This is a genomic window from Streptomyces sp. NPDC015345, from assembly GCF_043078805.1.
GTDB lineage: Bacteria > Actinomycetota > Actinomycetes > Streptomycetales > Streptomycetaceae > Streptomyces.
Window position 1 is genome coordinate 483,699 of sequence record NZ_JBIBTX010000002.1, and the last position, 228,663, is coordinate 712,361.

General features: G+C 72.0%; 192 protein-coding genes. 106 read left to right on the top strand and 86 right to left on the bottom strand.

Annotation, left to right across the window (positions count from 1 at the left end; genetic code table 11):
- The 3 genes from ACF062_RS08450 to ACF062_RS08460 all read right to left on the bottom strand — a co-directional run.
- Positions 1-3,297, bottom strand: a 3,297-nt coding sequence (locus tag ACF062_RS08450) for a CHAT domain-containing protein (protein WP_392137683.1), incomplete at its 3' end; no start/stop codon positions are given.
- A 5-nt stretch (positions 3,298-3,302) separates the two neighbouring features.
- Positions 3,303-5,618 carry a hypothetical protein gene (locus tag ACF062_RS08455; protein ID WP_392137001.1) on the bottom strand — a complete coding sequence of 772 codons (2,316 nt, stop codon included), beginning with the start codon at positions 5,616-5,618 and terminating at the stop codon, positions 3,303-3,305.
- Positions 5,619-5,670: 52 nt separating this feature from the next.
- On the bottom strand, positions 5,671-6,150 hold the full coding sequence (locus tag ACF062_RS08460) for a hypothetical protein (protein ID WP_223777499.1): 480 nt from the start codon (positions 6,148-6,150) through the stop codon (positions 5,671-5,673).
- Positions 6,151-6,362: 212 nt separating this feature from the next.
- On the opposite strand from ACF062_RS08460, the gene cyc2 reads away from it, so the two are divergent.
- The gene (gene cyc2 / locus ACF062_RS08465; protein WP_392137002.1) at positions 6,363-8,528 is read left to right on the top strand and encodes a germacradienol/geosmin synthase Cyc2; all 2,166 of its coding nucleotides are present in this window, start codon (positions 6,363-6,365) and stop codon (positions 8,526-8,528) included.
- 149 nt (positions 8,529-8,677) lie between these two features.
- On the top strand, positions 8,678-10,639 hold the full coding sequence (gene phsA, locus ACF062_RS08470; RefSeq protein ID WP_392137003.1) for an O-aminophenol oxidase PhsA: 1,962 nt from the start codon (positions 8,678-8,680) through the stop codon (positions 10,637-10,639).
- On the opposite strand, the gene ACF062_RS08475 is transcribed toward phsA, so the two are convergent.
- Complete coding sequence (locus tag ACF062_RS08475; RefSeq protein ID WP_392137004.1) at positions 10,613-11,359, bottom strand: hypothetical protein; 747 nt, start codon at positions 11,357-11,359, stop codon at positions 10,613-10,615. The two genes, phsA and ACF062_RS08475, sit on opposite strands and share 27 nt — an antisense overlap.
- 117 nt (positions 11,360-11,476) lie before the next feature.
- On the opposite strand from ACF062_RS08475, the gene ACF062_RS08480 reads away from it, so the two are divergent.
- The 3 genes from ACF062_RS08480 to ACF062_RS08490 all read left to right on the top strand — a co-directional run bounded on the left by ACF062_RS08480 (position 11,477) and on the right by ACF062_RS08490 (position 14,311).
- Entirely contained in the window at positions 11,477-12,346 is an 870-nt protein-coding gene (locus ACF062_RS08480; RefSeq protein WP_392137005.1) for a LysR family transcriptional regulator, read from the top strand.
- Between the two features lie 49 nt (positions 12,347-12,395).
- Positions 12,396-13,088 (top strand): PDZ domain-containing protein, encoded by a 693-nt coding sequence (locus ACF062_RS08485; RefSeq protein WP_392137006.1) that lies wholly within the window; start codon positions 12,396-12,398, stop codon positions 13,086-13,088.
- A gap of 98 nt (positions 13,089-13,186) precedes the next feature.
- Positions 13,187-14,311, top strand: coding sequence for an aminopeptidase P family protein (locus ACF062_RS08490; RefSeq protein ID WP_392137007.1), 1,125 nt, complete (start codon positions 13,187-13,189; stop codon positions 14,309-14,311).
- 11 nt (positions 14,312-14,322) lie between these two features.
- On the opposite strand, the gene ACF062_RS08495 is transcribed toward ACF062_RS08490, so the two are convergent.
- Positions 14,323-15,336 carry an aldo/keto reductase gene (locus tag ACF062_RS08495; protein WP_392137008.1) on the bottom strand — a complete coding sequence of 338 codons (1,014 nt, stop codon included), beginning with the start codon at positions 15,334-15,336 and terminating at the stop codon, positions 14,323-14,325.
- An 85-nt stretch (positions 15,337-15,421) separates the two neighbouring features.
- A complete protein-coding gene (treZ, locus tag ACF062_RS08500) occupies positions 15,422-17,167 on the bottom strand; it encodes a malto-oligosyltrehalose trehalohydrolase (RefSeq protein WP_392137009.1) in 1,746 nt (581 codons plus the stop codon).
- A 152-nt stretch (positions 17,168-17,319) separates the two neighbouring features.
- Here treZ and ACF062_RS08505 point away from each other — a divergent pair, with 152 nt between their 5' ends.
- A complete protein-coding gene (locus tag ACF062_RS08505; protein WP_392137010.1) occupies positions 17,320-17,871 on the top strand; it encodes an FHA domain-containing protein in 552 nt (183 codons plus the stop codon).
- 12 nt (positions 17,872-17,883) lie between these two features.
- Here the strand turns inward: ACF062_RS08505 and ACF062_RS08510 are convergent, their stop codons facing one another.
- Together ACF062_RS08510 and treY are read right to left on the bottom strand one after the other, a co-directional pair.
- On the bottom strand, positions 17,884-19,134 hold the full coding sequence (locus tag ACF062_RS08510) for a M14 family zinc carboxypeptidase (protein WP_392137011.1): 1,251 nt from the start codon (positions 19,132-19,134) through the stop codon (positions 17,884-17,886).
- Between the two features lie 157 nt (positions 19,135-19,291).
- Positions 19,292-21,766, bottom strand: a complete 2,475-nt coding sequence (gene treY / locus ACF062_RS08515) for a malto-oligosyltrehalose synthase (protein WP_392137012.1) — start codon at positions 21,764-21,766, stop codon at positions 19,292-19,294.
- 81 nt (positions 21,767-21,847) lie between these two features.
- Between treY and ACF062_RS08520 the strand changes: the two genes are divergently transcribed.
- Positions 21,848-23,131, top strand: coding sequence for an MFS transporter (locus tag ACF062_RS08520; RefSeq protein WP_392137013.1), 1,284 nt, complete (start codon positions 21,848-21,850; stop codon positions 23,129-23,131).
- Between the two features lie 36 nt (positions 23,132-23,167).
- Here ACF062_RS08520 and glgX read toward each other — a convergent pair whose 3' ends face one another.
- The gene (gene glgX, locus ACF062_RS08525; RefSeq protein WP_392137014.1) at positions 23,168-25,276 is read right to left on the bottom strand and encodes a glycogen debranching protein GlgX; all 2,109 of its coding nucleotides are present in this window, start codon (positions 25,274-25,276) and stop codon (positions 23,168-23,170) included.
- A 157-nt stretch (positions 25,277-25,433) separates the two neighbouring features.
- Between glgX and ACF062_RS08530 the strand changes: the two genes are divergently transcribed.
- The 4 genes from ACF062_RS08530 to ACF062_RS08545 all read left to right on the top strand — a co-directional run bounded on the left by ACF062_RS08530 (position 25,434) and on the right by ACF062_RS08545 (position 29,798).
- A complete protein-coding gene (locus tag ACF062_RS08530) occupies positions 25,434-26,225 on the top strand; it encodes a Tat pathway signal sequence domain protein (RefSeq protein ID WP_392137015.1) in 792 nt (263 codons plus the stop codon).
- A 79-nt stretch (positions 26,226-26,304) separates the two neighbouring features.
- Positions 26,305-27,615: a copper amine oxidase gene (locus ACF062_RS08535; RefSeq protein WP_392137016.1), complete on the top strand. Its 1,311-nt coding sequence runs from the start codon at positions 26,305-26,307 to the stop codon at positions 27,613-27,615.
- Positions 27,616-27,719: 104 nt separating this feature from the next.
- On the top strand, positions 27,720-28,970 hold the full coding sequence (locus ACF062_RS08540) for an SAV2148 family HEPN domain-containing protein (RefSeq protein WP_392137017.1): 1,251 nt from the start codon (positions 27,720-27,722) through the stop codon (positions 28,968-28,970).
- A 117-nt stretch (positions 28,971-29,087) separates the two neighbouring features.
- Positions 29,088-29,798 carry an exonuclease domain-containing protein gene (locus tag ACF062_RS08545; protein ID WP_392137018.1) on the top strand — a complete coding sequence of 237 codons (711 nt, stop codon included), beginning with the start codon at positions 29,088-29,090 and terminating at the stop codon, positions 29,796-29,798.
- A 179-nt stretch (positions 29,799-29,977) separates the two neighbouring features.
- Here the strand turns inward: ACF062_RS08545 and ACF062_RS08550 are convergent, their stop codons facing one another.
- Positions 29,978-30,841 carry a phosphotransferase enzyme family protein gene (locus tag ACF062_RS08550; protein ID WP_392137019.1) on the bottom strand — a complete coding sequence of 288 codons (864 nt, stop codon included), beginning with the start codon at positions 30,839-30,841 and terminating at the stop codon, positions 29,978-29,980.
- Between the two features lie 168 nt (positions 30,842-31,009).
- Here ACF062_RS08550 and ACF062_RS08555 point away from each other — a divergent pair, with 168 nt between their 5' ends.
- The 3 genes from ACF062_RS08555 to ACF062_RS08565 are packed head-to-tail and all read left to right on the top strand — an operon-like array spanning position 31,010 to position 34,076.
- The gene (locus tag ACF062_RS08555) at positions 31,010-31,933 is read left to right on the top strand and encodes a carbohydrate ABC transporter permease (protein WP_392137020.1); all 924 of its coding nucleotides are present in this window, start codon (positions 31,010-31,012) and stop codon (positions 31,931-31,933) included.
- Positions 31,930-32,766, top strand: coding sequence for a carbohydrate ABC transporter permease (locus tag ACF062_RS08560; RefSeq protein ID WP_392137021.1), 837 nt, complete (start codon positions 31,930-31,932; stop codon positions 32,764-32,766). Before ACF062_RS08555 ends, ACF062_RS08560 begins: the two co-directional genes overlap by 4 nt.
- 32 nt (positions 32,767-32,798) lie before the next feature.
- On the top strand, positions 32,799-34,076 hold the full coding sequence (locus ACF062_RS08565) for an ABC transporter substrate-binding protein (RefSeq protein WP_392137022.1): 1,278 nt from the start codon (positions 32,799-32,801) through the stop codon (positions 34,074-34,076).
- Positions 34,077-34,088: 12 nt separating this feature from the next.
- Here the strand turns inward: ACF062_RS08565 and ACF062_RS08570 are convergent, their stop codons facing one another.
- Positions 34,089-35,450 carry a TolB family protein gene (locus ACF062_RS08570; RefSeq protein WP_392137023.1) on the bottom strand — a complete coding sequence of 454 codons (1,362 nt, stop codon included), beginning with the start codon at positions 35,448-35,450 and terminating at the stop codon, positions 34,089-34,091.
- Between the two features lie 556 nt (positions 35,451-36,006).
- On the opposite strand from ACF062_RS08570, the gene ACF062_RS08575 reads away from it, so the two are divergent.
- The 8 genes from ACF062_RS08575 (at position 36,007) to ACF062_RS08610 (ending at position 43,683) form a co-directional block, all read left to right on the top strand.
- A complete protein-coding gene (locus ACF062_RS08575) occupies positions 36,007-37,284 on the top strand; it encodes a sensor histidine kinase (protein WP_392137024.1) in 1,278 nt (425 codons plus the stop codon).
- Positions 37,269-37,916 carry a response regulator gene (locus ACF062_RS08580; RefSeq protein WP_392137025.1) on the top strand — a complete coding sequence of 216 codons (648 nt, stop codon included), beginning with the start codon at positions 37,269-37,271 and terminating at the stop codon, positions 37,914-37,916. Before ACF062_RS08575 ends, ACF062_RS08580 begins: the two co-directional genes overlap by 16 nt.
- A gap of 62 nt (positions 37,917-37,978) precedes the next feature.
- Positions 37,979-39,211: a macrolide-inactivating glycosyltransferase gene (gene mgt / locus ACF062_RS08585; protein ID WP_392137026.1), complete on the top strand. Its 1,233-nt coding sequence runs from the start codon at positions 37,979-37,981 to the stop codon at positions 39,209-39,211.
- A gap of 190 nt (positions 39,212-39,401) precedes the next feature.
- Positions 39,402-40,394 (top strand): CDP-alcohol phosphatidyltransferase family protein, encoded by a 993-nt coding sequence (locus ACF062_RS08590; RefSeq protein WP_392137027.1) that lies wholly within the window; start codon positions 39,402-39,404, stop codon positions 40,392-40,394.
- Between the two features lie 351 nt (positions 40,395-40,745).
- Positions 40,746-41,954: a S8 family serine peptidase gene (locus ACF062_RS08595; protein WP_392137028.1), complete on the top strand. Its 1,209-nt coding sequence runs from the start codon at positions 40,746-40,748 to the stop codon at positions 41,952-41,954.
- Between the two features lie 73 nt (positions 41,955-42,027).
- A complete protein-coding gene (locus ACF062_RS08600) occupies positions 42,028-42,579 on the top strand; it encodes a DUF1697 domain-containing protein (protein WP_392137029.1) in 552 nt (183 codons plus the stop codon).
- On the top strand, positions 42,572-42,940 hold the full coding sequence (locus ACF062_RS08605) for a DUF4440 domain-containing protein (RefSeq protein WP_392137030.1): 369 nt from the start codon (positions 42,572-42,574) through the stop codon (positions 42,938-42,940). The genes ACF062_RS08600 and ACF062_RS08605 overlap by 8 nt, the downstream gene beginning before the upstream one ends.
- 110 nt (positions 42,941-43,050) lie before the next feature.
- Entirely contained in the window at positions 43,051-43,683 is a 633-nt protein-coding gene (locus tag ACF062_RS08610; protein ID WP_392137031.1) for a DsbA family protein, read from the top strand.
- Positions 43,684-43,696: 13 nt separating this feature from the next.
- On the opposite strand, the gene ACF062_RS08615 is transcribed toward ACF062_RS08610, so the two are convergent.
- From ACF062_RS08615 to ACF062_RS08690, 16 genes are all read right to left on the bottom strand, one after another.
- Entirely contained in the window at positions 43,697-44,227 is a 531-nt protein-coding gene (locus tag ACF062_RS08615; RefSeq protein WP_223777527.1) for a GNAT family N-acetyltransferase, read from the bottom strand.
- Positions 44,228-44,302: 75 nt separating this feature from the next.
- Positions 44,303-45,160, bottom strand: coding sequence for a hypothetical protein (locus tag ACF062_RS08620; protein WP_392137032.1), 858 nt, complete (start codon positions 45,158-45,160; stop codon positions 44,303-44,305).
- Positions 45,161-45,171: 11 nt separating this feature from the next.
- Positions 45,172-45,936 (bottom strand): sirohydrochlorin chelatase, encoded by a 765-nt coding sequence (locus tag ACF062_RS08625; RefSeq protein WP_392137033.1) that lies wholly within the window; start codon positions 45,934-45,936, stop codon positions 45,172-45,174.
- A gap of 6 nt (positions 45,937-45,942) precedes the next feature.
- Positions 45,943-46,881 carry an ABC transporter permease gene (locus ACF062_RS08630; RefSeq protein ID WP_392137034.1) on the bottom strand — a complete coding sequence of 313 codons (939 nt, stop codon included), beginning with the start codon at positions 46,879-46,881 and terminating at the stop codon, positions 45,943-45,945.
- Positions 46,868-47,659 (bottom strand): ABC transporter ATP-binding protein, encoded by a 792-nt coding sequence (locus ACF062_RS08635; protein WP_392137035.1) that lies wholly within the window; start codon positions 47,657-47,659, stop codon positions 46,868-46,870. Before ACF062_RS08635 ends, ACF062_RS08630 begins: the two co-directional genes overlap by 14 nt.
- A gap of 36 nt (positions 47,660-47,695) precedes the next feature.
- A complete protein-coding gene (locus ACF062_RS08640; protein ID WP_392137036.1) occupies positions 47,696-48,799 on the bottom strand; it encodes an ABC transporter substrate-binding protein in 1,104 nt (367 codons plus the stop codon).
- A 264-nt stretch (positions 48,800-49,063) separates the two neighbouring features.
- On the bottom strand, positions 49,064-50,416 hold the full coding sequence (locus ACF062_RS08645) for a sulfate adenylyltransferase subunit 1 (protein WP_392137037.1): 1,353 nt from the start codon (positions 50,414-50,416) through the stop codon (positions 49,064-49,066).
- A gap of 2 nt (positions 50,417-50,418) precedes the next feature.
- On the bottom strand, positions 50,419-51,357 hold the full coding sequence (cysD, locus tag ACF062_RS08650; protein ID WP_392137038.1) for a sulfate adenylyltransferase subunit CysD: 939 nt from the start codon (positions 51,355-51,357) through the stop codon (positions 50,419-50,421).
- 91 nt (positions 51,358-51,448) lie between these two features.
- Entirely contained in the window at positions 51,449-52,018 is a 570-nt protein-coding gene (gene cysC / locus ACF062_RS08655; protein ID WP_392137039.1) for an adenylyl-sulfate kinase, read from the bottom strand.
- A complete protein-coding gene (locus ACF062_RS08660) occupies positions 52,015-52,731 on the bottom strand; it encodes a phosphoadenylyl-sulfate reductase (RefSeq protein ID WP_392137040.1) in 717 nt (238 codons plus the stop codon). Before ACF062_RS08660 ends, cysC begins: the two co-directional genes overlap by 4 nt.
- Positions 52,728-52,907 (bottom strand): hypothetical protein, encoded by a 180-nt coding sequence (locus tag ACF062_RS08665; protein ID WP_392137041.1) that lies wholly within the window; start codon positions 52,905-52,907, stop codon positions 52,728-52,730. Before ACF062_RS08665 ends, ACF062_RS08660 begins: the two co-directional genes overlap by 4 nt.
- Complete coding sequence (locus ACF062_RS08670; RefSeq protein WP_392137042.1) at positions 52,904-54,601, bottom strand: nitrite/sulfite reductase; 1,698 nt, start codon at positions 54,599-54,601, stop codon at positions 52,904-52,906. The genes ACF062_RS08665 and ACF062_RS08670 overlap by 4 nt, the downstream gene beginning before the upstream one ends.
- A gap of 140 nt (positions 54,602-54,741) precedes the next feature.
- Positions 54,742-54,825 carry a putative leader peptide gene (locus ACF062_RS08675; RefSeq protein WP_320591900.1) on the bottom strand — a complete coding sequence of 28 codons (84 nt, stop codon included), beginning with the start codon at positions 54,823-54,825 and terminating at the stop codon, positions 54,742-54,744.
- 135 nt (positions 54,826-54,960) lie between these two features.
- Positions 54,961-55,548 carry a GNAT family N-acetyltransferase gene (locus ACF062_RS08680; protein ID WP_392137043.1) on the bottom strand — a complete coding sequence of 196 codons (588 nt, stop codon included), beginning with the start codon at positions 55,546-55,548 and terminating at the stop codon, positions 54,961-54,963.
- A gap of 101 nt (positions 55,549-55,649) precedes the next feature.
- Positions 55,650-56,948: a GAF domain-containing protein gene (locus ACF062_RS08685; RefSeq protein ID WP_392137044.1), complete on the bottom strand. Its 1,299-nt coding sequence runs from the start codon at positions 56,946-56,948 to the stop codon at positions 55,650-55,652.
- A gap of 264 nt (positions 56,949-57,212) precedes the next feature.
- Entirely contained in the window at positions 57,213-58,847 is a 1,635-nt protein-coding gene (locus tag ACF062_RS08690; RefSeq protein WP_392137045.1) for an acyl-CoA dehydrogenase family protein, read from the bottom strand.
- A gap of 17 nt (positions 58,848-58,864) precedes the next feature.
- Here ACF062_RS08690 and ACF062_RS08695 point away from each other — a divergent pair, with 17 nt between their 5' ends.
- Entirely contained in the window at positions 58,865-59,998 is a 1,134-nt protein-coding gene (locus ACF062_RS08695; protein WP_392137046.1) for a YihY/virulence factor BrkB family protein, read from the top strand.
- A gap of 51 nt (positions 59,999-60,049) precedes the next feature.
- Here ACF062_RS08695 and ACF062_RS08700 read toward each other — a convergent pair whose 3' ends face one another.
- Positions 60,050-60,898: an SDR family oxidoreductase gene (locus ACF062_RS08700; protein WP_392137047.1), complete on the bottom strand. Its 849-nt coding sequence runs from the start codon at positions 60,896-60,898 to the stop codon at positions 60,050-60,052.
- A gap of 80 nt (positions 60,899-60,978) precedes the next feature.
- On the opposite strand from ACF062_RS08700, the gene ACF062_RS08705 reads away from it, so the two are divergent.
- Together ACF062_RS08705 and ACF062_RS08710 are read left to right on the top strand one after the other, a co-directional pair.
- Positions 60,979-61,917, top strand: coding sequence for an AraC family transcriptional regulator (locus ACF062_RS08705; protein WP_392137048.1), 939 nt, complete (start codon positions 60,979-60,981; stop codon positions 61,915-61,917).
- Between the two features lie 10 nt (positions 61,918-61,927).
- Complete coding sequence (locus ACF062_RS08710; RefSeq protein ID WP_392137049.1) at positions 61,928-62,662, top strand: DUF6597 domain-containing transcriptional factor; 735 nt, start codon at positions 61,928-61,930, stop codon at positions 62,660-62,662.
- On the opposite strand, the gene ACF062_RS08715 is transcribed toward ACF062_RS08710, so the two are convergent.
- Complete coding sequence (locus tag ACF062_RS08715; protein ID WP_392137050.1) at positions 62,645-63,082, bottom strand: VOC family protein; 438 nt, start codon at positions 63,080-63,082, stop codon at positions 62,645-62,647. The genes ACF062_RS08710 and ACF062_RS08715 overlap by 18 nt on opposite strands.
- Positions 63,083-63,182: 100 nt before the next feature.
- Between ACF062_RS08715 and ACF062_RS08720 the strand changes: the two genes are divergently transcribed.
- A complete protein-coding gene (locus ACF062_RS08720) occupies positions 63,183-63,605 on the top strand; it encodes an NUDIX hydrolase (RefSeq protein WP_392137051.1) in 423 nt (140 codons plus the stop codon).
- On the opposite strand, the gene ACF062_RS08725 is transcribed toward ACF062_RS08720, so the two are convergent.
- The 3 genes from ACF062_RS08725 to ACF062_RS08735 are packed head-to-tail and all read right to left on the bottom strand — an operon-like array spanning position 63,595 to position 68,823.
- The gene (locus ACF062_RS08725) at positions 63,595-64,317 is read right to left on the bottom strand and encodes a hypothetical protein (protein ID WP_320589583.1); all 723 of its coding nucleotides are present in this window, start codon (positions 64,315-64,317) and stop codon (positions 63,595-63,597) included. The two genes, ACF062_RS08720 and ACF062_RS08725, sit on opposite strands and share 11 nt — an antisense overlap.
- A 44-nt stretch (positions 64,318-64,361) precedes the next feature.
- Complete coding sequence (locus ACF062_RS08730) at positions 64,362-65,861, bottom strand: hypothetical protein (RefSeq protein ID WP_392137052.1); 1,500 nt, start codon at positions 65,859-65,861, stop codon at positions 64,362-64,364.
- Positions 65,862-65,913: 52 nt separating this feature from the next.
- Complete coding sequence (locus tag ACF062_RS08735) at positions 65,914-68,823, bottom strand: glycoside hydrolase family 2 TIM barrel-domain containing protein (protein WP_392137053.1); 2,910 nt, start codon at positions 68,821-68,823, stop codon at positions 65,914-65,916.
- Between the two features lie 185 nt (positions 68,824-69,008).
- On the opposite strand from ACF062_RS08735, the gene ACF062_RS08740 reads away from it, so the two are divergent.
- Positions 69,009-69,701, top strand: coding sequence for a pyridoxamine 5'-phosphate oxidase family protein (locus ACF062_RS08740; protein ID WP_392137054.1), 693 nt, complete (start codon positions 69,009-69,011; stop codon positions 69,699-69,701).
- Between the two features lie 16 nt (positions 69,702-69,717).
- Here ACF062_RS08740 and ACF062_RS08745 read toward each other — a convergent pair whose 3' ends face one another.
- Together ACF062_RS08745 and ACF062_RS08750 are read right to left on the bottom strand one after the other, a co-directional pair.
- Positions 69,718-70,947, bottom strand: coding sequence for a hypothetical protein (locus tag ACF062_RS08745; RefSeq protein ID WP_392137055.1), 1,230 nt, complete (start codon positions 70,945-70,947; stop codon positions 69,718-69,720).
- 23 nt (positions 70,948-70,970) lie between these two features.
- Positions 70,971-72,218: a hypothetical protein gene (locus ACF062_RS08750; RefSeq protein ID WP_392137056.1), complete on the bottom strand. Its 1,248-nt coding sequence runs from the start codon at positions 72,216-72,218 to the stop codon at positions 70,971-70,973.
- Positions 72,219-72,409: 191 nt separating this feature from the next.
- Between ACF062_RS08750 and ACF062_RS08755 the strand changes: the two genes are divergently transcribed.
- Positions 72,410-74,956 carry a polysaccharide lyase family 8 super-sandwich domain-containing protein gene (locus ACF062_RS08755; protein ID WP_392137057.1) on the top strand — a complete coding sequence of 849 codons (2,547 nt, stop codon included), beginning with the start codon at positions 72,410-72,412 and terminating at the stop codon, positions 74,954-74,956.
- Positions 74,957-74,989: 33 nt separating this feature from the next.
- Here ACF062_RS08755 and ACF062_RS08760 read toward each other — a convergent pair whose 3' ends face one another.
- Positions 74,990-75,205: a ferredoxin gene (locus tag ACF062_RS08760; protein ID WP_392137058.1), complete on the bottom strand. Its 216-nt coding sequence runs from the start codon at positions 75,203-75,205 to the stop codon at positions 74,990-74,992.
- 9 nt (positions 75,206-75,214) lie between these two features.
- Entirely contained in the window at positions 75,215-76,462 is a 1,248-nt protein-coding gene (locus tag ACF062_RS08765; protein WP_392137059.1) for a cytochrome P450, read from the bottom strand.
- Positions 76,463-76,691: 229 nt separating this feature from the next.
- Between ACF062_RS08765 and ACF062_RS08770 the strand changes: the two genes are divergently transcribed.
- The 4 genes from ACF062_RS08770 (at position 76,692) to ACF062_RS08785 (ending at position 81,039) form a co-directional block, all read left to right on the top strand.
- Complete coding sequence (locus ACF062_RS08770; protein WP_392137060.1) at positions 76,692-77,258, top strand: GNAT family N-acetyltransferase; 567 nt, start codon at positions 76,692-76,694, stop codon at positions 77,256-77,258.
- A complete protein-coding gene (locus ACF062_RS08775; RefSeq protein WP_392137061.1) occupies positions 77,255-77,998 on the top strand; it encodes a class I SAM-dependent methyltransferase in 744 nt (247 codons plus the stop codon). The genes ACF062_RS08770 and ACF062_RS08775 overlap by 4 nt, the downstream gene beginning before the upstream one ends.
- 295 nt (positions 77,999-78,293) lie before the next feature.
- Complete coding sequence (gene rsgA, locus ACF062_RS08780) at positions 78,294-79,439, top strand: ribosome small subunit-dependent GTPase A (RefSeq protein ID WP_392137062.1); 1,146 nt, start codon at positions 78,294-78,296, stop codon at positions 79,437-79,439.
- Between the two features lie 139 nt (positions 79,440-79,578).
- Entirely contained in the window at positions 79,579-81,039 is a 1,461-nt protein-coding gene (locus ACF062_RS08785) for a DNA-3-methyladenine glycosylase 2 family protein (protein ID WP_392137684.1), read from the top strand.
- Here ACF062_RS08785 and ACF062_RS08790 read toward each other — a convergent pair.
- From ACF062_RS08790 to ACF062_RS08800, 3 genes are read right to left on the bottom strand one after another with little or no spacing between them, the layout of a single operon-like run.
- On the bottom strand, positions 80,975-81,346 hold the full coding sequence (locus ACF062_RS08790) for a PPOX class F420-dependent oxidoreductase (RefSeq protein WP_392137063.1): 372 nt from the start codon (positions 81,344-81,346) through the stop codon (positions 80,975-80,977). The genes ACF062_RS08785 and ACF062_RS08790 overlap by 65 nt on opposite strands.
- A 40-nt stretch (positions 81,347-81,386) precedes the next feature.
- Complete coding sequence (locus ACF062_RS08795) at positions 81,387-81,869, bottom strand: DUF456 domain-containing protein (protein ID WP_223777560.1); 483 nt, start codon at positions 81,867-81,869, stop codon at positions 81,387-81,389.
- Between the two features lie 36 nt (positions 81,870-81,905).
- Complete coding sequence (locus ACF062_RS08800; protein ID WP_392137064.1) at positions 81,906-82,916, bottom strand: helix-turn-helix domain-containing protein; 1,011 nt, start codon at positions 82,914-82,916, stop codon at positions 81,906-81,908.
- Between the two features lie 559 nt (positions 82,917-83,475).
- Between ACF062_RS08800 and ACF062_RS08805 the strand changes: the two genes are divergently transcribed.
- Together ACF062_RS08805 and ACF062_RS08810 are read left to right on the top strand one after the other, a co-directional pair.
- The gene (locus ACF062_RS08805) at positions 83,476-85,116 is read left to right on the top strand and encodes a protein phosphatase 2C domain-containing protein (RefSeq protein ID WP_392137065.1); all 1,641 of its coding nucleotides are present in this window, start codon (positions 83,476-83,478) and stop codon (positions 85,114-85,116) included.
- Between the two features lie 97 nt (positions 85,117-85,213).
- A complete protein-coding gene (locus ACF062_RS08810; RefSeq protein WP_392137066.1) occupies positions 85,214-86,956 on the top strand; it encodes a pyruvate dehydrogenase in 1,743 nt (580 codons plus the stop codon).
- A gap of 27 nt (positions 86,957-86,983) precedes the next feature.
- Here ACF062_RS08810 and ACF062_RS08815 read toward each other — a convergent pair whose 3' ends face one another.
- Positions 86,984-90,028 (bottom strand): alpha-mannosidase, encoded by a 3,045-nt coding sequence (locus tag ACF062_RS08815; RefSeq protein WP_392137067.1) that lies wholly within the window; start codon positions 90,026-90,028, stop codon positions 86,984-86,986.
- A gap of 177 nt (positions 90,029-90,205) precedes the next feature.
- On the opposite strand from ACF062_RS08815, the gene ACF062_RS08820 reads away from it, so the two are divergent.
- Entirely contained in the window at positions 90,206-90,691 is a 486-nt protein-coding gene (locus ACF062_RS08820) for an ATP-binding protein (protein ID WP_392137068.1), read from the top strand.
- Positions 90,692-90,740: 49 nt separating this feature from the next.
- Here ACF062_RS08820 and ACF062_RS08825 read toward each other — a convergent pair whose 3' ends face one another.
- Both ACF062_RS08825 and ACF062_RS08830 read right to left on the bottom strand, forming a co-directional pair.
- Positions 90,741-91,796, bottom strand: coding sequence for a DUF2637 domain-containing protein (locus ACF062_RS08825; protein WP_392137069.1), 1,056 nt, complete (start codon positions 91,794-91,796; stop codon positions 90,741-90,743).
- 207 nt (positions 91,797-92,003) lie between these two features.
- Complete coding sequence (locus tag ACF062_RS08830; RefSeq protein WP_392137070.1) at positions 92,004-92,867, bottom strand: (2Fe-2S)-binding protein; 864 nt, start codon at positions 92,865-92,867, stop codon at positions 92,004-92,006.
- A 180-nt stretch (positions 92,868-93,047) separates the two neighbouring features.
- On the opposite strand from ACF062_RS08830, the gene ACF062_RS08835 reads away from it, so the two are divergent.
- Positions 93,048-93,731, top strand: coding sequence for a GntR family transcriptional regulator (locus ACF062_RS08835; protein WP_392137685.1), 684 nt, complete (start codon positions 93,048-93,050; stop codon positions 93,729-93,731).
- 535 nt (positions 93,732-94,266) lie between these two features.
- Here ACF062_RS08835 and ACF062_RS08840 read toward each other — a convergent pair.
- Complete coding sequence (locus tag ACF062_RS08840; RefSeq protein ID WP_392137071.1) at positions 94,267-95,028, bottom strand: hypothetical protein; 762 nt, start codon at positions 95,026-95,028, stop codon at positions 94,267-94,269.
- A 204-nt stretch (positions 95,029-95,232) separates the two neighbouring features.
- Positions 95,233-96,909 carry a PucR family transcriptional regulator gene (locus ACF062_RS08845; RefSeq protein ID WP_392137072.1) on the bottom strand — a complete coding sequence of 559 codons (1,677 nt, stop codon included), beginning with the start codon at positions 96,907-96,909 and terminating at the stop codon, positions 95,233-95,235.
- A 343-nt stretch (positions 96,910-97,252) separates the two neighbouring features.
- Here ACF062_RS08845 and ACF062_RS08850 point away from each other — a divergent pair, with 343 nt between their 5' ends.
- From ACF062_RS08850 to ACF062_RS08870, 5 genes are all read left to right on the top strand, one after another.
- On the top strand, positions 97,253-98,146 hold the full coding sequence (locus ACF062_RS08850; protein WP_223777570.1) for a xanthine dehydrogenase family protein subunit M: 894 nt from the start codon (positions 97,253-97,255) through the stop codon (positions 98,144-98,146).
- Entirely contained in the window at positions 98,146-98,757 is a 612-nt protein-coding gene (locus ACF062_RS08855) for a (2Fe-2S)-binding protein (RefSeq protein ID WP_392137073.1), read from the top strand. Before ACF062_RS08850 ends, ACF062_RS08855 begins: the two co-directional genes overlap by 1 nt.
- Before the next feature lie 4 nt (positions 98,758-98,761).
- Positions 98,762-101,149, top strand: a complete 2,388-nt coding sequence (locus ACF062_RS08860; protein ID WP_392137074.1) for a xanthine dehydrogenase family protein molybdopterin-binding subunit — start codon at positions 98,762-98,764, stop codon at positions 101,147-101,149.
- A 247-nt stretch (positions 101,150-101,396) separates the two neighbouring features.
- A complete protein-coding gene (locus ACF062_RS08865; protein WP_392137075.1) occupies positions 101,397-102,854 on the top strand; it encodes an NCS2 family permease in 1,458 nt (485 codons plus the stop codon).
- Positions 102,855-102,899: 45 nt separating this feature from the next.
- A complete protein-coding gene (locus tag ACF062_RS08870) occupies positions 102,900-104,075 on the top strand; it encodes an XdhC family protein (RefSeq protein WP_392137076.1) in 1,176 nt (391 codons plus the stop codon).
- A gap of 45 nt (positions 104,076-104,120) precedes the next feature.
- Here the strand turns inward: ACF062_RS08870 and ACF062_RS08875 are convergent, their stop codons facing one another.
- The 4 genes from ACF062_RS08875 to ACF062_RS08890 all read right to left on the bottom strand — a co-directional run bounded on the left by ACF062_RS08875 (position 104,121) and on the right by ACF062_RS08890 (position 108,531).
- Positions 104,121-104,555: an SRPBCC family protein gene (locus ACF062_RS08875; RefSeq protein ID WP_392137077.1), complete on the bottom strand. Its 435-nt coding sequence runs from the start codon at positions 104,553-104,555 to the stop codon at positions 104,121-104,123.
- 204 nt (positions 104,556-104,759) lie between these two features.
- On the bottom strand, positions 104,760-105,572 hold the full coding sequence (locus ACF062_RS08880) for a polysaccharide deacetylase family protein (RefSeq protein ID WP_392137078.1): 813 nt from the start codon (positions 105,570-105,572) through the stop codon (positions 104,760-104,762).
- 75 nt (positions 105,573-105,647) lie between these two features.
- Positions 105,648-106,715, bottom strand: a complete 1,068-nt coding sequence (locus tag ACF062_RS08885; protein WP_392137079.1) for a UDP-N-acetylmuramate dehydrogenase — start codon at positions 106,713-106,715, stop codon at positions 105,648-105,650.
- Between the two features lie 529 nt (positions 106,716-107,244).
- Entirely contained in the window at positions 107,245-108,531 is a 1,287-nt protein-coding gene (locus ACF062_RS08890; protein WP_392137080.1) for a hypothetical protein, read from the bottom strand.
- A 482-nt stretch (positions 108,532-109,013) separates the two neighbouring features.
- Here ACF062_RS08890 and ACF062_RS08895 point away from each other — a divergent pair, with 482 nt between their 5' ends.
- Positions 109,014-109,808 (top strand): BTAD domain-containing putative transcriptional regulator, encoded by a 795-nt coding sequence (locus ACF062_RS08895; RefSeq protein WP_392137081.1) that lies wholly within the window; start codon positions 109,014-109,016, stop codon positions 109,806-109,808.
- 40 nt (positions 109,809-109,848) lie between these two features.
- Here ACF062_RS08895 and ACF062_RS08900 read toward each other — a convergent pair whose 3' ends face one another.
- Positions 109,849-110,301, bottom strand: a complete 453-nt coding sequence (locus ACF062_RS08900) for a nuclear transport factor 2 family protein (protein WP_392137082.1) — start codon at positions 110,299-110,301, stop codon at positions 109,849-109,851.
- A 199-nt stretch (positions 110,302-110,500) separates the two neighbouring features.
- On the opposite strand from ACF062_RS08900, the gene ACF062_RS08905 reads away from it, so the two are divergent.
- Both ACF062_RS08905 and ACF062_RS08910 read left to right on the top strand, forming a co-directional pair.
- Complete coding sequence (locus ACF062_RS08905) at positions 110,501-112,105, top strand: class I adenylate-forming enzyme family protein (RefSeq protein WP_392137083.1); 1,605 nt, start codon at positions 110,501-110,503, stop codon at positions 112,103-112,105.
- Between the two features lie 26 nt (positions 112,106-112,131).
- The gene (locus tag ACF062_RS08910) at positions 112,132-112,911 is read left to right on the top strand and encodes an enoyl-CoA hydratase/isomerase family protein (RefSeq protein ID WP_392137084.1); all 780 of its coding nucleotides are present in this window, start codon (positions 112,132-112,134) and stop codon (positions 112,909-112,911) included.
- A 72-nt stretch (positions 112,912-112,983) separates the two neighbouring features.
- On the opposite strand, the gene ACF062_RS08915 is transcribed toward ACF062_RS08910, so the two are convergent.
- The 3 genes from ACF062_RS08915 to ACF062_RS08925 are packed head-to-tail and all read right to left on the bottom strand — an operon-like array spanning position 112,984 to position 115,767.
- Positions 112,984-114,186 carry a thiolase family protein gene (locus ACF062_RS08915; RefSeq protein WP_392137085.1) on the bottom strand — a complete coding sequence of 401 codons (1,203 nt, stop codon included), beginning with the start codon at positions 114,184-114,186 and terminating at the stop codon, positions 112,984-112,986.
- A complete protein-coding gene (locus ACF062_RS08920) occupies positions 114,183-114,935 on the bottom strand; it encodes a class I SAM-dependent methyltransferase (RefSeq protein ID WP_392137086.1) in 753 nt (250 codons plus the stop codon). The genes ACF062_RS08915 and ACF062_RS08920 overlap by 4 nt, the downstream gene beginning before the upstream one ends.
- 28 nt (positions 114,936-114,963) lie before the next feature.
- On the bottom strand, positions 114,964-115,767 hold the full coding sequence (locus ACF062_RS08925) for an SDR family NAD(P)-dependent oxidoreductase (RefSeq protein WP_392137087.1): 804 nt from the start codon (positions 115,765-115,767) through the stop codon (positions 114,964-114,966).
- A 190-nt stretch (positions 115,768-115,957) separates the two neighbouring features.
- On the opposite strand from ACF062_RS08925, the gene ACF062_RS08930 reads away from it, so the two are divergent.
- The 6 genes from ACF062_RS08930 (at position 115,958) to ACF062_RS08955 (ending at position 123,160) form a co-directional block, all read left to right on the top strand.
- Positions 115,958-117,229, top strand: coding sequence for a beta-ketoacyl-[acyl-carrier-protein] synthase family protein (locus ACF062_RS08930; RefSeq protein ID WP_392137088.1), 1,272 nt, complete (start codon positions 115,958-115,960; stop codon positions 117,227-117,229).
- Positions 117,226-118,449, top strand: a complete 1,224-nt coding sequence (locus tag ACF062_RS08935) for a ketosynthase chain-length factor (protein ID WP_392137089.1) — start codon at positions 117,226-117,228, stop codon at positions 118,447-118,449. The genes ACF062_RS08930 and ACF062_RS08935 overlap by 4 nt, the downstream gene beginning before the upstream one ends.
- A gap of 122 nt (positions 118,450-118,571) precedes the next feature.
- Positions 118,572-118,835 carry an acyl carrier protein gene (locus tag ACF062_RS08940; protein ID WP_356571779.1) on the top strand — a complete coding sequence of 88 codons (264 nt, stop codon included), beginning with the start codon at positions 118,572-118,574 and terminating at the stop codon, positions 118,833-118,835.
- 6 nt (positions 118,836-118,841) lie between these two features.
- Positions 118,842-119,855 carry an acyltransferase domain-containing protein gene (locus ACF062_RS08945; protein ID WP_392137090.1) on the top strand — a complete coding sequence of 338 codons (1,014 nt, stop codon included), beginning with the start codon at positions 118,842-118,844 and terminating at the stop codon, positions 119,853-119,855.
- A 53-nt stretch (positions 119,856-119,908) separates the two neighbouring features.
- Complete coding sequence (locus tag ACF062_RS08950; protein WP_392137091.1) at positions 119,909-121,321, top strand: FAD-binding oxidoreductase; 1,413 nt, start codon at positions 119,909-119,911, stop codon at positions 121,319-121,321.
- Between the two features lie 270 nt (positions 121,322-121,591).
- Complete coding sequence (locus ACF062_RS08955; RefSeq protein ID WP_392137092.1) at positions 121,592-123,160, top strand: benzoate-CoA ligase family protein; 1,569 nt, start codon at positions 121,592-121,594, stop codon at positions 123,158-123,160.
- Between the two features lie 94 nt (positions 123,161-123,254).
- On the opposite strand, the gene ACF062_RS08960 is transcribed toward ACF062_RS08955, so the two are convergent.
- The 4 genes from ACF062_RS08960 to ACF062_RS08975 all read right to left on the bottom strand — a co-directional run bounded on the left by ACF062_RS08960 (position 123,255) and on the right by ACF062_RS08975 (position 127,194).
- Positions 123,255-123,653 carry a nuclear transport factor 2 family protein gene (locus tag ACF062_RS08960; RefSeq protein ID WP_392137093.1) on the bottom strand — a complete coding sequence of 133 codons (399 nt, stop codon included), beginning with the start codon at positions 123,651-123,653 and terminating at the stop codon, positions 123,255-123,257.
- The gene (locus tag ACF062_RS08965; RefSeq protein ID WP_356571769.1) at positions 123,631-125,205 is read right to left on the bottom strand and encodes a phenylalanine aminomutase (D-beta-phenylalanine forming); all 1,575 of its coding nucleotides are present in this window, start codon (positions 125,203-125,205) and stop codon (positions 123,631-123,633) included. The genes ACF062_RS08960 and ACF062_RS08965 overlap by 23 nt, the downstream gene beginning before the upstream one ends.
- A gap of 140 nt (positions 125,206-125,345) precedes the next feature.
- Entirely contained in the window at positions 125,346-126,551 is a 1,206-nt protein-coding gene (locus ACF062_RS08970; RefSeq protein WP_392137094.1) for a cytochrome P450, read from the bottom strand.
- Positions 126,541-127,194 carry a TetR/AcrR family transcriptional regulator gene (locus tag ACF062_RS08975; protein WP_392137095.1) on the bottom strand — a complete coding sequence of 218 codons (654 nt, stop codon included), beginning with the start codon at positions 127,192-127,194 and terminating at the stop codon, positions 126,541-126,543. The genes ACF062_RS08970 and ACF062_RS08975 overlap by 11 nt, the downstream gene beginning before the upstream one ends.
- A gap of 98 nt (positions 127,195-127,292) precedes the next feature.
- Here ACF062_RS08975 and ACF062_RS08980 point away from each other — a divergent pair, with 98 nt between their 5' ends.
- From ACF062_RS08980 to ACF062_RS09045, 14 genes are all read left to right on the top strand, one after another.
- The gene (locus ACF062_RS08980) at positions 127,293-128,786 is read left to right on the top strand and encodes an MFS transporter (protein ID WP_392137096.1); all 1,494 of its coding nucleotides are present in this window, start codon (positions 127,293-127,295) and stop codon (positions 128,784-128,786) included.
- Positions 128,787-128,808: 22 nt separating this feature from the next.
- Positions 128,809-129,492 carry a UdgX family uracil-DNA binding protein gene (locus ACF062_RS08985; protein ID WP_392137097.1) on the top strand — a complete coding sequence of 228 codons (684 nt, stop codon included), beginning with the start codon at positions 128,809-128,811 and terminating at the stop codon, positions 129,490-129,492.
- A 146-nt stretch (positions 129,493-129,638) separates the two neighbouring features.
- Positions 129,639-130,001 carry a DUF6479 family protein gene (locus ACF062_RS08990; protein WP_392137098.1) on the top strand — a complete coding sequence of 121 codons (363 nt, stop codon included), beginning with the start codon at positions 129,639-129,641 and terminating at the stop codon, positions 129,999-130,001.
- Positions 130,002-130,260: 259 nt separating this feature from the next.
- On the top strand, positions 130,261-130,677 hold the full coding sequence (locus ACF062_RS08995) for a CBS domain-containing protein (RefSeq protein WP_356571759.1): 417 nt from the start codon (positions 130,261-130,263) through the stop codon (positions 130,675-130,677).
- Positions 130,678-130,931: 254 nt separating this feature from the next.
- Complete coding sequence (locus tag ACF062_RS09000) at positions 130,932-131,903, top strand: NAD-dependent epimerase/dehydratase family protein (protein WP_392137099.1); 972 nt, start codon at positions 130,932-130,934, stop codon at positions 131,901-131,903.
- Between the two features lie 117 nt (positions 131,904-132,020).
- Entirely contained in the window at positions 132,021-133,682 is a 1,662-nt protein-coding gene (locus ACF062_RS09005) for a carbamoyltransferase (protein ID WP_392137100.1), read from the top strand.
- Positions 133,682-134,800, top strand: a complete 1,119-nt coding sequence (locus ACF062_RS09010) for a glycosyltransferase family 2 protein (RefSeq protein ID WP_392137101.1) — start codon at positions 133,682-133,684, stop codon at positions 134,798-134,800. Before ACF062_RS09005 ends, ACF062_RS09010 begins: the two co-directional genes overlap by 1 nt.
- A 569-nt stretch (positions 134,801-135,369) precedes the next feature.
- Positions 135,370-135,885 (top strand): HAD-IIIA family hydrolase, encoded by a 516-nt coding sequence (locus tag ACF062_RS09015; RefSeq protein ID WP_392137102.1) that lies wholly within the window; start codon positions 135,370-135,372, stop codon positions 135,883-135,885.
- On the top strand, positions 135,882-137,003 hold the full coding sequence (locus ACF062_RS09020; RefSeq protein WP_392137103.1) for a glycosyltransferase family 9 protein: 1,122 nt from the start codon (positions 135,882-135,884) through the stop codon (positions 137,001-137,003). The genes ACF062_RS09015 and ACF062_RS09020 overlap by 4 nt, the downstream gene beginning before the upstream one ends.
- Positions 137,000-137,965: a glycosyltransferase gene (locus ACF062_RS09025; protein WP_392137104.1), complete on the top strand. Its 966-nt coding sequence runs from the start codon at positions 137,000-137,002 to the stop codon at positions 137,963-137,965. Before ACF062_RS09020 ends, ACF062_RS09025 begins: the two co-directional genes overlap by 4 nt.
- Entirely contained in the window at positions 137,962-139,272 is a 1,311-nt protein-coding gene (locus ACF062_RS09030) for a glycosyltransferase (protein ID WP_392137105.1), read from the top strand. The genes ACF062_RS09025 and ACF062_RS09030 overlap by 4 nt, the downstream gene beginning before the upstream one ends.
- Before the next feature lie 942 nt (positions 139,273-140,214).
- Positions 140,215-140,874 carry an SIS domain-containing protein gene (locus tag ACF062_RS09035; protein WP_392137106.1) on the top strand — a complete coding sequence of 220 codons (660 nt, stop codon included), beginning with the start codon at positions 140,215-140,217 and terminating at the stop codon, positions 140,872-140,874.
- Positions 140,871-142,259 (top strand): D-glycero-beta-D-manno-heptose 1-phosphate adenylyltransferase, encoded by a 1,389-nt coding sequence (gene rfaE2, locus ACF062_RS09040; protein WP_392137107.1) that lies wholly within the window; start codon positions 140,871-140,873, stop codon positions 142,257-142,259. Before ACF062_RS09035 ends, rfaE2 begins: the two co-directional genes overlap by 4 nt.
- Positions 142,256-143,254, top strand: coding sequence for a glycosyltransferase family 9 protein (locus ACF062_RS09045; RefSeq protein WP_392137108.1), 999 nt, complete (start codon positions 142,256-142,258; stop codon positions 143,252-143,254). Before rfaE2 ends, ACF062_RS09045 begins: the two co-directional genes overlap by 4 nt.
- A 317-nt stretch (positions 143,255-143,571) precedes the next feature.
- Here ACF062_RS09045 and ACF062_RS09050 read toward each other — a convergent pair whose 3' ends face one another.
- Entirely contained in the window at positions 143,572-144,882 is a 1,311-nt protein-coding gene (locus ACF062_RS09050; RefSeq protein WP_392137686.1) for an MFS transporter, read from the bottom strand.
- A 506-nt stretch (positions 144,883-145,388) separates the two neighbouring features.
- On the opposite strand from ACF062_RS09050, the gene ACF062_RS09055 reads away from it, so the two are divergent.
- The 3 genes from ACF062_RS09055 to ACF062_RS09065 are packed head-to-tail and all read left to right on the top strand — an operon-like array spanning position 145,389 to position 148,239.
- Positions 145,389-146,144, top strand: coding sequence for an SDR family oxidoreductase (locus ACF062_RS09055; protein ID WP_223777606.1), 756 nt, complete (start codon positions 145,389-145,391; stop codon positions 146,142-146,144).
- Positions 146,145-146,190: 46 nt separating this feature from the next.
- Positions 146,191-147,204 carry an NAD-dependent epimerase/dehydratase family protein gene (locus tag ACF062_RS09060; protein WP_392137109.1) on the top strand — a complete coding sequence of 338 codons (1,014 nt, stop codon included), beginning with the start codon at positions 146,191-146,193 and terminating at the stop codon, positions 147,202-147,204.
- A 24-nt stretch (positions 147,205-147,228) separates the two neighbouring features.
- Positions 147,229-148,239 carry a glycosyltransferase family 9 protein gene (locus tag ACF062_RS09065; protein ID WP_392137110.1) on the top strand — a complete coding sequence of 337 codons (1,011 nt, stop codon included), beginning with the start codon at positions 147,229-147,231 and terminating at the stop codon, positions 148,237-148,239.
- On the opposite strand, the gene ACF062_RS09070 is transcribed toward ACF062_RS09065, so the two are convergent.
- The 4 genes from ACF062_RS09070 to ACF062_RS09085 form a co-directional block, all read right to left on the bottom strand.
- Complete coding sequence (locus ACF062_RS09070; protein ID WP_392137111.1) at positions 148,240-149,004, bottom strand: metallophosphoesterase; 765 nt, start codon at positions 149,002-149,004, stop codon at positions 148,240-148,242. It lies immediately after the preceding gene.
- Positions 149,001-149,255: a hypothetical protein gene (locus ACF062_RS09075; RefSeq protein ID WP_223777610.1), complete on the bottom strand. Its 255-nt coding sequence runs from the start codon at positions 149,253-149,255 to the stop codon at positions 149,001-149,003. The genes ACF062_RS09070 and ACF062_RS09075 overlap by 4 nt, the downstream gene beginning before the upstream one ends.
- Positions 149,252-149,938, bottom strand: a complete 687-nt coding sequence (locus ACF062_RS09080; RefSeq protein ID WP_392137112.1) for a hypothetical protein — start codon at positions 149,936-149,938, stop codon at positions 149,252-149,254. Before ACF062_RS09080 ends, ACF062_RS09075 begins: the two co-directional genes overlap by 4 nt.
- 208 nt (positions 149,939-150,146) lie before the next feature.
- Positions 150,147-150,965, bottom strand: coding sequence for an SDR family oxidoreductase (locus ACF062_RS09085; RefSeq protein WP_392137113.1), 819 nt, complete (start codon positions 150,963-150,965; stop codon positions 150,147-150,149).
- A 268-nt stretch (positions 150,966-151,233) separates the two neighbouring features.
- Between ACF062_RS09085 and ACF062_RS09090 the strand changes: the two genes are divergently transcribed.
- Both ACF062_RS09090 and ACF062_RS09095 read left to right on the top strand, forming a co-directional pair.
- Positions 151,234-151,377, top strand: coding sequence for a hypothetical protein (locus ACF062_RS09090; RefSeq protein ID WP_392137114.1), 144 nt, complete (start codon positions 151,234-151,236; stop codon positions 151,375-151,377).
- 112 nt (positions 151,378-151,489) lie between these two features.
- Positions 151,490-153,148: a catalase gene (locus tag ACF062_RS09095; protein WP_392137115.1), complete on the top strand. Its 1,659-nt coding sequence runs from the start codon at positions 151,490-151,492 to the stop codon at positions 153,146-153,148.
- Positions 153,149-153,219: 71 nt separating this feature from the next.
- Here ACF062_RS09095 and ACF062_RS09100 read toward each other — a convergent pair whose 3' ends face one another.
- Complete coding sequence (locus tag ACF062_RS09100) at positions 153,220-153,744, bottom strand: DUF1360 domain-containing protein (protein ID WP_392137116.1); 525 nt, start codon at positions 153,742-153,744, stop codon at positions 153,220-153,222.
- A gap of 59 nt (positions 153,745-153,803) precedes the next feature.
- Here ACF062_RS09100 and ACF062_RS09105 point away from each other — a divergent pair, with 59 nt between their 5' ends.
- Entirely contained in the window at positions 153,804-154,112 is a 309-nt protein-coding gene (locus tag ACF062_RS09105; RefSeq protein ID WP_392137117.1) for a hypothetical protein, read from the top strand.
- A gap of 154 nt (positions 154,113-154,266) precedes the next feature.
- Here ACF062_RS09105 and ACF062_RS09110 read toward each other — a convergent pair whose 3' ends face one another.
- Positions 154,267-154,761, bottom strand: a complete 495-nt coding sequence (locus ACF062_RS09110) for a DUF5709 domain-containing protein (protein ID WP_392137118.1) — start codon at positions 154,759-154,761, stop codon at positions 154,267-154,269.
- Between the two features lie 228 nt (positions 154,762-154,989).
- Between ACF062_RS09110 and ACF062_RS09115 the strand changes: the two genes are divergently transcribed.
- Positions 154,990-155,442, top strand: a complete 453-nt coding sequence (locus ACF062_RS09115; RefSeq protein WP_356571724.1) for a DUF6098 family protein — start codon at positions 154,990-154,992, stop codon at positions 155,440-155,442.
- Positions 155,443-155,503: 61 nt separating this feature from the next.
- On the opposite strand, the gene ACF062_RS09120 is transcribed toward ACF062_RS09115, so the two are convergent.
- From ACF062_RS09120 to ACF062_RS09130, 3 genes are all read right to left on the bottom strand, one after another.
- Positions 155,504-155,971 carry an SPW repeat protein gene (locus ACF062_RS09120; RefSeq protein WP_223777617.1) on the bottom strand — a complete coding sequence of 156 codons (468 nt, stop codon included), beginning with the start codon at positions 155,969-155,971 and terminating at the stop codon, positions 155,504-155,506.
- 174 nt (positions 155,972-156,145) lie between these two features.
- On the bottom strand, positions 156,146-156,544 hold the full coding sequence (locus tag ACF062_RS09125) for a DUF2795 domain-containing protein (protein ID WP_392137119.1): 399 nt from the start codon (positions 156,542-156,544) through the stop codon (positions 156,146-156,148).
- Between the two features lie 55 nt (positions 156,545-156,599).
- Entirely contained in the window at positions 156,600-157,742 is a 1,143-nt protein-coding gene (locus ACF062_RS09130; protein ID WP_392137120.1) for a Vms1/Ankzf1 family peptidyl-tRNA hydrolase, read from the bottom strand.
- 325 nt (positions 157,743-158,067) lie between these two features.
- Here ACF062_RS09130 and ACF062_RS09135 point away from each other — a divergent pair, with 325 nt between their 5' ends.
- Positions 158,068-159,267 carry a hypothetical protein gene (locus ACF062_RS09135; RefSeq protein WP_392137121.1) on the top strand — a complete coding sequence of 400 codons (1,200 nt, stop codon included), beginning with the start codon at positions 158,068-158,070 and terminating at the stop codon, positions 159,265-159,267.
- Between the two features lie 11 nt (positions 159,268-159,278).
- On the top strand, positions 159,279-159,875 hold the full coding sequence (locus tag ACF062_RS09140) for a hemerythrin domain-containing protein (protein ID WP_392137122.1): 597 nt from the start codon (positions 159,279-159,281) through the stop codon (positions 159,873-159,875).
- 136 nt (positions 159,876-160,011) lie between these two features.
- Here the strand turns inward: ACF062_RS09140 and ACF062_RS09145 are convergent, their stop codons facing one another.
- The 3 genes from ACF062_RS09145 to ACF062_RS09155 form a co-directional block, all read right to left on the bottom strand.
- A complete protein-coding gene (locus ACF062_RS09145) occupies positions 160,012-161,283 on the bottom strand; it encodes a phosphatase PAP2 family protein (RefSeq protein WP_392137123.1) in 1,272 nt (423 codons plus the stop codon).
- 253 nt (positions 161,284-161,536) lie between these two features.
- The gene (locus tag ACF062_RS09150; RefSeq protein WP_392137124.1) at positions 161,537-162,082 is read right to left on the bottom strand and encodes an EF-hand domain-containing protein; all 546 of its coding nucleotides are present in this window, start codon (positions 162,080-162,082) and stop codon (positions 161,537-161,539) included.
- A 137-nt stretch (positions 162,083-162,219) separates the two neighbouring features.
- Positions 162,220-163,518 (bottom strand): phosphatase PAP2 family protein, encoded by a 1,299-nt coding sequence (locus ACF062_RS09155; RefSeq protein ID WP_392137125.1) that lies wholly within the window; start codon positions 163,516-163,518, stop codon positions 162,220-162,222.
- A 322-nt stretch (positions 163,519-163,840) separates the two neighbouring features.
- On the opposite strand from ACF062_RS09155, the gene ACF062_RS09160 reads away from it, so the two are divergent.
- Positions 163,841-165,010 (top strand): serine hydrolase domain-containing protein, encoded by a 1,170-nt coding sequence (locus ACF062_RS09160; RefSeq protein ID WP_392137126.1) that lies wholly within the window; start codon positions 163,841-163,843, stop codon positions 165,008-165,010.
- A gap of 148 nt (positions 165,011-165,158) precedes the next feature.
- Positions 165,159-165,914, top strand: coding sequence for a calcium-binding protein (locus tag ACF062_RS09165; protein WP_392137127.1), 756 nt, complete (start codon positions 165,159-165,161; stop codon positions 165,912-165,914).
- Between the two features lie 118 nt (positions 165,915-166,032).
- Here the strand turns inward: ACF062_RS09165 and ACF062_RS09170 are convergent, their stop codons facing one another.
- Positions 166,033-169,182, bottom strand: coding sequence for an amidohydrolase family protein (locus ACF062_RS09170; protein WP_392137128.1), 3,150 nt, complete (start codon positions 169,180-169,182; stop codon positions 166,033-166,035).
- A 501-nt stretch (positions 169,183-169,683) separates the two neighbouring features.
- On the opposite strand from ACF062_RS09170, the gene ACF062_RS09175 reads away from it, so the two are divergent.
- From ACF062_RS09175 to ACF062_RS09210, 8 genes are all read left to right on the top strand, one after another.
- Entirely contained in the window at positions 169,684-171,576 is a 1,893-nt protein-coding gene (locus ACF062_RS09175) for an FAD/NAD(P)-binding protein (protein WP_392137129.1), read from the top strand.
- Positions 171,567-172,280 (top strand): class I SAM-dependent methyltransferase, encoded by a 714-nt coding sequence (locus ACF062_RS09180; RefSeq protein ID WP_223777627.1) that lies wholly within the window; start codon positions 171,567-171,569, stop codon positions 172,278-172,280. The genes ACF062_RS09175 and ACF062_RS09180 overlap by 10 nt, the downstream gene beginning before the upstream one ends.
- A 4-nt stretch (positions 172,281-172,284) precedes the next feature.
- A complete protein-coding gene (locus ACF062_RS09185; RefSeq protein WP_392137130.1) occupies positions 172,285-173,781 on the top strand; it encodes an argininosuccinate lyase in 1,497 nt (498 codons plus the stop codon).
- A gap of 28 nt (positions 173,782-173,809) precedes the next feature.
- The gene (locus tag ACF062_RS09190) at positions 173,810-174,739 is read left to right on the top strand and encodes a kinase (RefSeq protein ID WP_392137131.1); all 930 of its coding nucleotides are present in this window, start codon (positions 173,810-173,812) and stop codon (positions 174,737-174,739) included.
- Positions 174,729-177,029, top strand: a complete 2,301-nt coding sequence (locus ACF062_RS09195) for a pyridoxal-phosphate dependent enzyme (RefSeq protein WP_392137132.1) — start codon at positions 174,729-174,731, stop codon at positions 177,027-177,029. The genes ACF062_RS09190 and ACF062_RS09195 overlap by 11 nt, the downstream gene beginning before the upstream one ends.
- 5 nt (positions 177,030-177,034) lie before the next feature.
- Positions 177,035-177,793 carry an AzlC family ABC transporter permease gene (locus tag ACF062_RS09200; protein ID WP_392137133.1) on the top strand — a complete coding sequence of 253 codons (759 nt, stop codon included), beginning with the start codon at positions 177,035-177,037 and terminating at the stop codon, positions 177,791-177,793.
- Positions 177,793-178,092 (top strand): AzlD domain-containing protein, encoded by a 300-nt coding sequence (locus ACF062_RS09205; protein WP_392137134.1) that lies wholly within the window; start codon positions 177,793-177,795, stop codon positions 178,090-178,092. Before ACF062_RS09200 ends, ACF062_RS09205 begins: the two co-directional genes overlap by 1 nt.
- 132 nt (positions 178,093-178,224) lie before the next feature.
- A complete protein-coding gene (locus tag ACF062_RS09210) occupies positions 178,225-178,968 on the top strand; it encodes an alanyl-tRNA editing protein (RefSeq protein ID WP_392137135.1) in 744 nt (247 codons plus the stop codon).
- Between the two features lie 61 nt (positions 178,969-179,029).
- On the opposite strand, the gene ACF062_RS09215 is transcribed toward ACF062_RS09210, so the two are convergent.
- Positions 179,030-180,511 (bottom strand): peptide ligase PGM1-related protein, encoded by a 1,482-nt coding sequence (locus ACF062_RS09215; RefSeq protein ID WP_392137136.1) that lies wholly within the window; start codon positions 180,509-180,511, stop codon positions 179,030-179,032.
- Positions 180,512-181,133: 622 nt separating this feature from the next.
- On the bottom strand, positions 181,134-182,066 hold the full coding sequence (locus ACF062_RS09220) for an alpha/beta hydrolase (RefSeq protein WP_392137137.1): 933 nt from the start codon (positions 182,064-182,066) through the stop codon (positions 181,134-181,136).
- A gap of 100 nt (positions 182,067-182,166) precedes the next feature.
- Between ACF062_RS09220 and ACF062_RS09225 the strand changes: the two genes are divergently transcribed.
- Complete coding sequence (locus ACF062_RS09225) at positions 182,167-182,763, top strand: TetR/AcrR family transcriptional regulator (RefSeq protein ID WP_392137138.1); 597 nt, start codon at positions 182,167-182,169, stop codon at positions 182,761-182,763.
- Between the two features lie 110 nt (positions 182,764-182,873).
- Here ACF062_RS09225 and ACF062_RS09230 read toward each other — a convergent pair whose 3' ends face one another.
- Entirely contained in the window at positions 182,874-183,494 is a 621-nt protein-coding gene (locus tag ACF062_RS09230) for a TetR/AcrR family transcriptional regulator (RefSeq protein ID WP_392137139.1), read from the bottom strand.
- 170 nt (positions 183,495-183,664) lie between these two features.
- Between ACF062_RS09230 and ACF062_RS09235 the strand changes: the two genes are divergently transcribed.
- The 5 genes from ACF062_RS09235 to ACF062_RS09255 all read left to right on the top strand — a co-directional run bounded on the left by ACF062_RS09235 (position 183,665) and on the right by ACF062_RS09255 (position 189,983).
- The gene (locus ACF062_RS09235; protein ID WP_392137140.1) at positions 183,665-184,468 is read left to right on the top strand and encodes a class II aldolase/adducin family protein; all 804 of its coding nucleotides are present in this window, start codon (positions 183,665-183,667) and stop codon (positions 184,466-184,468) included.
- A gap of 101 nt (positions 184,469-184,569) precedes the next feature.
- A complete protein-coding gene (locus tag ACF062_RS09240; protein ID WP_392137141.1) occupies positions 184,570-185,814 on the top strand; it encodes an MFS transporter in 1,245 nt (414 codons plus the stop codon).
- Positions 185,811-187,067, top strand: coding sequence for an amidohydrolase (locus ACF062_RS09245; RefSeq protein WP_392137142.1), 1,257 nt, complete (start codon positions 185,811-185,813; stop codon positions 187,065-187,067). The genes ACF062_RS09240 and ACF062_RS09245 overlap by 4 nt, the downstream gene beginning before the upstream one ends.
- 15 nt (positions 187,068-187,082) lie before the next feature.
- A complete protein-coding gene (locus tag ACF062_RS09250; protein ID WP_392137143.1) occupies positions 187,083-188,735 on the top strand; it encodes an amidohydrolase in 1,653 nt (550 codons plus the stop codon).
- Positions 188,736-188,759: 24 nt separating this feature from the next.
- The gene (locus ACF062_RS09255; RefSeq protein ID WP_392137144.1) at positions 188,760-189,983 is read left to right on the top strand and encodes an alpha-hydroxy-acid oxidizing protein; all 1,224 of its coding nucleotides are present in this window, start codon (positions 188,760-188,762) and stop codon (positions 189,981-189,983) included.
- 313 nt (positions 189,984-190,296) lie between these two features.
- Here the strand turns inward: ACF062_RS09255 and ACF062_RS09260 are convergent, their stop codons facing one another.
- Entirely contained in the window at positions 190,297-191,496 is a 1,200-nt protein-coding gene (locus ACF062_RS09260) for an acyl-CoA dehydrogenase family protein (RefSeq protein ID WP_392137145.1), read from the bottom strand.
- 23 nt (positions 191,497-191,519) lie between these two features.
- Positions 191,520-193,085, bottom strand: coding sequence for a class I adenylate-forming enzyme family protein (locus ACF062_RS09265; RefSeq protein WP_392137146.1), 1,566 nt, complete (start codon positions 193,083-193,085; stop codon positions 191,520-191,522).
- A gap of 221 nt (positions 193,086-193,306) precedes the next feature.
- Here ACF062_RS09265 and ACF062_RS09270 point away from each other — a divergent pair, with 221 nt between their 5' ends.
- A complete protein-coding gene (locus tag ACF062_RS09270; protein ID WP_392137147.1) occupies positions 193,307-193,852 on the top strand; it encodes a TetR/AcrR family transcriptional regulator in 546 nt (181 codons plus the stop codon).
- 62 nt (positions 193,853-193,914) lie between these two features.
- Here ACF062_RS09270 and ACF062_RS09275 read toward each other — a convergent pair whose 3' ends face one another.
- Positions 193,915-195,267: an MFS transporter gene (locus tag ACF062_RS09275; protein WP_392137148.1), complete on the bottom strand. Its 1,353-nt coding sequence runs from the start codon at positions 195,265-195,267 to the stop codon at positions 193,915-193,917.
- Positions 195,268-195,899: 632 nt separating this feature from the next.
- Between ACF062_RS09275 and ACF062_RS09280 the strand changes: the two genes are divergently transcribed.
- Entirely contained in the window at positions 195,900-196,049 is a 150-nt protein-coding gene (locus tag ACF062_RS09280) for a hypothetical protein (RefSeq protein ID WP_392137149.1), read from the top strand.
- A 705-nt stretch (positions 196,050-196,754) separates the two neighbouring features.
- A complete protein-coding gene (locus tag ACF062_RS09285) occupies positions 196,755-196,880 on the top strand; it encodes a hypothetical protein (protein ID WP_392137150.1) in 126 nt (41 codons plus the stop codon).
- Between the two features lie 81 nt (positions 196,881-196,961).
- Here the strand turns inward: ACF062_RS09285 and ACF062_RS09290 are convergent, their stop codons facing one another.
- Positions 196,962-197,522: a TetR/AcrR family transcriptional regulator gene (locus ACF062_RS09290; RefSeq protein ID WP_392137151.1), complete on the bottom strand. Its 561-nt coding sequence runs from the start codon at positions 197,520-197,522 to the stop codon at positions 196,962-196,964.
- Positions 197,523-197,663: 141 nt separating this feature from the next.
- Between ACF062_RS09290 and ACF062_RS09295 the strand changes: the two genes are divergently transcribed.
- Positions 197,664-199,256, top strand: coding sequence for a carboxylesterase/lipase family protein (locus ACF062_RS09295; RefSeq protein WP_392137152.1), 1,593 nt, complete (start codon positions 197,664-197,666; stop codon positions 199,254-199,256).
- Between the two features lie 1,022 nt (positions 199,257-200,278).
- Here the strand turns inward: ACF062_RS09295 and ACF062_RS09300 are convergent.
- The 3 genes from ACF062_RS09300 to ACF062_RS09310 form a co-directional block, all read right to left on the bottom strand.
- Positions 200,279-203,134: a tetratricopeptide repeat protein gene (locus ACF062_RS09300; RefSeq protein WP_392137153.1), complete on the bottom strand. Its 2,856-nt coding sequence runs from the start codon at positions 203,132-203,134 to the stop codon at positions 200,279-200,281.
- Positions 203,131-203,541, bottom strand: coding sequence for a hypothetical protein (locus tag ACF062_RS09305; RefSeq protein WP_392137154.1), 411 nt, complete (start codon positions 203,539-203,541; stop codon positions 203,131-203,133). The genes ACF062_RS09300 and ACF062_RS09305 overlap by 4 nt, the downstream gene beginning before the upstream one ends.
- 1,544 nt (positions 203,542-205,085) lie before the next feature.
- Positions 205,086-205,703, bottom strand: coding sequence for a CGNR zinc finger domain-containing protein (locus tag ACF062_RS09310; protein ID WP_392137155.1), 618 nt, complete (start codon positions 205,701-205,703; stop codon positions 205,086-205,088).
- An 83-nt stretch (positions 205,704-205,786) separates the two neighbouring features.
- Here ACF062_RS09310 and ACF062_RS09315 point away from each other — a divergent pair, with 83 nt between their 5' ends.
- From ACF062_RS09315 to ACF062_RS09325, 3 genes are all read left to right on the top strand, one after another.
- Positions 205,787-206,128: a VOC family protein gene (locus tag ACF062_RS09315; RefSeq protein ID WP_392137156.1), complete on the top strand. Its 342-nt coding sequence runs from the start codon at positions 205,787-205,789 to the stop codon at positions 206,126-206,128.
- Between the two features lie 32 nt (positions 206,129-206,160).
- Positions 206,161-206,637 carry an SRPBCC family protein gene (locus ACF062_RS09320; protein WP_392137157.1) on the top strand — a complete coding sequence of 159 codons (477 nt, stop codon included), beginning with the start codon at positions 206,161-206,163 and terminating at the stop codon, positions 206,635-206,637.
- Positions 206,638-207,102: 465 nt separating this feature from the next.
- Entirely contained in the window at positions 207,103-207,579 is a 477-nt protein-coding gene (locus tag ACF062_RS09325) for a hypothetical protein (protein WP_392137158.1), read from the top strand.
- Here ACF062_RS09325 and ACF062_RS09330 read toward each other — a convergent pair.
- On the bottom strand, positions 207,501-208,661 hold the full coding sequence (locus ACF062_RS09330; RefSeq protein WP_392137159.1) for a magnesium and cobalt transport protein CorA: 1,161 nt from the start codon (positions 208,659-208,661) through the stop codon (positions 207,501-207,503). The genes ACF062_RS09325 and ACF062_RS09330 overlap by 79 nt on opposite strands.
- A 148-nt stretch (positions 208,662-208,809) precedes the next feature.
- Between ACF062_RS09330 and ACF062_RS09335 the strand changes: the two genes are divergently transcribed.
- On the top strand, positions 208,810-209,982 hold the full coding sequence (locus tag ACF062_RS09335) for a winged helix DNA-binding domain-containing protein (RefSeq protein WP_392137160.1): 1,173 nt from the start codon (positions 208,810-208,812) through the stop codon (positions 209,980-209,982).
- A gap of 57 nt (positions 209,983-210,039) precedes the next feature.
- Here the strand turns inward: ACF062_RS09335 and ACF062_RS09340 are convergent, their stop codons facing one another.
- Complete coding sequence (locus ACF062_RS09340; protein WP_392137161.1) at positions 210,040-210,876, bottom strand: LuxR C-terminal-related transcriptional regulator; 837 nt, start codon at positions 210,874-210,876, stop codon at positions 210,040-210,042.
- Between the two features lie 158 nt (positions 210,877-211,034).
- Here ACF062_RS09340 and ACF062_RS09345 point away from each other — a divergent pair, with 158 nt between their 5' ends.
- The 5 genes from ACF062_RS09345 (at position 211,035) to ACF062_RS09365 (ending at position 219,265) form a co-directional block, all read left to right on the top strand.
- Entirely contained in the window at positions 211,035-212,576 is a 1,542-nt protein-coding gene (locus ACF062_RS09345; protein ID WP_392137687.1) for an AMP-binding protein, read from the top strand.
- Between the two features lie 417 nt (positions 212,577-212,993).
- The gene (locus tag ACF062_RS09350; RefSeq protein ID WP_223779265.1) at positions 212,994-213,221 is read left to right on the top strand and encodes a type A2 lantipeptide; all 228 of its coding nucleotides are present in this window, start codon (positions 212,994-212,996) and stop codon (positions 213,219-213,221) included.
- A gap of 89 nt (positions 213,222-213,310) precedes the next feature.
- A complete protein-coding gene (locus tag ACF062_RS09355) occupies positions 213,311-214,117 on the top strand; it encodes an HlyD family efflux transporter periplasmic adaptor subunit (RefSeq protein WP_392137162.1) in 807 nt (268 codons plus the stop codon).
- Positions 214,114-216,402, top strand: coding sequence for an NHLP family bacteriocin export ABC transporter peptidase/permease/ATPase subunit (locus tag ACF062_RS09360; protein WP_392137163.1), 2,289 nt, complete (start codon positions 214,114-214,116; stop codon positions 216,400-216,402). Before ACF062_RS09355 ends, ACF062_RS09360 begins: the two co-directional genes overlap by 4 nt.
- Before the next feature lie 19 nt (positions 216,403-216,421).
- On the top strand, positions 216,422-219,265 hold the full coding sequence (locus tag ACF062_RS09365) for an NHLP bacteriocin export ABC transporter permease/ATPase subunit (RefSeq protein WP_392137688.1): 2,844 nt from the start codon (positions 216,422-216,424) through the stop codon (positions 219,263-219,265).
- Between the two features lie 13 nt (positions 219,266-219,278).
- Here ACF062_RS09365 and ACF062_RS09370 read toward each other — a convergent pair whose 3' ends face one another.
- Positions 219,279-220,298 carry a DUF5954 family protein gene (locus ACF062_RS09370; protein WP_392137164.1) on the bottom strand — a complete coding sequence of 340 codons (1,020 nt, stop codon included), beginning with the start codon at positions 220,296-220,298 and terminating at the stop codon, positions 219,279-219,281.
- A gap of 79 nt (positions 220,299-220,377) precedes the next feature.
- Between ACF062_RS09370 and ACF062_RS09375 the strand changes: the two genes are divergently transcribed.
- On the top strand, positions 220,378-222,003 hold the full coding sequence (locus ACF062_RS09375; protein WP_392137165.1) for an AMP-binding protein: 1,626 nt from the start codon (positions 220,378-220,380) through the stop codon (positions 222,001-222,003).
- On the opposite strand, the gene ACF062_RS09380 is transcribed toward ACF062_RS09375, so the two are convergent.
- Positions 221,981-222,562 (bottom strand): GNAT family N-acetyltransferase, encoded by a 582-nt coding sequence (locus tag ACF062_RS09380; protein WP_392137166.1) that lies wholly within the window; start codon positions 222,560-222,562, stop codon positions 221,981-221,983. The two genes, ACF062_RS09375 and ACF062_RS09380, sit on opposite strands and share 23 nt — an antisense overlap.
- Before the next feature lie 151 nt (positions 222,563-222,713).
- Between ACF062_RS09380 and ACF062_RS09385 the strand changes: the two genes are divergently transcribed.
- Complete coding sequence (locus ACF062_RS09385; RefSeq protein ID WP_392137689.1) at positions 222,714-223,877, top strand: MFS transporter; 1,164 nt, start codon at positions 222,714-222,716, stop codon at positions 223,875-223,877.
- Positions 223,878-224,259: 382 nt separating this feature from the next.
- Here the strand turns inward: ACF062_RS09385 and ACF062_RS09390 are convergent, their stop codons facing one another.
- Together ACF062_RS09390 and ACF062_RS09395 are read right to left on the bottom strand one after the other, a co-directional pair.
- A complete protein-coding gene (locus tag ACF062_RS09390; protein ID WP_392137167.1) occupies positions 224,260-224,895 on the bottom strand; it encodes an alpha-ketoglutarate-dependent dioxygenase AlkB in 636 nt (211 codons plus the stop codon).
- A 64-nt stretch (positions 224,896-224,959) separates the two neighbouring features.
- Positions 224,960-225,655 (bottom strand): hypothetical protein, encoded by a 696-nt coding sequence (locus ACF062_RS09395; protein ID WP_392137168.1) that lies wholly within the window; start codon positions 225,653-225,655, stop codon positions 224,960-224,962.
- Positions 225,656-225,946: 291 nt separating this feature from the next.
- On the opposite strand from ACF062_RS09395, the gene gcl reads away from it, so the two are divergent.
- Entirely contained in the window at positions 225,947-227,734 is a 1,788-nt protein-coding gene (gene gcl / locus ACF062_RS09400; protein WP_392137690.1) for a glyoxylate carboligase, read from the top strand.
- A gap of 106 nt (positions 227,735-227,840) precedes the next feature.
- Positions 227,841-228,419, top strand: coding sequence for a YdeI family protein (locus ACF062_RS09405; protein WP_392137169.1), 579 nt, complete (start codon positions 227,841-227,843; stop codon positions 228,417-228,419).
- Positions 228,420-228,663 lie beyond the last annotated feature (244 nt).

Here is a 228,663-nt window from a genome sequence, read left to right on the forward strand (position 1 = left end):
GGTGTCCGGAGTGCTGCCGGGGCCGGTGTCCCGGGTGGCGTCGGGAGTGCCCTCGGGGCCGGTGTCGGGCGTCGCGTCCGGGCGCCTGCTTCGGTGCGTGCCGGGCGTGGCGTCCGGAGTTCTGCCGGGGCGAGTGTCGCGAGTGGAAGCGGGACTCCCGCCTGGGTCGGTGCCGGGGGCGGCGTCCGAAGTCCCGCAGGGGCGGGTGCCCGGGGCGGCATGCGGGGCCCCGCTGAGGTGGTCCTTCTCGGGCATGGCGTGCGGGCCGTTCTCGGGGGCTGGGCCCCTACCCGCGCCCGGGACGCCACCCGACGCCGGTTCCCGCCCCGCGGCCGGCAGGCCCGGCCTGTCGGCCGGGAAGGCGCGGGCATGGATCTCGCAGGCCGTCGCCCAGTCCCCCGCCTCCTCCGCCCGGCGGCCCTCTGCCTTGCGGCGCAGGGCGGCCACGGCTCCCTCCCGGGCCGTGTCCGGGACGCCGGTGAGCAGGCTGAGGACCGCCGGCCAGTCGGCGCGCAGGTCGGCGGCGACGCGCGCGCGTGCGTAGAGGCGGCGGACGCCCACCTCGCCGTCCGCGTAGGTGTCGGGCAGCCGGCCGAAGCCGTCGATGACGCCCGTCCACTCGCCCCGCTCGTCGGCGGCCCGCCCGCGGGAGTACAGCACCCGGTCCGGTACGTCCGTCAAGTCCGAGGGCAACCCCTCGAAGTGCGTGAGCGCCTCGACCCAGCGACCCTGCTCCTGGCAGAGGCGGCCCCGGGCGTATGTGCGGAGGGCGAGCGCGTCGCGGGGCAGGCGGTCCCGGGGCGCGTCGACCGGTTCCGGACCGGCCGCCCCGAACCCCTCGGCGGCCTCCCCGAACGCCTCCGCCGCCGTCGCCCAGTCACCCGCGCCCACCGCCAACCGCCCCCGCACGTACCGCAGAAGCGCCCCCGCGGCGCGGTGCCCGGGCGGCAAGGGCGACAGGTGGGCGAGCGCCGCAGGCCAGTCGGCGGACTCCGTCGCGCACAGCGCCGCCTCGTACACGCGGCGCCGCAGCTCCCCGAGCCACGGCTCCGTGTCCCGGCCACGCGCGGCCGCCGCCGACAGAGCGGTGAGCGCCTCGACGAGGTGACCGGCGTCCGCCGCGCCGCGCCCGCGCGCATAGAGGAGCCGCACCCCGCTGTCGAGGAAGCCGTCCGCCGCCATGTAGGACTCCACCGCCGCGTCCCACGCACCGCCCGCCTCCGCCGCCCGCCCCGCCGCGTACGCGCACCACGCGCCCCGCTCGGACCCGGCCCGCGCGAACGCCTCCCGCGCGGCGGCCCAGTCCCCGTCCCGCGCCGCCGCCCGGCCCCGCGCATGGGCCGCCCGCCCCGCCGCGTCCTCCAGGCCCCCGCACGCCTCGTACGCGGACTCGGCCGCCCGCCAGTCCTCGGCCGACTCGGCGGCGCGCCCCTGCGCGTACGAAGCCCACGCCGTGGCCGTCACGTGCCCCGGACGCAGCGCGAGGACGGTTCCGTAGGCGCGGGCGGCCGCGGCCCAGTCACCCGCCCCCCGCGCACGCTCCGCCGCCTCGCAGGTCCGGGCCACGTGAAGCTCGTCCCGGGCGGCCGCCAGCCGCTCCGGCACGTCCCGCAACCCGGCGGGCCGCGCGGCGAGGACTTCCTCGTAGCGGCCGATCGCGGTGGCCCAGTCCGCCGACGCCTCCGCGGCCCGCGCCTGCCCGACGAGCGCGGTCAGCCGCTCCAGCTCGGCCACCTCCGCCGTGAGACAGTCCGGGACAGAGCCCGGCAACTTGTCCGCCAGCACGGCAAGTTGGGCCGCCGCGCCCGCCGCGTCCCGCTCCCCGGCGAGCAGCTCGCACAGCTTCTCCACCTCGGGCCAGGCCAGCTCGAAGGCCGCCTCGGCGCGCATCCGCCGCTGCTCATCGGCGTAACTCCGGGTCGGCGTCCGCAGAATCCGCAGCACCTGCGACCAGTGCCCGAGGTCCCGCTGGAAGCGCGCCGCGCCGATCAGCACGGCCGAACCGACGTGGCCGACGGGGCTCTGGAACGTCCGCAGCGCGTCCGCGCCCTCGCGCAGCGGGTCCGCCACCGCCCCGGGGCCGAACTCGTCGTCCCGCACCTCGCGCGCCTTGAACAGCCAGCCCTGCCGGCACTCCTCGTGCAGGAACAGCGTGGGCGTCGCCCACTCCACCGCCGTGTGGTCCGGCCGGTGGGAGATGTGCAGCCGCGCGGCGGCCATGGACTCGTCGACGGTCCTGTTCGCCGCGATGCCCTTCAGGAGTTCGGGGCTGAAGGCCCCCGCCGACGCGTCACTGACCAGCCCCCGCATCGCCACCACCGCGGGCACACCGCCGCCGATCAGCGCCTGCGCGAGCCCGGAGAAGGGTTCAAGGTGCGAACTGTCCGCCCCGAAGCAGAGGTTGAGGGCGACGAGCCGCAACCGCTGCGCCTTCAGGAGGATCCCGCTGAGCAGATCCGCGGGCACCCGGTCGACGCCGCCGCTCTCGGTCTCCAGGGCCACCACGCCCTTGCCGAGCTCGTGGTCGTACGTCCCGTGCGCGATCAGTACGACGGCCGTGGGGAGTTCGGGGTGCTCGGCGAGCGCCGACTCCAGGCCGGTGCGCGTGGTCCGCTCCACCACCGTGGTCTGCACGGCCACTTCGGGCAGGTCGTGGCGGAGGGCGGCCACCTCTGTCGCGGCCCGCAGCCGCGTCAGGCCGGCGGGCGAGGCGCACGCCACCAGGAGCCGGATCAGGCTCGGCTCGTCCGCGGGCTCGGGCAGCCGCTGGCCCAGCGGCCCGCCCGGCAGTGAACGCGCCAGCGAGTAGCCATGGTTGAGGGCGAGTGACTGCTGCGGGCCGCCGGGCGGCGCGCACAGCGCCTCCAGTGGCAGATCGCGCAGCTCGGGCGGCAGGTCGAAGCGGAGGCGCAGCCCGCGCGGCGGCCGCATCCGCTGGGCGCGGTCGAGCGCGGCGTCGACGCAGGCACCGACGCGGGGCCCGATCCCCTCACCCGCCCCGGCACCGCTCCCGCTCGCTCCGCCCGCCACGGGATCTGGGGCCTTCCCCTCGCCGTCGAACAGCAGCCGGAACACCCCGCGGCCGAGCTCCCGCAGCTGCCGCACGGTGTGCTGCTCACCCATCGGCGCCAGCGCGAGCTCCGCCGCGATCAGCCGGTCCCACTGCTCACGGAACGCCGCCGGTTCCCCGCCGACCGCGATGATCTCGGCGGCGCTCGCCGGGCCGTTGGCCGTCACGAGATAGCGGGCGGCGCCGACGCGGCGGACCCGGACGCGCAGTTCCTCGTAGGCGAGCATGGCCGTCACTGCTCGCTCTCGTCGGGCTGCCACATGACGTGGTCGAGATCGGCGACGGCGGCCTCCCGCTGTTCCTCCAGGTCGGGATCGTCGGGGAAGTGCACGAGGGCGGCGGAGAGCTGGTCGATGGCCTCGCGCAGGGTGTCCCGCGCGCCGGACAGGCTGCCCGAGCTCCAGCGCGCGGCGGCGAGCCCGCGCAGTACGACACCGAGGCTGACCTGCGCCCGCAGCAGGTGCGGGTTGAGCGCGACCGAGCGGCGCAGATCTGCTGCGGGCTCGTCGAGCAGCGCCTCCTCGTCGTTGGCCACCGAGATGCCGCGGTCCGCGAGTACGCGGGCCAACTGGCCCTCAAGACGCCCGCGTTCATTGGCGCCGATCACCGAACGCGTCGCCTCCAGAGTGGACACCGCGAGGCTGAGCCGCCCCTCGCGGTGTGCCGCGCGGGCCGCGCCGAGCGCCATGTCGACGATGGCGGTCTGCGTCTCGCGGTACCGCTCCAGCTCCCTGCTGTGGACCAGGGCGCGCCGCCAGTACGCGGCCGCCGCCGTGAAGTCCGGCCGTGCGCGCGTCAGTTCGGCGCGGCCCATGCTGAGCCGTGCCTCCAGGGCCAGGCCGCGCGCGTCGAGCGACAGCCTGCGGTGCTTGTCCGGGAGCCCTGCGTACCCGGGGTTCAGCTCGTCGAAGCGCGCACACTCCGGTTCGCAGACGGCCGCCGCCCCCGGGCCGCCACGGGCCCGGCACTCGGAGCAGCGCAGCTCGCAGAGCGCGGCGAGGGCGTCGGCGGGCTTGTCCAGGCCCAGCAGCAGCTGGGCGAAGCCGAGTTCGGAGAAGGCGTACGTGAGGGAGGCGTACGTCGATGAGGTGCCGGTGGCGGCAGAGTCCTCTGCGGCGGTGGCCTGGAGCGTGCGGGCCTCGTGGGCTGCGGCGAACGCCCCGAACTCCGCCGACCTGCCCAGCTCCGCGATGCGCAGCGGCCCGCAGTACAGGGGCGCCCCGCCGCCCCCGGCCGAGGGGAAGCCGCCGACGGCCGCGAGCAGCTTCGCGGCGTCGGCCTCACGCTGGAGCAGCGGCCCCGGAGCGACGCGCGTACCGGCACCGTCATCGGGCATGCGCCGCTCCAGCGCCTCGCGCAGGCCCGCCCGCAGGACCGGGACGAGCGCGGCCTCCACGGCCACGCCGTACCGCCGAGCGGCGCTCGCCCGGACCCGCTCCCAGAACCCCGCGTCGTACAGCAGGGCGGCCCACGCGGCGACGCACCGCTCCCACGCCGAAGCCGACTCCCCGTGCGGCGAGTTGAGCAGGGCGAGTGCCAGGGTGTGGGTGACCCGGTGGTCGGCGGGATCCTGCCGGACGGCCTCCCCGAGGAGCTCTACGGCGGCCTCGCGCCGACCGCCGCGGATGAGGGCGACGGCGGTCAGCGGGGCGCGGGGGCCCGGCTCGCTGTCGAGCCGCCGAGCCGCGTCGATCAATGCCCCGGCCCGCACCCACCCGGCGTCCTCCCGAGCCTCGGAGCCGCCGCCCGCGCCGCCACCGCGCTGCTCACGGCAGGCGCCCGTCAGCTCCGTGACCGCGGCCTTGCGCAGCCGCAGCGCCACCTCGCGCGCGGGGCGGCCCGACAGCGCCGCGAGGACCCAGCGGGCCTCGTCGTCCAGCGGGGCGATGCGTGACGCGGCGCGCAGGTCACCGAGGGCGGCCTCCTGATCGCCCGCGCGGGCGTGGACGTAGGCGCGTTGGACCAGGCTGCGGCGGTGCGGAACGGCGCAGGCGAGGGCCGCGGTGAGATGGCTCCGCGCGGCGGCGAGGTCCCCGCGGTGCGCGGCCGCGCAGCCCAGCCAGTGCAGCGGCCCGGCGGCGGTGGGCCGCAGCCGCCGCGCCCGCTCGAACTCCGCCACCGCTTCGTCGAAGTCCCCGGCGGCGAGCCGCACACGCCCCACACCGGTACGGGCACGCGCCGCGATCCGCCGCGCGGCTTCTTCGGAACCGGAGCCGGTGGCGGGGATGGAACCGAAGGCGGGGCTGGAACCGGGGTCGGAACCGGGGCCAGGGCCGGCCTCGGGTTCGTCGCCCCGCCCTGAGCCCTCACCGCCGCCGGGACCTTCACCCCCGGCGCCAGAGGAGTCACCGCCCGCATCACCGGCACCGTCCTCCCGGAAGCCGCCCCCCGCCCCTGAGGCCCCGCCCGACACGAACCCCAGCGCCTCCCGAAAACACCCCTCCGCCGTCCCACCGTCGCCCCGCGTCAGCGCCGACTCCCCGGCGAGACAGGCCCGCTCGGCGCGGCCCAGCTCCGTCTCCGCGGCGTCCGCGGTCTGCGCAGTCACAGTCAGCCCCCGATCCACGGCGGACATCCCGCCGCGTCCTCCTGCCGGCGCGTCAGCCGGCGGCCTCGTCAAGGACCGAGCGCCAGCGGCCCCGCGCGCGGTCGTAGTGCAGCGGCCCCACCGTGAACTCCGTCAGGTCGAGGCCGACGAGCAGTTCGTACGCCTCGGCGGGGAGGTCGGGCTCCAGCACGACGCTCACCCCGCCCACCGGGTCCTGAAGCACCAGGGGCCGGGCACCGCCGCCGGTGGGAGACCCCGGGCGCGCTGTTCTCCGTACGACACCTTTGAACGCGGTGTACGCGTCCTTGACCGCCTCCGCGCCGAGCCCGCTCAGGAACGCCTGAAGAGGCAGGGACGCCAGGACGATCCAGGGAATGTCGGCCGCCCCGCGATGGGCGAGGGCGCGGCGGACGCGGACCGGCGGGGCGCCGAGCCCGTCGAGCGCGGCGACCAGCTCCCGGCCGAGGTCCTCGGGGACCTCGTGGTCCAGGAGCAGCTCCGCTCGCGGCGGCGCATCGAGCGCATCGGTCATGGAGGTGCTTCCTTCCGGGGATGTGGACCGCAGCCTAGAGGCGTGAGCCGTGCGCACGCCGGGAAACCGGTGATTCCGTGAGGCACGGCAGGGCCGCCGCCCTTACCCTCGTGCGCCCCCCTCGCGCTCCTGGTGCGCCCCCGGTTCACGCGATGGTGCGATCATCTGCCGCCGTCCGGATGGCGGGGGAGGGGCGGGGGTAGGGCGGGGCCATGACGCAGCCGTTCGAACTGCCGCACTTCTACATGCCGTATCCGGCGCGGCTCAACCCCCACCTGGAGGAGGCCCGCGAACACTCCTCGCGGTGGGCCCGCGACATGGGCATGCTGGAGGGCTCCGGCATCTGGGAGCAGAGCGACCTCGACGCGCACGACTACGGCCTGTTGTGCGCGTACACCCACCCCGACTGCGACGGCCCGGCGCTGTCGCTGATCACCGACTGGTATGTGTGGGTCTTCTTCTTCGACGACCACTTCCTGGACATGTACAAGCGCACCCAGGACCGCGCGGCCGGCAAGGCCCACCTCGACCGGCTGCCCCTCTTCATGCCCATGGACCTCGCGACGCCCGTCCCCGAGCCGCGCAACCCGGTCGAGGCAGGCCTCGCCGACCTGTGGGCGCGTACGGTGCCCGCGATGTCCGTCGACTGGCGCCGCCGCTTCGCGCAGTCCACCGAGCACCTCCTCAACGAATCCCTGTGGGAGCTGTCCAACATCAACGAAGGGCGGATCGCCAACCCCGTCGAGTACATCGAGATGCGCCGCAAGGTCGGCGGCGCCCCGTGGTCGGCCGGGCTCGTCGAGTACGCGACCGCCGAAGTGCCGGCCGCCGTCGCCGGGACGCGGCCGCTGCGCGTGCTCATGGAGACGTTCTCCGACGGCGTCCATCTGCGCAACGACCTCTTCTCGTACCAGCGCGAGGTCCAGGACGAGGGCGAGCTGAGCAACGGCGTGCTCGTCCTGGAGACCTTCTTCGGCTGCACGACCCAGCAGGCCGCCGACACCGTCAACGACATCCTGACCTCGCGCCTGCACCAGTTCGAACACACGGCGGTCACCGAAGTGCCCGCCCTCGCCCTGGAGAAGGGGCTCGGCCCGTCCGAGGCCGCCGCCGTCGCCGCGTACACCCGGGGGCTCCAGGACTGGCAGTCGGGCGGCCACGAATGGCACCTGCGCTCCAGCCGGTACATGAACGAGGGCGCGCTCGCCACCTCACCGCTCGCCGGGCCCACCGGCCTCGGCACCTCCGCCGCCGACGTGGGCGCGCTGCTCGCGGCCGCCGGGGCGGAGCGGCTGCGCGCCTTCACGTACGTGCCCTTCCAGAAGGTGGGCCCCTCGATCCTGCCCGACTTCCTCATGCCGTTCCCGCTGCGGCTCAGCCCGCACTTGGACGCCGCGCGCCACGAGGTCACCCGCTGGTGCCACGCGATGGGCATCCTTGAGGAGGGCGTCTGGGACGAGGACAAACTCGACGCGTACGACCTTCCGCTGTGCGCCGCCGGCATCGGCCCCGACAGCACCCCCGACGCCCTCGACCTCAGCTCGCAGTGGCTGGCCTGGGGCACCTACGGCGACGACTACTACCCCCTGGTCTTCGGCCACCGCCGTGACTTCGCCGCCGCGAAGATCTGCACGGAACGCCTCGCCGGCTGCATGCCGATCGAGGGCGCGCCGGCCACCGTGCCCGTGAACGCCATGGAGCGCGGCCTCGCCGACCTGTGGGCGCGTACGACCGCCGGCATGACCGCGGAGCAGCGGCGGACCGTACGGGACACCGTGGTGGTCATGACCGAGAGCTGGCTGTGGGAACTCGCCAACCAGTTCCAGAACCGCATCCCCGACCCGGTCGACTACCTGGAGATGCGCCGCGCCACCTTCGGCTCCGAACTCACCATGAGCCTGTGCCGCTTGGGCCACGGCCCCGCCGTGCCCCCGGAGATCTACCGCAGCGGCCCCTTCCGTTCCCTGGAGAACGCCGCGATGGACTACGCGATGCTCCTGAACGACGTCTTCTCGTATCAGAAGGAGATCGAGTACGAGGGCGAGGTCCACAACGGCATCCTGGTCGTGCAGAACTTCTTCGGCTGCGACTACCCGACCGGGCTCGGCATCATCCACGACCTGATGACCCAGCGCATGCGGCAGTTCCAGCACGTGGCCGAGCACGAATTCCCCGTCCTGTACGAGGACTTCGGGCTGACGGCCGAGGGGCGCGCCGTCATGGAGGGTTACGTCGAGGAGCTGCGGAACTGGATGGCGGGCATCCTGAACTGGCACCACGGATGTCGGCGGTACGGCGCCGGGGACCTGGCGAGGCGGGCGCACGGCTTCGTGCCGGACCGGGCGCCGAGCGTTCCCTCGATCGCCGGGTTGCGCTGACGCGTTCCGGCGGGGCGGACGGTATCGTTCGGGTGATTTATCCGGAATGCAGGATTCGTGGAACCCTCGGGATGTGTCGGGAGTCCTCTTGAGTGAAGGCGGCCTTCGACAGGCCGCGACATGGGGGAAGAACACGGGGGTGTTCGATCTTGACCGACATCATCGAGCGTGTCACGGACCAGCTGACGGACGGCGGGACGGACGAAGCGGCGGCGGTCTCCGCGGGGGCCGCCACCGCGGCCACCGAACTGGAGCCGTTCGTGGCGCCGTTGACCGTCCCGCCCGTCCTGCGTCCCGACTCCGCCGACGTGCGCGAGGAGACGGAGATCGCGCTGCGGCCGACCTGGGTGCGCCTGCACCCGCAGCTGCCGCCGACTCTGATGTGGGGGTACGACGGCTCGGTGCCGGGCCCCACCATCGAGGTGCGGCGCGGACAGCGCGTCCGCATCGCCTGGACCAACCGCATACCGGACGGCGGCGAGTATCCCGTCACGGCCGTCGAGGTCCCGCGCGGCGACCCGCGCAAGGACCCGCCGCCCAGCACGGAGCCCGGCCGCGCGGGCATCCCGCCGAACAGGGACGTGGCGGCACTGCCCCCCTGGTCGGTGACCCACCTGCACGGCGCGCAGACCGGCGGTGGCAACGACGGCTGGGCGGACAACGCCGTGGGTTTCGGCGACGCCCAGCTCTCCGAGTACCCGAACGACCACCAGGCGGTCCAGTGGTGGTACCACGACCACGCCATGAACATCACGCGGTGGAACGTCTTCGCGGGCCTGTACGGCACCTACCTCGTCAGGGATGACGAAGAGGACGCGCTGCAACTCCCCGCCGGGGACCGGGAGATACCCCTGCTGCTCGCCGACCGCAACCTCGACACGGACGACGACGGCCGGCTCAACGGCCGCCTCCTGCACAAGACGGTCATCGTCGACCCGAAGAACGCGGAGACGGGCAAGCCGGTCTCCCTGCCCTTCACCGGCCCCTACACCACGGTCAACGGCCGCATCTGGCCGTATGCGGACGTGGCCCCGGCCTGGCATCGCCTCCGCCTGGTCAACGCGTCGAACGCGCGCACCTACGACCTGGTCCTGATCGACGAGGACGACCACCCCGTCCAGGGCGTCCTGCACCAGATCGGCAGCGACGGCGGCCTCCTGCCGCGCCCCGTGCCGGTCGACTTCGAGGGAGCGCTGCCCACCCTCACCATCGCGCCCGCGGAGCGCATGGACCTCCTCATCGACTTCCGAGGACTCGCGGGCCGGCGGCTGCGCCTCGTCAACAAGGGACGCGGCCAGGCGCCCGGCGTGCCGGACGTGGCCAACGACGTGCGGTATCCGCAGGTCATGGAGTTCCGCGTGGGGGAGTGCGCCGAACCCGACACCTTCGAACTGCCGGAGGTCCTCTCCGGTTCGTTCCGCCCGCTGACACACGACATCGAGCACGGCCACCGGCTGATCGTGCTGACCCCGCCCGCCACCAAGGGAGGCGGCGGCCATCCGGAGATCTGGGAGATGGCCGAGGTCGAGGAGCCGGGCGACTTCCGCGTCCCGACCGAGGGGATCATCCAGGTGCGCGGCGAGGACGGCAGGACCAAGACCTACCGCCGGATCGCCCGCACCTTCAACGACGGCCTGGGCTTCACCATCGCCGAGGGCAGCCACGAGCAGTGGAGCTTCCTCAACCTCGCGGTGAACCCGCCCGTGCTCCACCCGATGCACATCCACCTGGCGGACTTCCAGATACTCGGCCGGGACGCGTACGACGTCTCGGGCTTCGACGTCACCCTCGGCGGCACCCGCGCCCCGATCGCCTTCGACCCGCAGACCGACATCCCACTGGCCCCGAACGAGCACGGCTGGAAGGACGTCTTCCGGGTGCCGGGAGGCCAGATGCTGCGGGTGATGGGCAAGTTCGACGGAGCGTACGGCCGCTTCATGTACCACTGCCACCTGCTGGAGCACGAGGACATGGGCATGATGCGGCCCTTCGTGGTGATGCCGAAGGAGGCCCTGAAATTCGACCACGGAGCGGGCCACGGCGGCCACGGAGCGGGCCACGGCGGTCGTGACCGCCCTGACGCGTCAGGCCCCGGCGGGCACTCCCGCTAGTTCCGCGTGCCGCACGGCGGCCCGCGCCAGCGCCCGCACCACCGGGTGCGGGCGCGAGCCGTCGCCGAACAGCTCGGGCTGGAAGAGGGTGGCCAGGAAGAAGGGATGGCCGGGCAGTTCGGCGACCCGCACCTGGCCCGTCTCGTCCTCACCCGTGAAGCGCAGACCGTGCGCGCGCAGCGTGTCGAGGTAGCGGCCGGGGCCGTAGGAGCAGTGGTAGCGCTCGATGGACCGGTCGGTGCCGAGCGCCGACTCGGCGAGCGAGCCGGGGGTCAGCGTCACCGTGCCCTCGTGGCCCACCAGGGAGCAGGCGAGCGGCGCGATGAGCAGGTCCTCCGCGTCGGGGTCGTTCTCGGCGTGCGCCACACCGGTCAGGCCGCACACGTGGCGCGCGAATTCGAGCAGGGTGTGCTGGAAGCCGCCGCAGGTGCCGAGGAAGGGGATGTTCTCCTCGCGCGCCGTGCGGATGGCGGCCAGCGCCCCCGCCTCGCTGCGGTACGGACTGCCGGGCAGCACCCACACCGCGTCGAAGCCGCGTACGGCGTCCGGCTCCTCGGCGTCCTCGGTCCCGATCCAGTACGCGTCGAGGACCAGCCGGTCATGGGCGGCGAGGGCGTCCAGGAGGAGCGGGACGCGGCTGTGGGAGGTCACGCTCGGCGAACGGTCGCCGATCAGCGCGACTCGGGCTGCTCGGGCGGGCGTCTGTGTGTACGTCGTCATGGCGATCATCCTGTGCGGGCCCCATGGTTCACGTCCAACGATGAAATCTGCACCCCTCATAAGCGTTCCTGATGCTGCTTCTGATGGGGTTTCCGGTGCGGTGAGATCCTTGCCGCCATGGATCCGCACCTCCTGCGTACGTACGTGACGGTGGCCCGCCTCGCTTCCTTCTCCGAGGCCGCGCGCGAGCTCGGCTACACCCAGTCCGCCGTCTCCCAGCACATCGCCGCGCTGGAACAGGACCTCGGCGCCGCCCTGTTGACCCGCCGCCCCGTGACCCCCACCCCGGCGGGCACCCGCCTCCTGGAACACGCGGGCCCCCTGCTGCTGCGCCTCGACGCGGCCCGCGCCGAGGTCGTACGCATGGCCGCCGCCCCCGAGCAGGGCCTGGCCCTGGCCGCCGCGCCGACCGCGCTGACGCGGGGCACCGCCGAGGCGCTGCCCCCGGCGGGCGTCACCTTGACCGTGCTGCCCCGCGACGAGATCCCCGCCGCCGTCGCGACCGGCGCCGCCGACCTCGGCCTCGTCGACGGCCTCGCCGCGCCGAACGACCCCCTGCGCCTGCCCGACGTGGCGCCCCTCACCGCGCGGGGCGTCAGCCAGGAACCCGTCGTCGTCCTGCTCCCCGAAGGCCACCCGCTGGCCCGCCGCTCCGGGCTCCGCCTCGGCGATCTCGTCGACGCGCGCTGGCTCGACGCCCCCGGGACCGGCGTGCCGCTGGCCCAGCTCCGCGCCGCCAACGGCACGCCGGGGTTCCGGCCCGCGCTGCGTTACGACGGCACGGACCTGCGGGCCCTCGCCACGCTGACCGCGGCGGGCCACGGCCTGACGCTGCTGCCGCGTTCGGTCGCCGGCGACGCGCCGGGCACGGTCGCCGTGCCGCTGACCGCGCCCCGCGTCGTCCACCGCGTGGAGCTGCTCCACGCGGGCGCCCTGCGCGGGCCCGCCGCCGCGCTCGCCGCACAGCTGGACGTCACCCGTTCGTGAGGCATCGTCGCCGGGCCACGCCGGGTAGGGCTGTGGCCGGAGGCGAGCCATGGAACAGACCACGTTGCGTCCCAAGCCGATGCCAGGCCGGAACACCGGCCGTAACCGCGGTGACAGCCCCGGCCAGAGCCCGTGCCGGGACCCTGAGGACCACCCCGGCAAGAACGGCCGACCGTACACCGCGAGACGCCGCGGCAGGCGGCTGGCGGCCGTGCTGTCAGGCGTCCTGCTGGCGGTGCTCCTGCTGCTCTCCGGGGTCGGCATCGGCACCGTGGGCGCCACGGTCATAGGGATGAGCGCGCTCGCGGAGATGCGGCAGGGGGCGCCCGCGCCGCAGCCGCCCGCGGGTGACGGCAACCCGGTACGGCAGCCCGAGGCTCCGAAGCCCGGCGCTCCGAAGCCCGGCGTCGTGGAGCCCGCGGCTCCGCAGCCCGCGCGGCCGAAGTCCGCCCCCGCGAAGCCCACCGGGGCCGCCACCCTCGGCGTCGAGGCCGTCGACGCGCCCGGCGGCCCGGGCGCGGGCGCCCTGATCGTCGGCGTGCACACGCCCGGCCCCGGCCACACGGCGGGCCTGGTGCGCGGCGACACCCTGCTGACGTTCGGCGGGACCCGCGTCACATCGGCGGCCGCCCTGGCGTCGGCGGTCGCCGCGGCCCGCCCCGGCAGGCAGCTCACCCTGACGGTCCGCCACAAGGACGGCAGCCGCCAGTCCCTCTCCGCCAGGCCGGGCATCGTGACCTGAGCCGACCACCCTGCGCCCCCCAACCCCTCCCCGGCCCCCCACTCGCCGCCCTCACCCCCCGCAGGGAAAATGCTCGCGTAGCCAACAGGGAGGTCCTCATGAGCACCGCGCCCGCGCCCTTCACCGCCGACGACTACCGGGCCCGTATGGAGCGTGCCGCCGCCACGGCCGCCGGTGCGGGGCTCGCGGGGGTCCTCGTCGCCCCGGGGCCCGATCTCGTCTGGCTCACCGGCTACCGGCCGACGGCGGCCACCGAGCGGCTGACCGTCCTCGTGCTCGCCGCCGGGCAGGACCCCGTGCTCGTCGTGCCCACCCTTGAGGCCCCGGACGCGGAGCGCGCCGCGGGCGCCCCCGCGCTGACGCTGCGCGACTGGACCGACGGCAAGGACCCGTACGCCGTCACCGCCCCGCTCCTGGACGCGTCCGGCCGCTTCGCGGTGAGCGACAACGCCTGGGCGATGCACCTCCTCGGCCTCCAGAAGGCGCTGCCCGGCACCTCCTACGTATCCCTCACCGAGGCGCTGCCCATGCTCCGCGCCGTCAAGGACGCAGCGGAGCTGGAACGCCTCGCGGCGGCGGGCGCGGCGGCCGACGCGGCGTACGAGGAGATCCAGAAGGTGGCGTTCGCGGGCCGCAAGGAGACGGACGTCGCCGCCGATCTGGCCGCGCTGCTGCGCCGCTTCGGACACTCCCAGGTCGACTTCACCGTCGTCGGCTCCGGACCCAACGGCGCCAACCCCCACCACGAGGCGGGCGAGCGCGTCATCGAGCACGGCGACATGGTCGTCCTCGACTTCGGCGGCCTGCTGCACGGCTACGGCTCCGACACCTCCCGTACGGTCCATGTCGGCGAGCCCACCGACGAGGAACGCCGGGTGCACGACATCGTGCGCGAGGCCCAGGCCGCGGGCTGCGCCGCGGTGCGGCCCGGCGCGGCCTGCCAGGACGTGGACCGCGCCGCCCGCGCCGTGATCACCGACGCGGGCTACGGCGCGTACTTCATCCACCGCACCGGCCACGGCATCGGCGTCACCACCCACGAACCGCCCTACATGATCGAGGGCGAGGAGCAGCCGCTCGTGCCGGGCATGTGCTTCTCCGTGGAGCCCGGCATCTACCTGCCCGGCCGCTTCGGCGTGCGCATCGAGGACATCGTGACCGTCACCGACGACGGCGGACGGCGCCTCAACGCCACCGCCCGCGAGATGGCGATCGTCGACTGAGGCGGGCCCCGCTACGCGAAGTCCGTGCGGGGCCCGCTGCGCGGCTCACGGCCCGGGTAGTACGCGAGGACGTCGTACGGATACGGCAGCGGCCGCGCACTCGCCGACGTCAGCCGTTCCAGCTGATGGGGCGTCAACTCCCACTCCACGCAGCCGAGATTGTCGGCCAGCTGCTCCACGGACCGCGCCCCCACGATCGGCGCGGTCACCCCCGGCCGCTGGAGCAGCCACCGCAGCGCCACCTGCGACGGCGGCCGGCCCGCCTCCTCGGCGACCGCGAGGAGCGCGTCGACGACCCGCCACGTCTCCTCGGTGTCCCGCTCCCGCCAGGCGCCCGAACCCCGCGCCCCCTCGGGCGGCGCCGCCATGCCGCGCCGGAACTTCCCCGTCAGCCAGCCGCCCTGCAAGGGGCTGTACGGGATGACGCCGACGCCCTCCGCCGCGCTGAGCGGCAGCAGCTCCCACTCGCTCTCGCGCGCCAGGAGGTTGTACAGCGGTTGCAGACAGCAGTACGGCTCCCAGTCGCGCGCCCGCGCCACGTCCAGGGCCTTCTGGAGCTGGGCGGGGGAGTGGTTGCTCGCCCCCAGATAGCGCACCTTGCCCGCCTTCACGAGGGTGTCCAGGGTGGACAGCGTCTCCTCGACCGGCGTCGTCGCGTCCCACACGTGGGTCTGGTAGAGGTCGATGTACTCGGTGCCCAGGCGGCGCAGGCTCGCGTCCACCGCCGACAGGATGTGCTTGCGGCTCAGCCCGCCCGCGTTCGGCGCCTCACCCATCGTGCTGAACACCTTGGTGGCGATGACGAGTTCGTCCCTGCGGCGGCCCTTCAGCCAGCGGCCGAGGATCTCCTCCGACACCCCGCGTCCGTACATGTCGGCGGTGTCGATGAACGTGCCGCCCGCCTCCGTGAACGCGTCCAGCATGCGGTGCGACGTCGCCTCGTCGGCGCCGCTGCCGAACATCATCGCCCCGAAGCACAGCTCGCTGACGCGCAGCCCGGTCCGGCCGAGAAATCGTTGCTTCATGGTCCGTGTCCCTCCCCTTGGCGGATCCCTTGAGGCGACCCTTGACGGATGCCTGAGGTGGCCTTCTCGACGGGTCCGCCGCGCCCTACGCGACGCCCACGACGGCGCACGACTCCGGCGGCAGCCGCAGCACGCCGTCCGCCTCCGGCGGCGCGACGGATTCCCAGGCGGCGAGGATACGCGCGTGGTTGTGGCCGAGCGGGACGGCGGCGGGCTCCTCGCCGAGGTTCACGGCGATCTTCAGGTCCCCGCGCCGGAACGCGAACCAGCGCGCCTGTTCGTCGTACGCGACCCGCACCGCCGCCAGGTCGGGATCCATCAGGTCGGCGCGGGCGCGACGCAGGGAGATCAGCTCGCGGTGCCAGGCCAGCAGGCGCGCGTGGTGGCCCGACGCCGGCTGCGACCAGTCCAGGCAGGACCGCTCGCGGGTGGCCGGGTCCTGCGGGTCCGGAATGTCCTCCTCCGCCCAGCCGTGCTCCGCGAACTCCCGCCGCCTGCCCCGCCGCACGGCCTCGGCGAGCTCGGGATCGGTATGGTCCGTGAAGAACTGCCAGGGCGTCGTGGCCCCCCACTCCTCGCCCATGAACAGCATCGGCGTGAAGGGGCCCATGAGCGTGAGCGTGGCCGCGCAGGCGAGCAGCCCGGGGGTGAGGGCCGCGGAGAGCCGGTCGCCCTGCGCGCGGTTGCCGATCTGGTCGTGGGTCTGGGCATAGCCGAGGAAGCGGTGGGCGGGCGTTCGCGCGCGGTCCACCGGGCGGCCGTGGCGGCGGCCGCGGAACGACGAGTACGTCCCGTCGTGGAAGAAGCCGCGCGTCATCGTCTTGCCGAGCGCGGCCAGCGGAGCCCGCGCGAAGTCCGCGTAATAGCCCTGCGACTCGCCGGTGAGCGCGGTGTGCAGCGCGTGGTGGAAGTCGTCGTTCCACTGCGCGTGCAGACCGATGCCGCCCTTCGCGCGCGGGGTGACGATCCGGGGGTCGCCCAGGTCGGACTCGCCGATCAGGAACAGCGGCCTGCCCAGCTCATCGGCCAGCCTGTCGACGGCGGCGGACAGTTCCTCCAGGAAGTGCAGCGCCCGCGTGTCCTTCAGCGCGTGCACCGCGTCGAGCCGCAGCCCGTCCAGGCGGTAGTCCCGCAGCCAGGCCAGCGCGCTGCCGATCAGGTACGCGCGTACCTCGTCCGAACCCGGCGCGTCCAGGTTCACGGCCGCGCCCCACGGCGTCTGATGCCTCTCCGTGAAGTACGGGCCGAACGCGGGGAGGTAGTTGCCCGAGGGGCCCAGGTGGTTGTGGACGACGTCGAGGACCACGCCGAGACCGTGGCCGTGCGCCGCGTCGACAAATCTCTTCAGCGCCTCGGGGCCGCCGTACGGCTCGTGCACCGCCCACAGCGACACCCCTTCGTACCCCCAGCCGTGCCGCCCCGGGAAGGGGCACAGCGGCATCAGCTCCACATGCGTGACGCCCAGCTCCGCGAGGTGCCCGAGGCGGGCCGCCGCCGCGTCGAGCGTGCCCTCGCGGGTGTACGTCCCCACATGCAGTTCGTACAGCACCGCCTCCCGCACACTGCGCCCGGCCCACGGCTCCCGCCACACGTACCGCTCGTGGTCGACGACCGCGCTGAGCCCGTCGGGGCCGTCCGGCTGGCGGCGCGCACGCGGATCGGGCAGGAGAGGGCCGCCGTCCAGCGAGAACCCGTACCGTGTGCCGTCCTGCGCCGGGGCGTCCCCGGTCCACCAGCCCGCGCGCTCACCGTCGCGCTCCAGCGCCCGCGCGGTGCCCGCGCACTCCAGCGTGACCTGCTCGGCCTCCGGCGCCCACACCTCGAACCTCACCGACGTGCCCCCTCGTCCGCTATTCGCCTGTCTCGCCACACCTGCGTCCCCATGGTGCGTCAGAAGTGCTCGGTCCGTGGGCGGAAGTGATCAATCGGACCTCGCCCCGCCCATTCTGGACACCCGGGCCGACGTTGCCCGACAATCCATGAGTGACATCCTCTTTCGAGTTCTCCACGTACCCCGCGCGGGTGACGGACGCCGAGCGCGACCGGGCGCTGGACGCACTCAAGGAGGGTGCGGCCGTCGGCAGGCTCTCCCACGACACCTTCGTGCGCCGCATGGAGCTGGTGCTCGCCGCCCGCAAGCCCGAGGAGCTGGCCGCCCTCACCGCCGACCTGCGGACCGAGGGACGCTGGTCACGCATGGTGCTCGGCGGTGTGGGAGCGGTCTCCGGGTTCACGATGAAGCTGCGCAGGGCCTGGCAGGCCGAACGGCTGCCGAAGCTGCTGCTGCCCTCGCCCGACAGCCCCCACCCGCTGCGGATAGGCCGCGACCCCGCCAACGGCCTGCGACTCAGCCACGACACGGTCTCCCGCGTGCACGCCGAACTGCGCAGGCAGGGCGGCATGTGGGTGCTGCGCGACCTCGGCTCCACCAACGGCACGACCGTGAACGGCCGCAGGGTGACCGGCGCCGCCCTCGTCCAGGACGGCGACCTCGTGAGCTTCGGCCGGATGGCCTTCCGACTCGCCGTGAGCTGAGCCGCCTCGCCGTCAGCTGAGCCCCACGCGCGCGTGACACGCGGCGGCGACCGTGGTCCGCGACTGGTGCTCCACCTGATGCTCCAACGGCACCCACCGGGCCCTGAACCGCTCCGCGAACGCCTCGCTCCACCGCGTCACGAGCCGGTCGAGGCGCGGCGCCGCCCGGTCGTCCGCCTCGACCAGGACCCGCAGCAGCATCGCCGCCGCCCGCAACGGCACCCGCCGCCCGAAGGCGTCCACGCTCCCGATGTACGCCATGGTCGTGTCCGCGGGCGGCAGCCGCCCCCAGTCGTCGGCGAGGCCCGGCGCCAGCGCCAGCGCCCAGCGGGCCGCCCGCAGCAACGGCCCGTCGGCACCGGCCAGCCGCGGCAGCGCCTCCCCCAGGATCTCCTCGACGAGCCGCCCGTCCCTGCGCAGCCGCCGCGCGAGCGCCCGCATGGCCGGACCCGGTGCCGGATGCGCCGCCGGATCGTCGACGAGATCACTCGCCCACATCGGCACCTCGACGATCGCCGTACGCCCGCCGTACCGGTGGGCGTGGTGCCAGGTGGTGAGCCGGGCGTCCTCCGGCAGGCTCGGATAGGCCGCGTCCACCTCCGGGCCGGGCAGCACGTGGACGCCGGGGCCTGAGGCCGGCCACCCCGCCGCGTCCGACGCGCCCGTCTCCACCGGGATGTGCAACTCCGCCGCCGACTTGGCGAACGGCTCGGCGAGCCCCGGAATGTCCTCGGTCAACTGCACCCAGCTGCCGCCCAGGTCCGTCCCGTGCAGAGAGACCTGCAAATACGGCCGAAGCTCGTCGATGACCCCCGTCAACGCGCGTGTCTCGGGAGGCAGCCGGTGCGGCGGCAGCACCGACGGCGACCACTCGGGCTGCTCCGGACCCGCGGGCCGGAAGAAGTTCCGGTGGTAGTCGAGCAGTGTGCGCGGAGCGGGCGTGCGATGCAGACTCGCCCCGTCCGGATCCGCGCAGAGCAGGAAGTGCCAGGAGGTGTCGGCCCGCAACCGCGGATCCCGCAGAGTGCGCTCCGCGAGATGCAGGAGGGTCGAGCCACCGGTCGGCTCATTGGCGTGCGCCCCGGCGACGACCAGGACCGCGCGCGGGGCCCGCCCCACGGACAGCAGATGCAGGGGCCGTCCGGCGCGCGAGACGCCGACCTGACGCAGGGCGCCCAGATCGGGCCGGAGAGCCGCCAACTGCCTTGCGCAGGAGAGGAGTTCGGGGACGCTGGGATAACGCTGCACCGCCAGTCGACTCACCCCCGTCTGGTACGCCACTGACGCAATCCGCAGTACGCCACGCCCTCGGACATGTGTCAAGGACGCGTGCGACAGGGCCCACCACACGCCCCGCCGCACACCACACGCCCCCTCGTCCACCCCCGGCGCGCCACCACCCCACGGCCTCCCGCGCCTCTCAGGCCACCCCCTCGGAAGCCGCCGCCGCGCGCCCCCCGCCGCCCCCTTCCCGGGCCCGCTCCAGCACCGCCACCGGCCACTCGGCGAGCAGCTCCGCCACCCGCACCCGCCCCTCGAACTCCCGTCCGGGCACGAGCAGATCGGCCCACCGCCCCGCCGGAAGCGGCAGCTCCGTCTCCCGCCAGCCCCCCTCCTCCGCGAGACGCAACGACAACCGCGTCACCGCCACCACGACCTCCCCGCCCCGCGCGAACGCCACACAGTGCGCGGCACCCGGCCCCCCGGCCACCAGCGGCTCGTACGCCCCCGCGTCCCCGAACAGCTCCGGGCGCCGCCTCCGCAACCGCAGCGCCACCGCCGTGAGCGCCAGCTTCTCCTCCGACAGATCGCAGGGCTCCCGCCGCGCGTCGAGCCGCTCCAGGACATGCGGCTGGAAGCGCGCGGGACGCCGGTTGTCCGGATCGACCAGCGCGCGGTACTCGCCCTCCGTCCCCTGATAGAGGTCGGGCACCCCCGGCATGGTCAGATGCACGAGCGCGGCCCCCAGGGCGTTGGCCCGCACATGGGGCGCCACCTCCCGCGCGAACGACGCCACCTCGTACAGCGCCGGCCCGCACGGGCCCGCCTCCACGAAGGCGCCCACCGCCCCCTCGTACGCCTCGTTCGGCTCGGTCCAGCTGGTGTGCAGACCCGCCTCCCGCACATGCTTCACCAGCGCGTCCCGCAACCGCGTGTCATAGGGGAAACCGAAACCGACCGCCGTCTGCCACGCCGCCCACGCCACCTGCTGGTCCGGCGCGCACGCCCCGCCCGCGCGCGCCGTCTGCTCGGTCAGCTCCACCAAGAGATCAGCCCAGCGCCCCGGACACTGCGTCAGGACGGAGATGCCCGCCCGCACATCGGCACTGCGCTTGGTGTCATGCGTCGTCAGGACCGTGCCCGTATAAGGCCAGTCACGCTGCACGCGCGCACAGTACGCGTGGAACTCCTCCACCGAGACCGCCGGACGCTCGGGCGCGCCCCCCACCTCCGCGGCCGACAGGACCGGAGCGTGCCGGTAGAACGCGGTGTCCTCGACGGCCTTGGCCCGCAACGCCGACGCCACCTGCGCGAACCGCGCCCGGAACCCCGCGACGGCGCTCTCCCGGTCGCCCTCCGCCACGCCGACCCGGCCCAGCGCCAGATCCCGGACCACACCGACCGTCCCGGCCTCCTCGGGCACACGGAAAGCGGCCCGCGCCTCCTCCGCGGCCCGCACCGTCAGCACCGTCTCGGGAGCGGCGCCCCCGGACACGTACGGCCGGTACACCTCAAGCCGCACCAGCAGCTCCCGCAACGCCGTGCGCACCGCCCACGGCGCGTGGTCGCGCAGCGCGGGGTCCGCCGCGCAGATCGCCGTCGCCTCGCGCGTCAGCCGGTCGACCTCCGCCGCCAGTTCCCGCGTGAGCACCTTGTACGCGGCGCGGCGCACCGTCGCGTCCCAGTCACCGCCCCGGTCCGCCGGCGGTGCGGCGAAGCGGCGGTACTGGCCGAGCAACTCACCGGCGCCCGCCGGATCGACGAAGACGCCGTCGACGTGACGCAGCGCGTCATAACCGGTGGTTCCGGCCACCGGCCAGGCGGCGGGCAGCTGCTCCCCGTCGGCGAGGATCTTCTCCACGACCGTCCAGCGCCCACCCGTCGCCTCGTGCAGCTTCCGCAGATACGCCCCCGGATCCGCGAGCCCGTCCGGGTGATCGATCCGCAGCCCCTCGACGACCCCCTCGCGCAACAGCTGAAGGATCTTCCCGTGCGTCGCGTCGAAGACCTCCGGGTCCTCGACCCGCACCCCGATCAGATCCGAAATGGTGAAGAACCGCCGGTAGTTCAACTCCGTACGGGCCAGCCGCCACCAGGACAGGCGGTACCACTGCGCGTCCAGCAGCTCGGGCAGCGGCAGCTGACCGGTGCCCTCACGGATCGGGAACGCGTGCTCGTGATAGCGCAGCACATCGCCGTCGACCCGCAGCGCCGTCAGCTCGTCCCCGAGCCTGCCCCCGAGGAACGGCAGCAGGACGCGCCCCCCGCCCGCCTCCCAGTCGATGTCGAACCAGCGCGCGTACGGGGAGGCGGGCCCCTCGCGCAACACCTCCCACAGCGCACGGTTGTACCGGGGCACCGCCGCCATGTGGTTCGGCACGATGTCCACGACCAGGCCGAGCCCCGCCTCCCGGGCGACACGCGCCAAGGACCGCAGCCCGTCCTCACCGCCCAGCTCGTCCCGCACGCGCGCGTGGTCCACCACGTCGTACCCGTGCGTCGACCCCGGCACCGCCTCGAGCACCGGCGACAGATGCAGGTGTGAGACGCCGAGCGAGGCGAGGTACGGGACGGCCGCCTCCGCGGCGGCGAAGGGGAAGTCCGGCTGGAGCTGGAGCCGGTACGTGGCGGTCGGCGAAGGCGGCACCGCGGGCCTGGAGTGCTCTGGTGTCATGCGAAAGTACGTACCCGCCCCACGGGCTTTCGTGTCATCCGCTCCTGCATGTCCACGCGACGGCGTCGTTAGCGTCGGACGATGGCTCACAGCACGCGGGACAGGACACGGGACGCGTATCGCGCAGTGATCGGCATGACGGGGCCGCTGCTGCCCGTCATCTCGTTCTTCGGCAGGCTCCCGGTGGCCATGATCCAGTTCGGCAGCGTGCTCCTGGTCACCGAGACCAGCGGATCCCTGGCCACCGGCGGCGTCGTCGCCTGCGCGCTGGCGCTCGGGCAGGTCACCCTCGGGCCGTACGTCGGCCGCCTCGCCGACCGGCACGGACAGCGTGCCGTCGTGCTCGCCCTCTCGCTCGTCAACGCCGTGGCGATCGCCGTCTACACCGCGGGCGCCGTCGCGGACCTGCCCACGCCCGCCCTCGTCGCCCTGGGCCTGCTCGCCGGTGCGACGATCCCCGGGATCGGCCCCCTCGCCAGGGCCCGCGTCGTCCCGCTGATCCGCGCCAAGGGCGGCGACGACCGGCTCGCGAACACCGTGCTGTCCCTGGAGAGCACCATGGACGAGCTCTCCTTCGTGCTCGGCCCCGCCCTCGTGGGCCTGGCGGCCGTCGTGGGCCACCCGGCGTACGCGTTCGGCATGGCGGCGCTCCTGGTCGCCGGCTGCGGGACGGCCTTCGCCCTGCACCCGACGGGACGCACCGCGCGGCGCGGCGCCGCGCGGGAACCGGCACGCGCGCGTGGAGCGGCGGTACGGCCCCGGCTGCCCCGTCCGGTGTACGTGGTGCGGCTCGGCCTGGTCTTCCTCGGCGTGCTGCTCGGCGCCTGCGGGGCCGGGATCACGGCGCTGACGCAGGAGCTGGGGCAGCCGGGCCAGGCCGGTCTTGTCTACGCCGCGATGGGTGTCATGAGCGCCGTGGTGGGGCTCTCCATGGCCGCGCTGCCCGAACGCTTCGGGCTGCTCGCCCGCTGGAGGGCGGCGACGGCCACCGCCGCGCTCCTGTCACTGCCCCTGGTGTGGACGGACAGTCTGACGGGCCTCTACGTAGTGGTCACCTTGTTCGGCGCGGTCTACGCCCCGAACCTCATCACGGGCTTCGCGCTGACCGAACGCGCCGTGCCGCAGGAGAGGCTCGCGGAGGGCATGACGTTCGCCGCGAGCGCGTTCGTGGGCGGCCAGGCGGTGACGCTGGCGGTGGCGGGACGCCTGGCGGAGGCACACGGCGCGGGGGCCGCCTTCGCCCTGGGCAGCTGCGCCGCGGCCGTCGCGTTCGGCATCGCGCTGCTGGCCCGCCCAGTCCGCCCCGCCCGTCACGAGAAGCCCGGAGAAGCCCCCGAAGAGGCCCCCACGGGGGCGGCGGCCTGAGCCACCGCCCCGGGGGCCCTCGGGGCAGCGCCCGCGTCAGGCGGGGCGGCGCAGGACCGTCAGGCTCCGGTCCGTCAGCGTCAGCCGGTCCCCGGCCCGCACCTTGGGACCCGCTCCCTCCGGCACGCCCTCCGCACACGCGGTGTCGACCACCACCTGCCACTGGCGGCCGTGGTTCACCGGCACCACGAACTCCAGCGGTTCCGGCGACGCGTTGAACAGCAGCAGGAACGAGTCGTCGGAGATCCGTTCACCGCGCGGCCCCGGCTCCGAGATGGCGTTGCCGTTCATGAACACGGTCAGGGCCCGCATGTGCGAGGCGTTCCAGTCGCTGTCCTCCATTTCGTCGCCCGCCGGGGTGAACCAGGCGATGTCGGACAGTTCGTCGCGCGTGCCCTGGACCGGCCGGCCGTGGAAGAACCGGCGTCGGCGGAAGACCGGATGATCGCGCCGCAGCATCGCCATCGCGCGCGTGAACGCCAGGATCGAGCTCTCGCCGTCCGGCCAGCGCACCCACGCCACTTCGTTGTCCTGGCAGTACGCGTTGTTGTTGCCGCCCTGCGTGCGCGCGAACTCGTCACCGTGGCTGATCATCGGCACGCCCTGGGAGAGCATGAGCGTGGCGATGAAGTTCCGCATCTGCCGCTCGCGCAGGGCGAGTACGGCCGGATCGTCCGTCTCGCCCTCGGCGCCGCAGTTCCAGGAGCGGTTGTGGCTCTCGCCGTCCTTGTTGCCCTCGCCGTTGGCCTCGTTGTGCTTCTCGTTGTACGAGACGAGGTCGTGCAGGGTGAAACCGTCGTGGCAGGTGGTGAAATTGATGGAGGCCAGCGGACGCCTCCCGTCGTCCTGGTAGAGGTCGGAGGAGCCGGTCAGGCGGGACGCGAACTCCGCGAGGGTGCGGGGCTCGCCCCGCCATAGGTCGCGCACCGTGTCGCGGTACATGCCGTTCCACTCGGTCCACAGGGGCGGGAAGTTGCCCACCTGATAGCCGCCCTCGCCGACGTCCCAGGGCTCGGCGATCAGTTTCACCTGGCTGACCACGGGGTCCTGCTGGACGAGGTCGAAGAACGACGACAGGCGGTCCACCTCGTGGAACTGCCGCGCGAGCGTCGCCGCGAGATCGAAGCGGAAGCCGTCCACCCGCATCTCCGTGACCCAGTAGCGCAACGAGTCCATGATCATCTGGAGGACGTGCGGCGAGCGCATCAGGAGCGAGTTGCCCGTCCCCGTGGTGTCCATGTAGTAGCGGGGATCGTCCATGAGGCGGTAGTACGAGGCGTTGTCCAGACCCTTGTAGGACAAGGTCGGGCCGAGGTGGTTGCCCTCGGCGGTGTGGTTGTAGACGACGTCGAGGATCACCTCGATGCCGGCCTCGTGCAGCGCCTTCACGGCCTGCTTGAACTCCAGGACCTGCTCGCCCCGGTCGCCCCAGGAGGCGTACGTGTTGTGCGGGGCGAAGAAGCCGATGGTGTTGTAGCCCCAGTAGTTGTTGAGGCCCATGTCCACCAGGCGGTGGTCGTTCACGAACTGGTGGACCGGCATCAGCTCCAGGGCGGTCACCCCCAGCTCCGTCAGATGTTCGATGATCGCCGGGTGACCCAGCGCCGCGTACGACCCGCGCAGTTCGTCCGGGAGGTCCGGATGCAGCATGGTCAGGCCCTTCACATGGGCCTCGTAGATCACGGTCTCGTGGTACGGGGTGCGGGGCGGCCGGTCGTCGCCCCAGTCGAAGTACGGATTGACCACCACCGACGTCATCATGTGCGGCGCCGAGTCGAGGTCGTTGCGCCTGCCGGGGTCCGCGAAGTGGTAGCCGTACACCTCCTCGCCCCAGTCGACGCGCCCGCTCACCGCGCGCGCGTACGGATCGAGCAGCAGCTTCGCGGAGTTGCAGCGGTGCCCCCGCTCGGGTGCGTAGGGGCCGTGCACCCGTAAGCCGTACCGCTGTCCCGGCATGACGCCGGGGAGGTAGGCATGCCGCACGAACGCGTCGGACTCCCGCAGTTCGACGGCCGTCTCCGACCCGTCGTCGTGCAGGAGACACAGCTCCATGCGCTCTGCGGTCTCGGAGAAGACCGCGAAATTCGTGCCGGCTCCGTCGTACGTGGCACCTAAGGGGTACGCCTGCCCAGGCCAGACCTGCATGAATACGACTCTTTCACTAATGCCCCCTCGGGGCGGGGCCACTTTGGCCAGAGTCTCCCCGAAAGTGGAGCAACCACCCCTGAGTTGAACCCGTCTAACCGTCTGACCACATACTCGGCATGCCCATGAATGGGGCGCCAGGGGAGTAGGGGGAGCAGTGCGAGAGATAGTCAGACGCCACCTGGGGAAGGTGGTGGCGGGCGCGGCGGTCGCGGCGGCCGCGACCGCCGTGCTGGTGGGCGTCGCTCTGCCGGGGTCGGAGGCAGGCGAGTCGGGGGACCGCCAGGCCAACGCCGCAGCGGCGAAGCAGGACGCCGTCGCGAAGGACGGCGTCGTGGAGGACGCGCCCGAGGAGGGCGCGAAGGGTGTCGGCAGCGACCCGCTGACCGACGACGAGATCGAGCGCGCGGAGAAGGCCTCGGTCAGCGGGCAGCTGCGCTCCAGCGCCCGGGACGTCGAGGGGGACCGCGGCCCGCAGCTGCTGTCCACGAACCTCAGCGAGCCGGACCCGAGCGACGCCGGGGCCTCGGCCCCGCGCCGGGCCGAGGTCGTCTACTACGACTACAAGAAGGACGCCGTCGTCACCAAGACGGTCAACCTGGAGACCGGCAAGGTGGACGACACGACCACCGCGCGGAACGTCCAGCCGCCGCCCAGCCAGGAGGAGCTCGTCGAGGGCGCCAGGCTGCTGATCGCCGACCCGCTCGGCAAGGGCCTGAAGCAGGACTTCAAGCACGCCACCGGCAAGAAGCTGACCGGCCCCGACCAGTTGCAGCTGAGCGGCATGGTCTTCCGCAAGGAGACCGTCGAGCGCGTGCCGTCCGGTCTCACCGAGTGCGGCGAGCACCGGTGCCTCCAGGTCGTCACGAAGGTCAAGAACGGTCCGTGGATCGACACCCGGTCCCTCGTCGTCGACCTGAGCACCCGCAAGGTCGGCCGCCTCGGCTGATGCCGCCGGCCCATCGACACGCCGATACACCCGGCACACCGACATCAACTTCTCCTCGTACGAGGGAGTTCATTCCGCAATGCACGTGAACAGACTTTCGCGCGCCCGCAACAAGGCCACCATGGCCGTCGCGGTCTCCGCGCTCCTCGGCGGCGCCCTGGGCGTCGCCGCCCCCGCCTCCGCCGCCCCGAAGGCGCCCAACGCGCCCGCGGCCGACTGCAGTGACGCCTACAAGATCGAGCAGACCGTCGACGGCGGCACGACCTGGCGCATGTGCTGGCACTACAACACGCTCTCCGGCCTGATCCTCGACAAGATCAGCTACCAGCCGAAGGGCGAGGCGAAGCCGATACCCGTCCTGACCAGCGCCCGGCTCGCCCAGGTGCACGTCCCCTACGACGACGGCGAGGCCGAGTACGACGACGTCACCGGGACCGACTTCGGCCAGGCTCTCCAGGACCTCTCGCCCGGCGAGTGCCCCGGCGGCACCATCAAGACCGTCAAGGTCCCGCACCGGGGCGACGTGAAGGGCCTGTGCACCACCACGCGCGCGCGTGGGCACGCGTACCGCCTGAACGACGACGAGAGCACCGGCGGCACCGGCAAGGTCTACACCGGCCAGGGCAAGGACCTGCTCGTCTACACGGTGAACAAGGCGTCCTGGTACGAGTACATCACCGAGTGGCGCTTCTCATCGGACGGCACCATCACGTCCAACGTGGGCGCGACCGGCAGCCTCTCGCCGTACGACTACGACGGCGGCGACAGCCGTGGCTGGCCGATAGGCAAGGGCGACCAGGCCAAGGCCGAGAGCCACGCGCACAACGTCTTCTGGCGGCTCAACTTCGGCCTGGACGGCTCCCCGAAGGCCAAGGTCGAGCAGTACGACTCCAAGGTCACCCCGCCGACCGGCCAGGGCAGCCCCACCACGAAGACCACCCGCACCAAGGTCACCAAGGAGCTGGCGGGCGACCGCAAGGACATGCGCTGGTGGCGCGTGGTCAGCGGCGCGGGCAAGAACAAGGACGGCCACCCCAGGTCGTACGAGATCGTGCCCGGTCCCAGCAACAAGCACGCGGGACGGCCCTTCACCAAGCACGACGTGTACTTCACCCAGTACAAGAAGTGCGAGCAGTACGCGAGCAACAACATCGGCTGCCCGACGGGCACTCCGTCGAGTGTCGACAAGTGGGTGAACGGCCAGACCATGACGCACCCCGTCACCTGGGTGCACATCGGCTTCCACCACATCGCGCGTGACGAGGACCAGCAGCCGATGCCGGTCCACTGGCAGGGCTTCTCGCTGGCCGCGCGCGACGTCACCGCTATGAGCCCGCTCACTCCGCAGGACCTGGCGAACCAGAACGGTCAGCCGCCGATGGGCGGTTGAGAAAACACCCTGTGCATCCGGCTGCACCGCCCGCCGCTCCCGGAGTACCCTTCCTTGATCGTTGACCGGGGGAGTGGCTCGGGGGAGCGGAAGGCGGTGCGCGGGTGAGCTCGGGTGGGCGGGAGCTGCCCCCTGGTGACGAGGGTCACGAGGGGAGCTCCGCGGACGTACCCGCCGGAGCGGTGTCGTTGGCACGGCCGATGGAGACGGGATCTCAGATCGGACCGGAACTGGACTGGGACACCGACGACTGGCGCGAGGTCCGTACGCGCGCCCAGCGTGCCGGGCGGGCCTACATCTGGCTGAACCTGGTGGAACAGCGGCTGCGCGCGGTCGTGGCCGCTGTTCTGCGTCCCATCTACGAACCCGTCCACGCCGACGAGTGGGTGGTGGCCGCCGCCGGTCCCGCGGGCCAGGAGTGGGTGCAGCGGGCCGTCGCCGTACGCGAAGTGAGCCGCCGCAAGGGCTATTTGCTCGACCCGGCGGACGACAACGTCCTCAGCTTCCTCACGCTGCCGCAGCTGCGCGAGCTGATGGTGCAGCACTGGCCGTGCTTCGAGCCGTATCTCGACGACCGGCGTGACGTCGAACTGGCCCTCGACGAGCTGGAGGTCACCCGGAACGTCGTCTCCCGCAACCGCGCTCTGTCCGAGGCGGTCCTCGCCCAGGCCGAGCGTGCCTCGGCCAAGCTCTTGGACATACTCGGCGCGGGTACCGACACGCCCTCCGCCCGGCGCCTGCCCGTCGACGCCGTCGAGGACCTGGTCGGCGACCGCTACGCGGACGTGGTGGCCGTGCATTCGGACCGTGTGCGGCTGCTGCGGCAGTTTCCGGCCGAGGACATCTTCGGGGGCGCCCGCCGTCTCGACGCGATCGGCATCGGTCTCAACCTCCTCGTGCAGAACTTCTCCGGGCGCCGTCTGGTGCGGCTCGCGGAGTCCGGCTGCCGGGTGCGGCTGCTCTTCCTGAACCCGGCGAGCAGCGCGGTCAAGCGCAGAGAGCGCGAGCTCGGCCTCAAGAAGGGCGAGTTGAGCCGTTCCGTGGAGATGAACATCCTGCACATGCGGCGGGTCAGGGCCCGGCTGCGCGATCCGGGCGCCTTCGAGATCCAGGTCTTCGACGAGACGCCGCGCTTCACCGCGTACCTGGTCGACGGGGACGGGGCGGACGGCATCGCGGTCGTCCAGTCGTATCTGCGCAGGACCCGTGGCATGGAGGCGCCGGTGCTGGTGCTGCGCGGCGGCGGGCGTGTGGTGAAATCGGGTGATACGGGCTATGCGGCCGAGACCGGCCTTTTCCCGACATACCGCGAGGAGTTCGAGGTGGCGTGGGCGGACTCGCGGCCGGTGTCCTGAACCGCCCCTGACTCGGTCCGACCCCCCCCCCGAAGCGGAACGCGCCCCTCGGATTGTCAGTGGCGCATGGGATCGTGGTGGTCACTGGGGGAAAGCACCACGAAGAAGGGGGCGGCCATGGGCTGGCACCGGGAGCTGCTGATCGGTTTCGACCTGGAGACGACAGGGACGGATCCGGACGAAGCGCGCATCGTCACCGCGGCGGTGATCGAGGTCAAGGCCGGCGAGACGCTGGGGCACCGCACCTGGCTGGCAGACCCGGGAGTGCCGATACCGGACGACGCGGTCGCGGTGCACGGCGTCACGAACGAACGCGCGGCGGCCGAGGGCAGGCCCGCCGCCGCCGTGGCGGACGCCCTCGCGGAGGTCCTCGTCTCGTACTGGCGGTCGGGCGTCCCGGTCATCGCGTACAACGCGGTCTTCGACCTGAGCCTGCTCTCCGCGGAGCTCAGGAGGTACGGCCTGCCCTCGCTCAGGGAGAGGCTCGGCGGCGCCGAGCCCGGCCCGGTCATCGATCCGTACACGATCGACCGCTCCGTGGACCGCTACCGCAAGGGAAAGCGGAATCTGGAGGCGGTCTGCACGGAGTACGGCGTGGTCCTGGAGGCCGCCCACGACGCGGCGGCGGACGCCCAGGCCGCGGCCCGCCTCGCCTGCGCGATAGCCGACCGCCACCCCAAGGTCGCCTCCCTCGGCCCGGCGGAGCTGCACCGCCGCCAGATCGAGTGGTACGCGGAGTGGGCGGCGGACTTCCAGAACTTCCTGCGCAAGAAGGGCGATCCGGACGCGGTAGTGGACGGGATGTGGCCCCTGAGGGCGGCGGGCTAGGGCCTGTCTGACAATTCGCGTCGTCGCCCGGAGGGCGGCCTCGCGGCGTCAGGTGCGTGCTCTCGGCGTGCCGGGCGTAGGGCCTCGTACTGGATGTACTTGGCTCTGCGCCCGGTGCGGCGAGAGTGCGTGCATGGCGTCGCGAGGCAGGCGGGAATTGTCAGACAGGCCCTAGTCCCTCAGAAGGGGTACCAGCGCACCGTGGCGTCCCCGTCCCGGAGCGAGGCCACGCGCCTGCGGAACTCGGCCAGGGCGTTGGGGTTGGTGGGCGCGTGCTGCGCGACCCACGCGCAACTGGCGGTCTCCCGGGCCCCGCGCAGCACCGCGCACCCCTCCCACTCCCGCACGTCCCACCCGTAGGCGTCGACGAATCCGTCGTATGCCTCGGGCGTGAGTCCGTACCGGTCGCGGGAGAGCGCCATGACGACCAGGTCGTGCTCGCGCAGGTCGAAGGAGAAGGTCTCCAGGTCCACGAGTACCGGGCCGTCCGGGCCCACCAGGACGTTGCGCGGCAGCGCGTCGCCGTGGATCGGGCCGCGCGGCAGACGCGGGGTCAGCGCGGCGGCAGCGGCGGCGAAGTCGTCCCTGCGCGCGCGCAGGAAGTCGGCGTCCGCCGGATCGATGGCGTCGCCCGCGAGCCGCAGCCATCGCCTGACACCGCCGAGCAGTTCACGGCGCGGCAGTTCGAAGGAAGGGGGCGCAAGCTCGTGCACCAGGCGCAGCAGCACGGCGAGGTCGCGCGGCTCGGCGGGGCGCACGGCCGCCGGGAGCCGGTGCCAGAGCGTCACCGCGTGCCCTTCGACGACCAGGGGCTCGTCCCGCGCGGGCCGTGCGGCGGGGACGTCCGCCTGCTCCAGCCAGCGCGCGACACCCAGCTCGCGGCGGGCCCGCTCCAGGAGTCCGGGGGCGGAGCGGCCGATCTTGACGACGAGGTCGCCGATCCCGAACACCGCGTTCTCGCCGAGGGCGAGCAGCTGGGCCCCGCCCACCGGAACCGCCAGTTCCGCCGCGTCCAGTACGTGTCGCGCCCGTGCCTCGTCCATCCCGTGCCTCCCGCACCCGTCGCCCTTCGCCCGACAGTCTCGCATTCGCACAGGCCAACAGGCTTGAGCGGGCTGCGCAGCTCCTTGACGTATCAAGACCACATCAGCACGATGACGGGGGCCGCCAGGGCGGCCGGACCCGTAAGAGCCGCCCGAAGGAGCCGATCCGTGACATTGGCGACCGCTACGAAGCGGTCAGCGAGAGGCACGCCGGGACAGCCGCCCGCGGACCACGGCGCGTGGTTCCTCGTGCTGCCCGCGTTGATCCCGATCCTCGTCCTCAGCGTCGGCCCGCTCCTCTACGGCATCGCGCTGGCGTTCACCGACTCCCAGTCGGGCCGGACCGAACCCACCCAGTGGATCGGCGCCCTCAACTTCCAGGACCTGCTGCACGACACGCTGTTCTGGGAGTCGTTCCGCATCGGCCTGCTGTGGGCGTTCGGCGTCACCGTGCCGCAGTTCCTGCTGGCGCTCGGCCTCGCGCTGCTGCTCAATCAGAACCTGCGCTTCCGCTGGCTGGCGCGGGCGCTCGCGATCATCCCCTGGGCGATGCCCGAGGTGGTCGTCGGCATCATGTGGCGCCTCGTCTACCACCCGGACGCCGGCGTCCTCAACGAAACACTGGCCGACCTCGGGCTCGGCGACGGCAAGGACTGGCTGACCGGCACGGGCACCGCGCTCCTCGCCGTGATCGTCGTCGGCGTCTGGGCGGGCATGCCGCAGACCACCGTGGCGCTCCTCGCCGGACTCCAGAACACGCCGCGCGAGCTGCACGAGGCCGCGGCGATGGACGGCGCGGGCGCCTGGCGCCGCTTCCGCACGGTCACCTGGCCCGCGATCAAACCGGTCGCCCTCGCCATCACGGCGCTCAACTTCATCTGGAACTTCAACTCCTTCGCCCTGGTCTACGTCCTCACCCAGGGCGGCCCCGGCGGCCGCACCCGCCTGCCCATGCTCTTCGCCTACGAAGAAGCGTTCCGCTACGGCCAGTTCGGCTACGCCGCGGCCATGGGCTGTGTCATGGTCGCCGTGATCTCCGTGATCCTCGCCTGCTACCTCGCGGGCCGGCTGAAGGGGGGCGACGAGGCATGATGCGCACGAAGAAGTCGACGCGCGCCGCGCAGTACGTGGCGCTCGCCGCCTACCTGGTCTTCCTCGCCTTCCCGTTCCTGTGGCTGATCTCCACGGCCTTCAAGCCCGCGCGGGAACTGGGCAGCCTGCACCCCACCTGGATCCCGAAGGACCCGACGCTGGACAACTTCCGGCAGGCCTTCGACGAACAGCCGCTCCTCCAGGCCGCGGGGAACTCCCTGATCGCGGCGGTCAGCGCGGCCCTGATCGCCGTCGTCATCGCGACCCCGATGGCATACGTCATGGCCAGACACCGCACCCGCCTCGCGAAGGCGGCCACCGGCTGGGTGGTGATCAGCCAGGCGTTCCCGTTCGTCCTGATCATCATCCCGCTCTTCCTGATCCTGAAGAACCTCCACCTGATCAACTCCCTGCTCGGCCTGGTCATGGTGTACGTGGTGTGGTCGCTGCCCTTCGCGCTGTGGATGCTCGTCGGCTACGTCCGCGCGGTCCCCGCCGAGCTGGAGGAGGCGGCGGCGGTCGACGGCGCGGGCAGGGTACGGACATTCGTGTCGGTCGTCGCCCCGCTGCTGGCGCCCGGCGTCGTGGCCACGGCGATGTTCGCCTTCATCACCGCGTGGAACGAGTTCTTCTTCGCGCTCGTCCTGCTCAAGACCCCTCAGAAGCAGACGTTGCCGGTCATCCTGAACCGCTTCATCGGCGCCGAGGGCGTCGCGGACCTCGGGCCGCTCGCCGCCGCGGCGTTCCTCGCGACCATCCCCTCGCTGGTCATCTTCGCCATCATCCAGAAGCGGATCACGGGTGGAATGCTGGCCGGGGCGGTGAAGGCCTGATGCGCCCCCTGCGCGCGCGCCGGGCGCGTCTTATGACCGCTGCCGCCTCGGCTCTCGCCCTGCTCCTGACCGGATGCACCGGTGACTCCGGCAGCGACGACGACGGGAAGATCACCCTCCAGTTCCAGTCCCTGGCCTGGCAGAAGGAGTCCGTCGACGCCAACAAAGCCCTGGTCGAGGAGTGGAACGCCACCCACCCCGACGTCAAGGTCGAGTACGTCCAGGGCAGTTGGGACAGCGTCCACGACCAGCTGCTCACCTCCTTCGAGGGCGGTGAGGCGCCCGACATCATCCACGACGCCTCGGACGACCTCGCCGACTTCGCGTACGGCGGCTATCTCGCGGACCTCGGCGAGCTGCTTCCCGACCGCCTGAAGTCCGACATCCCCGAGCGCAGCTGGGAGACGACGACCTTCGGCGGCAAGGTCTACGGCGTGCCGTTCCTCCAGGAGCCGCGCGTCTTGATCGCCAACGCGAAGTGGCTGAAGAAGTCGGGCGTACGGATCCCCACCCCCGAGAAGCCCTGGAGCTGGGCGGAGTTCAGGGACGTCACCAAGGAACTCGGCGACGGCGAGGACGGGAAGTACGGCGTCGCCTGGCCCCTGAAGGAGCCGGTATCCGCGACGCTCAACCTCTCCCTGTCGGCGGGCGGCCGGATGTTCCACCGCGGTGCGGACGGCAAGGTCGACGTCCGCTTCGGCGAGGCCGACGAAATCATGCCCCGCACGGTCCACGACCAGGTCAACAACGACAACAGCGCCTCCGGCACGACCCTCGGCATGGGCGGCTCCGACACCCTGCCCGGTTTCTTCGGCGGCAAGTACGCGATGGTCCCGCTCGGCTTCTCCTACCGCCAGCAGATCGCCCAGCAGGCACCGAAGGGCTTCGACTGGCAGGTACTGCCCGCGCCCGCCGGCTCCGAGGGACTCGCGCAGGGCGTCAGCCCGCAGACCCTCTCCGTATCCGAGGACAGCCCGCACAAGAAGGCGGCGGCCGAGTTCATCGACTTCTTCCTCCAGCCGCAGAACATGGTGAAGCTGGCGCGCGGCGACTGGATGCTGCCGACCGGCGAGAAGGCCCTGAAGGACCCCGCGCTGCGCACGGAGAAGAACGACTGGGCGGTGGGCACGGCCCTCGCCGAGGACCTGCGCTCGGCCCCCGCCCAGTCCGTGCGGGGCTATCCGGAGTGGAAGGACAAGGTGGCCACCCCCGCGTTCCAGGAGTACTACAGCGGGGCCATCGGCCTCGACGAGCTGCGGAAGCGACTGGTGAAGGACGGCAATCTGGTGCTGGCCAGATATCAGCGGTAGGGGTCTACGGGATCAGGAGGAGGCGGAACGATCGACGCGAGCAGGGTCGAGCAGTGAACCGGTGCGGACGAAGATGTCCCGGTCCCCGTTGGTGTCGCCCGGGACGAGCGTCCCGGAGTCGGAGCTGAAGGCGACGTGGCGTCCTTCGGGCGTGATGGCGGGGTTCAGGGCGAGTTCCTCGCTCTTGGGGTCCGTGTCGCTCACCACGCTTGTCGTACGGGTCTGGCGGTCATGCCGGTAGATCCTGTTCCAGGACCCGTCGAAGCCGGTGACCAGGCCGTTCAGGTCGGAGGCGAAGAAGACGTATCGGCCGTCCGCGGTGATCTCGGCCTGTCTGGCTCCCAGCCCGTAGACCCAGTTCCACTCACCTTGGGTACCGTCACTGGCCACGCTGACGCGCTCGGTGGTCCTGGCGGTGAGGTCGCGCACGAACATGTCCTCGATCTGGTTCGTGTCGTCCGGCACCATGTTGCGGGCATCGGACTCGAAGGCGACGATGCGGCCGTCCGCGCTGATGGCCGGTTCGAAGGAGCCACAGCACTCCAGGCTGACCGCCTGCCCGCCGGTGCTCGTCAGATTGGCGCGGGTGATGGCCCCGGTCTGCCGTTCGTACACGAAGACGTCCGTGTCGCCGTTGGTGTCGCCGGGGACCAGGTTCGTGTCGTCGGAGGTGAAGGCGATCCGGCGCGCGTCGGTGCTCAGTGACGGCGCACTGCCGTGGAAGGTGCCGAGCTTCTGGCCGGTGCGGGTCTGCATGTCGTACAGGACCAGCCCGCCCTTCGTATGGACGGTGTGGGAGAGGTAGCGGCCGTCGGGGCTGAACGCCGCGTCCGGGTACTGGTGGGTGGCGCCCGTGCCGATGCGGACGGTGGTCCGGGTCTGTCGGTCGTGCAGGAAGAGGTCGGACCCCTTCGTCCACGTGTCGCCCGCGACGAGGTTGTCCGCGTTCGACGCGAACACGACGTACCGGCCGTCCGGACTGAGGGCGAGGCCATGCCCCTTGGTCTCACCGGAGGCCTGCGCTCCTGAACTGGACACGTTCACCCGCTCGGTCGTCTTCTCCTGCCGGTCGCGTACGAACACGTCGAGGGCGCCGTTCGTGTCCCCGGGGACCAGGTTGTCGGACGTCGAGCTGAACGCGACGTAGCGGCCGTCGGAGCTGATCGCCGGGGCGTCGTCCGAGCGCCACTTCGCCTCGTCCGCCTGCGCGCCGTCACCGGAGACGTTCACCCGCTCGATGCCGGAGCCGCCGGGGTCGTCAGAGGCCGACACCGGTGCCTGTCCGGCACAGGTGAGCACCACCGCGAGGGCGGCCGCCCCCAGGCCCACTGCCCTCGCTCCCGGGCGGCGCATGCGTAACGGTCGTATGGTCATGGTCGCTCCCTGGGTCTGCCGGGCACGCGCTGCCGTGCCCGCGCGGCTGTCGGACAGTGGCAGCGTGACGTATGCGCCTGACGGGGCCCTGATGCCGGGCGGTGGGGTCACGGGGTGTCACAGGTGTCATGCCGGAGCGCGAGGACCCGGGCCGGTCAGCGCCCCTCGGGAAAGGCGGCGCGCAGTGCGGAGCCTCGGGTGGTGCATGCGACTCCGATGACGGGCAGCACGCAGACGACCTGCATCACGGCGGCCGCCGACCCATACCGCGATGACCGCCAGGAGGGCGGCGGCGCTCAGTGCGCCGAGAACCTTGATGCCGCTCCGCGCCGTGTCGAAGGCACCTCGGGTGCGGGCGGAGTCGAGGAGTGCCGCCTCGGCCGTGGGGTGCGTGCTGGTTTCCATGCTCACCGGCGCCATGAAGCGCTTGGCCGACGCGGTGTCCGCCTGGGCACACAGAGGGGTGGGGCTAGCCCCACTCCCTGGCTGACCAGGCAAGGAGCGGGCTCCGTTCGGTGCACAGTGGGAGCACCGAACGGCAAGCGGAGGATGAGTCATGAGGCAGCTGGGTTCATGGGTGGCGCGCGTCGGCGTGGGGTTCGTGCGGGCATGCGTCGTCGCCGTCGTCAGCATGCTGATCCCGGCCGTGTGGGCCGCCGCCGTGGCGCTGGGGATCCGGTGGGGGGCGGGAAACCCGTGGTCGTGGGCAGCGCCGCTCGTGCTGGTGTGCGGGGGCACGTTCGCGCTGTCCCGCCCGGTCTGCCGGACGGTCCGCTTCCTTGTCGCACGGTGGACCGCCACCGTCATTCCCGCCGGGTACCGGCAGGCCGGACCGGTGACGCGGATGTCCACCGGTTACTGGTGGAACGGCTTCTCCTACGAGCGCACCCGCCGGGACGCCCTCCTGGACCAGAAGTGGCGGGTCCGGTGGACGGACCCCGCCAACTGGCGCGACCTGCGGTTCACCGGGATCGTGCCGATCACCGCGGGCGTGGTCGCCGCCCTCCCGCCGGCCGGTGTGGCCGCGGCGGTCCTCGGGCTCGGCCGGCCGGGATTCGCCCCGCGCCTCGTCGGGGCGCTCGGCCTGGTCGTGGCCGTCGCCTGCGCACCGTACGCCTGGCGGCTCATCGAGCCGGTGGCCGTCCGCTTCCTGCGTCCGTCCCCCACGATGGCGCTGGCGGACCGGGTGGAAGAGCTGACCGCCCAGCGCGCGGACGCGACGGTCGCGCAGGCCGCCGAGATCCGCCGGATCGAAAGGGACCTGCACGACGGGGCGCAGGCCCGCCTCGTCGGGCTCGGACTCTCCCTGGCGACCGCGGAGAAGCTGATGGAGACCGACCCGGAGCGGGCCAAGGCGCTGATGCGGGACGCGCGGGCCGGCGCCACCGCCTCGCTGGCCGAACTCCGCGAGCTGACCCGGGGGATCAGCCCACCGGTGCTGGCCGAGCGGGGGCTCGTCGACGCGGTGCGCGCCCTCGCTCTGGACATCCCGCTCGACGTGGCCGTCAGCACTGAGGGCAGCGCTGACGGCGGGCTGACCCTGGACCCGCCGATCGAGTCGGCCGTCTACTTCGGCGTCGCCGAGTTGCTGACCAACGCGGTCCGGCATGCCCACGCGTCACGGGCGCGCGTCCGCCTCGCCAGGGACGAGGCCGGCCTCATCGTCGAGGCCGAGGTCGAGGACGACGGCCGGGGCGGGGCCGACGAGCGGCCCGGCGGCGGGCTCGCCGGTCTGCGCCGCCGCCTCGCGGTCTTCGACGGCACCCTTGAGATCACCAGCCCGCCGGGCGGCCCGACCCGTGTCAGGATGGCGCTGCCATGCGAATCGTCGTAGCCGAAGACCTCTACCTCCTGCGCGACGGGATGGTCCGCCTGATCGAGGCGTACGGGCACCAGGTGGTGGGGACGGCGACCACCGGACCCGAAACGCTCGACGCGCTGCGGACGTGGCGCCCGGATGTGGCCGTCATCGACGTCCGCATGCCGCCGGACCAGTCGGACGAAGGCCTGCGGGCGGCGCTCGCCGCCCGGGGCGAGATGCCAGGACTGCCGGTCCTCATCCTCTCCCAGCACGTCGAGCAGCTGTACGCCCGCGAGCTCTTGGCCGACGGCTCGGGCGGCATCGGCTACCTCCTCAAAGAGAGCGTGTTCGACGGCGACCAGTTCATCGGCGCCCTGGAGCGCGTCGCGGGCGGCGGGACCGCCATGGACCCGGCCGTCATCGCGAGACTGCTCTCCAGCGGCTCCCCGAGCCGGGGGCTTGAGCGGCTCACCGAACGCGAGCACTCCGTGCTGGCCCTCATGGCCGAGGGGCTGTCCAACCAGGCCATCGGCCGCCGCCTCTTTCTCAGCGAGAGCGCCATCGGCAAGTACACCACCTCCATGTTCGGCAAGCTCGGCATCTCCGATGACGACGACACCAACCGCCGTGTCCGCGCCGTCCTCACCTATCTGAACAAGCCCTAGCTCGAACCGGCCGCCACAGGAAAGGGTTGCACGAGACGTCTCGTCTCGTTTAAGGTCGGTGCATGACCCCGCCTCGCCCCGCCCACATCGCCATGTTCTCGATCGCCGCCCACGGGCATGTGAACCCGAGCCTCGAAGTCATCCGGGAGCTCGTCGCCCGCGGTCACCGCGTCACGTACGCCATCCCGCACATCTTCGCGGAGAAGGTCGCCGAGACCGGCGCCGAGCCCAGACCCTACGAGACGACCCTGCCGTCACCGGACGACGACCCGGAGGCCTGGGGCACGGAACTGGTCGACAACCTCGAACCGTTCCTCACCGACGCGATCCAAGTCCTGCCGGAGCTGGCCCGCGCCTACGAGGGCGACGAACCCGACCTCGTCCTGTACGACATCACGTCCTACCCCGCGCGCGTCCTGGCCCGCCGCTGGGGCGTCCCCGAGATCTCCCTCTCGCCGAACCTCGTCGCCTGGGACGGATACGAGGAGGAGGTCGCCGAGCCGACGCAGGCGCAGCTGAAGGCCTCCGGGCGCGGCCGGGCCTACCTGGCGCGTTTCACCTCCTGGCTCGCGGAGAACGGCATCGCCCAAAACCCCGACTCCTTCGTCGCCCGGCCCCCGCGCTCCCTGGTGCTGATACCGAGGGCCCTCCAGCCGTTCGCCGACCGGGTCGACGGGCGCGTGCACACCTTCGTCGGCGCCTGCCAGGGCGAGCGCGCGGAGCAGGGGGAGTGGGAGCGGCCCGCCGGTGCGCGCAGGGTGCTGCTCGTCTCGCTCGGTTCGGCCTTCACCAAGCAGCCCGATTTCTACCGCGAGTGCGTCAAGGCCTTCGGGGGCCTGCCGGGCTGGCACGTGGTGCTCCAGATCGGCAAGCACGTCGACGCGGGGGAACTCGGCGAGGTGCCCGCGAACGTCGAAGTGCACCGGTGGGTGCCGCAGTTGGCGGTCCTGAGGAAGGCGGACGCGTTCATCACGCACGCCGGCGCGGGCGGCAGTCAGGAGGGGCTCGCCACCGCGACGCCGATGGTGGCCGTGCCGCAGGCCGCCGACCAGTTCGGCAATGCCGACATGTTGCAGGGGCTCGGCGTCGCCCGTCATCTGCCGAGGGAGGAGGCGACCGCCGAGGCGTTGCGCGAGGCGGTTCTCGCGCTGGTCGAGGATCCGGAAGTCGCCCGCAGGCTGTCCGGGATCCAGGCCTCGATGGCGGCGGAGGGCGGTACCCGGATGGCGGCCGACCTCATCGAGGAGGAGCTGGCGAAGGCGCGGGCCGCGCGGTCGCGATGTGACGCTCCGTGACGTGGTTCGAGGTTCCACTCATTCGATAACACTCTGGTAACGCACCAATGTCCTGGAATGGCCATTGACTCGCTCCGAACAGTTGACCGTTACCCCCGGTGAAAGGTTGCACTCCGTAGATCTTGTTCCTTGGTCGAATCCTTCCCTAGCGTGAGATGAACTTTCGTCGAACACCAGGAAGTTGACCCCCATGCGTCGAGACATACCGCCCCTCGCCGAGGTGCGTCGCATCACTCAGAAGAAGCGCGACGCGTGGTGGACCGTGTTGCTTGTCGACCCGGTCGCCACGCCGCTCGTGCGGTTCACCGCGATGCGTACGAGAATCACGCCCAACCAGATCACGTGGGGCGCGTTCCTTCTCGGTCTCGGCTCCGCCGCGTGCTTCGCGCTCGGCGACTGGAAGTGGCTCGCCCTCGGCGCCGTCATCTACCACCTGAGCTTCATCCTCGACTGCATGGACGGCAAGGTCGCCCGCCTGACCGGGCAGGGCTCGGTCTTCGGCGCCTGGCTCGACTTCGTCTTCGACCGCATCCGCGTCATGGTGTGCGGCGTCGCCCTGATGGGCGGCCAGTACGAGCGCACCGGCGACACCCTGTACATCTGGCTCGCGCTCGTCGTGGTGGCGCTGGACACCCTGCGGTACATCAACTCGCTGGAGATCTTCAAGATCCGCCACTCCATGCGCAAGCAGATCAAGTCGCGCATGAGGGCCGCGCGGCGCGCGCAGAACCAGGCGGAGCTCGCCTTCATGGAGGACCTGCTGCGGGACAACCCCTCGGCGGACATCGAGCAGGACCTCCAGCGGGCCGCGGGCGAGGCCGCTTACGACCCGCGGGAGCCTGTGGCCACCGGTGCCGACGGGGAGGCGGCACCGGTGGCCCCCAAGCCCCAGGTGATCGACCTGCACCAGGAGTTCCGGCGGAAGTTTCCGGCCTATCTGCGGGCCCGCTCCTTCCTGCTGCGCCACCGCATCCGCGCGCACCTGGTGAGCGGCATCGAGTTCCAGATGGGCGTCTTCATGATCGGCCCGCTCTTCGATGTGGTGGTGCCCGCGACGATCGTGTCCGGCGCGCTGCTGCTCGTGTTCGAGCTCGCCATCATCTACAAGCTGCTGCTCTCGACGAGGGACTTCACGCGGACCATCGACTCCTTCGAGGAGCGGAAGGTGCCGGTCGCGGCCTGACCGCACGGGCCGGTGCGACGCCGGGCGGGCCGGGGATTCCCCCGACCCGCCCGGCGTTGCGTATGGGGCGCAAAACGCTTGGTGTTACCTGGAGTTGGGGTGGGTGGGTCACCAGATGTCCGTTCCGTCATGCCGGGGCCGGTTTGTTATTACAGAACCTTGTTGAACAAGTCACAGCTGCATGAAGGTATTGATCTGCGCGCGTCAATCGGTCAGGGTTTCGTCCCAACACCCGGAGATCTTCCGGGCGTCAGGGCGCGTCGCGACGAACTTGTCGCCGCGGCACAGCTCTGGCAAGACAGCTGAATGCCCCCCACAACCCCCCACACAGCACTGAGGAGACCCCTCTTCATGGCAACACACAAGCGCGCTCGCACGATGAAGCTCACCGCCGCGATAGCCACCGCCGCCACCGCGGTCGGTGTGACGGTCTTCGCCACCTCATTCGCCGGAGCGGCCACCCCCGCCGAGGGCAAGGTGTACGGCCTGGACGCCAAGGGCGCCGTCGCCGGCAGCTACATCGTGATGCTCGACGAGAAGGTGAACAAGGACGCCAAGTCCGACCTCGCAAAGGAGTACGGCGGCGAGCTCAAGCGGAACTACTCCTCCGCGATCAACGGCTTCTCCGCCAAGGGCCTGACCGAGACCGAGGCCAAGCGCCTGGCCGCCGACCCGGCCGTAGGCAAGGTCGTCCAGTCGAAGAAGTTCACCATCGACGCCACCCAGGACAACCCGCCGTCGTGGGGCCTGGACCGCATCGACCAGGCGGACACCGCGGCCGACAAGAAGTACACCTACCCGGACGCGGGCGGTGAGGGCGCCACCGCGTACGTCATCGACACGGGCGTCCGCGTCAGCCACAAGGACTTCGGCGGCCGCGCCGTCTCCGGCTTCGACGCCGTGGACAACGACGACAACGCCGACGACGGCAACGGCCACGGCACGCACGTCGCCGGCACCATCGCCGGTGACGCGCACGGCGTCGCCAAGAAGGCGAAGATCGTCGCCGTCCGTGTCCTGGACGACCAGGGCTCCGGCACCACCGAGCAGGTCGTGGCGGGCATCGACTGGGTCACCAAGAACCACCAGGGCCCCTCCGTCGCCAACATGAGCCTCGGCGGCGGCGCGGACGAAGCGCTCGACGCGGCCGTCCAGAAGTCGATCGCCTCGGGCGTCACCTACGCGGTGGCCGCCGGCAACGAGTCGACCGACGCCTCCCAGGGCTCCCCGGCCCGCGTGCAGGAGGCCATCACGGTCGCCTCCTCCACCAAGGACGACGCGCAGTCCGACTTCTCCAACTTCGGCTCCGCCGTGGACATCTACGCCCCGGGCTCGGACATCACGTCCGCCTGGAACACCGGTGACGACGCCACCAACACCATCTCCGGTACGTCGATGGCGACCCCGCACGTCGTGGGCGCCGCCGCCGTCTACGTCGCCGCCCACCCGGACGCCAAGCCCGCCGACGTCGCCAAGGCCCTGACCGACGGCGCCACCCCGGACAAGATCTCCAACCCGAGCGAGGGCACGCCCAACAAGCTCCTGAAGGTCGTCGAGTGATCCTCGCCGCCCGCTGAGCCGCGGCCGCCGTGCCCACCCCCACGGGGCACGGCGGCCGCTCTATCGTGTGCGCATGGTGACCAAGAGATACGCGGCGCTGCTGCGCGGCATCAATGTGAGCGGCCACAATAAGGTGCCGATGGCCCAGCTGCGCGCGCTCCTGGAGGGGCTCGGGCACGGCGGCGTACAGACGTACCTCCAGAGCGGCAACGCGGTCTTCACCGCGGCCCGGGGCGACGAGGAGTCGCTCGCCGCGGGGCTGCGGGCGGCGATCGAGGAGGAGCTCGGCTTCGCCGTCGACGTGCTGGTGCGCGACGGCGCGTATCTGCGGGCGGTGGCGGACGCCTGCCCCTTCCCGGCCGCCGGACTCCAGGGCAAGCAGCTCCACGTCACCTACTTCTCGGCGCCGGTCGACGCGGCCCGCTTCGCGGCAATCGACCAAATCCCCTTTCTGCCCGAGGAATTCAGGCTCGGCGACCGCGCACTCTACCTGTACGCACCCGACGGCCTCGGCCGCTCCAAGCTCGCCGAGCAGCTGTCGCGGCCCGCCCTGACCAAGGGCCTCGTCGCCACCACCCGCAACTGGAACACCGTCACCCGGCTCGTGGAGATGACCCGTGACTGACCGCACCCCCGCCGTGGAAGCCGCCATCGAGGGCGAGCTGCGCCTCCTCGACCCCGAGGTGCGCGCCTCGCCCGCTCTCTTCGAGGCGCTGCTGCACCCCGAGTTCACCGAGTTCGGGGCCTCCGGGACGCGGTGGGACCGGAATTCGATCGTGCGGGTCCTCACGGCCGCGCCGGAGCCCGCGAGCCGTCCCACGACGACCTCGCACATGCGCGGCGTCCAGCTGGCCGACGACGTCGTGCACCTGACCTTCGACACGGACGACAACGGCCGCCGCGCCCACCGCAGTTCGCTGTGGCGGCGTACGGAGGACGGGTGGCGGCTCTGGTTCCACCAGGGGACGCTGTTCACCGAAGAGTGAGAGCGCGGGCACGTACGCGCGCGAGAGGCTCGGCAGCCGCAGAAGTGGCCCATAGGGACAGCCCCGCAATGGCCCACCGGCGAGCGCCACTCGCTGGCTAATGTCCCGGCATGACCAAGACATCCGTGCCGCTCGACTCCCGCGCCCGCGTCGACTTCTACTCCGACCCGGCCTGCCCCTTCGCCTGGATCACCTCACGCTGGATGCTGGAGGTCGAACGCCACCGCGACCTCGACCTCCGCTTCCACGTGATGAGCCTGTACTTCCACAACGCAGGCAACGACCTGCCGGACTGGTACCGGGATCTGGTGGACCGCTCGCTCGGCCTCACGCGGATCGCCGCGGCCGTCGCCGAGCGGTACGGCGAGCGGACCCTCCGCGACCTCTACACCGCTTTCGGCACCCGGATCCACCAGGACAAGAACGAGGACTACCAGGAGGTCGCCGCGACGTCCCTGGCCGAGCTGGGCCTGCCGGGCGAACTGGCGGCCGCGGCGGACGACGCGGCCGGCGACGAGGCGCTGCGCCGCAGCCACGACGCCGGCAAGGACCCGCTAGCCGACGGCTACGTCGGTACCCCGACGATCCACGTCGACGGCACCGCCTGGTTCGGCCCCGTGCTGCGCGCGATCCCGCGCGGCGAGGAGGCGGCCCGGCTCTTCGACGCCTTCCGGGTACTGGCGGGACACCCGGACCTCTTCGAGCTCAAGCGCACCCGGACGGGCGGCCTCGACTTCTCCTGAGGGCGCCGCCGGTTCAGCCGCCGGCGGGCGGCGCGGCGGGCAGCCGGGAGGTGAGCAGCAGAGTGGTCCTGCCGTTGTCCTCGGGCACCGCGCGGCCCTGCGTGTAGCCGAGGCGCTTGAGGACGGAGAGGGAGGCGGTGTTCTCCGAGTCCACGGTCGCGTGCACCTCGGCGAGCCCCAGCGCCTCATGGCCGTACGAGGTCAGGAGCCGCGCCAGCTCGGTCCCGAGCCCGAGGCCCCAGCTCTCCCGGGTCAGCCCGTAGACGATCTCGTGGCCGTCGAGCCAGCTCTCCGGAGAGGGCTTGATCTCGGCGTGCCCGACATAGCGCCCCTCGTACCGCACCGCCCAGACGGGAAAGCGCTCCTCGGCGTAGATGAGGCTGAATATCCGCCCGAACAACGCCCGGTCCTCGGCAGCGCTCTGCACCCCGTCCCCGAACCAGCGCCCCACGGCCTCGTCCTGGAACAGCGCGACAAAATGCGCCTCGTCGGCGGCGACATAGGCCGAGAGCGAAAGACGTTCGGACCGCAGTTCGGGTGTCATCCGCGAGACGGTAGGGGGCGGGGGCGGGCGGAGGCAAGCGGTTTCACCGCGCCCCGTGTCACCGGGCCGCACCCTTCACCCCACCACCCGCGGCAACCCGATCGGATTGGGGAACGGCACGATGCCGGAGTTCACGATGGCGCGGGCCGCCGGGTGGAGGGCGGCGAGGAGGGTGTCCGTGGTGGGCTTGGGGAGGGGGCGCAGGAGGCGGTCCGTCAGGCGGTCCGTGTCGTCCTCTATCAACTCGCGTTCCGTCAGGCCCCGTTCCGTCACGCGGCCCGCCGCGTCGAGCATGCCGCGGCCCCGCAGGCGGTCCGCCGCCGTCTGCCACTCCTCCTCCGTCCAGCCGCGGTCCTGGCGGATGCGGGCCGCGTCCACCCTGCCGGTCGCGGCGGCCAGGGCGAGGGCCTCGCGGGCGTCCAGGCCGTGGTCGGCGAGGACCGCGATGTGGGCGTCGCCGCGGAATTCCCGTACACAGGTGACCAGTTGCCAGAGGCGTTCCACCGGGTCCACGCGGTCCGTCAGGTCGCGGTTGGCGGCGAAGAGCGGGCGGGCCAGTGGCGGAGCCTCCTCGACCAGGGCCGTCAGCGGTCCGTTCGCCGCCGTGGTCAACACCGCGATGTCCGGGACCAGTTGGCGCAGCGCGCGGGCCGTGAGGCGGGCCCGCTCCTCGACGACGCGGTCCGGCGAGGCGTACTCCCAGGCCGAAGGGAGGGCGCGCGCCACCATGCCCGGTGCGAAGACACCGAGCGCCGCCGAGGCGACGCCGGGCCCCACGCGGCCCATCGGCGCGGTGCGGGCGGCGAAGTACCCCATCCAGAAGCCCTTGAGGCCAACCGCCCGGCCGAGGCCGCGGCAGCGCTCCTCGAAGTAGATCACCGCGTGCAGGGGTTCGGTCCGCAGCCAGAGCGTGCGGGAACGACTCGGGGTCATGGACCCACAAGCTAGGCCAGTGCGGGAATCCGCGCCAGAGGAGCAACAGGGCAGGTGTCCGGCGCGTACGCCTCTTCGTAGCGCCGCACGAGCAGCCGCGCCACCGCCGGTGCGGGGCCGAGCACGTCCGCCAGTACGTCGGCCCCCGCGGCGCCCCGCGCGATGCGGTCCGGCAGGAAGCCGGGCGCGAGGACGTAGGGGGCGACGGCCACCCGCCGTACCCCCGGTACGTCCCGCAGCGCGCGCACCGCGTCTTCCGTGCGCGGCAGAGATGCGGAGGCGAACGCAGGCCGCACGGCGCACCAACCGGTGTGCCGCCACTCCCGCGCGATTTCAGCGATCACTGCGATCGCCTCCGGGTCGGAGGACCCCGCCGAGGCCAGCACGACCCCGGTCGAGGGCTTGTCGGCGGGGTCGAGCCCCCCCTCGTACAACCGCTGCTCCAGGGCCGAGAGGAGGAGCGGCGACGGGCCGAGGACCGCCGCCCGGCGGATGCGCAGACACGCGGGGGCCTCGCGCAGCACCGCGGGGATGTCCGCCTTCGCGTGGAACGCGTGCGTCAGGAGGAGGGGAAGCGCCACGACGTCCCGTACGCCTTCGGCCGCGAGCCGGTCCAACACGGCCGGCACGGAAGGCGTGTCGAAGTCGAGGAAGGCCGTCTCCACCCGCAGGCCGGGACGCAGCGACCGTACCCGGCGCGCCAGCGCGTGCACGGTCGCGGCGTGCCGCGGGTCGCGGCTGCCGTGGGCGATGACGAGGAGTACGGGACGTCGCATGGCGGGTCAGCTCTTCACGAGGAGCCCACGGCCGCGCAGCACGCGCCGCTCCAACGGGCTGAAGATGAGCAGGTCGATGGCGATGCCGACGATCAGGATGAGGAAGATCGCCAAGAAGATCATCGGCATGGAACTGGCGTTGCGGCCGTTCTCCAGGAGCTGGCCGAGGCCCACGCCGAGCTCCGGCGACGACGCGATGATCTCCGCGGCCATCAGGGAACGCCAGGAGAACGCCCAGCCCTGCTTGAGCCCCGCCAGATAGCCGGGCAGCGCCGCCGGGAGCACGATGTGCCAGGTGTGCCGCAGCCCCGTCGCGCCGAGCGTGCGGCCCGCGCGCAGGAACAGCGGCGGCACCTGGTCGACGCCCGACACCAGGCCGTTGGCGATGGAGGGCACCGCCCCGAGCAGGATCACCGCGTACATCATCTGGTTGTTGAGGCCCAGCCACAGCACCGCGGGCGGCACCCACGCCACCGACGGCAGCGACTGGAGACCGGAGAGGATCGGGCCGATCGCGGCCCTGATGAACCGCACGCGGGCGACGATCAGGCCGAGCGGCGTACCGATCGCCAGGGCGAGCAGGAAGCCGAGCAGGCCGCGTGAGACGGACGTCCAGATGTAGTCGAGGAGCGTGCCCTGCAACCACGCCGTGCGCACCTCGTCCCACACCGCGGACGGCGAGGGCAGCTTGCTCGGGTCGTCGACCACCTTGAAGGAGACCAGCACCTGCCAGACCACCAGGACCAACAGCACCGCGGTGAGCGGCGGCAGCACCTTCTGCACCAGGACTTGGCGCACCGGCGTGCGGGTGGGCCCCGCCGTCGTCTCCAGAGCGTCGAGGCCCGCCTCAAGACCGGCGAGGTCCTGGCCGTCCTCCTTCACGGGCGTCCCGCCGGCCGGACCGGCCGTCTCACTGACCGGACCGGACGTCTCAGTGCTGGCCATGGCGGCGGATCTCCCCACGCAGTTGTTCGGTGATCTCGACGGACAGTTCCGCCACGGCGGAGTCCTCGATGCGGCGCGGGTGCGGAATGCCGACCTGCCACTCGTGCGCCACCCGGCCGGGACGCGACGAGAGGAGCACGACGCGCTGGGCGAGGCGCACGGCCTCGCGGACGTTGTGCGTGACGAAGAGGACGGAGACGTTCGTCTCGCGCCAGACGCGGGTCAGCTCGTCGTGCAGCACGTCGCGGGTGATCGCGTCGAGCGCCGCGAACGGCTCGTCCATCAGCAGGAGCCGGCTGTCCTGCGCCAGAGCCCGCGCAAGCGCCACGCGCTGGCGCATGCCGCCGGACAGTTCGTGCACCCGCTTGCGGTAGGCGCCGTGCAGCCGGACGAGTTCCAGCAGCTCCTCGGCCTTCGGGCGGCGCTCCGCCTTCGGTACGCCGCGCAGCTTCAGGGCCAGTTCGATGTTCTTGCCCGCGGTCAGCCACGGGAAGAGCGCGTGCTCCTGGAACATCAGGGCGGGGCGGCCGTCCGTCGTGATGGCGCCCGCCGAGGGCTTGTCGAGCCCGGCGACCAGATTGAGCAGCGTCGACTTCCCGCAGCCCGAGGCTCCGAGGAGGGTGACGAACTCGCCCGGCGCGACATCGAGCGAGATGTCGTCGAGCACGAGTTGTGACCCGGCGGGTCCGGCGAAGGACTTCGAGACGTGCTCGATCCGGGCGGCGTGCGTTGTCTCGGTGCGGATGTCCTCCGCGGCCTTGGCGAGAGTGGTCGCCATGGTCGTCACCTCCTGGGAACTCGGCTTCTGGACGGGCTACTTGACGCCGAGACCGGCGTCGTCGACCGGGGGCCTGCCCTCGGCGCGCAGGACCTTGTTCAGCGGACGGAGGTCGTAGATGCCCCGCAGGTCCGGCTTCTCCAGCAGGCCGGCCTTGACCGCGTGGTCCGCCTCCGCCTCCAGCGTGGCGGCCAGCGGGTCGTCGGTCGTGGTGATGGACTTCCACGCCGGGTCGAGCACCTTGGCGGGCAGGGGCTTGCCGGAGTCCGTCTCGAGCTGGGCGTTCGCGGCGGCCTTCGCCTTGTCCGGGTTCTTCTCGATCCAGGCGTTGGTCTTCACGGCGCCGCGCAGCACGGCCTCGACGGCCTTCGGGTGCTCGTCGAGGAAGCTCTGCTTCACGATGATGTTGGTGATCACGAACTTCTTGTCCGGCCACAGGTCCGCCTCGTCGAGGAGGACCTCGCCGCCCTCGGCGACCAGCTTGGACGCGGTTGGCTCGGGCACCCACGCGCCGTCGATGGAACCGGACTTGTAGGCGTCCGGGGTGATCTTGTTGTCGGTGCGGACCACCGACACGTCGCCCTTGCCGCTCTGCGCGTCGACGTCCCAGCCCCGCTCGGCGATCCAGTTCAGGAACGCCACGTCCTGGGTGTTGCCGAGCTGCGGCGTCGCGATCTTCTTGCCCTTGACGTCGTCCAGGGACTTGATCTTCCCGGGGTTCACCACGAGCTTCACGCCGCCGGAGGCCGAGCCACCGATGATGCGCAGGTTCTTCCCCGCGGACTTGGTGTAGCCGTTGATGGCGGGGGAGGGGCCGATCCAGCCGATGTCGATCGAGCCCGCGTTCAGCGCCTCGATCTCCGAAGGACCCGCGTTGAACTGCGAGTACTTCGCCTCCGTGCCCCCCAGCTCCTTCTGGAACAGGCCCTCGCGGTTGCCGACCAGGGCGGTGGCGTGGGTGAGGTTCGGGAAGTAGCCGATCCGCACGCTGTCCAGGCCGTCGATCTTCTCCGCGCCCGCGGCGATCTTGGCCTTGCCCTCGTTCTCGACCGACTCGGAGCCGTAGCCGCAGGCGCCGAGCGTCAGGGCCAGCAGCGGCAGCGCCAGCAGGGCGGTGCGTCGGGTACGTGGTGCAGGCACGGGAGGTGTTCCTCTCGTCGGCCCGGGCGCACGCCGTCAGGTCGTGGCCGGGAGGTCGGCAGGTCGTCGTCTTCGCGTATGTCGTACGGGGGTGCCCCACAGGACGGGGCGGCGGTGGGCGCGCAGGCGGTGCGCGTGCACCGCCCCCGCCGCAGGCGTCACGCCGCACATCGTGCGACCCCGCCCTGCCCGCTGCCGAGGGCGCCGCTGCCGATGCGGCCGCCCTCCTTCGCGAAGGTCGAGAACATGTCGAGACGGGCCATGTCAGAAGTCCCAGCCCTCGTCGTCCGAGGCGGGGGCGGCCTCTTCGGCGGCGGTGGCGAAGGCCTCGCCAGCCATGCCCGCCGCGAGCGTCGTGCCGTCCGCCGGGTCGATCAGGAGGAACGATCCGGTCCGCCGCGAGTCCGCGTAGGAGTCGAGCGCCAGCGGTTCGGCGGTACGGACCTTCACGCGCCCGATGTCGTTGGCGACGAGCCGGCCGGGCTCCGGGTGCTGGGAGAGGTCGTCCAGGGTCAGCCGCGAGGGGATCTCCTTGACGATCGCCTTGACCGTGCGGGTGGTGTGCTTGAGCAGCACCCGCTGGCCGACGTTCAGCGGCGTGTCGGCGACATGGCAGACCGTCGCCTCGATGTCCTGCGAGGTCGGCGGGGTGTCACCGCTCGGCACGATGAGGTCGCCGCGCGAGATGTCGATGTCGTCCTCCAGGAGCAGGGTGATGGACTGCGGCGTCCACGCCACGTCCACCGCCTTGCCCAGCAGGTCGATCCCGGTGATCTTCGAGCTGCGGCCCGAGGGCAGGACCGTCACGGACTCGCCGACGCGGAAGGTGCCGGCGGCGATCTGCCCCGCGTAGCCGCGGTAGTCGGGGTGCTCGGCGGTCTGCGGCCGGATCACGTACTGCACGGGCAGCCGCGCGTGGCACGAGGTCAGGTCGTGGCTGACCGGGACCGTCTCCAGGTGCTCAAGGACGGTGGGGCCGCCGTACCAGTCCATGTGCGCGGACGGCTCGACGACATTGTCGCCGGCGAGCGCGGAGATGGGGATCGCGGTGATCTCCGGGACGCCCAACTCGAGCGCGTACGCGGTGAATTCCTCGGCGATCTCGGCGAAGACCCGCTCGTCGTACGCGACGAGGTCCATCTTGTTGACGGCGAGGACGACGTGCGGCACGCGCAGCAGGGCGGCGACCGCGGCGTGGCGGCGGGTCTGCTCGATGACGCCGTTGCGGGCGTCGACCAGGACGACGGCGAGGTCGGCCGTGGACGCGCCGGTGACCATGTTGCGGGTGTACTGCACGTGGCCCGGGGTGTCGGCCAGGATGAACCGGCGCCGGGCGGTGGCGAAGTAGCGGTACGCCACGTCGATGGTGATGCCCTGTTCGCGCTCGGCCCGCAGGCCGTCGGTGAGCAGCGCCAGGTCGGGGGCGTCGGCGCCGCGGCTGGCGGACACGCGCTCGACGGCCTCCAACTGGTCGGTGAGGACTGACTTGGAGTCGTGCAGGAGGCGGCCCACCAGGGTGGACTTGCCGTCGTCGACGGACCCGGCGGTCGCGAAGCGCAGCAGCGTGGTGGCCGACAGGTCGCCCAACTGCTCCGTGGTGGCGGTGGTGTTGCTCATGGTTAGAAGTACCCCTCGCGCTTGCGGTCTTCCATCGCGGCCTCGGAGAGCTTGTCGTCGGCCCGGGTGGCCCCGCGTTCGGTGAGGCGGGAGGCGGCGATCTCGGCGATGACGGCGTCCAGCGTGGTGGCGTCCGAGTCGACGGCGCCGGTGCAGGACATGTCGCCCACGGTGCGGTAGCGGATCAGCCGCTTCTCGACCGTCTCGCCGTCCTTCGGGCCGCCCCACTCACCCGCGGTCAGCCACATCCCCGAGCGCTTGAACACCTCCCGCTCGTGCGCGAAGTAGATTTCGGGGAGTTCGATGCTCTCGCGGGCGATGTACTGCCACACGTCCAGCTCGGTCCAGTTGGACAGCGGGAAGACGCGGACGTGCTCGCCGGGGGCGTGGCGGCCGTTGTAGAGCTGCCACAGCTCGGGGCGCTGGCGGCGCGGGTCCCACTGCGAGAACTCGTCCCGCAGCGAGAACACCCGCTCCTTGGCGCGGGCCTTCTCCTCGTCGCGGCGCCCGCCGCCGAAGACCGCGTCGAACTTCTCGCTCTGGATCTTCTCGGTGAGCGGCACGGTCTGAAGCGGATTGCGGGTGCCGTCGGGGCGCTCGCGCAGCTTTCCGGCGTCGATGTACTCCTGCACGGACGCGACGTGCAGCCGCAGCCCGTGCCTGGCCACCGCCCGGTCGCGGTACTCGATGACCTCGGGGAAGTTGTGCCCGGTGTCCACGTGCAGCAGCGAGAAGGGGACCGCCGCCGGGGCGAACGCCTTCAGCGCCAGGTGCAGCATGACGATGGAGTCCTTGCCGCCGGAGAAGAGGATCACCGGCCGCTCGAACTCGCCCGCCACCTCGCGGAAGATGTGCACCGCCTCGGACTCCAGGGCGTCCAGGTGGCTCAGGGCGTAGGGGCTGCCGGTTCCCTCGCCGGGCGTCGTGGCGACGGTCGTCATGCTGCACCCCTTTCGTTCGCTTCTTCGCCTGCACGGCGCGGAGGCGCGGGCCTCGTGGTCGTCAGCGGCCGGGCGGCCGCGCATGCGTCGCTCACAGGACACCCCTCTCGGTGAGCAGCGTGTGCAGGGCCTCGGCGGACTCCCGCACCGTCTGGTCCTGCGACTCGATGCGCAGATCGGGCGAGACGGGCTCCTCGTAGGGGTCGTCGACCCCGGTCAGCCCGGATATCTCACCCGCGGCCTGCTTGGCGTACAGGCCCTTCACATCGCGTACGGAGCAGACCTCGACCGGCGTCGCGACATGCACCTCCACATATGCGGTGCCGTTCGCCTGATGGCGCTTGCGGACCGCCTCACGGCTGTCCGCGAACGGCGCGATGACCGGCACCAGCGCCAAGACACCGTTGCGGGCGAGGAGTTCGGCGACGTAGCCGATGCGCTGCACGTTGGTGTGCCGGTCCTCGCGGCTGAAGCCGAGGCCCGCCGAGAGGAACTCGCGGATCTCGTCGCCGTCGAGGACCTCCACGCGGCGGCCCTCCTCGCGCAGGCGGCCCGCCAGTTCGTACGCGATGGTCGTCTTGCCGGCGCTGGGCAGGCCGGTGAGCCAGACGGTGGCTCCGCTCACGTGGTTCTCCTGAGTCTCTTGCTCTGCCGCGGTCATCCGTGGATCCCGCACTCGGTCTTGGCGTTCCCGGCCCAGCGGCCGGCCCGCGCGTCCTCGCCCTCCAGCAGACGGCGGGTGCACGGAGCGCAGCCCACCGAGCCGTAGCCGTCCATCAGGAGGGGGTTGGTGAGCACGCCGTGCTCGGCGACGTACGCGTCGACGTCCTCCTGCGTCCAGCGGGCGATCGGCGACACCTTGACCTTCCGGCGCTTCTCGTCCCAGCCGACGACCGGCGTGTTCGCGCGGGTCGTCGACTCGTCGCGGCGCAATCCCGTGGCCCATGCGGCGTATGGTGCCAGACCTTCTTCGAGCGGCGTGACCTTACGCAGTTTGCAGCACAGATCCGGGTCGCGGTCGTGCAGCCGCGGACCGTACTCGGCGTCCTGCTCGGCGACCGTCTGACGAGGCGTCAGCGTAAGGACGTTGACGTCCATCACGGCCTCGACGGCGTCGCGGGTGCCGATCGTCTCGGGGAAGTGGTAGCCGGTGTCGAGGAAAACGACGTCGACACCCGGCATGGCCCGCGAGGCGAGGTGGGCGACGACGGCGTCCTCCATCGAGGAGGTCACGCAGAACCGCTTGCCGAAGGTGGCCGCCGTCCACTGGAGGATCTCCAGGGCGGAGGCGTCCTCCAGGTCACGGCCGGCCTGCTCGGCGAGCGCCTTCAACTCCTCGTCCGTACGCTGTTCCTGGTGCTGAGTGGTCGTCATGACCCGTCCCCTCCACCGTCGGTGCGCTGAACGCCCCGGGCGAGCAGCCCGAGGAACTTCAGCTGGAAGGCGCGATTGCACGCCGCGCATTCCCACGCGCCGTGCCCGGTCTCGTTCGGACGCAGATCCTCGTCGCCGCAGTATGGGCAGTGGAAGGGCGCCGCGCGCTCGCTCATGTCAGGGCCTCCTCGTCGGCGCGGGCGGCCCACGTGGCGAACCGCTCGCCGTCGGCGCGCTGCGTCTGGAAGCGCTTGAGGACCCGCTCGACGTAGTCGGGCAGTTCGTCCGCGGTGACCTTCAGGCCGCGGACCTTGCGGCCGAAGCCGGCGTCGAGGCCGAGCGCGCCGCCCAGGTGCACCTGGTAGCCCTCGACCTGGTTGCCGTCGTCGTCCAGGACCAACTGGCCCTTGAGGCCGATGTCGGCGACCTGGATGCGGGCGCAGGCGTTCGGGCAGCCGTTGATGTTGATGGTGATCGGCTCGTCGAACTCCGGGATGCGGCGCTCCAGTTCGTCGATGAGCGAGGCGCCGCGCGCCTTGGTCTCGACGATGGCGAGCTTGCAGAACTCGATGCCCGTGCAGGCCATCGTGCCGCGCCGGAACGGCGAGGCGTTGACCTTCAGGTCGAGCGCCTCCAAGGCGGAGACGAGCGGGTCGACCTGGTCCTCGGCCACGTCGAGCACGATCATCTTCTGCTCGGCGGTGGTGCGCAGCCGTCCCGAGCCGTGTGCCTCGGCGACCTCGGCGATCTTCGTGAGGGTGGTGCCGTCCACGCGGCCGACGCGGGGCGCGAAGCCGACGTAGAAACGGCCGTCCTTCTGCCGGTGCACGCCGAGGTGGTCGCGCCAGGTGCCGGCGGGCTGCTCGGGCGCGGGCCCGTCGGTGAGCCTGCGCCCGAGGTACTCGTCCTCGAGGACCTGGCGGAACTTCTCCGGGCCCCAGTCGGCGACGAGGAACTTCAGGCGGGCGCGGTTGCGCAGCCGCCGGTAGCCGTAGTCGCGGAAGATGCCGATGACGCCGCCGTAGACGTCCGGTACGTCCTCCAGCGCCACCCAGGCGCCGAGCCGCACACCCAGCTTCGGGTTGGTGGAGAGGCCGCCGCCGACCCAGAGGTCGAAGCCGGGGCCGTGCTCGGGGTGGTGCACGCCGACGAAGGCGACGTCGTTGATCTCGTGGGCGACGTCCAGCTGCGGGGAGCCGGAGATCGCGGACTTGAACTTGCGCGGGAGGTTCGAGAACTCGGGGTTGCCGATGAAGCGGCGCTGGATCTCGTCGATGGCGGGGGAGCCGTCGATGATCTCGTTCTCGGCGATGCCCGCCACGGGCGAGCCGAGGATGACGCGCGGCGTGTCACCGCAGGCCTCGGTGGTGGAGAGCCCCACAGCTTCGAGCCGCCGCCAGATCTCGGGGACGTCCTCGATGCGGATCCAGTGGTACTGCACGTTCTGCCGGTCGGTGAGGTCGGCGGTGCCGCGCGCGAACTCCTCGGAGATCTCGCCGATGACGCGAAGCTGCTCGGTGGTCAGCCGCCCGCCGTCGATGCGCACGCGCAGCATGAAGTACTCGTCGTCCAGCTCCTCCGGCTCCAGGATCGCCGTCTTGCCGCCGTCGATGCCGGGCTTGCGCTGGGTGTAAAGGCCCCACCAGCGCATCCGCCCACGGAGATCGTTCGGGTCGATGGAGTCGAAGCCGCGCTTCGAGTAGATCGTCTCAATGCGTGTCCGCACATTGAGACCGTCGTCGTCCTTCTTGAACTGCTCGTTCCCATTGAGCGGCGTGAAGTGACCCACGGCCCACTGGCCCTCGCCGCGGTGACGGCTCGCCTTGCGGCGGGGCGTGGCTGGGGCGGGCTTCTCTGGCGTGGCGGGCATGGGTCTACGTCCTTTAAGGCAGCGGAAAAGCGGCTCTCTGACCTGCGGGTATGGGCGCATGCGGACATGTGCGCGCGGCGCTGCGCAGGGAGGGGATCAAAGAAGATCGGTGATGGGGATGTGCGGCGGTGCTGAGCTGATCAGCAGGCCGGACACATGGCGCTGGACATGCGGCCGAGGTCGACGTGACGCCGACTCACCAAGGCAATTCCAGTGCGATCCATGACGGAAGCGTGTCACGGGACTTTCGACCCAGTCCAGCATTATCCAAAATGTGGACACCCCTGTCCCGCATCGTGGACAGGGGTGGTGTGGGTCACAGAGATCGAAGCGGCGGCGGGGGTGCCGACGGGCGTACGTCAGTCGCGCTCGGCCCCCGGCCACGGGCCTGGAGGGGCGACTTCCGGTTCCTGCTCGACCTTGGTGTCGAAGAGCTTGAAGCCGCGCCGCAGGTAATTGTCCATGGCGTGCTCGCCGTCCTTGGAACAGGTGTGCAGCCAGACCCGCTCGGTCGGCGCGAGCCCCGGCCACCGCTCGGCCAGGTCCCAGGCGCGCGCGACCCCGTACGAGAGGAGGTGCCCGCCGATCCGGCGCCCCCGGAAGGCCGGCAGCAGCCCGAAGTACACGATCTCGACGACGCCGGGCGCCGCGTCCCCCCGCTCGCCCCGCGCCGCCAGTTCCACGTACCCGGCGGGCGTCCCCCGGTCGTACGCGACCCACGTCTCCACGCCCGGCCGCTCCAGCAGCTTCCGCCACTGCGCATAGGTATAGGACAGCCGGTCGGTCCAGCTGATGTCCCCGCCCACGGACGCGTACAGGAACCGGCTGAATTCGGGCGAGGGTACTTCCGCGCGCACGATCCGCACCTCGGTGTCGGGTGCGGCGGCGGGCAGCAGATCGGCGGGAGACGTCTGCTCCAGCGACCATGTGGTGACGGTGAGACTCATGGGGCTCAGCGAATCACGGCCCCGCGACGGCATGCCACGAGGGGGCTCAAGGTCATGAGGAGGCTCAAGCCATGAGAGGGGGATCAAGGTCATGAGGGGGCTCAAGGCTCCGCCACGCTCCTCGCCCGCCGGATCGCCGGCGCGGCGGAGTGCGGCAGGAGGCTCGCCGGATGGTCCGGGAGGATCAGCTCCACCTCGACGTCCTCGTGGAAGCGGTAGGGGCGGTGGGCGAGCAGAGCGCCCAAGTAGCGCCTCACCCGGGAGAGTTCGGCCCGGACCGTCACCGTCCGCGCCGGATCGCCGAACATGTCCTCGGCCAGGCCCGACGCACTGCGCCCCTTGCGGTGCGTGGCGAGCAGATAGAGCAGCTCCGCGTGGCGCGGGCTCAGGTCGTGGGTCCAGTCGCGGGCCCCGCCGAGCATCGCGAGCGTCCACCGGCGCGGTCCGCTCACGTCCAGCACAAGCCGGGTCGCGGGCAGCGGCTCCGGCGCCTCGCGCGGATCCTCGGGACGCAGCAGCCAGCCGCCGGGCAGCGGCTCCACCCGGCAGGTGCCAAGCGAGGGCAGCCAGGCGCGGCCCGCCGCGAGGGACTTGGGAAGGGCCAGCCGGTCCGCGGCGGGCATGCCCGTGACCGCGGCCGTCCAGCCGTGCGTGTCCACGGCGAGGGCCCGGCCCGCCAGACGCGCGAGGACCGGGGCGGCCACCGCGCGCAGCCGCTCGAGCGCCGTCACATGCCGCTCGCGCAGCCGGGCCTCGGCGAGCTTGGCCACCGAGCCGACCAGGGCCATCGTCGCCGGATGCATGGTCCGCAGCGGGCCGCTGACGTCGACGACGCCGAGCAGCGTGCCGTCGCGCGGATCGGTCACCGGCGCGCCCGTGCACGTCCAGGAGTGGTGGGTCCGCACGAAGTGCTCCGCGGAGAAGACCTGCACGGGGCGGCGCACCACCAGCGGGGTGCCGACGCCGTTCGTGCCGACGACGCCCTCGCTCCAGTCCGCGCCCGGTTCAAAGCCGAGCGCGTCCGCCTTGCGCAGCACCGAGGAGCTGCCCTCGCGCCAGAGCACCCGGCCGTCCGCGTCGCAGACGACCATGATGTGCTGCGCGGCGTCCGCCACCGTGACCAGGGCGTCGCGCAGGACCGGCAGGACGGGCAGGAGGGGCGAGGCGCGGCGGCGCTCCTCCAGCTCCTCCTCGTCGAGCAGCCGGGAGCGGACGTCGCGGTCCGGGTCGACCCCGCCGGTCATCATGCGCCCCCAGGACTCGCGGATCACCGGCCGCGGCATGACCCGCGGCCGCTGCCCGGCGAGCGTCGCGTCCCGCACCCCCTTCAGGAGCCGCGCGGCGTGCGCGAGGTCCATGGCGGAGATCCGCGCGAGATCGATCGTCGAAGGGGCGTTCATCACCACTGGGTCCTTTCCGGCCAGACCGGTGCGTACGAGGCATCCACTCATCGTGCCTTGTACGCGCGGCCCGAGGTGATGGTTCGACGATGAATCAAGTGACGCCGGGCGCCGTCCACGTTGCAACCTCATGCAACTCTCGCGAACGGCTGTGCGGTGACTGAATCTGGTCACCACACCGCCCGTGCGGTGTTCACGCTCCTCAAGGGGCCTGAAGTGCGGGGGTGGTGCCGTGTCGGCGCAGCACCACCCCCGTGTCATCGTTCAGGACCGCGGAGCGGCCCGTTCCACCACCGTGGCCAGATCCAGGCTGTGCGGCAGCGTGCCGAACGCCGCGCCCCAGTCCCCGCCGAGCCGCGAGGCGCAGAACGCGTCGGCCACCTCCGCGGGCGCGTACCGCACAAGGAGCGACCCCTGGAGCACCAGCGCCATGCGCTCCACGAGCCGTCGGGCCCGCGCCTCGATGCCCTCCAGGTCGGCCAGTTCGGTCAGCAGGTCCTTGATCGCGCCGTCCAGCCGGTGATCGGCGCCCCGGGCCCTGCCGACCTCCTGGAGGAACGCGTTCAGGGCCTGCGGCTCACGCTGGAGCGCCCGCAGGACATCCAGCGCCTGGACGTTGCCCGACCCCTCCCAGATGGAGTTGAGCGGCGCCTCGCGCAGCAGCCGCGGCATCCCCGACTCCTCGACGTAGCCGTTGCCGCCCAGGCACTCCAGGGCCTCGCCGACCATCGGCGTGCACCGCTTGGTCACCCAGTACTTGGCGGCCGGCACCGCGAGCCGCAGGAAGGCCCGCTCCTGCTCGCTCCCGTCGTCGTACGCGGCCGCGAGCCGCAGCGCCAGCGTCGTCGCCGCCTCCGATTCGAGCGCCAGATCGGCGAGGACGTTGCGCATGAGCGGCTTGTCGATCAGCTTGCCGCCGAACGCCTCCCGGTACGTGGCGTGGTGCACCGCCTGCGCGACGGCCTGCCGCATCAGCGCGGCCGAGCCGAGCACGCAGTCCAAGCGGGTCGCCGCGACCATCTCGATGATGGTGCGCACCCCCCGCCCCTCCTCGCCCACCCGGCGCGCCCACGTCCCGTCGAACTCGACCTCGCTGGAGGCGTTGGAGCGGTTGCCCAGCTTGTCCTTGAGCCGCTGGATCGCGAACGGGTTGCGCGTGCCGTCCTCCAGGACCCGCGGCACGAGGAAGCAGGTCAGCCCCTGCTCGGCCTGCGCGAGCACCAGGAAGCCGTCGGACATGGGCGCCGAACAGAACCACTTGTGGCCCTTCAGCTCGTACGTCCCCTCCTCCGAGAGCGCCGCCGCACGCGTCGTGTTGGCCCGTACGTCGCTGCCGCCCTGCTTCTCCGTCATGCCCATCCCGAAGAGGACACCCGCCTTCTGCGACGCAGGGCGCAGACCCTGGTCGTAGATGGTGGAGGTCAGGCGCGGCTCCCACTCGGCGGCGAGCGCGGGATCGGCGCGCAGCGCGGGCACGGCGGCGTGCGTCATCGACACCGGACAGCCGTGGCCGCCCTCGGTCTGGGTCCACACCAGGAACCCGGCCGCGCGCCGCACATGCCCGCCCGGCCGCGACCAGGCCGCGGTCAGACCCGCGCCGACCGCCTTGCCGAGGAGCCGGTGCCAGGACGGATGGAAGTCGACCTCGTCGATCCGGTTGCCGTACCGGTCGTGGGTGCGCAGCACGGGCGGGTGGTCGTTGGCGAGCGCACCCCACTCCTGCGCCTGGGCGGAACCGGCGCTGCGGCCGAGCACCGAGAGGTCCTCGCGGGCGGAATCGAGGAGCGCCGGGTCCAGATGCCGCTCGACGCCCTCCACGAGGGCCCGGTCGGACGCGAATACGTCATATCCCACCAGGGGCGGAGCCTGGTTGGTCACTGTGTGGGTGGTGGCTGCCATGCCGCTACGGTAAGGAGGTGCACCAGGCAAATGAAACACCCGGGCGGCCCTCCGGACGCTGGAAACGGGCCCGCGCTCTGTACCGCGACGTCTCCAAGCGCAGGACCGCCTGGCTGCTGCTCAAGGACACCGTCAACTCGTGCATCGAGTACCGCATCCTGGGGCTCGCGGCCGAGGCGGCGTTCTTCACGCTGCTCTCCGTGCCGCCGCTGCTCCTGAGCCTCATCGGGCTGCTCGCCTACGTCGACCGGTGGACCGGCGCGAACACCATCGCCAGCGTCGAGAACAACATCCTGGAGGCGTCCCGCACGGTCCTGTCCGACCGGGGGGTGAGCCAGATCGCGCAGCCGATACTGGAGGACGTCATGAAGGTCGGCCGCCCCGACGTCATCTCCATCGGCTTCGTCTTCGCCCTGTGGTCCGGCTCGCGCGCCGTCAACGTCTTCATCGACACGATCACCGTGATGTACGGCCTCGACGGCGTGCGCGGCATCGTCAAGACGCGGCTCCTCGCCTTCGGCCTGTTCATCGTGGCGCTGCTCATCGGCTCGGTCGCGCTGCCGCTGATGGTGGCGGGACCCGACGCGGTGGTGAAGCTGCTGCCGGGCTCGACGACGGTCGTCCAGATCCTCTACTGGCCGGTCGTCGTCATCCTCTCCATCGTCTTCCTGACGACGCTGTACCACGTGTCGGTACCGGTGCGCTCGCCATGGGTCGAGGACATGCCGGGCGCGCTGATCGCGCTCGCCATGTGGGTGCTCGGCAGCTTCCTGCTGCGCATCTACCTCACCAGCACGGTGGAGGGCCCCACGATCTACGGCTCGCTCGCGGCACCGGTCGCCGTGCTCCTGTGGATCGGCGTCTCGGCCTTCGCGGTCCTCGTGGGCGCGGCCGTCAACGCGGCGATCGACCGCGTCTGGCCGTCCGTCGCCACGGCCGCGGCGCGCGCCGCCAACGACCGCATAAGGGAGGCCCAGGCCGCCGAGGTCATCGCCCGCGCGGCAGCCGCGCGCGAGGGACTCGACCCCGACGACCCGGAGATGCCCTCCGAGTTCCCCGAACGCTGGTCCCGCTTCCTGCCGCCGGACGACGTGACGGCACGCTTGCGGACGCATGCGAAGAAGAACGGCACGGATCAGCCCCCTGAGTGATGCGTCGGTTCCCTCCGGCGTGCACGGGGCTCCGGCCCCGGACCCCGCTCCTCAAACGCCGGAGGGGCTGAGTACCGCCTCCCGCGCACACTCCTCGGCGAACTCCGCGAAGTCCCTCGGCTCCCGGCCCAGTGCCTCCCGCACCCCCTCGGAGAGCTTCGCGTTGCGGCCGTCGAGGTTCGTCTCGAACAGCTCGACCAGGAACTCCGCCTCCTCGGGCGCCACTCCGAACTCCGCGAGGGCCGCCCCGTACTCCCGCGCGGACACCGGTACGTAGGCAATCTCCCGCCCGGCCGCCGCCGACACCTCCGCCACCGCCTCCCGGAACGACAGCAGCCGGGGGCCGGTGAGGTCCAGGGTCCGGCCGGCGAACCGGTCGCCGCCGGTCAGTGCCGCCACCACCACGTCCGCGATGTCCCGCGTGTCGATGAACGGTTCGAGCACCTCGCCGCCGGGGAAGACCAGCTCCCCGCCCCGCATCCCGTCCAGCAGCGGCCCCTCGCCGAGGTTCTGCGCGAACCACGCCGCCCGTACGACGGTCCACTCGGCCCCGGAGTCCCGCACGGCCTGCTCGGTGGCGTGCGCCTGGTGCTCGCCGCGGGCCGAGAGCAGCGTGAGCCGCTCCACGCCCAGCTCCACCGCGAGGCGGGCGAACGCGCCGACCGCCTCGGCCGCGCCGGGCGCCCCCACATCCGGCAGATAGGCGAGGTGCGCCGCGTCGGCGCCCCGCAGGGCGTCCGCCCACGTCGACCGGTCCGCCCAGTCGAACCGCACGGCGCCCGCCCGTGAGGCCGGCCGCACCGTGAGCCCCGCCGCCTCGGCGGACTCCATCACCCTGCGCCCCACCCGCCCGGTCGCGCCCGTCACCAGAACCGTCATGTTCACCGTGTCCGTCGTCATGGCTTCAGTCAACTGCCCGGCCCGTGCCCGGACCATCGCCGAGGCGCTCACGCCCATACGCCTGCGTCTACGCTGCCGCCATGGACGTAATCGCAGGCTTGCTGGAGGGCCCGCGCGCCCGGGGGGCCTTCATGATCCGCGCGCTGTTCGACCCGCCCTGGTCCGTGCGCATCGCGGACGAGGCCCCCCTGTCGGTCATGATCATGGTGCGCGGCAGCGCGTGGATCGTCCCCGAGGACGGGGCGCCCGCGCAGCGCATCCGGCCCGGCGACCTCGCCATCGCCCGCGGGCCCGACCACTACACCTGCGCCGACGACCCCACCACCGAGGCGTTCGCCGAGATCCAGCCGGGCGAGCGCTGCGTGCCGCTGGGCGGCGCCCCGTCCGGCAAGTACGCCGGGCTCGGGCTGCGCGCCTGGGGCGAGTCCCACGACAGCTCCGTGGAGATGCTGATCGGCACCTACCAGCTGCGGGGCGAACTCACCGGCCGGCTCCTGGACGCGCTGCCGCCGCTGCTCGTGCTGCCCACCGAGGTGTGGGACTGCCCGCTCACCCCGCTGCTCGCCGACGAGATCAGCAAGGACGAGCCCGGCCAGGACGTCGTCCTCGACCGGCTCCTGGACCTCCTCCTGATCGCCGCCCTGCGCGCCTGGTTCTCCCGCCCCGAGGCCGCGGCCCCCGCCTGGTACCGGGCGATGGGCGACCCCGTCGTCGGCCGCGCCCTGCGCCTCCTCCAGGACGATCCCGCGCACCCCTGGACGATCCAGGACCTCGCCTCGAAGGCCGGCGTCTCCCGGGCCGCGCTGGCCAGGCGCTTCACCGACCTGGTGGGGGAGCCTCCGATGACGTACCTGACGAACTGGCGGCTCGCGCTCGCCGCGGACCTGCTGCGCGACAGCGAGCTGACGATCGGCGCGGTAGCCCGCAAGGTCGGCTACGGCAGCGCGTTCGCCCTGTCCGGCGCCTTCAAGCGGGTCCACGGCATCAGCCCGCAGGAGCACCGCACCCGCGCGGCGTAGCCTTCCGTACGTGGCCCACGAGACCGGCGACCAAAGGACGTACCGGGAGCGGCCGTCCCGGCTGACCGGCGCGGTCGTGTGGACGCGCACGGCTTCGGGCGTCCCCGGCACCCCCGACGGCGTCCGTCCCGTACTGCCCGACGGCTGCATGGACCTGCTGTGGACCGAGGGCCGGCTGTTCGTCGCGGGCCCGGACACCCGCGCGTACGTCCCCGGCGCGGCGGAGTCCGGCGGCCGCTACGTCGGCATCCGCTTCCACCCCGGCACCGCCCCCGCCTTCCTCGGCGTCCCGGCCGACGAACTGCGCGACCAGCGCGTGGAGTTGGCCGACCTGTGGGGCGCGGCGACGGCGCGCCGCCTGGTGGGGCGGGTGGACGGCGCGCCCGATCCGGTGGCCGCCCTGGAAGCCCTCGCCCTCAGGCGCGCCGCCGACACAGGACCACCCGACCCGTTCCTCACGGCAGTGGTCAGATCCCTGGACGCCGGCCGGTCCGTCGCGCGGACGGCGGCCACCCTCGGCGTCAACACCCGCCTGCTGCACCGCCGTTCGCTGCCCGCCTTCGGGTACGGACCGAAGACGCTCGCCCGCGTGCTGCGCCTCCAGCGCGCACTGGCCCTGGCCCGCGAAGGAGTGCCGTACGCGCGGACCGCGGCCGTGGCGGGCTTCGCCGACCAGGCCCATCTGACGCGCGACGTGCGGGAGTTGACGGGCATGTCGCTCACCGAACTACTCGGTGGTCTCTAGCGGCGCGAAGAGGTCGACGCCGTTGCCGTCCGGGTCGAGCACGACCGCGTACCGCTGCCCCCAGAACGCGTCGAAGGGTGCCAGATCGCTCTTGTACCCGGCGGCCGTCAACTCCTCGTACGTCGCATCGACGCCCTCGGGCGTCCCGCAGTGGAAGGCGAGCCCGATCCGCCCACCACCGGCCGGGGGCCGCCACCCCTCGTGGAAGGACCGCACGGTCTCCTCCGTGTCGAAGGCGACGCGCAGCCCGCCGGGGAGCACCGTCTCGACGTGCGGCGCGCTCTCGGCGCCCTCGGCGAACTCCAGGCCGAGGCGGCGGTAGAAGGCGAGCGAGGCGGCCATGTCGGAGACGACGAGCCCGATCAGATCGAACCTCGGTACGCGTGTGGGCGCGGACGTGGAAGTGGGTGTGCTGTTCATGGCCGAGAGCGTAGGGGCCGTGCCGGTGACGGGTCTTGAAGGAATCGGACACGGCCTGCCCGACTGTCCGGACCCCCGATTCCCCGCTACGGTGGAAGGCATGGACTATCCCGGCGAGAACCGGCTCGCGGCGGCCGTCGTGGCCCATCGAGGCCGTGTCCTGCTCGTACGCCGCAGCGAGACCGAGCGGTTCCTGCCCCGGGTGTGGGGCGTGCCCTGCGGAAAGCTCGAACCGCACGAGAGCCCGCGCGACGGCGTCCTCAGGGAGCTGAAGGAAGAGACCGGCCTGCTCGGCAAGGTGGTGCGCAAGGTGGGCGAGTCGTCGTTCCTGAGCACCTACCGGGGCCACGAGGTGAAGAACTGGCAGGACAACTTCCTCGTCGAACCGCTCTCCTTCGACGTGGTGCTGCCCCTGCCCGACCAGGAGCACCGCTGGCTGCTCCCCACCGAGCTCGGCACCGTCGACATCGACGACTACAACCACGACATCGTCCGCCAGGCCTTCAGCGCCTTCAGCCGATGAGTCCCGCGAGGGCCGCGAGCTCCGCCAGGTAGTCCGCCACGTCCAGCGGCTCCTTCGCCACCGCGCGCGTCGGTTCGGCGGGGCCGGTGAACACGTCCGTGTAGCGCCGTCGACCCGCCCCCGTCTCCAGGAACAGCGTCACCGTCACGTCCGGCGACGCGCACCACGCCCGGTGCAGGGCGTACGACGGCAGGGCGTACCCGCTGCCCGCCGCGTACACGGCGCTCTGCGCGAGCCGCAGCCGCGCCCGGCCCGCTGGCTCAAGCAGCCAGTCGCCCCCCGCCCCCGTGAGGGACTCCCGGTACCGCGCGGCCGTCTGCCCGCCCCCGCCGTCCGCCTCCTCGACGGGATCGAACAGCTCCATGCCGAGCGCGCCCCGCACCACGCTGGAGGCCAGCGGGGAGCGGTGGTTGTGGATGTCCTCACGCGCGCCCGCCCCCGGATGCCACACGTGCGCGCGCAGCCTGTGCCGGGGCCCGCCGTCGATCAGGAGCAGCTTGTCGAAGCCGAGGACATGGCGGTACGACAGGAGTGCGCATCCCGAGGGGTCACCGGCCCCCGCCGCGAGCTCGGCCACCAGCGGCAACAGGCGTTCCGGCGACCCCAGTTCGGCGACGACGGCGCGGGCGGCCCGCACCAGGTCGTCCTCCGTCGGGCCGTCCAGTGCCGCTTCGAGCAGCCGCCTGGCCCCGTGCACGTGCCGAGCACCCACAGCTCTTCCCCCTCGTCCGCGCGCGCCCGCGCCGGGCCCGGGGTTCAGGTACCCGGCTGATACATCCATACGGCATGTGCCCGCAGCGCCGAAAGGCCCTGATAGGTCATCCACAGCGGGCGGCCGAGATCATGCCCGTCCCAGTTCCATATCCCGTCGTCCTGCTGGCTCCACACCGAGCCGACGGCGCTCGCGAGGAGCGCGTGCCACTGCTCCTCGCGCCCGTCGTCCACGGCGACCCGCCAGGCACCCGGCGTCAGGAGCGCCCGCACCATCCAGGCCGCGGTGAAGTGCCGTACGAAAAGCACCTCTTGGCGCCATGAGTCGACGGGGTGCGGACGGCGCACCTCCTCCTGCGTGTTCGTCAGGTCCACGCAGGCCTCGTGGAGCGGCTGCGGGCAGGAGAGCAGCCAGCGAACGCCGTCCTCGCGGGCCGCGCGGATGTTCGCGTCCTCGTCCAGGACGCGGGCCGTCCGGTCGAGGGCGACCACGGCCTGCGCGGTGTGCACGGGTGAGGGGCGGGTGGCAGGGCCGCGCAGGGTGGCGCCCCAGCAGCGTCGGTGTTCCCTGGCCGGATCGGTGATCGTGCGGTCGACCAGCTCGTCCCGCAGCCGGGCCACGTCCGGTGCGTGCGGCGCCGTGCGCAGCAGGCCGCGCAGCACCGTGGTCACCACGTGGGTGCGGCCGAAGCCGGACGGTTCGAGTTCCGCGGTGAAGGCCGCGGCGCAGCGGGACGCCTCGGCGGCGACACGCTCCGGGTCCGCGCCCGCCCGGGCGAGCGCGCCGAGCGCGAGCGCCGTCACCTCGGGGCGCGGCCTGGTGCCCTGGGAGCGGGCCGCCCAGCCGCCGTCCCGCAGCCGCAGCCGCCACAGCGTCCGCGTCAGGTCGCTGACGCTCACCCGGCCGTCGGGGGCGGACAGTTCGAGGACGGCGTGCAGGCCGTAGGCGGTGCCCGTCGGTGTGGGCCGCACCGGCCTCGTCTGCTCGTCCAGGGCGTGCGGCCAGCCGGTGAGCCGGCCACGCTCGGGGTCGTCGAGGGTGGTCAGCTCGGCGGCGAGCGTGGCGTAGGAGGCGGCGAGGAGCACCGGCAGCGGTCCTGGCAGCTGTCCGGGCTCCGAGGGGGCGGGCGCGGTGGGCGCCGCCGGGCCGGTGCGGGGCCCGCGCGGCCGGGGCAGGCCCGCGAGCCCCGGATGGCCGAGGTGCCCCGCCCTGCTGCCGGCGTCGGCTGCGTCGCCTGCGTTGTCTGCGCTGTCCGAGTCGCCTGTGTTGCCTGCGTGGTCCGCCCTTGCCCGGAGCAGCGCGGCCGACAGCCAGGCGGCGAGGCCCACGCCGAGGCCGCTCACCGCCGCGATGCCGTACCGCGCGGCGTCCGCCGAGAACGTGTCCGGCAACACGCCGACCAGGGACTGGAACACCGCGTACCCGGCGGCGGCGCAGCCGAAGCCGCCGAGCCACCCCACGAACCGCCCCGGCGGCGCGTCGGGGGCGGGCCCGGGGGAGGGGCCGGGCCTCGACGGGCCGCGGCCGAGCCGCTGGTGTGACACGGGGCGCTCCCTCCCCCCAGGGCGGCACGTGGGGTCTGCGTGCCGGCCCAGTCTAGTGCGGGGCGGCTCCGTTTCCCCGGGTCACGGCGGTGGAGAAGGCGACGTGCAACGTCTCGGGCCTCGCGTGCAGCTGATGGTGCGGCAGGACGCCGGGACCGCAGGATCCCGAGCCGATGCCGTGCCGGCCGATGTCCAGGTTGACCCAGACGGTGTCGCCGGGGGTGAGATCGGTGCGGTGCCGGGCTGCGTCGAGCTGTTCGGTGGTCCAGCGGCGGGCGGTGAACGCCGGGCCGTCGCCCGAGTCGATCCGCAGGCCGCCGATCTCCGCCCAGCGCAGACCGGGCCGGGCGCCGTTCTCCTGCGGGCGCACGTAGGGGGTCTGGAGGGCGTCGACGTCCGACTCCCAGACGCCCACCAGCGACGCCGCCCCGGTGTCCGGGTACGCCTCGCCGGGGCCGCCGCCGAACCACCGGACGGGACCGGACGCGCCCGGCAGCCCGAAGCGGATCCCGACGCGGGGCAGCGGCACCTGCCACTCGCCCTCCGGTTCCACTCGCAGCGTCAGGAGCAGGCGGCTGCCGTCCGACCGCCAGCGGTAGGCCACCCGTAGGCCGAGGTCGCTCGCCGCGGGTGCCACCCGGGTGCGTACGGTGAGGGCGTTCTCGGCCAACTCGACGTCGTCCACGCGGTGTCGCATCCGATGGAGGCCGAGTGCGCGCCACTGGGCGGCGGGTGGCGTCTCGGGGCGCCAGGGCATGCCGTTGTCGTTGTCGGTGGGCGCCCGCCACACGTCAAGGCGCAGGTCCCTGATCTCCAGACCGCCGAGGGACAGCAGCGTTCCGCGGGCGTCGAAGACGGCCGGGCCGAGCAGGACGCGGCCGCTCTCGCGCACCGGCGCCAGGCCGCCCGGCGGGACCGGCTCGGTCCTGCCCGCCTCGTCGACCAGCTGGGCCCACGCCACCACATGGCCGCGCGCCGCCCACGCCGTGTCGTCGGCGAGCACCGCCCGCACCGTCCACCGGGTCTCCGCGTCCCCGCCCCGGGCCGGCGCCGGCGGCAGCTTCACCTCGGCGCGCTCGCCGGGGCCGGTCGCGGGCACCGGCAGGGCGCCGTCGGCGACGCTCACGCCGTCCACCTCGTACGACCAGGTGAAGGCCAGGTGGGTGAGGTCCGCGAAGTCGTGGAGGTTGGTGACGAGGACGGTGCCGTCGCGGCCGTCGCCGTCGATGCGGACGGGCTCGATCACCTTCTTGTACTCGATGAGGCCGGGCGACGGCGTCCGGTCGGGGAACAGCAGCCCGTCACAGACGAAGTTGCCGTCGTGCAGCTCCTCGCCGAAGTCGCCGCCGTAGGCGTAGCCGTACGCGGGGTGGGCGAGGCCGTGGTCGATCCACTCCCAGATGAAGCCGCCCTGGAGCCGCTCGTACGTCTCGAAGAGCCGCTGGTACTCGCTGAGGCCGCCGGGGCCGTTGCCCATGGCGTGCCCGTACTCGCAGAGGATGAAGGGGAGTTCGCGGCGCTCGTCGGGGCCCGTGTCCTCGCCCCGGCCGATCCGCTCGACCTCGGCGTGATCGGCGTACATCCGGGAGTGGACGTCGGTGTCCGCGCAGGAGCTGTCGCCCTCGTAGTGCAGGAGGCGGGAGCGGTCGCGTGCGCGGATCCACTCGGCCATGGCGGTCAGGCCGCGGCCCGTCCCGCACTCGTTGCCCAGCGACCACATGACGACCGAGGGGTGGTTCTTGTCGCGCTCGACCATGCGGGCCGCGCGGTCCAGGAGCGCGGGTGTCCAGCGGTCGTCGTCGACGGGGTTGCCGCGCCAGCCCACGGCCTGGAAGCCGTGGGTCTCCAGGTCGCACTCGTCGATGACCCACAGGCCGTACTCGTCGCACAGGTCGAGGAAGGCGGGGTGGGGCGGGTAGTGGCTGGTGCGGACGGCGTTGATGTTGTGCCGCTTCATCAGCAGGACGTCCGCGCGCATGGTGTCGAGGTCAAGGGCGCGGCCGGTCTCCGGGTGGAACTCGTGGCGGTTCACGCCCCGGAAGAGGACGGGCCGTCCGTTGACCTTGATCAGCCCGTCCTCCAGGGCGACCGTGCGGAAGCCGACGCGCAGCGGGATCCGCTCGCCCGCCGTCGCCAGGAGACCGTCGTAGAGCCTCGGTGTCTCGGCGGTCCACGGCTCGACGGGCACGGTGGCCTCCTCGCCCGTCGCCACGTCGATGCCCAACTCGGCGACGGTGACGCGTCCTTGGACATCCGCGTCGACCCGCAGCGTGCCCGTCCCCGCGCGATGGTCGTACGAGGCGTGGACGAAGTGATCGCCCACGCACCCCTCGGGCCGGTGCAGCAGCGTCACGTCGCGGAAGATGCCCGGCAGCCACCACTGGTCCTGGTCCTCCAGGTACGAGCCCGCGGACCACTGGTGGACGCGGACCGCGAGGACGTTGCCCTCGGGGCGCAGCAGCGCGCCGACGTCGAACTCGTGGGCCAGCCGGGAGCCCTTGAAGTCGCCCAGCTCCGTGCCGTTGAGCCAGACGCGGGCGCACGACTCGACCCCGTCGAAGCGCAGGACCGAGGTGCCGGTGTCCGGCCAGTCGGCGGGCAGGCCGAAGACGCGCAGGTGGTCGCCGGTGGGGTTCTCGGTGGGCACCCGCGGCGGGTCCACCGGGAACGGATAGAGCTGGTTGGTGTACTGGGGCGCGCCGTGGCCCTGGAGGACCCAGTGGCCGGGGACCGTGATCTCGTCCCAGGCCCCGCTGTCGTGGTGCCCGGCGGTGAACGCGTCGTCCTCGGCGTCGGCGGTGGGGGAGAGGCGGAAGCGCCAGGTTCCGTTGAGGGAGAGGGCGGGGGCGTCCGACGTCGCGTACCACGCGCGGGGCGGGAGGCTGCCGGTGCCGGGGGACACGTCCTCGTGGTGGGCGTCGAGGTTGCCGTCGTGGTCGCGGAGGTCCATGCGGAGGTCCATGCGTTCCATCAGACCGCGCCCGGGTGGCGGCTCACAATTGTTTCGGAGCGGGAGTCGATGGACTCTTCGGGCATCGCTTGGACGGACGCGAGACGGGCTGCGGATAACGTGGTCATGTCTGTGCGTGGCAACTGATTCCGCAGAAGTGTGGCAACTGGTCTGCGATATCAGTAACTTGGGCTGGCATGAACAGAGCATCGCAGCCGTCAGCGCTGCCCGCGGAACTGCCCGTGACCGACCGCACGCGCCACCGACGCCTGCGCGCACAGGGCAGCCTGGCGCGCGCCGACCTCGAAGCGATCCTGGACGCGGGCTTCGTCTGCCACCTCGGTGTGGTCGTCGACGGCCACCCGATGGTCGTGCCCACGGTGTACGGCCGTGACGACACGCACCTCTTCCTGCACGGCTCCGTCGCCGGCCGCAGCCTGGCCGCCGCCCCAAAGGCGCCGGTCTGCGTCACCGTCACGCACGTCGACGGACTGGTCCTCGCCCGCTCGGTGTTCGAACACGGCGTCAACTACCGCAGTGCGATGATCCACGGCGTCCCGCGCACGGTGACCGACCCCGACGAGAAACTGCGCGGCCTGCGCCTGCTCACCGAGCACGCGGCACCTGGCCAGTGGGACTACGCCCGCCGTCCCAGCCGCAAGGAGCTCGCCGCGACCACCCTTCTCGCGCTCTCCCTCGCCGAGGCCTCCGTCAAGACGGCCGTCGGACCACCGGAGGACGGCGAGGGCCCGGACGCCGCGCTCGGCGTCTGGGCGGGCACCCTCCCGCTGACCGCCACCTGGGGCGCGCCCGTCGCCGACCCGCTGCTCCCGGCCGGCATCGAGCCGCCCCCGCACATCACGGGGCGCGGCGGCACCCGGCAGGGGTGAGGGGACGCCCCGCGGCTCAGGGCAGCTTCGGCGCCCCGCAGCCGTGTTCCCTCGCCGAGCGCCCGGCGAAGCCCTTCAGCGCGGCGCGCTCGTACGCCAGGTCGGCGGCGGACGGCTTCGGGGCGCGGCGCTCACCGTCCGTCTCGTACGCCTCCCCGTCCGTCGCGTCGCTCGGCCGCACCGTGAACAGGGCGGGCCCGGAGCCGTCGCGGCACGTGGCGCTCGCCCAGTGGCCGCCGCCCGGCAGCCGACCCGCCGGGGCGTCGTCGCCGGGGACGGGCTCCTCGGAGTACCGGCCGTGCCGCTCCTGCTGACGCAGCCGCTCGGCCTCCGCGTACGGCCCGTAGTACGCGACGAGACGGTAGCGCCGCGCCTCGCCCCCCGGGGCCCCGGCCGGTGTCCCGGTACGGCCGCCCGCGAGCACGCACACCTCGACCGGGCCGCCGCCCGAGGGCCTGCCCTCCCACGCCCGGGACACCCGCGCGCCCCGGCCGGGCACACCGCGGCAGGTGCCGGACGCGTCGGCGAGCGGCACGTCCTCGTCGGCGTTGACCGGCAGGGCCACGGTGCGCAGGGGCTTGCCGAGGGGGGCGTCGCAGCCCCACGTCCGCGAGGCCTTCGCGGCCGTCGCCGTGGCGATCCGCGCGTAGGCGGCGCGGCGGCGCGGGTCGTCGAGCGTGACGTCCTCGTCGCTCACGCCGACGGTGACGAGCAGGCCACCTCCCTCGCGGGCGCAGTCCAGCAGGACCGTGGTCGTCGCCGAGTCGCGGCCGGCCAGGTTCGTGAAGCCCTCGCCGGTCGTGAACAGACCCCGCCAGCCTCCGCCGAGCGCGGCGGGCGGCAGTTCGACCGGCACCTCCGGGTACAACACGCCGTACCCGCGCGGGAGTTCTGCCGCACGGCCCTCGGCGGAAGGGCTTACGCGCCGCTCGGGCACGCTCTGCACGGAGACCTCGACGGAGGCGTCATGCGTCGGATGGCCGGCGTGCTGCTCGGTCCTGCGGCTGACCGCGCACGTCACCTGGCGCTCGCCGTCGTACGCCTCCCGCAGACCGGTCCGGCCGCGCCCGCTCCGGAACGGCCCCTCGCCGAGGACGGCACGCATCTCGTCCGACGGCAGCACACCCCCGCACGCCTCGTCGAGCACCCGCTGCGCCACGCGGCGCTCGTGCGGCCCGCCCCACCAGTAGTAGCCGCCCGCGATCAGGGCCAGGGCGACGAGCACCCCGCAGGACGTGAGTCCCACGCGCCCCGCCCTCGTCTCCCACGTCAGCCGCGCCACTGCGCCACCTCTCCCATGACCTTCGTGTCCCGGCAGTGCGCGCGCCGCGGCCAGCCGTCCGGCGCGGCCAGATAGCGGTCGAGCACGGCCCGTGCCTTCCGCGAGAGCTGCCGCCGCTCCCTCGGCTCCAGCACCGTCGTGCCCGATCGCGGGCCGTCCGTGAAGCCGATATGCGGGGTGACCGTGACGCGGTGGTAGGTGGGGCCCGCCGCGCACCGCGACCGCGCCCACAGGGCGAGCAGCGGGTCGTCACCGGACTCCTGGATCGTCACCGGCTTGCCGGCCTCGGCCCGGTCGCCGGGGACGGGGACGTGGGAGCCGCCCCGGTGGCTGTCGTACGCGCCGCCCGCGAGCACCCCCGACCAGCTCTCCGCGCCCACCGCCTTGACCGCGAGCTCCTCGGCGGGTGAGCTGTCGTCCAGCCGGCCGCCGCACACGCCGGTGCGCCTGCTGTACGTCGCCACGTCCCGGTCGAACTTCCATTCGCCCGGCGCCAGCCGCAGCGCCTTGGGGGAGAGCCAGGAGCAGAGCTTCGGGGCCTTGGCCGGGGCGGCGGGTCCGGCCTTCAGGGGGCGGCCGCCGCAGCCCTGCTTCTTCGCCACCCAGTCGGCGACGCGCACCGCCGTGCGGGACGCGAGGAGGCGGTCGGCCCGGGGGACGTCGTACTCGTCGTCGGCCGCCGAGGGCAGGTCCACCGTGACGAGCAGGTCCCGCGAGGGGCGCACGCGCCCGGTGAGGCCCTTGGGGCAGTCGGTGAGCAGGGAGGCCGACACCGCGCTGCCGGTCAGCCGGTCGTCGGTCGACACGGCGCCGAGTGCGCTGTCCGGCAGCGGCAGCCCGAAGGAGCCGTCGAGCGCGGGCCCGGTGGTGCGGGTCAGGACGGCCTCGGCGCGCACCCGCGCCTGCGCGTCGGGCTCCCAGGCGTCGCCGCCCCCACCCCACGACAGTGTGCAGTCGAGCAGGGCGCGGCTCTCCTCGTGGGGCCGCAGCATCGTGCCGAACTCGTCCAGTACGCCGGGCTCGTCGTCCGGCACGAAGGCGCCGAGCTCGGCGGGGAGCAGCCCCGCGCAGGCGCGCGCCAGTTGCCGCTGATTGGCCGCGAGCCGTTCCTCGCGGTCCTCGGCCCGGGACACGACGCGCCACGTCACGCAGGACGCGATCACCGCCAGGGCCACCAGGCCGGACACGAGCCATATGCGCCGTCGCGCCGCGCGCGGCGCGCCCGTCCCGGGCATGGTGCTCCCCTTCCCCCGTGTACCGCATCAAGATCAGGGAGGGACCGTATCAACGCGGGTCCGCCCGTCGGCGCGGGGACCCTTGTCGCGGGTGGGGGCATCTGCTTGACTCCGGCCGCCTGAACACCCGTCCGAGCCCGTCCACAGTCAGGAACGCCGGAACGCCCCGTACGCCGCCGGTGGAGGCCGCCATGGAGATCACCCGCAGACGCCTGCTGTCCGCCCTGTCGGCCGCCGGACTCCTGGCGGTGATCCCCGCCGGCCGGGTGGACGCCGCCACGGCGGCGAAGGGCCGCGCCCAGTTGCTCGCCAACACCGTGGCCATCCTCGCCGGGACCGCCGCGTCCAACGCCCGGCCGGAGACGGCCGGGAAGCTCGCCGCGGTCGAACGCGCCGCGCGGGCGAACCTGAAGGCGATGGACGACGCGGGCGAGGGCGAACTCTTCGCGGGCTTGGCGCTCGGCACCGACGAGGCGAACCTCAACACCGCCTACCGGCGCCTGTACGAGACCGCCCTCGCCACCCGCACGCCCGGCCCTGGCGGCCTGTACGGCGACACCGCCGTCCAGCGCCGCGTGCTCGACGGCCTGGTCTGGCTGCACGAGCGCTACTACGGCGACCAGGCCAAGGGCTACTACGGCAACTGGTTCCACTGGGAGATCGGCATCTCCCAGCACATCAGCAAGACCCTGGCGCTGCTCGCGGACGAGGTGCGCGCCCACCGCCCCGACCTGGTGCGCACCTACGTGACGTCCATGGACGCCTACCTCCGCAACGGCACCGGCGGCGACGTCGACCTCGACTCGCGCTTCCACACCGGCGCCAACCTCGCCGACATCACCACCAACCGCATCCTCCAGGGCGCCCTCCTCGGAGCGGACGAGGGCGACGCCCGCATCCGCAAGGCCCTCACCGACCAGCTGACGGTCTTCCTCACCATCGACCCCTACCGCCTGCGGCACGGCGTGACGGACGGCCATTACGCGGACGGCTCCTTCATCCAGCACGCCTCCGTCGCGTACACGGGCTCGTACGGCAAAGGCCTGCTCAGCCGGGTCGTGCAGACCCTCAAGATCCTCGAAGGCACCGGGTTCGCGCACGGCGCGGAGCTGGTGCCGACCGTGTACGACTGGGTGCGGGACGGCTTCGCCCCGGTGATCTTCGAGGGCTGGATGATGGAGATCGTCAAGGGCCGGGCCGTGGCCCGCACGGACTCCGGATACACCGACGTGGCGGTGGTCGTGGAGGCCGTCGTCGACCTCGCCTCGCTCGCCGCCGGCGCCGAGGCCACCGCCTTGAAGAGCTACGTCAAGCACATCAGGGCCACCTCGCGCACCGCACTCGATCCGGCCCGCTTCGTCTCCCCGGTCAGCATCGTGCGCTACGCCGACATCGTCGGCGACGCCTCCGTGCCGCCCGCCGACCTCAACCCGGCCGAGCGCAGCGTCGCCTTCAACGCCATGGACAAGACCGTGCACCGCAGGCCCGGTTACGCCTTCGCGCTCGCGCGCAGCTCCGACCGGATCAGCAAGTACGAGTACATGAACGGCGAGAACCTCATGCCGTGGTTCCAGGGCGACGGCGCGCACTACCTCTACCTCTCGGGCCAGGACCAGACCCAGGCGTACGGCGTCGACTACTTCACGACGGTCTCGCCGTACGGCCTGGCGGGTGTCACGGCGCCGGTCGAACAGCGGCGCACCGTACCCGAGTTGTACGGCAAGGCGTACTACGACAACCCCGGGCACCCCCTCAATTTCACCTCCTCCTCCGAGTCGCAGAACAAGTACGTCTACTTCCCGCGCGGCACGAACGAGTGGTCGGGCGGCGCGGTCCTCGGGGCGTACGGCGCGGCGGGTCTGGTGCAGTCCAGCGACGCCGCCTACCGCGACCGCGCCCTGCTCCCGGACGACTTCGTCGTGTACCGCGGCGCTCGGGCGACGAAGTCGTGGTTTCTGCTCGACGAGGAGGTCGTGGTGCTCGCCGCGGGCGTCGGCGACGCCGGTGGGCGGGCCGTGACCACGACTGTCGACGCCCGCATCGCCGCCCCCGAGGACCGGACCACGCTCACCGGGATGCGCCGCGACGGCCGCGCCTGGTCGGGCCCCGGCACCGCGGACCTGCGCTGGCTGCGCTACGCCAACGCCACGCGCGGCACCGCCGTCGGCTACCTCTTCCTCGACGTCCCGCCGGTGAGCGTCACCCTGGAGCGGGTCACGCGCAGCCGCCGGGTCGTGCGCACCGCCAACCCCGATGCCCCCGTGACGCGTTCGGTGTTCGGTGTGACGGTCCACGGGGCCGCCGGGGCCCGACCGGCACGCCTGGCCTACGCGTTGGTGCCGAACGCCACCGATGACTGGCTGCGCGCCCACCGCCATGGACGGATCGAGGTCCTCGCCAACTCCCCGCGTCTCCAGGCCGTTACGCACTCCGGTCTCGGTCTGACGGCCGCCAACTCCTTCACGCCGGGGCGCCACGAGGCCGCCGGCCTGCGCGTCGATGGGCCGGCATCCGTCATCGTGCGCCGTCGGGGCCGCGGCGGCGGCACCACCACCGTCGCCGTGTCCGACCCGACGATGGACCGGGACAGGATCACGGTCCTGCTCCGCGGCCGCCGCCTCCGGAAGGTCACCGCGGACGACGGCGTGCGGGTGAACCGGGACCCCGGCGGCACACGGATCGACGTCGACACCCATCACGCGTACGGCAGAAGCTTCACGGTGACACTACGAGGCTGAACAGCCGCTAGCAGACAGTCTCTTGAGATCCGGTCAGGTAATTTCCTCCAAGCTGATGGCCTGTACCGGGCACGCCCGTACGGCTTCCCTCACCATTGGGTCGCCGCCGTCCTCGCGGCCCGGCAGCACCTGGCCGAAGCCGTCGTCGTCCTGCGTGAAGACGGCCGGTGCGGTGAGCGCGCACATGCCCGCGCCCACACACCGGTCACCGTCGACGCGTACCACCTTGCTCGTCGTCTCGTCCGCCATGGCCTGTCCCTACCAGGTGACGGGGAGTTCCAGCATCCCCTGGATCGTGTCGCCCGGCTTGAAAGGGATCTTCTCGGCGGGCACCGCGAGACGCAGCCCCGGCAGGCGCTCGAAGAGGGACCGCAGGGCGATCTCCAGCTCCAGCCGGGCGAGGTTCTGGCCCAGGCACTGGTGGACACCGAAGCCGAAGGCGAGGTGGTGGCGGGTCGCGCGGTGCCAGTCCAGCTCCTCCGGGGACTCGTAGGCCGCGTCGTCGCGGTTGATGAGGGAGGTGGAGAAGATGACGCCGTCACCGGCGCGCAGCGTGCTGCCCGCGATCTCGATGTCCTCCTTCACCAGCCGCAGCAGCCCGTCCGCGATGGACAGATAGCGCAGCAACTCCTCGACCACGGAGGGCGTCAGGGGCTCGTCGGCGTCGAGGCCGGCCTTCAGTTCGGCCAGCCGCTCGGGGTGCTGGAGCAGGGTGAACGTACCGAGGGAGATCATGTTCGCCGTGGTCTCGTGCCCCGCGACGAGCAGGATCGTGGCCAGGCTGACCAGCTCCTCGCGGTCCACCGCGCCCTCCGCGAGCTGCTGGTGGATCAGCTCGTCGAGGAGCCCGTCGCCCGGCTCACGCCGCTTGCGGTCGATCAACGCAAAGAAGTAGGCGTCGAGTTCGTCCCGCGCCGCCTGCGTGTCCTCGGCCCTCGGGCCGCGCAGCAGCCGCCGTGACCTCTCCTCGAAGAAGTCGTGGTCGGCGTAGGGCACCCCGAGCAGGGCGCAGATCACCATGGACGGCACGGGCAGCGCGAACGCGCTCACCAGCTCGGCGGGCGGCCCCTCGGCCTCCATGGCGTCCAGGAGCCGGTCGACGGTCTCCTGGATCCGCGGGCGCAGCGCGGCGATGCGCTTGACCGAGAAGCTCGGGATCAGCATCCGGCGCTGGACGTTGTGGCGCGGGTCGTCGACGCCCAGCAGCGCGACGCCCCGCTTGCGGACGCGGGCGAAGCGTTCGGTCGGCGAAGGGAAGTCCTCGTGCTCGCGGTCGGTGGAGAGCCGCGGGTCGGCGAGGAGTTCGCGGGCCACCGCGTGCCCCGTCACCAGCCAGACGGGCCGCCCGTCGAAGAGGGTGACGCGGGCGAGCGGGCGGGCCTCCCGCAAAGGCGCGTAACCGGTGGGCGGGTGGTAGGGACAGGAGCGGTCCTGAGGGAAGTGGACGTTGGCGGGGACGGGGGTGGGGGTGGTGGTGATGGGTCCGGACTTGGTCGACTCCGTCATGGACGTACCTCGCAAGCGCAGCTGTTTCCGTATGCGCATATGCCCGTTCACGCATATGCCCGTTCCCTCATTCGATGCCTCAGGCATCTATCTCGTCCACGCCAAGACCGGCCAGATCGCCGCCGCGGGCGGAACTGTCCGGAATTGCCCCCTCCGAGTGCCGGGCCCGCTTCTTGGGCGTGCGAGTATCCGGGAGGATCACGCGTCGGCCACTGTGGAGGACAAGAGGATGTTCGCGATACCCCTCGGCGACGGAGCCGAACTACGCCCGCTGGAGCCCTGGCAGGCCGAGGAGTTCCTCGCTCACATGGACCGCGGCCGTGACTTCATCGGCCGCTACGTGGGGCTTCCCGACATCACGGCAGACCTGAAGGCCGCACGCGACTGGCTACAGGTGTACGCCGACAAGGCCGCCGCCGACACCGGCCGCCTGTACGGCATCTGGCTCGACGGACGTCTCGTCGGCGGTGTCCTCCTCCGCGTCTTCGACACGGCGTCCGGCACCTGTGAGGCGGGCTGCTGGCTGGAACCGGCCGCCGCGGGCCGCGGCCTGGTGACCCGCGCCGTGCGCGTCATCGTCGACTGGGCGGTCGAGGTGCGCGGGATGCACCGCGTGGAGTGGCTGGTGGCCTCCGAGAACCGCCCGAGCATCAACGTGGCCAAGCGGCTCGGCATGAGCCTCGACGGCGTACAGCGGGAGAACGACCCCTACCGGGGCGTGCGGCAGGACACCGAGATCTGGTCGGTCCTCGCACCGGAGTGGCGCGCCGCGCGGTCCGGGGCAGCGCTCCGATGAACGTCGACAACGCCTACGGAGACCCGCGGCTCGCCGCGCTGTACGACCCGCTCGACCCGGACCGGAGCGATCTCGACGCGTACCTGGGCATGGCCGAGGAGTTCGGCGCGCGCCGCGTACTGGACATCGGCTGCGGGACGGGCGTGTTCGCGCTGCTCCTCGCCCGGCGCGGGATCGAGGTCGTCGGCGTCGACCCCGCCGGGGCGTCCGTCGACGTGGCCCGCGCCAAACAGGGGGCGGAACAGGTGCGTTGGCTCGTCGGCGACGCGACGGCGCTCCCGCCGCTGCGGGTCGACCTCGCGACCATGACGGCGAACGTCGCCCAGGCCATCGCGGACCCGGCCGACTGGCAGGGCACCCTGCGGGGCGCGTACGAGGCGCTGCGGCCGGGCGGACGCCTGGTGTTCGAGACCAGGGACCCCGCCCGGCGCGCCTGGGAGGAGTGGAACCGCGAGGCCACGCACCAGGTGACGGAGGTCGCGGGCGTCGGCGCCCTCGAACGCTGGCTTGAGGTGACCGCGGTCGACGGCCCCGTGGTGACGTTCCGCTGGACCCTGGTGTTCGCGGCGGACGGAAAGGTGCTCACCTCGGACTCGACGCTGCGTTTCCGGCAGCGGGCGGAGGTCGAGGCGGACCTGGCGGCCCAGGGGTACGTGGTCGAGGACGTGCGCGACGCCCCTGACCGGCCGGGCCGGGAGTTCGTCTTCGTGGCGCGGCGGCCGGAGGCGGACGGGGTCTGAGGTCGGCGGGGAGTGAGGCGGGTTCCGGCTCCGGGGCTCCACGCGCCGCCGGTAAATCGATGGCGCGTCGCGGGGGACCGGATCTAAGCTGCGTCTCGTTCCTCGGTGGCCGCTCCACGGCCGCCGGTGCCGGCATTGCAGGACCAGGAGGTGTGACCGATGGCTGTCGTCGCGACGGGCGCTGCCCGTATCCGGAAGTTCATCAAGTACACCTCCGTGGCCACCGGCTGACCGAACAACCTTCTCCGCGCGTCCTCGTACGCGTGCGCCGGGGCCACCCTGTGAAGGGTCCCCCTTGTCTTCCTCCTCTCTTCCGTCTTCTTCTCTTTCTTCCTCCTCTCTTCCGGGTTCGTCCTCGTCCGCCCCGCATCCCCTGGCCCCCTACGGCTGGGACGCGCAGTGGGAGGCCGAGTTCGCGCCGTACGCCGCGCAGGGGCTGCTGCCCGGACGGGTCGTGCGGGTGGACCGCGGGCAGTGCGACCTCGTCACCGCCGACGGATCGGTGCGCGCCGACACCGAGTTCGTCACCCCGCGCGACCCGCTGAAGGTCATCTGCACCGGCGACTGGGCCGCCGTGGACCCGGACGGCGGCGACCCCCGCTACGTACGCGCGTATCTGCCGCGCCGCACGTCCTTCGTGCGCTCCACCTCGTCCAAGCGGTCCGAGGGGCAGATCCTCGCGTCCAACGTCGACCACTCGATCATCGCGGTCTCGCTCGCCGCCGAGCTCGACCTCGGGCGGATCGAGCGGTTCCTCGCGCTCGGCTGGGAGTCGGGCGGGCAGCCGGTCGTCGTGCTCACCAAGGCCGACCTCGTGCCGGACGGCGCCACGCTCGCGCACCTCGTCCAGGACGTCGAGACCGCCGCGCCCGGCGTGCAGGTGCTGGCGGTCAGCGCCACGTCCGGGCAGGGCGTCGACGTGCTCGCCGCGGTCGTCTCGGGCGGCACGTCGGTGCTCCTCGGCCAGTCCGGCGCGGGCAAGTCGACGCTGGCGAACGCGCTCGCCGGGGCCGACATCATGGAGGTCCAGGCGATCCGTGACATCGACGGAAAGGGCCGTCACACCACGACGACCCGCAACCTCCTGCTGCTGCCCGCCGGCGGCGTCCTCATCGACACGCCGGGGCTGCGCGGCGTCGGCCTGTGGGACGCCGAGACCGGCGTCGGGCAGGTCTTCGCCGAGATCGAGGAACTGGCGGAGAACTGCCGCTTCCACGACTGCGCCCACACCGCGGAGCCCAGCTGCGCGGTGCTCGCCGCGGCGGAGGACGGCACGCTGCCCGAACGCCGCCTCGACAGCTACCGCAAGCTGATCCGCGAGAACCAGCGCATCGTCGCCAAGACCGACGCGCGGGTCCGCGCGGAGCTGCGGCGCGAGTGGCGGCTGCGGGGCGCGGAGGGGCGCGCGGCGATGGAGATCAAGCGGGGGCGCGTGCGCTGAGCTCGGGCGGGTCAGGGTTGTGGGGAGCTGCGGGCCGGTCGTGGCTGAGCGCGCGGTTCCCCGCGCCCCCGCCGACGCTCAGCGCCGTGTCCGAATTCCGCCAGCCGGGGCGTCCTCGCGGCTCCACAATGAAGGCGTGATCGATGAGGAGACCCGATACGAGGCCGTGCGCAGCCGGGACGCCCGCTTCGACGGAGAGTTCTTCTTCGCCGTCGAGACGACCGGCATCTACTGCCGTCCCAGCTGCCCCGCCGTCACCCCCAAACGGCAGAACGTCCGCTACTACACGACGGCCGCCGCCGCCCAGACCTCGGGCTTCCGCGCCTGCCGCCGCTGCCGCCCGGACGCCGTCCCCGGCTCCGCCGAGTGGAATGTCCGCGCCGACGTCGTGGGCCGCGCCATGCGCATGATCGGCGACGGCGTCGTCGACCGCGAGGGCGTGCCCGGACTCGCCGTACGTCTTGGCTACAGCGCCCGGCAGGTGCAGCGCCAGCTCACCGCCGAACTGGGCGCGGGCCCCGTCGCGCTCGCCCGTGCGCAGCGGGCCCACACCGCGCGCGTACTGCTCCAGACCACGGACCTGCCGATCACGGAGATCGCGTTCGCCGCCGGGTTCGCCAGCGTCCGGCAGTTCAACGACACGATCAAGGCCGTGTACGCGCTCACGCCGACCGCCCTGCGCGCCGCCGCCCCCAAGCGCGGCACCGCCCGCGCCACACCCGCCGCCGGCATCCCGCTGCGCCTCGCCCACCGTGGGCCCTACCAGGCCGCGGCGGTCTTCGACCTGCTCGGGCAGGAGGCGGTGCCCGGCATCGAGGAGGTCACCGGCGAGCGCGGCGCCCGCACCTACCGGCGTACGCTCCGGCTGCCCCACGGCACGGGCATCGTGGCCGTCGAGGAGGCGCACCCGCCACCGGGGGCAGGGGACAGGTCGGGCTCCGCGGCCGTGCACCGCGGCGGCTGGCTCGACGCCCGGCTGCACCTCGCCGACCTGCGCGACCTCACCACGGCCGTGCAGCGCCTGCGCCGCCTCTTCGACCTGGACGCCGATCCGTACGCCGTGGACGAGCGGCTCGGCGGCGACCCCCGCCTCGCCCCGCTGGTCGCCGCCCGGCCCGGACTGCGCTCGCCGGGCACGGCCGACCCGGAGGAGTTCGCGGTGCGGGCCCTCGTCGGCCGGGCCGCCGCGCAACGGCTCGTGGAGCGGCACGGCAAGGCGCTGGACGCCGCGTGCGGGCGGCTCACCCACGTCTTCCCGACACCCGCCGAACTGGCCGCCGAGCCCGGCCCGCTCGGCACGCTGGCGACGGCGCTCGCCGACGGCACCCTGCGCCTGGACGCGGGCGCCGACCGGGACGACTCCGAGGCGGCGCTGCTCGCCCTGCCCGGCCTCGACGCGCGTACCGCCGCGCTGATCAGGACCCGGGCCCTCGGCGACCCCGACGTGGCCCTGCCCGGCGAACCGGAGCCGGTCCGCGACGCCTGGCGCCCCTGGCGCTCGTACGCCCTGTGCCACCTGCGGGCGGAGCGGACGCTCACGCCTCGCCGAGCCCCCAGCTGTGGATCCGCCGGGGATGGATCCGGATCAGCTCCTCGCTGAAATCGGGCCCCAACTCGTGGGGACCGGTGAGCAGTTCGGCCTCGCCCCGGATGTCGATGCCCCGCACCGTCCAGGGCTTCAGGCTCACGATGTCGTCGATGACGAGGGACACCTTCGGGTTCGCCTGGAGGTTGCGCCACTTCTTGGTGGTGCCAAGGGCATGCCCGCCGACCAGGATCGTGCCGTCGTCCTGCGGAAAGAAACCGACGGGGTTCGCCTGCGGCTGTCCCTTCGGGTCGACCGTGGCCATCCGCCCCAGCCGCTGGGACTTCAGATACGCGCGCTCGGCCTCGCTGAATTCGGTCATGCGGCGAGCCTCGCACGCCGCCCTCCCCGACAGCAGCCCATCAGCCCCAGAAGACAGCGCCGAGCCACGCCCCAAGGATCAGCAGGCACGCGAACAGCTCGGTCAGCACGCTCGTCCCGCCCATCCGCATCGCCGTCCGCGTGGCCGCCACCGCCTCGCCGTGGCCGCCGAGCCGCAGCCGCTCCCCGGTGTAGATGCCGCCGATGAAACCCGGGACCGCGCCGATCACCGGCACCAGGCAGAAGCCCAGCAGCGCCCCGGCGCCGGCGAAGACGGCCATCCGCCGCGTGGCGCCGCTCTGCCGCAACCTGCGGGGCGGCAGCTGCCAGCGCACGGCCTGCGCCGCGAGCAGGACGACGGACGCGCCGACGAGGACACCCCAGGCCAGCCCCTTCGGATCCTGCAGCGCCCACCACAGGACGGCGGCCCACACCAGCCACGGCCCCGGCACTCCGGGCACCAGCACTCCGCACAGGCCGAGCAGCATGACCACGCCGACCAGCAGGAGTTCCCACGCTCCCATCTGCCCAGAGTGCCGCAGATCCGGCGAAACCGCAGGTCAGATTAGCCCCTGCGGCGCGCGGGAGCGGCGCGCCACCCAGCCCCGCTCGTACGCGTGCCAGCCCAGCTGGAGCCGCGTCGTCACGCCCGTCAGCTCCATCAGCCGCTTCACCCGGCGCTGCACCGTGCGCAGCCCGAGGTCGAGCTGTTTGGCGACGCTCGCGTCGGTCAGGCCCGCGAGGAGCAGCGAGAGGACCTCCAGGTCCGTGCCGTCCGGGCCCTCGGGGGCGTCCTCGCGCACCGTGCCGCGGTCCTCGCCGAGGCGCAGCGGCAGCGCTTCCCGCCAGACCGCCTCGAAGAGCCCCGTCAGCGATTCCAGCAGCCCGCTGGCGTGCACGACGAGGGCGGCGGGCTCGGCGGTCCGTGAGGTGAGCGGCACCATCGCGAGCGAGCCGTCGGCGATGACCAGCTTGGTCGGGACGCGGTCCACGACCCGTACCTGCTCGTCGCGGCCGATCGCCGTCGACAGCTCCACCAGGCCGGTGGGCAGGTCGAGGACGGCACGCTCGACCACCACGCGGTAGCGGACGCCACGGCTCGCGGCCTGCTCCTCGGCGCTGTTCTCCATGCCGGTGACCGCGACGGGGCTGCCGGTCACCAGCGCGCACACCTCGGCGCTCGCCCCCAGCTGCAACTGGAGGAAGCGCTGTGAGACGGCGGCCGCCCCGGTGACCACCTCGACGAGGTCGTGGACGGCGGGCTCGGCGGCCTGCGCGCGGTACTCCTCGGCGAGCAGGGTCGCTGCCAGCTCCGCCTTCTCCAGCTCGTGCCGCTGCTGGGTGAGCAGCGCGCCGAGCGCGACGCCGGGCGGCGCGGCCACCCAGCGGCCCGCCCTGCCGGACGCCTGCGCGGCCAGGCCGTGCCGCTCCAGGCGGCGCAGCGCCCGCTCGGTCTCCGGCTCCCCGAGGGCGAGCCTGCGGGCGAGATCGGAGACGTCGGCTGCCCCCACCGACACCAGCGCGCGGTACGCCGCCTCGTGCGTCTCGTCCAGACCTATCGCTGCCAGCATGCGGCGACGTCCCTCCTCGAAGCTCCCGTTCCGACGGCGCCGTGAAGCTCCGTCCCGACAGCGCCGTGGCGGGAAACGGCCACGGCGTGAACCCGCCCCGGGACATCATCCCCGCATCGCCCTGCCCGATGACAGGGTGACGCCACCGTGGCACCGACCGCGGCCGCTTATGACGGCCGGCGGATTGAACTCGGCGCTACTGGGCACGCGGGCTACAGGCCGGGTGCACTCACCGAGGTGAAGTTGTCGTACTCCTACGACGAGGGCGACACATGGAAGGCGGCGACGACCGCCGAGCACGCCGGCGAGTGGAGCGCGACCGCGGACCACGCGGGTGCCTGCGGTGAACGGGCCTGGGCAGGCCCGCCTGACGGGCGCTCAGGGCACCCGCGTCACACAGACCGTGGCCCGCGCCTGCGACGCGCGCCGGCCACACGGACACCGCCGGGCGGTCCTCCTGTGGGGGGTGGGCCCGCCCGGCGGCCCCTTTCGTCGCCAAGACGGCCAAAATTTCCGGATGCACCGTTTTCGTACGGCGTCCGCGGTGGAAAATAGGGGCATGAGCCAGCAGGGGGAGAGGCGCACCGGCCGCGACGACGACTGGTGGGGGCAGCTGTACGACGACGCCGCACAGGACACGGGCCCGACACCCGCACCGGACACCCTCGACGACAGGTTCGCCTCGGCGGCGGACACGGTGAAGCGGTCCCCGCTGGAGGACAAAGGGCCACCCCCGCCCCCCGAGCCCGATCCCGGCACCACATCCCCTCCACCGCCGACCCTGCCCACCCCACCGACGACACCCGGCCCACCGGTCCCGCCGGATCCCCCCACCCCCCAAGGCCAGTTGCCCCCGCCGACACCACCGTCCCCACCCGGCCGATCCGCTCCGTCCGGCTCACCTGGATCGTCCGAGCCGCCGCGTCCCTCGGGGCCGCCGCCCCGGCCGTCAAGGTCGCCTGCCACGGCCGGCTCACCCGGTTCCGGTCTCGGGGGGACGCCGGACCCGCCCGCCGGGGAGGGCTGGTCGGCCTCGGCGACTCCACCGGGCCTCGACCCATCCGCCGCGCCAGGCGCGGCCGCCCTGCCCAGCCCACGCCGGCCATCCGCGGCCCGTAGCGCCCCGCTGAGGCCCGCTCCCTGGGAGCCGCCCAGAGGGCCCAGTGGGCCGGTGACCTTTGGGGCGGGGGTGTCGGGTGAGGCGTCGGGAGCCTCGGGGGGCGCCACGCCTGAGGCCGTGCCCGGCCACGTCGGTGACGGGCCGCCCACCTACGAGGCCGAGCCCACAGCCCTGCCCGCCGCCGACCCGGACGACCTCGGCGAGCTCGTCGCCGACACCGTGCTCGACGGGGCGCGGTACGGAACCGCCACCCTGCGCGCGGCCTCCGTACGCGGCGACTCCGCCCGGTACCGCGGAGAGCCCCGCCGCGACTCCCTGCTGACCGCCCGCTTCGGCGTCGGCGCGGACGCCCTGGTGCTCGTCGCCATGGCCACCGGCGCCCGCGCCACCCCCGGCGCCCACCGCGCCGCCGCCGAGGCCTGCGCGTGGATCGGCCGGGCCGTGGGCCGCAGCCACCAACGGCTCGCCGAGGACATCAGGGCCGCCCGGCGCGGCGACCTGAAGTCGGGCCTGCACCGCCTCACCGACCGCAGCCTCGGCAAGCTCCGGGCGCGCGCCACCGACCTCGGCCTCGCCCCGCACGAGTACGCCGCCTCCCTGCGCTGCCTCCTCCTGCCCGCCGACCCCCAATGCCGTACCCGCGTCTTCTTCGGCGTCGGGGCGGGCGGCCTCTTCCGGCTGCGCGACGGCGCGTGGCAGGACATCGAGCCCCGCGTCGCCGACGCCACCGGCGACGCCGTGGTCGGCTTCGGCTCGCCGCGGGCCCGGACACCGGAGGGCGACCACCTCACGATGGACCTCGGCATCACCACGCCCCCGAGCCCCTACGAACCGGCACCCGAACCACCCCGCGACCCGTTCCGCTTCCGCGCCTCGGTCGCCCGGCCGGGTGACACGCTCCTGCTGTGCAGCGGCGGCCTGGCCGAGCCGCTGCGCGGCGAACCCGCGCTGGCCGAGCACCTCACGGACCGGTGGGTGAAGGGCCCCGCGCCGGGACTCGCGGTCTTCCTCGCGGACATCCAGGTGCGGGTGAAGGGCTACGCGGACGACCGGACGGCAGCCGCCGTTTGGGAGGCATGACCGCCGCACCTGTGAATTCATGGATCCGACGGCGTTTGAACGCGATCACAGCGAGTACCGGGTCCGAGAGTTCCAAGGATGAAGAGGTGCGTGCAGCATGGCCAAGCAGAACGTCGCCGAGCAGTTCGTCGACATCCTCGTCCGCGCGGGCGTCCAGCGCATGTACGGAGTCGTCGGCGACAGCCTCAACCCGGTCGTGGACGCGATCCGCCGGACGAAGGGCATCGACTGGGTCCAGGTACGGCACGAGGAGACCGCCGCCTTCGCGGCCGGCGCCGAGGCCCAGATCACCGGCAGGCTGGCCGCCTGCGCGGGCTCCTGCGGGCCGGGCAACCTCCACCTCATCAACGGCCTGTACGACGCGCACCGCTCCATGGCGCCCGTGCTCGCCCTCGCCTCGCAGATCCCCTCCAGCGAGATCGGCCTCAACTTCTTCCAGGAGACCCACCCCGACCGGCTCTTCCAGGAGTGCAGCCATTACTGCGAACTGATCTCCAGCCCGAAGCAGATGCCCCGCCTGCTGCAGACCGCCATCCAGAACGCCGTCGGCCGATCGGGTGTCAGCGTCGTGTCGCTGCCCGGCGACATCGCCTCCGAGCCCGCCCCGGAGAAGGCCGCGGAGACCGCCCTGGTGACGTCCCGGCCCTCCGTGCGCCCCGGCGACGCGGAGATCGAGAAGCTCGCACAGATGATCGACGAGGCCGGCAAGGTCACGCTCTTCTGCGGCAGCGGCACGGCGGGCGCGCACGCCGAGGTGATGCAGTTCGCCGAGAAGATCAAGTCCCCGGTCGGCCACGCGCTGCGGGGCAAGGAGTTCATTCAGTACGACAATCCGTTCGACGTCGGCATGAGCGGCCTGCTCGGCTACGGCGCCGCGTACGAGGCCACCCACGAGTGCGACCTGCTGATCCTGCTCGGCACGGACTTCCCGTACAACGCTTTCCTGCCCGACGACGTCAAGATCGCCCAGGTCGACGTGCGCCCCGAGCACCTCGGCCGCCGCTCGAAGCTGGACCTCGCGGTCTGGGGCGACGTCCGCGAGACACTGCGTTGCCTCACGCCCCGGGTCTCGCCCAAGTCGAACCGCAAGTTCCTCGACAAGATGCTGAAGAAGCACGCCGACGCCCTGGAGGGTGTCGTCAAGGCGTACACCCGCAAGGTCGAGAAGCACACCCCGATCCACCCCGAGTACGTCGCCTCCGTCCTCGACGAAGTCGCGGACGACGACGCGGTGTTCACCGTCGACACCGGCATGTGCAACGTCTGGGCGGCCCGCTACCTCACCCCCAACGGCAGGCGCCGCATCATCGGCTCCTTCAGCCACGGCTCGATGGCGAACGCCCTGCCGCAGGCGATCGGCGCGCAGTTCACCGACCGCAAGCGGCAGGTCGTCTCGATGTCGGGCGACGGCGGCTTCTCGATGCTGATGGGCGACTTCCTCACCCTCGTCCAGCACGACCTGCCGGTGAAGGTAGTCCTCTTCAACAACTCCTCCCTCGGCATGGTCGAGTTGGAGATGATGGTCGCCGGGCTGCCGAACCACGGCACGGCCAACCACAACCCCGACTTCGCCGCCGTGGCCCGCGCCGCCGGGGCGTACGGCGTCCGCGTGGAGAAGCCGAAGCAGCTCGCCGGCGCCCTGAAGGACGCCTTCGCCCACAAGGGCCCGGCCCTCGTCGACATCGTCACCGACCCGAACGCCCTCTCCATGCCGCCCAAGATCAGCTCCGACATGGTGACCGGCTTCGCGCTCTCCGCCGGGAAGATCGTGCTGGACGGGGGAGTGGGCCGGATGCTCCAGATGGCCCGTTCGAACCTGCGCAACGTGCCGAGGCCGTGAGGCCCCCGGCCCCGGCACCCACGCCGCTCAGGCGGGCCGCAGCCGCAGCGTGACGATCTGGAAGGGGCGCAGGGCGAGCGCCAGGCCGGCCTCGCCCGTCTCCGCCTCCCGGAGGGGTCGTTCCAGGAGGTCGGTCACCTCGGCCCGGGCCACCGGGAACGACGTGCCGAGCGTCGCCGCGGCCCGGCCGCCGCGCGACTCGTAGAGCCGTACGATCACATCGCCACCGCGGTCGTCGGCGAGCTTCACCGACTCGACGGTGACCGCCGGGTGGTCGACGCTCACCAAAGGCGCGAGGACGGGCGCGGCGGCCACCCGCAGCGGCAGATTGAGCGCGAGCCCCTCCGCCACCGCGTCCCCCGTGCTCGCCCCGGCCAGCAGCGCGTACGTGAAGCGGTGCGTGCCCTGGTCGGTCTCCGGGTCCGGGCTGTGCGGGGCCCGCAGCAGGGTCAGGCGCACGGTGGTGCCGAGCGCGCCGCCGTGTTCCGTGCGCGTCACGTCGTGGCCGTACGTGGAGTCGTTGAGCAGGGCGATGCCATAGCCCTCCTCGGCCACCCGCAGCCAGCGGTGCGCGCAGATCTCGTAACGTGCCGCGTCCCAGCTCGTATTGGCGTGCGTGGGCCGGTGCACGTGGCCGAACTGGATCTCGGCGGCGGACCGTTCGGCGTGGACGTCCAGCGGAAAGGCGGCCTTGAGGACCTTCTCCGACTCCCGCCACTCGACGTCCGTCACGATGTCGACGCGCCGGCTGCCCGCCGCGAGCCGGATCTCCTGGGTGATCCGCGACGCCCCGAAGGAGCGCACCACCCGCACCGCGACGCGCAGCGGCCCGTCCTCGACGAGCTCGACGGACTCGGCGTCCGTGAGGTCGGTGTGCCGGTGCCGGTAGTGCCGGTCGAGGTCCCAGGCGTCGTAGTGCGTGGGGTGGTCGGGGTGCAGCTGGAGGAGGTTTCCGGGGCCCGCGAGGACCTCGCGGTCCGCCGCCAGGTCCCGTACGGAGGTCAGCAGCCCCGCGGCGTCGACGGTCACGCTCAGGTGCTCGTTGGTCAGGAGGATCGTGGCACCGGTCGTGTGCGCGACGGCGTCCGGACCCGGTGCTCCGGCGCCGTCCAGACCGCGCGTGCCGAGCGCGGGCACCGAGGCGCGCACCAGCGTGCCGTCCCCGGTGTCCACGACCTCGTCGCGGGCGTACGGCGAGGCGTTCAGCACCGCTGGCCCGCCCGCGCCGAGGGAACGTACGGCCGCGCGGGTCAGCTCGTCGAGTTCGGCCAGGACGCGTTCGTACGTCTCGCGGGCCTCCCGGTGCACCCACGCGATCGACGAGCCCGGCAGGATGTCGTGGAACTGGTGGAGCAGGACCGTCTTCCACAGGCGGTCGAGGGTGTCGTGGGGATAGACGTACGACGGATCGCGCACCGCTGCCGCCGTGCACCACAACTCCGCCTCGCGCAGGGCGTGTTCGCTGCGGCGGTTGCCACGCTTGGTGGCGGCCTGGGTGGTGTACGTCGCGCGGTGCAGCTCCAGGTACAGCTCGCCCGACCAGACCGGGGCCCGCGCGCCGTACTCCTCCTCGGCCGCCGCGAAGAACGCCGACGGCTTCTCGATCTCGACGCGCGGCGAGCCCTCCAGGGAGCGCAGCCGCCGCGCCCGCTCCATCATCTCGCGGGTGGGGCCGCCCCCGCCGTCACCCCAGCCGAACGGCACCAGGGAGCGCGAAGCCCGGCCCTTGTCGGCGAAGTTGCGCTCAGCGTGGGCTAGTTCGGCGCCGTGGAACTGCGAGTTGTAGGTGTCCACGGGCGGGAAGTGGGTGAAGACCCGGGTCCCGTCGATGCCCTCCCACCAGAAGGTGTGGTGCGGCATCTTGTTGGACTGGTTCCAGCTCAGCTTCTGGGTCAGGAACCACCGGATGCCCGCGAGCTTCGCCAACTGCGGGAACGCGGCGGTGTATCCGAAGGAGTCCGGCAGCCAGATCTCCTCCGTCTCCACGCCCAGCTCCTCGCGGAAGAACCGCATGCCGTGCGTGATCTGCCGGGCGAGCGCCTCACCACCCGGCATATTGGCGTCCGACTCGACCCACATCGAGCCAACGGGCACCCAATTGCCGTCCCCCACCGCCTCCTTGATGCGCTCCCAGATATACGGCTGGTGCTCCTTCACCCAGGCGTACTGCTGGGCCTGCGAACAGGCGAAGACCAGCTCCGGATACTCCTTTGCCAGCGCCGTCACATTGGCAAAGGTCCGTGACGCCTTGCGCACCGTCTCGCGCAGGGGCCACAGCCACGCCGAGTCGATGTGCGCGTGCCCGGCCGCCGATACACGGTGCGCGCTCGCGTGCGCGGGCTTCGCGAGGACGCCGGCGAGAGCCGCGCGCCCCGCGGCCGCCGTGCCCGGCACGTCATGCAGATCCAGCGCGTCGAGCATGTCCTCCAGCGCCCGGAGGATCTCGTGCCGACGCGGACGGTCCGCCTCCAATTCGTCCATCAGCTCGGACAGGACCTCGATGTCCAGCGTCAACTGCCAGACGTCCTCATCCAGTACGGCGAGGTCGGCAGACGCGAATCGGTAGATCGGCGTAGTACCTGCGGTCAGTACGTCGCCCAGGGGCGTCGGCACGAAGTCGTGCAGAACGGCGGGGTTGGCCGCCGCCTCCAGGAGTAGGTGCACCGGCTCGCCACCCCGGGCGGGGGAGGCCACCGGAATATGCCGATTGCGAGGGTGAACTCCCTTCAGGGGCACGCCCGAAGCGTCGTACACCAGGCCTTCCGCCTGGAACCCCGGCCCTTCCCCCGTGAAACCGGGATCGACGACCACCTCGACGCGGCGCCCGCGCCACTCCTCGGGCACCCGCCCCTGGAGCCGGAACCAGCTGGTCGACCAGGGACTTCCCCATTCCGCACCGGTCTCGAAGGGCTCGTATGCGGCCTCCAGGGCGGCCGAGACCGGCACGGGCTCACCCGGCACATGCCAGACGGAGAGGGCGAGCGGCGCCCTGTGCGGGTACTGGGCGGGGCGGATGAACTGGCGCAGCGCCCGCTCCAGGCGGCCTTCCACCAGCAGTCTGTCGTCGTGCACTCGGGCTCCTAGGAACGCTCGGTGGCGGGGGTCCACCGCTTCACTTCCCCCCGGGGCTCCGGCACACCCGCGCCATTGTTTGATGATTCGACAGGAGTGCCGTCTTTGGGCCGGGGCATGCATTCCGTGAGGTTGTTCGAGCAGGGAGGCACGGTCATCGCTTTGTGGGCGGGGGTCATGACGAGGCAGTCACGTGGGGGCGGCCCCGGGGGAATCGGGGCCTCTTCACCGAACGTACGGGACGAATTCGCCGAGGGAGCGCAGCCGGGCCCTGACCGGGTCCAGCTCAGGCGCAGACTGCGAAGGTCCGACCTGTCGGCGGTGTCCGATGTCAGGAGCGCCCTGCGGGAATTCCTCAGACGCTGGGGGAAACCGGCCCGGGCCGACATAGCCGAGCTGCTCACCAGCGAGCTGGTCACCAACGCGCTGGTGCACACCGATCACGACGCGATAGTCACCGCGACCCTGGGCCCGCGCGGCCTGCGCGTCGAGGTACGGGACTTCGTGGGACGCCGCCCCGAGCCGCGCGTACCGGACGCCGACAGCGGTACGAACGGCCGGGGGCTGGTCCTCGTGCAGTCCCTCGCCGACGCGTGGGGCGTGCGCGCCCACGGGGTGGGGAAGGTGGTGTGGTTCGAACTGAACGGTGGCGGCATGGCGTGAGCCGATCAGCCCTGCCACCGCCGCTTGTCGGGCGAACTGCTGCCCGTTCTCAGCCGAACTGCTGCTCGAGGTCCTTCAGTTTCCGCTCCAGCGAGTCGAGCCGGGGCAGGGCCTGGGTGTCGTCCTCCGCCGTCAGGTCGACGGTGACGGGGGTGACGGCCTCAGAGTCGGCCTTGACGGCCTGGAGGGAGGGGCGGGCGCGTACCGGCAGCGGTTCCTGCGCCGCTATGGCAGGGTCCGCGCCGACCTGCGCGGACCCCGCGGCCGGAGCGACGGCCTGCACCTCCACCTGACGGCCGCCGCGGGCGTAGCCCCGGTGGCCGCGGCTGATCGCCTTCAGCCGGGCGCGGTCCAGCTTCTCCTGGTCGCGCCTGCGCAGCCGGGTGCGCTCCTTCTCGCGGCGGTCCTCCCGCACCTCTTCCACGGCCTCGTCCAGGGTGCGTACGCCTTCGAGGAGCATCAGCGACCAGGCGCCGAAGGTCTCGCGGGGCGCGCGCAGCCAGCGCACGATACGGATCTGCGGCAGCGGGCGGGGCACGAGACCCTGCTCGCGCAGCGCCGCCCGGCGGGTCTGCTTCAGGGCGCGGTCGAAGAGCACCGCCGCCGACAGCGACATTCCGGCGAAGAACTGCGGGGCGCCTGCGTGGCCGAGGCCCCGGGGAGCGTGCACCCAGTTGAACCAGGCCGCGGCGCCGGCGAACGTCCACACGAGCAGCCGCGAGCCGAGCGCCGCGTCGCCGTGGCTGGCCTCGCGCACGGCGAGGACGGAACAGAACATCGCCGCGCCGTCGAGGCCGAAGGGCACGAGGTACTCCCAGCCGCCCGAGAGGCTGAGATTCTGCCGGCCGAAGCCGACCAGGCCGTGGAAGGAGAGAGCGGCGGCGACCGCCGCGCAGCAGAACAACAGGACGTAGGACGCGGTGCCGTAGATGGCTTCCTTACGCCTGCGGCGCTCCTCGGCGCGTTCCCACGAGTCGTCGCCCGCCTTCGCCGTCTTGTCGTGGCCTCGCCTGCCGCGTGCGAGCACCGCCACCGCCACCAGCATGCCCAGGAGCAGGACGCCGCCGGGGAGCAGCCAGTCCAGCGATATGTCGGTCAGTCTCATCTGGGGTCCCTTGCGTCGCGGTAGGGCGTTTCGGCGCCATAGTGACCCGATCGGAGCGGCACTCAAGAGGGTTTCGGGGCAAGAGAACGCCAAGGGGGTGCGAGGGAGCGCATGGGACCCGATTTTGCTCGAACTGACTTCGGGGGAGCGGTCGTCGAGTTCGATTAATTCGAGGAAAACGACGCGTTGGAGTGATTCGCGGGTGGCTCAGTCGGCCGTGGCGGCGGCGCTCAGCCGCGCGACGCGCTCGGCGTCGCAGGTGCGCGGGCAGGTGACGCAGGTGTCCTCGGGGCGCAGCGTGTAGAACATGCAGCAGCTCGCCCGGTCACGGGTCGCCAGCGCCTGACCGTCGGGGCCCGTCAGCTCCCGGAAACCGGCCGTGCCCACGTACGGCTTCGTGGCGCCGGGCAGCAGCTGCTCCAGCTCGGTCATCGCGCGGCGCTCCTCACCGAGGAGGTGCGCGATGTACCACAGACCTTCGACGATCTCGTCCGTGGCGACGCTCCACAGGGCGCGCGAGCGGCGCCGCATCCTCGGGCCGAAGCCGTCCAGGAGCGGGCCCAGGTGTTCGGCGACCGCCGCCCGTACCTCCGCGCGCAGCGCCTCCTCGTCGGCCACGACGCGGGCACCGGGCAGCGTGGCGGCCGGGTCGTCCGGCAGGCAGGCGAAGCCGTCCGCGCGCACGGCCATCCGGCCGAGGGCGCGCTGGAAGGAGACGTTCGCCACCGGGAAGCGCGGGACGCGGCGGTGCAGGAACCACGGGACCGTGATCAGCAGCGTGGCCGGCCAGGCGTACCGGTGCAGGCCGAAGCCCGCGACGACGTCCGGCCGGGCGCGCGTGCCGTAGTCCTTGACGACCTGCGCGTCGTCCCACGCGAGGAACGCGTCGAGGTCGGCCCCACCCTCCGCGAGCCGGGCGGCACTGACCCAGCCGCCGCCCTGTGGGGCCTGCTCCTCGGGGCCGAGTTCGATGACGCGCAGTCCGGGAAACACCTCGGTGAGGCGGGCATAGGAGTCCGCGACGGCGCTGGAGGCGCTCCGGGCGGGCGCGGCCAAGGTGGGAACGGACATGCGGGGACCACCGAATCGCGATCGATTGCAGGTTAGCCTTACCTTACCCGACGTGATCGAGGTTTCAACCGCGGTCCTGTCCGCCTATGGTGCCTGTCGTACCTTTCAAGTGCAGACCTCTGGGGCGGGGCTCCGGGTCGGAGCGAGTGGACGCGGGTGGACGTCGTGGAGCAGGCCGGAGTGCGGGGGGTCCGGGTGCCGCAGCAGGCCGGGCCCGGGGCCGGAGCCGGGGCCGGGGTCGTACGGCGCAACTCCGTACGCGGCCAGATCCTCGACGCCCTGCGGAGCGCCCTGGTGGGCGGTGAGCTCACGCCCGGCCAGGTGTACTCGGCGCCGGTGCTCGGCGAGCGCTTCGGGGTCTCCGCGACGCCCGTGCGGGAGGCGATGCAGCAGCTGGCGATCGAGGGCGCGGTGGAGGTTGTCCCCAACCGCGGCTTCCGGGTCGTCGAGCGCGGCGCCCGGGAGCTGGCGGAGCTGGCGGAGGTGCGGGCGCTGATCGAGGTGCCGGTGATGCTGCGGCTCGCCCGTACGGTGCCCGCGGCGCGCTGGTCCGGGCTGCTGCCGCTGGCCGAGGCGACCGTGACGGCGGCGGCCTGCGGTGACCTCGCGCGCTACGCGGAGTCCGACCGCGCCTTCCACGGGGCGGTGCTCTCCCTCTCCGGCAACCAGCAACTGGTCCAGGTGGCGGACGATCTGCACCGGCGGTCGCAGTGGCCGCTGGTCAGTGGGCCCGTCTCGGGGCGGCGGGCGGATCTGGTGGCGGATGCGGCGGAGCACATGGCGTTGCTGGAGGCGTTGGTCGCGCAGGATCTCGGGGTGGTCCGGAGGTTGGTGGGGGAGCACTTCGCGGGGGCGGAGGGGTGAGGGGTGCGTGGGCGTCCCGCGGGACCTTTCCCGCCCACCCGCCCGTGCGGGGTGGCTTCGAGAGTGCGGAGGGGCGGGCCGGGTGTTGACGTGCGGTCACGGTGGCTCCCGGGTGCCTGTGCGGAGGCTGGGGCCGGGTTTGAGGTGCGGTCACGTGTGCTCCCGCGGGACCTTTCCCGCCCGCGCGCCGGTGCGGAGGCTTGGGTCAGGTAGTGGAGGTGCGGTCAGGTGTGCTCCCGCAGGGGCCTCTCCCACCCACCCGCCCGTTAGAGGGGGCTTCGAGAGTGCTGTGTGGGTGCGGCCTTGAAGCTGCCGGGTAAACGGGTGGGTGGGAAAGGTCTGCCGGGAGGCAACACCGGGCCGAGCCGGCAGCGCTGCCGGGACCGAGAGGCCAGGCCGCCCCGGACAACGCCTTGCCGAGTCGACAGCCCCCGCGACCCGGGGGAGGCAACGCCACGCCGAGCCCTCCGCGCCCCCGGGGACGCCACGCCACGCCACGCAACGCCCAGCCCCGCACCGCCCCCGGGACCCGAGGTCAGACCGCCGGTGCCGGAGGCGTGAGGTGGGGGGAGAGCCAGGCGGGGACACCGCCGAGGAGACGGAACAACCGCGTGGCCTCGGTGCGCAACCGCGTGGCCTCCGGCTCCGGCTCCGCGTCCGCCAGCGCGGCCAGCGCCGGCGCCGTCCCCACGAGGTACCCCAACTCCTCCCGGATCCGCAGCGATTCGGCGAAGCCGTGCCGCGCCTCCGCCAACTCCCCGTCCCGCAGGGCGAGTCCGGCCAGATGCCGCCAGGTGAACGAGAGCAGCAGGGAATCGTCGCGCGTCGTGGCCCCCGCGTGCGCCCGCCGGTACGCGGCTTTCGCGGCCTGCGGCGAATCGGCGAGGTGCTCGGCGATCAGCCCCCGGCGGAAGTCGAGCAGTGGCCGCCCCGAAGCGTTGGGGGCGAGCAGCGCGGCCGCCCTGCCGAGCGCCGTACGCGCTTCGTCGGCCCGGTCGCGTACCCCCAACACCGTGGAAGCGTAAGCAAGTTGGCCCCGCTCGCAGGCCGCCGCACCACGGTCGTCGTCGTCCTCGGCCAGCGCCTCCGCGGTCCGCAGCCCGTCCTCGGCCTCGGCCCAGCCGTCCCCGGTGAACAGGCAGCGCTCGACGAGGAGCGATGCCCGCTGGAGCGCCGGCGCAGGACCGGTCCGTGAGGCCAGCAGCGCGGCCGCGTCGGTCCAGCAGCCGCGCGAGCGCAGCCGCCATACCGCGGTCTGGAGTGGATCGTTCCCTGCAATCGTTCCGGTACCAGACATGGCGGTATGCGCCACGTTGCCCTCCCCGAGCACACCATTGAGCTGTTGAGTCAGAGCCGTTGAGTCAGAGGTGTTGAGCCGTGGGCGAATCTCAGCATGGATGGCGGCGTCCGGCCAAGAGGCTGGGTGAAAGAATTCACAAAGGCCGGGCAACGGGAGGGCCTCGGGGCGCCGGGACCTCCCGGGCGCCCCGCCCGGATTTCCTCAGCTCATCCGCAGGGCGAGGAAGAAGTCGAGCTTGTCCTCGAGCCGAGAGAGATCACGGCCCGTCAACTGCTCGATACGGCCCACCCGGTAGCGCAACGTGTTGACGTGCAGGTGCAGCCGCGCCGCGCACCGCGTCCACGAACCGTCGCAGTCGAGGAACGCCTCCAGGGTGGGGATCAGCTCGGCCCGGTGCCGCTGGTCGTACTCCCGCAGCGGGTCCAGGAGCCGCGCCGTGAACGCCCGGCGCACGTCGTCGGGGACGAAGGGCAGCAGCAGCACGTGCGAGGCCAGCTCCTGGTGCCCGGCCGCGCAGACCCGGCCGGGACGCGCGGCGGCGACACGGCGGGCGTGCCGCGCCTCCTCAAGGGCGCCACGCAGCCCCTCCGCCGAGTGGACGGAGGCGCTGACGCCGAGCGTGAGGCGGCCGTCGCCGTCGAGGCCCGCCGACAGCGGGGCGCGGACCGACTCCAGGAGGGCGTCGGCGAGCAGCCCCGACTCGGAGCCGTCGTGCTCGGTGGAGACCGCGGGGAGCGGCACCAGCGCGATGGCCTCGTCGCCGGTGTGCGCGACCGCGATCCGGTCGGACGGCTCGGGCCCCGCGGCGACGGGGTCGACGAGGATCTCCTCCAGGAGGGCCTGGGCCACCGGGCCGCCCTCGATGTCGCCGCCGTCCCACTCGACGCGGGCCACCACGACCTGCCAGTGCGGGGCCGCGCCGAGCCCCGGCAGCAGCACGGGCGCGGCGACGCGCAGCCGCGCGGCGATCTCCGCCGGGGCCGCGCCGGTCTGCACCAGCTCAAGGACCTCCTGGGCCAGGCGGCGCCGCACGGTGCGGGCGGCGTCCCGCCGGTCCCGCTCCACCGCGATCAGCTGCGTCACGCCCTGGAGCAGGTCGAGCCGCTCCTCGGGCCAGTCGCCCGCGTCGGCCTCGACGGCGAGGACCCAGTCGGAGAGCACCGTCTCGCGCACGTCGCGCGAGGCGCCGCCCGCTCCCCGGCCACTGGTCCGAACGGGGAACAGCGAGTACGTCACCCCCTCCACCGCCACGCGGTGCGGCCCGCGCCGCCCGGTGCGGGCGGCGGCCAAGTGCTCCCCGGCCAGCCGCGCGCAGACGGTGGCCGGCAGGGCCGTGCCCGCGGCGCCGGACCCGGCGATGGTGCGCCCGGCGGGCGAGAGCACCCAGGCCCGCAGATCCAGGTCGGTGCCGAGCAGGTCGAGGACGACGTCGGGGCCGCCGCCCGCCGGGCCCGAGGTCATCAGGCGGCGGTGCCGGTCGACGACGGCCGCGAGGTCGCCCGCGCGCTCGCCGGAGACCTGACGTACGACGTGTTCGGTGATCGTCGCGAAGGCCACGGATTCGTTGACCGCGAAGAGCGGCAGGCGGTGGCGGGCGCAGGCCTCGACGATGTCGGCGGGGATGTCGCCGAGCTCGGCCTCGCCCGCGGCGAGCGCCGCCACGCCCGCGCTCGCGAGGATGCGGACGAAAGGCTCGGTATCGGAGGCGTCACGGCGCCAGGCGAGGCCGGTCAGGACCAGCTCGCCGCCCGCCAGATAGCGGCTCGGGTCCCGCAGGTCCGTGGTCATCACACCGCGCACGGTGCGGTCCAGCTCGTCCTCGCCGCCGAGCAGCCGCAGGCCCAGCGCGTCGGTGTCCAGGAGTGCGCGCAGCCGCATGGTGTCGTCGCCGCCGATCTGTCTCGAATGTCATCTACAAGTAGGTGGGCTCGTCAGGGCCGGGGCCGTGTGCCGCCGGGGGCCCGTGGTTTCCCGGGGGATTCCGCGAGGTTACTGAGACCCGTTCTTCATACGAATCTACAAGACGCGCGGCTTGGCCAGCCAACTCCTTCATGGTTTCGGTGACTGACCCCATGGGAGCAGCGGGCGGTGTACTTGCCCCACTCCGCGTTAACAGCAGATGAACGAGCAGTCGAGGGACCAAGGGCCCGAGTGGCCGATACGGAACGCCTTCGTCCCGTCCCTCGCAGCGAACGACCCTCGACACGAAGAAGAGAGCCTCATGGACTTCCTTCGCCCCGCCAGCTGGGAGGAGGCGCTCGCCGCCAAGGCCGAGCACCCCACGGCTGTGCCGATTGCGGGTGGCACCGACGTGATGGTCGAGATCAACTTCGATCACCGCCGTCCCGAGTACCTGCTTGACCTCAACCGCGTCGCCGAGCTGCGCGAGTGGGAGACGGGCGAGGAGACGGTCCGGCTCGGCGCCTCCGTCCCGTACACCCAGATCATGGAGGAGCTGCGCAGCGAGCTCCCCGGCCTGGCGCTCGCCTCGCACACCGTCGCCTCGCCGCAGATCCGCAACCGCGGCGGCGTCGGCGGCAACCTCGGCACGGCGTCCCCGGCCGGTGACGCCCACCCGGCGCTGCTCGCCGCGGGCTGCGAGGTCGAGGTGGAGTCGGTGCGCGGCTCGCGCCTGATCCCGATCGACGACTTCTACACCGGCGTGAAGCGCAACGCCCTCGCCGAGGACGAGCTGATCAGGGCCGTCCACATCAAGAAGGCCGACGGGCCGCAGCAGTACTCCAAGGTCGGCACGCGCAACGCCATGGTCATCGCCGTATGCGCGTTCGGCATCGCGCTGCACCCCGAGACCCGGACCGTGCGGACCGGCATCGGCTCCGCCGCGCCGACCCCGATCCGCGCGAAGGCCGCCGAGGAGTTCTTGAACGCGGCCCTCGAAGAGGGCGGCTTCTGGGACAGCAAGAAGATCATCACCCCCTCGATCGCCAAGCAGTTCGCGGAGCTCGCCTCCGGAGCCGCCAACCCGATCGACGACGTGCGGGGCACGGCGAACTACCGCCGCCACGCCGTCGGGATCATGGCCCGCCGCACGCTGGGCTGGACCTGGGAGTCGTACCGCGGCACGGGCCGCGGCAGCACGGAGGGAGTCGCGTAATGCGTGTCAACTTCACGGTCAACGGCCGTCCGCAGGAAGCCGACGACGTATGGGAGGGCGAGTCCCTGCTGTACGTGCTGCGTGAGCGCATGGGCCTGCCCGGCTCCAAGAACGCCTGCGAGCAGGGCGAGTGCGGTTCCTGCACCGTCCGTCTCGACGGCGTGCCGGTGTGTTCGTGTCTGGTCGCCGCAGGACAGGCCGAGGGACGGGACGTCGTCACCGTCGAGGGCCTCGCCGACTACGCCAAGCAGCGCGCGGAGCACGGCGGTTGCGGCACCGGCGCGTGCGGCACCCCCGGTGGTACGTCGCTCCAGGACGCCCAGCAGTGGCAGGCCAAGCCGCTGGACTCGCAGACGGGTGAGGGCGGCGAACTGTCGCCGATCCAGCAGGCGTTCATCGACGCGGGCGCCGTCCAGTGCGGTTTCTGCACCCCCGGCCTGCTCGTCGCGGCCGACGAGATGCTGGAGCGCAACCCGAGCCCGTCCGACGCGGACATCCGCGAGGCGCTCTCGGGCAACCTGTGCCGCTGCACGGGCTACGAGAAGATCATGGACGCGGTACGCCTCGCCGCCGCGCGCCAGTCCGAGACCGCTCCGAGCCAGGGAGCCTGACGCCATGGCCGACACCCGTACGACCGGTATCCCCGCGAAGGTCACCCAGGGCGCCAAGAGCAAGGGCGGCATCGGCGAGTCCACGCTCCGCCCCGACGGCACCCTGAAGGTCACCGGCGAGTTCGCCTACTCCTCGGACATGTGGCACGAGGACATGCTGTGGGGTCAGATCCTGCGCTCCACCGTGGCGCACGCCGAGATCGTCTCCATCGACACCTCCGAGGCCCTCGCGACGGCCGGCGTCCACGCCGTCCTGACGCACGAGGACCTGCCCGCCGCGAAGAACTACGGCATGGAGTACCAGGACACCCCCGTCCTGGCCTACGGCAAGGTCCGCCACCACGGTGAGCCGGTCGCCCTCGTGGCCGCCGACCACCCGGAGACCGCGCGCCGCGCCGCCGCGAAGATCAGGATCGAGTACCGCGAGCTGCCCCTCATCACCGATGAGGCCTCCGCGCTCGCCCCGGACGCGATCCTGGTCCACGAGGACCGCGGCGACCACCACGCCGGCCACGTCACGCACCCCAACATCGTGCACCGCCAGCCGATCATCCGGGGCAACGCCGCCGAGGCCGCCAAGAAGGCCGACGCCATCGTCACCGGCGAGTACACCTTCGGCATGCAGGACCAGGCCTTCCTCGGCCCGGAGTCCGGCCTCGCGGTACCCGCCGAGGACGGCGGCATCGACCTGTACGTCGCCACCCAGTGGCTGCACTCCGACCTCAAGCAGATCGCGCCCTGCCTCGGCCTGCCCGAGGAGAAGGTGCGGATGACGATGGCGGGCGTCGGCGGCGCGTTCGGCGGCCGCGAGGACATCTCGATGCAGATCCTCGCCTCCGTGCTCGCCCTGCGCACGGGCAAGCCGGTGAAGATGGTCTACAACCGCTACGAGTCCTTCTTCGGCCACGTCCACCGGCACCCGGCGAAGCTCTACTACGAGCACGGCGCCACCAAGGACGGCAAGCTCACGCACATGAAGTGCAAGATCGTCCTGGACGGCGGCGCCTACATGTCGTCCACGCCGTCGGTCGTGGGCAACGCCGCGTCCCTCTCGGTCGGCCCGTACGTCGTCGACGACGTCGAGATCGAGGCGATCGGCCTCTACACCAACAACCCGCCCTGCGGCGCCATGCGCGGCTTCGGCGCGGTCCAGGCGTGCTTCGCCTACGAGGCGCAGATGGACAAGCTGGCCGCGAAGCTCGGCATGGACCCGGTGGAGTTCCGGCAGAAGAACGCCATGGAGCAGGGCACGATCATGCCGACCGGCCAGCCGGTCGACTCGCCCGCGCCGGTCGCCGAACTGCTGCGCCGCGTCAAGGCCCGTCCGATGCCGCCCGAGCGCCAGTGGGAGTCCAGCGAGGGCGCCGACGTCCGCGCGCTGCCCGGTGGCCTGTCCAACACCACGCACGGCGAGGGCGTCGTCCGCGGCGTCGGCTACGCGGTCGGCATCAAGAACGTCGGCTTCTCCGAGGGCTTCGACGACTACTCGACCGCCAAGATCCGCCTGGAGGTCATCAACGGCGAGGCCGTCGCCACCGTCCACACCGCAGCGGCGGAGGTCGGCCAGGGCGGTGTCACCATCCACGCGCAGATCGCCCGCACCGAGCTGGGCGTCCAGCAGGTCACCATCCACCCCGCCGACACCCAGGTGGGCTCGGCCGGTTCGACATCCGCGGGCCGTCAGACGTACATGACCGGCGGCGCCATCAAGAACTCCTGCTCGCTCGTGCGCGAGAAGGTCCTGGAGATCGGCCGGCGCAAGTTCGGCTCGTACCACCCGGCGTGGGCGAGCGCCGAACTCCTCCTGGAGGGCGGCAAGGTCGTCACCGACGGCGGCGAGGCCCTCGCCTCCCTGGTGGACGTCCTGGAGGACGAGGCCGTGGAGATCGAGGAGGAGTGGCGCCACCGCCCCACCCAGCCCTTCGACCTCGTCACCGGCCAGGGCAACGGCCACGTCCAGTACGCGTTCGCCGCGCACCGCGCGGTGGTGGAGGTCGACACCGAGCTCGGCCTGGTCAAGGTCATCGAGCTGGCCTGCGCGCAGGACGTCGGCAAGGCGATCAACCCGCTCTCCGTCATCGGTCAGATCCAGGGTGGCACCACCCAGGGCCTGGGCGTGGCGGTGATGGAGGAGATCATCGTCGACCCGAAGACCGCGAAGGTGAAGAATCCTTCCTTCACGGACTACCTGATCCCGACCCTCCTCGACACGCCGACCATCCCGGTCGACTACCTCGAACTGGCCGACCCCAACGCTCCCTACGGGGTGCGCGGGATCGGCGAGGCCCCGACCCTCTCGTCCACCCCGGCGGTCCTCGCGGCCATCAGGAACGCGACGGGTCTTGAGCTCACCAAGACGCCGGTACGGCCCGAACACCTCACCGGCACCTGATCCGTCCCGGATCACGCAGAGCCTCCGAGCGGTGTGTGCCTCCCAGGAACGTCACACTTCCCGCCGCCCACACCGCTCGGAACCCAACTCCCCCTCGTGACGAGGGAGATGTCGTCTTCCCTCGTGATGTCCGTCATGAGGGAGATGTCGTTCGTCTCGGGCCGTCCCCCGGGTCGTGCAGCCAACGCACCATCCCAAATCCCGCAAACTTTCGCGGGTGCCCCTGTGAACCTTGGGAGTAGGCACCATGACCCAGTCGTCAGTGGAGCCGAAGACCACCGCAGAGGACGCGGGCCCCGGCTCACGCGTCCCGGCCGGCAGGTCTTGGCTCGACCGGTACTTTCACATATCCCGGAGAGGATCCACGGTCGCGCGCGAGGTGCGCGGCGGAATCACCACCTTCATGGCGATGGCGTACATCGTCCTGCTCAACCCCGTGCTCCTGTCCGGCAAGGACGCGGCGGGCAACACCATGAGCCATCAGGCACTGGTCACCGCGACGGCGCTCGCCGCCGCGGCCACCACCCTCCTGATGGGCTTCGTCGGCAAGGTGCCGCTGGCCCTGGCCGCCGGACTCTCCGTCTCCGGAGTCATCGCCTCACAGGTCGCACCCGAGATGACGTGGCCGCAGGCCATGGGCATGTGCGTGATGTACGGCGTCGTGATCATGCTCCTTGTGGTCACCGGGCTCCGCGAGATGATCATGAACGCGATCCCGCTCGCCCTCAAACACGGCATCACCATGGGCATCGGCCTGTTCATCGCCATGATCGGCCTGGTCAAGGGCGGCTTCGTCCACCCCGGCAAGGCGACCCCGCTCTCGCTCGGCCCGGCCGGCGAGCTCTCGGGCTGGCCCGTCCTGCTCTTCGCGGGCACCCTGCTCCTCATCTTCATGCTCCAGGCGCGCAACACCCCCGGCGCGATCCTGATCGGCATCGTCACCGGCACGGTGGTCGCCCTCATCCTCAACGCCCTGGATGTCATCGACCCCAAGCAGTGGGCCAACGGCGCCCCCGAGCTGCACGGCAGCGCGGTCTCCTCGCCCGACTTCTCGCTCTTCGGCGACGTCGAGTTCGGCGGCTGGGAGAAGGTCGGCGCGATGACGGTCGGCATGATCGTCTTCACGCTGGTGCTCGCCGGGTTCTTCGACGCGATGGCCACCATCATCGGCGTCGGCACCGAGGCCAACCTCGCCGACGACAAGGGCCGCATGCCGGGCCTGTCCAAGGCACTGTTCATCGACGGCGCCGGCGGCGCCATCGGCGGCGTGGCGGGCGGCTCCGGCCAGACCGTCTTCGTCGAGTCGGCGACCGGTGTCGGCGAAGGCGCCCGCACCGGCCTCGCCTCGGTCGTCACCGGCCTGTTCTTCGCGGCCTGCCTCTTCTTCACGCCGATCACCGCGATCGTGCCCCAGGAGGTCGCCTCCGCCGCGCTCGTCGTCATCGGAGCGATGATGATGATGAACGCCCGGCACGTCGACTGGGCCGACCGGGCCACCGCCATCCCGGTCTTCCTGACCGTCGTCCTCATGCCCTTCACGTACACCATCACCACCGGTGTCGCGGCGGGCGTCATCGCCTGGGTCGCCATCAAGATCGCCCAGGGGAAGGCAAGGGAGATCGGCGCCTTCATGTGGGGCCTGACGCTGATCTTCCTCGTCTACTTCGCCCTCAACCCCATCGAAGGATGGCTGGGCGTCCACTGAGGCGCCGGGCCCTCCGCACACCCGTAGAGCCTTGAGGAGGCCGACATGCTGGACATCGCCGACGAGCTGCACCGGTGGATCGGGCAGGGACGTGACTTCGCCGTCGCCACGGTCGTGGCGGTCGGCGGCAGCGCGCCCCGGCAGCCCGGCGCCGCACTCGCCGTCGACGCGTCCGGCACGGCCATCGGCTCGGTCTCCGGCGGCTGTGTGGAGGGCGCCGTCTACGAGCTGTGCAGGCAGGCGCTGGAGGACGGTGAGACCGTTCTCGAACGCTTCGGCTACAGCGACGAGGACGCCTTCGCCGTGGGTCTGACCTGCGGCGGCGTCATCGACATCCTCGTCACCCCGGTCCGCGCGGACACCCCGTCGCGACCGGTGCTCGCCGCCGCCCTCGCCGCCGCCTCCTCGGGGCGCGCGGCGGCGGTCGCCCGCGTCACCGCCGGGCCGGCCGAACTGATGGGCCGCGCCCTTCTCGTACGCCCTTCCGACGACTACGAGGGTGAGTACGAGGATGGGTACGAGGGCGGCCTCGGCGGACATCCGGAGCTGGACCGCACGGTCGCCGGGGAGGCCCGCGCCCTGCTCGACGCGGGGCGCACCGCGACCGTGGAGATCGGCGAGGACGGGTCACGGTGCGGATCGCCGCTGACGGTCCTCGTCGAGTCGAGCGTGCCGCCGCCCCGCATGATCGTCTTCGGTGCCATCGACTTCGCCTCGGCGCTCGTACGCATCGGCAAGTTCCTCGGCTACCACGTCACGGTGTGCGACGCCCGCCCCGTCTTCGCGACGGCCGCGCGCTTCCCCGACGCCGACGAGATCGTCGTCGAGTGGCCGCACCGCTACCTTGAGACCACCGGCGTCGACGCCCGCACCGTGCTGTGCGTGCTGACCCACGACGCCAAGTTCGACGTACCGCTGCTGCGCCTCGCGCTGCGGCTGCCCGTCGCCTACGTCGGCGCGATGGGCTCGCGCCGCACCCATGAGGACCGCAACGCCCGGCTGCGCGAAGTCGGCGTCACCGACCTCGAGCTGGCGCGGCTGAGGTCGCCCATCGGCCTCGACCTCGGCGCCCGTACGCCCGAGGAGACCGCCCTGTCCATCGCCGCGGAGATCGTCGCGGGCCGCCGCGGCGGCAGCGGTGTCTCGCTCACCGGCGCGCACACGCCGATCCACCATGACGGCGCGCGGAAGCCGGCGGGGCGGATCGGGTCGGTGGCCTGAGCCGACGGAGGCGGGCCAGGGCGCCGCGTGGGCGGTCGGACGCGGTCAAGCCTTCGTGAGGCGCGTGACCACGCGCGCGAACACCGGCCGGGCGACCGCGGACAGCGCGCCGTCGAAGAGCGACGGCAGCGGCCGCAGCCGCAGTTCCTCGTGCCAGACGATCCGGGAGCCGACGGGACCCGGCCCCACCTCGATCTCCGCCCAGCCCATGACGGCCTCGCCCCGCTTCTCCAGGCGGCACCGGCCCGGCGTGGCGCCCTCGGGGGGCCGCCAGTCGACGACCTCCATCGTGTCGTCGAAGCCGATGGGGCCGAGCGCGGTGCGGGCGACGAAGACCGTGCCCACGCGTGTGGGCGGGGGAGTGCGGACCGTGACGCGGGTGAGCGGGACGGCCTCGCCGTGCCGTTCCCACGTGGTCAGGCGGCGCCATGCCTCGGCGGGCGGCAGGGCCGTTTCCCTGGTGAACCGGAAGAGTGCCACGCCACCGAGGCTAGGGCCTGTCTGACAATTCCCGCCTGCCTCGCGACGCCATGCACGCACTCTCGCCGCACCGGGCGCAGAGCCAAGTACATCCAGTACGAGGCCCTACGCCCGGCACGCCGAGAGCACGCACCTGACGCCGCGAGGCCGCCCTCCGGGCGACGACGCGAATTGTCAGACAGGCCCTAGTGCCCCTGCCTGCGGCTAGCGGTAGACCTTGCCGGGCTCGGCCTTGCCCGGTGCGAGCAGCTGGGAGACCGTCACGAAGACGTAGCCCCGCTTCTTCAGCTCGGCGATGACGCCGGGCACGGCCGGCACGGTGCCCTTGTAGATGTCGTGCAGCAGGATGATGCCGTCCCGCTTGGTCTGGTCGATGACCCGCTGCTGGATCAGCTTGGAGTCATTGGTCGTGTAGTCCTTGGCCGTGACGGTCCACAGGACCTCGGAGAGCCCGAGCTCCTTGGAGAGCTTGTTGATGTCCTCGTTCGTGCGGCCCTGCGGCGGCCGCATCAGCGTCGGCTTCTTGCCTATGAGCTTCTCTATCGCCTTGTTGGGGCGCTCCAGCTCCTCGCGCGCCTCGTCCAGGTCGATCTTCGTGAGGATCTTGTGCGACCAGGTGTGGCTCGCCACCTCGTGGCCCTCGGCGTCCATCTGCTTCACGAGCTCGGGGTACTTCACGATGTGGTTCTTGCCGAGCGTGAAGAAGGTGGCGGGGACCTTCTCCTTCTTGAGGATCTTGAGCAGCCTGGGCGTGTTCTCGCTGGGCCCCGCGTCGAAGGTCAGCGCCACGCACTTGGCCTTGCGGCAGTCGACCGTGCCGAACGCCCCCTGGTCCGCGGCCTTGGCGTCCGCGCCCTCCTTGCGGACGGTGCTGGGCGAGGTGGTGTCGAGCTTGGTGCACCCGGTCAGCGCGAGGACGAGGGCGGCCCCCGCCGCGAGGGCGGAGGCGGTGCGAGGCAACCTTCTCGGTCCGCGCGTCATCTTCAAGGCAGCGAAAGGCGTGTTCAGGGCAGGCATGCGAGCACTATACACGTCGCGTATACAGTCGGTTCATAGTGGGCAATCCGTCTCCTTGACGGGCAATCTGTTGATTCATTGGGCGCGATCCCAGTCGCCGAGGAAGTCGATCTCGGGGGAGAGCCGCACCCCGGTGCGCCCCTCGACCCGCCGCCGCACGATCTCCACGGCCGCGCGGAAGCGGGCGGCGCCGGCACCGTCGGTGGGCTCCTCCGCCACCAGCGTGTAGTGCAGGGAGGAGACCCGGACGCCCGGGGTGACGGGCCGGCGGAGTTCGAAGCCCGCCTCCCTGATCAGCCAGCTCGCGCTCACCCGGGTGGAGCCGTCCGGGAAGCTGTTCACCGGCGCGTCGCGCGCCCGCAGCCGCTCGGCCTGCGCGGGGCTGATCTCGGGGCTGAGGAAGACACTGCCCACCGAACGCTCGTCCCCGGCCGAGCAGCCGAGCACCATCCCCTTGCCGCGCCGGACCGACAGCACCGCCCGGGCGGCTTCGGCCAGGGGCACACTGCTGCCGAGCGGGACGTCGAGCTCCGCCGCGACCTGGCGGTAGCCGACGGGGGCGCTGAGCGGTGAACGGCGCAGGGCGAAGACGAGCCCGAGCAGTGTCCAGCGCCGGGACCGCTTGAACATGCTGGTGCGGTGGCCGAGGCCGCACTCGGCGGCGGCCAGCGTGACGTGACGGCGCGTCCGCCAGTCCCACGCCCGCACCGCGACGAGCGAGTCGGAGATCTCCTGGCCGTACGCGCCGACGTTCTGGACCGGCGTGGCCCCCACCGTGCCGGGGATGCCGGTCAGCATCTCCATGCCCTTGAGGCCCTCGGCGACGGTGGCCTCCACCAGGTCCGCCAGCGCGTGGCCCGCCTGGACCTCGATCCGGACGGGGTCCGCCCGGGGGCCGTCCAGGAAGCGGATGCCCCGGGTGGCCATACGCAGCACGGGGGTGGAGCAACCGGAGTCGTGCACCAGGGTGTTGCTGCCCGCGCCGAGACAGACCGGGGGCTCGGCGCGCCCCGCCTCGGCGGTGACGAGGGCGACGACCTCGGGGAAGTCCGCCGGGTCGGCCAGCTCCACGAGCGTGGCGGCCGGGCCGCCGAGGCCCAGAGTCGTCAGGGGGGCGAGCGGGGCCCCGTGCGTCACATGCATACGGTGCGGTTCTCCCTCGTGTGGCGGTTTGTGGGGTCGGCGGGGTGGTGCGGGCGGTCTCGGGGGTGGTCAGCTCGCGTGGCGGAGTTGGAAGTCGGGCCGGGGCCAGCAGGTGGTCCATGGGCTGGACGACGTGTGGGGCTGGTGTGTTTGTCGGGGCTCAGGGTTGTCGGTGGGGTGGCGGGGTCCTGTGTGTCGCATGTTTACGGTGCGGTACTCGGTGGTCAGCTCGTTTGGCGGAGTTTGGCGGAGTTTGGCGGGTGCGCGTAGGTGGGCCGTGGGTTGGGCGAACTTGCCGGGCTGGTGTGCTGTCGAGGTCCGGAGTCGTCGGTGGGGCGGGCGGGGCCCGTGCGTCACATGCATACCGTGCGGTGCTCGGTGGTCAGCTCGCGCGGCGGAGCTCGGCTGGGGCGAGCAGGTGGTCCATGGGCTGGACGACGTGTGGGGCTGGTGTGTTGTCGGGGCTCAGGGTCGTCGGTGGGGTGGGCGGGGCCCGTGCGTCACATGCATACCGCGCGGTGCTCGGTGGTCAGCTCGCGCGGCGGAGTTCGGCCGGGCCGAGCAAATGGTCCATGCGCTGGACCACGTGCCGGGCCGGTGCGCTGTCGAGGCCGACGAGTCGTCGGCGCAGCCCCGCGAGCCGGGTCGTGGCCCGCAGGGAGGTGATTCTCTCGGCCAGGTCCAGGGCGCCCATCGCCGCCGTGGCCGCGCCGTCGACGTCTCTGCGGGCCAGCCGCGCCTCGGCCAGCGAGGCCCAGTGCAGCAGCCTGTTGCGCGGCTGCTGGTCGCCGAACATCTCCAGGCCGCGCCGCAGGTGCCACTCCGCGCGCTCGGGCCGCCCCAGTTCGAGCCAGGCCCGCCCGGCGTCGGCCACGATGACGCCGGGCGACAGCCAGTACGCCCAGGGCTCGCCCTCGCCGCCGTCGTACTGGCTGAGCTCCGCCGCGTGGTCCAGCGCGCGCTGACAGCTCGCCTGATCGCCGAGCGCCGCGTGCGCCCTGGCCTCGCGGGTGGCGAGCAGCGCCTGCCGGATGCCGGACGCCCCCTCGGCAGCCCCCTTGCGGGCGATGCGGATCAGGCGCAGCGCGTCATGGCCCTGCCCGGCCCACACGGCCCGGTAGCTCATGCAGGACACGATGTACGCCCCGAGCCCGCGGTCGCCCGCGGTCCGGGCCGCCTGGAGCGCCCGCAGGAAGTGGGCCCTGCTCTCCCGCTCCAGGCCGAGGTCGGCGGCCAGCCACCCGGCCAGCTGGCCGAGTTCGGCCACGGCCCGGTGGAGCCGGGCGCCGACATCGGTGTCGTAGGCGTACTCGGCCGTCAACCGCCTCGCCCACCGCAGGTCCTGTCTCGTCCAGTCCAGGACGAGGTGTCCGCCGCGGTCGTCGTCCAGGCGGCGCAGCTGGCGGATGCGGGCGCCCAGGACGTCGAGGTCGAGCGGGGTGACCTCCTCGCCGCGGGAGCGCGACGGCGCGGCGGGGCCCTCGGCCACCAGCCAGTCCACGGCCGTCGAGACCAGCTGCCGTCCCGATACCTGAGGCGGCGTCGGACCGTCCGGGGAGCGTGGGAGCGCCGGCTTCGCGCGGCGGGAGCCGGCCGGGAAGTGCTGGGGCCAGATCGTCTCCACCTCGACGGGTTCCCCCAGCCGCTCGGAGAGGATCTTCGCCACCACGTGGGGGAGCTGGCGCCGCGGGCAGGAGCCGCGGAGCCAGTTGTACGGCGCCTTGCTGCTGATGGTCCCCGGCCCGCACAGGTAGTTGATCTCGCGAGCGAGTCGCTCGGGTGACCAGGCCAGTCGGGACAGACATCTCGCTAACACCGATGCATCACTCATCGATCGCAGACCTTGGTCTCAAGGCGCTCGGCAGAGGTGCGAACGCCGACAGGTTCAGGTGGGGGGTGGGGGCGGACCCACGCAAGGGGCCGCGTGCGGTGCTCCCCCGTTCAGGTTTCTGTGCCTCAAGGGCCCTGCCCATGAGGAAATGCGGTCAATCTGTGATCAGGGACACATGGGGTGTGCAAGTAGTCGATGCGGCGCGGACCAGGTGTTTTTGCATTCAACTGAATTCAACCGGCACGGCTGCTCCCCACGGCGGGCCCGGTCCAAACCCCGGGCCGGTAAATCTGACCGGCCTGACCGATCTGACCGAGCTGACCGCTGGACCGCCTTCACCAAGTGATCGGCGGTGTGCTGAAGTTGTTCATATTGCTCGAAAGATTGACAAGAACCCCTGCACTGACAGAGCGCTGACAGACCTCTTCGACTGTCAGGCCCAATTGGCCCCTCTCATCAGGAGTTCCATGGAAATCGACGTCCTCGGACACGTGTCACTCGCCGCCGGCGGACAGCGCGTCACGCCGAGCGCCGCGAAGACCAAACAGGTGCTGACCCTCCTTCTGGTCAACGCCAATCATCTGGTCACCCTGCCCACCCTCATCGAAGAACTCTGGGATGAGCACCCGCCCGCCACCGCCGTCAGCACTTTGCAGACCTACGTATTCCAGCTGCGCAGGCTTCTCGCCCATCTGCTCCCCGAGGATTCCCCCAAGGAAATACTCGCCACCACGCCGAACGGTTACGTCTTCCACGTCGGCCCCGGCGAATTGGATCTCCACCGCTATGAGGACCTCGTGGACCGCGGGCGGCGCGCATTCGCCGCCGGTGACCATGAGAACGCCGCGAAATGCCTCCGCTCGGCCGAAAAGCTCTTCGCGGGACCCGCGCTGGCGGATATCCGTCCCGGCTGTCATCTCCAGGCGGAAATCGTGCGGCTGGAAGCGGCAAGGACCGGTTCCCTGGAAATCCGCATCGAGGCGGAACTCGCCCTCGGAAAGCACCATGAACTCCTCGGCGAACTGAGCGGACTGGCGTCCCGGCACCCGCAACACGAGAATTTCCACCGCCAGTTGATGCTGGCCCTCTACCGGTGCGGCAGCCGCCCACGCGCCCTCGAGGTCTTCAACCGGCTCCGCCGCGCGCTCGTCGAGGACCTGGGGCTGGAGCCCTCCGCGGAACTCCAGCGGTTGCAGCGGTCGATCCTCGCCGCCGACCCACGGCTCAGCAGACCGGAGCGGCCCGCGACCGTGGGCAGCTGAGCCGGAGCCCACGCCGCTCGTACCGCGCGGCCGCCCCGAGTCAGTCCTTCGGGAGGTCGTCGCGGTACACCTGGCGGTGCCTGATGCGCAGCCGGCCCTCCTCGCGCACGAAGACGTCCTCGCACGTGCAGAACAGCTCCAGGACCGAAGCGCCGTCCCGGGGAGTCCTGACGAGCTGCGCGTAGGTCCTGGCGACCACCGTCCCGTCGGGCCCCGCCCCTACCTCCAGGGCGCTCACGCAGTGCCGCCGCAGCACCCCCTGCTCCATCAGCTTGCGCGCCGCCACCGCTGCCCCGTCCGCGATCGCGGCGCGGCCCGTCTGCGGGTCGGGGCGGGCGTTGGTCCTGAAGACGGCGTCCTCGGTGAAGTCACCCGTCCAGTCCGCCACGCGGCCCTCGTCCATGGCGCGCATATGGCGTCCATAGAACTGCTGGAGCTCCACGTACAGCGCGGTCGTGTCGATGTGGCCCGCCGAACCCTCCACTGCTGTCATGCCGCCTGCTCCCCTCGAAGCCAGATTCCGGCTGCTGTCCCGGTGACCGTCGCACCGCACGGTCGAGCGGCGGTACAGGGCGGATCTCGCCGCCCGGTCCAGGCGCGCTTGCTCGGCTTTCGACCGCCGCGTGATGCAGTGCCGGACAACCGAGGCCTGCCGCCCGCCAGGCCTTTCGAGCGACGGAAGGCGTATTCCCGTGAGCCCGTCACCCATCGCAGGCGCGGTGCTTTTCGACCGCGCACGCGCAGCCGCGCAGCCGCCCTGGAACACCATCGGCGAGCTGCTGCGCGACTCCGCCGACCGCTACGGCGACTGGGAGTTCCTGCGCTTCGCAGGGAAGTCCCTGAGCTTCGCCGAAGTGGACGCGTACACCGGGCGGTTGGCCCGCGTCCTCATGGCGCACGGCGTGCGCCCCGGTGACCGCGTGGCGATCATGATGGGCAACGTGCCCGGATGGCCGCTGAGCTGGCTCGCCGTGACCAGGGCCGGGGCCATCGCCGTACCCGTCAACGCGCGCTGCGGCGAAGCGGACCTCAGACATGTGCTGACGGACTCCGGCAGCGTCCTCGCGCTCGCCTCGGAGGAGTGCGCCGGACTGATGCGGGCCGTGGCGGCGGACATCGGCACCCTCACCGAGGTGCGCACCCTGGGCGGCCTCGCCGCGGAACTCGCCGGCACCCGGCCCGACGACCCCGGTGTCCGCGTGGCGCCCTCGCACCTGGCCAACCTCCAGTACACCTCGGGGACGACGGGCTTCCCCAAGGCCTGCATGCTCTCCCACGACTACTGGCTCAGGACCGCCTGGCTGATGGCGCTGGCCGCCGAACTCCACGCCGACGACGTCGTCCTGACCGCACAGGCCTTCTCCTACATGGACCCGCAGTGGAACGCGCTGATGTGCCTGATGGGCGGCGTGCCCCTCGTCGTGCTCCCGCGGTTCTCCGCCTCCGGCTTCTGGGGCGCCGTACGCGAACACGGGGCGACGCTGACCTACGTACTGGGCACGATGCCCCTGCTGATGTCCAAGCAGCCGCGGCATCCGCTGGACCGCGACAACTCCATGCGCCTGGTGCTCTGTTCGGGGATCGCCCGGGAACGGCACCGCGATTTCGAGGAGCGCTGGGGCGCGCCGTGGCGGGAGGTCTACGGCTCGACCGAGAGCGGACTCGACCTGTTCGTCCCGCCGTACGCCGCCGAGACCGTCGGCAGCGGCGCCATGGGGCTGCCTCCCCAGGGCAAGGAGGTACTGGTCGTCGACGGCGCGGGCAGTCAGCTGCCGACCGGCGAGGCCGGTGAGATCGTCGTCCGGGGCAAACCGATGATGGACGGCTACTGGAACCACCCGGAGGCGACCGCACGGGCGTTCAGGGGCGGCCGGTTCCACACCGGGGACCTGGGCTTCCGTGACGAGGCCGGATACATCCACCACGCGGGACGCCTCAAGGACATGATCCGAAGGGGCGGCGAGAACATCTCGTCCGCCGAGGTGGAGGCCGTACTGGAGGACCACTCCGCCGTGCTGGCCGCAGCCGTCGTCGCCATCCCCGACCCGCTCTTCGAGGAGCTGCCGAAGGCCTTCGTGCAGCTGCGGCCAGGCCGCGTTCCCGACGCCGCGACGGCCACGAGCGTGCTCGACCACGCCCGTCGGCGCCTCGCACGGTTCAAGGTGCCCGCCTATCTGGAGTTCGTCGACGCCTTCCCGATGACGCCCTCGGCGCGCATCCAGAAGCGGAAGCTGCTGGAGCCGGCACGGGACCAGCGCGCGGGCTCCTTCGACGCCGCCCGCGACGCGTGGGCGTGACCACCGACACGAAAGGGAGGCGCTCCATGACGGCTTGGGAGCCCCGGTCCGGCCACATCGACGTATCCGTACGCGACCGCGTGGCCGTGGTCACCCTGGACCGGCCGGAGAAACTGAACGCCCTCACCGGGGACATGCGCCGCGAACTCGCCGCCCTGCTGCGGCACTTCGGCGACGGCCGACAGGTGTGCGGCGTCGTCCTCACGGGCACAGGGCGGGCCTTCTCGGCGGGGGAGGACCTGCGCGAGGCCGCCGCGACCCCGCCGAACGGGATGGTCCTCGAGGCCGAACTGTTCCACGACATCACCCGCGCGGCACTGCGGACGCGCGTCCCGACCGTCGCCGCACTCAACGGCGTGGCCGTCGGCGGCGCCGGTGAGATGACGCTCTGCTTCGACGCCCGGCTCGGGACCCCGGAGGCCGCGTACCACTTCCCGGAGAACGGCATCGGCCTGACCGTCACCAACGCGGCCAGCGTCCTTCTGCCGCGCCTGGTGGGCGCGGCAGAAGCGCTGCGGCTCGTCCTGGGCAGTGCACGTGTCGACGCCCAACAGGCCCTGGACATCGGCCTGTTGGACGATGTCGTGGCGCCGGACGAACTGGTGCCGGCCGCGATCCGCCTCGTACGCCGATGGGGCAGGACCGGCGCGGCCACCGCCGCCCATCTCGCCCTGCTGCGCCCCTCGCCGGACCTGGTCGAGGCCGCCCTCGGGCGGGAGACGCGGGCCGTGCGGCACACCGAGGACACCGGCAGCGCGCGAGCGGGCATCGAACGGTTCCTCGCGGCGCGGGACGCCCGCCGGTAGCAGGAGTGCGGCCTCCGCCGGAGTCGGCGGAGGCCACATCATTGCCTCGTGCCCCTGGACGGGGCAGGCGTGTCAGCCGGTGACCTCGACGACCAGCGCCGCCGCCGTGTCCCCGGCCGCGCAGCCCGTGAACAGCCCGACGCCACCACCGCGCAGCCGCAGCTCCTCGACGAGTTCGGCGACGGAACGCATCCCCGTCGGGCCCTGCGGATGGCCGAAGACGAGACTGCTGCCGTACGCGTTCATGGCCTCCGGCGCCACCCCCGTCTCGCGGGCGAAGTAGAGGTCGTTGACCGCGAAGGGGTTGTGCGTCGTGATCGCGTCGACGTCCGTGATCTCCCGGCCCGCCGCCTTCAGCGCCGCCCGCGCCGCGGGCACCAGCGCCTGCGGCATGTGCAGCGGCGCCACCCGCGCGAAACCGGCCGCCAGCAGGCGTACGTACCCTTCGCCGCCGGACAGGTCCCTCGCCCGCCGGGCCGTGGTGACCAGCGCGCCCGCCGAGCCGTCCGCCGGGTGGGTCTGGGAGGCGGCCGTGTGGACACCGCCCGGCCGGGCCGCGGGCAGCCGCCCCGCCCGGCCGGGCTCCACCGGCCGCACCCCTTCGTCGGCCGAGACGACCACCGGCTCCCCGTCGTCGGCCGGGGTGACGGCTGCGTCGACCATGTACCGCCGCTGGAAGGCCCGGTCGTCGGCGAGGGCCGCCGCGTACTGCTGCGAGCGCAGGACGGCCAGCGCGTCCGCGTCGCGCCGCGTGAATCCGCACTCCGCCGCCACCGTCTCCGCGGTGGCCAGCATGTTCTCGCCGGTACAGGGATCACGCGCGAAGCTGTCCTTGACCCAGTCCTCCGCCACGGGCTCCCGCCCCGCGCCCGGCACCGGCCAGGTCAGCCGGGGCCCGTTGCTCGTACGGTCCGCCGTCACCACCAGCTGCGGACCCGCGCCGCCGGCGACCGTGCCCGCGGCCAGGTGCAGGGCGGCCACCGACGTCGCACACGCCTGGCTGACCATCGGCCCCGAGACGCCCGGCAGGCCGAGGCGGGTGGCGACGGTCGGGGCGCCGTAGAAGATGGCGGGCTGCGGGACCGTCCAGCCCAGGACCAGACCGTCCACCTCGCCCCGGTCGATGCTCCGCTCCGTCAGCGCCCTGTCGGTGACGCGGACGGCGAGGTCGAGGCCGGAGACCGCGGCGAGAGAGCCTCCCCACTTCACGAACGGCGAGGACCACAGCCCGCCGAGCGGGATCCCCACGTCCTGATACGCCACCCCGGACGTCATGGGCACCCGCCTCCGCCACCCGGGGCGTTGCGCACGGAGCCGCCCCGGCCGTCAGCGCCGTCCGGGGACGCCTTCGCCACGAACAGGGCGACGCTGCCCCTGACTTCGAGCCAGTGCCAGTCGAAGTACCGCTCCAGCGCGTCGTGCAGCATCGGCACGCTGTCCAGCTGGTTGTGGAACGAACCCTGGCGCTGGTAGAGCCGGTTGAACGCCCGCGAGACCGGGGTGTGGGGGACACCGCGCGTCAGGACGGTGCTGCCGAACAGCACACCCCCCGGCGCCAGGGCCTGCCGCAGGTGCTTGAAGACCAGCTGCTTGCCCTGCGGAGGGTTCGGCACGCAGTGCAGCACGTAGTTGAAGGCGATCGAGGAGAAGCCCGGCCCGCCGAAGTCCGGCAGCGGTTCGAGCACGTCCGCCTGCCGGGTGCGCGGCGCGTAGCGGCTCAACCGCTGGGCCACGAACCGCAGCGGGTCCGCATTGAGGTCCAGCAGGGTGATGTCGGGATCGGCCGTCGGGAAACGGCAGTGGTCGAGGTAGTAGCCGGACCCCGGGCCCACCTCCAGATGGGAGGAGCTGATCCAGGAGTTGTAGTGCCCCAGCAGGCGCGCCTTGGGACAGCGCCACAGCAGGCGGTTCGACGCCTTCACCACCACGGCGTCGTACAGCCTCAGGCGCCGCTCCTCGTAGTAGGGCTGGCCCTCGAACTCCTCGCCAGGCGAGAGAGACGATGCCGGTACCTGAACGGTCATATGTCCATACCCCTTGCGGTCGTGGAGATCAGTGGCTGCCGAGTCCGCCGCAGACGTTCAGCGCCTGGGCCGTCACCGAGCCGGCCGCCGGGCCGACGAGGTAGCGCACCATCGCGGCGACCTCCTCGGGCGTCGAGTAGCGGCCGAGCGGGATCTTCGCCTCGAAGTCCGCGAGCACCTGCTCCTCGCTGACGTGGGTGAGCCGCGCGTAGCTCTTGCGGATGTCCTGCGCCATGGGCGTCTCCACATAGCCGGGGCACACCGCGTTCACGGTCGGCCCGGTGGCCGCGTACTCCTTCGCCAAGGCCTTCGTGAACCCGATGACCCCGGCCTTGGACGCGGAGTAGGGGGCGCCGAAGGGGACGCCCTGCTTGCCGCCCGTGGAGGCGATGTTGATGATGCGCCCACCGGGACGCCTGATCGGCTCGCTGGCGTTGACCACCGCGCGGGTCACCCAGAAGACGCTGTGGAGGTTGGTGTCGATGACGTCGAGCCACAGGTCGTCGGAGAGCTCCGCGGTGGGGCCGCCGCCCCCGCGGCCGGCGTTGTTGACCAGCACCCGCGGGGCGCCGTGGTCCCGCACGACCTCCTTGACCATGGCCTGTACGGCCTCCCGGTCGCGTACGTCGCAGGTGTACCCGGCGACCTCGAAGGCGTCGTCCTCGGCGCGCAGCGAGGAGAGCGCGAAGTGGAGCCTGCCCGGGTCGCGTCCGACGACGACCACGGTGAGGCCGTCCGCCAGCAGGGCGCGGGCGATGGCGAACCCGATGCCGCTCGTGCCACCGGTGACCAGGGCGACGTCCCTGGGGCTGTGTTCGGCTGATGTAGGCATGGGGCCAGGGTCGGCGCGGGCGATGCAGCGGCGGTCCAGTGGCGCTCGTGCCGCCCTTGAGCGGTGAGCGGTGAGCGGTGAGCGGCGGGTGGCGGGTGGTGTGCGTGCGGTGGGCGGCGTGCACCGCCTTGCTCTGCGCCGGATCCCGCCTGGATCACGGCTCTAGCGGGCCCCGGCAGGGTCTCCCACCGTGAGCCGACAAGTTGTCATTACTGGTCTGAGCGTTCTCGCACCGGGCTCGGCGGACACCGCGGGCTTCTGGGAAATGATCACGGAAGGCAGGAGTGCGATACGCAGAATCACGGCATTCGATCCCGCGGCCTTCCGTTCACAAGTGGCCGGGGAGATCGACTTCGACCCGTCGGCGGCGGGGTTCAGCCGCAGGGAGATACGGCGGCTCGACCGGGCGAGCCTGTTCTCCGTGGCCTGCGCCCGGCGCGCCGCGGCCGAGGCGGGCATCCACGCGGGCGAGGACACCGACCCGGGCCGGCTGGGCGTCACCGTCGGAACCGCGGTGGGCTCGGCCACCAGCATCGAAAGGGAGTACGTCGTCCTCTCCGACGAGGGCCGGGAGTGGCTCGTCGACGAGAAGTACGGGTCACCGCACCTCTTCGACTACTTCGTCCCGGGCTCCATGGCCCGCGAGACGGCCTGGGCGGTGGGCGCCGAGGGCCCGGTCTCGGTCGTGTCCGCCGGCTGCACCTCGGGCATCGACGCGATCGGGCACGCCTACCAGCTGATCCAGGAAGGCAGCACGGACGTCATGGTGGCCGGGGCGACGGACGCCCCGATCACACCGATCGCCGTCGCCTGCTTCGACGCCATCGCGGCGACCACCCGCCGCAACGACACCCCGGAGAACGCGGCCCGGCCCTTCGACCGGACGCGCGACGGCTTCGCGATCGCGGAAGGAGCGGCGATGCTCGTCCTCGAGGAGCGCGAGCGGGCCGAGCGCCGCGGCGCCGACATCTACGGTGAGATCACCGGCTACGCCTCGCACTCCAACGCGTACCACATGACCGGCCTGACCCCGCACGGCACGGAGATGTCCCGCGCGATCGACGCGGCGCTGGCCGAGGCGCGCACCGACCCCACCGAGGTCGACTACGTCAACGCCCACGGCTCGGGGACCCAGCAGAACGACCGCCACGAGACCGGGGCCATCAAGAGGAGCCTCGGCGGGCACGCGTACGACATCCCGGTGAGCTCGATCAAGTCGATGATCGGGCACTCGCTGGGCGCGATCGGCGCCATCGAGGTCGCCACGTGCGCGCTGGCGATGCGTCACGACACCGTGCCCCCTACGGCGAACCTGCACGAGAGCGACCCGGAGTGCGACCTGGACTACGTTCCGCTGCACGCGCGGGACAAGCGGCTCGACGCCGTGCTCACGGTGGGCAGCGGCTTCGGCGGATTCCAGAGCGCGATGCTCCTGGAGAAGCGGCCGAGGAGGCGCGGATGAGCAGCGACACGGTCGTTACCGGCCTCGGGGTGGTGGCACCCAACGGCTTGGGCACCGACGACTTCTGGAAGGCCACCCTTGAGGGCACCTGCGGCATCGGCGAACCACAGGAGTACGACGCGAGCGCGTACTCCGCCCGCCTCGCGGGCCGCATCCGGGACTTCGCCCCCCGGGAGCACCTGCCGGGACGGCTCATGCCGCAGACCGACCGGGTCACGCGGCTCGCGCTCGTCGCCGCGGACTGGGCCCTCGCCGACGCCGAGGTGACGATGGCGGAGCTGGACGAGTTCACCTGCGGCGTCGTCACCTCCAACGCGACGGGAGGCTTCGAGTTCTCGCACCGCGAGATGCGGAAGCTGTGGACCCAGGGGCCCGACCACGTCAGCGTGTACCAGTGCTTCGCCTGGTTCTACGCGGTCAACACCGGGCAGATCTCGATCCGCAACAACATGCGCGGCCCCGGCGGCGTCCTCGTCGCCGAGCAGGCGGGCGGCCTCGACGCGATCGGCCACGCGCGCCGCGTACTGCGCCGGGGCCGGGCCCGGCTGATGCTGACCGGCGGCGTCGAGTCCTCGTTCGACCCATGGGGCTGGGTGTCACACCTGGCGTCCGGCGCGGTCAGCCAGGCGCGGGACAGGACCGAGGCGTACCTCCCGTTCGACCCCCGGGCCAACGGCTACGTGCCGGGGGAGGGCGGGGCGATCCTCACGCTGGAGGACGCGGGCGCCGCGCGCGGGCGCACCGGCCGCTCACCGTACGGGCGGATCACCGGGTACGCGGCGACCTTCGACCCGCCGCCCGCCTCGGGGCGCCCCGGCGGGCTGCGGAGGGCGATCGACGCGGCCCTCGCGGACGCGCGGCTGCGGCCGGACCAGATCGACCTGGTCGTCGCGGACGCCGCGGGGACGGCCGCCCTGGACGCCGAGGAAGCCGCCGCGCTCCGCGCGGTGTTCGGCCCCCGCGCGGTCCCGGTCTGCGCCCCCAAGACCATGGTGGGACGGCTCATGGCGGGCGCCGGCCCCCTCGACGTGGTGTACGGACTGCTCGCCATGCGGGACGGCGTCATCCCACCGGCCGTACACGTCGACAGCGTCGTCGACGACTACGACATCGACCTGGTCCTGACGGAGCCACGCCCCTGCGACATCGCGTCGGTCCTCGTACTGGCCCGAGGTGCGGGCGGCTTCAACACGGCGCTCATAGCCGAGGCGATGCCCTGACCTCGATCGCCCCGCTCGGCACCGATGCCCCCGGCGCCGCCCGGCGCCGAGCCACCCGCGGCCGGTCCGCCCGGCATCGAATCACCCCCCCCCCCGACCCCCCCCGCCCGAAAGGACACCCCATGATCAGCCTCGAAGAGCTCCGTCTGATACTCGCCGAATGTGCCGGGGAAGAGCCCGAGGAGTCCGCCGGTGAGGACTTCGCCGACCGCCCCTTCGAGGAGCTCGGCTACGACTCGCTGGTGCTGCTGGAGACCTCCGCGCAGCTCAAGCACCGTCACGGCATCGACATCCCGGAGGACGTCATCCGGGAGCTGAAGTCCGCGCGGGCCGTCCTGGACCACATCAGGACGACGGCCCGCCCTACGGCGACGGCCGCGGACTGACGCGTCATGACGCCGGAACCGACCACCAGGAAGGTCGCGCTGCTCTTCCCCGGCCAGGGCGCCCAGCATCCGCGCATGGGCGCGGACCTGTACGGCGTCTCGCCGCGCTTCACCGAAATCATGGACCAGGCCTTTGACGCGTTCGGCGCGTCGGGCCGGGCCATCCGGGACGACTGGCTCGCCACGGCGCCGTCCTCCTCGTACGACGACATCTCCCGAGCGCAGCCCCTCCTGTACGCGATCGACTACGCCATGGGCACGCTGCTCCTGGAGGCCGGGGTCCGGCCCGACGTCCTGCTGGGCCACAGCGTCGGGGAACTCGCCGCGGCGACCCTCGCCGGGGTCTTCGACTTCGAGAGCGGCCTTCGCCATCTGCGCGAGTTCGTGACGATCTACGGCAGGGCGCCGCGCGGCGGAATGCTGGCCGTCGCCGCCACGCGGGAGCGCCTCGCCCCGTACCTGACGGACGACGTGGTGGTCGGTGCCGAGAACGGCCCGCGCCAACTCCTGCTCGCCGGCCCCGACCCCGCGCTGCACGACGTGGAACAGAGGCTGCGCGAGGACGGGTTCACCTGCGCCCGGGCGCGGGCGCTCCAGCCGTTCCACAGCCCCGTCATGCGCACCGTGGCCGAGGAGAGCGGGCCCCGCGAGGCACGGCTGCGACCGCGGGCGCCGCGCATCCCCGTCCACTCCGCCCGCACCGGAGACATCCTTGCCGACGCCACCGCGGCCGACGAGGAGTTCTGGAGGGAGCAGCCCGCCGAACCCGTGCTGTTCGGTCCCGCCCTCCAGCGGCTGCTGGCCCGCGGCGACCATCTGCTCGTCGAGGCAGGGCCAGGGCAGAGCCTGACCGCGCTGGCCAGGCGCACCCGCGCCGTGGCCACCGGGCGCTCACTGGCCCTGCCCACCCTGCCGCCCCGCCGCGAGCACCCCGGCGCCGACCTGCACACGTTCACCGCCACCGTGGACCAGCTGCGGGCGCACGGACACGCGTCCCGCACACCGGTCCCGCTCGGCTGACACCGGACCCCTCCCGCCGAGCGCGGGGACGAGCCCAGGAGGACACCCAAGACATGCCGTCCACAGACATGCCGTCCACGACGATCGACGACGCGGCCCTCGCCGCATTCCGGCGGGCGTTCCGCGGGGAGCTGATCCTGCCCGGTGACACCGACTACGAAGAAGGCCGCCGCATCTGGAACGGCACCATCGACAAGCACCCCGCGCTCATCGCCCGTTGCACGGGCACGGACGACGTCGTGGCCGCCGTCGGCTTCGCCCGCACCCAAGGCCTGCTGGTCGCCGTGCGCGGCGGCGGGCACAGCATGGCCGGGCACTCGACCTGTGACGGCGGCATCGTCATCGACCTCTCGCCCATGAGCGCGGTCAGGGTGAGCCGCGCCCGGCGCCGCGCGCGGGTCCAGGGCGGCTGCCTCCTCGGCGCCTTCGACACCGCGACGCAGGCCCACATGCTGGCGACCCCGGCCGGCGTGGTGTCCCACACCGGCCTCGGCGGCCTGGTGCTCGGCGGCGGCTTCGGCTGGCTGAGCCGCAAGTACGGCCTCTCGATCGACAACCTCGTGCGGGCGGAGGTGATCACCGCCGACGGCCGCGTGCTGACCGCCTCCGACACGGAGAACACCGAGCTGTTCTGGGGGCTGCGCGGGGGCGGCGGCAACTTCGGCGTGGTGACGGAGTTCGAGTTCGCGCTCCACGAGGTGGGCCCCGTCCGCTTCGCCAGCGCCTACTTCTCCCTCGACGAGGGACGGCACGTGCTGCGCGCCTGGCGGGACCACATGGCGAAGGCCCCGGACGAGCTGTCGTGGGAGTGCTACCTGCGGCTGGCCCCGCCCCTGCCCGAGCTGCCCGAAGACCTGCGGGGCAAGCCCGTCATCTGCGCCATGGGCTGCTGGGTGGGCGACCCGCACGAGGGCGAGCGGCAGCTCGAGACCTTCCTCACCTGCGGCAAACCGTACGGTCTGACCAAGGCGACGCTGCCCTACCGGGCGCTTCAGGCGTACTCCTTCCCCGGCGCCGTCGTACCCGACCGCATCTACACCAAGAGCGGGTACATGACGGAGCTGACCGAGGACGCCATCGACGTCGCCCTTTCTCATGCCTCACGCCTCACCTCGCCCTTCTCCCAGCTCGAACTGCTCTATCTGGCGGGCGCGGTGGCGCGGGTCCCGGACGAGGCGACGGCCTACGCCAACCGCCGCTCGCCCTTCGTCATCAACCTCGCCTCGGCCTGGATGAAGCCCACCGAGGACGAGCAGCACATCCGCTGGGCCCGCCAGGGCTTCGAGGCCTTCGGCCCCCACCTGTCCCGGGGCGGATACGTCAACTTCATGAACCCGGGGGAGGCCGGCCGGACCGAGGACTCCTACGGGCGCGCCAAGTTCGCCCGGCTCCAGGCGCTCAAGGCCGAGTACGACCCCGCCAACCTCTTCCGCCTCAACGCGAACATCGCCCCCGCCCCGCGCTAGGGCCTGTCTGACAATTCCCGCCTGCCTCGCGACGCCATGCACGCACTCTCGCCGCACCGGGCGCAGAGCCAAGTACATCCAGTACGAGGCCCTACGCCCGGCACGCCGAGAGCACGCACCTGACGCCGCGAGGCCGCCCTCCGGGCGACGACGCGAATTGTCAGACAGGCCCTAGGCGCCGGGGACCGCACTGCCGCCCCGGGCCCGCGGGAGACCCCTCCCTCTCCGGCCCGGGGCCTCGTGCACGCCGCCTACCCGTGAGGAGCCTCCATGCCCTTGGCGCGTTTTAACCTCTCCACGCTCGTCGACAGGAACCTCGACGTCGGCCGAGGCGAGCGCACCGCCTTCCACTGCGGGGACGAACAGGTCACCTACGCCGACGTGTTCCGGCGCATGTGCGCGATGGGCCGTGCGCTGCGCGCGCTCGGCGTACGGCGCGAGGAACGCGTCCTGCTGGCCCTGGACGACTCACCGGACTTCGTCACCGCCTTCCTCGGAGCGCTCCGCGTGGGGGCCGTGCCGGTCCCGGTCAATCCGCGCTCCCGCATCGGCGACTTCCGCTTCTTCGCCGAGGACAGCTATGCGAAGGCCGTCGTGGCCGAGGCCGGCCTCGGCGAGGCGCTCTCGGCGGCGCTCGGGCGCTCGGGTGTCCGGGTGATCGAGGCGGCGGGCGCGGAGCGGGGCGATGCGGCCCTCTGCCTGCCCGAGCTGCTCGACGCCCATGACGGGGAGCTGCCGGCGCTGGACACCCACGGCGAGGACGTGGCGTTCTGGCTCTACAGCTCCGGGTCGACCGGACGGCCCAAGGGCGTGGTCCATCTCCAGCGCGACGCCGTGGCCACCTGCCGGCGGTACGCGGGCCAGGTGCTCGGAGCCACCCAGCAGGACCTGCATTTCTCCTCGACCAAGCTCTTCCACGCGTACGGTCTCGGCAACGGGCTCACCTTCCCGCTGTGGTACGGGGGTTCGGCCGTCCTGATGCGCGGCAGGCCCACTCCCGAGGCGGTCCTTGACACCGTCGAGCGGTTCCGCCCCACGCTGTTCTTCTCCGTGCCGACGCTCTACAGCGCCATGCTGCGCACCCCACAGGCGCGGCGGCGGGACCTGTCGTCCGTACGGCTGTGCGTCTCCGCCGCCGAACCGCTGCCGGCGACCGTGTGGCACGCCTGGCACGACACGCACGGGCTGGCCATCCTCGACGGCGTCGGCTCCACCGAGATGCTGCACATCTACTGCAGCAACACCCCGGGCGCCGAACGGCCCGGCTCCTCGGGCAAGGCCGTACCGGGATACGAGATCAAGCTCGTGGACAGCGAAGGCCGCACCCCGCGCGGCGCCGGGCGCGGGGAGATGTACGTACGCGGACCGAGCACCCTGGCGCGCTACTGGCACCGCCAGGAGAGCACGCGGGCCTGTCTGCAAGGCGAGTGGTACCGCACCGGGGACCGCTACCGGGTCGACGAGGACGGCTACCACTGGTTCGAGGGACGCGACGACGACATGATCAAGATCGGCGGGCTGTGGGTGGCGCCCACCGAGATCGAGGACGTGCTCCTGGACCATCCGCGGGTCCTGGAGGCGGCGGTCGTCGGGGTGCCGCAGCCGGACGGACTCAACCGCGTCAAGGCGTTCGTCGTGCCGCTGGACGCCGCGCCCGGCACGTACCCGGAGGGGGCCGACGACCTCGCCGACCAGCTGCGCCACTGGTGCAAGGAGCGTCTCCAGCGCTACCAGTTCCCGCACGCCGTCGAGTTCGTCGGCGAACTGCCCAAGACCGCCACGGGCAAGGTACGCCGCTTCGAGCTGCGCGCTTGGGGCCTCGACCGCACCGTGGCCTGACCGTCGTCCGACCGGCGCGGGCACGGCGGCGCCGCCCGCGCCTGACCGGCGCGGGCGGCGGGCGCGAGGGCGCGAGGGCGCGATGACAAGTGGGTCAGGGCGCGGCCGCCGCCGCGGCGTTCGGGCTGACGTGCAGGCCCGCCAGCCGCCAGCGCCCTTCTTCCCGTACGGCGATGAGGGTGAAGCGGAAGGCGCCGTCGGCGTTGTCACCCTTGTTGGTGCTCCGCTGGGTCTGGGCCGCGATGAGGACGGCGGTGTCGCCGTAGAGGCGCACCCGCACCTCGTCCACCGTGAAGGAGGTGGTGCGCACCGCCCCGGAGCTGTAGCGCGCCAGCCACTGCTCCCGCGTGCGCAGATAGCCCTGCGGCCCGACTCCCACGAAGTCGCCGGTGAGCAGGTCGCCCAACGCCGCCCAGTCGCCCGCGAGTTCGGCGGCGCTCCACTCGCGCACCAGGCCGAGCAGGCGCTGTTCAGCCGCGGTGGTGGTCGCCATGGCCACTCCCTTCGCCGGTCAGCAGGTCCGCGGCGAGCGCCTCCACGTAGTCCGTGATGGTCTCGTCGTGATCGAGGAACGGCACGATCTCGCGGGTCCGTTCGTACAGCGGCCTGGTCCAGGAGGACAGCTTGTCCGCGCCGCGGATGTCGACCGCCTGGCAGGCGCACAGCAGCTCGAAGGCCACCACGTAGGCCGTGTTGGTCAGCACCTCGCGCGCCCGCCGCGCGGCGACGAACCCGAAGGACACGATGTCCTGGAAGTCGGCGGTGCTGGTGAGCGACTGCACGGACATCGGGACGGTGAGGGCCCGGGTCTCCGCGGTGAGCGAGGCCGTCATGAACTGGCCGCCCATCAGCCCGAGCCGCAGCCCCGGATCGGTGTCGCACAGGAACGCGGGGAGCCCGTTGCTGTTGCTCTTGTCGAGGAACCGGTCCACCCGCCGGTTGGCCAGGTTCGTCACCGTGGTCAGCGCGATCGACAGGTGGTCCATGGCCATGGAGACGTACTGCCCGTGGAAGTGGCCGTTGTGGAACACCTCGGCCTCTTCGGGCAGGACGATCGGGTTGTCGTTGGAGGAGTTGAGCTCGTCCTCCAGGGTCTCGCCGATCCGGGCGAGGCAGTCCACGACCGGGCCGAGCACCTGCGGCGTGCAGCGGATGGAGTACGCGTCCTCGATCGCCAGCGAGGCCGCCTTGGCCGAGGTGCCCATCTCCCCGGCGAGCGTCTGCTCGGTCTCCAGCTCGTTGACCGCGAGCCGGGAATCGGCGAGTCCTTCCCAGAGCCTGCGGGCGATGGCCCGCTGCCCCTTGTGCGGCTTGACGGTGTGCACCCGGGGGTCGAAGGGCTTCGTCATGCCCGCCAGGCCCTCGACGGACAGGGCGGAGATCAACTGGTAGGTGTCCACGAGGCGTTGCGCCGCGCCATGGACCATGGCGCCCAGACCGACCATCCCGGAGGTGCCGTTGATCAGCGCGAGACCGTCCTTGTAGCCGAGCACCATCGGCTCGATGCCCGCCTCGGCGAGGGCCTCGGCGCCGGGGAGCGTACGGCCGCCGAGCCTGGCCCTCCACTGTCCGGCACAGACCAGCGCGATCGCGGCGAGCGGCCCGAGGTCACCGCTGGTGCCCAGGGACCCCTTCTGCGGTACGCAGGGCACGATCCCGGAGTTGAGCACCGCCACGAGCGTGTCCAGGTTCGCGGGTGTGACCGCGGAGTTGCCGCGGGCCAGGGAGACGATCCGCGACAGCATGATCGCCCGGACCGTGGTGTCGTCGAGGTACTCCCCGACGTTGGTGGCGACCGCGTTGATCAGGTTCTCCTGGAGCCGCCGGGCCTGCGACACCGGGACGAGATGGTCGACGAAGCCGCCCATGCTCGTGTTGACCCCGTAGATGACCCGCTCGTCGTCGACGAACTTCTCCAGGACCTCGCGGGAGGAGCGGACCCGCGCACGGACCGGGGCGGCCAGGTCGACGGGAACGCGCTGCTTGACGATGTTCTCGAGCTGATGGAGCCGGACACGTTCCCCGGACTCTACGACGAATGTCACGTTGCGTCCTTTGAGTTGCGGTGAGGACCGGTGAGTTGCGCCGAGGACCGGTTGCAGGTTCTCGGTCCGCGTGCGTCTCACGGCAATGTGTCGCCACGTGATCCAGGGGTGCGCAAGGCGGGAGCAAGCGTGCCTCGTGTTCACCAGCGCACGGGCAGGCGCCGCGGCCCGCGCACCTGAAGCCCGGTCCGCCACTCGATGCCCGCCTCGTCGGCCGCCAGGCGCAGGCCCGGGAAGCGGGCGAGCAGCGCGCTCATGGCGACGCGCAGCTCCATACGGGCCAGCTGCGCGCCCAGGCAGTGGTGCGGGCCGAAGCCGAAGGCGAGGTGTGCGTTGCGCCGCCGCCCGAGGTCGAGGCGGGCGGGCGCCTCGAAGGCCCGGGGGTCCCTGTTGGCGGAGACCGTCGGGGCGAACACGGCCTCTCCGGGCCGGACTCGCACCCCGCACAGCTCCACCTCCTCGGTGGCGACCCGGGACCGGAACGCCCCGGACCCGAGGGGCACGTACCGCAGCAGTTCCTCCACCGCCGACGCCATCAGCTCCGGGTGCGCGCACAGCTCGTCCCAGTGGCCGCGATGGTGGAGCAGGACGTAGGTGAAGTTGGCGATCTGGGCCGCCGTCGTCTCGTGTCCGGCGACCAGCAGATCCCGCGCGAGGGCCACCATCTCGTCCTCACGGAGCCGTCCGTCGCCGGCGTCGTGTCCGCGCACCAGCTGCCCGAGGAGATCATCGGAGGGTTCGCTCCGCCGCCGCTCCACGAGAGCGAGCAGGTACTCGGTCAGCTCCCCGGTGGCGGCGGCCACGGCCCGCTCCCCGCCGTCCGCCGTCGTCAGCAGCGCGTCCGACCAGCGCAGGAGTTGCGGCTGGTCGGCCTCGGGCACCCCGAGCAGCGTGCAGATCACCCGGACCGGCAGCGGCAGGGCGAAGCACCGCACCAGGTCCGCCGGGGCTCCCGCGGACGCCATGCCGTCGAGCAGGCTCGCCGCGATCGCCTCGGTGGCGGGCCGCAGTGCCTCGGCCCCGCGCACGGTGAACGCGCGGGCCACGGCCCTGCGGGGCCGGGTGTGCTCGGGTGGGTCCAGCGACATCAGGAGCCCCTCGCTCGCGGGGGCCGGCTGGAGGCGCGGGGCGTCGGGGCGGGCCGTGGCGGCGCGGCTGAACCGGGGGTCGCTCAGCACCGTCCTGACGTCGTCGTAGCGCGTGACGAGCCAGGCGGGGCCGCCGTAGGGCAGGCGCACCCGGCAGATGGGCTCCCGCTCGCGCAGGGCCGTGAACAACGCCTCCTCCTCCAGGCGTTCGACCGGCGTGAAGGGAAAGCTCCGGGGCGACGACCCGTCAGCGGACATGCGCGCCCCCCTCCCGCGCCCCGGTGCCGTCCCGCCGCTCGGGCGGGCCGAAGACGCTGTCCAGGTGGTATCCGAGCACCTCCAGCGCGGCCTCGGCGGTGCGCTGGCCGACCAGCACGCTGGTGCCGAGGCCGTGGTTCAGGCTGAGCAGGCGCGCGGCCTCGGCGGACACGTCGAGGCCCGGGGCCAGCTCACCCCCGGCCTGGGCCCGGCCCAGCACGTCGGCCAGCTGCTGTTCGAAGCGGTTGGGTCCTTCGACGAACGGCTTCGCGGCCAGTTCCGGGTCGGTCATCGCCAGCACCGCGTACGAGGTCCAGACGAGGCGGAAGTCGCGGCTCTGCTCGGTCGTGGGCAGCGATTCGGCGAGCAGCGCCTCGACGTACGTACGCGTGCTCGTGGGGCTCGGCAGCCGTGCGAGGCGTGCCGCCCAGCGCGCGCCGCTGCGCTCCTCCAGGTACCGCAGCGCCGCGTGCATCAGCTCGGCCTTGCTCTCGAAGTAGTACTGCACCACGCGGAGCGAGACCCCGGCCTCGGCCGCCACCGACCGCATCGTCACCGCGTGGAGCCCCGAGCGGCCCGCCAGGCGCACCAGCCCCTCGATGATCATGGCGCGGCGTTCGGCATGGTCGACGATCTTCGGCATGGTCTTCCTCCGGGGTGGCGAGGCTTTTAGGATACGTCTGTACCCTAAAAACAACGCTCGACCCCGGACAACTTGACCGACCCGAGACGAGAGGGCCCATGACACAGCGCGGACCGGACGACTCACCGGACGACTCATTACGGGCGGCCACCCCCTCGAACGACGAGGGCGGCGGGCGACGCGGGGCGGCCTCGGCCGTGCTGGCCCTGGCCTGCGCGGCACAGTTCATGGTGGTGCTCGACGTCTCGGTGGTGAACGTGGCACTGCCGTCGATCGAGAACGCCCTCGGCTTCGACTCCGCGGGCCTCCAGTGGGTCGTCAACGCCTACGCCCTGGTCTTCGCCGGGTTCCTCCTGCTCGGCGGCCGGCTCGCCGACCTCTACGGCCGCAAGCGCGTCTTCGTCCTCGGCCTCCTGCTCTTCACCGCGTCGAGCCTGGTGGGCGGCCTGGCCGACAGCCCCGGTCTGCTCGTCGCCGCCCGCGCGGTCCAGGGCCTCGGCGCGGCCGTGCTGGCCCCGGCGACCCTCACCATCCTCACCACCACGTTCTCCGAAGGCGCCGCGCGCACCCGGGCCGTCGCCACCTGGACGGCCGTCAGCTCCGCGGGCGGCGCGGCGGGCAACCTCATCGGCGGAGTCCTCACCGATTCCCTGTCGTGGCGCTGGATCCTGCTGATCAACGTCCCGATCGGCGCCCTCGCCCTCGCCGCCGCCCTGGCGTTCCTCACCCCCGACCGCGAGCGCGGGCAGGGGCAGCGCCTGGACGTCCCGGGCGCCGTCCTCGCGACGGTGGGCGTCGGCTCCCTCACCTACGGCATCTCGCAGATCGAGAGCCGCGGCTGGTCCGGCCCGACGACCGCGGTGGCGCTCGCCGTCGGCGTCCTCGCCCTCGCGGCCTTCGCCGCCGTGGAGGCGCGATTCGCGCGGGCCCCCCTGATGCCGCCGCGCCTGTTCCGCATCCGCGCCATCTCCGTCGGCAATACGGTGATGCTGCTGGCCGGAGCCTGCTTCATCCCGATGTGGTACTTCCTCTCGCTCTACATGCAGAACGTCCTGCACTACGGAGCCCTCAAGGCCGGCCTCGGCTTCCTGCCGCACACCCTGGTGGGCATCGCCGGAGCGCGCCTCGCGCCGCGCCTCATGGAGTCCATCGGCGCCCGGCGGCTCATCGTGCTCAGCGCGGCCCTCTCCGCCGCCGGCTTCCTGTGGCAGAGCCGCGCCACACCCGACAGCGGCTACCTCGTCGGCCTGCTCGGCCCCGCCGTCGTGATGTCCGCCGGGATGGGCCTGCTGATCACCCCGATCACCACCACCGTGACCTCGGGGATCAGCGATGCCGACGCGGGCGCGGCCTCCGGCCTGATGAACGCCACACGGCAGATCGGCGGCTCCGTCGGCCTCGCCGTACTCGTCGCGATCGCGGCCGGCTCCGGGCACACGCCCGCCGCCCTCTCCGACGACTACGGCCGCGCGTTCCTCGCCATGGCGGCGATGCTCGTCGCGGTGGTCGTGGGGGCGCTCGCCCTGCCGGTGACGCGCGAGCGGACCGGGGCGGGGGCCGGGCGTCCGATGGCCGGGAAGCGGGCGCGGTGAGACGCTTTCGGTGGGAGGCGCCATGCCGGGCTCGGACCAGAAGGCATCCGACGGGGCACTGCCGTATGTCCCCGCACGGGGCGGCATCCCGGCGCTGCGCCGTGCCGCCGCCGACTGCCGCGGCTGTCCGTTGTACGAGAACGCCACGCAGACGGTGTTCGGCGCCGGTCCCGCCCGTGCGCGCCTGATGCTGGTCGGGGAACAGCCCGGCGACCAGGAGGACCGCGCCGGGGAGCCCTTCGTGGGTCCGGCGGGCCGGCTGCTGCGCTCGGCGCTCGGCGAGGCCGGGCTCGACGAGGACCAGGCGTACTTCACCAATGCGGTCAAGCACTTCAAGTTCGCGCCCGTCACCGAGGGCCGCAAGCGCCGCATCCACAAGACGCCGAGCCTCGGGGAGCTGACCGCCTGCCGCCCCTGGCTCGCGGCCGAGCTGCGGCGCGTGGATCCCGAACTGGTCGTGGCCCTCGGCGCCACGGCCGGCAAGTCGCTGCTGGGCGGCTCCTTCAAGGTGACCGAGTCGCGGGGCGCCCTGCTCCCCCTGACGCCGGGCACGGACCTGCCGCTGGCCGCCGGGGACGAGAGCGACGGCGACCGCCGCCTCCTCGCCACCGTGCACCCTTCGGCGGTACTCCGGTCGAAGGACAGGGATGAGGCGTTCGCGGGACTCGTCTCCGACCTGCGGGTGGCCTCCCGCTTTCTCGGCTGAGAACATCCGCCCGCCGGGATTTCCCGGCGTGACCGGCTGAACCCACCTGTTGAATCGTCCGGGCGAATCGCCCGGGCGAATCGTCCGGATGTATCGGCAGCTCTCACCGTCAGCTATTTTTCGGACAGGGCGGGTACAACACTCGTATGGAAACCATGGAGTGGGAACTCGCTGACGGGCACACCGGCTCCCTCCTGATGTGGGCCGCCGGTCTCGTCGTGGTCGCTGTCCTTCTCGGCGCCTTTCTCTGGGGTCAGCGGGTACGTGCCCGCGAATCCCGCCCGCCGAGCCCGGAGGAACAGCCGAAACGGCCTTACGAAGGCCCGGTCAGGGAAGAGCGGGAATACCGCGAGCCGGATGAGGTGCCCCGGGACGGAGGCCGGCTCCTGCCGCATGAGCTGAAGGAGGGGTACGGCCAGTCGAGTACGCACCGCTGTGCCTCGCAGGACCCGAAGGACCACCGCAAGGGTGACGGCGGCAGCTTCGGCAGCGGCGGTCTCGGCAGCTGAATACGGCCCGGAAGGCGAATACGGCCCGGGAAGCCGAATACGGCCTGGGAAGCCGAATACGGCCCGGGGATCTGATTGCGGCCCGGGCGCCGAATGGTGACCCTGACCCGGGTCGGCGAATCGCCGCGTTCGGCGGACCTTCTTTTCCCCCTGCCGTCATCACGCCGGAGAATGGTCGCACGGCGGCCGTGCCCCACGAGAAGCCGTCGCGCACCCCCCACAAGAGGCCCTTTCGGGCCGCTCACAGTAATGGAGTGACATGACAACCGCCAGAGACATCATGACCGGCGGCGCGGAGTGCATCGGCGCCGATGAAAGCGTCCTGCTGGCCGCCCGGAAGATGACCGAACTCGGCGTCGGCGCGCTGCCGATCTGCGGTACGGACAACAAACTCAAGGGAATGCTCACCGACCGCGACATCGTCGTGAAAGTCCTCGGCAAGGGCAAGGACCCCGAAACGACCACCGCGGGTGAGCTCGCCCAGGGCGAGGCTGTCACCATCGGCGCGGACGACGACGCGGCGGAGATCATGCGCACCATGACCACCCACAAGGTCCGCAGGCTGCCCGTCATCGACGGCCACGACCTCGTCGGCGTCGTCGCCCAGGCGGACGTCGCCCGCGGCCTCCCCGACCCCCAGGTGGGCGACCTCCTCGAAGCGCTCTCCACCGACTGAGCCACCGCCTCCAGGCGCCCGCGGGACCCGGCGAAACCGCCGGGTCCCGCCGCTGTGCGGCCCCGCGCCGGCACCAGGCCCGCCGTCCGCCACGCCCCGTCCTCACTCCGCGTGAGTCACCCGGATGCCGTACACCGCCGAGCCGTCACCGCTCAGGTGACAGAGGCTGTTGCGGGACTGGACGGTGCCTCGGCGCCGTCGGAGCGGCCGGTGGCCGGCGCCGCACGCCGTCACCGCGTACGGAGGAGAGCTGCATGACCGCACCTGTGTCGCCCACCTGGGAACACGCCGTCGTCACCGGCGGCGCGGGCTTCGTCGGCTCGCACCTGTGCACCGCCCTGCTCGCCGCGGGCACCGCGGTGACCTGCGTCGACGACTTCAGCACCGGACAGGCGGAGAACGTGTCACCGCTGCTCGACCGCCCCGGTTTCCAGCTGATACGGGCGAACGTGGCCGAAGGGATCGACGTCGACCGGCCGCCCGACCTCGTGCTCCACTTCGCGTCCCCCGCGTCCCCCGCCGACTACCTGCGCCTGCCCCTGCACACCCTGGAGACTGGCAGCCTCGGCACCCGCAACGCCCTCCGGCTCGCCCACCGCTCCGGCGCCCGCTTCGTGCTCGCCTCGACCTCCGAGGTCTACGGCGACCCGCAGCAGAACCCGCAGGACGAGCGGTACTGGGGCCATGTGAACCCCGTGGGCCCGCGCAGCGTGTACGACGAGGCGAAACGGTTCGGCGAGGCGCTCACCACGGCCCACGCCGACGCCGAGGGCACCGACACCGCCATCGTGCGGCTGTTCAACACCTACGGGCCGCGCATGCGGGGCCACGACGGCCGCGCCGTGCCGACCTTCGTCCGCCAGGCCCTGGCCGGTGAGCCCCTGACCGTCACCGGCGACGGGCAGCAGACCCGCTCGCTCTGCTACGTCGACGACACCGTGGACGGCATCCTCGCGGCGGCCGCCCACGGCATGCGCGGCCCCGTCAACATCGGCAACCCCGCCGAGATCACGATGCTCGAACTGGCGCGCCTGATCATCGGCCTCACCGGCCCCGACTCCGCCGGCTCGGATATCCGCTTCATCGACCGGCCGACGGACGACCCGGCCGTCCGCTGCCCGGACATCACGCTGGCGCGCGACAAGCTCGGCTGGGAACCGCGTGTGGACGCCGTGACAGGCCTGCGCCGCACGATCGACTGGTTCCGCGCCACGGCGGATCACTGACCCGGACCGGCGACGGCCTCCCTGCCGGGCACCGGCCCGCGCAGACCCCGGCCTCCCGCACCGGTCCCGTGCCCTGTCCCGCCCTTCCCGCCAACAGAAGCCCGGGAGCTCCCCCTCATGCGCATCCTCGGAATCAACGCCCTCTTCCACGACCCCGCCGCCGCCCTCGTGATCGACGGCCGCACCGTCGCCGCCGCGGAGGAGGAGCGGTTCTCCCGGCGCAAGCACGGGAAACGCCCCGTGCCGTTCTCGGCCTGGGAGCTGCCCGAGCAGGCCGCCGCCTGGTGCCTGCGCCGGGCCAGTCTGCGGCCCGAGGACCTCGACGCCGTCACGTACTCCTACGACCCCGAACTCGCCCGCCCGGCAGGCGACATGGGGCTCGACGACCCCTGGGACCACCTGCGGCAGACGTACGCACGCGAGGCCCCCGGCTTCCTCAAGGCCGCGCTGCCCGGCCTCGATCCCGGCATCGTGCGCTTCGTACCGCACCACATGGCGCACGCCGCGTCGAGCGCCTTCGCCGCGCCCGACGCCGAGGACTCCTCCGTCCTCGTCCTGGACGGCCGGGGCGAGCGCGCCTCGCACCTCGCGGCGCGACGGGTCCGCGACGAGCTGGAACCGCTGTACGCGCAGGACCTGCCGCACTCCCTCGGCCTGGTCTACGAGGAGCTGACCGCGCACCTCGGATTCCTCCGCTCCTCCGACGAGTTCAAGGTGATGGCGCTCGCCTCCCACGGCACCCCGCGCATGCTGGCGGAGCTGCGCCGGCACGTGTACCCGACGGGCGACGGCGGCTTCCGCGCCACCGCCGTGCCCTGGCACGAACTGTGCCCGCCGCGCGGCGCCGACGAGCCGTGGACGCAGGCCCACGCGGACGTGGCCGCCAGTGCCCAGGCCGTCCTGGAGGAGACGCTCCTGGACCTCGCGCGCTGGCTGCACGGCAAGACGCACCACCGCGTCCTGACGCTCGCCGGCGGCGTCGCCCTCAACTGCGTCGCCAACTCCCGCATAGCCCGCGAGGGACCCTTCTCCCAGGTGTGGGTACAGCCCGCGGCCGGTGACGCGGGCACGGCCCTCGGCGGCGCGCTGCTGCTCGCGGCCGGACACGGGGACGACCCGGAGCCCATGACCGGCGCCGACCTCGGCCGCGACTGGTCGGAGGCGGAGCTCGGCGCCTGGCTGAAGACGGCCGCCGTGGCCTTCGAGCGGCCGCCGGACATCGCCGCGACCGTCGCGCGGGCGCTGGCGGAGAACCGTATCGTCGCGTGGTTCCAGGGGCGCTCCGAGTACGGCCCGCGGGCCCTCGGCCACCGTTCGCTGCTCGCCCACCCCGGTCACGCGGGCAACCTCGAACGGCTCAACGACGTCAAGGGCCGCGAGCAGTTCAGGCCCGTCGCCCCGATGGTCCTCGCCGACCGCGCCCCCGAGATCTTCGACGGGCCGATGCCGAGCCCGTACATGCTCTTCGTGCACGACGTGGCCGAGGCCTGGCGGGAGCGGATCCCGGCCGTCGTCCACGTCGACGGGACGGCCCGCATCCAGACCGTTGACCCGGCGCGCGAACCCCTCGTGGCCCGCATGCTCGGTGAGTTCGAGAAGCTCACCGGTCTGCCGGTCGTCGTGAACACCAGCCTGAACACGGCGGGCCGCCCCATGGTCGACGATCCGCGCGATGCGCTGGAGTGCTTCGGTTCCTCACCCGTCGACCTCTTGGCCATCGGCCCGTACGCGATCCGCCGCCGCGACCTCTTCCAGGCGTCCGAGGGAGGGGGAGCCTGATGCCCGAGTACGCGATGGACCCCGACGACACCGGCGCCGCCGAGAGCGCGTACGCCGTGGTGATACCGACACTCGGCAGGCCGAGCCTGAACGCGACCCTGCGCGCGGTCGCCGACGCCGAGGGGCCGAACCCGGAGCGTGTGGTCCTCGTCGACGACCGACCCGGAACGGACGGCACGATGCCCCTGCCGGTCGAGATCCCGGCCGCCTTGCGCCCCCTCACCACCGTGGTGAGGGGCGAGGCCCGCGGCCCGGCGGCCGCGCGCAACACCGGCTGGCGCGCGGCCGGCCGGGTGCCGTGGATCGTCTTCCTCGACGACGACGTGGTCCCCGGCCCCACTTGGTGCGACGACCTCGCCCTCGACCTCGCCGCGGCGACGGCCGAGGACGGCACGACGAGCACGGTGGGCGCGGTCACCGCCCGCATCGACGTCCCGCTGCCCGTCGGCCGCCCGCCCACCGACTGGGAACGCAACACCGCCGGGCTGGCCACCGCGCGCTGGATCACCGCCGACATGGCCTACCGGCGCGAGGCGCTGGAGACCGTCGGCGGCTTCGACGAGCGGTTCCGGCGCGCCTTCAGGGAGGACGCCGACCTCGCGCTGCGGGCGCTCGCGGCCGGCTGGTCGGTGACCGCGGGCACCCGCACCACGGCCCACCCGGTACGCCCGGCCGACCGCTGGATATCCGTACGCCTCCAGAGGGGCAACGCGGACGACGTACTCATGACCCGCCTGCACGGCCGCGACTGGTGGACCAGGGCCGCCGCGCCCCGCGGCCGGCTGCCCCGGCACCTCGCCGTCACGGCGGCGGCCGCCGCGGCCCTCGTCTGCGCCGCCCTGCGCAAGTCGGCGGCCGCCACCGCCTGCGCCACGGCCTGGCTGGCAGGCACCGCGGAGTTCGCCCTGGCGAGGATCCTGCCCGGCCCGCGCGACCGGGAAGAGGTGCTCACCATGGCCGCGACCAGCGTGCTCATCCCACCCGCCGCCGTCTGGCACTGGCTGCGCGGCCAGATCACGCACCGCACAGCGGCACCGCTCGACCCGTACGAGGGCACGCCGGGCCACCCCCCGGGCATGCCACAGCGCGCGCTCCGCGACGAACGGATAGGCCGATGAGCGGGCACCCGACGACGACTTCGTTCCTGGGGGCGACGGCCCCCGGCGACTGGCCCTGGTCGCCTGGCGTCGCGATCGCTTCCGCCTCGGGCGGTGGCTCGCCGGCTTCCGCTTCCGGCGGGGGCGGTCCTCGGCTGGCCGGTGGTTCGTCCGGTACGGCTTCGGGTGCTGCCGGGTTCTGCCCGGCTGCTTCGGCCTCCGGCGGTTGGCCCCGGTCGCCCGGCGTTGTGATCGCTTCTGCTCCGGGTGGCGGTCTGGTTGCCTCCGCTCGCGGCGGGGGCGGTGCTCGGCTGGCCGGTGGTTCGTCCGGTACGGCTTCGGGTGCTGCCGGGTTCTGCCCGGCCGCCGATTCCGGCCCCGGCGGCCGGCCCCCGTCGCCCGGCGTTGCGATCGTTTCTGCTCCGGGTGGTGGTCCGGTTGCCTCCGCTCTCGGCCGCGGCCCCCGCCCGGCCGGAGTCGCGGTCGGCGGTGACGGGCCCTGGCTGGTCGGGGGGCCCGTTGCGCGGGGGACGGTCTCGCGTCGTGGCCTGCCCGCGGCTGTTCTCTTCGACCGGGACGGGACGCTCGTCGTGGACGTGCCCTACAACGGCGATCCCGCCCGGGTGCGGCTCATGCCGACCGCGCGGGACGCCGTCGACGCCGTCCGGGCGGCGGGGCTGCCGGTCGGGGTCGTGAGCAATCAGTCGGGCGTCGCCCGGGGCCTGCTGGGCCGGGGCCAGGTCGAGGCGGTGCGGCGGCGTGTGGAGGAACTCCTCGGCCCGTTCCAGGTATGGGCCGTCTGCCCGCACGGCCCGGACGACGGCTGCCGGTGCCGGAAACCGGCGCCCGGCCTGGTCAGCGCCGCCTGCGAGCGGCTCGGCGTCCCGGCCGCGCGGACCGCCGTCATCGGCGACATCGGGGCCGACATGGCGGCCGCCCGCGCCGCCGGGGCCCGCGGCGTCCTCGTCCCCACCCCCGTCACGCGCCCCGAGGAGATCGAGGCCGCCGACACCGTGGCCCCCGACCTGCTTACCGCCGTACGCCTGGCGCTCGGCGCCGATCCCGGTGGCGCGCGCCGCCGCCCGCTGGAGGTGGAGGAGCGATGACCGCGTTCCGAAAGCCGCGCAGCCTCGTCGTACGCATGGACAGCGCGGGCGACGTGCTGCTCGCCGGACCCGCCGTGCGCGCCGTCGCGGCCGGTTCCTCCTACACCGCCTTGCTGTGCGGTCCGCAGGGCGCGGAAGCGGGCAGGCTCCTGCCCGACGTCGACGACGTCCTCGTGTACGACGCCCCGTGGGTGGGACTCGAACCGGCGCCCGTGTCGCACGCGGCGACACAGCGACTGCTGACACAGGTGACGGAGGGCCGGTTCGACCGGGCCCTGGTGCTGGTCTCCTACCACCAGAGCCCACTGCCCGCCGCCCTGCTGCTGAAGCTCGCAGGCGTCGGCTGGACCGCCGCCGACAGCGAGGACTACCCGGGCACCCTCCTCGACCTGCGCCACCAGCGGCTGCCCCACCGCCACGAAGCCGTGGCCGCCCTCGACCTCGCCGAGGCCTGCGGCTTCGCGCTGCCGCCCGGCGACGACGGGGCGCTGCGCGTGGAGGCGACACCGGACACCCTGCCCCTGACCGGCGGCAAACCGTACGTGGTGCTCCACCCCGGCGCCGCCGTCCCCGCACGCGCCTGGAGCCCCGAGCGTGCCGAGCGCGCCGCGGCGGCCCTCAGCGCAGCCGGTCACCGGGTCGTGGTCACCGGCGGCCCCGACGAGCGGGACCTGACCGCGAAGGTCGCCGGGCGGCACGCCCTGGACCTCGGCGGGGCCACCGACCTGCGGCGCCTGGCCGGCGTCATGGCCCGGGCGCGGGTGGTGGTGGCCGGCAACACCGGGCCCACTCACCTCGCCGCCGCCGTGGGCACACCCGTCGTCTGCCTGTTCGCGCCGGTGGTGCCGGCCGAGCGCTGGGCGCCCTACGGCGTGCCGCACGTCCTCCTGGGCGACCAGCACGCGGCGTGCGCGGACACCCGGGCGCGCGAGTGTCCGCTGCCGGGCCACCCCTGCCTCGACGGAGTCGACGACGCCGAGGTGCTCGCCGCCGTGGCAAGGCTCACCGACCGCGCGCCGGGCCCGGCGGGCCGCACCCGGCCGGTGACACCCACCGATCCGATGACCGCGCCGGGCCGCACGCCCGGGACGGAACGGGAACGAGGAGCAAGCGTATGAACATCCTGTTGTGGCACGTGCACGGCTCCTGGACGACCGCGTTCGTCCAGGGCCCGCACACCTACCTCGTTCCCGTCACCCCGGACCGCGGCCCCGACGGCCTCGGCCGGGCCCGGACGTTCTCCTGGCCCGCCTCCGTGCGGGAGCTGACCCCGGAGCAGCTGCGGGAGACCGAGGTGGACCTCGTCGTCCTCCAGCGCCCCCACGAACTGGAGCTGGCCGAACGCTGGCTCGGCGGGTGCCGCCCCGGGCGGGACGTGCCCGCCGTGTACCTGGAGCACAACGCGCCGGACGGCGACGTCCCCGACACCCGGCACCCGTGCAAGGACCGCGACGACCTGACGCTGGTGCACGTCACCCACTTCAACCGGCTGTTCTGGGACTGCGGCAGCACCCGCACCGAGGTCATCGAACACGGCATCGTCGACCCCGGCCACCGGTACACCGGACGCCTCGCCCGCGCCGCGGTCGTCGTCAACGAACCCGAGCGGCGCGGCCGTTACACCGGCACGGACCTGCTCCCCGCCCTGAGCGAGGCGGCCCCGCTGGACGTCTTCGGCATGCGTACCGAAGGGCTCGCCGCGCACCTCGGGCTGCCCGAGGACCGGTGCCGCTCTGCCGACCTGCCGCAGAGCGAGCTGCACGGCGCGCTCGCGGAACGGCGCCTGTACCTCCACCCGGTGCGCTGGACCTCCCTCGGCCTCTCCCTCCTCGAAGCCATGCATCTGGGCATGCCCGTCGTGGCGCTCGCCACCACGGAGGCGGTCGAGGCCGTTCCGCCCGGCGCGGGCACCCTGTCCACCCGGCCCGAGGTCCTGGCGCGGGCCGCCCGGCGCTATCTGGAGGAACCGGAGGCCGCGGCCGAGGACGGGGCCCGGGCCCGCCAGGCCGCTCTCGAACGGTACGGACTCAAGCGCTTCCTCCACGACTGGGAGCGCGTGATGACGGAGGCGTGCTCATGACCTCATCCCTCGGCCCCTTCGATCCCGGCGCCGACGGCACCCCCGCTCGCCCCGGGACCTTCAGCGCCGGACCCGTCGGCCCCGGACGGCTGTCCATCGCCCTCGTCTCCGAGCACGCGAGCCCTCTCGCCGCGCTCGGCGGCGTCGACGCGGGCGGCCAGAACGTGCACGTCGCCTGCCTCGCGGGCGCGCTCGCCGACCGCGGCCACCGCGTCACCGTCTACACCCGCCGCGACGCGCGCGACCTCCCCGAACGGGTCCCGCTGCGCGACGGCGTGGAGGTGCACCACGTGCCCGCGGGCCCGCCCGAGCAGATCCCCAAGGACGAACTCCTGCCCCACATGGGCGCCTTCGGCCGCTACCTGGCCCGCGCCTGGCGCGGTCGGCCGCCCGACCTGGTGCACTCGCACTTCTGGATGTCGGGGCTGGCCTCCCTGTGGGCCACGCGTGAACTGGGGCTGCCCCTCCTGCACACGTATCACGCGCTCGGCACCGTGAAGCGGCGCCACCAGCAGCTCGCCGACCCCAGCCCGCCGCAGCGGATCGCCCTGGAGACGGAGGTGGGGTTCGGCTGCGACCGGGTCATCGCCACGTGCCGGGACGAGGTCGTCGAGCTCGGCAGGATGGGCATCCCGGCCAGCAAGGCCGGCGTCGTGCCGTGCGGCGTCGACACCGAGCTGTTCACGCCGCGCGGGCCGGTCGCCGAGCGCGGCACCGAGCGGTACCAACTGCTCCAGCTCGGCCGCCTCGTCCCGCGCAAGGGCGCCGCGGTCTCCATCGCCGCGCTCGCCCTGCTGCCGGAGACGGAGCTGGTCGTGGTCGGCGGCCCCCCTGCGGACCGGCTCGACCAGGACCCGGAGGTCAAGCGGCTGCGCGCGCTCGCCAGAGAGGCGGGCGTCGCCGACCGGGTCCGCTTCACCGGCGGCGTGCCGAGCACCGACGTGCCGCCGTTGCTGCGCGCGGCCGACGTGGTGCTGTGCCCCGCGGACTACGAGCCGTTCGGCATCGTCCCCCTGGAGGCCATGGCGTGCGGCAGGCCCGTCGTCGCCAGCGCGGTCGGCGGCCAGCTGGACACGGTCGCCGATCCGGCCACCGGCCGCCTGGTGCCGCCCCGCGACCCCGAGGCCCTCGCCGCCGCCGTCGCCGAACTCCTCGCCGACCCCGCGGCACGCGAGGCGTGCGGCGAGGCGGGCCGCCGCCGTACCCTGCGCCGGTTCGGCTGGGGACGGGTCGCGGCGGCCACCGAGGCGGCGTACTGCGACGTCCTGGACACGCAGTACGTCGCGACGGGCGCGGGAGTGGTATGACCCCGCCCCCCGCCCGCACCACCGCGCCGAGCGTCCTGCCGCCGCCAACCCGTGGCGGCCGGGTTCACGGGCCCGGCCGCCGTAGCTGCGTGGGTGGCCGACGGCCCGGTCCCTGTGCTCTGCCGCTCGCGGGCAGTCTTGGCGTCTTGGGCGTCTGCCGGGGCGGTGTGGGGTTCCACGGGGTTTCGGGGTGTCTCGGGTGCCAGTGGTCCGGGCCGCGTGCTTTGCCGTTGCCGGGCGGTCTTGGCGTCTTGGGCGTCTGCCGGGGCGGTGTGGGGTTCCACGGGGTTTCGGGGAGTCTCGGGTGCCAGTGGTCCGGGCCGCGTGCTTTGCCGTTGCCGGGCGTCTTGGCGTCTTGGGCGTCTGCCGGGGCGGTATGGGGCCCCACAGGACCTCGGGGACTTCCATGTGCCGGTGGTCCGCGTCGCGTGCTCTGCGGGGCGGCCTCGGCGCCTTGGGCGTCCGTACGACCGATGCGGGACTCCACGGGACCTTGGGGGCTGGGTCTCCGCGGTTCGGGGCGCGTGCCCTTCCGCTCTCGGGCGGTCTCGGTGTCTCGGGCGTTCCGCCGGGCCGAGGTGGGGCTCCACGAGTCTCGGCGGGTCCCGCGTGCGAGGCGGTCCGCATCGTGTGCTGCCGTTCCGGGGCGCTCTCGGTGCCTTGCGGCCTCCACCAGGCCGACGTGGGGCTCCACGGCGCCTTGGTGGCCCCCATATGCCGCCGGTCCGCGTCGCACGCCCTGCCGCTCCCGGGCGGCCGCGCCTCCGGCCTCCGGCTCCCGGGCGGCCTCGGCCGCGCCTCCGGCCTCCGCCACGCCGATTCGGAGCCCCCCGCACCCCCGGAGGGCCCGGCCCCCGTTCCCGACCGACCGCGGAAGCACCGACAGCTGAAGGAGGTGCGGGCCCGTCGCTGTCCTCAGGGACACGCGGCGACCCGATCAGCATGACCGAATCCCCTGCACTCGATGCCGCGCATCTGCACTGCCGGTCACTGGAGCACGCGCTTCGCCGACTGCGCCGGGACAGCCTCGGCCGGATCACGGAGTGGGGTGTCCGGCTCGCCGCCGCGCTGCCCGCCGGCAGCCGTCTGCTGGCCGCGGGCAACGGCGGCAGCGCCGCCCAGGCCCAGCACCTGACGGCGGAACTCGTGGGCCGCTACCGGCAGGAGCGGCCCGCGTACTCGGCCATCTCCCTGCACGCGGAGACCTCCAGCGTGACCGCCATCGGCAACGACTACGGCTTCGACCACGTGTTCGCCCGCCAGGTCTCCGCACACGGCCGGCCCGGCGACATCCTCATCCTGCTGTCCACCTCGGGCCGCAGCGCCAACCTCATCACCGCCGCCGTGGCGGGCCGGCAGGCGGGGCTGCGCGTCTGGGCGCTCACCGGCCCCGGCCCCAACCCGCTCGGCGAAGCCGCCGACGAACGGCTCTACGTCGACGGCGAGACCACGGCGACCGTCCAGGAGGCCCACCTCGTCGCCGTCCACCTGCTCTGCGAGGCTTTCGACGCGGCGCTCACCGAGCGACCCGCCACCGTGACCGCCACTGTTGGCCGCACCGCGCCGCCCACCGCGGTCCCCGTCAACGGGAGGACACCGTGACCGGACCGAAGCCGCTCGTCGTCGTCGGGGACGTCCTGCTCGACGAGGACATCGAAGGGGTCGCCACCCGGCTCTCCCCGGACGCCCCCGCCCCGGTCGTCGACGTGACCGCCGACCGCCGCCACCCCGGCGGCGCGGGGCTCGCCGCGGCGCTCGCGGCCCGCGGCGGCCGCGAGGTGATCCTCGTGACCGCGCTCGGCGACGACCCCGCGAGCGAAGCCGTCCGCCGCGAACTGAAGGGGCGCGTACGGCTGGTGGAGCTGCCGCTGGACGGCACCCTGCCGGTGAAGACCCGCGTCATGGCGTCCGGCCGCCCCCTGGTGCGCATCGACCGCGGCGGCGGCACACCGGGCGAGCCCGACGCCGCCGTACGCGACGCGCTGGCCCAGGCCCACGCCGTGCTCGTCGCCGACTACGGACGCCACACGGCGAGCGCCGTACGGGATCACCTGGCGGCCGTCACCCCGCGCATCCCCCTGGTCTGGGACCCGCACCCCAAGGGCGACGCCCCCGTCCCCGGCGCCCGCCTCGTCACCCCCAACGCGGCGGAGACCCGCCTCCTGTGCCCGGGTGACGGCGAGACCCTGCGTTCGTACGCCGAGCGGGGCACAGCACTCGCCGACCGCTGGCGGGCCGCCGGCGTCGCCGTGACCCTGGGCGAGCGCGGCGTCCTGCTGACCAGGCCCGGCTCCGGTACGCCGATGCTCATACCGTCGCCCTACCACGCCTCCGGCGACCCCTGCGGCGCGGGAGACTGCTTCGCCGCCACGACGGCCGCGGCGCTCGCGGACGGCTCGCTCCCGGAGGAGGCGCTCCAGCGTGCGGTGGCCGAGGCCGCCGCGTTCGTGTCCGCGGGCGGCGCCACGAACCCGGCCCTGTGGCGGACGATGCCCGCCTCGGGCCCGCGGGAGACACCGGGCACCGACGCGTTCGCCGTCGCGGAGCGGGTGCGGGCGCGCGGCGGCACGGTGGTGGCGACGGGCGGCTGCTTCGACCTGCTGCACGCCGGCCACGTCGGCCTCCTGGAGAGCGCCCGGCGCATCGGCGACTGCCTGATCGTGTGCCTCAACTCCGATGCGTCCCTGACCCGCCGCAAGGGCCCCGGCCGCCCCCTCAACCAACAGGCGGACCGGGTACGGGTCCTGGAGGCGCTCGGCAGCGTCGACGCCGTCGCCGTCTTCGAGGAGGACACCCCGCAGGAGCTGCTGAACAGGCTGCGGCCCGACGTGTGGGTCAAGGGCGGCGACTACTCCGTCCAGGACCTGCCCGAGGCGCAGGCGCTGCACGCGTGGGGCGGTCAGGCGGTCGTCCTGCCGTACCTCGACGGTCGCTCCACCACCCTGCTGGCCCGCCGGGCCGCCGCGGCGGCGGGAACCCGGCCGTGAGCGACCGCCCCCGAGTGCTGGCGCTGCGGGCGCTCGGCCTCGGCGACCTGCTGACCGCCGTACCCGCGCTGCGCGCCCTGCGGCGTCGGCTGCCGGACCACGAGATCGTGCTGGCCGCGCCCGAGAGGCTGGCCGCGCCCGCCGCCGCGACCGGCCTGGTGGACCGGCTGCTGCCCGTCTCGGCGCCCGGCCGCGCGGTGCCGGGCGCCCTGCCGTGGACGGGACCGCCGCCGGACCTCGCCGTGGACCTGCACGGCAACGGCCCCCCGAGCCACCTGCTCCTCCAGCGGCTGCGCCCCGGGCGGCTCATGGCGTACGCGCATCCGGGCACCCCCGACATCGAGGGCCCCGCCTGGAGGGACGACGAGCACGAGCGGGAGCGGTGGTGCCGCCTGCTCTCCTGGTACGGCGTCCCGGCGGACCCCGCGGACCTGAGCATCCCCGTGCCGGCCACGCCCTCCCCGGCGCCCGGCGCGGTCGTCGTGCATCCCGGAGCCGACGCCGGGGCCCGGCGCTGGCCCCCGGAGCGGTTCGCCGCCGTGGCGCGGGAGCTGGCCGGGGGCGGGCAGCGGGTCGTCGTGACGGCGGGGGCGGGGGAGGAGGGCACCGCGCGCTTCGTGGCGGCGGAGGCCGGGCTGCCGGCGAGCGCCGTGCTGGGCGGCGCGGAGGATGTGCCGTTCGACCGGCTGGCGGCGCTGGTGGCGTACGCGCGGTGCGTGATCGTGGGGGACACGGGGCTCGCCCACCTGGCGTCGGCGCTCGGGACTCCGTCGGTCGTGCTGTTCGGCCCTGTCGCGCCGCGGCTCTGGGGCCCGCCGGCGGATCCGCGGCACCGGGTGCTGTGGCATCCCGATGACGATGGGGGGAGGGTGCGTCCCGGCAACGCGCATGGGCTCCGCCCGGATCAGCGGTTGTTGCGGATCACGGCGGCGGAGGTACTGGAGGCGGCGCGGGGGCTGCCGGTGCGGGGGGAGCGGACTGCGGCTGCGGGTTGACGGTGACTGCTCGCGCAGTTCCCCGCGCCCCTGGGGGTTGCCGGGCTGGGCTTGTTCTACGGGTGCGGGTGAGTCGTGGTTGCGCGCGCAGTTCCCCGCGCCCCTAGGGGGCGCCACTCGCGCCCCGTCAGGGGCGCGGGGAACTGCGCGCTCAGCCACAACGCAACCCGCACCCGCGAAACAAGCCCAGCCCGGCAACCCCCTAGGGGCGCGGGGAACTGCGCGCTCAGCCACAAGGCAGCCCGCACCCGCCAACAACCCCCCACCCGGCAGACGCGACCGCGCCACGCGCCCCGCGCCCTCGCCCCCCGGCGGGATCAGGCCGCCGTACTCAGCGCAGCGGCCGGCGCCACCGCCACGTCCCCCTTGCGGACCAGCACCGGCACGGTGACATTCCGCCGCCTGCGCAGCACGAACCCGGCGCCGATGGACCCCGCGATGATCAGCCCCCCGGAGACCAGCGCGCCCCGCGCACCGGCCAGTTCCATGAGGAGCCCGAGCGCGGGCGGACCCGCGAGCCCCCAGGCCGTGCTGATGCTTCCCCACACACCGAGCACCCGGCCCCGCAGATGCGCGGGCGGGTCGGTCTGGAGGACGGTCTTCCCCGCGGTGTCCGAGACGGACTCGACGACGGCCATCGGCAGCACGAGGACGAGCAGCACGGCGAACGACGGCGAGAACCCCGCCACTACCTGGAGCAGCGCACCCGCGGCGGCCAGCAGCCCCACGAGCCGCACGGACGGCCGCCGCAGCCGGGCACCCAGGACCGCGCCGATGATGCCGCCGACGGCGAGGACCGTGGAGACCGTGCCGAACGACCCGGCGCCCCCGGCGAGCGGCCCGGTGACGAGCACGGCCAGGGTGAGCGTGTAGTTCCGTCCGAAGACCGCGCTGATGCCGGTGACGCCCGCGAGAGCGACCAGGCGGGGCCGCCGCAGGAAGAACATCAGGCCCTGCCGCACGGTCATGTCGGCCGCCGTGTCCTCGCCCCCGGTCCTGGCCCCGCGCCGCGCGGGCGCGGCCTGCCGCAGCGCCCCGTACGCCGGCCGGAGGAAGGGGATCACCGAGGCGACGAAGAGGAAGGACAGGCCGTTGGCGGCGTACGCGGCGGCCGTACCGAGGAAGGCGACCGTGACACCGCCGAGGGCCGCGCCCGCGAGGCGGCCCGCGCTGTGGACGAGCGAGCCCACGCCGATGGCGGACGGCACGTCCTCCGGCGGCACGAGGTCATTGCCCAGCAGGGCGCACGCGGGACCGTCGACCGTGGCGACGACACCGGTGACGGCGGCCAGCGCCATGAGCACGGTCAGATTGAGCCCGCCGGTGGCCACGAGGACGGCCGTGGTGAAGGCGATGGCACCCAGGACGGCCTGGCTGACGGCGGCCGTGACCTTGCGGGGCCAGCGGTCGACGGCGGCGCCGCCCACGAGGCTCATGAGCAGCGCGGGCGCGGCCTGCACGGACATGGACAGGCCCGTGGCGGCGGCGGACCCGGTGATCTGCAGGACCAGGAGGTTCTGCACGGTCAGCTGCATCCACGTACCGGCGTTGGACACGAAGTTGGCGACGGACCACCAGCGCATGCTGCGGTACTTCAAGGAGCGCCACGGCGAACGGGAGACGTCCACGGCGGCGGCAGGGACAGGAGAGGAAGACACAGGCACTCGAAGACTCGGAAGGCGGTCCGCAGGGACCCAGGCGGAGGATCGGCAGGAGCACGGACACCGGGCAGCACTGCGCGGTCGCTCCACCGGATCTGGGAGGGGGCGCCGCGTCGCCGGAAGGACGTCTTCTCGGCGCGCTGAGGCGGGCGGACGTTCCGGATGTACGGCGTGACCATGCTGACAGACGGTGCTCACGAGCCCGGGCGCCGCTCGGCCCGACGCCGCGCCGGGCGGCCCCAAGTCATTGGCCCCGTACGCGATTTGGCGGTTCTGGTGTGCTTGCTCACACGGCCACGGACAGGGGTCCGCGCACGGGTGCGGGGCCCGTGCCGGTGACGGGGGCCACAGTCGCGCGCCGTGCGCCGGGTGGCCCGGCCCGAGGTGCCGGAGCGCCCGCTCGGCGTCACAGTGGGAAGCGGAGCGGTGGCCGGGAGCGAGCCGCCGCCAGGCGCACGAAGGAAGGCACAGGCATGGGTGGCGGAGCGCAGGTCGACCTCCATGGCAAGCAGGCGCTGGTGACCGGCGCCGCCCGGGGCCTCGGCGCCTCGATCGCGAGGAGACTGGCCGGGGCGGGCGCGGCGGTCGTCGTCGCCGACGTCCGCAAGGACCTCGCCCAGGAGCTCTGCGACGAGCTGGGCCGCGACGGCCTCGACGCCCGTTTCGTGGAGATGGACGTACGCGACGCCGCCGCGGTCGCCGCCGTCTTCCGGGACCTGGAGGAGGCCGGGGAAGCCGGGGGGGCCATCGACATTCTGGTCAACAACGCCGCCGTGGACGTCTCCAAGCCGATCGAGCATCTGACGGCGACCGAGGTGACCCGGGTGATCGAGACCAACCTGCTCGGGCCGATGTACCTGTGCCTGGAGACGTACCGGCGCATGATCGCCCGCGGCGGCGGCCACATCGTGAACATCCTTTCCACCGCGGCGAACCGCACCTGGACCGAGGCCGGTCCGTACGCGGCGGGCAAGTCGGGCCTGCGCGCCTTCACCCACACGCTGTTCAAGGAGGCGCAGCGCGACTGCGTCGGCATCGGTGTCACCGGGATCATCGCCGGCGGCATGGAGACCCCGTTCATCATGGAGCGCTTCCCGGACGCCGACGTGTCCATGTTGCAGAGCCCGGACATCGTGGCGGACACGGTCCTGTACGCCCTGTCGGTCCCGGCAGGCAGCGCCGTGTCCGAGCTGGTCGTCGTACCCCGCAAGGAGCCGTCCTGGCCGTGACGCGCCCGGACCGCGCACCTCTCGTCGGCGGAAGGAAGGTCGTCCCATGACATCGGCGATGTTCTCCGTGGCGCCGGTGGTCCCGCCCCCGTGGGAGAAGGCCGTGGTGACCTCGGGCGCCGGTTTCCTCGGCTCCCATCTGTGCGAACGCCTGCTCGACGCGGGAGTCGACGTCGACTGTGTCGACGACGTGCCCGCCGGCGCGGCGCACAACGTCGAGCACCTGGCGGGCCACCCCGGGTTCCGCTACCTGGAGCGGGACATCGCGCGGCCCGGCTGCCCCGGCACTCTCGCCGGGCCGTACGACCTCGTGCTCCACCCCGCCTGCCCCGCCCCCCGGGCCGTCTTCGCACCCCGCCCCTCGAACCCGCCCGACGCCGGCACCCGGGGCACCCGCAACGCCCTCGCCCTGGCCGACCGGGACGGCGCGCGCTTCCTCCTCGTCTCCACCTGTTCCGCCGGAGCGCACCCCGGCGGGGACCGCCCCGTACCGGACGGCGGCTCCCAGCGCTTCTCGGAGGCGCTGACCACCGCGTTCGTGAGCGCGAGGGAGACCGACGCGGGAATAGTGCGCCTCTTTCCCGCGTACGGACCGCGCATGGCGCCCGACGACGGCCCGCTGATCCCGGACCTCGTCCGGCAGGCACTGGGCGGCGGGCCCGTCACCGTCCCCGGCGACGGCAGCCGCAGACCCTCGCTGTGCTACGTCGACGACACGGTCGAGGGTGTGCTCCTCGTCGCCGCGAGCCGGTCGGTGCGGCCGGTCGACATCGGCGGCGAGCCGACGGCGACCGTCGAGGAGATCGCCCGCCGGGTGATCGACCTGACCGGCTCCGGCGCCCGCCTGGAGTTCACCGGCGCCCACGACGCCGCTGCCGCCGCCGAGCCGCCCGGGCCCCAGACAGGCTTCGCCCACGAGATCTTCGGCTGGACGCCCAAGGTCTCCCTCGGCGACGGCCTCAAGCGCACCGTCGCCGACCTCATCGACCGGCCCGCGCGGAGCGGGCCCCGGAACGTGCCGAGCGCCGAGGGAGGCGTACACCGTGCCTGCTCATGGTGACGATGCCCGCGGGGAGGCGGCGCGGTGAAGGCGCTCGTCGTCTGCCTGGACGGCATGACAGGGGTCCTGCTGGCCGGTCCGGCCGTCCGCGCTCTCGCCACCCGGGCCGACCACGTGACCCTGATGTGCGGGCCGCGCGGCGCGGAGGCCGCGCGGCTGCTGCCGCACGTCGACGGCGTCCTCGTATGGGAGGCGCCATGGACCGGCCCACGCCCCCCGACGGTGGACGAGGCGGACGTCGACGGCCTCCTGGAGCGGCTGCGGGACGAGTCGTACGACGTCGCGCTCGTCCTCACGTCCTTCGAGCAGAGCCCGCTGCCCGCCGCCCTCCTGCTGCGGATGGCGTACGTACGGCACATCGGGGCCGACAGCGCCGACGACTCCGGCAGCCTCATCGACGGCCCCCACCGGCGCCTTCCCGGCCGCCATGACGCCGAGGCGGCGCTCGACACGGCCGCCGCCCTGGGCTTCCTGCCGAGGCCCGCGGACGACGGGCGGCTGCGCGTCCTGCCCACCCCCGACACCACCGGCCTCACCGGCAACGGCCCCTACGTCGTCCTGCACCCGGGGGCCGGCACGCCCGCGCGCTCCTGGGGCGCCGAGCGCGCGGCCGAGGCGGTCTCGCTGCTCGCCGACGCGGGCCACCGCGTCGTCGTCACCGGCGGCCCCCGCGAGGCCGCCCTCACCCACGAGGTCAGCGGCGGCACGGCCGTGGACCTCGGCGGGCGCACCGACCTGCGGACCCTGGCGGGCGTGCTGCGGGCGGCCGACGTCGTCATCGCGGGCAACACCGGCCCGGCCCATCTCGCCGCCGCGACCGGCACCCCGGTGGTCTCCGTCTTCTCCCCGGTCGTCCCCGCCGAACGCCGGGGCCCCTACGGCGTGCCCACCGTCCTCCTCGGCGACCAGAACAGCCCCTGCGCCGCCACCCGCGCCCGTCACTGCCCGGTGCCCGGCCACCCCTGCCTGACCGAGGTCACCGCCCAGGACGTGGTGCGCGGCGTACAGAAGCTGCTGAGCGGGAGGAGCGGCTGACTACGCGCTGCCGGTGGCGGCCGCCGCGGTCCCGGCGGACCGGCCGCCCTTCAGGTGGTAGACGTTGAAGGCCTTGCGGATGACGGGCTGCGCGACATTGCGCACCGGGACGCCGCCGCTGGTCATGCCGTGCTCGGTGCCCGCGTGCGCGTGGCCGTGGACGGCCAGGTCCGCGCCCGCCCCGTCCACCGCCTCCGCCAGCAGATAGCTGCCGAGGAACGGATAGATCTCCAGGGGCTCGCCCGCGAGGGTGTCCGCCACCGGCGCGAAGTGCGTGAGCGCCACCCGCGTGTCGCACCCCTGCCCGGCCAGCTCGTCCAGCGAGGTCCGCAGGCCATCGGCGCAGCGGCGGGTGTACCGGATGAACTCCTTCATCAGCGGTTCGCCGAACTCGCTCCCACTGCGCCCGACGAACCCGCCGCCGAACCCCTTGGTGCCCGCGACGCCCACCCGCGCCCCGTCGACGTCGACGACCGTGCCCTCCCCTTCGAGGACCCGTACGCCCGCGTCGCGCAGGACGTCGGTGACCTCCTCGGGCCGCTCGTCGTGATGGTCGTGGTTGCCGAGCACGGCGATGACCGGCACCGGCAGACCGGCCACCTCCTCGGCGACCACCCGCGCCTCCTCCACCGTGCCGTGGCGGGTGAGGTCCCCGGCCAGGAGCAGCAGGTCCGCGCAGTCGTCAAGCGTCTCGAAGGCGGGCCTGAGCAGGCCCTTGCTGTCGAGGCCCATGTGGATGTCGCCCACGGCAGCGATGCGGATCATACGACTTCCTCCGGGTGGTCGGGGGCCGCCGCATCGGCCACCACGATGTCGCAGTGGACCGTGAGACCGGCCAGTTGGTCGTGCACGGTCCGCAGCAGTTCCTCGCGGCAATGCGAGGTGGGCACGGTCCCGACGACGTTCACGGACGAGCCGCGGTGCTCGATGCGGATGCCCAGTTCGCCCAGCTCCTCCGCGGCGAGTCGCTCCTTCAGGTGGGCGATGCGGTACTCGACGTTGGCATGGTCGTTCATCGGTCTCCTCCTCGCGGTGCGATGACGTCCAGGCGCTCGAGGAGATACAGGAAGGCGGCCGGCATCGGCGCGTCCCCGCACTCGTCGCGCACGGCCTCCCAGTCGACCATCTCCCGCAGCTGCCGCGCGATCGGCAGCACGGCGCCGAAGTCGCAGTGATGCTCGGAGAAGGCGGCGAGCAGGGCCCGCATCAGGTCGGTCGGCGCCAGGACCGGCATGCGCACCGAGTCCACCGGCAGCTCCGTGGCCCGCCCCAGCAGCTCGGCGGTCACCGGCTGATGGGCCAGCTCGAAGATGAGGTCGATGTCCTGGCCGAGGCACTTGGCCTTGAGCAGCCAGTCCTCCGGCGGCGCGTACACCGCGAGACCGGCCTGCTCCAGGGTGGCCGCGACGGCTTCGGCGTCCTCGGGCTTGATGCAGAAGTCGGCGTCGTGCTGGAGGTTGCCGGTCCCGCCGTGCGCGTAGACGGCGACGCTGCCGGCGAGGGCGAAGTCGTGGTCGTTCCTCTTGAGGACGGCGGCTACCTGCTTGGTGGCCTCCAGGATGGCCTGGTTGAGGTCGGGCGGAAGCTCTTCGACCGGCAACGCGTGGTGCGGCGAGCCCCCGGCCGCTCCGCCCGTCGGTGGCAGCTCCGTGATCGGCTTCCGGTCCTTCGGGGTGGTGTCTTCTGCGTTCGGCGTCACCTGCTGCTCCGTTTCCGGATGCCGGGCGCCGCACCGGGCGTGCGGGCCGGCGGTCTCCGACGATCCCTGCTCCAGGCAGCTCCGGTACCCGGACCGGCGGGTTCGACACGGGCCAGTTGCGGTACCGCACCGCTCGGTGCCGGTGCGTGCGGTGCCGGACCTCCCTTATACCGCCGGGACCGGTGCGCCGCCTCTTCACGCGGCACGCTCAGGGCCGCCGCCACTCGTCGCTGCGCAGGTGCGATCCGGCCTGGGGGCCCATCCGCACCATTCCGCCGTCGGCGACCCAGGACGCGCCGGTGACGTACGAGGAGTCGGGTCCCGCGAGGAAGGCGATGACGGCGGCGATCTCCCGGGCGTCACCGGGCCGCCCGAGCGGGATCCCCGGCCGGGACTCCTCGTGTACGTCGGTGTCCTCCTGCCCGGTCATGGGCGTGGCGATCTCGCCGGGCGCGACGGAGTTGACGGTGATGCCGTGCTCCGCGAGCTCCAGGGCCATCACCTGGGTCAGCAGTCCGAGCCCGCCCTTCGCGGCGCAGTACGGGGCCGCGCCGACGCGCGGCTGGTGCTCGTGGACCGAGGTCACATTGACGATGCGGCCGCCGTCGCCCTGCCGGATCATGCGGCGCGCGGCGTGCTGGCCGCACAGGAACGGGCCGACGAGGTCGACGTCCAGGACGCGCCGTACGTCCTCGTGCCCCAGGTCGAGGTAGGGCGTCGCGGTGCCGGTACCGGCGTTGTTGACCAGGACGTCGACGCGGCCGAGCTGCTCGGCGAGGTCGTCGACCACACGTGCGGCATCGGGCAGCCGGGTCAGGTCCATCTGGGCGACGGCCGCGCGACGGCCGTGCTTGCCCACTTCGTCGGCGGTCCGCTCGGCGCCTTCCCGGTCGCTGTGCCAGGTGATCCCGACATCCATCCCGGCCTCGGCGAGCCGGACGGCCGTGGCCCGTCCGATGCCGGAGTCGGCGCCGGTGACGACGGCCACCTTGGCGGTGGAAGCGGTGGAAGCGCTGGGCGCGGTCATGGAACCTCCTTCTGTGCCGTGCCCCGGCCTGCTGCCGGGAAGCGGCGTCGGGTCGAGTCGCCGGACGGATCACCCGTAGCCCTGCGTCCAGCGTCGGCCATGACGGCCCGCGGTGCCCTTCGGGAGCGCCGGCCGCGCCGCGGAGGGTGGATGGGTGGACGAGGGGCGGGTACCCGGGTGGCTCCGCCACGAACGGACACGAACGCGTCCAGGGGTGAGCATGGGAGGTAAGAGGACCCCGCAGCGGCGAGAAGCGGAGGCAGGACACATGAGTGAGAGCACACCGTCCCAGGCGGAAGGCGACCGCGACCCCACCGGTGAGGAGGGACAGACGCCGGAGCGCACCACGCCCTCGCAGGCCGAGGGCGACGACGAGCGGGCGCGCGACGACACGGATGACGCGAACGGCTGAGCGGCGCCCGGCCGGTAACGCGCTTAGCGTGACGAACAGCGACAAAAGAACAGCAAAAGCACAGCAAAACGGCAGCAAGAGGAACGAATCGGGCTGAAGGAGTCGACAGATCGTGACGGACGTATCGAGCAAGGGCCCCGCTCCGGGCGACGAGCGCGGAACGCTCACCAACCGGCAGGGCCATCCGGTCTACGACAACCAGAACCAGCGCACCGTCGGCGCCCGTGGCCCGGCGACGCTGGAGAACTACCAGTTCCTGGAGAAGATCAGTCACTTCGACCGCGAGCGCATCCCCGAGCGCGTCGTGCACGCCCGCGGCGTGACCGCCTACGGCTACTTCGAGGCGTACGGCAAGTTCGGCGACGAGCCGATCGGCCGCTTCACCCGCGCCAAGCTCTTCCAGGAGCCCGGCAAGCGCACGGATGTCGCCGTGCGCTTCTCCACGGTGATCGGCGGCCGTGACTCCTCCGAGGCGGCCCGCGACCCCCGCGGCTTCGCGGTGAAGTTCTACACCGAGGACGGCAACTGGGACCTGGTCGGCAACAACCTCGGCGTCTTCTTCATCCGGGACGCCATCAAGTTCCCCGACGTCATCCACGCGCTGAAGCCGGACCCCGTGACCTTCGAGCAGCAGCCCCGGCGCATCTTCGACTTCATGTCGCAGACGCCCGAGTCCATGCACATGCTGGTCAACCTCTTCAGCCCGCGCGGCATCCCGTCGGACTACCGCCACATGCAGGGCTTCGGCGTCAACACGTACAAGTGGGTCAACGACGAGGGGAAGACCCTCCTCGTCAAGTACCACTGGATGCCGAAGCAGGGCGTCCGCAGCATGACCGAGGAGGACGCGGCCAACGTACAGGCGGAGGGCCTCGGACACGCCACGAAGGACCTGTACGAGGCGGTCGCGCGCGGCGATCACCCCGAGTGGGAGCTGCTCGTCCAGGTGATGGAGGACGGCGACCACCCCGAGCTGGACTTCGACCCGCTCGACGACACCAAGACCTGGCCCGAGCAGGACTTCCCGCCGAAGCCCGTGGGCCGGATGGTGCTCGACCGGATGCCGGAGAACTTCTTCGCGGAGAACGAGCAGATCTCCTTCGGCACCGGCGTGCTGGTGGACGGCCTGGACTTCTCCGACGACAAGATGCTGGTGGGCCGCACCTTCTCCTACAGCGACACCCAGCGCTACCGCGTCGGCCCCAACTACCTCCAACTGCCCGTCAACCAGGCCAAGAACGCCGACGTGCGCACCAACCAGCGCGACGGCCTGATGACGTATCACGTCGACGGCGCCGGCGAGAACCCCATCGTCAACTACGAGCCGTCCATCACCGGCGGCCTGAAGGAGGCGCGGTACCCGACCCACGACGAGCAAGGGCCGGAGATCCACGGCAGGCTCACGCGCAAGCGCATCCCGCTCACCAACGACTACCTCCAGGCGGGCCAGCGCTACTGCCTGATGGAGCAGTGGGAGCGCGACGACCTCGTCCGGAACTTCATCGACCTGCTCTCCCAGTGCCCCCGGGAGATCCAGGAACGGATGGTCTGGCACTTCCTCCTCGTGGAGAACGAGCTGGGCCTCAAGGTCGGCGAGGGCATCGGCATCAGTCCCAAGGACGTGGCGCACCTCCAGCCGCTGGCGAGCCAGGACCTGACCGACGAGGACCGCAAGCGCCTCGCGAACCTGGGCGAGAACCCGCCGCGCGACGTCAGCGGGCTGACCATGACGCACTGCGTCCCGAACGAACGGCACACCGTCACCCGCTGAGCCCTCTCGGGCTCCGTGGGCTTCCCGCGGCTGGCCGGTGCGGCCGGCCGCGGGCGCGTCTGGGCCCTCTCTCAGCCCTCGGCGTTCTCCTGGGTCCAGGTCCAGGCGTACTGGAGCCAGTCGGCGAGCGTCATGGCGCTCAGCGCCGCGCCCACCAGCCGGGCGCCGCGAGGAGCGAGGACGTAGGCCCCGACAAGTCCCGTCGCCGACCATGTCGAGGCGCAGAACGGACAGGTCACCAGCTCACCCACCGCCTGTTTGACGGCGTTGCCGCCGAGCGGCTCGTCCATGACCTCGCCCGCCTTGGCGTCCTCCACGCGGCGGGTGACGGGCGCCCGCAGAAAGCCGGTGATCTTGGCCTTGGTGAGCAGCCGGGCCGTCTTGTACGTCGCGACGCCGAGCAGCAGCACGTCCCACGGCGGCACCCGCTCCGGCAGCGTGGCCCCGCGCCGGCGCGCAAGCACCGTGAGGGTGCCGGTGGCCGCCGCGAAGGCCGTGGCGAGGGTGGCGTAACCCGCGAGGGGCACTGTGCCCCGCTCGTCGTAGCGCCGGTAGCCATGGCAGCGGTGTTCAGGGGCTTCGTCGTCGGCCGTCATGGCGCCTCCAGGAAGTGCGGTGGATTCAGCAGGGACACGATCGATGGGAGGTGGTTGCGATGGCCCGGCGCACCACATACGCGGTGGCGGCCTCCGGGCAGTGGATCGACGAGGAGGAGGGCCGTCGGCGGCTGCCCGCGGGCGAGGCGCACGCGTGGCAGCCCGGCCGCAACGAAACCGTCTGCGGGCTCTCCCTCGCCAAGTCGCAGCTCACGCGCTTCCCGCACGTGCCGTGGACCGACGCCATCCCGGAGTCCGGCGGCGCCGCCGACCGCGTACAGCTGCTGTGCCGCAGGTGCGCCTCCGTGGCCGGCCGGACCGGCACCGACGCGCGGCCCCCGTGGCGGCGCGAGAACCCGCGCCCGTGAGCGGCATCGCCCACCGGCGCCGTGAAGCCGGGGACGTCCGAGCCGCGGGTGCCTGAGCCGGGGACGCCCGAGCCGCGGGCGCCCGAGCCGGGGACGCCCGAGCCGGGGACGCCCGAGCCGGAGACGCCGAAGCCCACCGCCCGCACCGGGATCCTCAGCCCCGGTCCCGGTCCTCGGGAGCCAGCGGTAGGTCCTCCTCGGGGACGACGTGCACCGCCGCCTCCTCGGCGGACGCCGCGCCGCCGTCGATGCCCTCGTCCGTGGCGACGACCTCCTTGGTGGTGTCGGTGCGCGCGCCCTCGTCCGGTGCCACCAGACGGCCCGCACGGTCCCCGCCGGCCTCCGGGTCGACCGGCTCGCCCTCACCGCCCGGCAGATCGCCGACGCCGTCCCCCTCGGGCACCTGAGTGTCGGGCACCTCCTGCCGCAGCCGCTCGTCGAGCGTCTCGCCCTCGTGCTGCTCCGCCGCCGTGGTGCCGGTCTTGGTGACGCCCAGCGGCTTCTCCGGCGGCGAGTAGCCCTCGTCGAGCATGTCGTCGTAGGTGCGCTCGTCCAGCGCGTCCTGGAGGTCCAGCGGCGTCGCGTCCTCCTGCTCCTCGTTGTCACCGGTGGGCTGGTAGGCGTCGTCCGCCATGTTCTGGTCGCTCATGACTTACCTCGTGCTGTGTGTTCCGGATGGTCGCGCCCGCCCACTGATGGTCGCGCGCCGGTCTTCCGAAGTGCCCGCGACACACCCCTCCAAACGATCCGGGCCCGAGGCCTGCCTCTCGATGATCAGGGCACTCTTCGCACATGGACGCGAGAACGTATCGGGACATACGCGGGAACGTAACGGGCTATATGTGAACGTATCGGAACAAGGAAAGCGACCCCTCTCATGAGCAGTTCGGACGACGACCTGCCGGTCCTGCACACCCTGCGGGAGCTGGCACGCCTCGTGGCACGGCACCAGGGCCTGTACGTGCGCTGGTCCCGCGGCCCCGCGACGGACCTCGGCAAGGTGATGAGCAGGGACGACCTGACGGGCGTACGCATGCCGGGCCTCTCGGCCAATCCCCTCGACATCGAGCCCTGGTGGGAGGAGAGGCCCGCCGAGCTGTGGGTGGCGCGCCGACTGCACGACTACTCGCACCTGCCGCGCGAGAAGGGGCCGGGGGTGCGCCCCTGGGTCCTGCTCGGCCACGAGTGCGCCCGTGGCCCCGACAACGAACCGCTGGTCCAGGACGTCGAGCCGCTGGCCTGGATCGACGGGAAGATGATCGATGAGGCCCGCGAGGAAGTGGCCCGTGAGGCGGGCCCCTGGGGGCCGCTGCGGCGTACGAACGAATGACAGGGGCGCGCCCCCGGCACTCGCGGTGCCGGGGGCGCGCCGTGGTCCGGCCGCCGCGCGGTCAGCGGGGGCCGGCCCGGTAGGCCCGCGCCCTGCCGTGCCCGGCGGAGTCGGACTTTCCTCCCGCCTTGGCGGCCGCGCTGGCCGCCAGGCCAAGCAGCAGCATCACGGCACCGGTGATGACGTTGCTGACGACGGACCTGGTGGTGCTGACGTCACCGGCGATGACCCACGGGGCGACGATCGTCCACACGCCGAGGGCGCAGCAGGCCCACGCCATGCTGTGGGTGCGCTCGTAGGCCCGGCCGAAGCCGCCGCTCATGAGCAGGGCGTAGGCGATGCCGACGATCAGGTTGGTGACCGACAGGCGTGTCAGGCCGTTGAAGCCCGCGATCCACGGCGAGGCCGCCAGGTAGAGGCCGGTGAGGAAGGCCATCGTCTCGACGGCCTGGATCTTGGGAGTGCTCGCCGCGCGCTCCGCCATCTCGTGGCGTTCGCGTATGTCGACGATGTCGGGGTGCGTTTCCATGGAGGACTGGGTCCTGGGGGACGTTGATGACATGACGTCCACCTCCAGCTGAGTGATGGTTCATGGTGCGGACGGGGGGACGCGCGTTGCTGAAATCGCCGCGCGGCCGGACCAGGACGGGGACTCAGGGGCAGCGTGCGGGCTCGCGTGCCCGTGCTGCCCGGGCTGTCGGGACTATCCGGCGACGAGGGCGCGTACGGCGTCGGTGACGTTGTCGTACGTCTCACCCTCGGGCAGCCGCCGCACCGCTTGCAGTGCGGAGTCCGGCGCATGGCGTGATTCCAGCGTCTCCAGCAGTGTCTGCCGGTCGGCCGGGAACGTGCTGCGCTCCAGATGGCGGCTCAGCTCCAGACGCGTGGCTTCGGCCTCGGCGAAGGAGCGGGCGCGCTCCCGTTCCTCGCCCGGCGGCGGGACGGGACCGCCCGGGTCCACGACCACGTCGTCGTCGGCCGGCGGCTCGGGGTCGTTCGCCTCCTCGACGTGTGTGTGCTGACCGGAGCGCAAGTAGCCCTCCAGTTCGTGCTTCAACTCGTCGTCCTTGCGCGGACTCACCGGATTGCTGCCTCGGTCCACGACAAGCACCTCCCTTTCTCGCGGGCACGGGGGTCCGGGGTCTCCCGGGGTCTCCCTATGCCGCAGTCGGCTCGTACGACCAGCGCAACAGGGCGCCGAGCCCTCCCGCCGGGATGTCGTCGCTCACCTCCTCGAAGGGGATGATCAGCACGTCCGCGGACGTGGCTGTCGCGGAGCGCAGCAGCGCGTCGTCGGCGCGTACGGGGACGGGGGAGCCGTCACCGAGGGCCTCCGCGTCCGTCCGTCGCACCGCCACCTGGTCCGGTTCGGGGCCGGCCCACATCTCCTGGTGCAGATCGGGGCCGCCGGGCCGGACGAGGAGGGTGTCGATGCGGTGCTGGCGGGCGGCGTCCACCACGGCGGGCACACCCTCCACGGCGTCCGTCGGCCGGTCGGTGCCGACCCTGCCCGCCCGGAAGCGGTCGAGCGTCTGTTCGATGCGCTGCCGCAGGCACTCCTGCCGGGCGTTCTCGATGGCCTCTTCCAGCGCCGCGGAGTCCGAACCGGCGGCCCGGCCGCCGTGCTCGGTCTCGACCGTGACGGCCCTGACCTCCTCCGGGAGCTTGTCGTGCACCGAGCGCCGCTCACGCGGGTCGCCGACCAGCACCACGACATCGGCGCCGGACTCCTCATGGGCGGTGGCCAGCGCTTCGGCGATCTGCGCGGCGTTGTGCTCCCAGGTGTTCTCCACCTTGAGCTGGAAGTGCCGCTCGGACCAGTCGGACGTCGCCGTGCGGTGCACCGGCCACTGCTCGCCCTCCACGTGCCCGGAGTCCTGCGGGCGGCCACCCGCTTCCCGCAGCTGGAAATCGGCGCCGGTGCGGTCGATGTAGGCCACGAGGCACACGGGGTCCTGGCCGGACAGCTCCAGCAGGGGTGCGAGGCGCGGCAGCGGGGCCCAGGAGGCCGAGGGTGACTGCGGCCGCCGGGACAGGCGGTGGCTGAGCACGACCTCACCGCCGGTGGCGAAGAGGACGCGGCCCGCCGGGTCCTGTGCGGGCGACAGCTCCGTCAGGTCGGCGCGGACGGCTTCCGTGGTGGCTTCGTCGGCGCCCTGCTGCTCCAGGGTGCGGCAGACGTCCCGTACGGAGAGCTCACGCCGTTTGGCGCCCGACTCGTCCGCCTGTCCGGGATCGAAGTACACGGTCGCCCAGGGGCCGGGGTGGTCCAGGAGCGGTTGCAGAAACGAAAGGCGCATGGTGGCTCCGGGTTCCAGTCGGTGGTGTCGTTTCTCCTGGCCGTAGGGCCAGGGAGCGAAATGATCGCCTCCTGCATAGCCGGTACCCCCCGCAAAAGGGTGCAAACTACCTCACATGCCCCGATGGCTTCGCCCACCGGTGGAGACCGGGGGCAGCGGTGCAAGCGGCCCACGGGCCACACCGGTCGGGTCAATTGTCGCGCTCGATCGACCGTCACCGCCACGCGAGGGCAGGCATGGCAACGGACTTCCCGCACATTCCGGGGTGGATCTCCGGAGCAAGGGGTACTCCGCCCTCCACATCTCTCACCGAGGAGACCGTGCCATGACGTTCAACCCCCTGGAACAGCGGGGCATCCCCTTGGACCGTCAACTGCGCAACTGGCGTGAGCTGAATGTCCAGCCGATCGACCCCGACCACTGCGACCCGTACACCCGGTGCCGGATCATCACCATGAACGGCATCGAGGTCGAGGCGATCCTCTTCAGCCACCAGCTCGCCCGCAACACCGTGGACCCGGAGGTCAAGCGGAAACTGGCGAGCGTGCGCTACATCGAGGCACAGCAGCAGAAGGCGGTGAACTGGCTGCTGCCCGGTGTGTCGTCGGTCCTGGAGACGACGATCGCCTACGAGCAGGTGGCCGTCGACCTCACCGCGTGGATCGCCCGCATGGAGCCCGACCCGTACCTGAAGCAGGCCTACCAGTTCGGTGTCCTGGAGGACTTCGACCATCTGTACCGGTACGCGAACCTGTACGAGATGATCGAGCACCGCAAGGCGGAGTCGATCGTCGACGGGCTGACCGAGGTCATGCCGGGCCGGCCGACGAAGTACCACCACCGCGACCCGGTCGACAACGTCCGCGACCCGTACGACAAGGACGCCACCGACCCGCTCTCCAAGCTGCACGCCCTGACCGTGCTCTCGGCCGAGCAGCAGACGATGAACTTCTACATGAACACCGGCCCCACCTACATGGAGCCGATCGCCCGCCAGCTCTACCAGGAGATCGGGCTCATCGAGGAGGAGCACGTCACCCACTACGAATCGCTCGTCGACCCCGGCGAGACGTGGTGGGAGCAGCTGGTCAACCACGAGTACAACGAGTGCTACCTCTACTACTCCTTCATGGAGCAGGAGAGCGATCCCAAGGTCAAGGCGGTCTGGGAGCTGCACCTGAACATGGAGCTGGAGCACCTGCACATCGCCTGCGACCTGATGCGCCGGCACGACGGCCGCGAACCGCAGGAAGTGCTCGCCCCGCAGCTGCCGAACGTCCTCACCTTCGAGCCGAACAAGCAGTACCTGCGCGAGCTGCTCGACACACAGATGGACCTGACCACGCTCGGATCCGGTTACGTCCGCGAGGCGCACGAGCGGTTCGAGGCGATGCAGGAGCAGATCCACGGCGGCGAGAAGCCGCCGAGCGAGCGGGTGATGGCGCAGCACGACGAGATGTTCGGCCGCGAGTACCGCGTCCAGTCCGAGGGGGAGCACCCCGACCCCGCCATGCGCGAGAAGTGAGGGGCCGGCAGATGTCAGAGCTCCACACGCCCCACGCCGGGGACGACCGCGCCGCCGACAACGACGTGGTCTCGCTGCTCATGCGTCAGCACGGTGACATCCGCAACCTCTTCGACGAGGTGGAGAAGGCGACGGGGGAGGAGCGGCGGGATGCCTTCCGCCGCCTGGTGCGGCTGCTCGCCGTGCACGAGACCGCCGAGGAGGAGGTCGTCCACCCGTTCTCGCGGCGCTCGCTGCCCGGCGGTGAGCAGATCGTCGAGGACCGCCTCGCCGAGGAGCGGGCCGCCAAGGAGACACTCGCCGCGCTCGACGACGCCGACACGGACGACCCGAAGTTCATGCCGCAGCTGATGAAGCTCCGCAAGGACGTGCAGGAGCACGCACGCGCCGAGGAGCGCTACGAGTTCACGCACATCAGGCGCAGCACCGACGCCACGAATCTCGCCGCCATGGCCAAGGCCGTCAAGGCGGCGGAGGCCATGGCCCCGACCCGTCCCCACCCCGGTGTGGAGTCCGGCGCGGCGAACATGGCGCTCGGCCCGGTCGCCGCGCTGATGGACCGCACGAAGGACGCCGTGCGCAAGGCCATGGCCAAGAAGGACGGCTGACGTCCCGCCGTGGCGTCGTGACGTCGTAGCTTCGTGGTGGAGGGCTTCGTAGTGGAGGGGAGTGGGACGGCTCACGCCCCACTCCCACCCGGAAGTGCTCGCCCCGACACCTGGAACCGGCCTGATCCGGCCTGACTCAGACGAGCTCGGGCTGCGGTTCGAGCGGCTTCGCCGGTACCGCCTTCGGCTCCCACAGCCTGGCGGTCCGCATATAGCCGTAGACCACCGAGGCCATCCCCAGAATGAGCAGCGGCCCGAACAGCCACGGATACCTGGCCATTTCCATCGGCAGATAGCGATAGGAGACCAGGAACGCGGTGAAGACGACCGTGCCGTAGACGACGAGCTGAATTCCCGCCCGGTCCCAGCCCCGGTCGTACGCGCGCAGCGCCGCGTCGATCGTGTACGCGAACACCACACCGGCGACGATATCGGCGCCGTAGTGATAACCGAATCCCAGCGTCGCGCCGAGCGTGGCTATCAGCCAGAAGACGCCCGCGTACCGCAGAAGGCGTGGGCCCCTGCGGGAGTGGATGAAGATCGTCGTGGCCCACGCGGTGTGCAGGCTGGGCATGCAGTTGCGCGGGGTGATCTCGTTGAACGGCATGTGCTGCGGTGTGACGACCGAGGGCGGCGTGTCCGGCCACAGGTTCGCCACCGCCCAGTGTCCGCCGTCGGCGCCGTAGGCGAAGATCGGTCCGACCACCGGGTAGATCATGTAGATGCCGGGTCCGAGCAGGCCGATCACCAGGAAGGTGCGCACCAGGTGGTGGCCGGGAAAGCGGCCCTCGGACGCGACATTGCGCAGCTGGTAGAGCGCGACGACCACCGCGGCCACCGCGAGCTGGATGTAGACGTAGTCGAGGACATGGGCGCCGACCGCGCCGGTGGCCTCGACGATCCGGCCCGCCACCCACGACGGGTTGCCGAGCGCGTGATCGGCGGTCGCCACATACTGGTCGAGCACCTGCGGGCGGGTCTTGGACGTGATGAGCAGCCAGGCGTCGCCGGTCTTGCGCCCGGCCACGAGCAGCAGGCCGAGGCCGACGCCCTTCAGCAGAAGGACGCGTTCCGGGCCGGTGCGGCGGGTGACGGCGATGACCGCGCAGGCGATGATCACCCACAGGGCGCCGTTGCCGAACATCATCTTGGCGTCGACCGCCCACCGCACCAGGAAGAAGACGATGTCGATGCCGACCGCGGCGCCAATCGCGATGAACCGCTGCCGCCAGGGCAGCACCACCAGCATCAGGGCCATGCTGGCGTACAGCAGCGGCCCCGACTTCGGAGCGAACAGCACCTCTCGCGCCTGATTGGTGATCGGCCCGGGCAGGCCGTAATGACGCGCGGCGAACTCAAGGGCGATGAGGAACGCGAGGGTCACCACGCCCGCCGCGGTCCACAGCATCGGCTTCGGCTTGCGCCATGCGACGAACAGACTTCTGAAGTTTTTACGCGAGAGTATTCGCGACGATGTAGTTAGCAATTGTATGGCCGATTTGTTAGATGTCGGTTAAATGGCTCACTCTTCGTGCCAGATAATATGGTTTTCCGGTGAAGGGCGGCGGGTCGGGGTGGGCATCATGACTTAGATCATGCTATCGGAGCGGCCCGGGGGGTTTGCCTGGGCCGGTGGCTGCCCTCGGCGGCCCGGCCGCCGCTCAGTGGATGCCGAGGAAGATGCCGCCCGGGGCGTGGAGACCGTCGTTGTTGAGGTGGAAGGCGCGCAGCGAGCGGGCGATCTCGCGCTGCGAGAGGTAGGAGTCGCGGTCCAGGTCGAGGCGCTGGAAGACCAGCGGCGCGTCCTCGCCCGAGACGCCTCGGAAGGCGAGGTACGCGGCGAACTCGTCGCTGCTGATCCTCTTGTCGCCGTCGGAGTCCAGGACCGCGAAGAGCGCCTTCGCCAGGTTCTCGAGCAGGTCGGGGCGGTCCGTGTCGTATCCCACCGCGCGGTGCGCCGCGACGTACTCCTCCTGGGACAGCCGGAAGCGCCCCGGCGCCGACTTCGCCAGCAGGCCCAGCCACTGCGCCCAGTACGCCGCGGCCAGCGCCGTAAGACGTGCGTCGTCCGGGGCGAGCGAGTAGTGCTCCGCGTACGCGTCCACCATCCGCTGATGGTCCTCCCACGTGACGAATCCGTCGTCGTCGGTGTCCAGGACGGCGAAGAGCTGCCGGAGCCTGCGCGTGATCGGGTCGAACCTCGCCATACTTTCCAGTCCTTCCGCTCCTTCTGCCGGAGCCGCCGGAGAGCCACGGCACACGGTCGTGGTGTATCAGACGCGCGGTCGTACCTGAAGGTTCACCGGCGGGGCGGGGCGGGCCACGGGCCCGCGGCCCGCCACGATCAGACCAGTTCGGGCTGCGGTTCCGCCCGCGGGACCGGCGCCGCCCTCGGTTCCCACGTTCTGGTGGTCCGTACGTATCCGTAGATCACTGAAACCATCGAAAGAAGGACAAGGGGACCGGCCACCCACGGGTGCGCGGCCATCTCCATCGGCAGCCAGCGGTACGACACCAGGAGCGCGGCGAAGACGGCGGTGCCGTACGCGACGAGCTGGATCCCCGCCCGGTCCCAGCCGCGGTCGAACGCCCGCAGGGCCCCCTCCACGGTGAGCGTGAACACCACGCCGGCGACGAGATCCACGCCGTAGTGGTAACCGAACCCCAGCGTCGCGCCGAGCGTGGCGACCAGCCAGAACGCCCCCGCACAGCGCAGGACGCGGGGCCCCTTGCGGGAGTGGATGAAGATCGCGGTGGCCCACGCGGTGTGCAGGCTCGGCATGCAGTTGCGCGGAGTGATTCCGTCGTACGGCACCGGATGCGGGACGTCGAGCGGCGGCGGTGTGTGCGGCCACAGGTCGGCCACCGCCCACTCCACGCCGCCCGTGCCGGAGGTGCCCGGGCCGTAGGCGAAGATCGGCCCGACCACCGGGAAGAGCATGTAGATGCCCGGCCCGAGCAGGCCGATCACGAGGAACGTGCGCACCAGGTGGTGGCGCGGGAAGCGGCGCTCGGCCGCCACCTTGCGCAGCTGGTACAGGGCGACGGCGACCGCGGCGACCGCGAGCTGGGCGTAGACCAGGTCGAGTACGTGGGTGCCGACCGGGCCGGTGGCCCTGAGGATCCGCCCTGCCGCCCACGAGGGGCTGCCCAGCGCGTGATCGGCCATCGCCACGTACGGATCGAGCACGGTCGGGCGGGTCTTCGACGTGATGAGCAGCCACGTGTCACCGGTCTTGCGGCCGGTCACCAGGAGCAGGCCGAGGCCGACGCCCTTCAGCATCAGGACGCGTTCCTTGCCGGTGCGGCGCGTGACGGCGACCACTGCGCAGCCCAGCATCGCCCACAGCGCGCCGTTGCCGAAGTACTGGTCCTCGGGCACATCGGCGTCGACCGCCCACCGCACCAGCACGAAGACGACATCGACGCCGACCGCGAAAGCAGCCGCGATGAGCCGCTGCCGCCAGGTGAGCACGACCATCATCAACGCGAGGCCGCCGTACAGCGGCCCCGGCTTCGGCGCGAAGATCACCTCGCGGGCCTGGGCGGTGATCGGCCCCGGCACGCCGTGGCGGCGCGCGACGATCTCCAGGGCGATCAGGAAGCCGAGGGCCACCAGGCCCGCCGTGGCCCACAGGAGCACGCGTGGCGCGCACCGCGCGGCGGACCCGCTGCCACTGCGGTCTGTTCGCGGAGCTTTCCGCGCAGATATAGGTATCAATGTTTGGCCGTTTTGTTAGATGTATTCCTTCAGCACGAGCATTGAATCACTGGCGGACGAGATACCGGCTCCCCGTGACAGGAACCGGCGTGAGGCGTTGGCACTCATGCTCCATGGGACCGGGGGCAGTACGCGGTGATCGTCTCTCCCCGGCCCGCGCGGCACACCGCACACGTGTGCCGTCGTCCCGCCGAGTCGAGAACGAGGAAGTCACGTGCCCCAGTTGACGCACAGACGTCTGCTCATGAGCGCCACCCTGTTCGCCGCCCTCACCGGCGTTCTCGCCCCCGCCACCGCGGCCTCCGCGGCACCGGCGGCCCCCACGGCCCCCACCTCTCCCGCGGCCCCCACGGCTCCCGCCGTTCCCGCTCCCGACATGGACGGCGTGACCGCGGCCCTGAACGCCGCCATGGCCAACGGAGCTCCGGGCGCGATGGCCCGCTTCACCGGCCCCGACGGCGTCCGGACGCGCACCGCCGGTGTCCGCGACCGTGTCTCCGGCGCGGCCATGGACACCACCGCACGCTTCCGTATCGGCAGCGTCAGCAAGACGTTCTCCAGTGTCGTGCTGCTCCAACTGGTCGACGAGGGACGGCTGGAGCTCGACGCACCGGTCAACCGCTACCTCCCCGGACTGCTGCCCGACGACCGCATCACGGTCCGTCACCTGCTCACCCACCGCAGCGGTCTCGCCGAGTACACCGACGCCATGTTCGCCAAGACCGTGCCCGGCTTCGAAGCCGTGCGCAACCGCGTCTTCACCTACCAGGAGCTGCTCGACCTCTCGCTGGCCGAACCCCGCACCACCGAGCCCGGCGCGGCCTACAAGTACTCCAACGCCAATTTCGTCGTCGTAGGCATGCTCATCGAGAAGATCACGGGAACCTCCGCCGCCAAGCAGTACGAGCAGCGCGTCATCAAGCCGCTGCGACTGTCCCACACCTCCTACGTCCACCCGCGGGCGCGCATCGATGGCATGCACGTGCGCGGCTACCTCCACCCCGACGAGGCGGGGGCACCGCTCGTGGACTCCACGGAGCAGACCGCTTCCTGGGCGCAGACGGCAGGCGCGGTCATCTCCGACCCGGCCGACCTGAACACCTTCACCACCGCGCTGATGCGGGGCAGACTGCTCTCGCCCCGGATGCTGGACGCCATGACCACGGTCACCCCGACGGACACCGCCGGCACCCGCTTCTACGGGCTCGGACTGCGCCGCTACGACCTGTCGTGCGGAACCCAGGTCTATGGGCACACCGGCACCGTCCAGGGCTACTACACCTACGCCTTCGCCACCCGTGACGGCCGCCGCGCGCTCTCCGCCATGGCGAACACCTCGAACCGGGGCGCGGCGAACACGGCGCTCGGCGGGACGCTGGAGGCGGCCTTCTGCGGGAAGAGGACCAACCGCTGAGGCAGCGGTTACGACTCAAGGTTGTACGGGACACGCGTGGCGATCAACACAATGATGAAGTCCTGGTGAAGAACGTATGGTCATTGCGTTCACAACCACCTGGCCGGGCCGCCTACTTGGGGCCCGGTGTCATCCCGTGGGGGGATCCATGCGACACCGCATCCGTATCGCCGTGCTCGGCTCGGCCCTGGCCGTGACCGGCTTCGCGGCGCCTGCCGCCTTCGCCGCCCCGACCAGCGACGTGACGATCGACAAGGTCACCGTCAACGGCGGCAAGCCGATCGTGCTCGGCACCACCGCCGCGCAGACCTTCTCGGTCTCCGTGACGGCGTCGGACGACTCGGGCATCGACGAGGCCGACATCACGCTGTACGGGCCGAGCTCCGCGGTGGCCCTGCCGATGTCGGCGCCCACGTGCGAGGCGTCGAGCGCGACGACCTCGACGTGCACCGCGAAGTTCACGCTCGACCCCGACACCGACTTCTACGACAACAGCCCGGCCGGCGCCTGGTACGTCGACGCGATGGTGACGGCGAACGACATCGACACCATCCTGGCGGAGAAGGCCGGTGCCTTTAAGGTGCAGCGCCTCTCCAAGCTGACGGCCAACGCCTCGCCGGAGCCGATCAAGAAGGGCAAGACGCTCACCATCACCGGCGCGCTGACCCGCGCCAACTGGGAGACCCACAAGTACGCGGGCTACACCAACCAGTCCGTGACGCTGGAGTTCAAGAAGAAGGGCGCCTCGGCCTACACGGCCGTGAAGACCGCGAAGTCCGACACCAAGGGCAACCTGAAGACCACGGTCAAGGCCGCCACCGACGGCTACTTCCGCTGGAACTTCGCCGGCAACTCGACGACGTCCCCGGTCAAGGCGACCGGCGACTACGTCGACGTGCGCTGATCACCGGGCAGTAACCGGCTCGGCCTTCCGGCAGGCGCGGACGTCTTCGTCCGCGCCTGCCGTCACCAACCACTCCACGGTCGCGGCCGCGTCCACACCCGGAAATGGGGCGCCCCCGTCATTCGCAGCACCCGTCTCTGCGCATCTGCTCCCCCACCGCCCTCCAGTCCGTGGCGTCCGGCGCCTCGTCCCTCAGCGCCTTCGTCTTCCTGTACGGCGCCGCCAGCTCGGCGCGCTCGTGGAGGCGGCCGCCGACCAGGACCTGGGTGACCCTTACGAGTGTGGCGAATTCGGTGAACGGGTCGCCGTCGACGATCGTGAGGTCTCCCAGCTTCCCCGCTGTCACCGAGCCCAGGTCGCGCTCGGCGCCGAAGACCCGCGCGGGCGCCGCGGTCACGCTCAGCAGGGCTTGGGTCGGGCTGAAGCCGTGGGCCACCAGCTCGCGGAGGGACAGATGCAGATGGAGGCCGACCGGGGTCAGCGGGGTGTCCGTGCCGAGTGCCATCAGGCCGCCCTCCTTCACCACCGCACGGTAGGACGCCAGCTCCCGTTGGTGGATCAGCCGCTCCGCGTCCGTGGGCTCCTTGGCCGCCTGCGCGCGGATGGTGGCCAGATCCCAGGGCGGCATCATCTCGGTCACGCGGGGGTCGTCGACGAGGTCCGGGTGGTCGTGGATCGTCGGGAGGGCGCTGAACGGCGTCGCCACCAGGTTGAAGCGGCCGTGGGTGTAGTTCTCCCTGGTGTCCTGGTGGGTGCGGTTCCCCGAGGTGGCGCCGTGCCCGTACTCGGTCCGTTCGGTGGCGGACAGGTGGGTCGTCAGGTCCTGGCCGCTCTGTACCCCTTGGGAGCACAGGTGGGAGCCGGAGCGCACCCCGAGCCGGTCATGGCCGAAGCGAGCGGCGGCCGCCATGTACGCGAACGGCGCCCGGACGTACGTCTTCACGAAGTCCCAGTCCAGCGCGGCCCCCCGGGCGAAGGAGCGGCGCAGCCCTTCCGGGGTGCGGTGCGCGCGGCCCATGGAGTACGCGACGCGCGGCCCGTCGAGCAGTTCGCCGGTGGTGAGCAGGCGGGGTCCGGCGAGCCTGCCGGCCAAGACGTCCTCCCTCAACCGGGCCTGTTCGTAGGAGAATCCGGCGAGCGAGACGGTGGTGGTGACGCCGTACGCGAGTTCCAGCGCGGACTGGCGGGCGCCGTAGGTGTACTGCCAGGGGTGGGTGTGCGCGTCCCAGAGCCCGGGCAGCACCGTACGGTCCGACGCGTCGATGACGCGGGTGGCGCGGCGGCCGGAGCGGTGCGGTTCGACGGCGGCGATGCGGCCGTCACGGATGAGGATGTCGATGTCCTCGCGGGGCTTGGACCCGGTGCCGTCCCAGAGCTGTCCGGCGCGGACGAGGGTGTCGACGGGCGTGGGGCGCCGATAGCTGACGCGCACGGGCACGGTGCGTCCGCCGCCCCCGTCGATCGGCGTCAACTTCACCTTGCCGTCCGCGAGATGGAGCAGGGTCCTGGAGTCGGCGGACCATGAGGGGTGGTCGGCGCCCTCGTCGCCGAGGCGGCGGGGTTCACCGTGCGGGGTGCCGTCGGGGCGCACGGGCAGCACCCAGAGCGCGGACTCGCTGACGCAGGCGAACCACTTGCCGTCCGGTGACCAGGCGGGCCCCGACGCGTATCGGTCGGAGAGTGAGGCGAAGGGGGCCAGCGGGTGGAGCCGGGAGGCTCCGGTCGTGACGTCGATGACCCTGATGAGGTTGTAGCCCTCGCGGAAGCGGAGGTTGAGGCGGTTGCGGTCGCAGTACGCCACGTATCGCCCGTCCGGGGACCAGCTGGGCGGCCCCGGCAGCCCGCCGCCGCCCATCGGCGCGGCGAGCACCTTCTCCGTACCGCTGCCGAGGTCGCGTACGAGCAGATTGCCGACCATGTCGAGGCAGGCGAGCCGGGTCCCGTCCGGGGAGAGCGCGCCGTGGACGCGGCCGCCGGAAGCGAGGACGGTGTCCTTGCCGGTGGCGAGGTCGTGGCGGCGCACGGCATTGAGCCCGTCGCGGTCATCCACGTACAGCAGCGAACGCCCGTCCCGGCTCCAGGTGGGCCCCTGGACATAGGAACCGGCCGGCGCCCTCACGACCTTCCGGGGCTGTCCGCTGCCCGAAACCGGCTGGACCCAGAGGGTGTTCAGCGAGACGAAGGCGAAGGAGCGTCCGTCGGGGGCGAGGGCCGGCTGCTGGATGCCGCGCACCTTACGGGTGCCGCGCGGCTCGAAGTCATAGTTCTTGACGCGGTAGGAGGGCCGCTCGACGGGAAGCGTCGCGTCGAACGGCAGCACGTGCCCGCCACCGCCCGTTCGGGTGCGGACGATCCGGAACCGTCCGTCGACGGTGAGCAGGATCCGCTCGTCGTCCAGCCAGCGGGGCGGGGCCACGGAGATCTCGCCGTCGACGGGGACCGGTTTCCCGTCCACGACCAGGATGACCTGCTCGAACTTCCCGACCAGCTGCACCGTGCGAAGCCAGGCGCTGCGGCCGGCGGGGGAGAAGACCGGGACCTGGAGGTTGCCCGGCTCGGTCTCGGCGTGCCAGACGGTGACGGGCCCGCCGTCCGCGGGCACGGCGGCCAGCGTCCTGGACCTGAGCACCGTCTGGTCGAGCCGCCCTCGCACGAAGACGATCCGGCTGCCGTCGGCGGACCAGGTGGGATCGAAGTCCTCGTACGGAACATCCTGCCCGGGCCCCGACTGCCCTTTCAGGCCAGTGAGTTGGGTCAGTTTCCCGCCGTGCGGATCGACGGTCCAGATGCGGTACGGGCTGCCCTTGACGGGGTCGCCGCCACGCTCGGAGGAGAACACGATCTTCGACCCGTCCGGGGACCAGGCGGGCCCCCGGTCGTCCCAGGGGCCTTCGGTCAACCGCCGCAGCCCCGTCCCGTCCACGGCCATGACCCAGATGTGGAACTGGCCGCCCTTGAAGCAGGCCATGGCCACCTGACGGCCGTCGGGCGAGACGGCGGGGCGGGTGGGCTCCAGGTCGGGCGGGGTGAGGGCGGTGGCGGGCCGCCCGTCGTCCGCGAACGACCAGAGGACGTTCTGCACCTCGGCGAGGAACCGCTCGCGGGCCGGGGCGGCGGCGCCGTTGGTGGCCGCCGTGAAGCGCAGTCGGGCGGTCCGTCCCGCGGCGTCCTGGGGGGCGGCGGCCGCGACGGCTGCCGGGACGGCGGGCACGGCCACTCCCGCGATCGCCGTGCCCGCGGCGCTCTGGAGGAAATGTCTGCGTGGCATCGATGGCAACGTTGCTCCCGGGGTCTCGTGTGGTGCGTTACTGCCCACTGGCGCAGGGACAAGTCGGGAGGGTAGGGGGAGCGCCACGAACGGCGGAACCCGCGCGCCGCCTCCGGGCCCCCTCGGCCCGGGTATGGCCGGATCCGTCTGTGGGCGGGCGACCGGAGGGAGACCTGCGCGTTCCGCGATGACCTCGCGGAAGAGACCGCTGGGTCCTGCCGGAGCGGAGTGTGGAGCCACTCTGGCCGAATCCGAGTACTTGATTTCGGCGGGCAGGACCGGAAGTATCCGCTGACTGTGTCGGCTTTTCGGTGACGACATAGATCATTTGCCGACGGTATAGATCATTTACCGGTCGAGGGCGCCGAATGCGCCTGAGTGCGATCGCGGCATTGAACGTCGACGAGGCCGGTGTGTACGGTGGGGCGCACGGGTTCTCGACATTCGGTTACTTCTCGGTATTCCAGATCGCGGGGGGTTTGAGTGGCGGCCGAGTTAAGGGTGTGCATTGTCGGGTTGGGGTCCCGAGGGTGCAGCGTTTTGGAACGGATCAGCACTCTGGCGCAGAATTCCACTTCCCTCTCCTCCGTGTGTGTGGACGTCGTCGATCCCGCCTCCTCGGGACAAGGGCTGCACGCGACCGACCAGCCCGACTACCTCCTCCTCAACACTCTCTGCGGCGAGATATCCATGTTCCCGGGGGAAGAGTCCGTGGGCGCGGAGACCGGCAAGGACGGCCCGGGGCTGTACGAGTGGGTCACCGAGCGCGGCCTGAGACTGGGCCCGGACGGCCGTACGGTGAGCACGACGGACGGCCGCGCCATCGCCCCGGACGACTTCCTGCCCCGCCGCCTACTCGGCGAGTACCTGCGGTGGTTCTTCGAGCGGACCTGCCGCCTGGCCCCCGAGAACGTACGCATACGACTGCACCGTTCCGCGGCGGTCGACCTGGAACCGGACGAGGAGACCGACACCACGAGAATTACTCTCGCGGACGGGACGCTCATCGAGACGGACTTCGCGTTTCTGACCCTCGGGCACGTCGGCAATAAACGGCCGGGAAAGCTGCGGGGAAATCCAGGGACCCCACTGCGCCGCGTGACCGATCCTTATCCGCTGCCGGAGAGCGTCGCGGGCGTGGAGCCGGGCAGTTCGGTGGCCGTCGCCGGATTCGGTCTCTCGGCCATGGACACGGTCGCCGCGTTGACGGTCGGGCGAGGCGGAACATTCTCGCGGGAATCCGGCCGGGTCCGCTATCTGGCCGGTGGAGCCGAGCCGCGCATTGTGCTGTACTCCCGGTCCGGTATGCCTTTCCGGGTGCGGCCGAAGCGCCCGGAGATGACCAGCCGCTTCCAGCCCGTCGCCCTCACCCGTGAGGTCGTGGCGTCGCTGCGCTCGGCCGGCCCGCTGGACTTCGACGAGCGGCTCCTGCCGCTGCTGATGTGCGAGATGCGGATCGCCTACCACCGCTGCCGGACCCTGGTCGAGGAGGGGCCGGCCGCCGAGGAGGCGGTGGCCGCCGACCTCGTCCAGGCGACCGCCTCGGGCAAGCTCACCGCGGCGCTCGACCTGCTCGACCAGGTGCACGGCGCCTTCGACCCGGCCGCCCTCTGGGACCCCTCCGCGACCATGGACCGGCGTGACAGCGCCTCGTACCAGCGGTGGTTCACCGACACCGTGCGCGACGATCTCGCCGAGGCCGACAAGGGGCTGACCCTCAGTCCGGTCAAGGCGGCCCTGGAGGCTTTCCGCGAGGTACGTGACATCCTGCGCGACGCGGTCAACTTCCGCGGCCTTACCGGTTCCTCACTCGAGGAGTTCCTGTGCCGCACGGTGCCGTTGATGAACCGCGCGGTGGTCGGCCCGCAGAGAGATCGCTACGCCGAACTCCTCGCGCTCGCCGACGCCGGAATCGTCCGCTTCCCCCTCGGGCCGGCCCCGCTCGTGGCCCCGGGACAAGGCGAGGACACCGGCCGCTGGACCCTCGCCTCGACCCGCCTCGAAGACCCGCACCACGAGAGCGTGGACTGGCTGTGCGCGGGCAACGCGCCCTGGCCCGCCCTGGAGACGTCGGCGAGCCCGCTGGTGCGCTCGCTGCACCGGCGTCGGGTGCTCAGCCCGCTCCTGCCCGGCAGCGACCGGGTCGCCACCGCCGATGTCGACGAGGGGCTGCACCCCGTGGGCCCGGACGGCACAAGCCACCGGCGGCTCTGGCTGATCGGCCCGCTGACCGAGGGGGCCACGTTCTACAACCACCTCATCCCGACCCCGGGGTACTCCCGGGCCTTCGTGGACGCCCACCGCTGCGTCGCGGACATGTTCGGCCAGTTCACCCGAGAACAGCGTGCGGACACCCCCGTACGCCCCGCGCCCAAGGAGACATCGTGCCTGTGAATTCCGCGTCCGCCCCCGACGAGCTGGCCAAGGGCCAGTGGAACGACGCCTATCGCCTCGACGGGCACGCCAACCTCTGGGGCGACCCGCCGGTTCCCTACGTGGTCAACGCCGCCAAGCTCTTCGCCGATCACTCGGCCTTCGTCGTCCTCGACCTGCCCTGCGGCGACGGGCGCAACCTGCCGCCGCTGGCGCAGGCCGCCACGGTGGTGCTCGGCGGCGACACCTCCCTGAACGCCATGGGCATCGCCCGTACGGTCGTCGCCAAGGCCGCCGCCGACAACGTCGTCTTCCACGAGACCGATGTCTTCGCCACCGGGCTGCCCGACGACTCCGTCGACGGCATCTTCTGCTGGGACCTGCTGGGACACCTCACCGAACCGGAGAAGGCGCTTCAGGAGCTGCACCGCGTCTGCCGGCCCGGCGGTCACATCGTGGCCAACATGTGGACCATGGGGGACTGCCAGGTCGCCGACCCCGGCATGGTCGCCATCGGCCCCAAGGAGTACCGCGACCACGCCGACTTCTACTGCAAGTTCTACGACCGCCCCGACCTGGACGCCTACCTCGCCGCGTGCGGGCTGAGCGACGAGGTGAGCGCGGTGGAGCAACTGCGCTGGATGGAGCCCCCGCACGCCGGGTACCGCCCCTACTTCCACGAGCACGAGAGCCTCGCCTTCACCCTCCGCAAGAGGAGCCGGTAGCCCCTTGGACACGCCACTGGACACGCCACTCACCGGACGGATCGCTTCCGGGCCCCACCGGCTGCTCCACGACGAGGTGCTCGCCCCGCAGTTCGCCTTCGAGGTCGAACACCTCCTGCCGTGGTACGTGGCCATCGAGAAGGTCCTCGCCGTCGAGTACCGGCGCATGGGCATCCTCACGCCGGATCAGGCCCGCCTCATCGGTGTGGCCCTCCAGGGGGTCACCGCCGACACGCTCACCGCCGACCCCGAGCGCAACATGTCCGACATCGCCTTCGCCATCGAGCGCCAGGTGTCCTCCCACCTGGCCTCCCCGGTCCCCGCCTGGCACGTCGACCGCAGCCGCAACGACCTCCAGGCCTGCGCGCAGGTCATGTTCGCCCGCCACCAACTGGCCCTGACCGCGCGGTCCCTGCTCGACTTCGGCCGGGCCGTCCACCGGGTGGCCGCGAGGCACACCGAGACGGTGATGCCCGGATACACCCACGGCCAGGCGGCCCAGATCATCACCGTCGGCTACTACCTGGCGGCCCTGTCCGAGGAGATGACGGCGGCCTCCCGGCGGCTGCTTGCGACCTACGACGAGATCAACCGCTGCCCGCTGGGAGCCGGCGCGATGGCGGGCCAGGAGCTGGACTGGGACCGGGGCGGCGCCGCCGAGCTGCTCGGATTCGAAGGGCCGCAGCCGCACGCCCTGGTCTCGGTGGCCTCACGGAGCTGGGCATTGCGGATCACCGGTGAACTCTCGCAGTTCGGGACGGTGTTGAGCCGCTTCACCACCGACCTCATCGCCTGGGGCGGCAGCGAGTACGGCTTCATCGACCTGCCCGACGCCTACGCGGGCATCTCGTCCGCGATGCCGCAGAAGAAGAACTTTCCCCTCCTCGAACGCATCCGGGGCAGGACCGGACACCTGACGGCGTTCCACGTCGACGCCCTCACCGGACAGCGGAACACGGCGTACTCGAACTCGGTCGAGGTGTCCAAGGAGGCGGGCGCCCACATCCTGCCCGCCTTCCTGACCGCACGCTCCACCCTGGCCCTGGCCACCGCCGTCATGGAGCAACTGCGCTTTCGCACCGACCGGATGTCCGCGGCCTGCGCCCGCGACTACTACGGCGGCTTCACCCTGGCCAACCGGCTGACACTCGACGAGGGGGTGCCCTGGCGCACCGCACAGGTGGTGGCGGGCGCGTACATCCTCGCCGCGCTCGAACAGGCGGCGGCGCCCCAGGATCTCCGCCCCGACCTCCTCCAACGGGTCGCCAAGGAGCACGGCCACGAACTGGGCGCACCCGAACAGGCGCTCGCGCAGGCGTTCGACGTCCCCGCGAGCATCCGGCAGAAGCGCTCTTCCGGTTCGACCAGGCCCGCCGAGGTCAGGGAACTGCTCGCGGCGCAGGCGGACTTCTGGCGGGACACGGCAACGGCATGGGACACGAGGCAAGGGCGCGTACAGGACGCCATGACCGAGACGGACCGCCGGCTGGGCATCGCCTGAGCACGGCGGACGGGGGGAGGGCACAGCAGTGTTGAAAGACGCGGGCTTCGGCGCCGCCAACGGAACCTTCGGCGAGCTGCTCCAGGGGATGCTGCCGGACGCGCAGCGCTTCCTGGTGACCTTTCCCCTCGACACCTGGTCGACCGCCGTCTTCAGACCGGCCGCGAAAGGCGGCGGCGTCTCGGTGTACCCGCCGGGCAAGGCCAAGTCGCGGCTGCTGGCCACCCGCATGCTGCGCGCCTACGGACGTGACGTCGGCGGCACCCTCGAACTGAGCGGCGGTCTCGCGGAGGGCAAAGGCCTCGCGAGCTCATCCGCGGACCTGGTCGCCACCGCGCGGGCCGTCGCCGACGCCCTCGACGTCGACCTGGACGAAGAGACGACGGAGGAGTTCCTGCGCGGCATCGAACCGTCCGACGGCGTCATGTACGCAGGCATCGTCAGTTACCACCACCGTGAAGTGCGCCTGCGGGAGCGCCTCGGCTTCCTCCCGCCGCTGACCGTGATCGCCCACGACGCGGGCGGCATGGTCGACACGGTCCGCTTCAACCGTGCGGCGCCGACACCCGACCGGCGTACACGACGCACGTACGCGTCCCTGCTCGACGGACTGTCCACGGCGATCCGCTCCCGTGACCTGCCCGCGGTCGGACGGATCACGACCCTCGGCGCCAGGCTGCACCTGGGACCCCAGCCCGACTTCCGCTTCGACCGCATGAGGAAGATCTGCCGCGAGGTCGGCGGGCTCGGCCTGGTGATCGCGCACAGCGGCACCTACCTCGGCATCCTGCTCGGCGAGGCCCGCGACGAGGACCCGGCGCGCCTCGAGCGGGCCCGCGCCTGGTGCGCCGAACTGCCGGGCACCGTCAGCGTCTTCCGCTCGCTGGGCGCGGACGCGACCGCACCCTCACCCGCCCTGCACCCCGCCTGCCACGCTGGAGACGAACATGCTCTTTGAGAGCGTCACGGACGCCATAGGACACACCCCGCTGGTTCGGGCCGCCGTCGACGCGGCGGACGGCGTGGAGGTGTACTTCAAGCTGGAGTTCCAGAACCTGTACGGGATGAAGGACCGCGTCGCCCGCAACATCATCATGCGGGCCCGCGAGCGTGGCGTCCTCACCGAGGGCGCGCCCATCATCGAGAGCTCCTCCGGCACCATGGCCCTGGGCGTCGCCCTGGTCGGCGCGTCGCTGGGACACCACGTCCACATCGTCACCGACCCCCGGATCGACCGGATCACCCTGGCCAAGCTCCGCGCCCTCGGCTGCGAGGTGCACATCGTGCAGGCGATGACGGGCGGCGGCTGGCAGAGCGCCCGCCTCGAACTCCTGCACCAGCTGCGCGCCGACCTGCCCGGCGCGTTCTGGCCCGACCAGTACGAGAACCCCGACAACCCCGCCGCGTACCGCGCGCTGGCCGCCGAACTCCGCCAGGACCTGCACGACTTCGACGTCCTCGTCGGATCCGTGGGCAGCGGCGGGTCGCTCTGCGGCACGGCACGCGCGCTGGCCAGGACGATGCCTGATCTGAAGGTGGTCGGCGTGGACAGCGTGGGGAGCGTCCTCTTCGGCCAGCCCGACCGGCCGGGACGGCGGCAGAGCGGGCTCGGCAACAGTCTGCTGCCCGGCAATCTCGACCGGCGGCTCATCCACGAGGTGCACTGGCTCAACGACCGGGAGGCGCTCGCCGCCACCCGTGAACTCGCCCGGGAACAACAGATCTTCGCGGGCAACACCTCGGGCTCCGTCTACCACATCGTGCGCCACGTCGCCGCGCACGCCGAGCCCGGCACCCGGATCGTGGGCATCCTCCCGGACCGCGGCGACCGGTACGTCGACACCATCTACGACGACGACTACTGGGCCGCGCAGGAAATCGAGGCCCTGCCCAGGTCGTCGTCCCCCGCACCGATCTCGGCGCGGGCCGGGGACGTCAGCGAGACCTGGTCCCGCGCCGCGGACATCGACCGCTCGGACGACAAGCAGCGGCTGCTGTTCATCGAGTCGAACACCACCGGCACCGGAATGCTCGCCCTCGAACTCGCCCAGGAGTTCGCCCTGCGCCCCACCCTGCTCACCAACGACCCCGCACGGTACCGGGGTCTGCCGGACACCGGCGCCGAGGTGATCACCTGTGACACCAACTCCACGGCCGAACTGCGGCGCACGATCCTGCGGGAGTTCCGCCGGGAGCAGATCGCCGGGATCACCACCACGAGCGACTTCTACCTCTGCCCCACCGCCGAGGTCGCCGACTGGCTGGGCCTGCCGGGCAGTCCGGCCGACGCGGTGACCGTCTGCCGGGACAAGTCCCGCAGCAGGCGGCGGCTGGCCGACGCGGGCATCCGGCAGCCCCGCTTCGCCGTGGTGACCCGCGGCGATCAGCTGGGAAAGGCGGTCACCGAGGCCGTGGCCCACACCGGTCTGCCCTGTGTCGTCAAGCCCCTCGACGACAGCGGTTCGAACCACGTGCTGCTCTGTACGCAGGTGTCGCAGGTCCTCACCCAGGCCCGGGTCATCCTGGCCGAGGAGACGAACGTACGCGGCCAGCGCACCGCGGGCGCCGTACTGGTGGAGGAGTACCTCGACGGGCCCGAGTTCAGTGTCGAGACCATCAGCCGGTACGGCGAGACCCACTGCCTGGGTATCGTGGAGAAGCACCTCGCCGGGCCCCCGTACTTCGTCGAACGCGGCCATGTCTTCCCCGCCCCGCTCCCCCCGGGCACGGCGGAGCACCTGACCGGTGCCGCCCTGCGCGCCCTGGAGGCGGTCGGTCTCACCGACGGCGCCGCGCACACCGAGATACGGCTCACCGCCGACGGGCCCGTCGTGATCGAGATCAACGCGCGTCCCGCGGGCGGCATGATCCCCGAACTGGTCCGGCTGACGACCGGGCTGCGGATGCAGGAGCAGCAGCTGCGGATCGCACTCGGGCGGGAGCCGCACCCCGTGCCCGAGCCGGACGGCGTCGCGGCGATCCAGTTCCTTCTCACGGACAGGTCCGGCATCCTGGCCCGGGTGGACGGAGTCGAGGCGGCCCGCGCGGTCGAGGGCGTCCAGCAGGTGACGGTGACGGCCTCGCCGGATCAGCGGGTGGGGCCCGCGCGCAACGCCTACCATCGGCTGGGGTTCGTGATCGCCCGGGCCGGGACCGCGGAGGAAGCCGTGGCGGCCTGCGCGAAGGCGCAGACCGAACTCGAAGTGGTGTTGGAGGGCCCGAGCGCGGCGCAGGACAGGGATACGTGATGCTGGTGAGCAACACCGAGGTCGACGCCCCCGGGGAGACCGAAGCGGACTGGCCCCGGCAGCGGAGCGCGCTGCTGCGGGACTCGGTCGGCGTCGGGCTGGCGGTCGGCGCCCTCGGGCTCTCGTTCGGCGCGCTCGCGGTGACGGCGGGGTTCACCGTCGCGCAGTCCTGCGTGCTGTCGCTGCTGATGTTCTCCGGAGCTTCGCAGTTCGCGGTGATCGGGGTCCTGGGAGCGGGGGGCAGCGCACTCACCGGCGCCGCCACGGCGACCCTGCTCGGGGTGCGCAACAGTCTGTACGGCTTGTCGCTGTCCCGGCTGCTGCGGGTCCGCGGCGCGCGTCGGGTGCTCGCCGCGCACCTGGTCCTCGACGAGAGCGCCGGCATGGCGATGGGCCGGCCGACGGAGCGCGCGTCGCGGCTGGCGTTCTACGGCACGGGCGTGGCGGTCTTCGTCTTCTGGAACCTGGCCACGCTCGCGGGCGCGATCGGTGCCGAGGCGCTGCCCGACCCGGCGGTCCTCGGCCTCGACGTGGCCTCGCCGGCCGCGTTCATCGCGCTCCTGATGCCCCGGCTGCGCGGGCCGCGCCTGTGGGCGGTGGCCGTAGGGGCCGCGGTGACGGCCGTCGCCACCACGCTCGTCCTGCCCGCCGGGGTGCCGGTGCTGGTGGCGGGACTGGTCGCGTGCCTCACCGGGCTGCTGATGAAGCGGCGCCGCGCGGACACGGCGGAGACCCGCGCAGGCGAACAGGGACGTGAGAACTGATGTGGACCGCGATCGTCCTCGGGGTGGCCGGGGTGTACCTCCTCAAGCTCGCCGGACTGTACGTACCGGCTTCGGTCCTGGAGAGGCGGCAGGTTCAGACGATCTCCGCACTGCTTCCCGTGGGGCTGCTCGCCGCTCTCGTCGCGGTGCAGACCTTCACCACCGACCAGCGTCTCGCGCTGGACGCCCGTGCGCTCGGCTTCGGTGTCGCTTTCGTCGCGGCCCTGTTGCGGGCGCCTTTCCTGCTGGTGGTGGCGTTGGGCGCGGGGAGCGCCGCGCTCGTCAGGCTCTGGTGGTGACCTGCGAGGCGTAACCAAGGCGGGGCCTTCTCGGTATGCAGCGTGCGCATCTCGCACAGGCGGATCAGCACAGGAGCACGGAAAGGAGAGGGGGGCGGGCTCGCTCGACGGGCGCCGCGCCTCCGACCATCGATGGGGATCAGTCATCACGGCCGCACACATCGTCTGGACTGGGAAGACGCCACACTCAGGGAATGGGAGTGCACCGTCCTGTGGTCCGACCCGGCCGATCCCGAAGCGGGGGTCGTCCTGGACCGCTCAGCGTTCTACCCGGGCGGCGGGGGCCAGCCGCCGGACCACGGCGTACTGATCTGGCAGGGGGTCCAGACCCGCGTCGTCGGCACGCGTAAGGGCGACGACCTCTACCTGCTGCCCGCTCCCGGAGACCCCGTGCCCCCGATGGGCACCCGGGTGACCGGCGCGCTCGACGACGGGCGCAGGAGCTCTCTCATGCGGACGCACTCGGGCCTTCATGTGCTCTGCGGGACCGTGTTCCGGGATTTCGGTGCGCTGGTGACCGGCGGCAACATGCAGCCGGGCGAGGCCCGGATGGACTTCAACCTGCCCGAGGTGCCGCCCGGCTTCAAGCAGAGCCTGGAGGACGCGGTGAACGCGGAGATCGAGGCCGACCGGCAGATCGTGGTCCGGGTCCTGTCCAGGGACGAGGCGCAGGTGATCCCTGATCTGGTCCGCACCCAGTTCGTGGCGCCGCCGGACCTGCCGGAGGTCCGCGTGGTCGACGTGGTCGGCCTGGACGTCCAGGCCGACGGCGGCACCCACGTGGCGTCCACCCGTCAGGTGGGGCACGTGACCGTCACCAAGGTGGAGAGCAAGGGCCGTCAGAACCGTAGGGTGCGGATCCGGCTCGACGCTTGAGGGGGCGGGGGGCTCGGGAGCGGCCAGCGCCGGACATGGACGCCGCCCCCGTCCAGCAGGGCTACCGGCGGGAACGTCCGACCGGCGACCCCTGGCGGGGCTCGGCGGCGAGGGAGTCCGCCAGTTCGCGCAGCTTCCGCATGAGCGACGCGGCCTCGGCCCGGTCGGCCCCGATGCACACGGCGCCGAACTTTCCCACCTCGGCGACGGGGCTCATCATGTGCAGCACCACGCCGGTCGCACGCTCGGGGTCGTAACCCAGGGGCGAGCGGGTGACGGCGCGGATGAGCTGGGCCGGCCGCAGCCCTGTGTAGCGCGGGTCCATGATGCTGTCCGATGCCTCATAGACACGCTCATGTTCCCCGGACCCGCCGTTGCTCGCGGGGCCGCTGACGACCAGTCGGCCGTCTTGCGTGGCGCGTGTCCCCAGGAGTCCCGTGACCATGCCGAAGGCGTGTTTGGTCCCTGTGGACCTCAGGTTGATCTCACATCCGAGAAGCTGCCAGGAGTCGCCGGTTCGCCTGGCCAGGAAGTCGACCCCGTAGTCGCCCCTTTCCACTCCCCGGTCCCGCAACACCCGGCCGACGCGCAACCCGTAGTCGATGAGCGTGTGCCGGTACTCGGCGCTCGCCGGGAACCGGCAACCCACGTAACTCTGGCCGTGGTTGGCGAGCACCTGGTCATGCGTGGAGACCGCCTCGACCTCGGCCGCGTCGGTGATCCTGCCCTGAAAGCTGGGGCTGCGCGGTGTGTCGTCCTGGATCCACTCCTCCACGACGGCGCCGGTTCGCTCCAGGGTGCGTACGTAGTCATCCCAGGCGATCTTGGTGTCCACCAGGGTGGCCCGGGGCAGTACGTCGAGCAGGCGTCGGACCAGCGTGTCGTCATCCACGTCGGCGCCGAGCGAGGGTGCCACGTCGTCGAGGTCGAGCAGTGCGTTGCCGAGGCCGGCTCCGGAGGTGGGGTCGTCGCGTTTGACGATGACCGCACGGTGTCCCTGCCGTACCATCCGCGCCACTTCCTCGGCGAGGCCGTCCAGGGTGTCGCAGGGTGCGGGGGAACCGGCGGGGACGGGCACGCCCGCCTCGGCGAAGAGCCGGCGGCCGGTGTGTTTGGAGCCCAGCGGGATGCGGGACGAATGCGGCTGGTCGCCCGGCACTCCCAGCTCCCGGGCGTAGCGCTCCAGCGGTGCCGAGGGTTCGAAGTAGCACAGCCGGACGTCGGCACCGGCGCGCTGACGGTCGCTCACGAAAGCGCGGATGGCCGCGCGGACCTGTGCGGCCTGGGGGTTCTCCGCATCGAGGACCTTCTCGCTCAGCCACCGGGAACCCGCGTCGTCCAGGCTCACGATGCGCACCCGGTCCCGAGCCTCGCCGCAGTCGGCGCCCAGCAGCCCCAGGTAGTAGCCCACCTGTTCGTCGGCGTCCAGCATCCTCGGGGCGGCGACGTACAGAAGGTCGCCTTCGGACCGGCACACCGTGTCGATGATCGCCGAACCGAGCAGCCGCTCAGGGAAGTACGCGGCACCGGTCAGCCGTTTCAAGATCTCCGGGTCGCACTCCCGGCTCTGGATGTGGACATGAGCCGGGCGAGGGCGCGACGCCGCCGTCATGCCGCCGCGCCGACGGATGGAACGTTGACCGGCAGGGAGTGCTGGGCTTCCACGATCTTCTCCTCCACAAGGCCTCTCCGTCACAGGAGAAAACGCGCGCCGCGATGCCGAAGGGACGGAAAAGCAGTAGCGGTTGGCGACTTTCTGTCACGGCGCGAACGCAGAGCGTACGTTATCAGGGGGCATTGTTGTGACGGGTGAGAGGAGCGGGCCGTCCCCGGCGCGGTGGCGTACCGAGCTCAGAGCCAATCTCGGCGCTTGAAAAAGAGGTACAAGGTTACGCAAACGAGCCCCAGGAGGGCGATGGCGAAGGGGTAGTCGAACGCCCAGGGGCATGGGTTTGACGCCGCGTCATGGTCGGCCTCAAAACCCGCGCTTCTAGTCGGTCCGACGCACCGCCGCTCAGGCCATGAGCAGCCGCGGACCAGTCGGTCGAGGTCAGCCATCAGGACACGGTCTGAAGGCATCGCTGAGAAGCCTTCGCCCCGCTGTCCCGCGCCGGGTCAGCCGACGACGGCGTACTGCCTTCTTGGGCACTCGATGAGGCCGTGGGTCACCGGCTCAGCACGTCGAGGACCTCGGCGCGCCACTGACGGGCCGCGGGCAGGATCGCGGTCAGCATCATCGACATGTGCACATGGCCCCGGCCGAGGGTGTGGGACACCTCGACCCCGGCCTCGCTCAGACGTTCCGCGTACGCCAGCCCCTCGTCTCTGAGGATGTCGTACTCCGCGGTCATGACATGCGTTCTGGGGAGGCCGGAGAAGTCGGTCGCCCGCAGGGGCGAAACCAGTGGATGGGAACGCTGCTCGAACGAGGCGACGTAGGCCGACTTGGCCAGGGACATCGTGGTCGAGGACAGTGCGAAGCCCTCTCCGAACAGCCGGTGGGATTCGAAGTCCCCCGCAAGGTCGGTCGCGGGAACCTCCAGGATCTGAAGGCGGATGCGGGGGCCGCCCTCGTCCCGGGCCTTGGCGGAGAGCGCGGCCGCGAGATTGGCGCCGGCGGAAACTCCTCCGACGCTGATGCTGTCAGCGCGGCCACCGATGTCCACCGCGTGCTTGGCGGCCCACACCAGGGCGGCGTAGCAGTCTTCGAGACCCGTGGGGAACCGGTTCTCAGGAGCTTTCCGGTAGTTGACCGCGACGACGACCTGACCGGCTCCGGCGGCGCGCTCGCGGCAGCAGACGTCCGTGGAGCGCTCGAAGACCGATCCCGAGATCCAGGCGCCGCCGTGGAGGTAGAGGTGGATCGGGCGGGGCCCTGGCCCGGCCGGCCGGTACACACGCAAGGCGATCTCGCCGTCGGCCACCGGCAGTCGTATGAGCCGCACTTCGGCGACAGGAGGACCGGTTTCCATGAATCGCGCGGAGAGCTGGTCGAACAGTTGGCGCTTCTCCATGCGGTACCGCTCAGGGTCCTCGATCTCCGTTGCCGGTTCGGGGAGCTGCTTCACGAGAGAGCCGAGCACGGGGTTCAGAGTCATGGCGGTGGCCTGCCTCCATACAATTCAAGGTTGTTCATTTATGAGTGCCGCGTACTGTGGCACGCACCTCAGGCAGCGTCAACGGGTCAGGAAGGACGTCATGGCGAAGGGTGCGCCGACGCGGGCGCGAAGCGTGGCGAAACTGCGGGCGGCGGCGCTGGAGGCGTTCGCGGAGCGCGGCTTCCACGGCGTCTCCGTCGAGGAGATCTGCACGCGCGCCGGGCTGTCGCGAGGGGCGTTCTACTCGAACTTCGAGGACAAGGAGACGTTGTTCTTCGCCCTGTTCGACGAACATGCCGACCGTGAGGTGGCCCGTCTGGACGCGGCGATCTCCCGGGCGGCCACGGTCGAGGAGGTCCTCGACGGGCTATCGGGCGTCTGGAGCGGGAGCGGCGACGAGGAGCGCCTGTGGTTTCTCGCGTCCACGGAGTTCACCCTGCACGCCATCCGGCATCCCGAGACCGCTCGGCGGCTCGCCGAGCACGACCGCCGGCTGCGGGCCCGGTTCGCCGAACTTCTGGCGGTGTTCTTCGCCCGCAGCGGGCGGCGTGCGGACCCGGAGATCGACATGCTCGCGCGGTTGATCATCGCCCTCCACGAAGGCGCGATGATGCAGATCCTCATCGAACCCGGCCAACTCCAGCCAGGGGAGCTGCAGCGCAGGTACCTGCCCGCGATCCTGCAAGCGGACGATTGACGCCGGGGCGGGCGGGGACCGTTCGGCCGACGGGGGTGGCCCCGTGGCGTGGGCTTCGCGGCGACCTCGGTCCGCCGGGCGGGCCGGGCGGCAGCCGCTGAATCTTCCCCTCACACCTCCGTGGCCACCGGCTCGGAGACCGTCTCCAGCAATGTCGGCAGGAAGGTGACGGCCAGCTGCTCGGGGGCCAGGCGGTCGGGTTCGACGAGGCTCTGGGCCAGGGAGCCTTCGTGGACGGCCCCGGTGAGGCGGGCCAGCAGGTCCAGGTCGACCGTGGGTCTGCGGCCGATGCGGTCGAAGAGGCGGGCGAGGACGCGGACGATCTCCTCGCGCAGGCGGCGGTCGTGGTCGGCGAGGGCGCGGGCCGTGTCGGGATGCCGGATGGCGTGCAAGGTGAACTCGGTGGAGAGCAGGTACCAACGGCGTTCGGTCTCGTCGACGGTGCCCATGCGGGTGAGGACCGCCCGCACGGGGTCTTCGGCCGTGTCGAGTTCGTCGACCGCCTGCGTCAGGCGGTCCACCACGCGTTGTGCGTGCAGGTCGAACAGGGTGAAGAACAGGTCTTCCTTCGCCCGGAAGTTGGAGTAGAAGGCCCCGCGGGTCAGGCCCGCCCGCTCGCAGATCACCTCGATCGAGGAGCCGTGGAAACCGCGCTCGGCGAACGTCTCCTGAGCTGCCTGGAGAAGCCGCGCGGTCGTCTGCGGGCGGCGCTTGGTGGGTCCCTTCGGCACGTCGTTCCTTCCCGGCCATTGACACCTCGGCGTGACCCGCCTCACGATACAGCATCGTATGCGATACAGGTCCGTATCCCATCCGGGCCTGTATCGCATCCGGGTCCGTATCCCAACGGGTCCGTATCTCATTCGGTCCGTGCCCATGGCGCTCGACGAGGAGGCCAACGATGGAAACGTCCACCGCACCGCACACCGGCGTAGGTCCCGTGCCGCCCGGATTTCAGGCGATGCTCCCGCCCCAGTTCGACTCGATCGAGGAGGAGCGGCTGCACCGCAAGCAGGAACTGGCCGCCGCCTTCCGGTTGTTCGGCAAGCTCGGGTTCTCCGAAGGGGTCGCGGGCCACATCACCGCGCGGGACCCGGAGAACCCCGAGTGGTTCTGGGTCAACCCCTTCGGGATGAGCTTCAGCCGGATCAGGGTCTCCGACCTGGTGCTCGTCGACCATGCCGGCAACGTCGTCGAAGGCCGCCACCCCGTCAACCGCGCCGCGTTCTGCATCCACTCCGAGGTTCACACGGCCCGCCCCGACGCGGTCGCCGCGGCGCACGCGCACTCCGTGCACGGAAAGGCGTTCTCCGCGCTGCGCCGACGCCTCGACCCGCTCACGCAGGACGCCTGCGCGTTCTTCGAGGACCACGGGCTCTACGAGGACTTCCGCGGCGTCGTCAACGACACCGAGGAGGGCCGGCGGATCGGCGCGGCACTCGGCCCGCACAAGGCCGTCATCCTCGCCAACCACGGTCTGCTGACGGTCGGCCGGACCGTCGCCGAGGCCGCGTGGTGGTTCATCACCTTGGAGCGCTCCTGTCAGGCACAGCTGCTGGCCATGGCGGCCGGCACACCGTTCCTCATCGACCGGGAGACCGCGCTCCAGGTACGTGAGCAGATCGGCGGCCCACTGTCGGGGTGGTTCCAGCTCCGGCCGCTCTGGGACCAGATCACCGAGGAGCAGCCGGACCTCTTCCACTGATCGACGGACAGGGACCGCACCGGCCCCGCACCGTCGCGGCCGTCTCAGAGAGGACCACCGTGCCCTTCCTCCGTTCCTCCGCCACCGGAGCGAAGCCGGCGATGAGCGCGCCGGTCAGAACCACCGTCGCCCTGCTGTTCGCGGCATGGTTCATCGACTACGTGGACAGGATCGCGCTCGCCGTGATCCTCCCGACGATCGGTGACGAGTTCGACCTCGATCGCGGGCACCAGGGTCTGCTCGTCTCCGTGTTCTTCGTCTCCTACGCCGCCTGCCAGATACCCGGTGGCATGCTGGCCGACCGGTTCGGCGCCAAACGCGTCACCTGCTGGGCGCTGCTCGCATGGTCGCTCTTCACCGCCCTCACCGGCCTCGCCTGGTCCTTCACCGCCCTTCTGCTGGTGCGCTTCGCCTTCGGCGCGGCCGAAGGCATCTTCCCTTCCGCCTCCATGAAGGCCCTGGTCGAACGGACTTCGGTCGGCGAGCGGATGGGAGCGCAAGGGCTGATCATGAGCTCCAACGCCCTCGCCTCCGTCGCCGCGCCCCTGGCCGTTCCGCCGCTCGCGGCGGTGGTCGGCTGGCGCTGGGCCTTCGTCCTGGCCGCCGGGGTGGGCGTGCTCGTCTACGTCGCGGTACGGCTGTGGCTGCCGGCTCCCCGCGAGCGTGCCGAGGGCGCCGCGCCCGCACCGAGCGGCATCCCGGTGCGGGAGGTCCTGCGCATCGGCGTACTGTGGCGTTTCTCCCTGATGCTCTTCGGATACTCCGCCCTCATGTGGGGGCTGAGCACCTGGATCCCGTCCTACCTCAACACGGAACGCGGGCTCTCGCTCACCTCCGCCGGCGTCCTCGTGGCGGTGCCCTCCCTTGCCGCCGCGCTCGGCACCCTGCTGGGCGGGCGGCTTTCCGACCGGTTCGAGGGCCACCACCGCAAGGTGATCCTGCCCGCCATGTCGGTCGCGGCTCCGGCCCTGTGCCTCATGGCGCTCTCACCCAGCCTCACCGGCGCCATCGCGTGCGGCACCATCGCCGTCCTGGCCGCCTCCCTGTGCTACATGCCCATCCTCGCCGTGCCGCTGCGCAGCCTCGCCCCCGAACTCGTCGGTGTCGGCAGCGCGGTCATCGTCTTCGGCGGGCAGGTCGCCGGCATGGTCGTGCCGCCGGTGCTCGGCGTGATCGCGGACGCGGTCTCCTTCGAAGCGGCCTTCGCCGTCCTCGCCATCGGCCCGGTCATCACGGCGGTGCTGGCCCTTCTGACCCCGCAGGACACGGAGTCCTTCACCACCGCCCTCCACCGGCGCACGCCTTTGGCCGACACCCCCGTACCCACCCAGAAGGAGTCCTCGTGACCGCCGCCCTCCTTGACGGCCTGGACCGTCAACTGCCCGACCTGCTCGCCCTTTACCGCGATCTGCACGCCCACCCCGAGCTGTCCCGTCAGGAGTTCCGTACCGCCGGGATCGTCGCCGCCCGACTGCGGGAGCAGGGCTGGACGGTGACCGAGGGCGTCGGCGGCACGGGCGTCGTCGGGGTCCTCGCCTCCGGGAAGCCGGGAGCGGTCGTGCTGCTGCGGGCCGACATGGACGCGCTGCCGGTGCGGGAGGCGACCGGACTGCCGTACGCCTCGACTAGGACGGTGACGGACGCCGCCGGCCAGGAGGTGCCCGTGATGCACGCCTGCGGGCACGACGTGCACGTCACCTGTCTCCTCGGCGCGACGGCCCTGCTGGCCGCCAACCAGCATGCCTGGCAGGGCACGGTCGTCGCGGTGTTCCAGCCGGCGGAGGAGGACTGCGGGGCCCCGGCGATGGTCGCGGACCGGTTCGCCGAGCGCTTCCCCCGCCCGGACGTCTGCCTGGCCCAGCACGTGGCCCCCGCTCCCGCGGGGCTGGTCGCCACCCGCCCCGGGACGTTCATGTCCGCCTCGGACAGTCTGGCCGTACGCCTGCACGGACGCGGCGGGCACGGATCGGCCCCGGCGGCGACCGTCGATCCCGTGGTGATGGCCGCCGCGACCGTGATGCGCCTGCAGACGGTGGTCGCCCGCGAGGTCGCGGCGGACAGGTCGGCCGTCGTCACAGTGGGAACGCTGCACGCCGGAACCCGGGAGAACGTCATTCCCGACACGGCCGACCTCACGATCAACATCCGCAGCACGACGTCCGCGGTGCGCGCACAGGTGCTGGACGGGGTCGAGCGGATCATCCGCGCCGAAGCGGCCGCCTCGGCGGCGCCGAAGGAACCGGAGATCACCGTCATCAACGCCTTCCCGGTGACGGTGAACGACGCCGGGGCGACCGCGTCCGTCCAGGCCGCGTTCCGGGCCGCCCTCGGACCCGACCGCGTGGTCGACCTGCCTCAACCCCTCACCGGCAGCGAGGACTTCGGTGCCTTCGGAACGACGCTCGGCGTGCCGTCGGTGTACTGGACGTTCGGCGGACTCGACCCGGCCGCGTTCGCCGGCGTCGACCTCCTGACGGACGGGATCCCGCCGGAGATCCCCCACAACCACTCGCCGCTGTTCGCGCCGGTGCCCGAACCGACCATCGAACTCGGCGTCCATTACCTCCTGTTGGCGGCCTCACCTTGGCTGACCTCCTGACACCAGGACGGATCCATGTCTGACACCCCGGAACGCATCTTCACCGGCGGCCCGGTCCTCACCATGGACCCCGCCGCCCCCGACGCCGAGGCCCTGGCCGTGCGCGACGGCACCATCACCGCCGTGGGCGCCGCTCGCGACGTGCTCGCCCTGCGCGGCCGGGGCACCGAAGTCGTGGACCTCCAAGGGCAGGCACTGCTGCCCGGGTTCGTCGAGGCACACGGCCACCCCACCATCATGGGTCTGGCCATCGCCCCGCCCGCCCTGGACGTCCGTCCCTTCACCGTGCCGACCGGGCGCGAGGTCTACGACAAGATCCGCGCGGCCGTGGCATCGGCACCCGGGCGTCCGGTGGGCGCGTACGGGATCGACCTGCTGCTTCAGCGTGATCTCGCCTCGCCTACCCGCGACCTGCTCGACGGCATCAGCCCGTACGCCCCGCTCGTGGTCGTCTCCAACAGCGGTCACGCGGCGTACGGCAACACCCCGGCCCTTCGTGCGGCCGGGATCACGGCGGCCACGCCCGACCCGCCCGGCGCCCGCTTCCTCCGCGACGAGAGCGGCGAGCCCACCGGCGAGGCGCACGAGAGTGCGGCCGTCATCGCGCTGATGAACACCGTCGCAGGCGACCGTCTCGACGAGCACCACGTTCGGGCGGCCCTGCGGTGGTCCTTCGCCCAGCACGCCAGGGTCGGCATCACCACGGTGACCGAAATGGCCGCCGAACCCCGGCTGCTGCCCGATCTGCGCGCCGCCGCCGAACAACCGGACGCCGAGGTGCGGGTGCGTGCCTACGTCATGGGCACCCCCGAGCTGGCCGCCGATCCCGGCCGGCGGTTCACCGGCCACGCCCCCGCGCGCGAGATGTTCGGTGTCTCCGGTATGAAGCTGTGGGCCGACGGCACGCCCTGGCAGGGCAGCATCGCCACCAGCTTCCCCTTCCGGGCGAGCGACGCCACCATGCGCATCGGCCTCGACCGCTGCGCCCACGGCGGAATGAACTACAGCACAGACGAACTCGCCGTCCTGGCCGCCGCCTTCACTGCCCAGGGCTTTCCCGTGGCCACCCATGTGCACGGGGACGTCACCTGTGAGGCTGTCCTGCACGCCTACGAGGCGGCGGCCGGCGGCGACCCCGAGCGGTTGCGCTCGCTCAGACCGCGGCTGGAGCACTGCGGCGCCGTCACCGCCGCCCAGTACCGCCGCGCCGCACGGCTCGGCGCGACCGTCAGTCTCTTCATGGACCATGTGCGCTGGTGGGGGGACGTGCTGGCGGACGACCTGTTCGGCCCGGATGTCGCCGCCCGCTGGATGGCCGCCCGCACGGCCGTGGACGCCGGCCACCATGTCTCCCTCCACAACGACGGCGTCTGCTCGCCCACCGACCCCCTCTCCGGTGTCGCCACCGCGATCACGCGCCGCTGCCACCCGAGCGGCCGGGTACACGGACCCGACGAGCGCCTCACCATCGAGGAGGCCCTGCGCGCCGTCACCGCAGGCCCCGCCTGGCAACTGCACCTGGAGAACGAGATCGGCATGCTCCGTACCGGAATGCGCGCCGACCTCGTCACCCTGACCACGGACCCACGCACCGTGCACCCCGACCGCTTCCAGGAGGACGTCGCCGTGACAGCGACGTACCTCGGCGGACGACCGACCTGGCCCTGACCGCCGGAAGGGAAAGCCCTCGCCATGTCCAACGACCCAACGCCCCAAGAGCCGTACGCCGCCTATCAGAACGAGATCTACCTCAACGGACTGTCCGGCGTCGTTCCGGAACATCCCATGGACTTCGGTGAACTGGAGGAACGCGCCCGCCATGCCATGCCGGCCACCGTGTGGTCGTACGTCGCCGGGGGAGCGGGCGACGAGCACACACAGAACGCCAACCGCGCGGCCTTCGCGCACTGGGGCCTCATCCCGCGCATGCTCGTCGGCGCGGACCGGCGCGACCTGTCCGTCGACCTCTTCGGGCTGAAGCTGCCCTCGCCGCTGTTCATGGCCCCGGTCGGCGTCCTGGGCATCTGCGCCCGCGACGGCCACGGCGACCTGGCGACCGCCCGTGCCGCCGCCCGCACCGGCGTGCCCATGATCGCCTCGACCCTCTCCGCCGACCCCTTGGAGGAGGTGGCGGCCGAGTTCGCCGGGACGCCTGGCTTCTTCCAGCTCTACACCCCCACGGACAAGGCACTGGCGGAGAGCCTCGTCCAGCGGGCCGAGAAGGCCGGCTTCGCGGGCATCGTCGTCACGCTCGACACCTGGATCGCCGACTGGCGCCCCCGCGACCTGGCCACCTCCAACTTCCCCCAGCTGCGCGGCCACTGCCTGGCCAACTACACCAGCGACCCCGCCTTCCGCGCCCTGCTGCCGAACGGCCGTCTGGACGACCCCAGGGACACGGCCCTCACCTGGGCAGGGGTCTTCGGCAACCCGCTCACCTGGGACGACCTGCCCTGGCTGCGCTCGCTCACCACGCTGCCGCTCATCCTCAAAGGCATCTGCCACCCCGACGACGTCCGCCGCGCCAAGGACCTGGGCGTGGACGGCATCTACTGCTCCAACCACGGAGGCCGCCAGGCGAACGGCGGCCTCCCCGCGCTCGACGCGCTGCCCGCCGTCGTCGAGGCCGCCGACGGACTCCCCGTCCTCTTCGACTCCGGAGTCCGCTCCGGCGCCGACGTCGTCAAGGCCCTCGCGCTCGGCGCCACGGCCGTCGGCGTCGGACGGCCCTACGCCTACGGTCTGGCCCTCGGTGGCACGGACGGCGTGGCTCACGTCCTGCGCGCACTGCTCGCCGAAGCCGACCTGATCATGGCCGTGGACGGCTACCCCACCCTCGCCGACCTCACACCGGCGGCCCTGCGGCGCGTGTGCTGCGGCACGGGACCGCTGTTCGATCACCTGGGGGCCGGCTGATCCGGTGCGCAGGCATTTACCGGCCCTGGCGGTGACCCGGACGGCCGAGGGGCATGGAGTCCGCGCGTTCGAACGCCTGGTCAGCGCGGATGAACCATCTGCGCTACGGCCGACGCAACAGGGACGCCTCCAGTAGACGGCGGAGGGCCGGGCCGCAGCCGGCAGCGCGGCCGACGCACGCCCACGAACCTGACGCTCGTTTGACGCACGGGCGACGCACGTGACGCAGCGCGCGGCGGCGGAACGCGCGCTGCCTTTTCGTCGATCCGTCTCGACCTTGATGACGTCCGAACGGAGGTCGGCGAGCAGGAAGTCAGTGATGGAAGGCCAGGAGCTTGGCGACGCCGTTGCGCTGGATCTCGGAGGTGCCGGTGAGGACACGGAACATCCGGATCTTGCGGAAGAGGTACTCGATCTCGTTGCCCTGCGTGAGCCCCTCCTTGCCGTGGATCTGCACGGCCTCGTCGAGGATGCGGAAGGCGGACTCGGCGACGAACAGTTTGCACATGAACGCCTCGGTGTGGACCTCGCGGCCCTCGTCCAGCGCCGCCAGCGCGCTGTACGTCATGGAGCGTGCGGCGTACAGCTCGGTGGCCATGTCGGCGACCTTGTGCTGGATGGCCTGGAGCATGAGCAGCGGTTGTCCTGCGACCTGCCGGGTCCGGGTGCGGTCCAGGGTGAGCTTGACGGCTCGGCGGGTGGCGCCGAGCACGGTGGGGCAGTGCAGGAGGCGGTTGGTGGTCACGCGGCCGAGTGCGATGCGCATGCCCTTGCCCTCCTCGCCGAGGAGGTTCGCGGCGGGGACGAAGCAGTCGTCCAGGATGATGTCGCTCTCGATGTGCTCGCCGGACATCGGAGTCGCCCCGTCCTCGACGCGGCAGCCGGGGCTGTCGAGGTCCACGAGGAACGCGGAGAACTGTGGCTTGCCGCCCTCTTGTTCACCTGTCTCAGCCATCCGGGCCACGACGATCGCGAAGTCGGCGAAGGGGCCGGCCGAGGAGAACACCTTGTGTCCGGTCAGCCGGTAGCCGCCTCGGTCGTCGTCGCGTACGGCGACGGTGCGCATGGAGCGGACGTCGGAGCCGGCGTCGGTCTCGGTGAGGGAGAAGCAGCAGGCGCGTTCACCGCGGATCAGGGGCAGCAGGTACTTCTCCAGCTGGTGCTCGGTGGCGTGCTTGAGGATGTCGCCCGCGCGCAGCGGACCCCCCATGTCGCCCAGGACGCAGTGGGACAGGACTCTTCCTGATGCGCCGATCTCCTCCTTGAGGGCGGCGAGTTGGGTGTAGGTGAGGTTCTGCCCGCCGTACTCCTCGGGTAGATGGATGCCGTAGAAGCCGAGTTCGCGGCTGCGGTGCCAGACCGGTTCCAGGTCTGCGCGTGTGAGGCGGGTGGCGGGTGTGATGCCGCGCTCGCGTTCGTAGTCGGCGAGCTCGCCGTCGAGGTAGTCACGCAGACGGTCCACCAGTTCGGCGGTGCGCGGGTCGTCGTACGTCGGGTGCAGGGAGAAGGTCACCAGAAACTCCAAGGGACGGCGGGTCAGTTGACGCGACGGGCCGTGGTGGCCCAGAACGGTTCGCGGACGGCCTTGCGGTCGAGCTTGCCGTTGCGGTTGTGGGGGAGCTCGGTCACGAAGTCCACGGAGCGGGGCTTCTTGTAGCGGTCCAGCCGGTCGGCGCAGAAGGCGGTCAACTCGTCGGGCGTGACGCTCCTGCCGGGATGAGCGACTACGACCGCCTTGACGGCCTCGCCCCACTGTTCGTCGGGCACGCCGATGACGCATGCCTCTTGGACGGCCGGATGCTCGTAGAGGGCGGCCTCGACTTCGGTGCAGTAGATGTTGAAGCCGCCCGAGATGATCATGTCCTTCTTGCGGTCGACGAGGAAGAGGTAGCCGTCCTCTCGCATCCACGCCAGGTCGCCGGTGTGCACCCAGCCGCCACGAAAGGTCTCGGCCGACAGCTCCGGCTCCTTCCAGTACTCCTGCACGCAGTCGGGACCGCGCACGATGACCTCGCCGACCTCGCGCGGGCCCAGCTCCCGGCCCGCCTCGTCGACGACGCGTATCTCGGTGTCATACGTGGCCCGCCCGCACGACTGCAGCAGTTCGGCGTCCTCCTTCACCGCGTGGGCGATCTCCTCACCACTCAGGCCCGCGACCACGCTGGTGGTCTCACCGAGGCCGTACCCCTGGGCGACGACAGGTCCGAAGAACGCGACGGCATCGCGCAGGCGCTGCGGCGAGATGGGCGCGCCCCCGATCCGCACGCTCGTCAGGGAGGAGAGGTCGTACCCTTCGGCGCCCGGGTGGGCGAGAACCATGTTGACCATGGCGGGGACGAGGAAGGTGGTGGTGATGCGTTCCTTCTCCACCGTCTCCAGGAAGCTCTGCGGGCTCCAGGTGGGCAGGATGTGGGTCGTGGAGCCGCCGAACACACCGGCCAGCAGGCCCATGCCGGTGGCGTGGGTGATGGGACCGCAGGCCAGATAGCGGGTCCCGGGGCGGGGTCGGGACTCGTCGGCCATCAGCAGCTTGCGCATGTTGGCCAGACGGTTGCCGACCGTCTGGACCGCCGCCTTCAGAGCCCCGGTGGAGCCGGAGGTGAAGTTCAGGACGCACGGCGCCGACTCGTCGACCTCGATGAGGAACGGTGCCTCGTCGCCCTCGGTGAGCAGTGCGTCGTAGGGCGCCTCACCCGGACCGGGCTCGGGTGGGGCGTCGAGCGGGACGGGCAGACAGTCGGTGCCCGCCGCGGCGATCGCGGCCAGGGCGTCCTCGCGGTGCGCTGCGTCGAAGATCAGGGCCCGTACGGGGGCGTAGCGCAGGATGTGCTCGATCTCGCCCCGCCCGAGCCGGGCGTTGATCGGGGCGCGCGTCAAGCCGGCCTTGTACAGGGCGAATTCGACCTCCACGAGCTCGCCGCGGTTCCACGCGAGCGACGCCACGGCGTCGCCCGGGCCCAGCCCCCGGCCGGTCAGAGCGGAAGCCAGGCGGTTGGCCGCACGGTCGAGTTCGGAGAAGGCCCATGACCGGTCGCCGCACACGAGGGCGGGCTGCTGGGGCCAGTAGCGGGCGCTGCGTGACAGGTAGGTGCCGAGGTTCATCAAGTGACCTGCTTCCAGGGCGGAAGGGGAAGAGAGCGCTGGGGCGGTATGGCGAATGACCCACAAAACTAGACGGCATGCTCAGTTACATACAGCTTGTTCAGTAACATGTGAGGTGTCAAGAGTCCTTAGACTGGTGCGCAGGCGGAGAGACGATCGAGGAGGGCCTGATGGCCGAGGACAGACGAACGAGACGGTCACGCCGTGCCCTTGGGGCCGCCTTGGTCGAACTGGTCCTGGAGCGCGGGTTCGCCGCGCTGACGGTGGAGGACATCACCGATCGGGCGGATGTGGCGCGTGCCACCTTCTATGCCCATTTCCGCGACAAGGAGGACCTGTTCGCCCGGGTGACGTCCGACCTCCTGGATGACCTGGGGGAGCGGCTCGCGCCGGCCGTGGCGGACAGTGCGATCGGTTTTACGGGGAAGCCGGTCCTGGAAATGCTGCGGTACGCGCGCGAGGAGCGCGACCTCTTCCGGATCGTGTTGCGCGGCGACGGTGACGGCAAACCGCTGCAGATGTTCACGGACGCCTGCGCCAAGGCAACGGCGGAGGAGTTCCGCGCCCGCGCGGAACGCAACGCGGTCCGGCCGCGCATCGACCCCGATCTCCTCGCCCGGGTGTGGGTGGGCGAGCAGATCGCCGTACTGCGCTGGTGGGTCGAGCAGGAATCCCCGTCCATGCCGGCCGAGGAGGTCGTGCGCATGCTCCTCGACCTGGCGCTGCACGGGCGGTACTGGGCCAGCGGCTTCGAGCAGCCGGCCTGAGCGAACGGGCGGCAAGGGCGCCCGGGGGCACGCCCGCCGGTCTGCCGCACCGTCTGACGGTCTCACCGCGGAGGCTCGGGCGTGCTGGCCGGGGCCAGCCGCCGAGCGTCGTGCTCCGGCCGGATGGTGACCAGGGCGATGAGTCCGCAGGCCGCCATGACCGCGGCGGACAGGAGGAACGACTGGGTGTACCCGGTGCTCGGCGACGGGGCGGAGTCCAGTAGATGCCCGGTGAGGTACGGGGCGATCAGCCCGGGCAAGGTGCCTGTCGCCGCCACGATGCCGAAGACCGCCCCCCGCTGGGGCGGAGGCACCACGGCGGAAGCCGTCATGTAGTGCAGGGGGAAGGCGATGGCGTGCCCGCCGAAGGCCAGGGCGAGCAGCACCAGCCGCGTCCCTCCGTCCGTGAACGGGAAGGCCGCCATGGCCACCGCGGCGACGGTGACGGCGATGCCCTGAGGGGCGCCGCTCGACCACCGGCGTGAGATGCCGTGCCGGTGCAGGAGATCGAGGAGCGGGGGCACCGAGAGCAGCAGGACGAGGCTGAACGCGGAGACAGCACTGATGAACGTGGCCGCCGTGCCGGGCGTCATCCCGAGTTGCGTACGCAGGTAGACAGGCAGCCAGGCGTGGCTCAACGCCATTGCCCAAGAGGCGCCGAACGCGCCGGCGATGCTCCCGAGCACGGTGCCGTTCAGCAGCAGGCGACGGTAAGGGAGTCGCTGTCCGACGGAAGGACCGTGCGCGCTGCCGGCGGGCGGGTCGGCGCTTTGGGTGGGGTCCTCGCCGTACGGGCCGTCGTGCCCCGTCCGCCACCACACCGCACTCCAGGCCAGACTGGCCGCCGCGAGTGCCAGGAACGCGGACCGCCATCCGAATTCGGTGATCAGCCATGTCAGGACCGGCGCCGCGATCAGCGTGCCGAGCGCGGCACCACTGATCTGCAAAGCGGAAGGCAGGCCGCGCCGGTCTTGCGGAAACCACTTGTACAGGGCGTGCATCGACATCGACGCCGCCGGCCCTTCGGCCGCCCCGAGCAGCATGCGCCCCGCGATCAGGGCCGGGACCGACGCCACGAACAACACCGGCAGCTGGGCCACCGCCCACAGGGCGGCCATCGCGAACAGCAGAACCCTGCTGGAGACCTTCGCGGAGACGAAGCCGACGATCAGCCCGGCCAGGCTGAACAGCAGGGCGAACGAACTGGAGATCAATCCGTACGTGCTATTGCTGATGCCCAGTTCGTCCATTATTGGCACGGCCGCGAGTCCGAGGACGGCCTTGTCCGCGTAGTTGATGAGCATGAACGTCACGATCAGTGCGGTGATCAGCCAGGCCCGCCGCCGGTCGAACACCGGACTCGGTGGTACTTCCGGGGCCTCGCGGGGCGGTGCGGGCAGGGATGCTTCGGCCATGGGAACTCCTGCGGCTCGGAAGGGAAGGGCGCGGCCGGGCGCGAGCGGGCCGATCCAGTGGGGCGGTCGACGCTCACGCGGAAACGCGCACGGCAGGGCGTATGCCGGTCGATGTCGAATGCTGCTTGGTGTTGAACAGGTTGTACGTTAACGGTGCCCTTGTTCAAGACCTTTGCAGTGGTGGAGTGACCCATGACCGGTCCGGCACGACTCTGCGATCTCTTGTGGACCCGCGGCTACACGGACCCCGCATGATCCGCCGCGTGTGGCGCGGTTGCGGTCCCGCCCGGCCCCTGCCCGACCGGCCCGCCGACCTCGACGCACTCGCCATAGAGGCAGGCGGCCCGAGGCTCAAGCTGGAGGATCTGTCACCCGGCTCGGCGAGATGCTCCGCCACGGCGGAGCAGTCGGCGACCGGCAGAGGTTCCGCGTATGCGGCTGGAGGGCGGTCGCTATTACGCGGGGCGGCTTGCGCGGGCCGTGACCAAGTCGAAGAGGGCCCGGGCGTTCTATGCCTCCGCTGCGGTCGTGGGTGAGGTCGAGGGCTACGTCGAGTCGTCGCGGGCGCGCGTGGTACGTCGGGCCCAGGCCATGGGGCGGTATGAACGGCGCGGAGCATCTGTCTCGCTCCGGTGGCCGACCTCCAACTGCGCTCTCTGCTGGCCGAGGCCGCTTCGGCGCACGGTCCGGTGCTTGAGGACGAATTGACCAGTCTGTTCGCGCGCTTGGCCCGGGAGAGTGAAGGTATCCAGGATCTGGAGGACAGGCTGGTGGCGCGGTGAGCCCGCCGGGGCCGGTCCGCGGCCGCCCCGCCGCCCGACCACTACCGCCCGCCCGTGATCACCGCGGACGGCCTGGTCGTGGTTCACCGGGATGGCCAGGGGCGGTCTGCCACTTACGATTTCGCGGTCCTGCCCGCCGCGGCGCCGTTCCAGCGCTCCCTCGCGCGGCTCTTCGCCGCTAAGTGCGCGCTTTCTGGCAGCTGGGGGAGCGTCAAGACCAGCAGTGCCGCGTGGTGGGCGATCCGCCCGTTCGCGCACTTCCTCGGCGGGTATGAAGGTGCCCCGCAGGATGTCGACGGCATGACGGTGGGCGGTTCGTGTGGTCCACAGAGGGTCAGCGCGCTTACCGCCCCGAGGAGTTCCGCGCGATCCGCACAGCCGCTCGCCGCGCCTACCGCTCCGCACTGCTGCGGATCCGGGAGAACAGCCACCGCCTGGAGGCGTGGCGTTCGGGCACGGTCGGCTCGGCCACGCCGGAGTGGCTGCTGGGCGAGGCCCTAGAAACAACGCCGTGGCAGCCGCAGCCGGTTCGAGAGCCGCAACGTCAACGACCACGGTGCGGACAGCGCAGGCCGCCTGCTGAGCGAGGCCCTGGAGGCCACCGCGCACGCGAGAGCGGTCCTGGACGCCTGCGCAGCGGATGCGGACCGGCTGCTGGCTTGGCATGAAACCACGCCCCATGAAGAGCACGGCTACCCCGGAGAGGTGCGGATCGGCTCCTTCGGCTTCGGCACGGACGAGCGGGCCGCCAAGGACTGGACCCGCTCGGTCAGGCTGTCAGGCTCGCCCATGCGCCGCCTGCGCAAGACGGTGAACGACGACGTGGCCTGATGCTCGAGCAACTGTCCACCGTGGACAAGGGGCGAGCTCACGGCGCCATGGCGATCCTGCGCCCCCGGTGAAGCCCGAGCCTTACGCCTCCTCGGGCAGGTAGGTGGCCAACGCCCGCAGACCCGCCAGCACCTCGTCGGCGGTGGGCGCGGACTCGGGGTCGGTGAGATGCTGCATCATCAGGCCGCTGACGAGGGCGAGCTGCACTGAGCCGACGGTGCGGATCGTCGCTTCGGAGAGCTCGGTCTCGGCGGTTCCGGTGACCTCTCGCGCCATGCCACTGCGCCCTTGCCGCAGCCCCCCAGCCACCTGCTCGCGCAGTTCCGCATCGCGCTGCGCGCGCAGGACGGTCTCCAGATTGGCGATCCAGAAGGTCTTGTTGGCCGAGAACGCCTCGATCAGGCGACGCCATAGGGCGCCGAGGTCAGTGTCGTCCGCCGACGGCCCAAAGGCCTGGTCTCCCGAGTCGAGCGCCTCGAAGAGCGCCAGGTTGAGCAGCGCCTCCTTCGAGCCGAAGTGATAGCCGATCGCCGCCATGCTGACGCCCGCCGCAGAGGCAAGGTCGCGGACAGTGGTGCGCTCATAGCCCTTCGCGAAGAGGCACTGTTTGGCCGCCTCCAGCAGCTTCTCCCGGTTTCCCATGGCGCGGACCCTAGCAACAAGCCGCACGTTTGCGCCAGACGAACGCCTTAGGCAATCGCCTTAGGCGAACGTCTTGCGCATCTGCCCAAATCTTGCCTACGGTTCCAGGCACCGAAGATCACGCCGATTACGGGAGCCCAGATGAGCACCACGAAGTTACGCGTCGCTTTCCTTGCCGCGGCCACCGTCTCCGCCGCGCTCGCCGCCACGGTGATCACGGCCGGCACCGCCTCCGCGCGCACCAGCACCCAAGTCCTCCCCACCCGGGTGGTAACCGATGAGGGCCCGGTCCAGGGCACGGCCGCTGGGGCGGTGCGCACGTTCCAGGGCATCCCTTACGCAGCCCCGCCGACCGGAGAACGCAGGTGGAAGGAGCCGCAGCAGGTGCGCCACTGGTCGTCGCCGCTGGATGCCCGCACCCCGAAGAGCGCCTGCGCGCAGCCGACCGACCAGCCCATCTCGATCGAGGACGGCGGCAGCGAGGACTGCCTCTACCTGAACGTCACGACTCCGGCTGGGGGGATGGCCGGGCGGCTGCCAGTCATCGTCTGGATTCACGGCGGCAGCTTCACCTACGGCGACGGCGCCACCTACCGCGCGGCCAAGCTGGCCGCCGCACAGCAAGGCGCGATGGTCGTGACGATCAACTACCGGCTCGGCGCGTTCGGCTTCCTCTCCGCGCCCGGCTTGCGCGCACCAGCCAACCTCGGCCTTCTCGACCAGCAGGCCGCGCTGAAATGGGTCAACCGCAACGCCGGCGCCTTCGGCGGCGATCCCCGCAATGTCACGATCATGGGGCAGTCGGGCGGCGGCTACAGCGTCTGCGCCCAACTGGTCTCACCCGGAGCCCGCGGGCTCTTCAACAAGGCGATCGTGCAGAGCGCGGGCTGCGTCGGACCGGACGGCTCGTTCACCCGCACGCAGGCGGAGACCAACGGCCTCATCGTCGCCAAAGCCGCGGGCTGCGACGGTCCACGTACCACCGACTCCTGCCTGCGGCGCAGATCCACCGGCGAACTCATCAAGGCGTCCATCTCCGGGCACGACGGCTACCGGCCCGTGGTGGACGGCAAGGTGCTGCCCGAGGCCCCGTCACGGGCGATCGCCGCCGGGCGGTTCGGCCGGGTACCGGTGCTGCACGGCTCCACTCACGACGAGATGAGCGGACTGGCCGGGCTCGACGAGATCACGACAGGGAGGCCACTGACCGCCGAGGGGTACACCAAAAAGGTCACCAAGCAGTTCGGCAAGGACGCTCCCGCAGTCCTGGCCGAGTACCCAGCCGCGAACTACCCGGCACCCGGGGCGGCGCTGTCGGCCGTGCTCACCGACTCGGAGTGGTCAACCGCGGCGCTCGACACCCAGCGCGCCCTGGCCCGCTACACCCCCGTCTACGCCTACGACTTCGCCGAGACCCAGGCCCCCTACTTCAAGAGCGTGCCGCGGCCGGCGAGTTTCTCGCTCGGTACCGGCCACATGATCGACCTGGCCTATCTGTTCGACAACGACCTGTTCGAGCCGCTCGACGCCGCGCAAGCCGGGCTGTCGGACACGGTGACCGCCTACTGGAGCCGCTTCGCGAGCACAGGGCAGATGAACAAGTACGGCATGCCCACGTGGAAGCGGTTCACGACCAGCCGCCCGTACGTGCAGCGGCTCGCGTCCGGCCGCATCGGGCAGACCGACTTCGCAGCCGACCACCACTATGCCTTCTGGAAGGCGCTCGCCTCCTGACAGGGAGGTGGCTTCTGACGACGGAGTACGCGACAGCCGGAACGCCGCCATTTGCGGCTGGCGACGCGGTTCATACCGGCGTCCCCTCATGACCAGGCGGGCCTCGCCGGTCAACATCCGCGCGTCACCACTGTCGCTGCGGCAGCTCTGACAGGCTGCCGCAGCGACCCAACGGCATCCCCGGAGAGTGACACAGCCATCGCGAAACTGAAGGAGCTACGAGCGTCGGATGCCGCTGAGGCAACCATGACGTGCTGGCCAGTCTCCTCACTCAGGGCTGTACGTCAGCACCTGTGACCAAGGGCTCCACCGGTATCCGGCCCCCGAATAGGTGACGCGCATTCGCGCGGCGACGCCCCACTCGACGTTGTCACCGGGGTATCTTTCCGACCACACAAGGCCATCCACGTGCCTGCTTCGTGCAGACGCCTTAATGGTGCCAATGCCGGTGGAGGCCCACGGCGTCCACCTACCGTTCCGATAGCCGCGGTACTGAATCTCGTAGCGGACGGAGACGGGACTCGCGAAGTTCCCGTTTACATACCCGTGCACGTCCATGGTGACGACGTTGTTACGATCAGGATCGTTGTCGATGCATGCCGCACCACGCGCTTTGCCGATACCTTTCGGGCTGCCGCACACCGCGTCGTCCGCATGCGTCACGGACACAGGACCAGCCAACATGGCGCCAGTGAGTGAAGCAACAACGCCGATGTATCCGAGCCTTTTCAATGCCTCACTCCAGGGTCCCGAGGAATGGGCGATAAAGCTACCCAATTTCCCCGTGAACCTGCGGGATCGGCGGCGTGCCACTCCAGGGAGTGACAGCTCTTCCACGCGTGACGCCTTCCACTGAAGAAGGCAGGGCTGTGAACCGGTTGATCGCACCTCCCTCCTTCAACACGCGAACTGCACGGTGGACAGCAGCTCGCAGGTGCGCGGGCGGCGGGCGGTGAGGTCCATCGCGGGGTTGGTGACCGGCCGGCGGCATGAGGTCAAGGAAAGACCTGCCGAGCTTGCGCTCAGCCTCGTTGCTCTCGCAGGTCTTCCCGGAACCCTACGGTGTCGGGATGGTCAGGGCCCAGGACCCTCTCGCTGTCGATGAGCAGCTGCTCCAGCAGCTCGATGGATTTCTCCTGTTGCCCCGCAGCCCAGTAGCAGGCGCTGAGGAATCGGCGGAGGTGGAGCATGTCGGGGTGGTCGGCACCCTGAATGTGCTCGAAGTCCGCCAGTGTCTGTACACCGTGGGCAATGGCCTCGTCCACTTTCCCCAGCTCCGCGTACGAGGCGGTGAGCACGTAGTGGAAATACGAGGTGAACAGGTGGGCGCCGCCGTCGAGTGCGGCCATCACCGATTTTCCGATTTCTACAACGTCGTCGAACCGCTCCGCATTGAAGTAGGCAAAAGCGAGACCGCTCCTTGCCATTAGGGTGTAATAATCGTTGACGCCCAGTAAGCGTGTGCGGTGCGCGACGACCTGTTCGTGGAGGCTGATCGCCTCTTCTGAGCGGCCGGCCTCCATATAGATGTCCGCAAGGATGCTGCGGGCTTCCAGACTTTGGGTGTGGTCGGCGCCGAAGACGCGGTCGTGGTCAGCGATCAGACCTTCCCCCAACATGACCGCCTCCGCCACCCGGCCGGCCTTCACGAGACAGCCGGCGAGCTGGGTCCGGGCTCTGAGGGTGTGGGGGTGGTCGTTGCCCAGGTGTCGCACGCAGTCGGCGACCGCCACCTCAAGGAGGGCGGCTGCGGCCTCCGTCTGCCCACCACCCCGGTATTCGCCGGCCAAGGCTATGCGCGCGGTCACGGTGGCAGGGTGGACGGTGCCGAAGACCCGCTCGTGGTCACGGACGACCCGCTCCTGGAGGGCGATCGCATCCTGCTTCCGACCCGCCATACTGTAATACCCGCTCAGGTCCGTGCGGACGCTCAGCGTGTGTGCGTCGTCGGCGCCCAGTGCACGCTCGCAGTCCGCTGCGAGGGCCTCCTGGAGGCGCACTGCCTCGTCGAGGCGCGAGGTCATCATGAGAATCCCGGCGAGCAAATAGCGGCATTCCAGCGTGTCGAGGTGGTCGGGTCCCAGCACGTGCGCCGATTCTGCGGCCACCTGCTCCAGGAGGGACACTGCCTCGTCTGGCCGTCGCTGCACCGCGCGGCAGGTCGCGAGGTAGCCACGGCTCTTGAGCGTCTGGGGATGGCTTCGCCCCAGGACACGCTCGCGGCCCTGGACCGCGCGAGCGAACACCCCCTCGCCTGACTGCACGTCACCCTCGTGAATGTGACAGCAGCCCAAGTCGTTGAGACTCTCCAAGGTGTCGGGGTGGTCGGCTCCCAGCAGTCGCGTGCGGTCGGCGACGACCCCCTCCAGGAGCCTCAGGGCCCGGTGAGACTCCCCGCTTTCCATGAGGGCCCCCGCCATGCGGTGCCGTGCATGGAGCACTTCGGGCGTGTCGGGCGGGAACGTGGCCTCGTACACACGCATGATCCCCTTCCACAGCGGCAGCGCCTCGTCATCCTGGCGCTGCTCGTGGAGGCGTTCGGCTGCGTCGAGGTACACCGGCAGGGCGGGAGCGTCGTCGTAGCCGTCCGGCACCGTGGAGACCAGTACCAGGAGGTGGGGCAGACAGAGGTCCCACGTCGCCTGCGGTGCCGGGCTCGCCACACCCTCGGGATGCAGGGCGTGGCGCAGGACGCGGGTTGCTTCGGTGCGCCCGCGCGCGGCGGGCAGGGGCGTCAGCGACAGCCCGGCTGGATCCGGAGTGCGGCGCAGGGTGAGTTGCAGGAGGCGGTGGATGCGCACCGCAGGGCCGGTGAGGTGGACGAGGTTGTAGGTCGCGAGGACGCCCAGGGCCTTGTTCAGTGTGCGTCCGTCGGGGCACAGGGGGGCGAGCAGTCCGCGTGGGCAGTCGTCGGGGGAGAGCCAGGCCAGGGCGTACAACAGAGTGATCGCCGCGTCGCTCTGCTCCTCGACGGCGGCCAAGGTCACGTTCCACACCCGTGCAATGGTGCGCTCGGGGTCGATGCCGGAAGCCGCCTCGTCCAGCATCAGCCCCAGGTCGTTGTAGAAAGAGACCAGGGTCGTCCCGGTCTGCCGCAGATAGGCGCCGGCCTGGTGAAGGGCGAGCGGCAGGTTGCCCAGCGCGGTGGCCAGCGCACAGGCGTCGGCGTACTGCGGGCTGCAGCGGTCGGAGGACTCGCCGCAGGCAAGCTCGTAGAGAAGGTCAGCCGCCGAGGTGTCGTCGAGCACATCCAGGCCGACGGCCCGTGTGCTGGACCAGCCATGGGCGCGGCGGCTGGTAATCAGATGGTGGCCGCCGGTCAGCCGGCCCAGGTACGGTTCGGCGTCGCGTGGTTCGTCCACGTTGTCGAAGATCAGCAACCATCCGGGGTGCCACTGCAGCCAGACACTTGCCCAGGCCGCCCGCACCTCCACCCCGACGCCGGCCGCCCACTGGGGGTGCAGATACGCAGTGAGGGCGGCCAGGGAGGAGTCGATCTGCGCCGGGGAGTCCGCGTTGATCCACCAGATCAGACTGTAGTGCTCCCGGTTGCGGTGCGCGTAATGGACGGCGAGGGTGCTCTTGCCGATACCGCCCATGCCGTGCACCACGTGGGAGCGAGTCTGCTCCACACCCTCATGTGGCCTGAACAGCCCGTGCAACTGCGCCAGTTGGGCGTCACGGCCAACGAACGCCCGGTCCGGCGGGTACGGAAGGTTCCAGGAGTGCGGAGGCGCGCCGACCTCCTTCGCGCTGTGGAGGTCTTGCTGTGTCAGCACGGTGACGCTGACATGGTCACCGGTGTTGGCGAACCCCGAAAGCGCGTCGGCCGCAATTGACCGGGCCCCGGAGGCATGGTGCGCGCCCGAGGCGGTCATGACGAGGTCGGGTCCGTCGTGTGGCGGCCGTGGACCGTGATGTGGGCTCCGTCGGCCGTGCTGACGACGCCGATGTTGTCGCCTCCGACGGCCACCGACCGCTCCCCGGACGCGGTGACCGTTCGTGGGGCGCCGGCGAGCAGATTTCTCAACTCCTCGAAGAGTTCCGGATCTTCGCTCATCGCGTGCCTGAGCTGCATGCGCAGGGCCGCAGCTCCGTCGTCGGCGGCAGGCCCGGTCGTCACCGCATCCTCGACGGCCTGCTGCAGCATGGCGCGCCGCGTCGGCGAGATACGGTTCCAGACCTTGAGAAGGACTTGCCGTCCAGCGTTCACCGTCGCATCGGCGGCCGCATCCTCGGCGCGGGACAGGACGTTGACGCCGTATGCGGCGAGCGCGGCCGCCACGTATGGGCCCATCTGATCGACTGCCTGGACGATCTCAGTTTCCATATCCGCTCCCTCGACTCGACACCCCGTACGTACCCCGAAGGGACATCACATGTACCCGGTTCGGTTCCGGGTCGTCGGAGAGCTGCGGAGTACGCCGTTCCCCCGACGGCCCCGCCTGCTGACCGACCTGGCACATCTGCTTCCTTGGAGCGGCACGATTGGCCACCCGAGTCCGAAACTCCAGCCGCAACGCGGTACCGGATCATGGCCTGCCAACACTTCTGACAGCAACATCGGTTTCGGTCGTCACACCATCGACGCTGAACCCTCCACCCAAGTCGAAGGTCAAGCTGTTGTCGACGCACCGGAGAGGCACGCCCCCACCGCGAGTGCTCCCGCCCGCGCGCATCACCCGTATCGGCGATCGCGCAACGCCTGTTGCAACTGCTGGCGTCGGGGCGCCTGGCGCTGAGCTGCGGACATCCCCCTAGACCTGCCTCGCGCCACACATGGCCGGCCTCGCTGCCCATCCATCCTGGGCGCCGGTGCTCAGGTCCCAAGTCTTGACCTCGCCCGACGCGAGTTCGGCGCTGAGGGCGAACGCCGAGCCATCGACCCGGTCCGCGCGTTCGGACGCCGGCAGCGCCCTGGTGCAGTGGAACGCGTACTTCACCACCGGCGTACCGCCCGAGGCGCTTCACGACTTCCTCGTCGCGCTCGACGTCAGCGCGGTGCCCGATATGGGCGTCGAGGAGCCCGAGGCGGTGGTCACGGCGCTGAGCGCCCAGGGCTGGATCCGCGACCGCCCCCGCACCGCCGCCACGGACCCCGGACGCTCGCCTCACCGGCCCCGGTGGCACGCCCCCGGCTGCCAAGCCTCAGCGCTGCGAGCGCTGCGGCTCCACCGGCTTCCTCGCCCACCACCGCGACCTCATCGAGGCACCTGCCTGGTGTATCGACTGCCACGAATGGGCCGACACCGCCCCGGCCCCGGCCAGCCACCCCGGCGAGGACCGCTGAGCCCTCCCCACCGGCCACAACGGCTTGTGCGCCGTACGCGCCTGTCCGCTTCCTCCCCGCCGCCTACCTCAACGGAGGTTCCTTGTCCCTGCCGCTGATCCGGCTCGCCATCGGCCGTACGGACGGCACCGCGCACTACGGTGTCCTGCTCGACGCCGCCCAGCCGCTGACCGTGTGCGCCACCCACTCGCCCGACCTTCAGCCCATCGGCGAGAACACGGCGCACTCCCTGTGCCAGAGCTGCACCCGCGCATGGCTCATCCTCACCACACCGCCGCACGTCGGCGGCGAGCCGGATTTCCGCCTGCCGCGGGCGCGGGCAAGAGCGCCGCCGCGCACCGGCCGCCCCGTGGCCACCTGCTCGGCTACTGCGGCCAGACGCTCGATGACCGGCCGTCCACGGCGCGACGCGTGTGCGCCAACTGCACCGGGCTCGACGCCGCTCTTGACCGCTTCCACAAGCAGCACCCGGTTGGTTGGGCGCTCCATCAAGGTGAGGGGCGCGCCCCGTTGCGTCTACACGCTCAAGACCACGACGGTCAGTGTTCGGCGTGGGGGTTGCTCTTTCGGTTGTAGGCGGCGCGGGCTTTGGCACGGTTGCCGCAGAGTTCCATGGAGCACCAAGTGCGGCGCCGGTTGCGGGAGTGGTCGTAGTAGGCCCAGCGGCAGCTCGGCTCACGGCACGCCTTGAGGCGGGGCCATGTTCCGTCGGCCACGGCGTTCGCTACGGCGATCAGGAGTGTGGCCATCGCGGCGTCAATGGGGTCACTGGTGGCGGGAGCGAGCCGCGGCGGCTGACGGCTCACGTCGAGTGTCAGTGGGATCTGCGCGGTGAGTGCGGCCAGGGAGGCTTGGGCGGCTGGGTCGAGGCCGTCGGGCCGGGGGCTGGCGACAGTTTCGGCATTGTTGGCGGCGATCAGTGCCCGCAGGCCCTCGCGTACGGATGCCGCGCGGGCGCGCTGGGCGTCGGTCACGTCTGTCCGCGCGGGGGTCAGCCCACGGTCGTGGAGCCACTGGGAGAGCTGCTGCGGTGCTGCGATCAGATCGCCGTCGGCGCGGCGGGTGTTGATGAACTCTTCGATCCAGCGCAGCGGCCCGGGAGCCGTGTCCGCGGAGGCGTTGTCCGGACGCGGGCCGGTGACCGGGTTCGACGTCATGAGCACCATTCTAACCGTCTATTGACAGTAGCCGGGTACCTCACTAGCGTCATGCTTACACCGGTTAGATCGAAGGGGTAATTGTGAGCATCAGCATTGGCAACGTTTGTATCGACACCACCGACCTGGCAGGGGCCTCCGCCTTCTGGCAGGCGGTGACCGGGTACGAGGTCGCATCATCCGACGACACCACGGTCTATCTGCAGGACCCGGCCAAGAGCGCGGCGGGACTGTCCCTGCAGCAGGTGTCCGAGCCGCGCCTGGGCAAGAACCGGCTGCACCTGGACCTGTCGACCGACGACCTTGCCGGCCAGGTCGACCGGATCAGCGAGCTCGGGGCCACCGTGGTGCGGCGGTTCGACGAGGGCGGCTGGGTGGTGTTGGCCGATACCGACGGCAACCAGTTCTGCGTAGTCGCCGCATAACCGCGGGCCCGACGAGACAGGGAGAAACAGCGATGGCCTCAGTGATCAGAGAAGTCTTTATCGAGGCTCCGGAGGAGTGCTGCTGGGACCTGCTCGGCGACTTCGCCGAAGGCCCACAGCGCTTCGCGCCCGGCTACGTGACCGGCAGTCTTCTCACCGAGCCCGGCGAGCGGCTTGTCACCTTCACCACCGGTGACGTGGTGCGAGAACGCCTCATCGCCATCGATGACCAAGCTCGCCGAATCGTCTGGGCATGGGTCGGCGACGCCGTCCAGCCCATCCACAACAACTCATCCATGCAGGTCTTCGCACATGGCCCTGACCGCAGCCGACTGGTCTGGGTACACGACGTACTGCCGGACGAGCTCGTCACCGGCCTCGCCGCCGCGATGGACGGCGGCCTACCGGTCATCAAACAGACCCTTGAGGCTCACGCCAACCAGCAGCTTGGCCAGATTGTGCCGGGACCAGCGCCAGCCAAGCAGGAGCCAGCGCCGCTCGGATACTGATGCCGAAGCCAGGTTCGGCCCCGACAAGACGGCCGAGCGCCCCGCACCACCCGAAGCCCTAAGCTCCGGGCTGAGGCGGCGGATACGCCTCCTGCGACCTCGGGCCCGGACTCTTCCCGCTCGCGGCGGTGAACGGGTCCGGGCAGCGCCCAGGCTTCGTCAGCGAGCCCGAACCCCATGACGGCTCCAGCATCGGCACCCGGCGGCTTCGACGAACCCGAACTGCGCCACATCGTGAAGCACACCTGCGAGGCAGCAGACCTCGACGGAGCGAACGCTCGCCTCCTGCGCGGACACACCAACGCCGTCATCCTGCTGCCCGATTCCGCCGCAGTGGTCAAGGTCGCCCGTCGGGGCACGCGGTCGCCATGGTGCGACGCACCACCCGCTTTGTGCACTGGCTGATGGACCGCGGCTTCCCTGCCGTGCCGCTGTACCCCGGGCCGGAACAGTCTCTCCTGGTAAATGGACGTCCGCGCCATCCGCAAGTCCATCGCAGCCATCACCGCCCTGCCCCCAGCGACGCTCCGCTTCCTCACCGAACGCGTCGACCGGCTCGAAGCCGAACTCGACGAGGTGCTGTGCGACTGGGACACCGTGGCACACGGCCACCCGGAGTGGGACCTGGTCACCATCGAGGTCCACTGCCGACGCTTTGGCTACACCCCGCAGCACTACAAGGATTTCGCCACGGCCTACGGGTACGACGTCACCACGCTGGCCGGCTGCCCGACACTGCGCGACCTGCGCGAATTGCGCGCCCACGCGCGGTGCATTCTCCCCAGATTCTCCCCACAGGCCCAGAACGGCCGCTCCGCTTTGTTCGCGGACGCGAATCGAAGTCAGCGCATTCGGGCGGACTTCTACAGCCAGTCCCGCTTCTTGAAGACCACGTACAGGCTCGAACACACCACCGCCATCAGCAGGATCGCGAAAGGGTAGCCGTACACCCAGTGCAGTTCCGGCATGTGGTCGAAGTTCATGCCGTAGATCGTGCCGACGAGGGTGGGGGCGAAGAGGATGGCGGCCCAGCTGGAGATCTTCTTGATCTCCTCGTTCTGTTCGAAGCCCGCCTCCGCCAGCGCCCGCATCTCCGCGTTCTGCTGCTGCGTCACCAGGGTCGAGTTGACCGTGAGGATGTCGGTCAGGGCCTGGCGGAAGCCGTCGACGCGTTCGCTGGTGTGGGTGACGTGGTCGGCGACGTCGCGCAGGTAGCGCTGGAGTTCCTCGTCCGTGCCGTACTTCGCGAAGCCCGCCATCAGGGCGTGCAGCATGCCGACCAGGGGGCGGGTGGCACGCTGGAACTCGACCATCTCGCGGGAGAGTTCGTAGATGCGGCGGGATACCTCCGGGGCGCCGCTGAAGACCTCGGTCTCGATCTCGTCGATGTCGTTCTGGACGCCTGCGACCACCGGGGCGTAGCCGTCCACCACCGCGTCGAGGATCGCGTAGAGCACCGCCTCGGGGCCGAGTTCGAGCAGCTCGGGGCTCGCCTCCATGCGGCGGCGGACCGCCGAGAGGTCGGGGGCAGCGCCGTGCCGCACCGTGATGACGAAGTCGGGGCCCACGAACACGTGCAGCTCGCCGAAGTCGACCTCCTCCGGGGCGTCGAGGTAGCGGGCCGCGCGCAGGACGACGAAGAGCGTCTCGCCGTACCGTTCCAGCTTCGGGCGCTGGTGGGCCTCCATCGCGTCCTCGACGGCCAGCTCGTGCAGATCGAACTCGGCGGCGAGGGAGAGCAGTTCGGCTTCCGTCGGCCGGGCGAGGCCGATCCAGGCCATGCCGTCCCGCTGCTCGCGCAGCTCCCGGAAGGTGTCCGCGAGGGAGGACGGCGTCGCCACGCGGACTCCGCCCCGGTACAGCGCGGCCTGGATGACGCTGTCCGCCTCCCGCTGCTCCGCGGTGGCCCCGGCGGGCGTCGCGGGGCCGGGGTCCGCGAGGGGCGCGGCCGCCGGGGGCCGTGTCGTGCGCCGCCACGTGTGCTTCTTCGCGGTCGATGCCGGACGGGCTCGGCGCTCCGCCATGCTGGCCGCCTCCAGGTCGTGTCGAACGTATGTCTAGATGGCCACGGAGCAGGATATACGCCCCAAAAGACTCAGGAGTGGCGGCGACGCGAACGGGCCCCATGAATCGCGGACCGTACATGTCCGCAAGGCCCGCTAGCGTCGGTCCATGACCAAGACGACCAGGACCCCGGCCCTGACCGGCGGCGCCGCCCCCGTACTCCGGACACGCGCGCTGAACCGGGCCACGCTCGACCGGCAGCTCCTCCTGCGCCGCTCCCGCGAGCTGTCCGTCACGGACGCGGTCACCCACCTCGTCGGGCTCCAGGCGCAGAACGTCAAGCCGCCCTACTACGCCCTCGCCGCGCGCCTTGAGGACTTCGACCCGCGTGAGCTGTCCGCGCTCCTGGAGTCGCGCGAACTGGTCCGCATGGTCACGATGCGCTCCACCATCCACCTGCACACCGCCGCCGACGCCCGCGTCCTGCGGCCGTTCACGCAGGACGCGCTCGAACGCGAGCTGGGCGTGTTCCGCGCCGGGCTGGCCGGCGTCGACCTGCGGGAACTCGCCGAGATCGCGCGCGAGGCCGTCGAGGCGGAGCCCCGCACCATGAAGCAGCTCCGCGAGACGCTGCTCGTGCGGTGGCCCGACGCCGACCCGCAGTCCCTCGCGATCGCCGCCCGGTGCACGCTGCCGCTGGTCCAGATCACCCCGCGCGGGCTGTGGCGGCGCAGCGGGCAGGTCGCGCTCACCACCGTCGAGAAGTGGCTCGGCCCCGACACACGAGCGGACGCCGCGCGGCCCCCGGCGCCCGAAGACGTCGTGCTGCGCTATCTCGCCGCCTTCGGGCCCGCCTCCGTCAAGGACATGCAGACCTGGGCACGGATCACCCGCATGCGGGAGGTCTTCGAGCGACTGCGGCCCCGGCTGCGGACGTTCCGCGACGAGAACGGCGTCGAGCTCTTCGACCTCCCCGACGCGCCGCGCCCCGACCCGGACACGCCGGCGCCACCCCGCTTCCTTCCCGAGTACGACAACCTCCTCCTCTCCCACGCCGACCGGACCCGTGTCGTGCCCGCCGAGTACAAGGGACGCACCTGGCAGGGGAACTTCGCGTACTGCGTCTTCCTGCTCGACGGCTTCCTCGCCGGGGTGTGGCGGCTGGTGGAGGACGCCAGGAGCGGGGAGGCCGTGCTGACCATCGAGCCGTTCGGGGACCCGCGGCGCGCCGCGCGGGAGGAATTGACGCGGGAGGCCGAGCTGATGCTGACGCGGATCACCGGGGCGGCCGACGCCCCTCCCTCGTACGACATCCGTTTCGGGGCCGTCATCGGCCGTTGACCCCCGCGTGTACATGTGCGTACGTATCCCCGTGGGGGAACCGCGCCGCCATTCCCCCTACGGCAGCAACCCCGCCCGCCGCGCCGCCACCACCGCCTCCAGGCGCGTATGCGCCCCCAGCTTCCGCATGGCCGATCGCAAGTAGCCCTTCACCGTCTCTGGGCGCAGGCCGAGCCGCTCCGCCGCCACCGCGTTCGTCACGCCCGCGGCGACGCAGGCGAGGACGTCCACCTCCCGTGGGGCGAGGGCGACCGGGCGCTCGCGGTCACGTTCAGGGAGCGTCGCCGCCGACGCCAAGGTGCCGCACACCGACAGGATTTCCGCCCGCAGCGCGGGGTCCGCGATGCGCGGGGCGAGCGCACGCAGCGCGCCGTGCGCCTCGCGGACCTGCTCCCACGCCCCGGGGCCCGCGACCGGCTCGCGGACCGCCGCGAGCAGCGCGCGCACCTCATCGCGTACGACAAGCGCCTGCTCCACGTCCCGCGCCGCGGCCACCGCCACCGACAGGGCCCGGTCGCCGAGCGGCCGGGCAGTGCGCAGCGCGCCGTACAGCACGCCCCGCACCCGGCGGCGCACCACGACCGGCACCGCGAGCACCGACCGCAGGCCCTCGGCCTCGACCGCCGCGTCGTACTCGTGGCTGATGTGGCGCGACACGCTGTAGTCGGTGACCGCGCACGGCCGGGAGAGAGCGAGCGCCTTGCCGCCGAGGCCGTTGCCCGACGACACCGCGAGCCCGTGCAGCGCGTATGTCTCCGTGCCGCTCAGCTCGCCGATCCGCACCTGGCGCTGCCCTTCGAGGAGGCCTCCGAAGGCGACCGGGAGCCCCGTGCCGCGGCGCAGCCGCAGCAGGGCGGCCCGCACCTGCGACGTCTCGCCTCCGTCAGCCGGCACGTGCCCCTCCCTTCGGCCCTTCGGCTTGCGACACCCCCGTCCGGGGGTAGTGAGACCCGCATCACGAATTACACGATGTTACGTAGCGTCCGGCAATGAGTACGGCGGTACGGCCGGGCCGGCCCGAGCAGTGGTCCCAGATGTCAGGAGAGAGCGCGATGCGGACACCGATGACCGTCACGGACTTCCTCGACCGGGCGGAGCTGGGCTTCGCCGCCTGCCCCGGAGTGGTCGACGAGCCGCTCCAACCCGCCCCGGTGGTACCGGAGTCGACGTACGGACGCCTCGGTGAGCGGATCCGCGCCTGGCAGGCGGGCCTTGACGCGCTGGGCGTCGGCGAGGGCGAGCGGGTGGCGGTGGTCAGCCACAACTCGGCCCGCCTCCTTGAGCTGCTGTTCGCCGTGCCGATGAGCGGACGGATCTGTGTGCCCGTCAACTTCCGGCTCAAGCCGGAGGAGGTCGAGTACGTCGTGCGGCAGAGCGGCGCCTCGGTCCTGCTCGTCGACCCCGAGCTGGACGACGCGCTGTCGGGCGTCAAGGCGCGGCACCGCTTCGTGCTCGGCGAGCTGACCGAGACCGAGCTGATGCGCTTCGGGGTGGAACCGCGCCCGTGGGCGCGCCCCGACGAGGACGCCACCGCCACGATCAACTACACGTCGGGAACGACGGCGCGCCCCAAGGGAGTGCAGCTGACGCACCGCAACATCTGGGTGAACGGCCTGACGTTCGGCCTGCACACCCGCGTGTGGGAGGGGGACGTCTATATGCACACCCTGCCGATGTTCCACTGCAACGGCTGGGGCATGCCGTTCGTGATGGCCGGGCTCGGCGTGAAGCAGGTGGTGCTGCGCAAGGTGGACGGCGCGGAGATCCTGCGCCGGGTGGAGGAGCACGGCGTCACGCTCATGTGTGGGGCGCCCGCGGTGTGGAACGCGGTCCTCGACGCGGCGGCGGCCTGGTCCGGCGACGTGCCCGGCCGTGACCGGGTGCGCATCGTCTGCGCGGGCGCCCCGCCGCCGAGCAGGATGATCCAGCGGGTGGAGGCCGAGCTGGGCTGGGAGTTCACGCAGCTCTACGGGCTCACCGAGACGTCCCCGATGCTCACCTTCAACCGGGCCATGCCCGCGGACCTGGAGCTTCCGGCCGAGGAGCGGGCCCGCAAGCTCTCCCGTGCCGGAGTGCCCGCGCTCGGCGTCAAGCTGCGGATCTCCGACGCGGGTGAGGTCCTCGCCAGGTCCAACGTCGTGCTCGAAGGCTACTGGGAGAAGCCGGACGAGACGGCCGCGGCGCTCGAGGACGGGTGGTTCCACACCGGTGACGGCGGCACGTTCGACGAGGCAGACGGCCATCTGACCATCTCCGACCGGAAGAAGGACGTCATCATCACGGGCGGCGAGAACGTCTCGTCGATCGAGGTGGAGGACACGATCTTCAGCCACCCCGAGGTCGCCGAGGTCGCGGTCATCGGGGTGCCGCACGAGAAGTGGGGCGAGACGATCAAGGCCCTGGTGGTCCTCGTGGAGGGGGCGACGGTGCGGGAGCAGGACATCATCGCCCACTGCAAGGAGCGCATCGCCGGCTACAAGGCCCCGACGAGCGTCGAGTTCCGCGACGCCATCCCGCGCACGGCCACCGGCAAGATCCAGAAGTTCAAGCTGCGGGAGCCGTACTGGGCGGGGCGGGAGCGCGGCGTGAACTGACCGCGCATCACCTCCGGTGTCCCCTTCGGCCACGATTCGACACGCCTTCAATGAACCTGCACACCGAATGCGCACCCCGGTCACGCCATTCACGGGGTATCCCACATGAATTCCCGTGCAGGGGGTACGTGGCGTACTTCTCGCCGTGCCCGTGTCCGATTTGTTGAAGGGAGTCCCGTCGTGCCCTCGATTTCGTTCTGTGAATCTTGTGAAGGAGCTGCCCCCGCGCGGTGAAACCGCCTGCACGCAGCGGTGATGCGCTGCCACAACCGCGGCTGACCGGTGATCGGGCGATTGGATGTGCGAGCTGCGAACGTGCTTTGATCCTGGCCGACGCGGAATTCGCACCTCAAGTTCCGCATTGCTGGAAACACCTTTGCAACATTCATGACTTTCATGAGAAGGGCAGCTCACACCATGAACAACACCCCGCAGGTCGAGACCCTCGAGATTTCCGACGCCGACCTCGACAACGTCTCCGGTGGCCTCGTCGCCGGTGTCGCGGGCAACGTCACGGGCACCGTCGACTCCATCGCCCCCGTCTCCGGCGTCGTGGCCGGTGTCGTCGGCACCGTCGAGAGCGCCACGGGCGTGAACACCGGCGTCGTCACGGGCCTGGCCTCCGGCCTGACCGCCGGTCTCTGAGCCTTCGGCTCACCGAGACGCGTGATCCGTGAGCCCCGGGACCACTGGTCCCGGGGCTCACGGACGCCTCACCTTAAGGAAAGCGTTCCGTGCAGTTCCGCCAACAGGCCCTGTCCAAGCTGCAGTCGCCCGAGGAACTCGACCTTCCGGTGCGCTACGCCCGCCCCCAGGGCCTGCTCGTCCTCGCCGTCACCCTCGTCGTCATGGCCGCCGCGAGCGTGTGGGCGGTGACCGGCTCGGTCGCCTCGACACTCCGGGCGCCCGGCATCCTCACCCACGGCCAGGGCGGTTACGTCCTCCAGAGCCCCGTCACCGGGCAGGTCACCGGTGTCTACGCCAAGGAGGGCGAACGGCTCGACGCGGGCGCCCCCGTGCTGAAGGTCCGTACGGATCACGGCGACAAGGCGGTGCGCGCGATCGCCGCGGGCCGCGTCACCACCCTCCTCGCGAGGATCGGCACCGTCGTCACCACCGGCGCCGACGTCGCGAGCGTGGAGCGCGTGGCGGGCATCGACGACCCGCTCCTCGCGATGCTGTACGTCCCCGCCGACAGCGCGGCCACCGTGCCGGTCGGCGCCCTTGTCGACCTCACCGTCCAGTCCGTGCCCACCCAGCGGTACGGGACGCTGCGCGGCCGTGTGAAGGCGATCGGGCGGGCCGCGCAGACCCGGCAGCGGATCACCGGCTTCCTCGGCGACAAGGAACTGGCCGGGCAGTTCACGAAGGACGGCCCACCCGTGGCCGTGCTCGTACGGCTCGACAAGTCGCCCGGCACCGACTCCGGTTACGCCTGGTCGACCGGCGGCGGACCGCCCTTCGCACCGGAGTCGATGACCCTGGCCACCGGCGCCGTCCACCTCGCCGAGCAGCGCCCGATCGATTGGCTGCTTCCGTGACCGCACCGCACCCCTCCCCGGAACACCAGCAGCAGCTGCCGCCCCCCGGCGGCCGCCGCAGGCACCGCCCCGAGCCCCCGCGGCGCGGCCGCCGCCGCGCCACGCCGCCGCGCCCCGCGCCGAAGGGCGGACGGCCGAGGACCGTCCGTACGCCCACCGTCCTCCAGATGGAGGCCGTGGAGTGCGGCGCCGCCGCCCTCGCCATGGTCCTCGCCCACCACGGCCGGCACGTGCCCCTGGAGGAGCTGCGCATCGCGTGCGGCGTCTCCCGCGACGGCTCACGGGCCAGCAACGTCCTGAAGGCGGCCCGCAGTTACGGCCTCACCGCCAAGGGCATGCAGATGGAGCCCGCCGCGCTCGCCGACGTCAAGGCGCCCGCCATCCTCTTCTGGGAGTTCAACCACTACGTCGTCTATGACGGCATGGGGCGCCGCCTCGGCCGCCGGGGCGTGTACATCAACGACCCCGACAAGGGCCGCCGCTTCGTGCCCTCGGAGGACTTCGACACCAGCTTCACCGGGGTCGTCCTGGTCCTCGAACCGGGGGAGGACTTCCGGCCGGGCGGCCGCAGGCCCGGCGTCCTCAAGGCCCTCCCGGCCCGGCTGCGCGGCACCACGGGCACGATGCTCGCCGCGCTCCTTGCCAGCCTGCTGCTCGTCGCGGTCGGCGCGGCCCTGCCCGCGCTCAGCCGCACGTACATCGACCTGTTCCTGATCGGCCATCAGACCTCGCTCCTTGGCGCGCTATTCGCCTCGATGGGCGCGATGGTGGCGCTCACCGTGGTGCTGACCTGGCTGCAACAGGCGAACCTGCTGCGCGGCCGCATCATCTCCTCCACCCTCGGCAGCGCCCGCTTCTTCCGCCATCTGCTGCGCCTGCCCGTCACGTTCTACGCCCAGCGCAGCCCCGCCGACCTCGTGCAGCGCCTCGCCTCCAACGACGCGGTCGCCGAGACCCTGGCCCGCGACCTGACGGCCGCCGGCGTCGACGGCATCGTCGTACTCCTCTACGCGGGCCTGCTGTGGACGTACGATCCGCAGCTCACCCTCGTCGGCGTCGGCATCGCCCTGCTGAACGTCGTGGCGATGCGCGTCGTCGTACGGCTGCGCGCCACCGGCACCCAGAAGCTGCGCGCCGACAGCGCCAAGCTCACCAACACCTCCTACACGGGCCTCCAGTTGATCGAGACCATGAAGGCGACCGGAGGCGAGAACGGCTACTTCCGGCGCTGGGCGGGACAGCACGCCACGACCCTGGAGGAGCAGCAGCGCCTCGGGGTGCCGAGCGCCTGGCTCGGTGTCGTCGCGCCGACGCTGGCCACCCTCAACAGCGCGCTGATCCTGTGGATCGGCGGCCTGCGCGCGGTCGAGGGGCACCTGTCGATCGGGCTGCTCGTCGCCTTCCAGGCCCTCGTCACGCGCTTCACCGCGCCCATCACCCGCCTCAACGGCGTCGCGGGCCGCATCCAGGACTTCGCCGCCGACGTCGCCCGCCTCAAGGACGTCGAGAACTTTCCCGTCGACCCCCTCTACTCCCGCCCCGAACCGACCGCGAGCACCCGCCGCCTCAAGGGCCACGTCACCCTCGAAGACGTCACCTTCGGCTACAGCCCCCTCGACAAGCCTCTCCTGACGGGCTTCTCCCTGTCGGTGGGGCCGGGCCGGCAGGTCGCGCTCGTCGGCGGCTCGGGCAGCGGCAAGTCGACCGTCTCCCGGCTCCTTTCGGGCCTCTACAGCCCGTGGGAGGGCACGATCCGCATCGACGGGCAGCGCCTGGAGGACATCCCGCGCGGCGCGCTCACCGCCTCCGTGTCCTTCGTCGACCAGGACGTCTTCCTCTTCGAGGGCACCATCCGCGACAACGTCACACTGTGGGACCCCTCCATCCCCGACGAGGACGTCGTCGCCGCTCTGAAGGACGCCTGCCTGTACGAGGTCGTGGCCCGCAGGCCCGGCGGCATCCACGGCCGCGTCGAGCAGGACGGGCGGAACTTCTCCGGCGGGCAGCGCCAGCGCCTGGAGATCGCGCGGGCCCTGGTCCGCCGCCCCAGCATCCTCGTGCTCGACGAGGTGACCAGTGCCCTGGACGCCGGGACCGAACAGATCATCATCGACAACCTGCGCCGCCGCGGCTGCGCCTGCGTCGTCATCGCCCACCGCCTGAGCACCGTGCGCGACAGCGACGAGATCGTCGTCCTCGACCACGGCCAGGTCGTGGAGCGAGGCCGCCACGAACACCTCGTCGCCGCGGGCGGTCCGTACGCCGAGCTGGTCAGGGAGCACTGAGGTGACCTCGGAGCAGCACATGCGTACGCAGGACCCGGTCGCCGCCTCCTTCGGCGCGCTCGGCACACCCGTCGACTGCGCGGGCCTGCGCAGCGTGCACCTGGAGGGACCGCAGGTGCTGTGGCTCGTGGTGGCGGGCGCACTCGACCTGTTCGCCGTCGACGCCGTGCAGCAGGGCCACTGGCACTACCTCGGCCGCCTGGAGCCGGGCGCCCTGCTCCTCGGCCCCGTCGAGGGCCCCCAGCACACCCTGGTCGGCCGCCCCCTGGCGGGCTGCGAGCTGCGCCGTGTCCCGCTGCGCGAGCTGTACCGCCCCGACCACGGCGACACCTGGTCCCACGAGCAGCAGTACCCCAGCCGGTACGACACCCAGTACGACTCCGAGGACACCGCGCTGAGCCTGCTGGAGCACGCCTTCGCGCTCGGCATCGGGCGCGGCCACCGGGTCCTGTTCGAAGCGCCGCTCGACGGCCGCACCATGGGCGACGAGGTGGTCACCGACGACGACATCCTCTGGATGCCGGTCGCGCCGGGCAGCGTCCAGTACGGCGCCGCCTACAGCGCCGAGGCCGCGGGTGACCTGCTCGTCGACGCCGCGCTGTGGCAGCGCATGGTCAACCAGCAGTACCGGCTGCTCTCGACGCTCGACCGCTGGATCGAACGCCTGGAGCGCGCCCACGAGGACCGCACGGCGGCCGGCATCAAGGCGGGCGAGAGCGTCCGCGTGCAGGCCGACCGCACCCTGATCGCCTCCATCGGCCGCGCGGGCAGGGGCGACGCGCGCCGCACCGCGTCCCAAGGCGGTGACGACGCCACGTACGCCGCGTGCCGGCTGGTCGCCGAGGCGACGGGCATCACGCTGGCCGGCCTCTCGGACAGCGGTGCGGTGAGCGACCGGATCGACCCGGTGGAGCGGATCGCGATGGCCTCGCGGGTGCGCACCCGCGCCGTCCGGCTCGCCGGGCGCTGGTGGCGCGAGAACGCGGGCCCGCTGGTGGGCCACCGCGCGGCGAGCGGAGCGCCGGTCGCCCTGCTGTGGCGGCGCGGCGGCTACGAAGCGGTGCACCCCACCTCCGGGCGGCGCACCCGGGTCGACGGTGGGAACGCCGACGAGTTCGAACCGCAGGCCGTCATGTTCTACCGGCCGCTGCCCGACCGGCCGTTGACGCCATGGCGGCTGTTCCGCTTCGGTCTGCGGGGCACCCGGGGCGACCTGCGCAACCTCGCCCTCGCCGGCCTGGTGACGGTCGTGATCGGCGCTCTCGTGCCGATCGCGACGGGCCAGGTGCTCGGTGTCCTCGTCCCGAACGGCGAGAAGAGCCTCATCGTCCAGGTCTCCCTGGCCGTCATGGTCACCAGCATCGTCTCCGCGGCGTTCATGCTGCTCCAGAACCTCACCGTCCTGCGGATGGAGGGCCGCATGGAGAGCACCCTCCAACCGGCCGTGTGGGACCGCCTGTTGCGCCTTCCCACGCGCTTCTTCGCGTCCCGTTCCACCGGTGAGCTGGCGAGCGCGGCCATGGGTGTCAGCGCCATCCGCCGCGTCCTGTCGGGCATCGGCCCCGTCGCGCTGCAAGCCGGCACGATCGGCGCGATGAACCTCGGCCTGCTGCTCTTCTACAGCGTGCCCCTCGCCCTGGCCGCACTGGCGATGCTGGCCGTCATCGCCGCCGTGTTCCTCGCGCTCGGCCTCGCCGAACTGCGCTGGCAGCGACGCCTGATAGAGCTCGGCAACGAGCTCAACAACCAGGCGTTCCAGACCCTGCGCGGCCTGCCCAAACTCCGCGTGGCCGGTGCGGAGAGCTTCGCGTACGCGGCCTGGGCCGGAAAGTTCGCGCGCAGCCGGGAGCTGCAACGGCGCGCGGGTCGCATCAAGAACGCGACCACGGTCCTCAACTCCGTCTATCTGCCGCTCTGTACGCTCGTCATGTTCGTCCTCCTCGCGGGCCCGGCCCGCGGCAGCCTCACGGCGGGGGAGTTCCTCACCTTCAGCACCGCCGTGACGATGCTCCTGACCTCCGTCACCCAGCTCACCGGCGCGCTGATCTCGGCGGCCGCGGTCCTCCCGATGTTCGAGCAGATCAAACCGGTTCTCGACGAGGCGCCGGAGGTGCGGGCCGGCAGCACCCAGCCGGGCGGACTCCAGGGCGCGATCGAGGCACGGGGCCTGTCCTTCCGCTACACCGACGACGGCCCGCTGGTCCTTGACGACGTGTCCCTCGCGATCCGGCCCGGCGAGTTCGTGGCCGTCGTCGGCCCGAGCGGCTGCGGCAAGTCGACGCTGCTGCGCCTCCTGATCGGCTTCGACGAACCCGTCTCCGGCAGCGTGCTCTACGACGGCCAGGACCTCGCCGCCCTGGACCAGGCGGCCGTACGCCGTCAGTGCGGCGTCGTCCTCCAGAACGCCCAGCCGCTCACCGGCTCCATCCTGGAGTGCATCTGCGGCGCCGAGTCGTACACGCAGGAGGAGGCGTGGGAGGCCGCCGCCATGGCGGGCCTCGCCGAGGACATCAAGCGCATGCCGATGGGCCTGCACACGATGATCTCCGGCGGCGGCGCGGTATCCGGCGGCCAGCGCCAGCGGCTGATGATCGCCCAGGCGCTGATCCGCCGCCCCCGTGTCCTCTTCTTCGACGAGGCCACGAGCGCTTTGGACAACGAGACGCAGCGCACCGTCATCGACAGCACCCGCGCCCTGAACGCGACCCGCGTCGTGATCGCCCACCGCCTGTCCACCGTCATGGACGCCGACCGGGTCCTCGTCATGGCGGAGGGCCGCATCGTCGAACAGGGGCCGCCCGCACAGCTCCTCGCGGACCCGGACGGGCGGCTGCGGGAACTGGTGCGGCGCCAGATGCGCTGACCCGGGCGCCGACTCAGTCGTCGTAGTGCAGCGTGCCGTCCTCGTCCATCGTGGGGTGCATCTTCATGGGGCCGTAGGAGTCGACGTCCGAGGGGCGCGGCGGCTCCGGGCCGTCGGGGCCACAGCGCACCAGCCGTTCCGTACGGCAGATCCTGTACACGCTGTCACCCACGCGCGCCTCGTTGGCGCGGGGGGTGGCCTTGAACTCTTCGGCGGCTCGCGCGTACGCCGCCTTCTCCTCGTCGTCGAACTCGTGGAACATCGGCCAGGATTCCGTCATCGCGTCGTACAGCATCCGGCGGGCGTCGTGCGGGGTGGGCATCAGGGCGGACCGCGGCCGCCACCCCTTCTCGCTGCGCTCGGCCACGCCGAAGCCGACGGGCAGCAGAGCGATGTCGGGATGGGTGGTGACGGCCCGCTCGGAGTCCGCGCGGACGTCGGCGGGGAACCGCGCGCCGGCATAGGCGAAACCCCGCAGCCCCAGCTTGAGGGCGCTCGTCATCAGCCCCGGAGCCTCCTCGCCGGGGTCGAGCGTGAAACCGAGGTCCGTGGACGGGGCGCGGTGGCGCCCGGCCCAGGAACGGTCGGCCGGTTCCGGGTCCGTCGGCCGGGGCGGCTCCAGGCCGTCGGGGCCGGTGCGGGCGAACTCGTCGCCGCGCACCACGCGGTAGCGCACCCCGAGGACCTCCAGCTCGTCGACAGGCTCGCGTTCGAGGACGGCGACCGCGGCCAGCAGATCCCGGCGCACGGCGGGGTCGTCGGTGTCGTCCTTGGCCTTGAACCACAGCACCGAGTTCAGCGCGTCCCTGGCCTGCTGGGGCATGCCGTCCACGATCGGCTTTAGCACCCGCCATTCGGGCCCGACCGCGGGATCCTGCATCGCGAGACCGAAGACGGGCCCACGGACCGCGAGATGCGGATAGCGGTACGACGCGTCGACGGCGTCGGCCTCGGTCACCAGCTCGGCGGGATCGTCTCGTTGCACCAAACCGGCGTGGAGCTGGTTCAGTCGTTGCTTCCAGTCATCACCCATGCGCACATTGTTGTGGCTTCGGGGGAGGGAACGCTCCGAAATGCCGCAAGTGATCTCAAGTGATGGAGTGAGGACAGACATGCGAAGCCCACGTGACACGGCTGAACTCTCCTACGCCCACGGCACCGATGACACCCCCCTCCTCGGCGACACCATCGGCCGCAACCTCGACCGGGCCGTCGCCGCCTGGCCCGGCCGCGACGCCCTCGTGGACGTCGCCGCGGGCACCCGGTGGACGTACGCGGAGTTCGGCGCCGCCGTCGAGCGGCTGGCGCGCGGCCTCCTCGGATCCGGGGTGGCCAAGGGCGACCGCGTCGGGATCTGGGCGGTGAACTGCGCGGAGTGGGTGCTCGTGCAGTACGCCACCGCGCGGATCGGCGCCATCATGGTGAACATCAACCCGGCCTACCGCGCGCACGATTTGGAGTTCGTGCTCAACCAGGCGGGCGTCTCGCTTCTGGTCGCCTCACGGGCCCACAAGAGCAGCGACTACCGCGCGCTCGTCGACGAGGTGCGGCCCCGCTGCCGTGAGCTGCGCGCCGTCCACTACATCGGGGACGGCTCCTGGGACGCGCTGCTCGAAGCCGCCGCCTCGGTCACGGCCGCGGAACTGGCCGCGCGCGAGGCGGAGTTGACATGCGACGACCCCGTGAACATCCAGTACACCTCGGGCACCACGGGCTTCCCCAAGGGAGCCACGCTCTCCCACCACAACATCCTCAACAACGGCTACTGGGTGGGCCGCACGGTCGGCTACACCGAGCGGGACCGCGTCTGCCTGCCCGTCCCCTTCTACCACTGCTTCGGCATGGTGATGGGCAACCTCGGCGCCACCTCGCACGGCGCGTGCATCGTCATCCCCGCCCCGTCCTTCGACCCGGCCGCCACGCTGCGCGCCGTCGAGCAGGAGCGCTGCACCTCGCTGTACGGCGTGCCCACCATGTTCATCGCGGAGCTGAACCTCCCCGACTTCGCGGCGTACGACCTCACTTCGCTGCGCACCGGCATCATGGCGGGCTCGCCCTGCCCGGTGGAGGTGATGAAGCGGGTGGTCGCCGAGATGCACATGCGGGAGGTCTCCATCTGCTACGGCATGACCGAGACGTCGCCCGTCTCCACGCAGACCCGCCGCGACGACGACCTGGAGCGCCGCACCGGCACCGTCGGCCGCGTCCTGCCGCACATCGAGGTGAAGGTCGTCGACCCCGCGACCGGCGTCACCCTGCCGCGCGGCGCCTCCGGCGAGCTGTGCACCCGCGGCTACGGCGTGATGCGCGGCTACTGGAACGAGCCCGAGCGGACCGCCGAGGTCATCGACGCCGGCCGCTGGATGCACACCGGGGACCTGGCCGTCATGCGCGAGGACGGGTACGTCCAGATCGTCGGCCGCATCAAGGACATGATCATCAGGGGCGGCGAGAACATCTACCCTCGCGAGATCGAGGAGTTCCTGTACGGCCACCCCAAGATCGCCGACGTCCAGGTGGTGGGCGTGCCCGACGAGCGGTACGGAGAGGTGCCGCTCGCCTGCGTGATCCTGCGGGACCCCGGCGACACGCTGACGTTGGCCGAGCTCCAGGCCTACTGCAAGGGGCAGTTGGCCCACTACAAGGTGCCCGCGGCCCTGCGGATCCTGGAGTCCTTCCCGATGACGGTCTCCGGCAAGGTGCGCAAGATCGAGCTCAGGGAGCGGTACGGGGAGTGACGTCCGCCGTGGGGTCCGCCGTCAGGGCGCGGCGCATGCAGAGGCGGGGCCAGCGGTCCAGGCCCAGTCCGGCCTCATGCGCGCGGATGCGCCGGAGACCGGGGGTGAGTTCGGCTTCCGTGAGGGGGCGGAAGCCGATGCGGGCGTAGTAGGGGGCGTTCCACGGGACGTCCGTGAAGGTCGTGAGGGTGAGGGCGGTCCTGCCTTCCGCGAGCGCCCGGTCCGCGAGCCGGTCGATCAGGGCGCGCCCGATGCCGCGCCGGGCCGCACGCGGGTGCACGGTGACCTGCTCGATGTGCTCGATGTGCTCGAGGTGCGCGCACCGCGACCCCGTCGGCTCGTCGAGAGGTTCGCTGAGCAGGTACGCGAGCGGGGCGCCCGCCTCGTCCGCCGCGACCCACGCCCGGCCCGCCCGGCGGAACCGCTCCAACTCCGCCACCGTCGGCGGTTCGTCGTCCGCGACGGCGTCCATGCCGAGCGCGCGGAAGGCTTCTCCCGCCGCGCGTTCGATGTCCTGGAGGGCGGGGAGTTCGGCGGCGGTGGCGGGGCGGATCAGCATGGGTGCGAGTATGCCCCGGCGAAATACGGTTGTGCCGCGGCCTTTCGCCGGGGATCGTGTGCCGGTGATCGAGAGAACCACCGGCCGCGGCGCGCGGCCCGAGGCGCGGTCGGCCCCGGCGCCCGGCGCACCGACCGGCCTCGGACGCGGCATGGTGCTGCTGCTCGCCGTGGTGTGCGGTGTGGCCGTCGGCAACGTCTACTTCCCGCAGGCCGTCAGCCCGCTGGTCGCCGAGGGGCTGCACGTGTCGGCGGACACCGCCACGCTGGTGGTCACGGCGACCCAGTTCGGCTACGCGGGCGGCATCTTCCTCCTCGTGCCGCTCGGCGACCGCATCCCCTACCGGCCGCTCATCGCCGCGCTGCTCTCGCTCGCCGGACTCGGCCTGCTCGGCGCGGGGCTCGCGCCGGGTCTGGTGCCGCTGGTCGCCGCGAGCGTCCTCGTCGGCGTCACCACCGTCATCGCCCCGATCGTGGCGCCCATGGCGGTGGGCCTGGTCCCCGACGACCGGCGCGGCGCCGTCACCGGCACCCTGCTCAGCGGCTCCATCGGCGGCATGCTGCTCTCCCGCGCCTTCGGCGGCAGCCTCGGCGAGTGGCTGGGCTGGCGCGCCCCGTACCTGCTGTCGGCGGTCCTGGCCCTGCTCATCGCGCTCGTCCTCGCCCGCGCGCTGCCGAAGTCGACCGCGCCCTCGCGGCAGAGTTACCCGACGCTGCTCGGCGAGTCGCTGCGGCTGCTGCGGACCGAGCCGGAGCTGCGGCGCTCCGGCTTCTACCAGGCGATGCTCTTCGGCGCGTTCTCCGCACTGTGGACCGGCGTCGCGCTGCTGATGACCGGCCCCGTGTACGGGCTCGGGGCCTCGGCGGTCGGACTGCTGGCCCTCGTCAACGCCGGGACGATGATCAGTACGCCGCTCGCGGGCCGCCAGGTGGACCGGCGCGGGCCCGACGCGGTCAACCTCGCCGCCACCCTCGCGGTCCTCGCCGCGGCGGCCGTCCTCCTGTTCGGCGGCGCCGGCGGGGCGGTGGGGCTCATGGCACTGGCGGCGGGGTCGCTGCTGCTCGACGTCGCCATGCAGTCGGGGATGATCGCCAACCAGGTGCGGATCTTCGCGCTGAGCGACGAGGCGCGCTCCCGGCTCAACACGGCGTACATGACATGCGGCTACCTCGGCGGAAGCATCGGCTCCTGGCTCGGCGCGCGCGCCTACGACACCTTCGGCTGGCCGGGAGTCTGCGGCCTCGTGACACTACTGGCCGCACTGGCCCTCACCCGCCACCTGCTGCACATGAGGCCCCCTGCCTCCGACGCCTGAGGCCGCCCCGTAAGGACCGCGGGAACCTGCGCGACCGAAGCCGTACAGGGGAGCACTCCCGGGGGGAAGGCCGGCCCCGGTAAGGGGCGCGGGGAACTGCGCGACCAGCCCCCGCCCAGCCGCACCCGACAGGAACGCGAAGGCAGCAGGCGCCTTACAGGGACACCCCGGGGAAGGCCGGGCCCCGTAAGGGGCGCGGGGAACTGCGCGACCAGCCCCCGCGCACCCGCACCCGACAGGAACGCGAAGGCAGCAGGCGCCTTACAGGGGCACCCCGGGGGAAGGCCGGCCCCCGTAGGGGGGCGCGGGGAACTGCGCGACCAGCCCCCGCGCACCCGCACCTGACAGGAACGCGAAGGCAGCCGGCGCCGGAGGCGCCGAATCAGCGCACGCCCCGCGGGCGAAACTGGACACTGATGCGCCCGCCGGAGGCCCTCGTCGACTTGGGCACGGCATGTTCCCACGTCCGCTGGCAGGAGCCGCCCATCACGATCAGGTCGCCGTGCCCGAGCGGGTGGCGGACCGTCGCCCCGCCGCGGCGCGGACGCAGCAGCAGATCCCGCGGTGCACCCACGGAGAGGATGGCGACCATCGTGTCCTCGCGGGCGCCCCGGCCGATGCGGTTGCCGTGCCACGCCACGCTGTCACGCCCGTCGCGGTAGTGGCACAGGCCGGCCGTCGCGAACTCCTCGCCGAGTTCGGCGGCGTAGTGCGCCGACAGTGCTTGCCGCGCCTCGTCGAGCACGGGGTGGGGCAGCGGCTCTCCGGCGCCGTAGAAGGCGAGCAGGCGCGGTACGTCGACGACCCTCTCGTACATCTGGCGGCGCTCGGCCTGCCACGGGACGTCCGCGGCGAGGCGTTCGAAGAGGGCGTCGGCGCCGGTGAGCCAGCCCGGCAGGAGGTCGATCCACGCCCCGTCGCCGAGCACCGTCCTGCGGATCGGGTCCAGGGGACGCAGCCGCGGTTCGTCGCTCTGATCGAAGAGCGACCCCTGGAGCTGGAGCTGGTGCTGTGCCATGACATCAGCGTACTCCCGTTTCGAATATGTGTACTAATTCGAATGCGGGGCCGGGCCCCGCGCCTCACGCGCCGGTCGCGACGAGTTCGTCCGCCGCGCCGTTCACCGGCCGCGGCGTGCCCGTGAGGTCCACCGTGAACAGCGGGACCGCCAGCGCGTCCGCCCGGGCGCGCGCCTCGTCCGTATATCCGGCCAGGCAGAAGAAGGCGCAGGCGACAGGGGTCTCGCCCGCCGCCGTCATCGCGGTGAGCCACAGGCATTCGATGTCGCGGGCCGTGGTGCGCCGCGGGCCGGGATCGACCTGGGCCAGCATCCCGCGGGCGGTGATCCGCGCCCCCGAGGGCGGGCGCCGCGCGGCGCTGCGGGTATCGGGGAAGCCGAGCCACCGCAGGTACAGCGCGGCCACGGTCACGGCGTCACGGGCGTCGCGGAGCGGCGGCGGCCGGAAGGCGCGCCCCGGGGGAGCCGGTGTACGCGGCGCCCTGGGCACTCGCGGCGCCGGTACGACCGCCAGGCGCAGGACGGCCCCGCAGGCGCAGTCCAGCTCCGGTTGCGGCCACTGGAGCGGGCGGCCGCAGGGCCGGCAGTGGACGGTGACCCAGTCGTCCGCCCAGCTCCGGTCGGTGACCGGCGTCGGCGGCGCGCCCCGGGCCATCGGCGGGGTGAGCATGGCGCCGCACGCGCACGGCAGGGAAGGGGGCACGTACAGATGCTCGCGCCGGCAGCTGGGGCACCGCACCGGCATGCCGCCGTCCGCCATGGCCCTCACCCCTCGCGCCGTCTCCCGCCATCCTCCACCCGACGGGTCCCCGGCGAGGCCGAGTTCGGGCAAGCCGCCCGCCCGTTCTGGACATGCCGTCCGGCCGGTGGGCCGGATCGCGGATGTCCCTTGACGGTCTCCGGCCCACACCCTTACATTGCTTCCATATAGCAGAACATTCTTTCCATAATGCGGAAACAGAAGCTCACCGCGGGGCGCGACGGGAGCCGGATCCGCCAGCCGTATCCGGCAGCCGAAAAGCTGTCGAAGCTGTCGAAGCAGGAGAACCCCATGGCTCGTATGACCGCTGCCCGCGCGGCAGTTGAGATCCTCAAGCGCGAGGGCGTCGTCAACGCGTTCGGTGTGCCGGGCGCCGCGATCAACCCCTTCTACAAGGCGCTCAAGGAGGGCGGTGGCATCGACCACACCCTCGCCCGCCACGTCGAGGGCGCCTCGCACATGGCCGAGGGCTACACCCGGTCCAAGCCGGGCAACATCGGCGTCTGCATCGGCACGTCGGGACCCGCGGGCACCGACATGATCACCGGCCTGTACTCCGCCACCGGCGACTCGATCCCGATCCTCTGCATCACCGGGCAGGCCCCGACGCACCTCCTGCACAAGGAGGACTTCCAGGCCGTCGACATCGCGACGATCGCCAAGCCGGTCACCAAGATGGCCGTGACCGTCCTGGAGGCCGCGCAGGTCCCCGGCATCTTCCAGCAGGCCTTCCACCTGATGCGTTCGGGCCGTCCGGGCCCGGTCCTCATCGACCTGCCCATCGACGTCCAGCAGACCGAGATCGAGTTCGACCCGGAGACGTACGAGCCGCTGCCGGTCTACAAGCCCGCCGCGACCCGCGCCCAGATCGAGAAGGCGATCCGCTTCCTGGTCGAGTCCGAGCGCCCGCTGATCGTCGCGGGCGGCGGCATCATCAACGCCGACGCCTCCGACCTGCTCGTCGAGTTCGCCGAGATCACGAACACCCCTGTCGTGCCGACGCTGATGGGCTGGGGCACCATCCCCGACGACCACGACCTGAACGCCGGCATGGTCGGCCAGCAGACCGGCCACCGCTACGGCAACGCGACGTTCCTGGAGTCGGACTTCGTCCTCGGCATCGGCAACCGCTGGGCCAACCGTCACACCGGCTACAAGCTGGACGTGTACACCCAGGGCCGCAAGTTCGTGCACGTCGACATCGAGCCGACCCAGATCGGCAAGATCTTCGCCCCCGACTACGGCATCGCCTCCGACGCCAAGGCCGCGCTGGAGCTGTTCGTCGAGGTCGCGAAGGAGCTGAAGGCCGCCGGTGAGCTGCCCGACCGCTCGGAGTGGGTCGCCTCCCACCTCAAGCGCAAGGAGACGCTCCAGCGCCGCACGCACTTCGCCAACGTGCCCATGAAGCCGCAGCGCGTCTACGAGGAGATGAACAAGGCCTTCGGCCCCGAGACGCGCTACGTCACCACGATCGGCCTCTCGCAGATCGCCGGCGCCCAGATGCTGCACGTCTACAAGCCGCGCCACTGGATCAACTGCGGCCAGGCGGGCCCGCTCGGCTGGACCATCCCGGCCGCGCTCGGCGCCGCCAAGGCCGACCCGGAGAGCCCGGTCGTCGCCCTCTCCGGCGACTACGACTTCCAGTTCATGATCGAGGAGCTGGCGGTCGGCGCGCAGCACCGCATCCCGTACGTCCACGTCCTGGTCAACAACGCCTACCTCGGCCTGATCCGCCAGGCGCAGATCGGCCTGGACATCAACTTCCAGGTCAACCTGGAGTTCGAGAACCAGAACTCCCCGGAGCTCGGCGTCTACGGCGTGGACCACGTCAAGGTCGCCGAGGGCCTCGGCTGCAAGGCGATCCGCGTCACCGAGCCCGATGAGCTGCTGCCGGCCTTCGAGCAGGCCAAGAAGCTCGCGGCCGAGTACCGCGTGCCGGTGGTCGTCGAGGCGATCCTGGAGCGCATCACGAACATCTCGATGAGCCCGACGGCCGACATCAGCGCGGTCAAGGAGTTCGAGGAGATCGCGACGGAGCCGGGCCACGCGCCGACGGCGATCCGCCCGCTGAAGGTCTGAGACCCGCTGAAGGCCTGACACACGGCCGGCACCGGCTGGGGCGGTCCACCCGAGGGGGGTGGGCCGCCCCTTCGCCGTGCCACAAGTGTTCGCGTAGCGTGGCCGGATGGACTCACTGGACGGCCTGAAGGTCGTGTTCTTCGCCGACGAACCGCGGTTGGCGGACTGGCTGGACGAGCACCACGGCGACTCCCCGGGAATCTGGGTGAAGATCGCCAAGAAGAACTCGGGCGTGGCCTCGGTGACGGCCGCGGAGGTCAATGACGTGGCGCTCTGCTACGGCTGGATCACCGGCCACCGCAAGTCGCACGACGACGTCCACTACCTCCAGAAGATCACTCGCCGCCGCCCGCGCAGCCTGTGGTCGAAGGTGAACATCGACCGCGTCGCGGAACTGACCGCCGAGGGCCGCATGCGCGAACCGGGCCTCGCGGAGGTCGCGGCGGCGCGGGCGGACGGACGCTGGGACGCGGCCTACGAATCGCAGCGCAACGCCACGGTGCCCGACGACCTGACGGCCGCGCTCGCGGCAAGTCCGGCGGCGCACAAGGCATTTGAGGCGCTCGGCAAGACGGACCGGTACACCGTGCTGCACCGCCTGATGACGGCGAGGACGGCCGCCACGCGGGCGGCCCGCCTGGAGCGGGTGGTCGCCACCCTGGAGTCCGGCGGCAAGGTGAACTAGGGCCTGTCTGACAATTCGCGTCGTCGCCGGAGGCAGGCGGGAATTGTCAGACAGGCCCTAGGGCGCACCACGGAAGAGCGCCGGGTACGGGACCGTCCGTACCCGGCGCTCCGGCCGTGTGGGTGAAGCGTGTGAAGTTGTTGCCGCCCGACGGCGCGCGACTGGCGGAACATGCATGCGCGCTGCCGGGCGGAGTCCGTGAACCCCGTGGGGAAATCCGTGAACCCCGTGAAAGGGGTCGGGA

What these genes read in the sequence shown, in the direction of transcription:
- ACF062_RS08975 (WP_392137095.1), bottom strand. Translation starts at nt 127,194, where the DNA reads ATGCCGAAGATCGTCGACCATGCCGAACGCCGCGCCATGATCATCGAG.
- ACF062_RS08535 (WP_392137016.1), top strand. Translation starts at nt 26,305, where the DNA reads ATGCACGTGAACAGACTTTCGCGCGCCCGCAACAAGGCCACCATGGCC.
- ACF062_RS08860 (WP_392137074.1), top strand. Translation starts at nt 98,762, where the DNA reads ATGGCCGACACCCGTACGACCGGTATCCCCGCGAAGGTCACCCAGGGC.
- ACF062_RS08615 (WP_223777527.1), bottom strand. Translation starts at nt 44,227, where the DNA reads ATGACACCCGAACTGCGGTCCGAACGTCTTTCGCTCTCGGCCTATGTC.
- ACF062_RS09090 (WP_392137114.1), top strand. Translation starts at nt 151,234, where the DNA reads ATGAGTGAGAGCACACCGTCCCAGGCGGAAGGCGACCGCGACCCCACC.
- ACF062_RS08970 (WP_392137094.1), bottom strand. Translation starts at nt 126,551, where the DNA reads ATGTCCGCTGACGGGTCGTCGCCCCGGAGCTTTCCCTTCACGCCGGTC.
- ACF062_RS08580 (WP_392137025.1), top strand. Translation starts at nt 37,269, where the DNA reads ATGCGAATCGTCGTAGCCGAAGACCTCTACCTCCTGCGCGACGGGATG.
- ACF062_RS09385 (WP_392137689.1), top strand. Translation starts at nt 222,714, where the DNA reads ATGGTGCTGCTGCTCGCCGTGGTGTGCGGTGTGGCCGTCGGCAACGTC.
- ACF062_RS09115 (WP_356571724.1), top strand. Translation starts at nt 154,990, where the DNA reads ATGAGCAGTTCGGACGACGACCTGCCGGTCCTGCACACCCTGCGGGAG.
- ACF062_RS08545 (WP_392137018.1), top strand. Translation starts at nt 29,088, where the DNA reads ATGGGCTGGCACCGGGAGCTGCTGATCGGTTTCGACCTGGAGACGACA.
- ACF062_RS08790 (WP_392137063.1), bottom strand. Translation starts at nt 81,346, where the DNA reads ATGACCGAATTCAGCGAGGCCGAGCGCGCGTATCTGAAGTCCCAGCGG.
- ACF062_RS08700 (WP_392137047.1), bottom strand. Translation starts at nt 60,898, where the DNA reads ATGACGACGGACACGGTGAACATGACGGTTCTGGTGACGGGCGCGACC.
- ACF062_RS08940 (WP_356571779.1), top strand. Translation starts at nt 118,572, where the DNA reads ATGATCAGCCTCGAAGAGCTCCGTCTGATACTCGCCGAATGTGCCGGG.
- ACF062_RS09370 (WP_392137164.1), bottom strand. Translation starts at nt 220,298, where the DNA reads ATGGGTGATGACTGGAAGCAACGACTGAACCAGCTCCACGCCGGTTTG.
- ACF062_RS08775 (WP_392137061.1), top strand. Translation starts at nt 77,255, where the DNA reads ATGAACGTCGACAACGCCTACGGAGACCCGCGGCTCGCCGCGCTGTAC.
- ACF062_RS08825 (WP_392137069.1), bottom strand. Translation starts at nt 91,796, where the DNA reads ATGAGACTGACCGACATATCGCTGGACTGGCTGCTCCCCGGCGGCGTC.
- ACF062_RS08460 (WP_223777499.1), bottom strand. Translation starts at nt 6,150, where the DNA reads ATGACCGATGCGCTCGATGCGCCGCCGCGAGCGGAGCTGCTCCTGGAC.
- ACF062_RS09000 (WP_392137099.1), top strand. Translation starts at nt 130,932, where the DNA reads ATGACCGCACCTGTGTCGCCCACCTGGGAACACGCCGTCGTCACCGGC.
- ACF062_RS08740 (WP_392137054.1), top strand. Translation starts at nt 69,009, where the DNA reads ATGAACAGAGCATCGCAGCCGTCAGCGCTGCCCGCGGAACTGCCCGTG.
- ACF062_RS09395 (WP_392137168.1), bottom strand. Translation starts at nt 225,655, where the DNA reads ATGGCGGACGGCGGCATGCCGGTGCGGTGCCCCAGCTGCCGGCGCGAG.
- ACF062_RS08600 (WP_392137029.1), top strand. Translation starts at nt 42,028, where the DNA reads ATGGTGACCAAGAGATACGCGGCGCTGCTGCGCGGCATCAATGTGAGC.
- ACF062_RS09160 (WP_392137126.1), top strand. Translation starts at nt 163,841, where the DNA reads ATGAGCGCCACCCTGTTCGCCGCCCTCACCGGCGTTCTCGCCCCCGCC.
- ACF062_RS08735 (WP_392137053.1), bottom strand. Translation starts at nt 68,823, where the DNA reads ATGGACCTCCGCATGGACCTCCGCGACCACGACGGCAACCTCGACGCC.
- ACF062_RS09135 (WP_392137121.1), top strand. Translation starts at nt 158,068, where the DNA reads ATGACGTTCAACCCCCTGGAACAGCGGGGCATCCCCTTGGACCGTCAA.
- ACF062_RS09035 (WP_392137106.1), top strand. Translation starts at nt 140,215, where the DNA reads ATGACCGAATCCCCTGCACTCGATGCCGCGCATCTGCACTGCCGGTCA.
- ACF062_RS08765 (WP_392137059.1), bottom strand. Translation starts at nt 76,462, where the DNA reads ATGACGGAGTCGACCAAGTCCGGACCCATCACCACCACCCCCACCCCC.
- ACF062_RS09195 (WP_392137132.1), top strand. Translation starts at nt 174,729, where the DNA reads ATGCTCTTTGAGAGCGTCACGGACGCCATAGGACACACCCCGCTGGTT.
- ACF062_RS08590 (WP_392137027.1), top strand. Translation starts at nt 39,402, where the DNA reads ATGCGTCGAGACATACCGCCCCTCGCCGAGGTGCGTCGCATCACTCAG.
- ACF062_RS08985 (WP_392137097.1), top strand. Translation starts at nt 128,809, where the DNA reads ATGCCGGGCTCGGACCAGAAGGCATCCGACGGGGCACTGCCGTATGTC.
- ACF062_RS09290 (WP_392137151.1), bottom strand. Translation starts at nt 197,522, where the DNA reads ATGGGAAACCGGGAGAAGCTGCTGGAGGCGGCCAAACAGTGCCTCTTC.
- ACF062_RS09005 (WP_392137100.1), top strand. Translation starts at nt 132,021, where the DNA reads ATGCGCATCCTCGGAATCAACGCCCTCTTCCACGACCCCGCCGCCGCC.
- ACF062_RS08490 (WP_392137007.1), top strand. Translation starts at nt 13,187, where the DNA reads ATGAGCACCGCGCCCGCGCCCTTCACCGCCGACGACTACCGGGCCCGT.
- ACF062_RS08720 (WP_392137051.1), top strand. Translation starts at nt 63,183, where the DNA reads ATGGACTATCCCGGCGAGAACCGGCTCGCGGCGGCCGTCGTGGCCCAT.
- ACF062_RS09205 (WP_392137134.1), top strand. Translation starts at nt 177,793, where the DNA reads ATGTGGACCGCGATCGTCCTCGGGGTGGCCGGGGTGTACCTCCTCAAG.
- ACF062_RS08920 (WP_392137086.1), bottom strand. Translation starts at nt 114,935, where the DNA reads ATGACCGTTCAGGTACCGGCATCGTCTCTCTCGCCTGGCGAGGAGTTC.
- ACF062_RS08995 (WP_356571759.1), top strand. Translation starts at nt 130,261, where the DNA reads ATGACAACCGCCAGAGACATCATGACCGGCGGCGCGGAGTGCATCGGC.
- ACF062_RS08485 (WP_392137006.1), top strand. Translation starts at nt 12,396, where the DNA reads ATGGAACAGACCACGTTGCGTCCCAAGCCGATGCCAGGCCGGAACACC.
- ACF062_RS08550 (WP_392137019.1), bottom strand. Translation starts at nt 30,841, where the DNA reads ATGGACGAGGCACGGGCGCGACACGTACTGGACGCGGCGGAACTGGCG.
- ACF062_RS08830 (WP_392137070.1), bottom strand. Translation starts at nt 92,867, where the DNA reads ATGTCCGTTCCCACCTTGGCCGCGCCCGCCCGGAGCGCCTCCAGCGCC.
- ACF062_RS08750 (WP_392137056.1), bottom strand. Translation starts at nt 72,218, where the DNA reads ATGCCCGGGACGGGCGCGCCGCGCGCGGCGCGACGGCGCATATGGCTC.
- ACF062_RS08990 (WP_392137098.1), top strand. Translation starts at nt 129,639, where the DNA reads ATGGAAACCATGGAGTGGGAACTCGCTGACGGGCACACCGGCTCCCTC.
- ACF062_RS08760 (WP_392137058.1), bottom strand. Translation starts at nt 75,205, where the DNA reads ATGGCGGACGAGACGACGAGCAAGGTGGTACGCGTCGACGGTGACCGG.
- ACF062_RS08820 (WP_392137068.1), top strand. Translation starts at nt 90,206, where the DNA reads ATGACGAGGCAGTCACGTGGGGGCGGCCCCGGGGGAATCGGGGCCTCT.
- ACF062_RS08475 (WP_392137004.1), bottom strand. Translation starts at nt 11,359, where the DNA reads ATGACGACGTACACACAGACGCCCGCCCGAGCAGCCCGAGTCGCGCTG.
- ACF062_RS08915 (WP_392137085.1), bottom strand. Translation starts at nt 114,186, where the DNA reads ATGACGTCCGGGGTGGCGTATCAGGACGTGGGGATCCCGCTCGGCGGG.
- ACF062_RS09240 (WP_392137141.1), top strand. Translation starts at nt 184,570, where the DNA reads ATGAGCGCGCCGGTCAGAACCACCGTCGCCCTGCTGTTCGCGGCATGG.
- ACF062_RS08680 (WP_392137043.1), bottom strand. Translation starts at nt 55,548, where the DNA reads ATGAGTCTCACCGTCACCACATGGTCGCTGGAGCAGACGTCTCCCGCC.
- ACF062_RS09210 (WP_392137135.1), top strand. Translation starts at nt 178,225, where the DNA reads ATGGGGATCAGTCATCACGGCCGCACACATCGTCTGGACTGGGAAGAC.
- ACF062_RS08635 (WP_392137035.1), bottom strand. Translation starts at nt 47,659, where the DNA reads ATGGCGACCACTCTCGCCAAGGCCGCGGAGGACATCCGCACCGAGACA.
- ACF062_RS09120 (WP_223777617.1), bottom strand. Translation starts at nt 155,971, where the DNA reads ATGGAAACGCACCCCGACATCGTCGACATACGCGAACGCCACGAGATG.
- ACF062_RS08955 (WP_392137092.1), top strand. Translation starts at nt 121,592, where the DNA reads ATGCCCTTGGCGCGTTTTAACCTCTCCACGCTCGTCGACAGGAACCTC.
- ACF062_RS08770 (WP_392137060.1), top strand. Translation starts at nt 76,692, where the DNA reads ATGTTCGCGATACCCCTCGGCGACGGAGCCGAACTACGCCCGCTGGAG.
- ACF062_RS09150 (WP_392137124.1), bottom strand. Translation starts at nt 162,082, where the DNA reads ATGGCGAGGTTCGACCCGATCACGCGCAGGCTCCGGCAGCTCTTCGCC.
- ACF062_RS08675 (WP_320591900.1), bottom strand. Translation starts at nt 54,825, where the DNA reads ATGGATCGCACTGGAATTGCCTTGGTGAGTCGGCGTCACGTCGACCTC.
- ACF062_RS09405 (WP_392137169.1), top strand. Translation starts at nt 227,841, where the DNA reads ATGGACTCACTGGACGGCCTGAAGGTCGTGTTCTTCGCCGACGAACCG.
- ACF062_RS09365 (WP_392137688.1), top strand. Translation starts at nt 216,422, where the DNA reads ATGCGTACGCAGGACCCGGTCGCCGCCTCCTTCGGCGCGCTCGGCACA.
- ACF062_RS09390 (WP_392137167.1), bottom strand. Translation starts at nt 224,895, where the DNA reads ATGGCACAGCACCAGCTCCAGCTCCAGGGGTCGCTCTTCGATCAGAGC.
- ACF062_RS09250 (WP_392137143.1), top strand. Translation starts at nt 187,083, where the DNA reads ATGTCTGACACCCCGGAACGCATCTTCACCGGCGGCCCGGTCCTCACC.
- cysD (WP_392137038.1), bottom strand. Translation starts at nt 51,357, where the DNA reads ATGACGACCGTCGCCACGACGCCCGGCGAGGGAACCGGCAGCCCCTAC.
- ACF062_RS08565 (WP_392137022.1), top strand. Translation starts at nt 32,799, where the DNA reads ATGACCGCTGCCGCCTCGGCTCTCGCCCTGCTCCTGACCGGATGCACC.
- ACF062_RS09030 (WP_392137105.1), top strand. Translation starts at nt 137,962, where the DNA reads ATGACCTCATCCCTCGGCCCCTTCGATCCCGGCGCCGACGGCACCCCC.
- ACF062_RS09100 (WP_392137116.1), bottom strand. Translation starts at nt 153,744, where the DNA reads ATGACGGCCGACGACGAAGCCCCTGAACACCGCTGCCATGGCTACCGG.
- ACF062_RS08570 (WP_392137023.1), bottom strand. Translation starts at nt 35,450, where the DNA reads ATGACCATACGACCGTTACGCATGCGCCGCCCGGGAGCGAGGGCAGTG.
- ACF062_RS08705 (WP_392137048.1), top strand. Translation starts at nt 60,979, where the DNA reads ATGGACGTAATCGCAGGCTTGCTGGAGGGCCCGCGCGCCCGGGGGGCC.
- ACF062_RS08690 (WP_392137045.1), bottom strand. Translation starts at nt 58,847, where the DNA reads ATGGCAGCCACCACCCACACAGTGACCAACCAGGCTCCGCCCCTGGTG.
- ACF062_RS08950 (WP_392137091.1), top strand. Translation starts at nt 119,909, where the DNA reads ATGCCGTCCACAGACATGCCGTCCACGACGATCGACGACGCGGCCCTC.
- cysC (WP_392137039.1), bottom strand. Translation starts at nt 52,018, where the DNA reads ATGACCGCGGCAGAGCAAGAGACTCAGGAGAACCACGTGAGCGGAGCC.
- ACF062_RS09220 (WP_392137137.1), bottom strand. Translation starts at nt 182,066, where the DNA reads ATGACTCTGAACCCCGTGCTCGGCTCTCTCGTGAAGCAGCTCCCCGAA.
- ACF062_RS08495 (WP_392137008.1), bottom strand. Translation starts at nt 15,336, where the DNA reads ATGAAGCAACGATTTCTCGGCCGGACCGGGCTGCGCGTCAGCGAGCTG.
- ACF062_RS09110 (WP_392137118.1), bottom strand. Translation starts at nt 154,761, where the DNA reads ATGAGCGACCAGAACATGGCGGACGACGCCTACCAGCCCACCGGTGAC.
- ACF062_RS08480 (WP_392137005.1), top strand. Translation starts at nt 11,477, where the DNA reads ATGGATCCGCACCTCCTGCGTACGTACGTGACGGTGGCCCGCCTCGCT.
- ACF062_RS09295 (WP_392137152.1), top strand. Translation starts at nt 197,664, where the DNA reads ATGAGCACCACGAAGTTACGCGTCGCTTTCCTTGCCGCGGCCACCGTC.
- ACF062_RS09275 (WP_392137148.1), bottom strand. Translation starts at nt 195,267, where the DNA reads ATGGCCGAAGCATCCCTGCCCGCACCGCCCCGCGAGGCCCCGGAAGTA.
- ACF062_RS09225 (WP_392137138.1), top strand. Translation starts at nt 182,167, where the DNA reads ATGGCGAAGGGTGCGCCGACGCGGGCGCGAAGCGTGGCGAAACTGCGG.
- ACF062_RS08715 (WP_392137050.1), bottom strand. Translation starts at nt 63,082, where the DNA reads ATGAACAGCACACCCACTTCCACGTCCGCGCCCACACGCGTACCGAGG.
- ACF062_RS09235 (WP_392137140.1), top strand. Translation starts at nt 183,665, where the DNA reads ATGGAAACGTCCACCGCACCGCACACCGGCGTAGGTCCCGTGCCGCCC.
- ACF062_RS09300 (WP_392137153.1), bottom strand. Translation starts at nt 203,134, where the DNA reads ATGACCGCCTCGGGCGCGCACCATGCCTCCGGGGCCCGGTCAATTGCG.
- ACF062_RS09060 (WP_392137109.1), top strand. Translation starts at nt 146,191, where the DNA reads ATGACATCGGCGATGTTCTCCGTGGCGCCGGTGGTCCCGCCCCCGTGG.
- ACF062_RS08660 (WP_392137040.1), bottom strand. Translation starts at nt 52,731, where the DNA reads ATGACGACCACTCAGCACCAGGAACAGCGTACGGACGAGGAGTTGAAG.
- ACF062_RS09130 (WP_392137120.1), bottom strand. Translation starts at nt 157,742, where the DNA reads ATGCGCCTTTCGTTTCTGCAACCGCTCCTGGACCACCCCGGCCCCTGG.
- ACF062_RS09070 (WP_392137111.1), bottom strand. Translation starts at nt 149,004, where the DNA reads ATGATCCGCATCGCTGCCGTGGGCGACATCCACATGGGCCTCGACAGC.
- ACF062_RS09310 (WP_392137155.1), bottom strand. Translation starts at nt 205,703, where the DNA reads ATGACGTCGAACCCGGTCACCGGCCCGCGTCCGGACAACGCCTCCGCG.
- ACF062_RS08805 (WP_392137065.1), top strand. Translation starts at nt 83,476, where the DNA reads ATGAGCCAGCAGGGGGAGAGGCGCACCGGCCGCGACGACGACTGGTGG.
- ACF062_RS08855 (WP_392137073.1), top strand. Translation starts at nt 98,146, where the DNA reads ATGCGTGTCAACTTCACGGTCAACGGCCGTCCGCAGGAAGCCGACGAC.
- ACF062_RS08665 (WP_392137041.1), bottom strand. Translation starts at nt 52,907, where the DNA reads ATGAGCGAGCGCGCGGCGCCCTTCCACTGCCCATACTGCGGCGACGAG.
- ACF062_RS08845 (WP_392137072.1), bottom strand. Translation starts at nt 96,909, where the DNA reads ATGCGGCTGCGCGCACTCCTGGACACCGACGCGCTGGGCCTGCGGCTG.
- ACF062_RS08630 (WP_392137034.1), bottom strand. Translation starts at nt 46,881, where the DNA reads ATGGCCAGCACTGAGACGTCCGGTCCGGTCAGTGAGACGGCCGGTCCG.
- ACF062_RS08800 (WP_392137064.1), bottom strand. Translation starts at nt 82,916, where the DNA reads ATGCTGGCAGCGATAGGTCTGGACGAGACGCACGAGGCGGCGTACCGC.
- ACF062_RS09140 (WP_392137122.1), top strand. Translation starts at nt 159,279, where the DNA reads ATGTCAGAGCTCCACACGCCCCACGCCGGGGACGACCGCGCCGCCGAC.
- ACF062_RS08870 (WP_392137076.1), top strand. Translation starts at nt 102,900, where the DNA reads ATGCTGGACATCGCCGACGAGCTGCACCGGTGGATCGGGCAGGGACGT.
- ACF062_RS08670 (WP_392137042.1), bottom strand. Translation starts at nt 54,601, where the DNA reads ATGCCCGCCACGCCAGAGAAGCCCGCCCCAGCCACGCCCCGCCGCAAG.
- ACF062_RS08865 (WP_392137075.1), top strand. Translation starts at nt 101,397, where the DNA reads ATGACCCAGTCGTCAGTGGAGCCGAAGACCACCGCAGAGGACGCGGGC.
- ACF062_RS09265 (WP_392137146.1), bottom strand. Translation starts at nt 193,085, where the DNA reads ATGAACCTCGGCACCTACCTGTCACGCAGCGCCCGCTACTGGCCCCAG.
- ACF062_RS09375 (WP_392137165.1), top strand. Translation starts at nt 220,378, where the DNA reads ATGCGAAGCCCACGTGACACGGCTGAACTCTCCTACGCCCACGGCACC.
- ACF062_RS08560 (WP_392137021.1), top strand. Translation starts at nt 31,930, where the DNA reads ATGATGCGCACGAAGAAGTCGACGCGCGCCGCGCAGTACGTGGCGCTC.
- ACF062_RS09105 (WP_392137117.1), top strand. Translation starts at nt 153,804, where the DNA reads ATGGCCCGGCGCACCACATACGCGGTGGCGGCCTCCGGGCAGTGGATC.
- ACF062_RS08625 (WP_392137033.1), bottom strand. Translation starts at nt 45,936, where the DNA reads ATGCGACGTCCCGTACTCCTCGTCATCGCCCACGGCAGCCGCGACCCG.
- ACF062_RS08595 (WP_392137028.1), top strand. Translation starts at nt 40,746, where the DNA reads ATGGCAACACACAAGCGCGCTCGCACGATGAAGCTCACCGCCGCGATA.
- ACF062_RS09075 (WP_223777610.1), bottom strand. Translation starts at nt 149,255, where the DNA reads ATGAACGACCATGCCAACGTCGAGTACCGCATCGCCCACCTGAAGGAG.
- gcl (WP_392137690.1), top strand. Translation starts at nt 225,947, where the DNA reads ATGGCTCGTATGACCGCTGCCCGCGCGGCAGTTGAGATCCTCAAGCGC.
- ACF062_RS09170 (WP_392137128.1), bottom strand. Translation starts at nt 169,182, where the DNA reads ATGCCACGCAGACATTTCCTCCAGAGCGCCGCGGGCACGGCGATCGCG.
- ACF062_RS09145 (WP_392137123.1), bottom strand. Translation starts at nt 161,283, where the DNA reads ATGCTGTGGACCGCGGCGGGCGTGGTGACCCTCGCGTTCCTCATCGCC.
- ACF062_RS08885 (WP_392137079.1), bottom strand. Translation starts at nt 106,715, where the DNA reads ATGCATGTGACGCACGGGGCCCCGCTCGCCCCCCTGACGACTCTGGGC.
- treY (WP_392137012.1), bottom strand. Translation starts at nt 21,766, where the DNA reads ATGACACCAGAGCACTCCAGGCCCGCGGTGCCGCCTTCGCCGACCGCC.
- ACF062_RS08810 (WP_392137066.1), top strand. Translation starts at nt 85,214, where the DNA reads ATGGCCAAGCAGAACGTCGCCGAGCAGTTCGTCGACATCCTCGTCCGC.
- ACF062_RS09325 (WP_392137158.1), top strand. Translation starts at nt 207,103, where the DNA reads ATGGACGTCCGCGCCATCCGCAAGTCCATCGCAGCCATCACCGCCCTG.
- ACF062_RS08935 (WP_392137089.1), top strand. Translation starts at nt 117,226, where the DNA reads ATGAGCAGCGACACGGTCGTTACCGGCCTCGGGGTGGTGGCACCCAAC.
- ACF062_RS08795 (WP_223777560.1), bottom strand. Translation starts at nt 81,869, where the DNA reads ATGGGAGCGTGGGAACTCCTGCTGGTCGGCGTGGTCATGCTGCTCGGC.
- ACF062_RS08850 (WP_223777570.1), top strand. Translation starts at nt 97,253, where the DNA reads ATGGACTTCCTTCGCCCCGCCAGCTGGGAGGAGGCGCTCGCCGCCAAG.
- ACF062_RS09165 (WP_392137127.1), top strand. Translation starts at nt 165,159, where the DNA reads ATGCGACACCGCATCCGTATCGCCGTGCTCGGCTCGGCCCTGGCCGTG.
- ACF062_RS09350 (WP_223779265.1), top strand. Translation starts at nt 212,994, where the DNA reads ATGAACAACACCCCGCAGGTCGAGACCCTCGAGATTTCCGACGCCGAC.
- ACF062_RS08685 (WP_392137044.1), bottom strand. Translation starts at nt 56,948, where the DNA reads ATGAACGCCCCTTCGACGATCGATCTCGCGCGGATCTCCGCCATGGAC.
- ACF062_RS08980 (WP_392137096.1), top strand. Translation starts at nt 127,293, where the DNA reads ATGACACAGCGCGGACCGGACGACTCACCGGACGACTCATTACGGGCG.
- ACF062_RS09330 (WP_392137159.1), bottom strand. Translation starts at nt 208,661, where the DNA reads ATGGCGGAGCGCCGAGCCCGTCCGGCATCGACCGCGAAGAAGCACACG.
- ACF062_RS09345 (WP_392137687.1), top strand. Translation starts at nt 211,035, where the DNA reads ATGCGGACACCGATGACCGTCACGGACTTCCTCGACCGGGCGGAGCTG.
- cyc2 (WP_392137002.1), top strand. Translation starts at nt 6,363, where the DNA reads ATGACGCAGCCGTTCGAACTGCCGCACTTCTACATGCCGTATCCGGCG.
- ACF062_RS08960 (WP_392137093.1), bottom strand. Translation starts at nt 123,653, where the DNA reads ATGGCGACCACCACCGCGGCTGAACAGCGCCTGCTCGGCCTGGTGCGC.
- ACF062_RS09255 (WP_392137144.1), top strand. Translation starts at nt 188,760, where the DNA reads ATGTCCAACGACCCAACGCCCCAAGAGCCGTACGCCGCCTATCAGAAC.
- ACF062_RS08840 (WP_392137071.1), bottom strand. Translation starts at nt 95,028, where the DNA reads ATGTCTGGTACCGGAACGATTGCAGGGAACGATCCACTCCAGACCGCG.
- ACF062_RS09025 (WP_392137104.1), top strand. Translation starts at nt 137,000, where the DNA reads ATGAACATCCTGTTGTGGCACGTGCACGGCTCCTGGACGACCGCGTTC.
- ACF062_RS08910 (WP_392137084.1), top strand. Translation starts at nt 112,132, where the DNA reads ATGACGGCTTGGGAGCCCCGGTCCGGCCACATCGACGTATCCGTACGC.
- ACF062_RS09380 (WP_392137166.1), bottom strand. Translation starts at nt 222,562, where the DNA reads ATGCTGATCCGCCCCGCCACCGCCGCCGAACTCCCCGCCCTCCAGGAC.
- ACF062_RS08900 (WP_392137082.1), bottom strand. Translation starts at nt 110,301, where the DNA reads ATGACAGCAGTGGAGGGTTCGGCGGGCCACATCGACACGACCGCGCTG.
- ACF062_RS09335 (WP_392137160.1), top strand. Translation starts at nt 208,810, where the DNA reads ATGACCAAGACGACCAGGACCCCGGCCCTGACCGGCGGCGCCGCCCCC.
- ACF062_RS08610 (WP_392137031.1), top strand. Translation starts at nt 43,051, where the DNA reads ATGACCAAGACATCCGTGCCGCTCGACTCCCGCGCCCGCGTCGACTTC.
- ACF062_RS09010 (WP_392137101.1), top strand. Translation starts at nt 133,682, where the DNA reads ATGCCCGAGTACGCGATGGACCCCGACGACACCGGCGCCGCCGAGAGC.
- ACF062_RS08520 (WP_392137013.1), top strand. Translation starts at nt 21,848, where the DNA reads ATGGCTCACAGCACGCGGGACAGGACACGGGACGCGTATCGCGCAGTG.
- ACF062_RS08575 (WP_392137024.1), top strand. Translation starts at nt 36,007, where the DNA reads ATGAGGCAGCTGGGTTCATGGGTGGCGCGCGTCGGCGTGGGGTTCGTG.
- ACF062_RS09320 (WP_392137157.1), top strand. Translation starts at nt 206,161, where the DNA reads ATGGCCTCAGTGATCAGAGAAGTCTTTATCGAGGCTCCGGAGGAGTGC.
- ACF062_RS09085 (WP_392137113.1), bottom strand. Translation starts at nt 150,965, where the DNA reads ATGACCGCGCCCAGCGCTTCCACCGCTTCCACCGCCAAGGTGGCCGTC.
- mgt (WP_392137026.1), top strand. Translation starts at nt 37,979, where the DNA reads ATGACCCCGCCTCGCCCCGCCCACATCGCCATGTTCTCGATCGCCGCC.
- ACF062_RS09055 (WP_223777606.1), top strand. Translation starts at nt 145,389, where the DNA reads ATGGGTGGCGGAGCGCAGGTCGACCTCCATGGCAAGCAGGCGCTGGTG.
- ACF062_RS09020 (WP_392137103.1), top strand. Translation starts at nt 135,882, where the DNA reads ATGACCGCGTTCCGAAAGCCGCGCAGCCTCGTCGTACGCATGGACAGC.
- ACF062_RS08645 (WP_392137037.1), bottom strand. Translation starts at nt 50,416, where the DNA reads ATGAGCAACACCACCGCCACCACGGAGCAGTTGGGCGACCTGTCGGCC.
- ACF062_RS08755 (WP_392137057.1), top strand. Translation starts at nt 72,410, where the DNA reads ATGGAGATCACCCGCAGACGCCTGCTGTCCGCCCTGTCGGCCGCCGGA.
- ACF062_RS08925 (WP_392137087.1), bottom strand. Translation starts at nt 115,767, where the DNA reads ATGCCTACATCAGCCGAACACAGCCCCAGGGACGTCGCCCTGGTCACC.
- glgX (WP_392137014.1), bottom strand. Translation starts at nt 25,276, where the DNA reads ATGCAGGTCTGGCCTGGGCAGGCGTACCCCTTAGGTGCCACGTACGAC.
- ACF062_RS08880 (WP_392137078.1), bottom strand. Translation starts at nt 105,572, where the DNA reads ATGCCTGCCCTGAACACGCCTTTCGCTGCCTTGAAGATGACGCGCGGA.
- ACF062_RS08620 (WP_392137032.1), bottom strand. Translation starts at nt 45,160, where the DNA reads ATGACCCCGAGTCGTTCCCGCACGCTCTGGCTGCGGACCGAACCCCTG.
- ACF062_RS08945 (WP_392137090.1), top strand. Translation starts at nt 118,842, where the DNA reads ATGACGCCGGAACCGACCACCAGGAAGGTCGCGCTGCTCTTCCCCGGC.
- ACF062_RS08895 (WP_392137081.1), top strand. Translation starts at nt 109,014, where the DNA reads ATGGAAATCGACGTCCTCGGACACGTGTCACTCGCCGCCGGCGGACAG.